The sequence below is a fragment of the Halomonas sp. KHS3 genome (assembly GCF_000830495.1).
GTDB lineage: Bacteria > Pseudomonadota > Gammaproteobacteria > Pseudomonadales > Halomonadaceae > Vreelandella > Vreelandella titanicae.
The window spans coordinates 1,095,363-1,326,048 of sequence record NZ_JWHY01000002.1 but is presented as its reverse complement, the minus strand read 5'-3'; the positions used below and the strand labels follow the sequence as shown (position 1 = coordinate 1,326,048).

General features: G+C 52.9%; 197 protein-coding genes, 1 tRNA gene and 1 riboswitch (1 of these 199 running past the window's edge). Of the genes, 82 read left to right on the top strand and 116 right to left on the bottom strand.

Translation table 11 applies throughout. The annotated features are described in order from the left end of the window. Positions 1-156 precede the first annotated feature (156 nt). From RO22_RS08125 to RO22_RS08090, 8 genes are all read right to left on the bottom strand, one after another. Positions 157-1,131 (bottom strand): 2-hydroxyacid dehydrogenase, encoded by a 975-nt coding sequence (locus tag RO22_RS08125; protein WP_009287756.1) that lies wholly within the window; start codon positions 1,129-1,131, stop codon positions 157-159. A 24-nt stretch (positions 1,132-1,155) separates the two neighbouring features. Continuing rightward, complete coding sequence (locus RO22_RS08120; protein WP_022523974.1) at positions 1,156-1,866, bottom strand: GntR family transcriptional regulator; 711 nt, start codon at positions 1,864-1,866, stop codon at positions 1,156-1,158. Positions 1,867-2,046: 180 nt separating this feature from the next. Further along, positions 2,047-3,090, bottom strand: coding sequence for an L-idonate 5-dehydrogenase (locus RO22_RS08115; protein WP_041158032.1), 1,044 nt, complete (start codon positions 3,088-3,090; stop codon positions 2,047-2,049). A 9-nt stretch (positions 3,091-3,099) separates the two neighbouring features. Further along, complete coding sequence (locus tag RO22_RS08110; protein ID WP_041158031.1) at positions 3,100-3,867, bottom strand: SDR family oxidoreductase; 768 nt, start codon at positions 3,865-3,867, stop codon at positions 3,100-3,102. Positions 3,868-3,878: 11 nt separating this feature from the next. Further along, positions 3,879-5,078: a mandelate racemase/muconate lactonizing enzyme family protein gene (locus tag RO22_RS08105; protein WP_041158030.1), complete on the bottom strand. Its 1,200-nt coding sequence runs from the start codon at positions 5,076-5,078 to the stop codon at positions 3,879-3,881. A gap of 12 nt (positions 5,079-5,090) precedes the next feature. Then, the gene (locus tag RO22_RS08100) at positions 5,091-6,398 is read right to left on the bottom strand and encodes a TRAP transporter large permease subunit (RefSeq protein ID WP_027959056.1); all 1,308 of its coding nucleotides are present in this window, start codon (positions 6,396-6,398) and stop codon (positions 5,091-5,093) included. After that, entirely contained in the window at positions 6,388-6,909 is a 522-nt protein-coding gene (locus RO22_RS08095) for a TRAP transporter small permease subunit (RefSeq protein WP_041158029.1), read from the bottom strand. The genes RO22_RS08100 and RO22_RS08095 overlap by 11 nt, the downstream gene beginning before the upstream one ends. A gap of 57 nt (positions 6,910-6,966) precedes the next feature. Then, a complete protein-coding gene (locus RO22_RS08090) occupies positions 6,967-7,992 on the bottom strand; it encodes a TRAP transporter substrate-binding protein (protein ID WP_027959055.1) in 1,026 nt (341 codons plus the stop codon). A 776-nt stretch (positions 7,993-8,768) separates the two neighbouring features. On the opposite strand from RO22_RS08090, the gene rsgA reads away from it, so the two are divergent. Genes rsgA through asd form a run of 3 tightly spaced genes read left to right on the top strand, consistent with a single transcriptional unit; the run spans position 8,769 to position 11,493 of the window. Continuing rightward, complete coding sequence (rsgA, locus tag RO22_RS08085; protein WP_022523982.1) at positions 8,769-9,788, top strand: small ribosomal subunit biogenesis GTPase RsgA; 1,020 nt, start codon at positions 8,769-8,771, stop codon at positions 9,786-9,788. An 18-nt stretch (positions 9,789-9,806) separates the two neighbouring features. Continuing rightward, entirely contained in the window at positions 9,807-10,649 is an 843-nt protein-coding gene (locus RO22_RS08080) for a sulfurtransferase (protein WP_022523983.1), read from the top strand. 10 nt (positions 10,650-10,659) lie between these two features. Continuing rightward, entirely contained in the window at positions 10,660-11,493 is an 834-nt protein-coding gene (gene asd / locus RO22_RS08075) for an archaetidylserine decarboxylase (protein WP_041158028.1), read from the top strand. Positions 11,494-11,514: 21 nt separating this feature from the next. Here asd and RO22_RS08070 read toward each other — a convergent pair whose 3' ends face one another. Continuing rightward, positions 11,515-12,168: a TetR/AcrR family transcriptional regulator gene (locus tag RO22_RS08070; protein ID WP_041158027.1), complete on the bottom strand. Its 654-nt coding sequence runs from the start codon at positions 12,166-12,168 to the stop codon at positions 11,515-11,517. A 182-nt stretch (positions 12,169-12,350) separates the two neighbouring features. Here RO22_RS08070 and RO22_RS08065 point away from each other — a divergent pair, with 182 nt between their 5' ends. Both RO22_RS08065 and RO22_RS08060 read left to right on the top strand, forming a co-directional pair. Next, positions 12,351-13,526: an HlyD family secretion protein gene (locus RO22_RS08065; RefSeq protein ID WP_052475562.1), complete on the top strand. Its 1,176-nt coding sequence runs from the start codon at positions 12,351-12,353 to the stop codon at positions 13,524-13,526. Positions 13,527-13,564: 38 nt separating this feature from the next. After that, positions 13,565-15,073, top strand: a complete 1,509-nt coding sequence (locus tag RO22_RS08060; protein WP_231500663.1) for a DHA2 family efflux MFS transporter permease subunit — start codon at positions 13,565-13,567, stop codon at positions 15,071-15,073. Between the two features lie 28 nt (positions 15,074-15,101). Here the strand turns inward: RO22_RS08060 and epmA are convergent, their stop codons facing one another. Beyond that, on the bottom strand, positions 15,102-16,082 hold the full coding sequence (gene epmA, locus RO22_RS08055) for an EF-P lysine aminoacylase EpmA (RefSeq protein ID WP_041158025.1): 981 nt from the start codon (positions 16,080-16,082) through the stop codon (positions 15,102-15,104). A gap of 86 nt (positions 16,083-16,168) precedes the next feature. Beyond that, complete coding sequence (efp, locus tag RO22_RS08050) at positions 16,169-16,735, bottom strand: elongation factor P (protein ID WP_022523987.1); 567 nt, start codon at positions 16,733-16,735, stop codon at positions 16,169-16,171. Positions 16,736-16,899: 164 nt separating this feature from the next. On the opposite strand from efp, the gene epmB reads away from it, so the two are divergent. Next, entirely contained in the window at positions 16,900-17,934 is a 1,035-nt protein-coding gene (epmB, locus tag RO22_RS08045) for an EF-P beta-lysylation protein EpmB (protein WP_041158024.1), read from the top strand. Positions 17,935-18,002: 68 nt separating this feature from the next. On the opposite strand, the gene RO22_RS08040 is transcribed toward epmB, so the two are convergent. Further along, complete coding sequence (locus RO22_RS08040; protein WP_041158023.1) at positions 18,003-18,389, bottom strand: type II toxin-antitoxin system VapC family toxin; 387 nt, start codon at positions 18,387-18,389, stop codon at positions 18,003-18,005. 1 nt (position 18,390) lies between these two features. After that, complete coding sequence (locus tag RO22_RS08035; RefSeq protein WP_041158022.1) at positions 18,391-18,630, bottom strand: type II toxin-antitoxin system Phd/YefM family antitoxin; 240 nt, start codon at positions 18,628-18,630, stop codon at positions 18,391-18,393. A gap of 248 nt (positions 18,631-18,878) precedes the next feature. Here RO22_RS08035 and RO22_RS08030 point away from each other — a divergent pair, with 248 nt between their 5' ends. Both RO22_RS08030 and RO22_RS08025 read left to right on the top strand, forming a co-directional pair. Next, complete coding sequence (locus tag RO22_RS08030) at positions 18,879-19,244, top strand: hypothetical protein (RefSeq protein ID WP_027959048.1); 366 nt, start codon at positions 18,879-18,881, stop codon at positions 19,242-19,244. 10 nt (positions 19,245-19,254) lie between these two features. Beyond that, positions 19,255-21,273 (top strand): pyrroloquinoline quinone-dependent dehydrogenase, encoded by a 2,019-nt coding sequence (locus tag RO22_RS08025; RefSeq protein WP_052475561.1) that lies wholly within the window; start codon positions 19,255-19,257, stop codon positions 21,271-21,273. Between the two features lie 70 nt (positions 21,274-21,343). On the opposite strand, the gene RO22_RS08020 is transcribed toward RO22_RS08025, so the two are convergent. The 3 genes from RO22_RS08020 to RO22_RS08010 are packed head-to-tail and all read right to left on the bottom strand — an operon-like array spanning position 21,344 to position 25,113. Further along, on the bottom strand, positions 21,344-22,465 hold the full coding sequence (locus RO22_RS08020; protein WP_041158021.1) for a hypothetical protein: 1,122 nt from the start codon (positions 22,463-22,465) through the stop codon (positions 21,344-21,346). Between the two features lie 34 nt (positions 22,466-22,499). Next, positions 22,500-24,206 (bottom strand): 2-isopropylmalate synthase, encoded by a 1,707-nt coding sequence (leuA, locus tag RO22_RS08015; RefSeq protein ID WP_041158020.1) that lies wholly within the window; start codon positions 24,204-24,206, stop codon positions 22,500-22,502. A gap of 16 nt (positions 24,207-24,222) precedes the next feature. Next, positions 24,223-25,113 carry an ion transporter gene (locus RO22_RS08010; protein ID WP_035539138.1) on the bottom strand — a complete coding sequence of 297 codons (891 nt, stop codon included), beginning with the start codon at positions 25,111-25,113 and terminating at the stop codon, positions 24,223-24,225. A gap of 175 nt (positions 25,114-25,288) precedes the next feature. Between RO22_RS08010 and RO22_RS08005 the strand changes: the two genes are divergently transcribed. The 6 genes from RO22_RS08005 to RO22_RS07980 all read left to right on the top strand — a co-directional run bounded on the left by RO22_RS08005 (position 25,289) and on the right by RO22_RS07980 (position 31,180). After that, complete coding sequence (locus RO22_RS08005; RefSeq protein ID WP_041158019.1) at positions 25,289-28,129, top strand: monovalent cation/H+ antiporter subunit A; 2,841 nt, start codon at positions 25,289-25,291, stop codon at positions 28,127-28,129. Next, the gene (locus RO22_RS08000; protein ID WP_022523997.1) at positions 28,129-28,461 is read left to right on the top strand and encodes a Na+/H+ antiporter subunit C; all 333 of its coding nucleotides are present in this window, start codon (positions 28,129-28,131) and stop codon (positions 28,459-28,461) included. The genes RO22_RS08005 and RO22_RS08000 overlap by 1 nt, the downstream gene beginning before the upstream one ends. Next, positions 28,458-29,969 carry a monovalent cation/H+ antiporter subunit D gene (locus RO22_RS07995; RefSeq protein ID WP_041158018.1) on the top strand — a complete coding sequence of 504 codons (1,512 nt, stop codon included), beginning with the start codon at positions 28,458-28,460 and terminating at the stop codon, positions 29,967-29,969. Before RO22_RS08000 ends, RO22_RS07995 begins: the two co-directional genes overlap by 4 nt. Then, entirely contained in the window at positions 29,966-30,463 is a 498-nt protein-coding gene (locus tag RO22_RS07990; RefSeq protein WP_041158017.1) for a Na+/H+ antiporter subunit E, read from the top strand. The genes RO22_RS07995 and RO22_RS07990 overlap by 4 nt, the downstream gene beginning before the upstream one ends. Further along, positions 30,457-30,726: a K+/H+ antiporter subunit F gene (locus RO22_RS07985; protein ID WP_008958594.1), complete on the top strand. Its 270-nt coding sequence runs from the start codon at positions 30,457-30,459 to the stop codon at positions 30,724-30,726. Before RO22_RS07990 ends, RO22_RS07985 begins: the two co-directional genes overlap by 7 nt. Positions 30,727-30,793: 67 nt before the next feature. Next, positions 30,794-31,180: a Na+/H+ antiporter subunit G gene (locus RO22_RS07980; protein WP_027959043.1), complete on the top strand. Its 387-nt coding sequence runs from the start codon at positions 30,794-30,796 to the stop codon at positions 31,178-31,180. 135 nt (positions 31,181-31,315) lie between these two features. On the opposite strand, the gene serB is transcribed toward RO22_RS07980, so the two are convergent. The 5 genes from serB to pgi all read right to left on the bottom strand — a co-directional run bounded on the left by serB (position 31,316) and on the right by pgi (position 40,454). Next, positions 31,316-32,242, bottom strand: coding sequence for a phosphoserine phosphatase SerB (gene serB / locus RO22_RS07975; protein ID WP_041158016.1), 927 nt, complete (start codon positions 32,240-32,242; stop codon positions 31,316-31,318). A gap of 20 nt (positions 32,243-32,262) precedes the next feature. Next, positions 32,263-34,518 (bottom strand): DNA topoisomerase IV subunit A, encoded by a 2,256-nt coding sequence (gene parC / locus RO22_RS07970; RefSeq protein ID WP_235270479.1) that lies wholly within the window; start codon positions 34,516-34,518, stop codon positions 32,263-32,265. A 74-nt stretch (positions 34,519-34,592) separates the two neighbouring features. After that, positions 34,593-36,560, bottom strand: a complete 1,968-nt coding sequence (locus tag RO22_RS07965) for a methyl-accepting chemotaxis protein (protein ID WP_009287736.1) — start codon at positions 36,558-36,560, stop codon at positions 34,593-34,595. Positions 36,561-36,685: 125 nt separating this feature from the next. Then, the gene (gene parE / locus RO22_RS07960) at positions 36,686-38,581 is read right to left on the bottom strand and encodes a DNA topoisomerase IV subunit B (RefSeq protein ID WP_041158014.1); all 1,896 of its coding nucleotides are present in this window, start codon (positions 38,579-38,581) and stop codon (positions 36,686-36,688) included. A 190-nt stretch (positions 38,582-38,771) separates the two neighbouring features. Beyond that, complete coding sequence (gene pgi / locus RO22_RS07955) at positions 38,772-40,454, bottom strand: glucose-6-phosphate isomerase (protein ID WP_027959039.1); 1,683 nt, start codon at positions 40,452-40,454, stop codon at positions 38,772-38,774. Between the two features lie 159 nt (positions 40,455-40,613). Between pgi and cmoA the strand changes: the two genes are divergently transcribed. The 5 genes from cmoA to RO22_RS07930 all read left to right on the top strand — a co-directional run bounded on the left by cmoA (position 40,614) and on the right by RO22_RS07930 (position 45,022). Beyond that, positions 40,614-41,357, top strand: a complete 744-nt coding sequence (gene cmoA, locus RO22_RS07950; RefSeq protein WP_022524005.1) for a carboxy-S-adenosyl-L-methionine synthase CmoA — start codon at positions 40,614-40,616, stop codon at positions 41,355-41,357. Positions 41,358-41,359: 2 nt separating this feature from the next. Continuing rightward, positions 41,360-42,439 carry a tRNA 5-methoxyuridine(34)/uridine 5-oxyacetic acid(34) synthase CmoB gene (gene cmoB, locus RO22_RS07945; protein ID WP_052475560.1) on the top strand — a complete coding sequence of 360 codons (1,080 nt, stop codon included), beginning with the start codon at positions 41,360-41,362 and terminating at the stop codon, positions 42,437-42,439. A gap of 45 nt (positions 42,440-42,484) precedes the next feature. Beyond that, positions 42,485-42,588: riboswitch (TPP riboswitch) on the top strand. Positions 42,589-42,645: 57 nt separating this feature from the next. After that, positions 42,646-43,209, top strand: coding sequence for an NUDIX hydrolase (locus tag RO22_RS07940; protein WP_022524007.1), 564 nt, complete (start codon positions 42,646-42,648; stop codon positions 43,207-43,209). Positions 43,210-43,272: 63 nt separating this feature from the next. Continuing rightward, a complete protein-coding gene (locus tag RO22_RS07935; protein WP_235270478.1) occupies positions 43,273-44,244 on the top strand; it encodes a thymidylate synthase in 972 nt (323 codons plus the stop codon). 43 nt (positions 44,245-44,287) lie between these two features. Further along, entirely contained in the window at positions 44,288-45,022 is a 735-nt protein-coding gene (locus RO22_RS07930) for a class I SAM-dependent methyltransferase (RefSeq protein ID WP_041158013.1), read from the top strand. Between the two features lie 149 nt (positions 45,023-45,171). Here RO22_RS07930 and RO22_RS07925 read toward each other — a convergent pair whose 3' ends face one another. From RO22_RS07925 to RO22_RS07910, 4 genes are all read right to left on the bottom strand, one after another. Then, positions 45,172-45,846: a zinc metallopeptidase gene (locus RO22_RS07925; protein WP_041158012.1), complete on the bottom strand. Its 675-nt coding sequence runs from the start codon at positions 45,844-45,846 to the stop codon at positions 45,172-45,174. A gap of 84 nt (positions 45,847-45,930) precedes the next feature. After that, complete coding sequence (locus RO22_RS07920; protein ID WP_041158011.1) at positions 45,931-47,049, bottom strand: App1 family protein; 1,119 nt, start codon at positions 47,047-47,049, stop codon at positions 45,931-45,933. After that, complete coding sequence (locus RO22_RS07915) at positions 47,049-47,612, bottom strand: type 1 glutamine amidotransferase domain-containing protein (RefSeq protein ID WP_027959031.1); 564 nt, start codon at positions 47,610-47,612, stop codon at positions 47,049-47,051. Before RO22_RS07915 ends, RO22_RS07920 begins: the two co-directional genes overlap by 1 nt. A gap of 109 nt (positions 47,613-47,721) precedes the next feature. Next, positions 47,722-48,609 carry a helix-turn-helix transcriptional regulator gene (locus tag RO22_RS07910; protein ID WP_027959030.1) on the bottom strand — a complete coding sequence of 296 codons (888 nt, stop codon included), beginning with the start codon at positions 48,607-48,609 and terminating at the stop codon, positions 47,722-47,724. 171 nt (positions 48,610-48,780) lie between these two features. Between RO22_RS07910 and RO22_RS07905 the strand changes: the two genes are divergently transcribed. The 3 genes from RO22_RS07905 to RO22_RS07895 all read left to right on the top strand — a co-directional run bounded on the left by RO22_RS07905 (position 48,781) and on the right by RO22_RS07895 (position 51,088). Next, positions 48,781-49,485, top strand: coding sequence for an ABC transporter permease (locus RO22_RS07905; RefSeq protein WP_009287726.1), 705 nt, complete (start codon positions 48,781-48,783; stop codon positions 49,483-49,485). Next, positions 49,482-50,213: an ATP-binding cassette domain-containing protein gene (locus tag RO22_RS07900; protein WP_022524015.1), complete on the top strand. Its 732-nt coding sequence runs from the start codon at positions 49,482-49,484 to the stop codon at positions 50,211-50,213. The genes RO22_RS07905 and RO22_RS07900 overlap by 4 nt, the downstream gene beginning before the upstream one ends. Positions 50,214-50,278: 65 nt before the next feature. Further along, the gene (locus RO22_RS07895) at positions 50,279-51,088 is read left to right on the top strand and encodes a substrate-binding domain-containing protein (protein WP_027959028.1); all 810 of its coding nucleotides are present in this window, start codon (positions 50,279-50,281) and stop codon (positions 51,086-51,088) included. A 195-nt stretch (positions 51,089-51,283) separates the two neighbouring features. On the opposite strand, the gene cysN (RO22_RS07890) is transcribed toward RO22_RS07895, so the two are convergent. The 6 genes from cysN (RO22_RS07890) to RO22_RS07865 form a co-directional block, all read right to left on the bottom strand. Continuing rightward, positions 51,284-52,726, bottom strand: coding sequence for a sulfate adenylyltransferase subunit CysN (gene cysN / locus RO22_RS07890; protein ID WP_009287724.1), 1,443 nt, complete (start codon positions 52,724-52,726; stop codon positions 51,284-51,286). Then, positions 52,726-53,724 (bottom strand): sulfate adenylyltransferase subunit CysD, encoded by a 999-nt coding sequence (cysD, locus tag RO22_RS07885; protein ID WP_009287723.1) that lies wholly within the window; start codon positions 53,722-53,724, stop codon positions 52,726-52,728. Before cysD (RO22_RS07885) ends, cysN (RO22_RS07890) begins: the two co-directional genes overlap by 1 nt. Before the next feature lie 176 nt (positions 53,725-53,900). Then, a complete protein-coding gene (locus RO22_RS07880) occupies positions 53,901-54,665 on the bottom strand; it encodes a phosphodiesterase (protein WP_041158010.1) in 765 nt (254 codons plus the stop codon). Continuing rightward, on the bottom strand, positions 54,665-55,111 hold the full coding sequence (locus RO22_RS07875; protein WP_022524019.1) for a DUF1249 domain-containing protein: 447 nt from the start codon (positions 55,109-55,111) through the stop codon (positions 54,665-54,667). Before RO22_RS07875 ends, RO22_RS07880 begins: the two co-directional genes overlap by 1 nt. Positions 55,112-55,113: 2 nt before the next feature. After that, entirely contained in the window at positions 55,114-55,833 is a 720-nt protein-coding gene (locus tag RO22_RS07870; RefSeq protein ID WP_041158009.1) for an NUDIX domain-containing protein, read from the bottom strand. A 72-nt stretch (positions 55,834-55,905) separates the two neighbouring features. Next, positions 55,906-56,565, bottom strand: a complete 660-nt coding sequence (locus RO22_RS07865; protein ID WP_041158008.1) for a tetratricopeptide-like helical — start codon at positions 56,563-56,565, stop codon at positions 55,906-55,908. 172 nt (positions 56,566-56,737) lie between these two features. Between RO22_RS07865 and greB the strand changes: the two genes are divergently transcribed. Next, complete coding sequence (gene greB / locus RO22_RS07860) at positions 56,738-57,268, top strand: transcription elongation factor GreB (protein WP_009287719.1); 531 nt, start codon at positions 56,738-56,740, stop codon at positions 57,266-57,268. A gap of 28 nt (positions 57,269-57,296) precedes the next feature. Here greB and RO22_RS07855 read toward each other — a convergent pair whose 3' ends face one another. From RO22_RS07855 to RO22_RS07840, 4 genes are all read right to left on the bottom strand, one after another. After that, entirely contained in the window at positions 57,297-58,025 is a 729-nt protein-coding gene (locus RO22_RS07855; protein ID WP_022524022.1) for an SIMPL domain-containing protein, read from the bottom strand. A gap of 130 nt (positions 58,026-58,155) precedes the next feature. Beyond that, positions 58,156-59,178 (bottom strand): zinc-binding alcohol dehydrogenase family protein, encoded by a 1,023-nt coding sequence (locus RO22_RS07850; RefSeq protein ID WP_027959023.1) that lies wholly within the window; start codon positions 59,176-59,178, stop codon positions 58,156-58,158. Between the two features lie 23 nt (positions 59,179-59,201). After that, positions 59,202-60,044: a fumarylacetoacetate hydrolase family protein gene (locus RO22_RS07845; RefSeq protein WP_041158007.1), complete on the bottom strand. Its 843-nt coding sequence runs from the start codon at positions 60,042-60,044 to the stop codon at positions 59,202-59,204. A gap of 22 nt (positions 60,045-60,066) precedes the next feature. After that, positions 60,067-60,807: an SDR family oxidoreductase gene (locus RO22_RS07840; protein WP_022524025.1), complete on the bottom strand. Its 741-nt coding sequence runs from the start codon at positions 60,805-60,807 to the stop codon at positions 60,067-60,069. A gap of 248 nt (positions 60,808-61,055) precedes the next feature. Here RO22_RS07840 and RO22_RS07835 point away from each other — a divergent pair, with 248 nt between their 5' ends. After that, positions 61,056-61,811: a FadR/GntR family transcriptional regulator gene (locus RO22_RS07835; RefSeq protein ID WP_009287716.1), complete on the top strand. Its 756-nt coding sequence runs from the start codon at positions 61,056-61,058 to the stop codon at positions 61,809-61,811. A 23-nt stretch (positions 61,812-61,834) separates the two neighbouring features. Here the strand turns inward: RO22_RS07835 and RO22_RS07830 are convergent, their stop codons facing one another. Both RO22_RS07830 and RO22_RS07825 read right to left on the bottom strand, forming a co-directional pair. Next, complete coding sequence (locus RO22_RS07830; protein WP_041158006.1) at positions 61,835-62,839, bottom strand: methyltransferase; 1,005 nt, start codon at positions 62,837-62,839, stop codon at positions 61,835-61,837. Next, the gene (locus RO22_RS07825; protein WP_041158005.1) at positions 62,836-63,675 is read right to left on the bottom strand and encodes a methyltransferase domain-containing protein; all 840 of its coding nucleotides are present in this window, start codon (positions 63,673-63,675) and stop codon (positions 62,836-62,838) included. Before RO22_RS07825 ends, RO22_RS07830 begins: the two co-directional genes overlap by 4 nt. A gap of 279 nt (positions 63,676-63,954) precedes the next feature. Here RO22_RS07825 and RO22_RS07820 point away from each other — a divergent pair, with 279 nt between their 5' ends. The 11 genes from RO22_RS07820 (at position 63,955) to RO22_RS07770 (ending at position 75,225) form a co-directional block, all read left to right on the top strand. Further along, positions 63,955-65,694 carry an HD domain-containing phosphohydrolase gene (locus RO22_RS07820; RefSeq protein ID WP_052475559.1) on the top strand — a complete coding sequence of 580 codons (1,740 nt, stop codon included), beginning with the start codon at positions 63,955-63,957 and terminating at the stop codon, positions 65,692-65,694. A 134-nt stretch (positions 65,695-65,828) separates the two neighbouring features. Continuing rightward, positions 65,829-66,845, top strand: a complete 1,017-nt coding sequence (locus RO22_RS07815; RefSeq protein ID WP_041158004.1) for a substrate-binding domain-containing protein — start codon at positions 65,829-65,831, stop codon at positions 66,843-66,845. An 86-nt stretch (positions 66,846-66,931) separates the two neighbouring features. Next, the gene (locus RO22_RS07810) at positions 66,932-67,915 is read left to right on the top strand and encodes a sugar kinase (RefSeq protein ID WP_041158003.1); all 984 of its coding nucleotides are present in this window, start codon (positions 66,932-66,934) and stop codon (positions 67,913-67,915) included. A 78-nt stretch (positions 67,916-67,993) separates the two neighbouring features. Further along, positions 67,994-68,968 carry a 2-hydroxyacid dehydrogenase gene (locus RO22_RS07805; protein WP_041158002.1) on the top strand — a complete coding sequence of 325 codons (975 nt, stop codon included), beginning with the start codon at positions 67,994-67,996 and terminating at the stop codon, positions 68,966-68,968. Further along, complete coding sequence (locus tag RO22_RS07800; RefSeq protein ID WP_041158001.1) at positions 68,965-69,630, top strand: HAD family hydrolase; 666 nt, start codon at positions 68,965-68,967, stop codon at positions 69,628-69,630. The genes RO22_RS07805 and RO22_RS07800 overlap by 4 nt, the downstream gene beginning before the upstream one ends. 286 nt (positions 69,631-69,916) lie before the next feature. Continuing rightward, positions 69,917-70,915: a TRAP transporter substrate-binding protein gene (locus RO22_RS07795; protein WP_009287712.1), complete on the top strand. Its 999-nt coding sequence runs from the start codon at positions 69,917-69,919 to the stop codon at positions 70,913-70,915. Continuing rightward, positions 70,915-71,457, top strand: coding sequence for a TRAP transporter small permease (locus RO22_RS07790; RefSeq protein WP_041158000.1), 543 nt, complete (start codon positions 70,915-70,917; stop codon positions 71,455-71,457). The genes RO22_RS07795 and RO22_RS07790 overlap by 1 nt, the downstream gene beginning before the upstream one ends. After that, positions 71,454-72,728, top strand: a complete 1,275-nt coding sequence (locus RO22_RS07785) for a TRAP transporter large permease (protein ID WP_041157999.1) — start codon at positions 71,454-71,456, stop codon at positions 72,726-72,728. Before RO22_RS07790 ends, RO22_RS07785 begins: the two co-directional genes overlap by 4 nt. A gap of 33 nt (positions 72,729-72,761) precedes the next feature. Further along, complete coding sequence (gene kduI, locus RO22_RS07780) at positions 72,762-73,592, top strand: 5-dehydro-4-deoxy-D-glucuronate isomerase (protein ID WP_041157998.1); 831 nt, start codon at positions 72,762-72,764, stop codon at positions 73,590-73,592. A 24-nt stretch (positions 73,593-73,616) separates the two neighbouring features. Next, positions 73,617-74,369: a 2-dehydro-3-deoxy-D-gluconate 5-dehydrogenase KduD gene (gene kduD, locus RO22_RS07775; RefSeq protein ID WP_041157997.1), complete on the top strand. Its 753-nt coding sequence runs from the start codon at positions 73,617-73,619 to the stop codon at positions 74,367-74,369. Positions 74,370-74,430: 61 nt separating this feature from the next. Further along, on the top strand, positions 74,431-75,225 hold the full coding sequence (locus tag RO22_RS07770) for an IclR family transcriptional regulator (RefSeq protein WP_041157996.1): 795 nt from the start codon (positions 74,431-74,433) through the stop codon (positions 75,223-75,225). Positions 75,226-75,263: 38 nt separating this feature from the next. Here RO22_RS07770 and RO22_RS07765 read toward each other — a convergent pair whose 3' ends face one another. After that, positions 75,264-76,472, bottom strand: a complete 1,209-nt coding sequence (locus RO22_RS07765) for an amino acid deaminase (protein ID WP_041157995.1) — start codon at positions 76,470-76,472, stop codon at positions 75,264-75,266. A 113-nt stretch (positions 76,473-76,585) separates the two neighbouring features. Between RO22_RS07765 and RO22_RS07760 the strand changes: the two genes are divergently transcribed. From RO22_RS07760 to RO22_RS07745, 4 genes are all read left to right on the top strand, one after another. After that, on the top strand, positions 76,586-77,449 hold the full coding sequence (locus RO22_RS07760; protein ID WP_041157994.1) for a MurR/RpiR family transcriptional regulator: 864 nt from the start codon (positions 76,586-76,588) through the stop codon (positions 77,447-77,449). Between the two features lies 1 nt (position 77,450). Beyond that, complete coding sequence (locus RO22_RS07755; RefSeq protein ID WP_041157993.1) at positions 77,451-78,938, top strand: N-acyl-D-amino-acid deacylase family protein; 1,488 nt, start codon at positions 77,451-77,453, stop codon at positions 78,936-78,938. Next, positions 78,935-79,327: a RidA family protein gene (locus RO22_RS07750; protein WP_035578133.1), complete on the top strand. Its 393-nt coding sequence runs from the start codon at positions 78,935-78,937 to the stop codon at positions 79,325-79,327. The genes RO22_RS07755 and RO22_RS07750 overlap by 4 nt, the downstream gene beginning before the upstream one ends. Positions 79,328-79,476: 149 nt before the next feature. Next, positions 79,477-80,976, top strand: a complete 1,500-nt coding sequence (locus RO22_RS07745; RefSeq protein ID WP_041157992.1) for a sodium:solute symporter family protein — start codon at positions 79,477-79,479, stop codon at positions 80,974-80,976. A gap of 72 nt (positions 80,977-81,048) precedes the next feature. On the opposite strand, the gene RO22_RS07740 is transcribed toward RO22_RS07745, so the two are convergent. The 11 genes from RO22_RS07740 to RO22_RS07690 form a co-directional block, all read right to left on the bottom strand. Beyond that, entirely contained in the window at positions 81,049-82,524 is a 1,476-nt protein-coding gene (locus tag RO22_RS07740; protein ID WP_041157991.1) for a mannitol dehydrogenase family protein, read from the bottom strand. Positions 82,525-82,527: 3 nt separating this feature from the next. Further along, positions 82,528-83,808, bottom strand: a complete 1,281-nt coding sequence (locus tag RO22_RS07735) for a TRAP transporter large permease (RefSeq protein WP_041157990.1) — start codon at positions 83,806-83,808, stop codon at positions 82,528-82,530. Between the two features lie 2 nt (positions 83,809-83,810). Further along, complete coding sequence (locus RO22_RS07730; protein ID WP_041157989.1) at positions 83,811-84,389, bottom strand: TRAP transporter small permease; 579 nt, start codon at positions 84,387-84,389, stop codon at positions 83,811-83,813. A gap of 95 nt (positions 84,390-84,484) precedes the next feature. After that, positions 84,485-85,453 (bottom strand): TRAP transporter substrate-binding protein, encoded by a 969-nt coding sequence (locus RO22_RS07725; RefSeq protein WP_041157988.1) that lies wholly within the window; start codon positions 85,451-85,453, stop codon positions 84,485-84,487. Between the two features lie 86 nt (positions 85,454-85,539). After that, positions 85,540-86,562, bottom strand: coding sequence for a Zn-dependent oxidoreductase (locus RO22_RS07720; protein WP_009287704.1), 1,023 nt, complete (start codon positions 86,560-86,562; stop codon positions 85,540-85,542). A gap of 14 nt (positions 86,563-86,576) precedes the next feature. Beyond that, positions 86,577-87,788 carry a D-mannonate dehydratase ManD gene (manD, locus tag RO22_RS07715; RefSeq protein ID WP_041157987.1) on the bottom strand — a complete coding sequence of 404 codons (1,212 nt, stop codon included), beginning with the start codon at positions 87,786-87,788 and terminating at the stop codon, positions 86,577-86,579. A gap of 30 nt (positions 87,789-87,818) precedes the next feature. After that, on the bottom strand, positions 87,819-89,240 hold the full coding sequence (gene uxaC / locus RO22_RS07710) for a glucuronate isomerase (protein ID WP_041157986.1): 1,422 nt from the start codon (positions 89,238-89,240) through the stop codon (positions 87,819-87,821). A gap of 36 nt (positions 89,241-89,276) precedes the next feature. Then, on the bottom strand, positions 89,277-90,566 hold the full coding sequence (locus tag RO22_RS07705) for a TRAP transporter large permease (protein WP_041157985.1): 1,290 nt from the start codon (positions 90,564-90,566) through the stop codon (positions 89,277-89,279). After that, positions 90,563-91,057 (bottom strand): TRAP transporter small permease, encoded by a 495-nt coding sequence (locus RO22_RS07700; protein WP_041157984.1) that lies wholly within the window; start codon positions 91,055-91,057, stop codon positions 90,563-90,565. The genes RO22_RS07705 and RO22_RS07700 overlap by 4 nt, the downstream gene beginning before the upstream one ends. A gap of 95 nt (positions 91,058-91,152) precedes the next feature. Beyond that, complete coding sequence (locus RO22_RS07695) at positions 91,153-92,112, bottom strand: C4-dicarboxylate TRAP transporter substrate-binding protein (RefSeq protein ID WP_009287701.1); 960 nt, start codon at positions 92,110-92,112, stop codon at positions 91,153-91,155. A gap of 106 nt (positions 92,113-92,218) precedes the next feature. Next, positions 92,219-92,950, bottom strand: coding sequence for a GntR family transcriptional regulator (locus RO22_RS07690; protein ID WP_027959012.1), 732 nt, complete (start codon positions 92,948-92,950; stop codon positions 92,219-92,221). Between the two features lie 354 nt (positions 92,951-93,304). Between RO22_RS07690 and RO22_RS07685 the strand changes: the two genes are divergently transcribed. The 8 genes from RO22_RS07685 (at position 93,305) to RO22_RS07650 (ending at position 102,508) form a co-directional block, all read left to right on the top strand. Then, positions 93,305-94,858, top strand: a complete 1,554-nt coding sequence (locus RO22_RS07685; protein ID WP_035539125.1) for a GGDEF domain-containing protein — start codon at positions 93,305-93,307, stop codon at positions 94,856-94,858. A gap of 40 nt (positions 94,859-94,898) precedes the next feature. After that, a complete protein-coding gene (locus tag RO22_RS07680; RefSeq protein ID WP_027959010.1) occupies positions 94,899-95,564 on the top strand; it encodes an ABC transporter ATP-binding protein in 666 nt (221 codons plus the stop codon). Then, a complete protein-coding gene (locus RO22_RS07675) occupies positions 95,561-98,062 on the top strand; it encodes an FtsX-like permease family protein (protein WP_041157983.1) in 2,502 nt (833 codons plus the stop codon). The genes RO22_RS07680 and RO22_RS07675 overlap by 4 nt, the downstream gene beginning before the upstream one ends. After that, positions 98,059-99,231 (top strand): lipocalin-like domain-containing protein, encoded by a 1,173-nt coding sequence (locus RO22_RS07670; RefSeq protein ID WP_027959008.1) that lies wholly within the window; start codon positions 98,059-98,061, stop codon positions 99,229-99,231. Before RO22_RS07675 ends, RO22_RS07670 begins: the two co-directional genes overlap by 4 nt. Before the next feature lie 115 nt (positions 99,232-99,346). Continuing rightward, positions 99,347-100,267 carry a 3-keto-5-aminohexanoate cleavage protein gene (locus RO22_RS07665; RefSeq protein WP_027959007.1) on the top strand — a complete coding sequence of 307 codons (921 nt, stop codon included), beginning with the start codon at positions 99,347-99,349 and terminating at the stop codon, positions 100,265-100,267. Then, the gene (locus RO22_RS07660; protein ID WP_041157982.1) at positions 100,264-101,217 is read left to right on the top strand and encodes an L-carnitine dehydrogenase; all 954 of its coding nucleotides are present in this window, start codon (positions 100,264-100,266) and stop codon (positions 101,215-101,217) included. The genes RO22_RS07665 and RO22_RS07660 overlap by 4 nt, the downstream gene beginning before the upstream one ends. After that, complete coding sequence (locus RO22_RS07655; protein ID WP_041157981.1) at positions 101,217-101,672, top strand: thioesterase family protein; 456 nt, start codon at positions 101,217-101,219, stop codon at positions 101,670-101,672. The genes RO22_RS07660 and RO22_RS07655 overlap by 1 nt, the downstream gene beginning before the upstream one ends. 14 nt (positions 101,673-101,686) lie before the next feature. Beyond that, a complete protein-coding gene (locus RO22_RS07650) occupies positions 101,687-102,508 on the top strand; it encodes an alpha/beta hydrolase fold domain-containing protein (RefSeq protein ID WP_041157980.1) in 822 nt (273 codons plus the stop codon). A gap of 69 nt (positions 102,509-102,577) precedes the next feature. On the opposite strand, the gene RO22_RS07645 is transcribed toward RO22_RS07650, so the two are convergent. The 3 genes from RO22_RS07645 to RO22_RS07635 all read right to left on the bottom strand — a co-directional run bounded on the left by RO22_RS07645 (position 102,578) and on the right by RO22_RS07635 (position 105,918). Then, positions 102,578-103,561 carry an ABC transporter substrate-binding protein gene (locus RO22_RS07645; protein WP_041157979.1) on the bottom strand — a complete coding sequence of 328 codons (984 nt, stop codon included), beginning with the start codon at positions 103,559-103,561 and terminating at the stop codon, positions 102,578-102,580. A gap of 97 nt (positions 103,562-103,658) precedes the next feature. Beyond that, positions 103,659-104,648, bottom strand: coding sequence for a GlxA family transcriptional regulator (locus tag RO22_RS07640; protein WP_052475578.1), 990 nt, complete (start codon positions 104,646-104,648; stop codon positions 103,659-103,661). A 34-nt stretch (positions 104,649-104,682) separates the two neighbouring features. Then, positions 104,683-105,918, bottom strand: a complete 1,236-nt coding sequence (locus tag RO22_RS07635; RefSeq protein ID WP_233974770.1) for a GAK system CofD-like protein — start codon at positions 105,916-105,918, stop codon at positions 104,683-104,685. A gap of 258 nt (positions 105,919-106,176) precedes the next feature. Between RO22_RS07635 and RO22_RS07630 the strand changes: the two genes are divergently transcribed. The 7 genes from RO22_RS07630 to RO22_RS07600 all read left to right on the top strand — a co-directional run bounded on the left by RO22_RS07630 (position 106,177) and on the right by RO22_RS07600 (position 112,466). Beyond that, the gene (locus RO22_RS07630; RefSeq protein WP_152618899.1) at positions 106,177-107,637 is read left to right on the top strand and encodes an aminoglycoside phosphotransferase family protein; all 1,461 of its coding nucleotides are present in this window, start codon (positions 106,177-106,179) and stop codon (positions 107,635-107,637) included. Continuing rightward, entirely contained in the window at positions 107,630-108,556 is a 927-nt protein-coding gene (locus tag RO22_RS07625) for a GAK system ATP-grasp enzyme (protein ID WP_041157978.1), read from the top strand. The genes RO22_RS07630 and RO22_RS07625 overlap by 8 nt, the downstream gene beginning before the upstream one ends. Then, entirely contained in the window at positions 108,553-109,662 is a 1,110-nt protein-coding gene (locus RO22_RS07620; protein ID WP_041157977.1) for an HprK-related kinase B, read from the top strand. The genes RO22_RS07625 and RO22_RS07620 overlap by 4 nt, the downstream gene beginning before the upstream one ends. Beyond that, positions 109,662-110,390 (top strand): histidine phosphatase family protein, encoded by a 729-nt coding sequence (locus RO22_RS07615; protein WP_009287688.1) that lies wholly within the window; start codon positions 109,662-109,664, stop codon positions 110,388-110,390. Before RO22_RS07620 ends, RO22_RS07615 begins: the two co-directional genes overlap by 1 nt. A 27-nt stretch (positions 110,391-110,417) precedes the next feature. Further along, positions 110,418-111,752, top strand: a complete 1,335-nt coding sequence (locus RO22_RS07610) for a metallophosphoesterase (RefSeq protein WP_235270477.1) — start codon at positions 110,418-110,420, stop codon at positions 111,750-111,752. Further along, positions 111,749-112,030 carry an amphi-Trp domain-containing protein gene (locus RO22_RS07605; protein WP_022524071.1) on the top strand — a complete coding sequence of 94 codons (282 nt, stop codon included), beginning with the start codon at positions 111,749-111,751 and terminating at the stop codon, positions 112,028-112,030. Before RO22_RS07610 ends, RO22_RS07605 begins: the two co-directional genes overlap by 4 nt. A 118-nt stretch (positions 112,031-112,148) precedes the next feature. Next, the gene (locus RO22_RS07600; RefSeq protein ID WP_041157975.1) at positions 112,149-112,466 is read left to right on the top strand and encodes a hypothetical protein; all 318 of its coding nucleotides are present in this window, start codon (positions 112,149-112,151) and stop codon (positions 112,464-112,466) included. Between the two features lie 46 nt (positions 112,467-112,512). On the opposite strand, the gene RO22_RS07595 is transcribed toward RO22_RS07600, so the two are convergent. Next, positions 112,513-112,767: a DUF333 domain-containing protein gene (locus tag RO22_RS07595; RefSeq protein WP_052475557.1), complete on the bottom strand. Its 255-nt coding sequence runs from the start codon at positions 112,765-112,767 to the stop codon at positions 112,513-112,515. 237 nt (positions 112,768-113,004) lie between these two features. Here RO22_RS07595 and RO22_RS07590 point away from each other — a divergent pair, with 237 nt between their 5' ends. Both RO22_RS07590 and RO22_RS07585 read left to right on the top strand, forming a co-directional pair. Next, entirely contained in the window at positions 113,005-113,493 is a 489-nt protein-coding gene (locus tag RO22_RS07590; RefSeq protein WP_041157974.1) for a pyridoxamine 5'-phosphate oxidase family protein, read from the top strand. After that, positions 113,486-114,049, top strand: coding sequence for a CAP domain-containing protein (locus RO22_RS07585; protein ID WP_235270476.1), 564 nt, complete (start codon positions 113,486-113,488; stop codon positions 114,047-114,049). Before RO22_RS07590 ends, RO22_RS07585 begins: the two co-directional genes overlap by 8 nt. Before the next feature lie 15 nt (positions 114,050-114,064). On the opposite strand, the gene RO22_RS07580 is transcribed toward RO22_RS07585, so the two are convergent. The 15 genes from RO22_RS07580 to RO22_RS07505 all read right to left on the bottom strand — a co-directional run bounded on the left by RO22_RS07580 (position 114,065) and on the right by RO22_RS07505 (position 131,973). Next, positions 114,065-114,553 (bottom strand): CreA family protein, encoded by a 489-nt coding sequence (locus tag RO22_RS07580; RefSeq protein WP_041157972.1) that lies wholly within the window; start codon positions 114,551-114,553, stop codon positions 114,065-114,067. Positions 114,554-114,938: 385 nt separating this feature from the next. Next, a complete protein-coding gene (locus RO22_RS07575) occupies positions 114,939-117,383 on the bottom strand; it encodes an ATP-binding protein (RefSeq protein WP_052475556.1) in 2,445 nt (814 codons plus the stop codon). Between the two features lie 125 nt (positions 117,384-117,508). Continuing rightward, a complete protein-coding gene (locus RO22_RS07570; protein WP_041157971.1) occupies positions 117,509-119,329 on the bottom strand; it encodes an ATP-dependent nuclease in 1,821 nt (606 codons plus the stop codon). Positions 119,330-120,130: 801 nt separating this feature from the next. After that, positions 120,131-121,045 (bottom strand): hypothetical protein, encoded by a 915-nt coding sequence (locus RO22_RS07565; protein WP_041157970.1) that lies wholly within the window; start codon positions 121,043-121,045, stop codon positions 120,131-120,133. Between the two features lie 648 nt (positions 121,046-121,693). Further along, on the bottom strand, positions 121,694-123,484 hold the full coding sequence (locus tag RO22_RS07555) for a DUF927 domain-containing protein (protein WP_041157968.1): 1,791 nt from the start codon (positions 123,482-123,484) through the stop codon (positions 121,694-121,696). Next, complete coding sequence (locus tag RO22_RS07550) at positions 123,477-124,469, bottom strand: toprim domain-containing protein (RefSeq protein ID WP_041157967.1); 993 nt, start codon at positions 124,467-124,469, stop codon at positions 123,477-123,479. Before RO22_RS07550 ends, RO22_RS07555 begins: the two co-directional genes overlap by 8 nt. Beyond that, positions 124,462-124,779 carry a hypothetical protein gene (locus RO22_RS07545; protein ID WP_041157966.1) on the bottom strand — a complete coding sequence of 106 codons (318 nt, stop codon included), beginning with the start codon at positions 124,777-124,779 and terminating at the stop codon, positions 124,462-124,464. The genes RO22_RS07550 and RO22_RS07545 overlap by 8 nt, the downstream gene beginning before the upstream one ends. Beyond that, a complete protein-coding gene (locus RO22_RS07540; RefSeq protein ID WP_041157965.1) occupies positions 124,772-125,011 on the bottom strand; it encodes a hypothetical protein in 240 nt (79 codons plus the stop codon). The genes RO22_RS07545 and RO22_RS07540 overlap by 8 nt, the downstream gene beginning before the upstream one ends. Before the next feature lie 449 nt (positions 125,012-125,460). Next, a complete protein-coding gene (locus tag RO22_RS07535) occupies positions 125,461-125,688 on the bottom strand; it encodes a hypothetical protein (RefSeq protein ID WP_041157964.1) in 228 nt (75 codons plus the stop codon). Beyond that, complete coding sequence (locus RO22_RS07530; protein WP_052475555.1) at positions 125,685-125,990, bottom strand: helix-turn-helix transcriptional regulator; 306 nt, start codon at positions 125,988-125,990, stop codon at positions 125,685-125,687. The genes RO22_RS07535 and RO22_RS07530 overlap by 4 nt, the downstream gene beginning before the upstream one ends. 552 nt (positions 125,991-126,542) lie before the next feature. Then, entirely contained in the window at positions 126,543-127,340 is a 798-nt protein-coding gene (locus RO22_RS07525) for an isochorismatase family protein (RefSeq protein ID WP_084625283.1), read from the bottom strand. Continuing rightward, a complete protein-coding gene (locus tag RO22_RS07520; RefSeq protein ID WP_041157963.1) occupies positions 127,337-128,533 on the bottom strand; it encodes a tyrosine-type recombinase/integrase in 1,197 nt (398 codons plus the stop codon). Before RO22_RS07520 ends, RO22_RS07525 begins: the two co-directional genes overlap by 4 nt. 166 nt (positions 128,534-128,699) lie before the next feature. After that, positions 128,700-128,776, bottom strand: a tRNA-Arg gene (locus RO22_RS07515). A 77-nt stretch (positions 128,777-128,853) separates the two neighbouring features. After that, positions 128,854-129,801, bottom strand: a complete 948-nt coding sequence (locus tag RO22_RS07510; protein WP_041157962.1) for an AEC family transporter — start codon at positions 129,799-129,801, stop codon at positions 128,854-128,856. Between the two features lie 144 nt (positions 129,802-129,945). Next, the gene (locus tag RO22_RS07505) at positions 129,946-131,973 is read right to left on the bottom strand and encodes a diguanylate cyclase (protein ID WP_152618898.1); all 2,028 of its coding nucleotides are present in this window, start codon (positions 131,971-131,973) and stop codon (positions 129,946-129,948) included. A 260-nt stretch (positions 131,974-132,233) separates the two neighbouring features. Here RO22_RS07505 and RO22_RS07500 point away from each other — a divergent pair, with 260 nt between their 5' ends. The 8 genes from RO22_RS07500 (at position 132,234) to RO22_RS07465 (ending at position 147,797) form a co-directional block, all read left to right on the top strand. Beyond that, complete coding sequence (locus tag RO22_RS07500) at positions 132,234-134,240, top strand: capsular polysaccharide biosynthesis protein (protein WP_041157961.1); 2,007 nt, start codon at positions 132,234-132,236, stop codon at positions 134,238-134,240. Position 134,241: 1 nt separating this feature from the next. Continuing rightward, a complete protein-coding gene (locus RO22_RS07495; RefSeq protein ID WP_041157960.1) occupies positions 134,242-135,483 on the top strand; it encodes a capsule biosynthesis protein in 1,242 nt (413 codons plus the stop codon). After that, positions 135,480-136,313, top strand: coding sequence for an SDR family NAD(P)-dependent oxidoreductase (locus RO22_RS07490; RefSeq protein ID WP_235270475.1), 834 nt, complete (start codon positions 135,480-135,482; stop codon positions 136,311-136,313). The genes RO22_RS07495 and RO22_RS07490 overlap by 4 nt, the downstream gene beginning before the upstream one ends. Continuing rightward, positions 136,306-137,916 carry an LTA synthase family protein gene (locus tag RO22_RS07485; protein WP_041157959.1) on the top strand — a complete coding sequence of 537 codons (1,611 nt, stop codon included), beginning with the start codon at positions 136,306-136,308 and terminating at the stop codon, positions 137,914-137,916. The genes RO22_RS07490 and RO22_RS07485 overlap by 8 nt, the downstream gene beginning before the upstream one ends. Then, positions 137,913-145,340, top strand: coding sequence for a type I polyketide synthase (locus RO22_RS07480; protein ID WP_041157958.1), 7,428 nt, complete (start codon positions 137,913-137,915; stop codon positions 145,338-145,340). Before RO22_RS07485 ends, RO22_RS07480 begins: the two co-directional genes overlap by 4 nt. Next, the gene (locus RO22_RS07475) at positions 145,337-146,659 is read left to right on the top strand and encodes an aminotransferase class I/II-fold pyridoxal phosphate-dependent enzyme (RefSeq protein ID WP_009288306.1); all 1,323 of its coding nucleotides are present in this window, start codon (positions 145,337-145,339) and stop codon (positions 146,657-146,659) included. The genes RO22_RS07480 and RO22_RS07475 overlap by 4 nt, the downstream gene beginning before the upstream one ends. 35 nt (positions 146,660-146,694) lie before the next feature. Then, positions 146,695-147,216 (top strand): transcription/translation regulatory transformer protein RfaH, encoded by a 522-nt coding sequence (gene rfaH, locus RO22_RS07470; protein ID WP_009288305.1) that lies wholly within the window; start codon positions 146,695-146,697, stop codon positions 147,214-147,216. Positions 147,217-147,287: 71 nt separating this feature from the next. Continuing rightward, a complete protein-coding gene (locus RO22_RS07465; protein ID WP_027958980.1) occupies positions 147,288-147,797 on the top strand; it encodes an REP-associated tyrosine transposase in 510 nt (169 codons plus the stop codon). Positions 147,798-148,641: 844 nt separating this feature from the next. On the opposite strand, the gene RO22_RS07460 is transcribed toward RO22_RS07465, so the two are convergent. From RO22_RS07460 to RO22_RS23830, 5 genes are all read right to left on the bottom strand, one after another. Then, entirely contained in the window at positions 148,642-149,676 is a 1,035-nt protein-coding gene (locus RO22_RS07460; protein WP_041157957.1) for an IS110 family transposase, read from the bottom strand. Between the two features lie 658 nt (positions 149,677-150,334). Next, positions 150,335-151,108 carry a 3'(2'),5'-bisphosphate nucleotidase CysQ gene (gene cysQ, locus RO22_RS07455; protein WP_027958950.1) on the bottom strand — a complete coding sequence of 258 codons (774 nt, stop codon included), beginning with the start codon at positions 151,106-151,108 and terminating at the stop codon, positions 150,335-150,337. 137 nt (positions 151,109-151,245) lie between these two features. Next, positions 151,246-153,150 (bottom strand): sulfate adenylyltransferase subunit CysN, encoded by a 1,905-nt coding sequence (gene cysN, locus RO22_RS07450; protein WP_027958949.1) that lies wholly within the window; start codon positions 153,148-153,150, stop codon positions 151,246-151,248. Next, positions 153,150-154,052 carry a sulfate adenylyltransferase subunit CysD gene (cysD, locus tag RO22_RS07445; RefSeq protein WP_027958948.1) on the bottom strand — a complete coding sequence of 301 codons (903 nt, stop codon included), beginning with the start codon at positions 154,050-154,052 and terminating at the stop codon, positions 153,150-153,152. The genes cysN (RO22_RS07450) and cysD (RO22_RS07445) overlap by 1 nt, the downstream gene beginning before the upstream one ends. A gap of 200 nt (positions 154,053-154,252) precedes the next feature. Beyond that, on the bottom strand, positions 154,253-154,993 hold the full coding sequence (locus RO22_RS23830) for a helix-turn-helix domain-containing protein (RefSeq protein WP_027958947.1): 741 nt from the start codon (positions 154,991-154,993) through the stop codon (positions 154,253-154,255). Between the two features lie 184 nt (positions 154,994-155,177). On the opposite strand from RO22_RS23830, the gene RO22_RS07435 reads away from it, so the two are divergent. After that, positions 155,178-156,905, top strand: coding sequence for an SLC13 family permease (locus tag RO22_RS07435; protein WP_027958946.1), 1,728 nt, complete (start codon positions 155,178-155,180; stop codon positions 156,903-156,905). 500 nt (positions 156,906-157,405) lie between these two features. Here RO22_RS07435 and pgm read toward each other — a convergent pair whose 3' ends face one another. The 35 genes from pgm to RO22_RS07255 form a co-directional block, all read right to left on the bottom strand. Next, positions 157,406-159,001, bottom strand: coding sequence for a phosphoglucomutase (alpha-D-glucose-1,6-bisphosphate-dependent) (gene pgm, locus RO22_RS07430; RefSeq protein WP_041157956.1), 1,596 nt, complete (start codon positions 158,999-159,001; stop codon positions 157,406-157,408). Positions 159,002-159,022: 21 nt separating this feature from the next. After that, entirely contained in the window at positions 159,023-160,084 is a 1,062-nt protein-coding gene (locus RO22_RS07425) for a glycosyltransferase (RefSeq protein ID WP_041157955.1), read from the bottom strand. Between the two features lie 278 nt (positions 160,085-160,362). Continuing rightward, positions 160,363-161,547: an aminoglycoside phosphotransferase family protein gene (locus RO22_RS07420; protein ID WP_084625278.1), complete on the bottom strand. Its 1,185-nt coding sequence runs from the start codon at positions 161,545-161,547 to the stop codon at positions 160,363-160,365. 289 nt (positions 161,548-161,836) lie between these two features. Then, the gene (locus RO22_RS07415; protein WP_041157953.1) at positions 161,837-163,186 is read right to left on the bottom strand and encodes a hypothetical protein; all 1,350 of its coding nucleotides are present in this window, start codon (positions 163,184-163,186) and stop codon (positions 161,837-161,839) included. A gap of 128 nt (positions 163,187-163,314) precedes the next feature. Then, positions 163,315-165,555 carry a glycosyltransferase family 2 protein gene (locus tag RO22_RS07410; protein WP_041157952.1) on the bottom strand — a complete coding sequence of 747 codons (2,241 nt, stop codon included), beginning with the start codon at positions 165,553-165,555 and terminating at the stop codon, positions 163,315-163,317. 42 nt (positions 165,556-165,597) lie between these two features. Beyond that, positions 165,598-166,539 (bottom strand): sulfotransferase family 2 domain-containing protein, encoded by a 942-nt coding sequence (locus RO22_RS07405; protein WP_084625272.1) that lies wholly within the window; start codon positions 166,537-166,539, stop codon positions 165,598-165,600. 191 nt (positions 166,540-166,730) lie between these two features. Beyond that, positions 166,731-167,330 carry a hypothetical protein gene (locus RO22_RS23825; protein WP_052475553.1) on the bottom strand — a complete coding sequence of 200 codons (600 nt, stop codon included), beginning with the start codon at positions 167,328-167,330 and terminating at the stop codon, positions 166,731-166,733. Between the two features lie 49 nt (positions 167,331-167,379). After that, on the bottom strand, positions 167,380-169,989 hold the full coding sequence (locus RO22_RS07395) for a glycosyltransferase (protein ID WP_041157950.1): 2,610 nt from the start codon (positions 169,987-169,989) through the stop codon (positions 167,380-167,382). A 100-nt stretch (positions 169,990-170,089) separates the two neighbouring features. After that, on the bottom strand, positions 170,090-171,256 hold the full coding sequence (locus RO22_RS07390; protein WP_041157949.1) for a nucleotide sugar dehydrogenase: 1,167 nt from the start codon (positions 171,254-171,256) through the stop codon (positions 170,090-170,092). Positions 171,257-171,338: 82 nt separating this feature from the next. Continuing rightward, the gene (locus RO22_RS07385; RefSeq protein ID WP_041157948.1) at positions 171,339-172,352 is read right to left on the bottom strand and encodes an NAD-dependent epimerase; all 1,014 of its coding nucleotides are present in this window, start codon (positions 172,350-172,352) and stop codon (positions 171,339-171,341) included. Between the two features lie 62 nt (positions 172,353-172,414). Next, complete coding sequence (locus RO22_RS07380) at positions 172,415-173,281, bottom strand: sulfotransferase (protein WP_041157947.1); 867 nt, start codon at positions 173,279-173,281, stop codon at positions 172,415-172,417. After that, positions 173,265-173,972 (bottom strand): acyltransferase, encoded by a 708-nt coding sequence (locus RO22_RS07375; protein ID WP_041157946.1) that lies wholly within the window; start codon positions 173,970-173,972, stop codon positions 173,265-173,267. Before RO22_RS07375 ends, RO22_RS07380 begins: the two co-directional genes overlap by 17 nt. A gap of 103 nt (positions 173,973-174,075) precedes the next feature. Beyond that, positions 174,076-178,161, bottom strand: a complete 4,086-nt coding sequence (locus RO22_RS23820) for a glycosyltransferase domain-containing protein (RefSeq protein WP_052475552.1) — start codon at positions 178,159-178,161, stop codon at positions 174,076-174,078. 19 nt (positions 178,162-178,180) lie between these two features. After that, a complete protein-coding gene (locus RO22_RS23815; RefSeq protein ID WP_052475551.1) occupies positions 178,181-179,254 on the bottom strand; it encodes an FkbM family methyltransferase in 1,074 nt (357 codons plus the stop codon). 51 nt (positions 179,255-179,305) lie between these two features. Next, a complete protein-coding gene (gene rfbC, locus RO22_RS07360) occupies positions 179,306-179,857 on the bottom strand; it encodes a dTDP-4-dehydrorhamnose 3,5-epimerase (protein WP_041157945.1) in 552 nt (183 codons plus the stop codon). 55 nt (positions 179,858-179,912) lie between these two features. Further along, positions 179,913-180,896: a hypothetical protein gene (locus RO22_RS07355; protein WP_041157944.1), complete on the bottom strand. Its 984-nt coding sequence runs from the start codon at positions 180,894-180,896 to the stop codon at positions 179,913-179,915. Further along, positions 180,896-182,380 (bottom strand): hypothetical protein, encoded by a 1,485-nt coding sequence (locus tag RO22_RS23810; RefSeq protein WP_052475550.1) that lies wholly within the window; start codon positions 182,378-182,380, stop codon positions 180,896-180,898. The genes RO22_RS07355 and RO22_RS23810 overlap by 1 nt, the downstream gene beginning before the upstream one ends. Positions 182,381-182,541: 161 nt before the next feature. Next, on the bottom strand, positions 182,542-183,432 hold the full coding sequence (gene rfbA, locus RO22_RS07345) for a glucose-1-phosphate thymidylyltransferase RfbA (protein ID WP_041157943.1): 891 nt from the start codon (positions 183,430-183,432) through the stop codon (positions 182,542-182,544). 105 nt (positions 183,433-183,537) lie between these two features. Beyond that, positions 183,538-184,476, bottom strand: coding sequence for a dTDP-4-dehydrorhamnose reductase (gene rfbD, locus RO22_RS07340; RefSeq protein WP_052475549.1), 939 nt, complete (start codon positions 184,474-184,476; stop codon positions 183,538-183,540). Further along, positions 184,473-184,826, bottom strand: a complete 354-nt coding sequence (locus RO22_RS07335; protein WP_022524126.1) for a four helix bundle protein — start codon at positions 184,824-184,826, stop codon at positions 184,473-184,475. Before RO22_RS07335 ends, rfbD begins: the two co-directional genes overlap by 4 nt. 40 nt (positions 184,827-184,866) lie before the next feature. Beyond that, positions 184,867-186,045 carry a dTDP-glucose 4,6-dehydratase gene (gene rfbB / locus RO22_RS07330; protein ID WP_041157942.1) on the bottom strand — a complete coding sequence of 393 codons (1,179 nt, stop codon included), beginning with the start codon at positions 186,043-186,045 and terminating at the stop codon, positions 184,867-184,869. A 29-nt stretch (positions 186,046-186,074) separates the two neighbouring features. Then, positions 186,075-187,022 carry an ABC transporter ATP-binding protein gene (locus RO22_RS07325; protein WP_084625264.1) on the bottom strand — a complete coding sequence of 316 codons (948 nt, stop codon included), beginning with the start codon at positions 187,020-187,022 and terminating at the stop codon, positions 186,075-186,077. Between the two features lie 67 nt (positions 187,023-187,089). Beyond that, positions 187,090-188,541 carry an MBL fold metallo-hydrolase RNA specificity domain-containing protein gene (locus RO22_RS07320; RefSeq protein ID WP_041157941.1) on the bottom strand — a complete coding sequence of 484 codons (1,452 nt, stop codon included), beginning with the start codon at positions 188,539-188,541 and terminating at the stop codon, positions 187,090-187,092. A 472-nt stretch (positions 188,542-189,013) separates the two neighbouring features. Further along, positions 189,014-190,114 carry a chain-length determining protein gene (locus RO22_RS07315; RefSeq protein ID WP_041157940.1) on the bottom strand — a complete coding sequence of 367 codons (1,101 nt, stop codon included), beginning with the start codon at positions 190,112-190,114 and terminating at the stop codon, positions 189,014-189,016. 3 nt (positions 190,115-190,117) lie between these two features. Next, positions 190,118-190,930: an ABC transporter permease gene (locus tag RO22_RS07310; RefSeq protein WP_027958923.1), complete on the bottom strand. Its 813-nt coding sequence runs from the start codon at positions 190,928-190,930 to the stop codon at positions 190,118-190,120. Positions 190,931-191,069: 139 nt separating this feature from the next. Further along, positions 191,070-192,803, bottom strand: coding sequence for a polysaccharide biosynthesis/export family protein (locus RO22_RS07305; protein ID WP_041157939.1), 1,734 nt, complete (start codon positions 192,801-192,803; stop codon positions 191,070-191,072). Beyond that, complete coding sequence (locus tag RO22_RS07300; RefSeq protein ID WP_035538447.1) at positions 192,803-193,210, bottom strand: DVU3141 family protein; 408 nt, start codon at positions 193,208-193,210, stop codon at positions 192,803-192,805. Before RO22_RS07300 ends, RO22_RS07305 begins: the two co-directional genes overlap by 1 nt. Before the next feature lie 272 nt (positions 193,211-193,482). Beyond that, complete coding sequence (locus RO22_RS07295; protein WP_027958920.1) at positions 193,483-194,508, bottom strand: porin; 1,026 nt, start codon at positions 194,506-194,508, stop codon at positions 193,483-193,485. 236 nt (positions 194,509-194,744) lie between these two features. Continuing rightward, the gene (locus RO22_RS07290) at positions 194,745-195,815 is read right to left on the bottom strand and encodes a porin (RefSeq protein WP_022519672.1); all 1,071 of its coding nucleotides are present in this window, start codon (positions 195,813-195,815) and stop codon (positions 194,745-194,747) included. A gap of 265 nt (positions 195,816-196,080) precedes the next feature. Continuing rightward, entirely contained in the window at positions 196,081-196,932 is an 852-nt protein-coding gene (locus RO22_RS07285; RefSeq protein WP_027958919.1) for a ProQ/FINO family protein, read from the bottom strand. A gap of 20 nt (positions 196,933-196,952) precedes the next feature. After that, positions 196,953-197,510 carry a dihydrofolate reductase gene (locus tag RO22_RS07280; RefSeq protein ID WP_027958918.1) on the bottom strand — a complete coding sequence of 186 codons (558 nt, stop codon included), beginning with the start codon at positions 197,508-197,510 and terminating at the stop codon, positions 196,953-196,955. Further along, positions 197,507-198,280 (bottom strand): thymidylate synthase, encoded by a 774-nt coding sequence (locus tag RO22_RS07275; RefSeq protein WP_051430537.1) that lies wholly within the window; start codon positions 198,278-198,280, stop codon positions 197,507-197,509. Before RO22_RS07275 ends, RO22_RS07280 begins: the two co-directional genes overlap by 4 nt. A gap of 449 nt (positions 198,281-198,729) precedes the next feature. Beyond that, complete coding sequence (gene lgt / locus RO22_RS07265) at positions 198,730-199,524, bottom strand: prolipoprotein diacylglyceryl transferase (RefSeq protein ID WP_009288662.1); 795 nt, start codon at positions 199,522-199,524, stop codon at positions 198,730-198,732. A 67-nt stretch (positions 199,525-199,591) separates the two neighbouring features. Then, positions 199,592-200,389 (bottom strand): sulfite exporter TauE/SafE family protein, encoded by a 798-nt coding sequence (locus tag RO22_RS07260; protein ID WP_041157937.1) that lies wholly within the window; start codon positions 200,387-200,389, stop codon positions 199,592-199,594. Further along, entirely contained in the window at positions 200,386-201,612 is a 1,227-nt protein-coding gene (locus RO22_RS07255) for a response regulator (RefSeq protein WP_009288660.1), read from the bottom strand. Before RO22_RS07255 ends, RO22_RS07260 begins: the two co-directional genes overlap by 4 nt. A 185-nt stretch (positions 201,613-201,797) precedes the next feature. On the opposite strand from RO22_RS07255, the gene RO22_RS07250 reads away from it, so the two are divergent. Continuing rightward, positions 201,798-202,598, top strand: coding sequence for an NRDE family protein (locus tag RO22_RS07250; RefSeq protein ID WP_041157936.1), 801 nt, complete (start codon positions 201,798-201,800; stop codon positions 202,596-202,598). Between the two features lie 16 nt (positions 202,599-202,614). Here the strand turns inward: RO22_RS07250 and ptsP are convergent, their stop codons facing one another. Beyond that, complete coding sequence (gene ptsP / locus RO22_RS07245) at positions 202,615-204,876, bottom strand: phosphoenolpyruvate--protein phosphotransferase (protein WP_027958836.1); 2,262 nt, start codon at positions 204,874-204,876, stop codon at positions 202,615-202,617. 88 nt (positions 204,877-204,964) lie between these two features. Beyond that, positions 204,965-205,456 carry an RNA pyrophosphohydrolase gene (gene rppH / locus RO22_RS07240; RefSeq protein ID WP_022519684.1) on the bottom strand — a complete coding sequence of 164 codons (492 nt, stop codon included), beginning with the start codon at positions 205,454-205,456 and terminating at the stop codon, positions 204,965-204,967. Between the two features lie 234 nt (positions 205,457-205,690). Between rppH and RO22_RS07235 the strand changes: the two genes are divergently transcribed. Next, a complete protein-coding gene (locus RO22_RS07235; RefSeq protein WP_009288657.1) occupies positions 205,691-206,347 on the top strand; it encodes an HAD family hydrolase in 657 nt (218 codons plus the stop codon). Between the two features lie 694 nt (positions 206,348-207,041). Here the strand turns inward: RO22_RS07235 and RO22_RS07230 are convergent. Next, positions 207,042-208,016, bottom strand: coding sequence for a malate dehydrogenase (locus RO22_RS07230; protein WP_022519687.1), 975 nt, complete (start codon positions 208,014-208,016; stop codon positions 207,042-207,044). A 242-nt stretch (positions 208,017-208,258) separates the two neighbouring features. On the opposite strand from RO22_RS07230, the gene RO22_RS07225 reads away from it, so the two are divergent. Together RO22_RS07225 and RO22_RS07220 are read left to right on the top strand one after the other, a co-directional pair. Next, positions 208,259-209,377, top strand: a complete 1,119-nt coding sequence (locus RO22_RS07225) for an efflux RND transporter periplasmic adaptor subunit (protein ID WP_041157935.1) — start codon at positions 208,259-208,261, stop codon at positions 209,375-209,377. Next, positions 209,361-212,432 carry an efflux RND transporter permease subunit gene (locus RO22_RS07220; RefSeq protein WP_041157934.1) on the top strand — a complete coding sequence of 1,024 codons (3,072 nt, stop codon included), beginning with the start codon at positions 209,361-209,363 and terminating at the stop codon, positions 212,430-212,432. Before RO22_RS07225 ends, RO22_RS07220 begins: the two co-directional genes overlap by 17 nt. 235 nt (positions 212,433-212,667) lie before the next feature. On the opposite strand, the gene RO22_RS07215 is transcribed toward RO22_RS07220, so the two are convergent. Next, complete coding sequence (locus RO22_RS07215; protein WP_041157933.1) at positions 212,668-213,156, bottom strand: Rsd/AlgQ family anti-sigma factor; 489 nt, start codon at positions 213,154-213,156, stop codon at positions 212,668-212,670. Positions 213,157-213,542: 386 nt separating this feature from the next. Between RO22_RS07215 and RO22_RS07210 the strand changes: the two genes are divergently transcribed. The 13 genes from RO22_RS07210 (at position 213,543) to RO22_RS07150 (ending at position 226,518) form a co-directional block, all read left to right on the top strand. Next, positions 213,543-215,828, top strand: coding sequence for a bifunctional salicylyl-CoA 5-hydroxylase/oxidoreductase (locus tag RO22_RS07210; RefSeq protein WP_041157932.1), 2,286 nt, complete (start codon positions 213,543-213,545; stop codon positions 215,826-215,828). Beyond that, the gene (locus RO22_RS07205; RefSeq protein ID WP_041157931.1) at positions 215,825-216,595 is read left to right on the top strand and encodes an SDR family NAD(P)-dependent oxidoreductase; all 771 of its coding nucleotides are present in this window, start codon (positions 215,825-215,827) and stop codon (positions 216,593-216,595) included. The genes RO22_RS07210 and RO22_RS07205 overlap by 4 nt, the downstream gene beginning before the upstream one ends. Continuing rightward, positions 216,592-217,050, top strand: a complete 459-nt coding sequence (locus RO22_RS07200; RefSeq protein ID WP_041157930.1) for a MarR family winged helix-turn-helix transcriptional regulator — start codon at positions 216,592-216,594, stop codon at positions 217,048-217,050. The genes RO22_RS07205 and RO22_RS07200 overlap by 4 nt, the downstream gene beginning before the upstream one ends. A gap of 43 nt (positions 217,051-217,093) precedes the next feature. Then, on the top strand, positions 217,094-217,906 hold the full coding sequence (locus tag RO22_RS07195) for an enoyl-CoA hydratase family protein (protein ID WP_041157929.1): 813 nt from the start codon (positions 217,094-217,096) through the stop codon (positions 217,904-217,906). Beyond that, positions 217,906-219,039, top strand: coding sequence for an acyl-CoA dehydrogenase family protein (locus RO22_RS07190; protein WP_041157928.1), 1,134 nt, complete (start codon positions 217,906-217,908; stop codon positions 219,037-219,039). The genes RO22_RS07195 and RO22_RS07190 overlap by 1 nt, the downstream gene beginning before the upstream one ends. 308 nt (positions 219,040-219,347) lie before the next feature. Further along, entirely contained in the window at positions 219,348-221,036 is a 1,689-nt protein-coding gene (locus tag RO22_RS07185; RefSeq protein WP_041157927.1) for a benzoate-CoA ligase family protein, read from the top strand. A 40-nt stretch (positions 221,037-221,076) separates the two neighbouring features. After that, a complete protein-coding gene (locus RO22_RS07180) occupies positions 221,077-222,222 on the top strand; it encodes an ABC transporter substrate-binding protein (protein ID WP_041157926.1) in 1,146 nt (381 codons plus the stop codon). A 63-nt stretch (positions 222,223-222,285) separates the two neighbouring features. Continuing rightward, a complete protein-coding gene (locus RO22_RS07175) occupies positions 222,286-223,206 on the top strand; it encodes a branched-chain amino acid ABC transporter permease (RefSeq protein ID WP_009288482.1) in 921 nt (306 codons plus the stop codon). Next, on the top strand, positions 223,199-224,254 hold the full coding sequence (locus RO22_RS07170; protein ID WP_022519699.1) for a branched-chain amino acid ABC transporter permease: 1,056 nt from the start codon (positions 223,199-223,201) through the stop codon (positions 224,252-224,254). Before RO22_RS07175 ends, RO22_RS07170 begins: the two co-directional genes overlap by 8 nt. After that, positions 224,247-224,999, top strand: coding sequence for an ABC transporter ATP-binding protein (locus RO22_RS07165; protein WP_041157925.1), 753 nt, complete (start codon positions 224,247-224,249; stop codon positions 224,997-224,999). Before RO22_RS07170 ends, RO22_RS07165 begins: the two co-directional genes overlap by 8 nt. Further along, entirely contained in the window at positions 224,992-225,672 is a 681-nt protein-coding gene (locus RO22_RS07160) for an ABC transporter ATP-binding protein (protein WP_041157924.1), read from the top strand. Before RO22_RS07165 ends, RO22_RS07160 begins: the two co-directional genes overlap by 8 nt. A gap of 13 nt (positions 225,673-225,685) precedes the next feature. Beyond that, a complete protein-coding gene (locus RO22_RS07155) occupies positions 225,686-226,093 on the top strand; it encodes an acyl-CoA thioesterase (RefSeq protein WP_022519702.1) in 408 nt (135 codons plus the stop codon). 11 nt (positions 226,094-226,104) lie between these two features. Then, complete coding sequence (locus tag RO22_RS07150) at positions 226,105-226,518, top strand: RidA family protein (protein ID WP_041157923.1); 414 nt, start codon at positions 226,105-226,107, stop codon at positions 226,516-226,518. A gap of 171 nt (positions 226,519-226,689) precedes the next feature. Here the strand turns inward: RO22_RS07150 and RO22_RS07145 are convergent, their stop codons facing one another. From RO22_RS07145 to RO22_RS07130, 4 genes are all read right to left on the bottom strand, one after another. Then, the gene (locus RO22_RS07145) at positions 226,690-227,565 is read right to left on the bottom strand and encodes an alpha/beta hydrolase (RefSeq protein ID WP_041157922.1); all 876 of its coding nucleotides are present in this window, start codon (positions 227,563-227,565) and stop codon (positions 226,690-226,692) included. 27 nt (positions 227,566-227,592) lie between these two features. Further along, positions 227,593-228,093, bottom strand: a complete 501-nt coding sequence (locus RO22_RS07140) for a disulfide bond formation protein B (protein WP_009288479.1) — start codon at positions 228,091-228,093, stop codon at positions 227,593-227,595. Then, positions 228,090-229,730, bottom strand: a complete 1,641-nt coding sequence (gshA, locus tag RO22_RS07135; protein ID WP_027958822.1) for a glutamate--cysteine ligase — start codon at positions 229,728-229,730, stop codon at positions 228,090-228,092. Before gshA ends, RO22_RS07140 begins: the two co-directional genes overlap by 4 nt. 148 nt (positions 229,731-229,878) lie before the next feature. Beyond that, a protein-coding gene (locus RO22_RS07130; protein WP_041157921.1) for a Tex family protein crosses the window boundary here: on the bottom strand, positions 229,879-230,686 show its end. It continues 1,562 nt past the right edge of the window; the window shows 808 of its 2,370 coding nt (coding positions 1,563-2,370); its start codon lies beyond the right edge, outside the window — the gene reads right to left on this strand; its stop codon occupies positions 229,879-229,881.

Genomic DNA, 230,686 nt, shown 5'->3' with positions numbered 1-230,686 from the left:
GAATCACGACGAAACGTCCACAGGCCCTATAAATTCTCGCACTTTAACACGAGAGGAAACAGTTCCGCATCTGCCGCTGAAGCTATATCATCAGCAAACTATGCCGTTTTAATTATGGGTAAAGATTCACAAGCAGATCTCTGATTTAATTGGCATTTAAGTAGAAACAATGTTCACAAGATCGCCGTCACCCTTGGAAAGTTTATTAATATTGCGTGCCATCGTTAACTGGCGGCGCTTTACCGTACCGTGTGTCCATCCTGACATGTGCGGGGTCATAATCACGTTGTCTAATTCATGGAAAGGAAGAGAAGCGGGTAAAGGGTTAGACTCTGAGCCTGCTGGATAGACATACCAAGTATCTATGACCGCGCTAGCAATTCTCGACTCATTTAGGGCATCAAATAACGCTTTCTCATCAACCACGCGGCCACGACCAACATTGACAAAAACAGCGCTCCTCTTCATATCTTTAAACTCTTTTTGACCAATAAAACCTTCAGTATCTTTAGACAGCGGAAGCGTATTAACGACAATATCGACATCTTTCAACATAGAAGATAGATCATCAAAAGCATAATATTTTTTTATTTGGTTAGACGCTTCAACTATGCTCCTATTTGCTATTGAAACATCCATTCCAAAAGCATGAGCTCGACTTGCCAATTCTTTCCCAATATGTCCAAAACCGATGATACCTATGGATTCAGAAGATAGCTCAGTGCGTAGGCCTGATGCACCACCAGCCCAATACTCCCAGTCACCATGTCTTAATTTTTTATCAGCATCCGCTAGAGGAACATGTCTCAGCAGCAGAGCTGATATAATATACTCAACGATGGCTTGCTCATGGCCAAAACAATTACAGACCGTTGTTGTGCTTGGAAGCAGAGAGAGGTCTAAACCGTCATAACCAGCGCCTGGGACATGAAACAACTTTGTTTTTGTTAAAGTAGGTAGCGATGAATCATGTTTGACACCAACAATGACATCGGCACCGGCATAGCAAGCAATATCTTCTTCGGATTCGAGCGTATCTGGCAACAGTTTTATGGTGTGATCGTCCTCAAGAAGGGATTCAAAATTGCTAAAAAATGTTTGTGCATTTTTGCCATGAAAGACTATGTCCATGGAAGCTCCAGTATTGTTATTAAATTAAGGTTGTTTAAATTCCATTCTTACATCAAAGACACTAGGAGGTAATTCATCGCTTAAAACCGGCAACATATCTTTCACAAAGTCAATAAGCTTATCAGATGCCAGTGCGGCTTGTTCTGGCTTACCGGAAAGTATGGCATCCAGGACAGCGATATGACCTTCCACGGTACTATCAAGACTTTCCCCACCGGCAGTATAGGAATGATAAACCCAGCCAATTCTTCGAAAAATAGTATGCAGAGGTCTAAGCGTATACTGTAGAAAAGGCTCACCGCACGCGGAAAGCACCATTTGGTCTATTTTGCTATCATAAGCATTGAATTCAGAGATAGTTAAAGACTCACTTGTTTTTAACAAGTTAGCTATGTGGCGAAACTGTCTTCTTTGCGCGTCGCTTGCCCTTTGACTAGCCAGCGATATAACAAACCTTTCAAGGTCTCGACGTAAGTCAAGCAGTAATGAAGCACGAGACAAGTCTATTGGTGAAATCTGGACACCTTGTCGCGGATGAATAATCATTAACGTATCAGCAGCCAAACGAGTTGTCGCCTGATACACCGGCATTCGATTAAAGCCTGTCATCGTTTGTAAGTCTTGAATCCTAAGATGGCTGCCTGGCTTTAGCTCGCAGGTGACAATGAGTTCTTCAAGCTTATCATAGGCGAGATCAAGCAGGTTCTGACCCGCATTACTAGTTTTATTGCTCATATCTATTCAGCCATTGTTATCGGACAAAACTTGCCTATTTTTCCATACATAAGCTCGCCAAATAAAATATTATACTTGGTAAATAAACAAAAATACTCATCACACCTTTCATAGCAAATACAAATCTAACATTCAATCAACCTCTATCAAAAAAAGCACAACAAATTACCATGTAAAAACTCATTTTCCGTCAAAATCAAGCTGAACTTTCATGGATTTTTCACGCAGAGAAGCTAGATCGAAAGCAGACTTTGCCTCTCCAAAAGGTATAACTGAAGATACGAAAGGTTTTAAATCAACCACCTTTCTATCAATAAGATCAGCTGCCTGGGAAAATTCCTCGTCAAAGCGGAAGCTCCCCATCATCTTAACCTCCTTAGCAACCGCTAAATTTAAGGGAAATGAAATCTCACCACCTAAACCGACCAAAATAATAATACCGCCGGGCTTAATAATCTCTAATGCCGACGCAAGTGCTTTGGGGCTACCCGAGCATTCAAAGATAACATCTTGGCTACCCTTCCCGTGAGCAAGGGAGGTCAACGCATCTGGTTGGCTATTGAGATTAACACTACGATGCGCACCTAATTGAGCCGCAATCGCTAAAGGAGCATCAGAAAGATCTGTCGCGGTAATATATTGAGCCCCAGCACGAGCAGCAGAAAGTACCGTTAAGCAGCCAATCGGCCCGCATCCCGAGACTAATACGTTACTCCCGACCAAAGAGCCTGCTTGGCGTACAGCATGGAGGCAAACGGCTAAAGGCTCTGCGCAAGCAGCATATGTCAGGTCAGTATCGGGTTGTAGCGGGTAGAGTTGTTGGGCTGGAATCGTTACATTTTGGCGAAACAACCCCTGTTGATGAGGAAAACGCATGGCACTTCCAAAAAAACGCATGTCTTCGCATTGGTTTCGTTGGCCATTTTGACAGTACTGGCATATGCCACAAGGCATAGAAGGATTCACAGCCACCTTATCGCCCACTTTCAAATGTGAAACACCTATGCCAAGTTCCGCGACAACACCAGCTACTTCATGCCCTAGAACCATAGGCTCTTGCAACCTTACCGCACCAAAACCGCCGTTATGGAAGTAATGAAGGTCAGAGCCGCAAATACCACCTTTACTAATCGTTATTTTTGCTTCACCTGAACCAGGCGGATGCGCTTCTTGATGCTCTTCGACGCGCAAGTCACCGGGGGAGTGTATAACTATTGTTTGCATAAAGGCCCCCTATAGCACTGATATCATGCCGCCATCAGCATAAATTATTTGTCCATTAACATAGGCTGAAGCAGCGGAGCTAAGGTAAATGGCTGTTCCTGCGAGTTCCTCAGGCTTTCCCCAACGACGGGCAGGTGTTCGGCTTTTTACCCATGCATCAAAATCTGGGTTTGAGGTTAGGGCTTCATTCATATCAGTCAACATATAACCAGGCCCAATGGCGTTAGCCTGGATACCATGCTCTCCCCACTCAGCAGCCATGGCTTTAGTCAGCATTTTAACGCCGCCCTTGGCTACCGTGTAGGGAGCAACCGTTGCCCGGGCTAGCTCACTGGTTAGGGAACCTATATTAATTATCTTGCCGTAACCACGCTCAATCATTCTTTTTGCCGCTTCTCTGCCGACAACAAAAGCTGAGGTTAAATTAGTATCTATTACACGGTGCCAATCGGATGTTTCAAGCTCAACCATCGGCTTTCTAAACTGCACTCCGGCATTATTAATCAAAATGTCAATATTGATACCAGCTTTATCGAATTTAGCGAAGGCTGATTTAACCTCGCTTTCATCGGTGACATCAAAAGCAGCGATTTCGACATGATAGCCACTCTGAGTCATCTCTCTTTCAGCAACTTCTAGTCGCTCTCGGTTCATTCCGTTAAGGATGATCGAAGCTCCAGCACTGGCAAGCCCCTCGGCAAAAGCGCGACCCAAGCCCCGTGAAGAGCCGGTAATGAGAGCGGTTTTGCCTGTTAAATCAAAAAGATTCGTTGCCATGGGTATCTCCTTTAAAGTGACGTTTTTCTCACGCTCAAATCGGAGCGTTTAAAGAAAGTGGGCAGAAGCTCAACGCCAAGCCCTGGCCCCTCCATGGGGTATACAAAGCCATTCTCGATTTTGGGTACAACCGTTACCAACTCGGTGTACCAGCCTCGATAAAAAGCTCTTACACTCTCCTGAATGAGCGTGTTTGGCTGACTAAACGACATATGAATGGCGGCCACAAATCCAACCGGGCCAATACAGTCATGAGGAGCAAAAGGGCGATGCCAGGTTTCGGCAAGGGAGGCTATTTTGCGCCCTTCTGTTAACCCCCCAGTCCAGCAGAGATCGACCATAACCACATGGGTTGCGTCACGATCCAGCATGTCTTTATAGGGCCAACGAGAACCAAGCGTTTCACTGGCACACGTCCAAACAGAGGTAGAAGCGGCAAACTCAGCAAGTGCTTGCGGTGAGTTCATTCGGATGGGGTCTTCATACCAAGTGGGATTAAATTGCTCCAATTCCTTAGCAATATTTTTTGCAGTAGGTAAATTCCACTGAGAATGGAACTCAACCATAATGTCCATATCATCGCCAACGGCCTTACGTATTTCTTCGAAGGGCTTTATGGCTTTTTTCATTTGCGGTGAGGTGATGTACTGGCCACGCGTTTCAGCAGCAATAGGGTCAAATGGCCAGATTTTCATTGCCGTAATACCCGACTCCAGGAGATTTTCAGCTAACTGCGCTGGGCGGTTCATAAAGCCGTCCAGATCCTCATAAGGCCCCTCTGAGGCACCTATATTCCAATTTGAAACCGGCTTGATATTGTTGGTTCGAACGTAACGATAACCTGCGCAAGTGTTATATATACGAATTTTCTCCCAACAAAGCCCCCCTAACATTTGGTGGACTGGCTGGTTACATACTTTACCAAAGATATCCCAGAGAGCTATGTCGATAGCAGAGGCTGCGCGGTATTCAGCGCCTGTTGAAGACTGTGCCATGGGGAGTGATACCATCTCTTTGTGCAAAGCCTCAATATGAAGAGGATCTTTGCCCAACAATCGCTCGGAAAGTGTTTCGTGTATATGGGCCTCTACAGCCCCAGCACCATAAAATGTTTCACCTAAACCGACGATACCAGCATCCGTTTCAACGTGTACCCAAAGCACATTGAAAAATTCTTTTAGTCGATATGTTTTTATCGCTGTTATTTTCATTTTTAATCCTTTTTAGCTGAGTGCGGCAGGCAACCAAAGTGCTATACCAGGAAAAGCCAACATAAATACCAGTATTGCTATTTGTATAAGCATAAATGGCCAAAGCGAAGCGTATATTGTTTGAAGGCTGATCTCAGGTGGGGCAACACTTTTTAAATAAAATGCAGCCGGCCCAAATGGAGGTGACAAAAATGCAACTTGCATCGTTAGTGAAAAGAGCACACCAAACCATACTGGGTCATAACCTAAATGAGTTACAATTGGTACAAAAATAGGAATTGTAAGAAGCAGTATTCCAATCCAATCCATAAACAGTCCAAGCACAAAAAACACTAGCATCATAACCAAGATTGTTGCAAAAGGAGAAATACCTAGCCCAGCAATAAAGCTAGTAACATACTGTTGCCCCCCTGAGAGATTGTATATTCCAATTAATACCGCTGCGCCAAAAGTTACCCATAAAATGATACCGCATGACAGGAGCGTCCTTTTAAGCGCTTGCCACACTAACTCTTTGCAAAGCTCTTTGCGCGCATATATCACCATAAGGGTGGCGCCCACAGCGACCCCGGCTGCTTCTGTAATTGATGTTACTCCTCCATAGATGCACCCAAACACGATAAAAATTAGCAACAGAAACGGAAGGAAACCATGAATGATGTCCTTCCAACCAATGGCTTCGACTTCTACTTTATCGGGCATTGGGGCTAGGTTTGGATTTAACGTACAACGAATATAGATATAAGCATAATAGGCAAGCGCTAATACAAAGCCTGGAACAAATGAAGCGAGAAACAATTTATGCACTGAGACTTCGGCTGTGAGCCCATAAACAATTAGCACAATTGACGGAGGGATCATTGTCCCCAAGGAACCGCCAGCACAGATCACTCCAATTGCCAGTTTTTTATCATAGTTAAGCCTCAACATTTGAGGTAGTGCCACTAGACCGAGCAGAACAATCTCACCACCTATGATACCGCTTATGGCAGCCATAAAGATGGATATAACAAGCGTAACGGTCATTACGCCACCTTTTCGGTGTCCAAATAGTTTATTGAGACTATTGTAAAGGTCGTGGGCTATTCTCGATCTTTCTAACAGCGTTGCCATAAATATAAACAACGGAATAGAGAGTAACGCATACTCAGTAGCCAGCCCATATATCGTTTTGTGGGCAATGGCGATGACGGGAGTACCATAATTAAAGTAAGCGATTGTGATCGCAAGAGAGCCCGCAGCAAAGGCCAGCGGCACACCTATGGCCATCAGAAATAGAACGCCAAGAACAAGTACTAGGGTAATTAACTCAATCGACACGTCCCTTCTCCTCAGCCAGTGAGCGAGTGTCGATCCCCCGCATATTGTTGACGAAATTGATAATCGCGTAGATCGCTATTATCAGTGCTGCGCACACTATGGCAGGCTTGACTGTCGCAGGTATGGGAGGGTTCCAAGCGGTACCAAAGCGCTCCCACGTTGACAATGCTTTCCATGAACTGGGCCAACCGAACCAGGATACCGCCAAGCAGTAAGTAAGCACGCAAATAAGCTGGATACAGTCGAATACTCGCTTTAGCCAAGATGGCGAAGCGTCATATAAGACGGTAATACGGAGGTGTTGGTCGAGCTGCATTGCATAGACACCTGCCGCCGCATAAAGAATCGCAGATAACCAAAGTGCCAGCTCATTGGCCCAAAGGGTGGGAGCTTTAAATATATACCTGGCTAACACTTCGTAAAAAGTGACGGCCACAATCACGAGTAGCAGCAAAGAAAAAAGTGCCGTTATTGTTTTTGCAATCGATGACTTATGCTTAGCAGGTGGCATAGAGTCTCTCCTTGAGTAAGCCGAGGCCTAATGGCCTCGGTTTATTGGCATTTTCATCTATTCAAGGATGCCTATTTTCGTCATATAGGCGATATGTGAATCGTACGCGGCTTTCGCTTCAGGACTACGTGTCGACCAATCTTCCCACACTGCTTGAGCTGCTTCCCTGAATACCTGACGGTCTTCCTCGCTCCAATCGTGTAGAGTTACACCTTCTTGTCTAAGTTCTACTGCTGCTTGACGATCGAGCATCGTGGAGTCTTGAACTATCTCCAATGCAATGGTATCCAGAGCAGAACGAAGTATTTGTTGCTCTGCTTCACTAAGGCTATTCCACTTTTCAAGATTCATCGCCACGTGCTCAATGGGCATTGAATGAAAACCCGGATAAGTAGCATGCTCTGCTATATCGTAGAGACCTAAACCTTTATTCACTGCCAAGGTGGATGCATCCGCGCCGGAAACGGTTCCTGTGGACATCGCCGTAAACACTTCACCAAAAGGCATTACAACTGGGCCAGCTCCCAAACTTGCAAATATTTCAGACTCCATACCAGGAGGAGAGCGGAACTTCCAACCATCTATATCTTCTATCCCCGCTAACTCAGTAGTCGAGCTGAGCGCTTCAGGAGTCGCGACAAACACTCCAACCAAGTGCATATCAAACTTGTGATATAGTTCGTTAGCTAGCTCTAATCCACCTCCATCTTTATACCAACCGATTAACTCGTGAGGTGTGTTGTACCCTCCCATGATATCGCCATAAAATTGAAAGGCTGGATTTTTACCCGTTATATATCCTGCCCCTGTTGCATCACCATCAATAATTCCCATGCTGGCTGACTCAAATGCCTCAGACGCTTTCACTACTGCTGAGTCAGTATGCATTTTTATATCTAAACTACCGCCTGACATTTCGTTTGCCAAATCGGCAAATCTAATAAGAGCCTCCCCTTGTAGCGATGAGGAACTATGATGCGTTTGAAAGTTAAGCGTTGTTACATCTTGCGCGTAACTGTTGGTTAAAGGCGTGAGTAAAGCAATGCCAAGCGCTGCTACGATAGATCTTTTTATAGTTTTCATAAGCTGCTCCATGTTTGCGATGCATGCTGTGATATATCACAAAATATTAATAGCAGCCCTCAGATTGCTGTGTCAAATAGCCCTTGGTGAAGATTTTTTAAAGACCCATAAAAAGACTAGTGAGACCTATGCTTATACAACCCTATAATTCATCCTGGCTCAGAACATAAAATGTATAAGAATACATTTTATGTTATATAAAACACTTCCTTACGAGAGCCACTCCGATTTCAGGTGCATACGACATAAGGTCATCTGATTTGACGCCCACAGTAAATGCGTAGTGAGCAGCTACAATGCCTTATACTAATTGATGAGTGCTCTTGAGACATTTCACCAGACAGAGCGAGCGCACAACCTTCGCGAATCTCACCTTTAGCACGGTTACGATACCTTGTAATGCTTAGCCTTTAGGTGTTGATGAGAGCACTGCAATGAGTAGCAGAATTGAATGCAACCTGAATAGTGAAAAACAAAATAATACTTAAGGAGCCTCTGATTAACGTAATGAGCGAAGGCCAGACAAGGCAAAAATCAACGAAAAAGCGGAGTTTACGGGTTGTAAATGAGCATTTTGATCGGACTCGCGCACGAGACGATTTTTAACGCCGTATGGCCGAGCGCAATAGTTAATCAGAGGTTTCTTAAATAACACTGTAAATAGACCCATCAAGCAGCTACCAAGGAGAGCTTGGCTACTTGATGGCATCTTTGATAAGTACAATCACACCTTTGATAGGTACAATGACATCTATTGTAGCGATCATCAGGTGGTCATGAGCAAACGTAAATTAAGTCGCCAGCAGCAGTGGCGAGTCGAGAAAGTCCAGGCGGAACGTGCCCAGCGCGCCGAAAAGCGCGATGTGCAAGACGCTGAAAAACTCGCCGCCGGTGAATACGGTGCCGAACAGCCGGGCCGTGTCGTTGCTCACTTTGGACGCACCCTGGAGGTGCGCAATAGCGATAATGAACCGGTGCGCTGTCACTTACGCGCCAACTTGGATGGCCTAGTTACCGGCGACAGAGTGATATGGCGCGCAGGGCAAGAAGGCTCCGGCGTGGTGGTGGCACGGGAAGAGCGCGACAGCGTGCTAAAGCGCCCCGACGCTCGCGGCCTGCTCAAACCGGTGGCCGCCAATATTGATCAGCTATTGATCGTATTTGCGGTCGAACCCGCACCTCACGCCAACCTTATCGATCGCTATCTGGTCGCCGCCGAGGCCACCGGTATAGCGCCAGTGCTGGTGCTCAATAAAACCGACCTGCTGCCAGAAGATGGCGGCGAGTTAGGCAAATTATTAGAACGCTACCGCGATTTGGGCTATCCCGTCGTACGCACCACCACCGCTACCGAAACCGGGCTGGATGATCTGCGCAGCCAGCTTGAAGGCCGCACCTCGGTATTCGTCGGTCAAAGCGGCGTGGGCAAATCTTCGCTAATCGACCTGCTGCTACCCGATGAAACCCTGCGCATTGGCGCGCTCTCGGAAGACTCGCGCAAAGGTACTCACACCACCACCACGGCACGCCTCTATACCATGAGTCGCGCTGAAGTGGCCGACGGCGATCTCATCGACTCACCGGGTATTCGCGAGTTTGGCCTGGTGCACCTCAACGAGCAGGAAGTCACCGACGGCTTTATTGAGTTTCACGACTATATTGGTCACTGCCGCTTCCGCGACTGCCGCCACCGCAATGAGCCAGGCTGTGCTTTACTCGCAGCGGTCGAGGCAGGCAAGATTCATCCAGCACGCTTTACCAGCTACCGGCGCATACTTGATAGCTTGGATAGCTAGGATTTAGAGGAGTTACTCATGAGCACCGAAAGCCAATCGTCGGAATCCAACCTGCTGCCGCTAATCGTTGAGCCTGAACAGCTGCAGGAACATTTGGATGACCCACAGCTGCTGATTATCGATGTACCGGTCAACGGCGATAGCTATCGCCAGGGCCATGTGCCTGGGGCTATCTTCCTCGATTTTCGCTACTTGATGCGCGGTGAAGGGCCTGTGCCCAGCGACGTTCCCAGCGTCGAGGCGCTATCAAGGCTGTTCAGTGCCCTGGGCTTAACCCGCGATACTCACGTGGTCGCTTACGACGACGAAGGCGGCGGCTGGGCGGCACGGTTACTGTGGACGCTAGACCTGATCGGCCACACTCGCTACTCCTATTTGAACGGCGGCATTCACGCCTGGCGCGATGCGGGCCTGGAAGAGAGCACAGAACCGACCGCCCCAACCCCCAGCGAATACCACGCTGAGTTTCTCAACCCCCAAGCCCTGATTACCTGCGACGAAATCAAAGAAAAGCTCGATGATAGGCAGTTTGCGGTATGGGATGCGCGCTCCAAAGATGAGTACGATGGCTTACGCGGTAACAACAAGCACCTGGGCCATATTCCGGGGGCGGTCAATATGGATTGGCTCCATGCCATGGATCGCAACCGCGCGCTACGTATACGCGATTACGCCGAGCTGATCACCGAGCTAGGCGCCCTGGGCCTCACGCCCGACATGGAAATTGCCACCCACTGCCAAAGCCACCACCGCAGCAGCTTCACCTGGCTGGTCGGCAAGGCACTGGGCTTTAATATGCGCGGCTACGCGGGTTCCTGGGGTGAATGGGGCAACCGCGACGACACACCGATTGAGAAGTGAAAATATTACTGTGACCCTTTCCCAAAAAGCCTTTTCACTACTCCAATATCCGCTGCCTCACCACGCGATCTCGCGCCTAACCGGGCAGTTCGCCCAGTGTGACAATCCCTGGGTGAAAAACACCTTGATTGAAACGTTTATCAAGCGCTTCAACGTTGATATGAGCCAGGCGCTAGAGCCAGACCCCACCGCCTACGCTACGTTCAACGACTTTTTCACCCGTGCGCTCAAAGCGGATGCCCGCCCACTGGGCGATGGCATCCTCAGCCCCGCCGACGGCACGCTCTCCCAATACGGACGCCTACAGGCCGGACAACTGGTGCAGGCCAAAGGCCACACCTACTCCGCGCAAACCCTGCTCGGCGGCGATACGGCACTGGCAGAAGAGTTCTTAGGCGGCAGCTTTGCCACCGTTTACCTCTCCCCTCGGGACTACCACCGGGTGCACATGCCGGTGACGGGTACGCTTAGGGAAATGATCTACGTGCCGGGGCGACTATTCTCGGTCAACCAAGCCACTGCCAACTGCGTGTCAGGCCTCTTCGCCCGCAACGAGCGCTTAGTATGTATCTTTGATACCGAGCACGGCCCCATGGCGATGGTACTGGTTGGTGCGATGATCGTCGCTGCCATCGAAACCGTCTGGTCAGGGCAGGTGACGCCGCTTGCGGGCTGCCCTCAGCGCACACAATTTAGCCAACCTATCACACTTGAAAAAGGCGCTGAGATGGGCCGCTTCAAGCTCGGCTCAACGGTGGTGATGTGTTTCGCCAAGCCGCCCAATTTCGCAAACAATCCGCTGGGCAGCATGGTGCAGATGGGGCAAACGCTGGGAGCTTATTGATGACCTTTCCCCCTGAACGACCTAGGTCGAAGCACTAGCCGCACCTGAGAGGAAGAGCTCGACACAGCGTCGAGCTCGAGCGTTGCACCGCGTCTCGTCAAGACGCACATGGCGACCAAGCAGAGCGTCAATGTGCCATTCACCAAGCAACATTCCCATAAACATACCGGCCGCTTCACGCGGATCGTAGAGGTCAAGACGGCCGCTATCCACCTGCTCGCTTAAGTAAGCAGCTAGCGCCTGACGGGTCTGGTCGGGGCCGCGAGTGAGAAACAGCTCACCAAGCTCCGGAGCCCGTTCGGCCTCAAAGGCTAAGCCGCGAACTAAACGGATCACGCCCGGCTCGAACACCAACGTCAGCATTCGGCGGCCTAGCTCGTACAGCACCTGCTCTAGGGCTTGGTGATCCCGTCGCCCCTCCTCCAGCACTGCCCAAGCGGTGGAGATATGACGCTCCATCGCCGCTGTGAATAATCCCTCCTTGTTACCGAACTGCTTATACAGCGTCGCCAAAGATCCGCCGGCGCGGGCAACCACTTCGTTAACGCTGGCACCGGCATAGCCCTGTTCAAGAAAAACATCCCGGGCAGCGTCCAGCAGACGTTCACGGCGCGCCACGCCGCGCGACGTTACGCCATCAGTTATGTTGGGATCTGGCGTGGTTGAGCGTGGCATTGACACTCCTATAGAGGTATATAAAGAAGGATTAATTATAAAGACGCGGCGCACAGAAGTAATATTTTTTGCCCTGGAAATGTAATGTAGCATTCATTACACTATTTGTCTTTTTCCCAAGGGAGGTGTCTTTGCCTCACAGGGAGCCCCTAGCAGGAGCGCTATTGCCTTAAGGAGTGGTCATGACATCGAATACTAAGCCGGGCGAGCCCCCGGATGAGCGCCAAAGCAGCCATACCGTCGCGGGTCAAGATGCCCACTCCAGCGGCAAAACTAGCCGCAAGTTACTCGCTATGGTGGCGGGGGTTATCGTCCTGGCGGCGCTAATTTGGTGGGGCATGGGCTGGTGGCAAACCGGGCGCTTCATGGAAGAGACCGACAATGCCTATGTGCGCACCGACAGCGTCGCGGTACGCGCCGAGCTATCAGCGCGGGTCGTCGAGGTGGCGGTAGATGATAACCAAACGGTCAAGCAAGGCGATCTGCTGATACGTCTAGACGCCGAGAGCTACCGCGACCAGGTGACCCAGGCCGAGGCCCAGCAGGCAGTGGCCGCAGCCTCAATCGCCCAATCACACCGCCAGGTAGATTTGCAGCAGGCGGCTATCGATCAGGCCACGGCTCAGCAGCAGGCGGCCCAGGCTAATCTTGACCAGGCGCGCCAGCATCTGGAGCGCTCCTCATCGCTTGCCGCCAACAACTATGGCTCCCGTCAGCAGCGCGAAGATGACCAGGCCGCACTGAGTGTCGCCCAGGCAAAGCTTGCCGAAAGCCAAGCAGCGGTTGTCTCGGCCAGGCGGCAGCTAGCCGTTGCCGAGAGCGACGTGACCCGCGCTGAAGCCAATCTGGACGCCGCTAGCGCCGATCTTGACTATGCTCGCCACCAGTTGGATAAGACCCGCATCGTCGCCCCCCGGGACGGCGTGATTGGCAATCTACGCGTTGAGGTCGGCACCTTAGCGCAGCCGTCGCTGACGCTTTTGCAACTGGTACCCATCGAGTCGGCCTACGTGGCAGCCAACTTTAAGGAGACCCAGCTCGAACGGATTCGCGTCGGCCAGCCAGTCGCGGTGCATTTGGATGCCTACCCGGATATTACCTACGAAGGCATCGTCGACAGCCTGTCGCCAGCCACCGGCACCGAGTTCAGCCTGCTGCCCCAGGACAATGCCACCGGCAATTTCAACAAAATCGTCCAGCGGGTGCCGGTCAAGATCCGCGTCACCGGCCCCACCGAGGCGCTGAGCCAACTGCGCGCCGGGCTATCGGCCGTGCCCGAGATCGATACTCGTCATCTTGAACCACAAAATGACTCCCGCCCTGCCAAGCAGTTGGCAGCGGAGCGGCCCAAGTCATGAGCGAGACGGCCGCCGGCTCGGTGACGGGCGTTAACGACATGCCACCCTGGCCACAGCGCATTGGCTTCATTGCTGCGGTGTTTGGCATGTTCATGGCAATTCTGGATATTCAGATCGTCGCCAGCTCGCTCAACGAAATCCAGGCGGGGCTCTCAGCCAGCGAGGATCAAATCTCCTGGGTGCAGACCGCTTACCTGATCGCCGAGATTGTGATGATCCCGCTGTCGGGCATGCTGATGCGCATTCTCTCCACTCGAGTAGCCTTCACCCTGTCGTGCGTCGGCTTCACCCTGGCGAGCCTGGGCTGCGCGCTGGCCACCTCGATCGAGCAACTGATCGTGCTGCGCGCTATTCAGGGCTTTATGGGCGGAGCGATGATACCCATTACCCAGGCAGTTAGCTTTTCGATCTTTCCCCGCCGGGTGATGGGCAGCGTGCAGGCGGTGATCGGCATGGTTGTCACCATGGCACCCTCGGTGGGTCCCACCGTGGGCGGCTACATCACCGAGACGCTCAGCTGGCACTGGCTGTTCCTGGCCAACGTGATCCCCGGCGTTCTGGTCTGCTGGGCCGCCTGGACATTTCTCGATATCGACAAACCCAACCACGCGGTCGCGCGCCACCTGGACTTGATCGGCCTGGTATTGATCGCGGTGTTTTTGGGCTCGCTAGAGTTTGTGCTTGAAGAAGGGCCCGGCGATGACTGGTTTGCCAGCCAGCGAATCTTGCTGTTCAGCCTGACCTGCCTAGTGGCGGGAGCCTGGTTCTTCATCCGCACCCTGCGCAGCGACCACCCAATCGTCGATCTGCGCGCCTTTACCAACCGCAACTTTGCCATCGGCGCCGGAATGGGCTTTATCATCGGCATCGCGCTCTACGGGCTGGTCTACATCATGCCGCTGTTTTTTGGCTATGTGCGCGGCTATTCGAGCCTGCAAATTGGCCAGGTGATGTTCGTCACCGGGCTGACGATGTTTCTTTGCGCGCCTATTGTCGGTCAGCTGTCCAACCGCCTCGATCTGCGCATTATGCTGTTTATGGGCCTGCTGCTGGTCGGCGTGGGCACCATAATGAACGCCAATCTTACCGTGGAGTCGGGCTTTTGGCAGTTCTGCGTGCCGCAGATCGTGCGCGGCATGGGGCTGATCTTGTGTATCATTCCAGCCTCGCGTATTGCCCTAGGCACCCTGCCGCCGAGCGAGGTAGGCAACGCCAGCGGGCTTTTTAACGTGATGCGCAACCTGGGGGGTGCCATGGGACTGGCGCTGATCGATACGGTGCGCGACATCCGCGAGGACTTTCACTGGAATCAGCTCATCCCTGCTATCGATACTAGCCGCGAGGTCGTGGTAGCGGAGATCGCCAAATACCAAGCGATGCTCGCCGGCTCGGTGCCCGATACCTATCACACCGCCGTCGCCATGCTGGCGCAACGCGTCTCTCAGCAGGCACAAGTGCTGGCCTTTAACGACATCTTTACTTGGATGGGACTGATCTACATTGCCAGCGTACCGCTGGTATTCCTACTGCGGAGGATTTCGGCTTGACGGCTTGCAGCCTGTTAGCGACTAGCCGCTAACAGCTGGGCGTTGAGAATGTAAGCACGTCTTCCAGGCGTGCCTTGCCGAGTGCCAACTGAATCAAGCGATCTATCCCCAGCGCCACACCGGCGCCTTCGGGCATTCCGTGCTCAAGTGCGGCCAGCAGCCGCTCATCCACATCCACTTCCGGTAAGCCCAAACGGCGGCGCTCAGCGTTATCTTCAGCAAAGCGCGTGCGCTGCTCAGCCGCATCGGTCAGCTCATCGTAGCCGTTAGCCAACTCAATACCGTTAAGATAGACCTCAAAGCGGGAAGCCACCCACTCACCATCTGCATCTTGATGGCGCCGAGCCAAGGCTGCTTGGCTAGCCGGATAATCAACTACCACGCTTAGCTCCTGCTGGCCTAACTGCGGCTCGATCACCACGCTCATTAACAGGTCAAGACAGGTCTCGCGGCCTTCATCAGCTAAGGATTGGGCAGACATTTGTGCCCGCTCGGCAGCTATCGCCCTCAGCCTATCCAGAGACGTCGTGAACGGATCAACCTCTACGTAAGTATGAAACAACTCCCGGTAGCGGTAATGCACAGGTGGGCCGGGGAAACTGGGCAACAGTGACATGATGAGCGTCGCAGTCTCATCAATCAGTTGATCCAGCGTAAACTGCGGCCGATACCACTCCAGCATAGTGAACTCAATATTATGGCGAGCGCCGATTTCGCCATCGCGAAAACTGCGCGCAAGCTGAAAGATCGGCCCACTGCCCGCTGCAAGCAAGCGCTTCATATGGAATTCAGGGGAGGTTTGTAGCCATAGACGGCGCTGCCCTTTGTCCGTGCGCGCCAGAGTGTGCAGCGACACCAAATGGATATCCGTGCTTCCCCCCTGCCCCAGCACGGGCGTTTCCACTTCCAGCACGTCACGCTGGGCAAAAAAAGCGCGCACTTTGGCCATTAACTGCGCCCGTTCGCGCAGCGTTTCAAAGGACGCTGAGGGTTGCCAATCAATGGCCATAACGACTCCTTGAAAAAATCACCTTAAATAATAATGGCCACGCACAAAGCGTGGCCATTAAGACATACAAGCACCCTGGAAAGCGATCAAGCGCGTGAGACGTAGTCCCCACTGCGCGTATCGATTTTCAACACTTCGCCCTGGTTAATGAAAAGCGGCACACGCACCACAGCGCCAGAAGACAACGTCGCAGGCTTAGAACCACCCTGTGCCGTATCGCCTTTCAAACCGGGATCTGTTTCCACGACTTCCAACTCGATAAAGTTAGGCGGCGTCACGGAAATGGCTTTATCATCCCAAAGCGTAATGATATAGGGCACCTGCTCTTTCAGCCACTTGATGGTATCGCCTAGCGCTTTTTTCTCTACCGCATACTGCTCAAACGAGCCATCGGTCTTCATGAAGTGCCACATATCACCATCGGTGTAGAGATACTCCATTTCTAAATCCATGACATCGGCACCTTCCAGCGAGTCACCGGATTTGAAAGTCTTCTCACCTACGCGGCCAGTCATCAAATTCCGCAGTTTAACTCGGTTAAACGCCTGCCCCTTACCGGGCTTGACCAGCTCGTTCTCAACGATCGCACAAGGATCGCCGTCGAGCATTACTTTCAGACCGGCCTTGAATTCGTTGGTAGAATAGTTCGCCATAATGTCTCTCAATCATCCATTTCAGTTATTTGTATCAACAGGTGGTGCGCGAAACCATACTTTGCCGCTGTCAGCAGGTTTATATACCAGTAGCTATATGCCAGCAGCGTTGCAAATGGCGTCGTTAAATAAGTGCGCGCATGATAACCCGAAGGAGGGCTTTTTTGCAGGAGAACATCATTATTGCCGCGTCTGAAACGCAAAGCCATCGCGACTCACTGGCGCATTCCACTTGGCAGCAGCAGCTTTCTCATGCCATTCGCGATCCGCAAACACTTTGCGAACGGCTGGGCCTAAGCCACGACTGGTTGGCGGGCGCCAAGGCTGGACATGCACTGTTTGACGTATGTGTGCCTGAAGCGTACCTCAACAGAATAGCCTATGCCGACATAAACGACCCGCTGCTGCGCCAGGTACTGCCGCTTGGCGAGGAAGCACTAACGCCACATGGCTACGTCGTCGATCCGCTTGAAGAAGCCGAACATCGGCCCACCAAAGGGCTGATCCATAAGTATGCTGGCCGAGTGCTGCTTATCGCCAGCCCCAACTGTGCCATCAACTGCCGCTACTGCTTTCGTCGACATTTTCCCTATAGCGATAACTCACCCTCCAGAGCGCAGTGGCAGGAAGCGCTGGATTACCTGCGCGCTGACACCACTATTCACGAGGCGATTCTGTCTGGTGGGGATCCGCTGGCCGCCAGCGATCGTCAGTTGGCATGGCTGGTGGAGCAGCTAGAAAGCATCCCGCACCTAAAACGGCTACGCATTCACACCCGCCTGCCGGTGGTGATTCCCGACCGAGTCGATGACGCCCTGCTTGGTTGGCTCTCAGCTACACGCCTGCAAAAGGTGGTGGTGTTGCATATTAACCACGCCAATGAAATCGACCAGGCGGTGGTAGACGCCTGCGCGCGCCTTAAGCAGGCGGGTGCAACACTACTCAACCAGAGTGTACTGCTGCGCAATGTGAACGATAGCGTCACCACACTTGCCGCGCTTTCTGAACGGCTATTCGAAGCGGGTATTCTGCCCTATTACCTGCATGTACTGGATCCTGTGCAAGGCGCCGCGCATTTTGATGTGCCGGACAGCGAAGCACGCGAGCTGGTTGCTCATCTTCGCGATCATTTACCCGGTTTCTTAATGCCACGCCTAGTGCGAGAAATTCCTGGAAGGGGAAGTAAAACGCCGTTGTGACGCATGTTGAAACAGCGGCACTGAGACGCTTGAATGGCCCAGTGCTGAAGCCTTAAGCCACAAGTTAGTTATACCCTCCGAATAGGCCCAGCATACTGAGCCACCAGCTCATCCGCAGTAAGCAGCAAAAATCCCTCAGCTTCTGCCTGAGCCACCAAAATTCGATCAAAAGGGTCTTTGTGGATGACTGGTAAATGAGCAACGTTAAGTGTATGCAATGAATTAATAGAAAGTTCTAAATAACCGTTATCCAGCAGCCCACGACGCAGCAAGTGCGGGTCAACGTGAAAATCAGGGCGTTGCAGACTGTTCTTAATGACCACTTCCCATATGCTGGCAGCGCTAAAATAGAGCCTGTTATCTTCGTCATTAATCATAGCTCGCGCATCAACAGAAAGCCTCTCCGGCGCTGCCGCCGCCCAGAGCAAAACATGCGTGTCCAGAAGTAGATTCACATCAACCTCCAAACATCTCGGCTATTTCCTCCTGTCCCATACGATCAAAATCATTAGGTATCTTAAACTGGCCTGCCAGAAACCCCAGACGCTTTTGCTGTCCAGAAGTAGGGCTATCAATGGCCATCACGCGTGCCATCGGTTTGCCTGCTTTGGCAATAATAAACCCCTCCCCCTCGGCAGCCCTCGCCACTAGCTGAGACAACCGTGTTTTAGCTTCGTGAATATTGATAGCCTCCATATAAAATCTCCTAAAAATGCGACTTGGTTAGTAAGCTTAGTTTAATAGGTCTAGTTTAGCTGAGACGAACGCTTTTACAATGCCTCCCCTTCATTGAAAAAACAGCGCTGGGTGTTGCTACAGTTAATCAAGACATGTCACCCAGATCGTAAAAATATCGTTTTCTGCTAAAGTTATAGTGCTAACGATTTCTGACGTTGAATTAGCCTCAACGTTGGGCATCTCACTCAGCAGGAGGCCATAGCGTTATGTCACCATCTCTCTCGTCCAGACCGGGCGCTTTCGTCCTCTTAATAGCCTCGCTTGCCGGGCTGGCCATCGCTTTATATGCCTATTTCACACCACTAACCGGCGTCACTGGAACGCTCGGGGCACTGGTCGCCATTGTGGCCTGTCTCGCCCTTGCGGTGATGGCGTTACTTCTCTTTAAAGTCAAAAGGCGTGGTGCTTCCATCGTACTGCGGATACTCATCCTGATCGGGCTTGCCGGTACATTTTTCGCCGGAATGCTGCTGCATCAGTGGTGGATCAGCGCAGCCATGGTAGTCGGTCTGATCGGCTTGATTGTTGATATGGTTCGCGCAACCCATCACGCCCGTCTCACCCACACCTGAGGAGCCGCCCATGCCGACATTATTACCCACCCCGTTTAAATCGATAACCCCAGGCTTAGGCGCAGTCACCGCCCTGGCGATCTGTTTTACGCCCTTGCCGTTACTGGCTCAGGGTCAACCCAGTGAGCAGGAGAATCCCGAGCAAGAAGAAGCGCCCAGTCGCGCTCCCATCCCGCTGGTGCCTGGCGAGCCGACCTGGAACAGCTTCCATGGCCAGCTTAATGCCCAAAAATATAGCCCGCTTGATCAAATCAATACTGATAACGTTGGCGAGCTGGAGAAGGTATGGGAAGTGCATACCGGCGATGTCGCGGATGGCTCAGGTGAGTTGCCAGCCACCGTTTGGTCAGCGACCCCGGTGTTTGCTAACGATACCCTTTATATTGGTACTCCCTTCTACCGCATACTCGCGTTAGACCCCGGTAGTGGCGAAGAGAAATGGAGTTTCGATACTCAATCCTCTCTGGAAGCGCTAACTCAACCCGCCTTGAAAAACCGTGGTGTGGCCTATTGGGAAGCCGACGATCCGGTAGCAGGCGAGCCCTGTCAGAAAATTATCTATATGGGCACCATGGATGCACAGCTTTTCGCGGTTGATGCCGATAGTGGCGAACAGTGCGCCGACTTTGCCGATAACGGTGTGCTCGACGTCAACCAGTGGAACGACACCAACGACCGCTGGCCGCTTTCGCTACTACAACCCCCTACCGTGGTGGGAGACCACTTGGTGCTCGGCTGGGCGGGGATGGACTGGGCATACGAACAGGCGCCACCCGGCACCGTTTACTCAATTAATGCCCGCACTGGAGAACGTCAATGGACGTTCCAGGCACTTTCAGATGAGATGCGCGATCAAAGCGGCACCGCCAATGTCTGGACACATATGTCCGCGGACGAGGAGCGTGGTTTAGTCTATCTGCCGGTTTCCTCACCCTCGCCGAACTACTGGGGCGGCAATCGCACCGAAGAAGTGCCTCTGGGCACATCCACCACTGCCCTGGATATCGAGACCGGCGAAGTGGTTTGGTCGCGGCAGTGGGTACATCACGATATCTGGGATTACGATATCAATGCCGCACCAACGCTGATGGACATCACAGTAGATGGTGAAGAAATACCGGCACTCATCCAGGCAACCAAAATGGGCTTTCTGTTCGTGGTTAATCGCGAAACAGGCGAAGACGTTTGGCCGATTGAGGAGCGCCCGGTACCCAGCGGCGACGGCAGCGTTGAGGGCGAAGTTTACGCGCCGACCCAGCCTTTCCCGACTAAACCGGAACCGCTGTTAGATCAGTCTGAAAAGCCCAACGTCTGGGCGCTGGCCGACGCGGTTAGCTTCGGAGAGTGTTCCGCATTGTGGGACGATCTTCACTATGAAGGCATGTACACCCCACCGACGACCCAAGGCGAAGGCACCCTTGGCTTTCCCATCAGCGCGGGTGGCGTTCAGTGGGGCGGCGTAGCCTTCGACCCCGAAAGCCAGACAGCGATCGTCAATACCTCGCACATTGTGCAGTACATAAAACTCTATAATCGCGAAGATTATGACAAAGCGGATAGCGGCTCCGGCAACGAAAGCGGCTTCGCCCCTCAAGAAGGCGCCCCCTACGGGATGCGCCTTGAGGTAGCGCTTAACCGGCTAGGCATGCCCTGCTGGGAGCCCCCCTTTGGCGAGCTTGTCGCCCTGGATATGACCAGCGGTGATATCAAATGGCGTCGTCCGGTGGGTGCATCGCAACAGTATGGCTTTTTTATGCCTGAGAGCTGGGGCTCGCCCACCATCGGTGGCCCGGCCGTAACCGCAGGCAATATTATCTTTATTGGCGCTTCCATGGATGCCAAGGTGCGTGCCTACTCCCTTGAGACCGGCGAGGAGCTCTGGTCAGACCAGACCGAAGCACCCTCCGTCTCGAACCCCGCGGTCTACGAGTACAATGGCCGCCAATATGTCGCCTTTGTTTCCGGTGGCAATACCATTCTGAAAGACCAGGTGGGTGATCAGATCGCGGTCTACGCGCTGCCAGAGTAACCCTTAGCGTAAAACGGGGCGGCCTCAGAGGCTGCCCCGTTTACGTTAACAACTACTTTCTCTCACTGCTTCAGCCAAGATCACGGGTCTGAGGCTTGGTACGCCTGGCTAACTGATTGTTTGCCGCCCTAAAGCATACCCGCATCAGCGGCACCAGCAGCCACAGTATCGGCGTAAGTAGCCAGCGGTAAATAAAGCGCGCAATAAAGAGTACTGGCAGTAGCACGATGAGCCAGATAAGAAACTGACCCAGCCAAACCGGCCAGCCAAGCCAGGAAGAGAGATTGGCGCCAAGTGCGCTTACTAAGCTTGGGTGGCGAACCACCACATAAGCGGTACCCGCCACAGCGGCAACTTTGGCCATGCGAGGCAACGCCGCAAAACGCCCACCACCACTCATTAACGCGCCTTGGCGCAAACCAGTACGAGCGCCCTGTGCTTCTACGTTGCCCACTCGGGCAGCACGAGCGGCCTTGCCTGCCCGCAGCACCTTCACGGTGCTGGCCATCACCAGTAGATCGACACCGGCCCAGCCTAGATCAGCGGCGCCAATGTCGTCGCCCCGCCGCCACTGGCTTTCCAAATCGCGTAAACCACTGGTGAAGAAATCGCCCAGGCCCGCAACCAGACGCTCACCCTGTAGCCACTCCACGTCGCTTTGTTCACTAACCACAAACTGGTTGAGCAGCGCGTGGCCATTGGCATCCAGCAGCGCAATACCCATCTGCCCGCGGCGGTAAGGGGTGAACGCTGAATCCGCATCTCCCTCCTCATCGCTCCACCAGCGGCTGAATTGCTGATAACGCTCACCGACCCAGTACTGAGCCTTTAGCGTGGCCACATCGTGGTTGCGAAAGTAGCTAATGGGAAGTACGGCGTCAGCCCCATAGCGCACCAGTACTCGCTGAAAATTGGGCAGTAAGCCGTACTCCACTAATACATCGCGGGCCATATCACCGTGGCGCAAAATCGCCAAAGAGGCGCTCATCCACAGCGCCTGATCGTCAGCATAACTGAGAAACAGCGCATTGAGCTCCGGTGTTTCCTGCTGAAGCGACGCCTCTAGCGAGGGCAATGCCCGCTGAGCTTCCAATCGTACCAGTTTGGACTCAAACGACTCATGGGAGGCCAATGTTGATGCTAGCCCGGCGATCACTATCGCGGTTACTACCATTATCTGCCAGGGCCGCATCGCAATCCACCTCACTCAACTGGTAACCGCAGGATTACCCCAACGTCTCTGCCGTCACGTTGGCCGCCGCAGGCTGGGTGGAATGGTGGCGATTGATCGCGCTCAACACCCCCTTCATCGACGCGCTGGTAATGCTTTCATCGTTGCCTACACCGAATACCGCCTTGCCGTCGATACGCACTTCCACATAGGCGATCGCCTCAGCGTCAGCGCCCTGCCCGCGGGAATGCTCGTGGTAGTCGATAATCTCTACATCGTGCCCTGCGGCTGCCAGTGCTTTAACAAAGGCCGCTAACGGACCGTTGCCCTCGCCCTTTAACGTTTGCCGTGTGCCGCTCTCCTCAATCACGGCGTCCAGCGTGACTTTGGGGCTGTCAGGTTCAGACGACAAACGGTGGTTAACTAATGCAAAGGGCACTCGCTGCTCTAAATACTCATCCGAGAACGCCTGATAGATCATCTGCGAGGTGATCTCACGCCCGGTGCGCTCTGTCACTTCCTGAACGACCTGACTAAACTCGATGGAAAGCCGGCGCGGTAGCTCAATACCGTGTTCCTGCTCAAGCAGGTAGGAAACACCGCCTTTACCCGATTGGCTGTTAACCCGAATCACCGCTTCGTAGCTACGGCCCACGTCCAGCGGATCGATAGGCAAATAAGGCACATCCCAAACGGCATCAGGATTGGCGCGACGATCTGCCATGCCTTTTTTGATCGCATCCTGGTGAGAGCCGGAGAAGGCGGTAAACACCAAATCGCCCACGTAGGGGTGGCGCGGATGCACCGGCAGTTGGTTGCAGTACTCCACTTCGCGCATGATGGGCGTGATATTGGAAAAATCGAGCTGGGGGTTAACGCCCTGGGTATACATATTCATCGCCAGAGTGACGATATCAACGTTGCCGGTGCGCTCGCCGTTCCCAAACAGCGTGCCCTCAACGCGATCAGCCCCGGCCATCAACGTCAGCTCTGCCGCCGCTACGCCGGTACCGCGGTCGTTATGGGGGTGAACGCTGACAATCAAGTGGTCGCGGTTTTTGACGTGGCGACAGAACCACTCGATCTGGTCGGCGTAGTTGTTGGGCGTGGCGACTTCTACCGTGGCAGGCAGGTTCACGATCATGGGCTTATCGGCGCGGGTGCCATAAGCGTCCATGACCGCTTCGACGATCTCAACGGCAAAGTCCATCTCGGTGGTAGTGAAGAGTTCCGGCGAGTACTGGAACGTCCAGTTGGTTTCTGGTGCGGCGTCCATCTGCGCGCGAATCTGCTGGGTTGCTTCGACGGCGATTTGCACGCATTCAGCTTTATCGACATTGAACACTACCCGGCGAAACATGGGATCGGTAGCGTTATAGACGTGGACGATAGCGTTTTTGGCGCCTTGTAGCGCTTCAAAGGTGCGTTCAATCAAGTGCGGACGTGCCTGGGTTAGCACTTGAATGGTCACATCGTCAGGAATTTTATCCTGCTCAATCAGCGAACGAACGAAATCGAAGTCGGTTTGGGAGGCTGACGGAAAGCCCACTTCTATCTGTTTAAAACCGACACTTAGCAGCATGTCGAATAAGCGCTGTTTGCGCTCCTGATCCATAGGGTCGATCAGCGACTGGTTACCGTCGCGCAGGTCAACGCTACACCAGACAGGCGCCGTCTCGATACGCTTGCTCGGCCACTGGCGGTCGGGCAGATCAACGGCCACAAAGGGGCGATACTTTTTGGCAGGATCAGTCAACATCATGGCGGCTCTCCTAAAATCAGTCAGTTGTGGGCTTATCACTGTGCTTACCGCCCGCGTCATTCTGGTGTGTTGGGGCTGTCGAGTATGCTTGAGAGAGCGCTGACTCCATACGGTCAAGCTGCGCTTTCAGCCCGCGAACATCATTGCGCAGCGACTGCAGCTCGGCTTCTTCGCCTTCGCCGTTGTCCAGCGCCATTTGCGCGCTCTCTTTCTGCATCACGTCCAGCACAATACCAATCATCATATTGAGAAAGATAAAGGCGTTCAAAAAGATAAAGGTGAGAAAATAGATCCAAGCGTAGGGGTAGACCTCCATGGCCGGATACAGCACAGCGGTGGCCCAGCTCTCAAAGGTCGCCACCTGAAATAGCGTTAGCATGGCCAGGGAAATATTGCCCCACAGCCCCTCGTCTACATTGTGAAACAGAAAGCTCCCAATGGCAGCGTATATATAGAAGATGATAAACATCAGCAGTACCACATAGCCCATCCGTGGCACCGACTTCACCAGGGCGCTAAGTAGCATCTGAAGTTCAGGAATCATCGACACCAGGCGCAGTACCCGGAAAATGCGCAGCAGCCTGGCCAGTAGCACCATTTCCGAGTCATCCATGGGGATGAGACTGGCAGTCACAATCAGGAAGTCAAAAACGTTCCAGCCTTTTTTGAAGAAGTCGAGCAGGCTGCGCTCCGCGGCCATTCTGATTAAAATCTCAATCAGGAAAAATATCGTTACCGCGATATCGAGATAGAGCAGCCACTGCTCAACCTGAGTGGTTTCGTCGTAGGTTTTTGCCCCTATCACCAGGGCGGAAATGACGATAATGGCGATCACCATCGCTTCAAAAAACTTGTTTGACCGTAGCTTTTCAAAACGGGCCTGCCAGTTAGTAAAGGACTCACTCATGTAACAAAAAATCTCTCAACGGTTAATTCGCACACTTTATACTAAAATTACACACCTGCTACACAAGTGATATCCTGTTGTTTCACTTGATGTATCCTACGCCACCAGAACGCCTCTTTAGACGCCCTGTTGGTACTCTTTTGACTTTTTTTACTTTAGCCGCTGGATGATCCCCATGACACTGCTTTGGATAGCCTTATTGCCTCTGCTAGGCGTACTGGTGCCGGCACTCACCGCACGGCGCGGGCGCGGTTTCTGTTCCCTTGCAACGGCGGTGCTGCCCGCTACCGCCCTAGTAATGACGCTACTCAACGTGCCAGCTCTTTTAGATGGCGAGCAGCTACGTTTTTCGGTCACCTGGATGCCGGAACTGGCACTGAACTTGGCGTTCCGCCTGGATGGGCTATCGCTGCTGTTCAACCTATTGATACTCGGCATCGGTCTGCTGATTATTCTTTATGCTCACTACTATTTAGCCAAAGACGAACCCTATGGCCGATTCTACGCCTTCCTGATGCTTTTTATGGCGTCAATGGTGGGTATTTCAATGTCGGACAACCTGATTCTGCTATGGCTCTTCTGGGAGTTAACCAGCCTCTCTTCGTTTTTGCTGATCGGTTACTGGTCGCACCAGTCGGATGCCCGTAAAGGCGCACGCATGGCGCTAACAGTCACCGGCGCGGGCGGCCTTGCGCTATTGGCGGGCTTACTGCTGTTGGGCGATATGGCGGGCAGCTTCAATATGGGCGATGTACTGGCTAGCGGCGAAGTGATTCTGGCGGATTCCCGCTACCCGCTTATGCTGGGTTTGGTACTGCTGGGGGCGTTTACCAAATCAGCACAGTTCCCGTTCCACTTTTGGTTGCCCCACGCCATGGCGGCACCCACGCCAGTATCAGCCTATCTGCACTCGGCCACCATGGTTAAAGCGGGCATTTTTCTGATGGCACGACTGCACCCAGCCATCGCGGGTAGCGAGCTGTGGAGCGTGGTGGTCTCCCTAGTGGGCATCGTGACGATGCTATATGGCGCTTGGTTTGCACTGATGAAGACCGACCTAAAGGGTATTCTGGCGTTCTCCACCGTTAGCCATTTAGGCTTGATTACCGTGCTGTTGGGTATCGGCAGCCCCATGGCGATTTTAGCTGCCCTGTTTCACATTCTGAATCACGCCACCTTTAAAGCCGCACTGTTTATGAGTGCCGGTATTATCGATCACGAGACCGGCACCCGGGAGCTGAAACAGTTGGGCGGGCTGAAAAAAGCCATGCCAGTGACGGCACTCTTGACCACGCTAGCGGCTGCCTCAATGGCGGGCGTACCGCTATTTAATGGTTTCTTATCCAAAGAGATGTTCTTCACCGAAGCGCTAGCGACGCCCGTGTTAGGCGGCCTTAGTTGGCTATTGCCCGCGCTGGCAACACTGGGCGGTATCCTCTCTGTGGCTTACTCGCTGCGTTTGGTGCACGCCGTTTTCTTCAAACCGGCCCGTGAAGCACCACCGAAATCGCCCCACGAGCCGCCGCACCTTATGCGTTTGCCGGTAGAAATATTGGTAGCCCTGTGCGTGGTAGTGGGCCTGTTCCCGGCTTTTATGGCAACGGGATTATTAGAGCTCGCCAGCCAAGCGGTGATTGGTAGCCCACTGGATTTCCACCTGGCTATTTGGCACGGCGTGAATCTACCGCTCATCATGAGTTTGCTCGCCTTCGTGGTGGGTATTGCACTCTATTGGCGCTATGGCGAGGTGCGTCGATTTACCCAGCAGTTTGCCGGGGTCGATGCCCGTCGGGTGTTTGAGCGCATGCTTGTCTCCATGGGCTATCGCGCCGAGCAGCTTATTGCCAAGCTTGAAGGCAATTCGCTACAGCGTTATGTGGGCTGGCTCTGGCTAGGCGCATTAGTCATGGGTGGGATCGGCCTGGTTCAGATCACTGACTTAACGGGTGCTGCTGGCAATCAAGAGCTGGATGGTATCCTCATACTCGGGGCGGGGATGCTGATGTTTGGCGGCGTGGCCACCGCTGCCACTCACCGCTACCGGCTGATCTCTCTGCTGATGCTATCAGTCGTCGGGCTCTTTGTGGCGCTCACCTTTGCTCGTTTCTCAGCACCCGATTTAGCGCTGACACAGCTTTCGGTGGAAGTGGTGACCATGATCCTGTTGATGCTGGCGCTATTTTTCTTGCCCCAAAAGACCCCGCGCGAATCCAGCCCACTGCGCAACGTTCGCGATATGTTGCTGGCAGGCACGCTAGGCTTGGTGATTGCCAGCCTTAACTACGCGGTCATGACCCGCGAGACGCTGTCGATTTCCAGTTTCTTTGTGGAAAACAGCAAGCCCGGTGGTGGCGGCTACAATGTGGTCAACGTGATTCTGGTCGACTTCCGGGGATTCGACACCTTGGGTGAAATCACCGTACTCGCCATCGCTGGCCTGGCGATCTTTAAGCTGCTGAACCGCTTACGCCTGTTTATGCCGCACAGTGACGGCGAAGGCCGGGTATGGTCACCTGACCGCTACCCAGCGGTACTCACGTCAATTTCAATGACGCTGCTGCCACTAGCGCTGTTGGTATCTGCATTTATCTTCCTGCGCGGCCATAACCAGCCAGGGGGTGGCTTTATCGCGGGGTTGATTACTGCGGTAGCCTTGATCCTGCTGTACATGGCCCGGGGTGTGGCGTGGGCGCAAGAACGTTTGGACTTCCCTTTCCAACCGGTAGCCGTCATTGGCGTAGCGATAGCCACTCTAACCGGGCTGGGTAGCTGGCTATTTGGTCATCCATTCTTAACATCCGCATTTGGCTATTTCAGCCTACCGCTCATCGGCACCTTTGAACTGGCCACCGCGCTGCTCTTTGATCTGGGTGTCTACTTAGCGGTGGTGGGCGCTACGCTGATGATTCTTGCCAACCTTGGTAAGGTCACCACCGCTCACCGCCCGGTGACCGAAGCAAGCGAACAGGATGCTGACGCCAGCGCCGCCGCCACCTCTGCCAAGGAGCCTCGTTAATGGAACTGCTTTATGCGATGACCACCGGTGTATTGACCGCTTCTGGCCTCTATCTAACGTTACGCGGCCGTACTTTCCCGGTCGTGGTGGGCCTTACGCTGCTCTCTTACGCCGTGAATTTGTTCCTGTTTTCGATGGGGGGATTAACCACTGATGGAGCTGCCATTGTCTCCGAGGGTGCAGGTTTCGCCGACCCGCTGCCCCAGGCGCTAGTGCTCACGGCCATAGTGATCGGCTTTGCGATGACGGCGTTTGTGGTGATCCTGGCCATGCGGGCGCGGAGTGAAGTGGGGAACGACCACGTCGACGGTAAAAAGGAAGACCGAGAATGATGCAGCATCTAATTGTTTTCCCTGTCGTTCTGCCGCTAGTCGCGGGCATATTGCTGCTCTATCAGCGCCAAGGATTAGTGCGTTACAAGCGCAAGGTGAGTGTTGTGGCCACGGTGCTACTGCTGCTGGTTGCGATAGGCCTATTACGCCAAGCCGCCAGTGGGGAGATCACCTACTACGCGCTGGGTGACTGGCAAGCCCCGTTCGGCATCGTGTTAGTGCTGGATCGCCTCTCGGCGTTAATGCTGCTGCTGACTGCCGTATTGGCCGTTGGCGCAGTGGTGTTTGCCTGCGCTGGTGACGATGAAAAAGGCAGCAACTTCCACGGCCTTTTTCAGTGGCAACTGCTGGGCATTAACGGTGCTTTTTTAACCGGTGATTTGTTTAACCTGTTTGTCTTTTTTGAAGTTCTGCTGCTGGCGTCCTACGCCCTGCTGCTTCACGGCGGCGGTAAAGCGCGCATTCAAGCCAGCGTCCACTACGTGGTGCTCAACCTGGCGGGGTCTTCGCTGTTTCTGATTGCAGTGGGGATTCTGTATGGCGCAACAGGCACGCTCAATATGGCCGATATGGCGATCCGGGTAGCCGAACTACCCGAAGAGCGTGACGGCTTAGTGAGCGCTGGGGCACTGATGCTGCTGGTCGTGTTTGGGTTAAAAGCCGCCATTCTGCCGCTCTACTTCTGGCTGCCCAAAGCTTACGCCTCGGCCCCCGCGCCAGTGGCGGCGCTGTTTGCCATCATGACCAAAGTGGGTATTTACGCCATTCTGCGCGTCTACTCGCTCATTTTTGGCGATAGCGCTGGCGGTTTGGAGGCGCTGGAACAGCCCTGGGTGTGGTGGCTATCGCTCGCTACCCTGGCTGCCGCAGGCGTTGGGGTAATGGCCGCAAGGGACTTACGACTGCTGGTTGCTTATTTAGTGCTGGTGTCAGTGGGCACGCTGCTGGCGGGTATCGGCATGCGCTCGCCACAGGCGGTCTCTGCACTACTCTACTATTTGATCCACACTACGTTGATCACCGGGGGTCTGTTCCTGCTAGCGGAAATGATTGGCCTCCAGCGTGGCAAAGCGGGTACTCGCATAGTCAAGGGCCGCCCTATGGTGCAGGGCGCAGCACTCGCCATGTTGTTTTTTGTCGGCGCTATCGCCGTCGCAGGCATCCCGCCGTTCTCCGGCGCTTTCGGCAAAGCATTGATGCTCAATGCTGCCGAAGGCACCCAGCGACTATGGCTATGGCCGCTGCTGCTGCTAACCAGTTTAGCCTCGCTGATAGCCCTCTCCCGGGCTGGCTCTACGCTGTTTTGGCGTAGCCACCGGGGCACGATCAGCGGTACGCCGCTTTCCCATTGCCAGTGGTTTGGGGTTATTTGGCTGCTGAGTGCAGCCCCTCTATTAGTCGCCATGGCCGGGCCAGTGAGCAGCTACACTCAAGCCACGGCTGAGCAATTAGCCAACCCCCAGGTGCTGATTCGCACGCTACTACCTGATGCTGGAGATGCCCAATGATTGCTCCGCGCTCCTGGCTACCCACGCCTGTTTTATCGATACTACTGCTAGTCGTTTGGCTGCTGCTGGTACGCAGCTACGCCTTTGGTCAATTCGTACTCGGTGGCTCGTTAGCCATTTTGATCCCACTGCTGACCCACCGCTTTTGGGATGCGCGACCGCTTATCGCCAAACCTTTCACGCTTTTGCGGTTTATTTTCCGGGTGCTGGGCGACATTATCATCGCCAACTTTGAAGTGGCTTACTTGATCGCCAACCCGTGGCGCAAGCTTAAGCCTCACTTTATTGAATACCCACTCATGCTCGAAGAGCGCTTCACCATTACGCTGCTGGCCAGCACGATCAGCCTGACACCGGGCACCGTATCAGCCAATCTACGCATGGATGGCAAGTCGCTGCTGATTCACGCCTTAAACGTGGACGATGAGGAGGCGCTGATTAACCAGATTCGTGAGCGCTATGAACGCCCGCTCAAGGAGATTTACGAATGCTGAGCATTGCGCTTTATATCACCTTAGCCCTGGTGGTGATGGCACTGTTGATGAATCTCTACCGGCTTACCATCGGCCCCAGCCTGCCCGACCGGGTACTCGCCCTGGACACTATGTACGTCAACTCGATTGCACTGATCGTGCTGCTGGGACTATGGCTGAACAGCAAAACCTATTTCGAGTCGGCGCTGCTGATCGCGATGTTAGGTTTCATCAGTACCGTTGCGGTGTGCAAATATATTCTGCGCGGAGATATTATCGAATGAGTACCGTGATCGTCGCCTCCATAAAGAGGCAGCCGCTATGCCAGGAAGGCTCATGCCAGGGGGCGTTATGTCAGGAGTAATAGAGGCGGTTATTTCGCTGCTGCTGGTTGCTGGCGGCATCTTTGTGTTTATTGGTTCGCTAGGGATGGCCCACTTGCGTGACTTTTATATGCGCCTGCATGGCCCGACTAAGGCCACTACTCTGGGTATCGGTTGTATGTTGATCGCCTCAATGATGTATTTCTGGAGCGTGGATGGCAAACCCGATATTCAGGAAATGTTGATTACGCTCTTCCTGTTCATTACCGCCCCCGTTAGCGCCCACTTGCTGGCCAAGTCCGGCTTGCACCTGCGTTTAAAGCACGCTGATAAAACCCAGGGTAAACCGGTAGAGCTGCGTCCAGAAGAAGTCGGCGATAAACCGGTACCCCACCCGGATAAAGGCCATGGCTGAAAGCTAAGCAACCTCGCTTTTGTCATTGCGAGCGAAGCGCGGCAATCTTGGGTTGAACTGCGCCTGCGCAGGTTGAGATTGCCGCGTCGCAGGCTCCTCGCAATGACACTTTGCGCGACTGTGCCAAAGCAGAATTTACGGGGTTAAATCCTGCTGGTGATAGCCCAGTAGATAGAGCACGCCATCAAGGCCCGAGGTTGAAATCGCCTGGCGCGCCTGGGCACGCACCAGGGGCTTGGCCCGAAACGCAATCCCCATGCCCGCTTTGGCAAGCATTTTCAGATCATTGGCGCCATCCCCTACCGCAATCGTTTGACCCAGGGTAAAACCTTCACGCTGAGCAATGGACTCTAATAGTTCGGCTTTGCGCTCGGCATCGACGATCGGTTCACTTACTTCGCCGGTTACCTTGCCATTTTCGATGATCAGTTCATTGGCATGGATCTCGTCAAAGCCCAGCTTCTCCTGTAAGTGGCGAGCAAAGTAGGTGAAGCCGCCGGAGAGGATGGCGGTGCGAAAACCTAAGTGCTTCAGGTTAACCATTAAGCGCTCTACGCCTTCCATTAGCGGCAATTCCTCAGCGATCTCCGCCAGCACGGACTCATCCAAACCTTCAAGTTTACTCATCCGCTCACGAAAGCTCGCTTTGAAATCCAACTCGCCGCGCATGGCACGCTCGGTGACTTCTGCGACTTCATCACCCACACCATGGCGGCGGGCCAGTTCGTCAATCACTTCAGCTTTGATCAGCGTGGAGTCCATATCGAAACACACCAAACGGGGCTGAACGTGATCGCGAGTATTCGCTTGGACAACAATATCGACACTCAGGGTTTCGCTCAGTACCAATGCCGCATTGCGGACAGCTTCAATATCCACCTCACCTACCAGACGGTACTCAATACAGTCGATGCACTTATTCTGCTGTAACGAGGCGTCGGCAAGGCGCTGGGTGCTCTTTTCTTGTAGGCCAAACTGCACGATCAGTGCATCTACCTGGGATTGAATATCTGCGGTTAAACGTGCCGCTAAAACGGTTAGGATCAAGTCACCGCCTGCCATCACTTAGCTCCTGCCATTATTTACTCTCCTGCCTCTAAACGGTCGACTTTCTGGAAGCCACGGGGCAACTTGCTACCGCGGCGGCCACGCTCGCCACGATAATAAGCTAAATCGTCGGCTTTTAGGGTTAGCTTGCGCTTACCAGCATGAATCATCAGCGCATCACTGGCAGCGAGAACCACAATGCCGGTAACAAACTCCTCCCGGCGGGCAGCGCGTGGGCCAGGGATATCGAGCATCTTATTGCCTTTGCCCTTGGACATTTCCGGTAGTTGATCCAAGGGAAACAGCAGTAGCCGGCCTTCGTTTGAAACCGAGGCAACCCACAGCTCGTCGCCCTCTGGCACTTCAACCGGCGCCATCACATTGCAGCCTTTGGGCAGGCTAAGCACCGCTTTACCGGCTTTGTTTTTACCGGTAAGTGTATCGAGCCGTGCCACAAAGCCATAACCGCCGTCAGTGGCGAGCACGAAGCGCCGCTCCGGCGGTGCGAACATCAGTCCCGCCATTTTCGCCCCAGCGGCAACGTTCGCGCGACCGGTGACCGGCTCCCCCTGCCCCCGCGCACTGGGAAGATTGTGAGCAGACAGCGTATAGGCACGACCGGTGTCATCCAGCAGCACCAGCGGCTGATTGGTTTTACCTTTCGCCGCCAGTTGGAAGCTATCCCCGGCTTTATAGGAGAGCCCCTCGGGGTCGATATCGTGCCCCTTGGCCGCCCGAATCCAGCCTTTATCGGAGAGCACCACGGTAATCGGGTCAGCGCCCAGCAGCTCCACTTCAGACAGCGCCTTGGACTCTTCGCGCTCGACCAGCGGTGAGCGACGCTCATCGCCATGCTCTTTACCTGCTGCACGGATCTCTTTTTCAATCAGCGTAGTGAGCTTGGCTTCGCTGCCCAGCAGCCCCTCTAGATATTTGCGCTCTTTTTCCAGCTCATCCTGCTCGCCGCGAATTTTCATTTCTTCGAGCTTGGCAAGGTGACGCAGGCGTAACTCTAAAATGGCTTCGGCTTGGCGCTCAGAGAGACTAAACGTTGCTATCAGCGAGGCTTTAGGGTCGTCCTCCTCGCGAATAATGCGGATCACTTCGTCCAGATCAAGGTAGGCAATTAGCAAGCCTTCCAGGATATGCAGCCGGTCTTCGACTTTGCCTAAGCGGTGCTCTAAACGACGACGCACCGTGCTGCGCCGGAACTGCAGCCACTCACCCAGCATTTCGGGCAGCGGCATCACCCGTGGGCGGCCGTCCAGGCCGATCACGTTCATGTTCACCCGCACGTTCTTTTCCAGGTCGGTGGTGGCGAATAGGTGCGCCATCAACGACTCTACGTCAATGCGGTTGGAGCGTGGTTCGATGACCAGGCGAGTCGGCTCTTCGTGGGTCGACTCATCGCGCAGGTCAGCCACCATGGGCAGCTTTTTGGCCTGCATTTGCGCGGCAATCTGCTCCAATACTTTGGCACCGCTGACCTGATAGGGTACGGCGGTGATAACAATATTGGCTTCTTCGCGGATGTAGCGGGCACGCAGCTTGACCGAGCCACGCCCGGATTCGTAGAGCTTCCGAAGATCCGCGGGCGGGGTAATAATTTCTGCATCGGTGGGGAAATCGGGCGCGGGCACGAATTCCATTAAATCAGCGGTGGTCGCCTTGGGGTTGCGCAACAGATGACAGGTGGCTTCGACCACTTCCGAGACATTATGGGGAGGAATATCGGTGGCCATGCCAACCGCAATCCCTGTGCCACCATTGAGCAGCACATGGGGTAACTTGGCCGGCAGTACCAGCGGCTCTTGCATGGTGCCGTCAAAGTTGGGCGCCCAATCGACGGTGCCTTGGCCTAGCTCGCCCAGCAGCACTTCGGCGAACTTGGAAAGTTTGGCTTCAGTGTAGCGCATGGCGGCGAAGGATTTGGGGTCATCGGGGCTACCCCAGTTGCCTTGGCCGTCTACCAGCGGGTAGCGGTAGCTAAATGGTTGCGCCATCAACACCATGGCTTCGTAGCAGGCGCTATCCCCATGGGGGTGGAATTTACCCAGCACGTCACCGACGGTACGCGCCGACTTTTTGTACTTGGCGTTGGCGTGCAGCGCCAGCTCACGCATGGCGTAAATTATCCGCCGCTGCACGGGTTTCATGCCGTCGCCAATATTGGGCAAGGCGCGGTCGAGAATGACGTACATCGAGTAGTCGAGGTACGCTTTTTCGGTGTAGTCGCGCAGGGAGAGACGCTCGACGTCTCCTTCCGCTACTTGAATATCCATGTCGATCATATCCTACCTTGACAACAAAACCGCCCCTGTTGGGGCGGCTGATAAGCGGACACGCGGCCACTTAACATGGCTCGCTATGTTAATTGATACCTTTCGTTTGATGCATTAGATAGCGCTGCCGTAGATGACGCTTCTTGAGAACTACCGTGAAACTCGTCTAACAGCCCTTTTAAGCGCTGAGCCTGTAATGACAGCTCATTGGCAGCACTCGCCGCTTCGCTAACCAACCCGGCATTTTGCTGCGTCACCGTATCCATTTGCGTGACCGCCCGGTTGATCTCATCAATACCGTTGGTCTGCTCGCCAGACGCTTGGCTGATTTCGCTAATACGTGCAGTAACCTCTTCAATCGCCACCACGATATCTTTCATGGCGGATTCAGCTGCTTGAGCATAGCCACTACCGGTGGCAATCTGCTCTGAGGTGGTTTTAATCAGCCCATTAATGTTTCTGGCAGAAGCAGCGCTACGCGACGCCAGCTCACGTACTTCGCTGGCCACTACGGCAAAGCCACGCCCATGTTCACCGGCTCGCGCCGCCTCTACAGAGGCATTTAACGCTAAAATATTGGTTTGGAAGGCAATGTTTTCAATCACATCGACTATCGAAGAGACCTCAGTAGAGCTTGCGTTGATAGCCTCCATGGATTGCGCCAGCCGTGATACCTGCTCTCCACCCTGTTTCACTTTTTCTGCTGACTCTTTCGCTCGCTGATCCGCCTCTTGAGCGTTATCAGCATTGCGCTTCACCGTAGCGGCCATCTCTTCCATCGTAGAAGAAGTCTCTTGCAGAGAAGCCGCTTGCTGCTCAGTGCGGCTAGAAAGCTCGGTATTGCCCGCGGCAATTTCCGTCGATTCACTGGCAATGGCATCCGCTACGCCACGCACATCACCAAACAGGCGCTGCAACTTCTCCGCGTAGCGATTCACAGCACCGCGTAGCTCGCCGATTTCATCATCGCGATAAATGGTCAGTTCACGACTGGAACCGCCCTGGCCCAGTTGATCAATCTGCCCAGTAGTGCTGCGAATCTGACGTAACAAGATACGCCCACCCCACCAGCCTAGCGCGAGCAGCAGCGCCAACAGCGGTAAAATAAACATCAATAAATCACGCGTTAAGGTGCGCGCCAAGGCTGTTACCTGTTCGCTAGGCGTTACCAAGCCGAGTGTCCAGCCAGTGTCTGGCATATCAAACAAACGCACTGCCGCAGGCTCGTCCAATACGCCCGCACTTTCTACATTGGCCTCATCACGGCCAGCCTCAACGGCCTCTACAACGGGCTGAAGCCAAGGCATATCCCCCACTAAATCGCCCAGGCCGCGCATTTCATCCGACGCTTGCTCAACGCCCGGCAGGTCAATCACGTTGTGATCTTTATCCAGTACAAAGGCATAGCCGCCCGTTCCACCACCATTTTCGGCGAGAAACTCAGCAACACCGTTTAACTGCATATCAATGGTGGCCACACCGGCAAAGTCATTATTGAGGTAATAAGGCACACTACAGGTCACCATCGCGACACCGGTCGCCGGATCGCGATAAGCAGCAGACCAAACACACTGCCCAGGGGTCGCATCACGAGCACTGCTGTACCATGCCTCATCATGATAGGCGGCAATATCGCTTGCGTTATAGTCATCCAAAAACTCCAGCTCGCCCTGGGCGTTGCGTGCCCAGAAAAAGCTAAAGCGCTCGACACCTGAGGAAAATGCGCCGGGCTCCGGCCAAATACCGCCGCCCGCCACCGTTGCATTGCCGTTGTCATCAACGACATTAGGCAAGGCTTCAAGGTAAATGGCTTCTTCACGCGGCAGCGATTCGGCCAAAGCCGCCAAGCTCGATGTATTGCCTTCGACCCGGGCTAATTGACCATTGAGCGCATTTACAATCGAGCCCCCCGTACGCTCTATCAATGACTGGCTCGCATCGATAACCAACGGCTGACCTCGCCACGCCATTACGCCGTAAATGCTGGCCGCCATCAGAAGCATGAGTACGAATGCAGACAGCGTTAACTGTCGAGATATCGTGTTAAACAAAAGCCTTCCCCTTATGTATGAATGTACGTTTATTACGTCTTTTTAGTATGTAAGCTCTACATCCAACTATCGGCTAAAGTACGCGTTACTGTAACAACGGCTTGTTAACGCTTGTCTGCTTTTACCTACACTTCGATATCGGCAAGATTGCCGTAATCTTCCAGCCATTTTTTGCGATCACCGGCACGCTTCTTGGCCAGCAGCATATCCATCATTTCCATGGTGCCGTCGCCGACGGTCAACGTCAGTTGCACAAGGCGACGGGTTTCCGTCGACATGGTGGTTTCACGTAGCTGTAGCGGGCTCATCTCACCCAGACCTTTAAAGCGCTGCACATTAGGTGTGCCACGCTTATTGGCCAGTTGCTTGAGAATGGCGGCTTTTTCGCTCTCATCCAGGGCGTAGTGCACTTCTTTACCCAGATCGATACGGTAAAGAGGTGGCATGGCGACATACACATGGCCTGTGTCTACCAGGCTCGGAAAATGGCGTACAAACAGCGCGCACAGTAGCGTGGCAATGTGCAAGCCATCGGAGTCGGCATCGGCGAGAATACAGATCTTGTGATAGCGCAGCTTTTCCAGATCAGCGCTGCCGGGGTCAGCGCCAATGGCGACGGCGATATCGTGCACCTCCTGGGAACCGTAGATATCGTGGGTTTCCACTTCCCAGGTATTCAGGATCTTACCGCGCAGGGGCAGTATCGCCTGGGTCTCGCGGTTACGCGCCTGCTTGGCACTGCCGCCAGCGGAGTCCCCTTCGACCAAAAACAGCTCACTCTGGGCAGGGTCTTGGCCGGAGCAGTCCGCTAGCTTACCGGGCAAGGCCGGGCCGGACGTGACCTTTTTACGGGCGACTTTTTTGGCTTTTTTCTGGCGATTTTGCGCCGCGCTGATGACCAGCTCGGCAATCGCTTCGGCTTGATCCACATGGTGGTTCAGCCATAGCGAGAAAGCATCTTTAACCACGCCGGAAACAAAACCGGCAATCGTGCGCGATGACAGCCGCTCTTTGGTTTGCCCGGCAAACTGCGGGTCGAGCATCTTCACTGAGAGCACAAAGGAGGTGCGCTCCCAAAGGTCATCAGCGGTGAGTTTGATGCCGCGGGGCAACAAGTTGCGGTATTCGCAGAATTCCCGCAGCGCGTCCAGCAGCCCGGAACGAAAGCCGTTTACATGGGTACCGCCCTGAGGGGTGGGAATAAGGTTAACGTAGCTCTCCAGCAGCGCTTCGCCGCCTTCTGGTAGCCATTGAATCGCCCAATCGACACCGTGCTCGTCGTCATTGAAGTGGCCTACAAAAGGCTCCTTGGGCAGTACTTCATAACCATCGGTGGCTTCAACTAAGTAGTCGCGCAAACCATCGGCGAACACCCACTCTGTGGAAGTGCCGTCAGGTTCTACCAGCGTGACTTTCAAGCCGGGACACAGCACCGCTTTGGCACGCAGCAGGTGTTTCAACCGGGTTAGCGCTAACTTGGGGCTATCGAAGTAGCTCTCATCCGGCCAGAAACGCACCAAAGTGCCACTTGCCCGCTTGGGGGCTTTACCAATTTCATGCAACTCTTCGACTTTCTCACCGAACTCGAAGGCCATGGCATGGCGTGCCCCATCCCGGGTAACTTCGACATCCAACCGGCGCGATAGCGCATTAACCACCGAGACACCTACCCCGTGTAGGCCGCCGGAGAAGCGGTAGCTAGTGGAGGAGAATTTGCCACCCGAGTGCAATTTGGTAAATATCAGTTCAACGCCCGAAACACCGTGTTCAGGGTGTAGGTCGATGGGCATACCACGGCCATTATCCTGCACCTCAATCCCGCCGTCGCTATGCAGCACGACGTTAATCATGGTGGCGTGGCCCGCTAGCGCTTCATCGACGCTGTTATCAATCACTTCTTGAGCAAGGTGGTTGGGGCGTGTGGTGTCGGTATACATACCGGGACGCTTACGTACCGGCTCGAGGCCCGACAGGACTTCGATGGAACTCGCGCCGTACTGAGAGGCATCAAACTGGGTCATGTAACGTCGGTTCCCTGAAAAATCGTACTGGCAGCCATATTGATTGCTGAAACGAGTGATTGGCGGCTTGCAAAGAAGCACAGGATAGCGGAAAAGCAAAAAGCTGTATATCTAGCCATGTTTATCAAGAGCAAGGTGGTAAAGGGCTACCCCATCAATGAGACTTAGAGGGGCGCCTTTACTTACTCGCTTACTCCTTTTCCACCGCCCAAAACGCCTCAATCAACCCACGGCTAGAGGCATCCATCCGCGATAGATCTCCCTCATGGTCGATAATCTTTTGGGTATCAGTGGCAATCTGTTTGCCTAGCTCAACGCCCCACTGATCGAACGGGTTGATATCCCAAATCACCGCCTGAACAAAGACTTTGTGCTCGTAAAGGGCGATAAGCGAACCCAGGGTCGCTGGGGTGAGCTGGTCAAGCAGCACCGTCGTCGAGGGCTGGTTACCCCGATAACGCTTGTGCTCTGGCCGTGGGCCGTCGTCTTCCAAAGCGTCATCACCAAGCATTAATACGCGGGACTGCGCAAAACAGTTGGCCAGTGCCAGGCGATGCTGGGTTTTAAGGTGGCGGCGGGTATCTGGATCTTCCACCTCATCGTAGCGCTTGAGCGGCGCGATAAAATCACACACCACCGGTTGAGTGCCCTGATGCAATAGCTGATAAAACGCATGCTGGGCGTTGGGGCCAAGCTGCCCCCAGAGCACAGGGCAGGTGGAGTAGTTAATCGGCTGGCCTTGACGGGTAACCGACTTGCCGTTGGACTCCATCTCAAGCTGTTCAAGATAGGCGGCGAAATACTCCAAGCGCCCATCGTAGGGCAGAATGGAGTGCGCACGGATATCCAGGAAGTTGACATTCCAGATTCCCGCTAACGCCAGCAGCACGGGCAGGTTCTCCGCCATTTCTGCCTCAGCAAAATGGCGATCCATGGCGTGCGCACCGGCTAAAAACTCGCGGAAATTCGCCATCCCAACCACCAGCGCAATGGGTAAACCAATGGTGCCCCATAGCGAGTAGCGCCCGCCTACCCACTCCCAGAAGGTTAATTGATGATCGTCAGCAATGCCCCACTCGGTCATTTTCTCAGGGCTCGCCGACACACCAATAAAGTGCTGACGCACCACCAACTCAGCGCTAATCGGCGTCGCACCATGCTGGGTCAAGCGGCTAAGTAACCACTCCCGTGCGGTGTTAGCGTTGGAAAGTGTATCAATGGTGGTGAACGACTTGGATGACAACACAAAGATAGTGGTTTCAGGATTCAACCGGCTCAGATAGTCCGCTAACTGGGAGCCATCCATGGTGGAGGCAAAATGCACCTCAACCGGATGAATATCTTTGGGTCGGAAATCTGCCAAGGCATGGGTGACCATTAGTGGGCCTAGATCTGAACCGCCTACACCCAGGTTAACCACATGCCGAATCGGCTTGCCGGTGGCACCACGCCACTGCCCTGCGTGCAGCCGGCTGACCAAGCGCTCCATTTGGGCAAGGCTTTCATGCACGGCAGCGACGATATCTTCCCCCTCAACCTCAAGCGTCGCATCGGCGGGTAAACGCAGCGCCGTATGTAACGCCGGGCGGTTTTCGCTGACGTTCACTCGCTTACCGCTCAACAGCGCCTCAATGGCAGAGGGTACGCCCGCTTCACTGGCCAGCGTAAACAGATGCTCGAGCGTATCGTCATCCCAGCGCTGCTTGGAAAGATCCAGCGTCAAGCCCGCCACCTGGCGAGTAAAGCTCTCCCACCGGGAAGGCTCGGTGCCAAACAGCGTTTTCAAGTGAACGTGCTGCAGCGTTTCAGCGTGATGCTTTAACGTCTGCCATGCCGGTAACGTATCGGGTGTAGCGCTTGATGCTGAGGCCATTTAGCTTCTCCAGTGGCGTCGATCCTTGCAGCGGGGTTCATTAAACAGGTTAATAACCTTAAACAGGGCTGTTCTAAACGAGTCTGTGCTAGACAGGCCTGTTCTAGTCAATTAAGGGCGCGTAAACTAGCACGCCTTTTCCATGATCCCGGCTTGCCCATGAGTGATGCATCTTACCGTGACGCTATCTTTTCGACACCCCTTGACCGAGTCGCGCGGTTCTCTTTCGACGAAAAGGTGGTCGCCTGTTTCCCTGACATGATCCGCCGATCGGTACCCGGCTACGGGCAAATTCTCGGCATGTTGAGCTTAATTGCCCAGCGCCACCTGCGCCATGGCGCCCATGTCTATGATCTAGGCTGTTCGCTGGGCGCTTCCGGCCTTGCGCTGGCAGGGGCGCTGGCGCCTGACGCCTTTCGCTATACGGGCGTTGACCTATCGCCCGCCATGGTCGCCCAGGCTCGGCAAACCTTTGCTGACGAGTGCCCAGCGTACGCTATGCAGGTCGAAGAAGCCGACATTCGTACCCTAGAGTATGCGTCTTCGGGCATGATCATTCTCAATTTTACCCTACAGTTTCTACCCGCCGCCGACCGCGATGCACTACTGGCGCGGCTTTATGCAGCGCTGGAACCCGGCGGCGTGCTGATTCTCTCGGAGAAAACCGTCGACGCCGACGAGCGCGACAACGCCTGGCGGGTAGAACGCTACCACGATTTCAAGCGCGCCAATGGCTACAGTGATCTGGAAATCAGCCAGAAGCGCACCGCTCTTGAGAACGTACTGGTGCCGGATACCCTCGATGCACTTCATGGTCGTTTGAAACAAGCAGGTTTTCCACGTTCGATGACCTGGTTCCAGTACCTTAACTTTGCCTCGCTGATTGCGTTTAAGGAGGGTTAAAGGTGGCGCCACTACCCGACGATCATCGCGCAATTTATCAGGCGTTTTTAGATCAAGCTACGCTTGATGCCTCACTAACGCCCTGGTTAGCGAAGCTTCCCGAGCAGTTAGCTCACGGGCTTGACCGTAACCGCCACGGCGATTTATCCGCCTGGGAAAAAGCCGTGGCCAAGCTTCCGGTGCTGCCCGCCGAGCGGCGCGTGGATTTAAACAGCGACACCGTCAGCGTTGATCTCGATCTTAGCGATAGCCAGCAGCGCCAATGCTTTAACCTGCTTAGAAAGCTTGCCCCATGGCGTAAAGGCCCTTTTCAGCTAGGCGGCATTTATATCGACACCGAGTGGCGCTCTGACTGGAAGTGGCAAAGAGTGGCGCCACACCTGGCACCGCTAAAATATCGCAAAGTGCTCGATGTGGGTGGCGGCAGCGGTTACCACGCTTGGCGGATGGCCGGGGCAGGGGCTGCTTTCGTATTAGTAATTGACCCTTCGCCGCGCTTCTACTGGCAATTTCAGGCGGTACGCCACTTCGTCGGCGATACCGATGACGGCAGAACTCAGTTTTTACCAGTGGGTATAGAAGATGTGCCGGAGAACCTGGGCTTTTTCGATACGGTATTTTCCATGGGCGTGCTCTACCATCGCCCTGCCCCGTTGGAACATCTTCAGCAGCTAAAAGCCGCGTTAGTTCCGGGCGGCGAGCTGGTGCTAGAAACCCTGGTAGTCGAAGGCGACGAGCAGACCGTATTTGTGCCCGGCGAACGTTACGCCGCTATGCCCAACGTCTACTTCCTGCCCTCTTCTCAAGCACTCTGCCACTGGCTGGAGCGCTGCGGCTTTACCAACGTGCGCGTGGTCGATGAAGCCGTTACCACGTTAGACGAGCAGCGCTCGACGGAGTGGATGACCTACCAATCGTTGGCTGATTTTCTCGACCCCAACGACCGCACCCGCACCATTGAAGGCTACCCTGCACCGCGGCGGGCGGTGATTTTGGCGAATAAGCCGGGCCAATTAGCCGTTAGCCAAGTGTGCGAAGAAGGTGTCAAAACCGCCCCGGCGTCCGCCAAGCCGCCGCATTGAATTGCCCCCCAAATATTGACTTATACTAAAACTCATAGTAACAGTAACTTTTCCGAGGGGTGCCTGTTATTCAGGCTGAGATGGAGTTATCCAAACCCTTTGAACCTGATCCGGCTGATACCGGCGTAGGAACGGACATAAACCATATATGAATCTGTTTTGACACCTACGCCTGTATTATCCGAATCTCAATGCAGGAGTGTATCGTGTCGCAAGGTAACTCAACGCCCGCTAACGCATCTACGCTCAGTAGTACCTCCCCTTTTAACACGTCTGATAAAAACCGCCTGAACTCCGTACTTGCCAAGCCACGCTTGGCAGCAATCGCCGTAACTCTGCGTAATAATGAAGTTCTCCTCGTCCAACGCAGTAAAGAACCTCAACGGGGCACTTGGGGCTTCCCCGGAGGATCAGTGGAACCGGGAGAAAGCCTACATTGTGCAGCAAAGCGCGAATTAATGGAGGAAACCGGTATCACAGCATTGGTAGGACCGTTAATTGATGTAGTAGAAGTAATCGGATATGACCCAGAGGGAAGTCACCACCACTTCGCCTTGGTTGCCCTTTTATGTCACTACGTTGATGGCGAGCTACGGCCTGGTGATGATGCTGCGGACTGCCGCTGGGCGAAAGTTATAAACGGAAAACTCAACTTCAATGAAGCCTTAGCTGATCACGTCGCAGATACTGTCGTGAAAGCCTTTAATTTGCACAGTTTGATCGTCAAAGAAAAATCAAACGCGATTCACAGCTCCAATTCAGCTTTTTAAACTACTCGCCATCATTCGTATCAGCAAAATACGCCTCTTTGTCCACCGAAAGAGATGAATATAATGATGCACAAACATTATACGAATTTCACCAGCCTCTACAGAGATACACTGCATAAAATCTGCTTTGAATATGAATATGTTAACTCACCTAGAGGAAATAAAGAGCGAGAACTCATTGGCTTCAATATCCGACTCGACAATCCTCCTGATCGTTTTTGTCTAAGCAAAATACGCAAACAAAATATTGTTTTTAATTATGCAGAAGCGTTATGGTATTTATCAGGTAAAAACGACTTAGCATTTATTTCCTGGTACGCCCCTTCAATGCAACGCTACAGCCCAGATGGTATAAGCTTACCTGGTACTGGTTACGGAGCTCGTCTTAAAAACTTTGGTGCAGACACGCTCGATCAAATCGAACGAGTGATTGATATCCTTAAAAATGACGATCCCGATAGTAAGCGCGCTGTCCTTCAAATATTTAGTGCGGAAGAAGATCTTTATCGACGCAATATCGACGTTTCATGTACCTTGGGTCTTCAGTTGCTACTCCGCGAAGAAAAGTTGAACATGGTCAGCTATATGCGTGCAAATGATGCCTACGTTGGCATGCTGAACGATATTTTCTCTTTTACTTTCTTGCAAGAGTATATTGCTGCCCGCATAGGCTGCAAAATCGGTCACTACACACATCAAATTGGTTCTATTCACGTCTATGAAAGCACACATGAGCGTGCGCTTGAACTTTTGAATAGTAATGAAACTATACCCCAGCCAGGCACAGTACCTTTAATGCCAATTGGCACCTCCCCGACTACCATACGCAAACTATTGGAATATGAGTCAGAGATCCGTAGCGGCTTGTTGACGTTTAATGATATGGCTAATCTTAACCTAACGACGTATTGGCGAGATGTGCTGATGTTGTTCTGGATCTATCGCCAAATCAAGATAGGGAATGCGCTGCCTCAAAAGGCGTTAGAGATAATTAACCCCTACTATCAACCGTTTCTTATTAATCGCTGGGGATAGTACAAGCATTCATACATGAGCAAATATTAGGGGATTTATTTTTATGAATACTAATTGGACTGAACAAAATATCGCCGAGCTTTTTGACGCTTATGATGATTGGGTGGAGAATGCTTTTGGCTATCAACCACTCATCGCGGAGTTAACCTGCTCTTATGGCAAGGGAATTAGTGTATTGGACTACGGCTGTGGCAGCGGCAAAGTGTCCAGAAGATTAAGAGACGACGGATTCGACTATGTCACCGGTGTTGACATCTCTCCAACAATGATTGAAAAAGCAATATCCGCAGGCACTAACCGTCTTCGCTTTGAGCAAATCCATGGTCCAAATTTGCCATTTCCTGATAACAGTTTTGAAGCTGTCATTAGTTGTTTTCTGTTTATTAACATTCCCGAAAGACGTGAACTAGTACGCATCACTACGGAAGTAATGCGCGTACTTAAACCTGGCGGCTCCTATTACATCCTCGACACTCATCCTCAAACCACCGGAGTCGATTATCCGACCTACCGCAATGGAGAGCATGGTATTTCCTATCAAGACGGAGATAATCGCCCAGTCTACCTCACGATACCGGGAAGGCAGCAACCATTAGAGATTGTCGACAAACAATGGGGTTTATCCACATATCGAAATACATTCGCCGCAGCGGGGCTTTCACTAACCACAGAACGTAATCTACCATTTGACAATTCGCAGTTGCCAGTTCATACGAATGAATTCCGCACTCTACAGGACACAAAACCCTATATTCTACTGCGCGCCACAAAGCAATAAAGACAGACAATAGGTATTAACTAAGTGCCTATGAAAAAGTAAATCAGGTATAAATATCTAGTAAGCTACTGATTTTTTTATAACCTTTAATGCACGAAAAATTATGCATAGACACTTAGTGGCACTGAAAACACAGCTTCAATACACGCTCACCGCCGCAAAATCACCAGCCAGCGCCCCAGGTTCATAACACTGGCCAGCGAGGCGGCCACGTAGGTAAACGCGCAGGCGGTGAGTACGTGCCGGGCACCGGGCATATCGTAAGGCGGGACGTACTCTTTCAAGAGCGGCAGCGCCCGGTTAAAGCTGGCATCAAACTCAACTGGCAGGGTCACAAAATGCACCAGCGCCGCGGTGCCAAAGCTGATCACCGCCATGGCAATTACAATGGCTAAACCACCCGGCAGACGCGTCAATAAAAACAGAAAAGGTGCAGCCATCATCAGTACAGCGCCGAGTTTCTCAGCTTTTTGGGCAACGCCGACTAAGCGGCTACGCGCCAGTAGCGGCGCGTAACCCTGGTGATGCTGAATGGCGTGCCCTACTTCATGGGCAGCCACCGTGACGGCCGTTAGCGAACGCCCATCGTAGTTATCCGGAGAAAGACGTACGCAGCGGGTTTCAGGATCATAATGGTCACCGAACTCAGTGCGCTCAACGCTTGCACCCTCAATCCCCAGTCGGCGCAGCAAGTGATCGGCAAGCTCTGCACCCGTCCCCGGGTAATCGTCACGACCGCGGGTATGGCGTTTAAGCACCCACTTGGCCCAAACATTGGGGAGCACAAATACTGCCAGCGCAAAAATGATCAGCACAACAACCATGGCAGCCCCTATCTACAAATAACCGTCGTTAAACACACTTCTTCGTAGCGTACTTTTACCATGGGGACTGACTTGGCAACAGCGTTATGCGGGATCGTTGCGGTGCTCCTCAACTTCGCGCTGTACTGCCGCTAAGCCGTGGGCAGAGATATCGCCCTGGGCGTGGGCGTGTTCGGCAATCAGCACGCTATCCGCGGCGAGCACTAAATCACACTGGGTGCCGGCCAACTCATCCCGCAACCGCTGGATCGCCTGCTCGCGCTTGGGGTTTTTATCCACTTGACGAATATAAATCGCTTTAATCCGATCTGGGTAGGCTTTCACTATCTCGGTATACACTTCTGGATCGTGTTGACCGCTATCGCCAATGAGAATACACGGCATATCATTATAAAGCGTCAACATACGGTCGATCAGTTCGCGCTTATGCTCTTCTGCACGGCGCGGCCAAGGCTTGCGCAAAGAGATGCCCCATTCGCGTAAAAAGATAATCGGCCCAACGGGGATGCGGTTGATCTGAAAAAAGGTTTCGAGCATTTCGTATATCGCCCAAGGGCCACGGGATACATACAAAATGGGCCGCTCAGCGCGTTCACTAACGCCACGATGTAAAGCTTGATAAAGCGGCGCAACACCGGGGAAAGCGGTGCGGCGATGAGGTTTTTTAACAAATAAGCGATAAAGCATTTTGAGCTTTTCCGCCACCCCGGTAAACATAACGGTGTCATCAATATCACTGATGATCAGCAAATCCGCCTCTGACGGAGGTACATAAACTTCTACGTGAGTACGTACCGGCGTCTGCCCCGAGCAATGCACTAAAATATCGGCGCGGTGCCAAGAGACATCAATGGGCAGGGTGTGACTAATCGGTAAGTGGACGTCGAAATAGCCATCTCGATCCGTGCCGACGCAGAGCTTATTTTCGCCGATGTGAATTTCTACCTGCGCATCGGCCAGCCCCTGGCGTAAAACGCGCCGCGCCACGTCCGCAGTATCGCGTAGCATGCCATGGCGAGGAATGGCTCGACCTAGTGCGGCTTGGCGAAACACCCGGCCCATGACAAAAACTTCACGTTGGGAACCATAGCCGCGGTAAGGATGAACCACCATTCCGCCGCGGCTACTGTCTCCTTTGATAGGTTTGGCAATAACGTGGACAAGCCTTTTGATAAAGCTTGTCCACTGACGCAATACGCTCATCAAGCGTGTTGACCGGAGTGACGCCCTTCCTGCAGCTCTTCGAGTAACTTGGCGTTAAAGGCATCCAAGTCCTTCGGCGTACGGCTGGTCACAAGACCGCTGTCCACAACAACTGGCTCATCGACCCACTCAACGCCGGCATTGCGTAAATCTTGCGCGACGCTGTGTACCGAGGTCATGCGGCGGCCTTCAACCACGCCCGCATTAATTAAAATCCACGGCGCATGGCAAATAGCAGCAACAGGCTTACCTGCCTGGAAAAACCCTCTTACGAAACTCAACGCATCGTCGTTGATGCGCAGTTCATCGGGGTTGAATAAACCACCCGGCAGTACCAAGGCGTGGTAGTCAGACTCACTGGCATCAGCAAGGGCTTTATCGGCTTCATAGGTGTCGCCCCAGTCGGTTTCCGCCCAAGCGCGGACTCCTTTACCGTCGGGGGTGACCACATGAACCTCAACACCCTCTTTCTGTAAGGCGGCGCGCGGTACGCTCAGCTCAGACTCTTCAAAACCAGCTGCGGCTAAAATAGCAACACGCTTACCGTTTAGTGCTTGTTTCATCATGCTCTCCTTTTCGTGATGATTTGCGTTAGTAACGCCCCACTAGTGTGGCGTATATTGAATCAGGGTCAAGCTCTCCTACTGACGCCGCAGGTTAGCGAATAGCGCGCTAGGCGTTATGCACAATCCTTCCTAGTTCAGCAATATCATAACCTCCTAACTGTGTTGCCCTCTCGGCAAAACGCGCTTGATGAGCAAACGCCAACAGGCGCTGTATTGAAGGTTCGAAATAACTGCGCCGCTGCATAATTAAATCAAACGGCTCATCGCAAAGTGTAACGAAGCCAAGGTGCTGGCGATGGGCGGCGGCTTCAACCCCCAGCCCAACATCTGCCTCACCCTGCCCAATGCTAAGCGCCAAATCATCTTCACTTAAGGAGGCATGGGGCGCCCAGTTGATCGCCGAGCTTTCAATGCCTGCTTGTTGTAGCAAACAGTGCAGCAACCGTGCTGCTCCAGCGTCGGGCTGGCGATGCGCCACGCGGATCCCGGGCCGTTTTAAATCATTTAGCCCAGAGATGCTCATCGGGTTGCCAGCGGGTAAAAGCAGCCCTTGGCGGCGCTTTGCCCAGTGCACTATCAACAGATCACGCATGCCGCTTAAGCCGAGCGCGCTGGGTTCGTTATAGCGCTGAGTAGAAGCATCCAGCAGATGAATGCCCGCCAACATCGCCTTGCCGTCAAGCAACCGCCGCACGCCGTCGCCACTGCCTTGGCAGAGCATCGCCAAATCAGAGCCGCTTTCCCGAATAGCCCACTCCAACAGTGGATCCTGGCTACCGGCTGCTACTAGCGGCACTGATAAACGCTGCGCCTGATCGCCTTCTAAATGGTTCAGCACCCATAAATCGATCTGTTGGCGGGGAAACAGCAACTTTCCCGTTACCCGACTACAGGGAATCTGGCCTTGGCGCACCAAGTCATACACCTTGCGCTCTTTTAAACGCAAATAGTCAGCGACTTCTGCGGTGGTCAGGTAAGTATGTGGTTCAGACATCGCAAGGTAGCCTCGCTGGGTAAAATGCAAACCTCTTTTGTATTTTAACTGCATATGACTGCATAAATTTCAGGACGCAGTGCATTAAGTCATTTTTCGATACATCATGCCAATTCTCAGATAACAGTTTTCCTACAACAGCTCTTCATACAAAAGTGAAACCGACGCTCAATGCTCACCAGTGATAATGCTTTTAGTACTGCTCTCACCCTGATCCTGAGTATGGATAGCGCGCTAATCTCCATCGTGATGCTCTCGCTGCAGGTATCGCTGATGGCGGTATTGATTGCCAGCCTGATAGCCCTGCCCTTAGGCGCTGCTCTGGCGCTATGGCGCTTTCCTGGACGTAACGTCGTGATTGTCGCCCTCAATGCCCTGATGGGCTTACCGCCAGTCGTGGCAGGGCTTTGTGTCTACCTACTGCTTTCGCGCGCAGGCCCACTGGGTGAATGGGGGCTGCTGTTTACGCCAACAGCGATGGTGATAGCCCAAGTGATTCTGGTACTACCCATTATTGCCGCCCTCACCCGCCAGCAGGTTGAAGCGCTTCACGGAGAGTATGCCGAGCAGTTGAACTCACTGGGGCTAACGCGCCTACGCATGATCCCCACCCTGCTATGGGACGCACGCTTTGGGCTGTTAACGGTGATCCTGGCAGGCTTTGGCCGCGCCAGCGCCGAAGTGGGCGCAGTGATGATTGTGGGCGGGAACATCGACGGCGTCACCCGCGTGATGACCACCAGCATTGTGTTGGAAACCAGCAAGGGCAACCTGCCTATGGCCCTTGGCTTAGGGATCATTCTGCTCGCCCTGGTCACCATGATTAACGCGATTGCCCACATAATCGGCGAAACGGCGAAAAGGCGGCTGGGATGAACGCACATCATACGCCCCCCGTCGCCACCCTTGAGCTCGACAGCGTGAGCTTTATCCATCGCGGCCATACCCTGCTTAGTCCCACATCGATGCGCCTTGCAGGCTGCCAGCGAACGCTAATAATGGGGCCGAACGGTGCGGGCAAAAGCCTATTAATGCGTCTAGCTCACGGCCTACTAACGCCCTCCAGCGGTTCGGTTCGCTGGCAAGGGGTTCAGCCCGCGCAAGCCATGGTTTTCCAACGCCCTGTGCTGTTACGCCGCTCAGCGCTGGATAACCTGACCTATGTGCTAGCCATCAATAAAGTGGCGCGACCAGAACTGAAAGCGTTACCTCGAAAAACCCAGGCGATGAGTGCCCTTGAGAAGTTTGGCTTAGCACACCTAGCCAAACGGCCTGCACGGGTGCTTTCCGGCGGCGAGCAGCAGCGTTTAGCATTGGCACGGGCCTGGCTGCTCAATCCCCAAGTTCTGTTTTTAGACGAACCCACCTCGGCGCTCGACCCCGCCGCCATCAAGGCCGTTGAAGATGCCGTACTGGAGTTTCATCACAGCGGTACTCGTATCGTTATGACCACTCACGACTTGCACCAAGCACGCCGCTTAGCCAATGACGTGGTGTTTTTGCATAACGGTGAATTGCTTGAACACACCCCTGCCTGCGACTTTTTTACCGCCCCCACCTCACCTGAGGCGGGGGCGTTTATTCGCGGCGAGTTGGTCTGGTAGCTCCAATATGAGTGAGCCCTAGGATTGAAGTAAAACGATTTATGAAAAGCGATCAAGGAGCAAAAATGAACAAAACTACCGCACTTATCACCGCTGGCACCCTAGGGCTGACCTTCAGCGCTACGCTGATGGCGGCCGATGACTACATTACCCTGGCCTCCACGACCTCTACCGAAAACTCTGGCCTGTTTGACGCCATCATCCCCGCATTCAGCGAAGAGACCGGGATTGATGTGCACGTGGTCGCCGTGGGCACCGGCCAGGCGTTCGAAATTGGCCGCCGTGGCGATGCGGATAGCTTGTTGGTTCACGACACCGCAGGTGAAGAAAAGTTTGTGGCCGATGGCTACGCCACAGAACGTCTGAATGTAATGTACAACGATTTCGTGATTGTTGGCCCGAGCGATGACCCTGCAGGCATTAGTGATAGCGAAACCGTTACAGATGCCATGCAGCGCATTGCCGAGAGCGAGTCCCCCTTCGCCTCACGCGGGGACGATAGCGGCACGAACCGCGCGGAATTGCGCTTATGGGAAGATGCTGGGGTCACGCCACAGGGCGAGTGGTACCGCGAGCTGGGCAGCGGCATGGGCCCTACGTTGAATACCGCCGCGGGCATGGACGCCTATACGTTTACCGATCGCGCCACCTGGGTCGCCTTTGACAACCCACAAGACCTTACCTTGCTGTTTGAGGGCGATGAAGCGCTATTCAATCAGTATGGCAGCCTATTGCTCTCGGCAGAGCGACACCCGCATTTGAAGCACGACCTCGCCGCCCAGTGGCACGAGTGGCTGGTTTCTGAACAGGGCCAGCAAGCGATTGCGGATTTTGAGGTAGATGGTCAGCAGCTGTTTTTCCCTAATGCTGAGTAAATCTAATCACCTACCGCCATTGCGAGTAGCTTGCGACGAAGCAATCTCATACCGGCGATGGCACTAACTTTGATATTGCCGCGCTGCGCTCGCAATGACAAAAGCAAGATTGCCGCGTCGCTTCGCTCCTCGCAATGACATAAGGAGAACTCCTCGCACGGATGTGAGGAGGCTCATGACCGGAGCTTATGCCGGTTAGCGGCTGAATAAACCGCTGATATCTTTCGCTTCCCAGTGAGGGAAATGCTTACGCACCAGGGCATTCAAATCACGCTCAAAGTCGGCCCAATCGGTGGCGTTTGAAGCATTGCCTGGGGCGCTGGCGGTACCGCGGATCATACCGGCGCCTACGGTCACGTTGGTCAGCCGATCAATGATGATAAAGCTACCGGTACCGGGGCTGGTGCGGTAATCATCCACGGGAATAGCAGCTGTCAGTTCCACGTCGCAGCGGGCAATAGCATTTAGCCCCAGCGAGTGAGTGGCATGCTTCTCCAGAGTATTGACGTCGATTTGGTAATCAATCGCACTGATCTGACCGGAAAGATCGCGGGTCGCCAGTTTGAAATCGTAGAGCTTACCTGGCGTTAACGCCTCTTCCTGCATCCAAACAATATCGGCTTTAAAGGTGTTGGAGAGCGGCAGTTCGCTATCCGCTGCCACCAGCCAGTCGCCACGGGAGATATCGATTTCATCTTCCAGAGTCACAGTGATCGCCTGACCTGGATAAGCGGCCGCAAGGTCACCATCAAAAGTGACAATCCGTGCAACCCGCGACGTTTTACCCGATGGAAGTGCCTTAACGGCTTGACCAGGACGTAATACACCCGCGGCTAAGGTACCGCAGTAACCGCGAAAATCAAGGTTCGGGCGGTTAACGTACTGAACCGGTAAACGCAGATCGCTGAGGTTCTGGTCGCGGGTAATCTCGACACTCTCTAATAGCTCGATCAGTGTTTCCCCCTGGTAAGCATCGCTAAAATACCAGGGCGTTTGTTCGCTGCGATTGACCACGTTGTCGCCATTCAGGGCCGACATCGGTACAAAGCGAATGTCAGGTGCTTGCAGATTGGTGGCAAAGGCTCGGTACTCATCGACTATCTCGTTAAAGCGCTGCTCGGAGAAGTCCACTAGATCCATCTTATTGACCGCAATCACCAGGTGCTGAATACCTAGCAGGTCGGCAATAAAGCTATGGCGGCGAGTCTGGGTCTGCACACCGTAGCGGGCATCGATCAGGATAATCGCCAGGCTGGCGGTTGATGCCCCCGTGGCCATATTGCGGGTGTACTGCTCATGCCCAGGCGTATCGGCGATAATAAACTTGCGCTTATCGGTAGAGAAAAAGCGGTACGCCACATCGATGGTAATGCCCTGCTCACGCTCTGACTGCAGCCCATCCACCAACAGCGCCAGATCAACGGTATCACCAGTAGTACCACTGGTTTTAGAAGCCTGAGTGATCGCCGCCAGTTGATCTTCAAAGATCATTTTCGAGTCGTGAAGCAGACGGCCAATCAGCGTCGATTTGCCGTCGTCTACGCTACCGCAGGTGATAAAACGCAGCAGGTCTTTGTTTTCGTGCTCGTGCAGGTACTGCTCGATATTATCGGCGATTAAATTAGATTGGTGAGACATCAGAAGTACCCCTCGCGCTTTTTCTTCTCCATCGAACCCACCTGATCGCGATCGATGGCGCGGCCACTGCGTTCACTGGTTCGGGTCAGCAGCATCTCTTGAATAATTTCCGGAAGCGTCGCGGCTTCGGATTCCACCGCGCCGGTTAGCGGGTAGCAGCCAAGCGTTCGAAACCGTACCGACTTCATTTCCGGCACTTCGCCAGGTGCTAACGGCATACGGTCGTCATCGACCATAACTTGCATACCGTCGCGCTCGACTATGGGCCGCTTGGCCGAGTAGTAGAGCGGCACGATGGGAATCGACTCTAAGTAGATGTACTGCCAGATATCCAGCTCGGTCCAGTTAGAGAGTGGGAACACGCGGATCGATTCACCTTTATTGACCTTAGCGTTATATACGTTCCAAAGCTCAGGGCGCTGGTTCTTGGGATCCCAACGGTGATACTTATCGCGGAACGAGTAGACGCGCTCTTTGGCACGCGAGGCTTCTTCATCACGACGCGCGCCACCAAAGGCCGCATCAAACCCATACTTATCCAGCGCCTGCTTGAGCGCCTGGGTTTTCATGATATCGGTGTATTTGGCGCTGCCGTGGTCGAACGGGTTGATATTGGCTGCCCGCCCCTCTTCGTTGGTGTGCACGATCAGTTCCATACCCGCCTCTTCAGCCATGCGGTTACGGAACTCGATCATTTCGCGAAACTTCCACGTGGTGTCCACGTGCATCAGCGGGAATGGCGGTGTACCGGGGTAAAAAGCTTTGCGCGCCAAGTGCAGCATTACCGACGAATCTTTACCGATGGAGTACATCATCACCGGGTTGGCGAACTCAGCGGCAACTTCACGGATGATATGGATAGACTCGGCTTCTAATTGCTTGAGGTGGGTCAAGCGCGCGGCATCAGGGGCATTAAAAGCCTCCCCCTGCGTCGCTGAAGATGAAGAACGCGTCTCTGAAGACCGCTCTTTTGACGACAATGTAGACAATTGGGTCATGGCCCCTTACCTCACAAGAACAAGCTCGTCACACAAGCTAAAATCAGCGTACGTTATAGATAAATGTACGTTCGAATGTGAGTAGGGTAACGCCGAGCCGGTAATAACCCAAAAGAATTAATAACTATCTTTTTATTCCTAAAAAACCTATCTAGAAATAAGAGAGCAATTAACGTCTAATCAATGCGCTCTATCCAGCTCTGCCACTCGCTTCCCTGGGCATCGCTATACGCCAAATCGATAACCCGATAGCCAGGGCGGGAAGCTTCATCAATGGCAAACTGCTCGGCACCGGGCAGAAACTGATCGGCCATCGCCGGGCAGCCATAAACATCAATAGTGGCCTCACCTATGCCTCTACCTGTGCCTAAAATATGATGCTCGGCGTAGGCTTGGTGCGCGTGACCAAACAGGATGATCTTGACGTGCGGGTGTTTACTTAGCAGTTGCCAAAATGCGTCGCGATCTTGTAGGCCAATGGCATCCATCCACACCGCGCCGACGTCCACCGGCGGGTGGTGCATGGCTATCAGCGTGGGCCGGTCATCGTTCTCTAACTGTTCAGCGAGCTTAGCTAGCCGCTCGCTTCCCAGTTCACCGTGGGGTTTGCCCTCCACCTGGGTATTGAGCAACAGGATGCGCCACGAATCCAAGTCCACTTGTTCAACCATCGGCCGCTCGGCCGCCATGAACTCGGGCTGATCGTGATTACCCGGCAGCCAGTACCAGGGGCAAGGCAACTGCTCCAGCGCCTGCATCGCCAAGGCGTAGGAAGCGGCCGATTCATCCTGGCTAATATCACCAGTAAACAGCACGATATCGGGCTTTTCGGCGACAACGGCATTCAACACCTGCTGAAACTGCCGCCAGGGTATGCCCGCCCGGGAACGCGCTTCGATATCCGCATAGAGATGGGCGTCGGTAATTTGCACCACACGCATTAGGGCATCTCCGGCACGTCGACCGTGTGACCGTGAGCAAGGCCATGAGCCAGCCACTCGCCCAAGAAGCGGTTGAGTTGAAGCTTCTCATCCGGCTGATGCATCCGGGCATTGGGGTAGCGGTAGCGGCCACTAAAGTGGCGCTCGCGCTGAAAGTCGGTCACTTCCGCCATGCGTACATCGTGATAAAGATGTACGCGCATACGCGGCCCTTCCAAAACGGTATCTAGTGGGCCGGTCTGAGAAACATTCACCATGGTGGTGTAAGGCGCCTGCTCTTGAATATACAGATGCAGATCACCGAAATGCTGTTTATCACCGCGCAAGGCAATATCGCGGCGCTGGCCGGCCTCCATATCGCCCACCAGGCGCACCAAACGTAAATAGTTGGCGCTGCACTCCCCTTGGAGCGATTTTAAATCGGTGACATAGGCCGTTCTCGCCATGTTCACTCCTCGTCGGTTTCGCTTTGCGTCAAAGCGCGCTGCGAGGCAGCACGCAGTGAGGCTCGCTGACTATTCAGCCAATGTAGACCAATTAAACACATGGCGTTGTCGAGTCGCCCCTTCTCTAAGAGCTCCCAAGCGTTAGCGAAAGGCATGACGTGAACACGAATATCCTCATGCTCTTCATCTAGGCCATGAATCCCACCTAATCCTTGGGTATCTACCAAACCACAAAATAGTGTCACTTGCTCGCTGCAGGCGCCAGGGCTGGGATAATACGTGTGAAGTTTGGTCAGTTGGGCCACTTTACAACCGGCCTCCTCCCACGCCTCGCGACGCGCCACATCTTCCAGCGATTCGTCTTTTTCGACCAAACCAGCCACGAGCTCGAGCTTCCAGGGAGAAACGGAATCATCAATGGCGCCGGCACGAAACTGCTCAATGAGCACCAATGAGTCGCGTTCGGGGTCGTAGAGCAGCACACCCACTGCATCAAAGCGATTATGCACTTCACGACGCATGGGTTCGCTCCAACCGCCTTCAAACAGCCGGTGACGAAGCTCTAAGGCTTCCAGGCGGAAAAACCCCTGGTGTAGCGTCTCCCGCTTAAGCAGCTCAACATCATTGCGCTTTAAGTCTGGAACGCTAAGAGCCGTGTTTTTAAAAGGAGGGCGCTGAAAATTAGGATTCTGAACAGCATCGTGCTTGGAGTTGGACGCCATGAGGCACTCCCGGTGGTGATAATCGATCTATTATCAATGCTTGCCACCGGGAATGCCAATTCAGCGGGGGATTTACAGCTGCTTAAGCAGCGCTTCGGCATCACGGCGTAGCGCTTCATCGGAGGCTTGCCGGTTGTCTCGAGCGGTGCCGTTAACCGCTCGCTGGGCGTGCTCGCGAGCGGCCTGCTCATTGCCCTCTTCTTTCAAAAAGGCAGCGTAGTAGTAGTTCACATCGATGCCGTCTGGGCGGATCTCCAAGGCACGCTGGAACATGCGTTCAGCGGTATCACTATTGCCAAAACCGAGTGGCCGTCCCGGAGCGCGATCGTAAAGCGCACCTAGCGTGACGTAGGCGGAACCATTCAACCCCTGAGGATCTATTTCAATCGCCTTTTCTAACGCGTCACGCGCATCACCTGCGATTCCTAATGCGCCTAAACCACCGCGCTCACGGGCATAAGAAGCCAGAACTATTCCCTGCCAAACAAGTACATCAGCTTCATCGCTGTACTGCTCGGCCAACTGCTCCGCTTCACCTGCCAATGCCTTTAACGTGCTCTCGCGCTCGTTGGCGGGCATCTCAGTCACGGTATGCTCCCACCTGTTTTTAAGCGAAAACAGCTCGCCTTCAAAGGCAGAGGCGGTTAGCGGAGACAGCATCAGCGCGCTGCCAATAGCGGCGGCGATTAATGAGCGCGGTAAAAACATACGTGGAAAAGAGTGAGTTCGCATACATGCTCCTAACATTATTGTTGTCCTACTTAGACCCACCAATGACGGGCCTCTAGCCCAATATAGCAAAAAATGTAACGAACGTTTGAATGATTTACCAGTAGTATGCTGCTTGGTTGCTTCGCGCAATTAACGTAAGGTGGGTAGCTCGAAACACGATGGGGAATAGGTAATGAAAGGCCGCAACATGACCCGCTGGCGCGATCCAGCCAAAGATCCGCGTCAAGCCCCTAAGAGCAATCTGATTACCCCAGAAGGGGCGGCTCGCTTGCGCGCTATCTTGGATCACCTATCGCGGGTTAAACGCCCGGATATTTCAGCAAAAGTCGGCGAAGCAGCCGCCCAGGGCGACCGCAGTGAAAACGCCGATTACACCTATAACAAGAAAGAGCTGAACCGCGTTATCGCCCGGATTACTTACCTGACGAAACGCTTGGACGAACTGCAAATCGTAGACCGCCTGCCAGCCGATACCAGCAAGGTGTTTTTCGGCGCTTATGTAAGCCTGGAGGATGAAAGTGGCGGTGAGGTGCATCTCAGGATCGTTGGCCACGATGAAATCGACACCAAAAAGCGCTGGATCAGTATCGATGCACCTATGGCTAAAGCACTGCTCGGTAAACAGGTGGGTGATGAAGCAAAAGTGCTCACGCCTAACGGTGATACGTTTTATACCATCACCGCCATTGATTACACTGGCTAATCCCTGCGCCATTAACGCCGCCTAGGGCCTAATCTTGTAAGGAGTAGTCCACCGTAGTGACAACGCGAACACGTTTGGTTTGCGGCGTGTAGCTGTCCAAGTCCTCGATGGAGAAGTAGCCCTGGGTCGCCTGACGAATCTGGCCCACTTGGCTACCGGAATCTTCGGCAAACTGCTGTGCGGCGTTACGCGCATCCGCAGTGGCCGCCGCAATCATTTCAGGCTTGATCGCATCAAGTCCGGTAAATAGAAACTCCGTGCGGTATTCGTAGCTAGGCGAGAGCAGTACGCCCTCTCGAACCAGTGAAGTCGCATTGGGGATTGCCTCAATCACGCCCTCAACATCGGGGGAGCGCAGTAGCAGTGTTGCTTCGGCGCGATAGCGCTCATCCGGGCGCTGACCACCGTACTGATTGCTATATTGGTCGGTAATCCGCGGCGGAGTGGAGCTAACATGCTCTGATGCAAACCCCTGGGCCTCCAGAAAATCGCGAATTGCCTGCTCGTCACTGGACAACTGCTGCTCAAGGTCACTCAAGCTATTAGCGCTGACACTGTAATTGAACGGCCACAGCACCAAATCTGCCGGCACTTCTCGCTCGGCTAAGCCACGCACCGTGACGCTACGCGACGACTGCTGCCACACTTCTGCGGCGCCCTTGATATAACTACCGCTCCATACCAGCCCTAGCGCCAGCAGCCCGCCCAGCAGAACGGCACTTCCCAGTACCGCCGTATTTCGAATATTTCCCGCCATTGCTGCCACTCCTATTCACTACCGTTAAATTAACGACTACTTATTTGCATCATAGTCCTTAACGATAGACCTTACCGGTAAATTCGTCGGCGGCTGAATGTGGCAAGTTTGAGGAAACGATGCAGAAGTGTTAATGATCAATCGATATCATGGCCTTGATAACCTGATTAGCGGGGTCACACCACTGGGGCATCTGGGCAGGCACGTCAGCAAGGTAAGCACGGTGGGTAATCATTGCTTCAGCATTGATGTCCCCACTATCCATCAGTGACACCACACTATCAAAGTCTTCCCGAGTGGCATTACGGCTGCCGATCAAGGTCAACTCTTTCTTGTGGAAATCAGGATCACTGAAGGTAATATCTGCTTTGACTATACTCACCAGAACATAGCAACCGCCATGCCCCACCAGATCGAACCCAGCCTCCATAGCACGAGGGCTCCCTGTGGCATCAAACACCACATCTGCTAACGCACCGCCATTTAGCTTGCTGATCTGTGCAGCCACTTCCACTTCCTGAGGGTTCGCCACCGCATCGGCACCCAGTACGTCACGGCAAAAAGCCAGACGTGATGGATTGGTATCCACCATCAAGGTACGCGCCCCCTGGCTTTTAGCGACCTGGAGTACGCCCATACCAATAGGCCCCGCACCCACGATGACGGCTAATTCATCCGCTTGTAGCACGCTACGCCTTACAGCGTGAGCACCAATTGCCATGCACTCCACCAGGGCCAATTGATCGATGCTAAGGGTTTCAGATACCACTAAGTGAGTGGTAGGTACGGCCAGGTACTCCGCCATGCCACCATCTTGATGTACGCCAATAACCTGCATGTTCTGGCAGCAGTTGGTTTTATGCTGCTGGCAGGCACGGCATTCACCACAATGCAGGTAGGGTATGACATAAACCTGCTTGCCCAGTAAGTGCTGGTCATGGTCATCAGCGACTTCGACTATCTCACCGGCAAGCTCATGGCCTAACACCCTGGGATATTCAAAATAGGGTTGATTGCCACCATACGCATGAATATCCGTTCCGCAGATACCGATACGGCGTATCCGTACCACGGCATGCCCAGAGGCACACTCTGGCTTAGAAGCGTGACGCAGCTCCAGATGTTGCGGCTTTGAACAGATAAGCACTTCCATAAGCGCGCTTCTCCTCGTTATGTTTAGGCCTGAACGACCCGCTGCCGCTGCACACCTAAGCCCTCAATACCTAAACGCATTTGCTGTCCATCACGAAGGTAAACGGCGGGCTTCTGGCCCATACCCACACCGGGAGGTGTGCCGGTGGAGATAACATCGCCAGGCTGCAAACTCATAAAACGGCTCAAGTAACTGATCAGAAAAGGCACTTGATACACCATGGTGCGCGTATTGCCGTCCTGGTAACGCTGGCCGTCTACCTCAAGCCACATACCTAACTGGTGTGGGTCAGCAATCTCATCACGGGTAACTAACCAGGGCCCTAAGGGGCCAAACGTATCGCAGCCTTTGCCCTTGTCCCAAGTACCACTGCGCTCCAACTGAAACTCACGTTCAGACACATCATTAACTACGCAGAACCCCGCCACATGTAACATCGCCTCAGCTTCATCAATGTAACGACCACCCTTTCCAATAATTACCCCAAGCTCGACTTCCCAATCGGTCTTTTTGGAGCCACGGGGGATCTCCACATTGTCATTGGGACCACAGATAGCGCTTGTCCACTTATTGAAAATGACCGGCTCAGGGGGAACCTCGGCGCCGGTTTCTGCTGCGTGATCGGAGTAGTTGAGACCAATACAAATAAACTTGCCCACCTGACCAACACAAGGCCCCAGACGTACATCAGCCGCGACCTCTGGCAATATAGAGAGATCCACATCGCGAAGTTTCTGCAACCCTTCGTCGCTCAATACATCACCGGCAACATCGCTAACGAGAGCGGACAGATCACGCACCTTACCCTGACTATCGAGAATGCCCGGCTTTTCCTGGCCCAGCGTTCCAAAGCGTAAAAGTTTCATATTGTTATTCCTTCTGAAGTAATCAGTTAGCCCAACCACCATCGATCAATTGCGTGGTGCCGGTAATAAACTGCGATTCATCACAAGCCAGGAAAGCCGCCAGCGCAGCCACTTCCTCCACTCGCCCCAGCCTACCCATTGGCTGACGGGCAATAAAAGAGGCTAGCACCTCTGCATCACTGCGCCCCTCTTTACGTGCCTGCTCAGCAATACGCTGTTTGAGAGAGGGAGACTCAACGGTGCCAGGGCAGATCGCATTGCAGCGAATTCCCTGGGTCATAAAGTCGGCGGCGACTGACTTGGTCAGTCCGATCACCGCGGCTTTAGAGGTACCGTAAGCGCAGCGATTAGCAACTCCCTTAATGCTAGATGCCAGGGAAGCCATGTTGATGATGCTGCCACTCTCTTTTGCCAACATGCCCGGTAAAAAAGCCTGCAAGGTATGAAACATTGAAGTGACATTCAGATCCATCGATCGCTGCCAAGTGGCCTCGTCGCATTCGAGTACGCTGCCACCTGCCACCATACCGGCGCAGTTAAACAGTACATCCAAGGCTGGCAGTGAAGCGGCTAAATGGTGGATCGCTTGGCTATCCGTGACGTCCAGGCGATAAGCTTCAACACCCGGTATACCTTCTAAGCTGGCAATATCGATATCTGTCGCGAATACGCGTGCGCCCTCGGCAACAAAGCGCTCGACGCTAGCACGCCCAATGCCGTTTGCAGCGGCGGTGATCAGTGCAGTTTTGTTCTTGAGTCTCATGTTATTTGCACATCCCTAACGGCTAAGGCGCGCCCCTAAAAGCTGTGGCACGACCTTGAAAAGAATGGGAACATACATTAGGCCAAATCATCCAGACACCTAATGGCCTGACCAATGAGCCGAGTATGAGCGAGAAACTTTGACCCTGACAAGCCTCAAAAGGCCAAATAGCAGCTTTTGGGAATAAACTTTAGTAGCCATCAACTTTAGTCGAAAAACACCAGTGAAACGGATAGGAAACACCACGAATGCCGATTCAAACCATCCGCTCGCAGCGCCTCTATCGCCAGATTGCTGATCAATTACAGCAGTTAATCAATGATGGTGAGTTTCCCCCAGGAACGCTGTTACCCCCCGAGCGAGAGCTTGCCCAAGCTCTTGGCGTTAGTCGGGCTTCAGTGAGAGAGGCCTTGATTGCTCTCGAAGTGGTTGGGCAGGTAGCTGTTCGAGTCGGCCATGGTGTCGTGGTGCTTGAATCGCGTTCCACTCCCATGGAGTCGGTGATGCGCGCAGCCGCTCGAACCGAGCCCTGGGCAATAGACCCAGAGTTCGAGAGCGAAATTGAGCTCAATCTGGACGAAGAGATCCCGCCCTTTTCACTTCTCCAGACGCGCCGCTATCTGGAACCGGAAATTGCCGCGTTAGCAGCCATGAACGCCACTGAAGAGGATATGAAAGCGATCCGTTTGGCATTTGAGCGGAATGTGTCTGACAACGCCAATGGCGGGCGCAACTGCGCCGGAGATCGATTACTGCATATTCGTATTGCTGAGGCCTCAGGCAACGCGGCCTACGCACTTGTCATCAAGCATCTGCTTGGCCACAAGTACGGCGCCATGTTTCGTCGACTCCAGGAACTCTTTATGGAAACAGATATGCCGCAGCGCTCCCAGGATGACCATAAGCGCATCGTTGAAGCCATTGAAGAACGTGACCCGGCGGCTGCTCGTCGTGCTATGGAAGTGCATCTGGATCACGTACTTAATGTTTTCTTTGCTGAGTAAGTACCTCATCAAATGCCGTAGATCTAGCGCTGTAACTTAATCGCACCGTAAACCTTGAAGCGGCGATTATCCGCCAGGGTCTGGAAGTCTTGAAATGCCCGCTGCAAGTGGTCTGGATAGGGCAAAAAGCCATTTGCCACCAGGATTAACCGCCCGCCCGCATTGAGATGCTCTGGCGCTGCGCTGATCAAACGCTGGCTAGGGCCATAACTGATATCACGCTCTTTATGGAAAGGCGGGTTGCTAACAATCCAGTCAAACTGCTCACCTTCAAGTGCACTGAATACATCACTGCAGAGTACCCGCCCCTCTAGCCCATTCGCCGCCAAAGTGCGCTTACACGCCTCTACCGCAAAAGCGCTGACGTCCACCGCGGTCACATGATGGCCACGCTGGGCCAACCAAGCGCTAATAATCCCATCGCCACAGCCCATATCCAGCACTTTGAGCGGTTTTTTCGGCAAGCTATTCTCAATGCTTTCCAACAGTAACAGCGTTCCTTCATCGACTTTGCCGTGGCCAAATACGCCCGGGTGGCTGTTCAGCGTCAGCCCTAATGTCTCGAATTGCTGCCAAGCGCTATCGCTAGTCGAATCCAATGCCACGGTTTGGGTGGCAAAGAGTGAACAGCGCCGGGCGTTGTCGCGCTTATCCCAAGGCATCCCCAGCTCTTCCAGCATCTTGGGAACGCGTTTAATGCCACCTTGATGCTCGCCGACAATTTCAATGGGTGTGCCTTCAGGTAGCTGCTCACATAACCACTTGAGCCACCAAATACCTAACTGATGCGCCTTCGGCCAAAACAGCACCATCTCTTTGCCGAATGGCTCACCCGCTGCTAAGTCAAAAGGCGCTCGGGCCTGTTTGCCTTTAGCCTGCCACTCACGCAGCACGTCAAAATCGCCACTGACCACACCCGTCGATTGATCAATAAGCCAGCTATCGACTGGCGGGCCAATGACCCACAGCGCTACATAGTTATCTTTTTGCCGCTCTAACAGTTGGCACGCTGGGGCTTGGGCACTCATTCAACGATCTCCGGTTTAATTAATGTATAAAGTAGGTAGCGGCCTAAGCGCCAATGGGGGTCATGGCGACAATACTTTTTTTCCAGCGCCAGCAGCGTTTCAGTTTCTACTGGCGTGGCGGGAGGGTGGCGCAAGTAATCTTGAAAAACGCGGATACCGGCGACTGCATCTATCACTAAGCCGTTATCTGCACTCCACTGCTCAACCTCGGCATGACTAACGGGCGAAATAGGCGTCAATCGTTGTCGCTTGCCCTTCCCCGCTAAGCGGTCGCTCAACGCCTTCTCAAGATTGCCTTTGACCGCGTTGGAAAAGCGCAGTGCATCGCGATTAAACACCATCAAGCTAAGCTGGCCACCCGGTGTCAATAAATGACTCAAGGTAGCCAGTGCTGCTTGCGGGTCGCCCAACCACTCCAACACTGCATGGCAGGTAATAAGCGGCCATGGGCCAGGAGCTTGTTCTGTTAACAGTTGTAGCGGCGCCTGCAGATAAGTAATAGCCTCTTCCGGTAACGTTTTAACGTCCCGGTGCCAGGTTTTGGCGTAGCTCAACATATCTGCTGAGGGTTCAGTCATCGTGACATCGTGCCCCCGCTCAGCAAACCATGCCGCCTGCTGGCCCAGGCCACCGCCCACGTCCAGCACGCACTGCCCCTCTAGATTCAGCATTTCCGGTAGCAGGTAGTCGAGCATTGCGAGACGCAGCTCGCCCCGGGGCGCCTGATAGAGCGAACGGGAGAATTTCTCGGCTAGGCCATCGAAATAGCGATCGCCAGACGGCGTTAATTCATAGCTGCTCGATTGAGAATGGAGTGATTTAGGGTTTGAGGGCATGCCGCGAGCATCGCTGTAAAAGAAAGCGTGCAGTTTACCTGATTATCCCTACCCGGCCGAATGGCGGCCTGGCCTGCATCAAACATAAACAAAAATTATCAAATCATTACAAATGACTCTTAAAATCGATATAAATAGGTTTGCAAACTGGAGCGAAATAATAGCTAATCGACACAGGAAAAATGTCCTATCATGGTAGGAGTGACAAGCAATAGAAGCATATAGCAGTCACCACCAAGTCGATATTAATTATAACAAAATAAATACGGTGGATTTTATATGATTATCAATACGGCGAACCAAAATACCACTGGGCAAATAATACGGTCTTTGCTAAAAAAAGAACATACTATTTCTATTTTTTCAAAAGAAGCGGCCTACGCAATAGAGGCGAAGGCTATTAAGATAGAATTGGACAGTGGTAAAATAACGTTAGCGATACATTACACAGGTAGCTCGCTTTCTCCTTATTTGCAAAACGACACCATTTGCTTTGACATAGAAGCTTCCCATCCTACGCCAGGTATAGAAGAAGAAATTTATAATATTGAACAAGTGCCGGCACACGTCATTAAAATAGATACCTGCACTTACCATTTAGAGTGCCAGCTTCCCGGCTCTATTTTTTCCTCCGATAATCGAAGAGCTTTGCGTGTACCCTTCATTCTGGGTATGCACGCACGTGTGCACTTGGAAGTATTTGCCCATGAGCTCAACGTGGAAGGTAAAGTGCGTAACCTTTCAGTAGGTGGCTGCATGGTGTATGTCAGACTGGAAGATAGCATGGCTCTTAGCATTAATCAGGTACTGCCGGAGGTCACTCTCGAGTTTCCAAACGGAGAAATATTCAACACTCAAGGACGTATTTGTCATATGCGACCTTTTGGGAGCCATGACTATGCGGCTATCGGTATTGAGTTTATTAATATGTCAGCCACGATGACTGAGACTCTTTTCCATTATGTATCGGAATCTGAGTTCGAAGCTGCTTTTCGCTCAGGTATACAGGATAGCTCCTCTCGAGCTAAGTCACGGCTTTTCATCGCAGATGTCAAAGAGAAGAAAATGCAGCACAAAGAAGAGCATGATCAAACCAAGAGTAGCCAACGATCTCCTCTGTTACGCGGTGTTCTTGAAGTCGCTCACCAGCTACAAGTCATGTTAATGTTTACTAAAAACAAGGATTTATTTCCAGAAGAGAGCCTCTATGAATGTGTCGACAGCCTTCTTTATATGGTCACTCAAGACCGAAGGGGGCTTCAGTATGCACTGGCTTTTTTGCATGATGAACCCGAGTGGGTGCGCCATGCCATACAAGTGAGTAGCCAGCTAGCAATGATCCTGATCAGTCGTGACCCATACGCGTCACAGACACGGGAAACAGTGGCGGGCGCCCTACTACACACTATGGGTAAACCACTGCTGATTAGCGAACAGCTCCCCTCACTTAAAATTCGCATGTCTCCATCGCAAGCCGAGCTACTCAAAGAACATGTTGTTGCACTGAATAACAAGCTAACAGCACTGGGCTGGGTCGCCAGCCCAGCCTGCCATGACATTATCCTCAATGCCAACGAACGGCTCGATGGCAGCGGCTATCCAGCAGGAAAGCAGGCTGCAGAGTTATCCGAGCGTGTTCGACTAATCAGTGTTATTAAAATAATCAATAAATTAACCCATGAGCGAAATGGTCAGCATCCGCGGCAACCTCTTGATGCCTACCGCTGGGTTAATAACTGCCCAACTATTTATGAAAAGTCATTACTTGTAGAGTATATCCAACACTTTGGCTTATACCCTATCGGTAGCTTAGCAAAGTTCTCAAACGGTTTCTTAGCATGGATAATGGATGTAGATGCAAAGGGAATGCCGTGTAAAGTTAACGTTATTAAAAACCTCTCCTTTAGAGACACATCTATTGACACGGTTCTTGAAAATAATGACTTTACTCAAATTGGACGTCTTGAGGGCACGGTGAACCCCACAGACTACAATATTCATATGGCCAATCACCCTTAGCGGCTCGCACGCCGTTGCTTTTGGCCTAGCAAACACCCAAAATTGAGCTACTTTCATTCCGTTAATCACAATGTAACGGAAGACACTTTAACGCAAAACGCTATTTATTTAAGCACTCTATTTTAAAGTACACTATGCCACCTACACCGCGCCGTTCCACCATTCTTGAAGTAGCCCGCCTCGCTGGTGCCTCTAAAACCAGCGTATCGCGCTATTTTGGCGAAGAGCGTGATCGGCTCTCGCCCTCACTTCAAGCGCGCATCGCCCATGCGGCAGGTACCCTTGGCTACCAGCCAAATCAAATGGCACGCGGGTTAAAAGGTGGTCGCTCTAAATTGTTAGGTATGTTGGTGGCAGATATCCGCAACCCATTTTCAGTGGCTATCACACATGGTGTAGAGCAAGCGTGCCGCCAATACGGCTACTCATTGGTAGTATGTAATACTGATAACGACCCAGAACAGGAGCGCCAGCATTTAGACCTGTTGGGTGCCTATCAGGTGGAAGGTCTCGTGGTAAATGCATCCGGCAGCCCTGAACGCCAACTACATACTTTCATCAGCCAGGGGACACCCATTGTGCTGCTAGACCGCGAAGTCGATCATGTGGAAGCGGAGGTGGTTGGACTCGATAATCACCTGGCGATCGATATGGCGCTAGAACACTTGGCCGATCAGGGCTACCAGGCCGTGCTGTATGTCAGCGAAGCTCCCCAGCAGTCAAGCACCCGACAAAAACGCTTGGCCCGCTTTAACCACACTGCCGAGCAGTTGGGGCTTATTCATTCATCCTCCCTGCTTGCTAACTCAGATGGCACTGCAACGCTTCAAGAATTAAGCGACTTTTTAGCCACCCACCAACAGCACGCTTGCGCTGTCTTGTGCGGCAATGGCACTGCCACCCTAACCGTGACCCGCCTGTTTCAGCAGTTGGACTTACTGCTTGGCAAGGTAGGCTTGATGGGGATTGATGAACTCGATTGGTGCGCTTTGATCTCTCCCGGCATTACCACGCTTGCCCAACCCACCGATGCAATGGGTAAAACGGCTGTTCAATGCTTGATGCATCGCATTGCGCCCCACGTATCATCAATGCCAGCGGCGCTGAGTTTTTCACCTACTCTGATCGAACGAGGTTCTACTCAACGCTAATTTTTTTAGTCGGTGCTAAAAAATTGCCACAAAAATGGTATCGTTCCCATTGGATGATAATGAACAACTCGAAGAGATTACTGACTATGCCTCACTCCTTCTCTAACCCACCAGAAATTCTCACCTTCGGCGAAGCCATGGCTATGTTTGTCGCTGATTCACCAGGCGACTTATCCAACATTGATCGTTTCCACCGCCGCTTGGCAGGCGCCGATAATAATGTCGCTATCGGCCTCTCCAGGCTGGGTTTCCACGTGGGCTGGTTAAGTCGAGTGGGAACCGATAGCTTTGGAGGGTTTATTCAGGCGGCATTAACAGCGGAAGGTATCGATGATCGCTATATTCACGCCGATGCACAGCACCCCACCGGGCTGCTCTTTAAAGAACGTGCCCAGAACGGCGCCGACCCGCGAGTAGAGTATTTCAGACGTGGCAGTGCCGCCAGCCATCTCACTATTGACGACGCCCTGAGTGTCGACTTTCAGGCGCTTAACCACCTTCACGCGACGGGTATTACCCCAGCGTTATCTGAAAGCGCCTGCCAGCTTAGCCATCATTTGATGGAAGAGGCCCGCGCCCACGGCGCTAGTATTTCCTTTGACCCCAATTTACGGCCGTCACTTTGGCCCAGTGAAAACGTTATGCGGTCGACCCTTAATGAACTCGCAGGTCGCGCCGATTGGGTGTTGCCTGGGCTTTCAGAGGGCCAGCTTCTCACCGGGCAGAAGACGCCTTACGACATAGCAGGCTATTATCTGGATCAAGGTGCCTCGGCTGTGATCATCAAGCTGGGCCCCGAAGGTAGCTATTACCGTGGCAACCTGGATGGGCAAGAAGAGAGCTTTACAGTGGCCGGTTGCCACGTTGCTGAGGTGGTGGATACCGTAGGTGCAGGCGATGGCTTCGCCGTCGGTGTCATTAGCGCCCTGCTTGACGGAAGAACGGCGCGTCAAGCCGCCCAACGCGGCAACCTCATTGGCGCCCAAGCCATCCAGGTAGTGGGTGATATGGAAGGTCTGCCTAATCGCGAGCAACTACTAGCGCTTGAAGTCGACCAACCCATTGGCTAATCGCCACACACTATTTTTTAAATAGCAGGTTTTAAATAACAGGTTTTAGATAACAGGCTTTTCACCATGGAGATAACAATGAAAAAACGTCTAGTGATTCAAGGACGACTCAGCGACGCTCAACAGACTGAACTTAGCGATTTGTTTGAAGTGGATGTGTTGCCGAAAACCAGCTCGCTTGATGCCCCTGAAAATCGCGCTCTATTAGCGGAGACACACGGCATTATCGGTTCCGGCTTAGCCATTACCCCCCAGTTGCTGGACGCAGCGCCCAACTTGGAAGTCATCGCGACCGTCTCTGTTGGCTATGACAACATTCCCGTTGATGAACTGACCAAGCGCGGCATTATGCTGTGCAATACGCCTGATGTGCTTACCGAAACCACTGCCGACACCGGTTTTGCGTTGATCATGGCCGCGGCGCGCCGGATGGTTGAACTAGCCGAGTGGGTCAAAGCGGACAAATGGCAAGCCAGCATTGGCCCGGCGCTGTTTGGCAGCGATATACATGGCAAAACCCTGGGCATGGTGGGATTTGGCCGTATTGGCCAAGCCGTTGCCAGGCGCGGAGCCCTGGGCTTTGGTATGCAGGTGCTCTACTCCAACGCTTCACCCAAGCCCGATTTAGAGAGTGAGCTTGGCGCGCAGCGCCGCGAACTCAACAAGCTATTGGCTGAAGCCGATTTCGTCTGTGTCACTGTGCCGCTTACCGCCGAGACCGAGCATTTGATCGGTGCCCAAGAGTTTGCGCTGATGAAGCCTTCAGGCATTTTTATCAATATCGCCCGCGGCAAAGTCGTCGATGAAAGCGCCTTAATACACGCCTTGGAAACCAGCGTTATTCAAGCAGCCGGGCTGGATGTATTTGAGCAGGAGCCACTACGCGCTGCATCACCGCTGACGAAGATGCCCAATGTGGTCGCCCTGCCGCATATCGGCTCTGCTACCCATGAGACCCGCGACGCCATGGCCCAGCGAGCGGTGGATAATATTCGTCTAGCACTCCAGGGTGAGCGGCCAATTAGCTTAGTCAACGAGGAAACCTATCAATGAAGCCTGCCACGCCCCTATGCTTACTGTTCGATTGCGATGGCACCCTGGTGGACAGCGAAATACTGCTTGCCGAGGTAATGGGGGATATTCTTCCCGAGTTCGGCTTACCCTTTTCAGCGCGTCAGTATATGGATGAATTTCGCGGGGTGCGTTTCCAGACGATCGTCCAAACCCTGGAAAAGCGTTTTCAAACATTAGCAGAAGATGCATTTTCCCAGCTTGAGGCAGGTATGCGGGCGCGTATGGAAGCCCGTATGCGTGCCGAGCTGGTGGCGATTCCTGGTATGGTCGCCGCACTGGAACAGTTAAGTAGCCACCCCAAGGCCGTGGTCTCTAATGGCCCCGAGCGCAAAATTCGCTGTGCGCTGGAAAGCACCGAACTAGGCCATCACTTTGCTGACAAGCTCTTTAGCGCCTATACCCTCAACGTCTGGAAACCCGACCCCGAGCTGTACCGTAAAGCTGCCGCCGCTATGGGCCATGCTCCTCAGCAGTGCGTGGTGATCGATGACGCGGCGGTGGGTGTGGAAGCGGGGCTAGCGGCGGGCATGCACGTGATTCACCTCAACCACTTCCCTAATGAAGAACTCACCCCCGAAGGGGCGATTGGTATCCACCACGCCAGCGAGCTTCCCACCGCCATTGCGCGCCTACACTTCTGATCGCGGTTGCTTGGTTAACTGATTAACCGCCGCTAATCAACTCTCCAACGCCCGCCCTCGACAGGCATGTTTCCCGTGCCTGCCGACGACACCGCCTGCGTGCTTATAACCCCCTCTCTCTGTACTGAAAATATGCATCGCGACCAATGTCGCATAGCCCAAGCATTGACCTATGCAGGAATGACGTTAAGCTTGGCCTCACATCAAATATAAAAACAGATTTTATATTTGAGAAAATATCCATCGCATCGCAACAAAAACATCACAATAAAACGGAGAACCTTCCATGCGCCTAACCCACTTAATGATGGCCAGCCTCGCTATTGGCTTCACCACATCGCTCCAAGCTGCCGATTTCACCTTCAAGTATGCTCATTCGCAAACCGATGAGGCGCCGCGTTCTGAGTCCATGCGCTACTTCAAAGAAGCGCTTGAAGAGCGCAGTGATGGGCGTATCGCTGTCGAACTCTATTTCAATGGCACCCTGGGGAAGGAGGAGGACGTACTCCAGCAAGTCCAAATGGGGCTTATTCAGGGCTATCGCGGTGGCTTGTTTGCCCAAGCTAACCCCGCCTACCTGATCTATACCATGCCGTTCCTGTTCACCACACCAGAACAGGCCATTGACGTTATGGAAGGCGAGCTTGGCCAGGCCATTAATGAAGGCGCACGTGAAAGTCAGCTGCACATACCGGTGACCGGCGTTGCAGGTGGTATGCGCCAGTTAACCAATAACGTTCGCGCCGTTAATCAAGTTGATGACCTCCGTGGCTTGAAGATTCGCACCCCGCCACTGGCTCCCACGCTGCGGGCGTTTGAAGCGCTGGGAGCCTCCCCCCAGCAAGTGCCTTACACCGAGACCTATATGGCGTTACGCACAGGCGTGGTCGATGGGCAAGAAAACCCGCCCTCCAATATCGCCGATATGAAATTCCATGAAGCTCAGGAGTACATGTCATTACTGAACTGGCAAATCCATCCTGATCCCTTCTTTATCAGCGCCCAGTGGTACGACCAGCTCCCTGAAGAGCTGCAGATGATCGTTGACGACGTCGCTCAAGAGACGATGACTCGCTCCAACGAAATTTGGCTAGCTTCCGAAGCCAACTACCTCGAAACACTGGGCGAGCACATGAGCATTAATGACATCGCCGACGAACACCGCCAAGGCTTTGTAGATGCCGTCGTTCCTGTCTGGGAGCACTTTGTTGAGCGTGGTGACTTTAGCCAGGAGCAATTAGAGCAAGTGCTCGCACTGACTGATCAAGCCGAGGTACTGGAGTAATGAATCCACCTCCACTGGCGCAGCCGATGGCGGAAGATACCGCCTTGATGCGGGTAATGCGCCGCTTCGCTAGCCTGCTGGAAAATCTGATCGCCGCATTGATTGCGGCGGTTTTCCTGCTCTGCTTGGCACTGGTGATACTGCGCTACGTATTCAGCATTGGCTTTGCCGGTGCTGAAGAGGTGATGCGTTTTCTCTTTGTGTATTCCACCGCACTGGGGGCATCGGTCGCCATTTTGCGCGGCGAGCATATCCGTATCAGCGTGCTTGTGGATGCACTGCCTACGGCAATAGCCGTCTGGCTGAACCGCTTACGCCATTGTCTCGTGATGCTATTCAATGGCTATTTGGCATGGCTCAGCATCAGCTGGATTGGGCAAGTCGGTCGCTTCCGCTCCGCCGTACTGGATGTGCCCAATTGGGTAGTGCAAATCAGCGTCCCTATTGGCGCGCTACTGGTCATTCTATTTTCTTTGGCGGTGCTAATGGGTGGCGAGCGGCCCTCCGCTCAACGAGAAGACGCGCAGGAGGGCCAGGCATGATTTTACTGCTTGTTAGCCTGATGGTGCTGTTGCTGATTGGGGTACCCATCGCCTACTCGCTAGGGCTTTCGGGGTTGGTTTACTTTTTGATCATGCAACCAGGCTTGATTGGCGTGCTGCCCCAGCGGGTACTGTCCGGTATGGATCTGTACACCATGATTGCCCTGCCCCTGTTCATTTTGATGGGACTGGTGATGAACGCCTCAGGCATTACCGCACGCCTTATCGACTTCTGTTTGATGTTGGTAGGCCGTTTTCCAGGTGGGCTGGGACACGTCAATATCTCGACATCGATGATCTTTGGCGGCATATCAGGCTCTTCTGTATCGGATACGGCGTCGGTGGGTTCCGCCATGATTCCGGAGATGGCACGCAAAGGATACAGCGTCGAAACCGCCAGCGGCATTACCGTGGCCTCTTCCACCATGGGCATGATCATTCCCCCCAGTGTGCCCATGGTGATCTACGCCGTTACCGCGCAGCAGTCTATCGGCACCATGTTTATGGCGAGCCTTATCCCAGGTCTACTTATTGGCCTGCTGATGATGGGCATCATTGCGCTAATGGCCGGTCGTCAAGGCTACCCCCGTGCCCACGCAGGGTTAAACCCGCAACAGCGCCGTCAGGTGATCCAGCGTGCGGTACTCGCGCTATTAATCCCCCTGTTTGTAGTGGGTGCAGTGGTCGGCGGTGTCGCTACGGCCACTGAGTCTGCCGCGTTAGGCGTGGGCTATGCGCTGTTTCTGGCCTTGGTGGTATTTAAAAGCCTCAAACTGCGTGAACTACCTGCACTGTTTCGCTCTGCCGTAATGACCAGTGCAACGGTGATGATCATTATCGCCATGAGTCAGCTGTACGTATGGATTCTCTCGATGGAGCAGATTCCCCAGCTGTTGGCAGGCTTTTTAGGCGAGCTGGATCTTACCCCGATATTGCTCCTGCTGGTGATTGCAGCTGCCGTGCTACTGATCGGCACCTTTATTGATGTGACCCCCGCGATTTTGCTGATTACCCCAGTGGTGCTGCCGGTGCTTGCCCTGGCCAATATTTCACCTGTGCAGTTTGGTGTCCTGTTGATCAGTGGCCTAGCTATTGGCTTGGTCACGCCGCCGGTGGGCATGTGCCTGAACGTCTGCTCATCCATCACAGGCCTCTCGATTGGGCGTATTTTCCGCGGCGCCCTCCCGTTTCTGCTCGCAAACCTCCTGGTGATGCTGCTGGTCATTACCTTTCCGGCTATCACCCTGTGGCCGCTCACGCTGTTCTCGTGAGCCCATTTACTTTTACTATTAAAGGAAATTCATATGGATATTCGCCAAGCGCTTCATAGCGATCATTTTAAAACCCTCGATACCCAGGGCCTGCGTGACAAAATGCTGGTCACCAAGATTATGGAGCCTGGGCAACTGTCGCTAACCTATAGCCACGTCGACCGCATTATTGTCGGTGGCGCGGTACCCACTGATTCGCCGCTTACCCTGAGCGGTGGCAAAGAACTTGGCGTTGACTATTTTCTAGAGCGGCGGGAAATGGGCGTTATTAACATTGGCGCGCCCGGGCGCATTACTGTCGACGGTGAAACGGTCGATCTGGGCACCCACCACGGCTTGTATATTCCCAAAGAGAGCCGTGAAGTCAGCTTTGAGAGCCTCGATGCGACCAAGCCCGCGCGCTTTTATATCAACTCAACGCCTGCCCATGTGCGTTACCAGCTTCGCCATATCCGCCCGGAAGATGCCTCGCCCACCACCCTTGGCGACCCCGAAACCGGCAATGTGCGTACCATTAATAAGTACCTGCATACCGATGTACTGGATACCTGCCAGCTCTCCATGGGGCTTACCCAGTTAGAGCCCGGCAGTATGTGGAACACCATGCCCTGCCATACCCACGAACGGCGCATGGAAGTGTACTTCTACTTTGACTTGAGTGAAGACGATGTGGTGTTCCACCTGTGTGGCGAACCCCAAGAGACCCGGCATATCGTGGTTGCCAACGAACAAGCCGTGATTCACCCCAGCTGGTCGATTCACTGCGGCTTTGGCACTCGCCGCTACACCTTTATTTGGGGTATGTGCGGTGAAAACCTGACCTACGATGATATGGACTTTATCGCTTCTAAAGAGCTGCGCTAAACCACTACCCAAGGAGAGTGACCAATGAAGCTATTTTCGCTAAACGGCCAAGTTGCCATGGTGACGGGTTGCAACAAAGGGCTGGGCCAGGGAATTGCCATTGCACTAGCACAGGCGGGTGCCGATATCGTGGGCGTCAACCGCAGCCCTGCTGGTGACACCCGCCAGCAGGTGGAGGCTCTAGGGCGCCAGTTTTACGACATTACAGCTGAGCTGGGCAGCCAAGCGCCTAGCGAGATTGTCTCACAGGCGATCGCGCAAGCGGGCAAGGTGGATATCCTGGTCAACAATGCGGGGATTATTCGTCGGGCAGCAGCCGTTGAATTTTCAGAGCAAGATTGGGATGACGTCGTTGATGTTAACTTGAAAGCCGCTTTCTTTCTCGCACAGCAGGTTGCCAAACACCTTATTGAGCGCAAAGCACCGGGCAAGATCGTCAATATTGCTTCATTACTGTCGTTTCAGGGCGGCATTCGTGTGCCCTCCTACACCGCCAGCAAAAGCGGCATTCTCGGTCTAACGCGCCTGCTCGCCAATGAGTGGGCGGGCCATGACATCAACGTTAATGGCATCGCCCCTGGCTATATGGCCACCGACAACACCCAAGCATTGCGCGACGATCCCCAGCGCCATGCTGAAATTCTTGGCCGAATCCCCGCCGGACGCTGGGGCACGCCAGAAGACTTAGCCGGCGCTGTGATATTCTTATGCTCCGATGCCGCCCGCTACGTGCATGGACATACCCTGGCGGTAGACGGCGGCTGGCTGGCACGCTAACCAGGCGTTTTGGTTAACGCCACGATCAACGAGCGATTGGCAATCACGTAAGGGAGCTTGAATGAAGGAGAAGGCTGAAACGCAGTACCACGCCCCTGCCTTAGAGAAAGGGTTGGATATTTTGGAGCTGCTTGCCCAATCTTCCCAGCCGCTAAGCACCCAAGCGATTGCCGAGCAGATCGGCCGTAAAACCAATGAGATGTACCGCATGCTGATGGTGCTGCGGGATCGTGGCTACGTCAGCATGGATGATAGCGGTAGCCGCTATCAGCTAACGCTAAAGATGTTTGAGATGGCCCACCGCTTCCCGCCCACCAAGCGGTTAGTACAGGCCGCGCTACCGCGCATGGAAGAGCTGTGCCATGAAATCTCCCAGTCGTGTCACCTTAGCGTTGCTCGTCCTGGTCATCTATTGGTAGTGGCCCAGTATGAAAACCCCGACAAGATGGGCTTTGGGCTGCGCCTGGGGGCCAACATCGATATATGCGGCTCCGGTTCTGGGGCCGTCATGCTGGCCTTTCTGGATGAGCCACGCCGGGAGCGCATTCTCGCCGCCAGCGATGCAACGCAACAAGAGGTTGACCGAACGCGGGCGCTATTTGATCCGATTCGCCAGCAGGGCTACCACGTGGGGCCAAGCCCTCAAGTCCAAGGGTTAACCAATATCAGCTTCCCTGTCTTTGGGGTTCATGACGTTATCGAAGCCGTTATCACCATCCCTTATCTCACTCTGATTCCAGAAGCGATGCATCGGGAAGTTCCCAGCATCGACCGCTGCCGGGAACAGCTAGGGGAGCTGGCAGACGCCCTGACACTGGCTATTGGTGGGCGCCTACCAGCAGGTACGACGAGCTAAATGATGTTCTCTATAACGGTTTTCTCAATAACAGGGCGCTAAAAGTAGGTCGCCATACGCTCTTTAACGTTTAGTTGATCATCCACTAACAATATCTGGCGCCATTTATCGAAGGTTAAACAAGGATGAGAGGCGCCAAAGGCGACAATATCGCCGACCTCGACATCCTGCCCCTCTTCGGGAAGGCGCACAAAAGTGTGCTGATCCATAATTTTCGTCACTTCCCAACCAGTCACCGATAATGGCTGCGAGGGATCACCTCCTTCTCGGAACCGACGCAGCGCAATCGGTAGCTGGTCATGGCCAATATCACGCTTACCTAGCGCCACTATGGCAAGCCCAGGTTCGGGAAGCGACTGTACCTGGGCAAAGACTTCCAGGGCCGGCTCGAGCCCCTGCTGCAAATCCGGCCGACGGTCTAATACCGCTGATTGCGCTTCACGATAAAGGCCATGGTCGTGGGCGACGTAGCAACCTGGGCGGAGTACGGGGGTAAATCTCCCCTGAAGCGGTGCGCCCTGAAAGGCCTCCGCAATCACGTCATACCAGGCGGAGCCCGATGCAGTGACAATCGGGTTCTCTTCAACAAAGCGTCCAGCAGCTTCGAGCTCTACGGCAACATCCACCAGGTATTTAGCATAGGTACGAATACCAGATTCGGGATTATCCCCGTGAACCACACCCTCATAGCCCTCCAGGCCCACCAGAGAAAGTGCTGGTTCACTAGCAATCACCTCCGCCAGCGAAAGAATTTGCTGCTGATTGCGGCAGCCACAGCGGCCACCCTCCACGCCTATCTCAATAAGCACCGATAACATCAAGCCCCGCTCAGCAAAAAAGCGCCCAAGCTGGCGTACGTTCTCCTGGCTATCGACCACACAGTAAAACGCAGCGCCCTGTTCGATCAGACTGGCGATAATGGCCATATTTGCCTGACCCACCAGTTGGTTGGCCATCAATATTCGGGTAACGCCATTGGCGAAAGCCGCACGACACTGGGGTGCAGTGGCAAGGGTAATTCCCCATGCCCCTGCCTGAAGCTGACGATGGAAAAGCGCGGGCGTCATGGTGGTTTTGCCATGGGGCGCCAGGCGAGCACCGTGAGCCTCTGCGAATCGTTGCATCCACGCTACGTTATGAGCCAGTGGGCCTTCATGCACCACGGCGGCGGGAAGGCTGACACCTGATAGAAGGTTTGATCCCAATTCCTCACCGCCTTTATCCATCGCTAACGCCATTGTCTGCATTCGCCCATGTCCTCTTTTTTAATAAAGCATCTATGTTAGATACTTTCACAACTATTGACTTAAGGTTAGAAACTAACATACTTTTTAAATCAGGCAACCATTAGGAGTCCACGGTGAGCCAAGAAATCGACATCTTGTCACGCATTACCACTGACTTTGCTGCCCTGCGCGAAGCTGAAAAGAAAGTCGCCGAGCTGATATTTGCGGACATCGAGTTTGTCACCGAAGCAAGCATCGGTGAGATCGCCCAGCGCGCGGGGGTCAGTGATGCCAGTGTCACCCGATTTGCACGCGCTATCGGCTGCACTAATGTGCGCGACTTAAAAACACGCTTAACCCGCGCCTTAGCCGCTGGCCGCCGTTTTATTCAAGAAGCAACGCCTGAGGACAGTTCAAGCGTGGTGTATGACATTGCTACGCAAACCCTCGCGCTTAACCGCGACTTACTCGCCCAAGCCGATGTGTCCGGGGCAGTTGAACAGTTAGATAAAGCGCGCCAGATACTGGTGTTTGGCGCCGGTGGTGGTTCCAGCATTCTCTCCCAAGAACTTCAGTTTCGCCTGGTACGCCTTGGCTATGCGATCTGTGCTTACCCTCAAGCGCTGCTACCCCGCATGGTGGCGTCCACCCTTGAGCCTGATGACGTCGTCGTCGTGCTGTCGGTGACGGGTTACACCCCGGAGATGGTGGAGTCAGCACAGATTGCAAAGCAGTACGGCGCCAAGGTGATTGCGATAACCGCAATGAATTCTCCACTCGCCGAAACATCCGACATTGTGCTGCCGATCACCTCCCGGGAGACCGACTTTATCTACCACCCTTCGGCTTCCCGCTACGCCATGCTGGCAGTCATTGACGTATTGGCGCTTGAACTTGCCATGCGCCATCGCGAGCGCTCACGGACTAAATTGCGCCGCCTCAAGCTGAGCCTGGATGACCATCGCGGTGGTGATAACCGCCAGCCACTTGGAGATTAGGATGGTTTACGACCTGCTGATTCGTAATGCCAACGTGCTGGATGGCTCAGGCGCTGCTCATTTTCGTGCCGATGTGGCTATTCAGGGAGAGCGTATCTGCGCTATCGGCGCAATGCCCTATGCCACCGCAACGACGATTATCGATGCCAATGAGCGCTATCTATCCCCAGGCTTTATCGATGTGCATACCCACGACGATACCAACGTCATTCGTGTACCCGAAATGCTGCCAAAGCTGACCCAGGGAGTCACCACCGTAGTCGTAGGCAACTGCGGTATCAGCGCAAGCCCGGTGACACTGACCAGTGAAGTCCCCGATCCAATGAATTTACTGGGCAAGCTGGAGGATTTCCGCTATCCAAGCTTCGCCGATTACGCTAACGCCGTAGACGCCGCCTCGCCGAGTATTAACGTTGCCGCTTTGGTGGGGCATACCAGTCTGCGCAGCCAGGTAATGGATAACTTTGCCCGCCCCGCTTCTGCAGCAGAAATCGCCAAAATGGAAACCCTGCTTCGCCAAGCGCTTGAGGAAGGCGCGCTGGGACTGAGCTCTGGGCTTGCCTACCGGAATGCGATACAGGCGCCGACCAGCGAAATGGCTCCCCTGGTAGCAGCCGTCGGCAAGTCAGGCGGTGTTTATACAACACACCTTCGTGATGAGTTTGCGGGCCTGCTGGGGGCCATGGACGAAGCGTTTACCACCGCTCGTGATGGCCAAGTGCCGCTAGTGATCTCGCATCTTAAATGCGCCGGCGCTGGCAATTGGGGCGGTGCAAGCAAGGCACTGAGTAGACTGGAAGCAGCCGCCCAACACCAACATGCCCATTGCGACTGCTACCCCTACACCGCAGGCTCCTCCACTCTCGACCTGGGCCAGGTAACGGACGAAATAGAGATCACCATTACCTGGTCGACCCCTCATCCGGAGCAGGCGCGTCGCCCGTTAAAAGAGATCGCCGCCGAGTGGGGGATATCCCTACTAGACGCTGCTAGGCAGCTACAGCCGGCGGGGGCGGTTTACCACAACATGAGCGAAGCGGATATGCAGCAGGTGTTAGCGCATCCGCTCTCCATGGTCGGTTCCGATGGATTACCGAACGACCCGCACCCCCACCCACGCCTTTGGGGGGCGTTTCCGCGTGTGCTGGCCCACTACAGCCGCGATTTAAAGCTAATGCCGCTGGCCGAAGCGGTGCGCAAAATGACCAGCCTTTCAGCGGCTAATTTTGGCTTAACGGATCGCGGTGTAATTCGGGTAGGCGCCTATGCAGACCTCACCCTGTTTGATCTCGCGGTGTTGGAAGATACGGCGAATTACGAAGTCCCGATTGCGGCGGCTAAAGGCATCGACTTGGTTGTAGTGAACGGCAGCATCGCCTATCACCAAGGCGAAATTTCAGACCAGCGCGCTGGCAGGATGCTGCGCAGAACAGAGCGCATTGCTCAATCGATCCCCACCTTTCAACCCAACCAGGAGAAAACATCATGAGCATTACACGATACGGCACGGAAGGTGGCGTAGGCACCGGCGGTCAGAAGCTGCCCTTTGCCCGCGCCGTAGAGGCAGGTGGCTGGCTATACGTCTCCGGACAAACACCCATGACCGACGGCGAAGTCGTTGAAGGCGGCATTGTTGAGCAGACCCGCCTCGCCTTCGATAACTGTCTGGCCATTATGCAAGAAGCCGGTTACGGCGTTGAAGACGTCGTGCATGTCACCACCGTGCTCACCGATGCGCGCTATTTCACCTCGTTCAACAAGGTGTTTAAGGAGGTCTTCGGCGACAACCCACCGGCACGCATCTGCAGCGTTCAAGACCTGGTGGTGGATTGCAAAGTAGAGGTTGACGTGAAGTGTTTCAGAGCGGATCGCGTTTAAACACCGGCTCTAAAAAAAGCGCCGCGCCCCGGCAAGGGCGCAGCGCCAGATTACCGCGTGATTAGGATAAAAAAAGCCCCGCGGCAATCGCTTCCATTGCCTACCTTCGGCCGCGGCAACGGCCGGATAAACAACGATAAGAGGTTAACATGAACAGCCAACTATTCCTTACCACCTTTGTGCTCTACATTGTCGCCATGATTGTGTTTGGCTGGTGGGTTTCAAGACACAAACGGGGCAGCGGCGACGACTTCCTACTCGGCGGGCGAAGCGTGCCGCTATTCCTTACCGTGGGTACTACAGTGGCGACCATGGTGGGCACCGGCTCCAGCATGGGCGCCGTTGGGTTCGGTTACGCCAACGGCTGGGCGGGTGCCTTATACGGGCTTGGAGGCGCCGTGGGTATTCTACTGCTCGCGGTCTGTTTTGCTCCCGTACGTAAACTTCGCTTTATGACCATGAGTGAGGAACTCGCCTATTACGTCGGTGCGAATCGGCTGGTACGTAATGTGGTCGCGCTACTTATCTATATCGCCTGTATAGGCTGGCTGGGAGCACATATTCTTGGCGGTGGTCTCTACCTCTCCTGGATGGCGGATATCGATCTAACCACCGCACGTATTCTGGTGGCGTTAGGCTTCGGTATTTACTGCGTGGTGGGAGGGTATTTTGCGGTTATCTGGACTGACACCATTCAAGCAGTCGTGCTGTTCGCTGGTTTTATCTTGATGGCAATATTGGCACTGATCGAGGTTGGCGGCTTCTCAGGCCTAACAGCAGGTATGGATGCGGGGGCCACTAGCTTTCTAGGTATTGGTCAAATTGGTGCGCTGCCAGCGCTGTCACTGGCTGCCGTCATTGCCATTGGCGTGCTTGCTACGCCCTCCTTTCGTCAGCGCATCTATTCAGGCAAATCAGTCAAATCGGTACGCCGCTCGTTTTTAATCACCGGTGTTCTTTACCTGGGCTTTTCGATCATTCCCGCGATTATTGGTATGGCCACCCACGCCCTTAACCCTGGGCTTGAAAATAGCAACTTCGCCTTCCCTTTCCTGGCCACGGAGATCATGCCGCTTGGGCTGGGTTTACTACTATTGGTAGCGGGCCTTTCCGCTACGATGTCTAGCGCGAGCTCCGATGCCATTGCCGGTGTTTCCACGCTGATTCGCGATCTGTATGTGCTGGCAACGGGCCGCACGCCCTCAGCGCGAAATGTAGTGCGCTTCTCGCGTATTGCGCTAGTGGCAACCATTGGTCTGGCGCTGCTGTTCGCGCTGGCCTCAGACAATGTCATCACCTACATCACCCGTATGATCTCGACGATTCTGTCAGGACTGTTTGTGAGTGCCATGCTGGGCCGTTTCTGGTCGCGTTATAACTGGCAGGGTGCCATTGCCACGCTAATTTGCGCCTCGGCGACCTCCTTAACGATTATTGCCAATAGCGACTGGACAGCCTTCTGGGGTAACCCAAGTATCCCCGCTGTGCTAGTAGCGCTGGTAGCGGGTGTGATTGTAAGCCTAGTGACGCCCGCCTCACGCGTGACTTCTGCCCAGGCACTGGCAATTCTTGACCAAGAGCGCAAGCGTATGGAGCAAGTGCCCGAACCGACTCTCACGAACGCTGAAGCGCCCGCTGCACCTCGCTAATCGTTAGCCATTAGTGCGCAATAAAAAACCCCACTGATTGAATCAATCAGTGGGGTTTTGAACTTAACGGGATTATAAGCCCGCTAGTGCCTCACGCAGCCCGCCCTGGGTTAGTGTTTGATATGCCACCAGCACCGCCTGTGCAAACGCATCGTCTTGTGCCAATGCGTTTGGCACCACATCGTCCATGGCTAAATAGGCCGCTACCAGCGCGCGGGGATCGCTACCATGCATCTGGTGCAGCTCTGCAAAGCGCTTGGCTAGCGGATCATCCACGGGATAACTATTTCCTTGTAGGTCTTGACTCGCGGTATAGCGAATCCAGGCCGCCACTCCCAGCGCCACGCAGGGCGAAGTTTGACCAGCGGCACTACGTTCCAGCGCGCCGGAAAGCCAGCGCTGAGGGAGCTTTTGGCTACCATCCATAGCGATCTGCTGCAGACGATGACGCAAACTGTCATTGGCAAAGCGTGCCAGCAGCGAGTCAGCATAAGCGTCTAAATCGATTCCCTCGGGCATCTCAAGCGTAGGCGCCGCTTCTTCAAGCATATAGCGGCGCAATAGCGCCCGAAGCTCGACGTGATTGATGCCGTCATAAACCGTTTCGATACCTGCAAGCGCGCCAAGATAGGCAAGCAAGGAGTGGCTGCCATTGAGCATGCGCAGCTTCATGGTTTCAAACGGCGCCACATCTGCCACCATCTCAACCCCCTCAGCTTCCCAGCCGGGTCGCCCCTGGGGGAAGTTATTTTCAACCACCCACTGCGTGAACGCTTCGCATACCACGGCGTTTGGATCGGTAACGCCCAGTGCCGCTAAGCGCTCAAAATCGGCGTCGGTCATCGCAGGGACGATGCGATCCACCATGCTGCAGGGAAACGCCACTTCTCTGGCAATCCAACTGGCCAATGCTGCGTCTCGATGCTCGGCCAGTTGGACCACCGCTTGGCGTGTTCGCTTACCGTTATCCGGCATGTTGTCGCAAGAGAGCACGGTAAAGGGAGCAAGACCAGCCTCACGCCGCTGAGCCAACGCTTCTACCAATAGTCCAGGGGCAGTTCGCGGCTGTTGGGGCGAGGCCATATCGCCGATGATCATGGGGTCATCGATTTTTAACTCACCGCTCGCGGGGTTTAAAAAGTAGCCCTTCTCAGTGACTGTTAACGTAACAACACGGGTATCCTCAGAGGCCATTCGCGCCAGTAGCGCCTCTCGGTCTCGGCCCCAGCTATCCATACCTTCGTCCGCGCCATCACGGCCCGAGAATAGCGTCTCTTCAATAACGCCAATTTCACGCAGCGTGACGCTGTCACTATCGGCGTACTCCGCTACATGATAGCGCTGCCCTGCCGCACGTAAGCCGTCGACTAAACCAACGCTAGAGCGTAAATTCGCGCTGCAAACGCCCCACTCACCATCGCCACTGCGTTGACGATAACGTTCTAAATAGACCGCTTGGTGGGCGCGGTGAAAAGCGCCTAACCCCAGATGGACAATCCCGATCCGACCACTTCTTGGCTTTGCTTCAATAAGCTTTGGAGCCATCATCAACTACTCTCCCATCAGCAAGTTAGGCAACCAAAGCGAAATCGCGGGGACATAGGTCACCAACAACAGTACCGCCAAGTTGCACAGTAAAAAAGGCACGATGGCTTTTGCCACCGTCAACATAGGTAGCTTGCCAATCCCCGCTACCACGAATAGGCAGACCCCCACCGGCGGGGTTGTCAGCCCAATCATCAGGTTCAACACCGCGATTACCGCAAAGTGAACCGGATCGACACCCACGCCAGTGGCGACTCCCACCAAGGCCGGGAAAAGAATAATCAGCGCGGCAATGGTCTCCATAAAAGCGCCAACAAACAAAAGAATCAGGTTAAGGATGAGTAAGACAATGAGCGGGTTATCGCTAATGGAGAGAATCAGTGAGGCTATCATCTGAGGGATCTGCTCACTGGTGAGTATCCAGCCAAACAGGTTGGCTAACCCCACCATCAGCAGTAGTGCCGAAGAGGTTAATACGGTGTCTGACAAAATCGCCGGAAGCTTTTTCCACGACAGGCCTTTATACACATACATGACGACGACCAAGGCATAGAGGCAAGCCACAATAGAAGCTTCGGTAGGGGTAAAGAACCCGCCGATAATGCCATAGAGAATAATCACGGTCATCAGCAGTGCCCAGAAGGCCGTTTTGGCTTCGCGCAGCAGCTGCAAAAACGGTACCCGCTGCTCTTTGGGATATCCACGCCGAACGGCCAGGATATACACCGTAATCATCATGGCGAGGCCCATTAGAAGCCCCGGTACGGCACCTGCCAGGAACATCCGTCCGACCGAAATCCCGCTGAGCGAACCGGCAATGATCATGGGTACGCTGGGCGGTATAATCGGCCCAACGGTTGACGAGGCGGCGGTAACCGCAGCAGCAAACGGCTTGTCATAGCCTGAGCGAGCCATACCGGGAATCATCACCGAACCGATGCTGGCTGAATCTGCAACCGCCGTGCCGGAGATACCACCGAAAATCATCGACCCTGCCACATTGGCCAAGCCAAGACCGCCGCGAATGTGGCCTAACAGAGCATTGGAAAAACGCACAATATGATCAGTGATATTGCCCACGTTCATTAAATTGCCGGCCAGCACAAAGCCGGGAATACACAGCAGCACGAAGGTGTCGATACCCGCATACATGCGCTGCGGCACGATGGTTAATGAAATGCCTTCAAGCAGCAGATAAGAGAGCGAGGCTAACCCCAGCGCAAACGCAATGGGCATTCCCACCAAGAGCAAAACCAAGAAAACGCTAAAGAGGATAATAACTTCCATGCTTACGACTCCGGAAGGGAGGCAGAGGAGCGACACATTGCGATAATTCCCTCAAGACACCCCAGCAAGCTGTAAACCAGGAGAAGCGCAAAGGTGACTACCGTTGAGAAAAAGATATACAGCATGGGAACATGCAGCGTTGGCGAGGTTTGCCAAGCGCCGTTTTGCGCATACTGCCAGGCGTAAGGCAGCACCAAAAAGGCAAACAGCCCAATCAGCGCACAGATCAACACTTGAAAGGCTGCCTGTATGCGTGGGCCCAGTAGATGATGGAAAAGCTCAACGCTGATGTTTCGGTTCTGTCGCAGCACCACACCAACAGATAGTGCCACCATATAAATAAACAGATAACGCGAGAGTTCTTCGGTCCAGGCTATCGAAAACGGCAAAAATAGCCGTGAACAAATTTGCAGCAGTACCGTAGCGGCAATCGCAATCAGCGCCGTAACGGCCAACGTCAGAAAGCACGTGTCCACCCAGCCAATCATGCGCCCAATGGGGCCTTTAAATTTAGGCACCGCCGACATTGAATCCAGACTCTCCAACGCTTGCTGTTCAAGCGCTTTGTGATCCGAGTTCATAACCGTATCCTCATGGGCAAGCTGCTTGTATCGTTAGAAAATGGACTGGCGCACGGCCAGCCCATCGTCATTATCAATTGACCACAAATCCAAACTTACAGGCCTTGGATAGCGTCAAAGAGTTCACGCTGCTCTTCGGTTAAGGCCTCCAGCACGGCGGGGCGAGCTTTCTCTGCGAACGCATCGACATCGACTTCCACGAACTCCATGCCACGCTCCTGTAGCGCTTGCTCAAGACGTGCTTGGTCATCAACGAAAAGCTCGGCTTGATACTCCTGCATCGTTTGAGCAGCGTCTCGCACCACTTGCTGAAGTTCTTCCGGCATACTTTCCAACTGGTTACGGCCAATCACCACGTAGATCCAGCTGCGCACATGGCCGGTCATGTTGAGGTAGTCCTGCACCTCATTAAAGCTGGCGCTTTCGATCAGACTAAGCGGGTTCTCTTGACCTTCCAGGGTATTTTGCTGCAGCGCAGTGAACACTTCGCTAAACGCCATTGGGGTTGGACGTGCCCCCATTGCCTGCCATGTATCAACGAATAGCGGCACGTTAGGAACGCGAAGACGTAACCCATCCAGCTCATCAGGCGTGCGGATAGGACGATTAGAGGTCAGCTCACGGGGGCCGCGCTCAAACCACGCCAAAGGTACCAGGTTAGTGCGTTCAGTGATTTGCGCTTCAATCTCAGCACCAATATCGCCGTTAACGGCGGCATGGAGGTGTTCGGAATCTCTAAAGGCGTACGGTACCGCCATCATCGCGGCTTTCGGCGCCCAGTTTTGTAAGCTTTCACCGGTGATGGTCATATCCGCTGTGCCCAGCTGGATACTATTGATCACGTCCATTTCGTTGCCAAGCTGCTCACTGGGGTAGAGGCGTACTTCGATCTGCCCGTCAGAGTTTGCTTCGACCTCCTGCTTAAATTTCTCGGCGGCCTGGTGCCAAATGTTCTGCTCATTGGCTAAATGGCCAAAACGCAGGGTAAAGTCTGCCGCCATTAGTGAGTGACTGCCTAGCATGGCGGCCCCAAGAACAGCGCTGGTGATAAGTTGCTTGATCATTGTCTTTCTCCTGCACACGGGTGTTGTTAGTTGTTTATTGCAGCTATTAATTTCGCGTGGGTTGGCGTGGGTTGGAGTAGCACCCCTCAAGCACTGATTTGAATCAGCACCTTGCGGGCCTCTTCTGGCCGGTGATCAAGCATGTCGATGGCGCTGGGCATGTCGCTTAGCGGCAACCGGTGGCTGACTAACGCCAACGGATCCAACTGCCCACTTGCCATTAGCTTTAGCACCTCCGGAAACTTACGGTTGTTGAGCCGCGACCCGACCAGGGTCAGCTCTTTCTTAATCACCTCTAACTGCACTAGTTCGCTGGGCTGAACGCTAAAGCCCAGTAGACCAATGCGCCCTGCTGGCGACGCTAAACGCAGCATTTGCGGTAACAGCGCTGGCACGCAGGCCGCATCGGCAATCAGCGGTACGCCTTCCCCCTGGGTTAAGGCAAGCACCTCTTTTTCCACATCCTGCTCGCGGCTATTAAAGACCTGCGTTGCCCCAAGCTGTTTTGCCGCCACTAATCGCTCGTTAATAACGTCAGTGACGATGACCTCTTCAATCCCCTTGGCCAGGGCCATTTGCAGGATCGTAAGGCCGATAACGCCGGCGCCCAGAATCATTAGTCGATCACCAGGGTGCGGCTGCATACGATCAAGTACGTTGGCGGCAATGGTATAAGGCTCAACTAAGGCAGCGGCGTCTAGCCCGATATGCTCAGGTAGGTGGTGTACGTTAGCCGCGGGTACGGCCACAAACTCTTCAAAACCACCATCGCGATGCACACCAATCACTTCAAGCGAACTGCACACGTTGGGACGGCCAATCCGACAGGGGTAGCACTCACCACAGCTGATAACAGGGTCAATGCACACGCGATCCCCAACGGCTACGTCAGCCACGCCTTCCCCTACCGCCTCCACTACCCCGGCGAACTCATGGCCGGTGATGCGCGGAAAGCGCACAAAGGCGTTGTCGCCATGGATAATGTGCATATCCGAGCCGCAGATACCGGCAAATGCTACGCGTACCAACGCTTCACCAGCGGCCACCTTGGGCGGATCAACTTCCGCGACCTGGTAGTCATGGGGCGCCTTTACCTGGAATGCTTTCATCTAGATGAACTCCTTCACCAGTGCCACAAGGTGCCGTCTTCTAACCGGTTCACCGGCAGGCTGGCGCGCTTATAGGGGTATTGCTTGGCTAACTGTTCATCGATATCAACACCATGCCCCGGCTTTTCACCAACGATGAAATGCCCGTCCTCAAAGCGATAATCGTGGGGGAATACCTCGTCAGTGGCGCTGGTATGCGGCATATACTCCTGGATGCCGAAGTTGGGTACCCAGGTGTCAAAGTGAATCGCCGCCCCCAAGCAAACCGGCGAAAGATCCGTTGGCCCGTGGAAGCCGGTACGCACATGGTAAAGACCCGCCAAATCGGCAATGCGCCGTACGTGGGTGATCCCCCCGGCGTGGGTTAAAGTGGCGCGTATATAGTCGATCCACTGATTCTCGATCAACGCTTTGGCGTCAAACAGGCTGTTAAAGACTTCGCCTACGGCCAGCGGCGTGGTGGTGTGCTGGCGGATAAGACCAAACGCCTCCTGATTTTCAGCCGGTACGCAGTCTTCGAGCCAAAAGAGATGGTAGGGCTCCACTTCTTTACCTAAGCGAGCAGCTTCAATGGGCGTCAGGCGGTGATGAACATCGTGTAACACGTGCAAATCATCGCCGAAGCGCTCACGTACGGCGGCAAATAGTTTAGGCACATGGTTTAAGTATTTACTGGTACTCCACACATGCTCTGCGGGCAAATCAGAATCTGCAGGTTCATAGGGCTCACCCTCTTTTTTGGCGACACCATAGATGCTGGCAATGCCTGGCACACCAGCTTGAACGCGTACCGCTCTGTAGCCTTCATCCACATGGCGGGCGACCTCTTCCAGACATGCTTCAATATCACGCCCTGTCGCATGACCGTAGACCATCACCCGATCGCGACTCTTACCACCCAACAGCTGGTAAAGCGGCATACCCGCAAGCTTTGCTTTGATGTCCCATAGGGCTACGTCCACTGCTGCAATAGCCGTCATCGTTACTGGCCCACGCCGCCAGTAAGCGCCGCGATACAGAAAGTGCCAGATATCTTCAATGCGGCTAGCATCGCGACCAATTAATGTTGGTAACACATGTTCTTCCAGGTAAGCGACCACCGACAGCTCGCGGCCATTTAATGTGGCATCGCCGATCCCATACACTCCTGATTCGGTAACAATTTTCAGCGTGACAAAGTTGCGGCCTGGGGACGTTACGATTAAATATGCATCGCTAATGATCATGGTAAATCCATCACAAGAAGTAAAAAGAAGTTAACGCTCAAATAGGTAGCGCTGCACATTGTGGTAGCACACCGCACGAACCAGCTCGCCGACCCGGTCAATATCGTTGGGTAACTCGCCGCGGGTCATTTGAGCCCCCAGCATTTGGCAAAAAATACGCCGAAAATACTCATGACGAGAAAACGATAGAAGGCTACGAGAATCAGTCAGCATGCCTACAAAGTGGCGCAGCAAACCAAACTGCATCTGGGTAGTTAGCTGGCGTTCCATGCCATCACGCTGGTCGTTAAACCACCATGCGGCTCCAAACTGCACTTTTCCGGGGATTCCATCACCTTGAAAGGAACCGGCCAGCCCAGCGAGCATTTCGTTATCCCGCGGGTTGAGGTTATAAAGCACGGTGCGCGGCAGTTGATGCTGGCTATCCAGCGCATCCAACAGCGCCGCTAAAGGTTCTGCGTAGGTGATATCGCCAATCGCATCGAAACCACTGTTAGCGCCTATGTCACGACGCCCCCGCTGGCTTAAATCGCGCAAAGCGCCAATGTGAAGCTGCATGACCCAGCCCCGGCGTGCATACTCCTTGCCGAGCCATAGCAGCACTGCTGTGGTAAAGCCGTGCACTTCATCACTGCTCAGTTCATTTCCGCGCTTTCTGCGGTCGAGTATCCGATCCAGCTCATAAGCTGCAGGAGGCTCAACAAAAACGGGCTGCTCAAGGCTATGATCGGAAAGGCAGCAACCTAAACTTTCGAAATGTTCGAGACGCTGGTACAGAGCAGCCAGCAAATCATCGAAACGCTGTATCGTCACGCCACTGGCAACTTCGAGCGTAGCGAGATAATCGACAAACGCTGGCTGTTCTATTTTGAGAACCGCATCAGCTCGAAATGTCGGCAGCATAGTCGGCCCAGTGTTCGCCTTTGCGTGCCGTTGATGGGTTTCCAAGCTATCCACAGGATCATCCGTGGTACAAATAGTACGCACGTTAAAGCGCTCCAGGATCCCTTGAGCACTAAGCTGTGGAGCTGTTAGCCGCTGTTTAGATAGGTGCCATATCTCCTCAGCTGTCTGTGCAAAGAGGAGAATATTGTCGATCCCTAACGGCTTCTTCAGCTCAAGATGAGTCCAATGATAGAGTGGGTTGCCTAAGCAGTCGGGTACGGTTTCCGCCCATGCTTGAAAGCGTTCTCGGTCACTGACATCTCCGGTTATACGCTGCTCAGCAACACCCGCGCAGCGCATTGCACGCCATTTATAGTGATCCCCTTTTAGCCATAGCTGGGTTAAATTATCGAACTGGGTATTATGAGCTATTTCGACTGGATCTAAGTGCGAGTGATAATCGCAAATCGGCATGATCGCTGCGTGCTCATGATAAAGCCGTTGGGCTGCTTCATTTTCTAACAGAAAGTCTTTGCCCATGAACTCAACATTATCATTAAACTTCATCATCGCTCCTTCATTATGAGAGTGTCATAGGCAGATTTAGCCCAGTAGTAAATTAGGCAAAAACAGCACTACATTGGGGAAGAAGAGAATGCCCAGCACAACCACAAATACAGCAAAGGCAAAAGGCAGTAACTCACGGCTATACTCATAAAAAGAGCATCGTAATATTCCGCACACGGTATACATTGAAATACCCACAGGAGGCGTCATGCCACCAAACGTAACCAGCGTCATCATTAACAGCCCAAAATGAACAGGATCAACACCTGCGGCTTTAATAACGGGCACCAAGATGGGGGTTAACAACATGACAACAACCGTGGCTTCTAACAACATACCTAGAAAAACAAGTATTACGGAAACTGCCAGCAACAGTGTTATATGACTAGAGAATACGCCGAGTGTTAGCTCTGCTATTGTTTGCGGCACCCTTTCGAAAGAGACGACATAACCAATAATGCCTGAGAACATAATAATCAGCATTATCATGCCAATATCTCTTACGCTGGCACGCATGGCATTAAGTATCTCTTTCATACCCATTTCTCGGTGTATGACACAGCCCACCAACAAGGCATAAGCAACCGCAAAAGCACCTGCTTCGGAGGGGGTAAAAAGTCCATAGCGAATACCCACCAAGAGCCATACGGGGAAGAGAATTGCCCAGATACTGCCACGTAGGGCCTTAAGCACTTCACGGCCGGTGGGTAACCGTTCCCTTACTGGCTGATAGCCCCGTCGTTTAGCCATGATGTAAGTGGTCAGCATCAGCGCCACCATTAGCAAGAAGCCCGGCACGAGGCCTGCGATAAATAGCCGCCCTATCGAAACTTCGCCAAGATAGCCGTAAAGGATCAATCCGATACTCGGTGGAATGGTCGCAGTAATCAGCCCCCCAATAGAGAGCACCGCCCCAGTAAACCCCGCTGAATAGCCTCCCTTGATCATGCTTTTTCCCAGCACCCTGGATTGCATTGCGGCATCCGCCACGGCAGAACCGGAAACCCCGCCCATTAAGGTGCTCAACACGATACTTGCCTGGGCTAAACCACCGCTCATCCATCCTGCTAATAGAGTAGAAAGGTGAACCAAACGGGGAGTAATACCGCTGGCGTTCATTAAATGGCCGATGAAAATAAACAACGGCACAGCTAATAGTGGAAATGATTGCGTCGAAGATACAATGCGCTGGACGGCAATGCTTGTCGGTAAAAATGTTTCTGGCAATAAGAAATAGGAGAAACCCGCAATTCCAATAGCAAAGGCAACGGGCATACCTATCGCCATGAGAAGCAGGCCGAATCCTAATAACAGAGCTGCCGTCATAGCGCCTCCTCCACAATGTCATCATCGTCAACAACCAAACTCCCGATGACGCCCTTAGCGAACAAGCGGCGTACCAGTGAAAGCATCATTAACAATGCCCCGACAGGAAGTGCCAGAGTGATATACCCATAACTAAGTCCTGCCACTCCCATGGGACGCTGCCAGTTTGAAGCTGCTAGAACGAAGCCATACCAGATTAAAAGAGCCAGAAAGAGCATCATCATCCCAACACATAGGCCGGTAATCATGAGCTGTAACTTAAGAGGTAAACGAATGACAAGGGCATCAATTCGCACCTGGCCTCCCTGGCGCAGGGTAATATCAGCCCCTAATACAGCAGTCCAAATAAACAAAAATTGTGCAAGCTCAGCGCCCCCTGCAAAAGGATTTCCTATTGCCCTAGCCGTTGAGCTAACTAACATGGTGAGAGAGGTACCACCGAGTAGCATAATAGCCAGCCACTCCTCACCTTTATCGTACCAATGCCACATACAGCATTCCTCGCCCTATACGGGCATCCGGACAGTTAAGTAATAGCAAAGAGGAAAAAAGAGAAGCCTCTGCCCTAATGGGCAAAGGCTGAGACTCACTCTGAAGAAAGCAATTGATCACGATACTGGTTGTAACCTAGCTCTTCATAAACGCTGCCCATTCGATCTCTGAATACGCCCATATCCACTTGAGAAAACGTAACGCCCTCCGCTACCATCCGCGCGCGCACTGAGGCTTGAGCCGCTGCGGTTGCTTGACTAGCAGCTTCACCAGCTTTTAGCAGTTCTTCATCAAGAATAGAGCGCAGCTCATCAGGTAATGCTTGATACCACTGTTCAGAAGTCGCAATACCGGTCATCAAATGAATATGGTTTGTTAGTGCCACATGAGTAATAACTTCATGCAGATTTTGGCCTTCAGCGGCGGTTAGTTGTGCTTCAGCCCCGTCGATCGACCCTAGCTGTAGCGCTGAGTAAACTTCTGACCAAGGCAGCGGTGTTGGAGTAGCGCCCATCGCTTCGACGGTTTTCACCCATACTGGTGAGTTGATAGTCCGCACACGCACACCACTCAAATCATCAGGTGTCTTCACTTCATTTTGAGTCAGCATCTGCCGTGACCCTTGAAACCAGTTATAATTGAGTAATCGTAAACCACTGGTTTCTGCCATACTTTCGACCCAATCAAGGTAAAGCGGAGATGTTGTGATTTGGTCATAATCACGATAGTCTTCAACTAAATAAGGGGCACTTAAGATACCCAACTCAGGTTGATACTCTGATAAACGCCCCGCATCGACTAAGATCGCGATATTGGCACCACTACGAATTTGTTCGATCACGTCTTCGTCAGAACCAAGCTGGCTGTTTGGGAAAATCTGAATGGTCAGCTCTCCCTCTGAGCGCTCATCAATCGCCTCTTTAGCGCTCTCCATCGCCTGAGCAATGGGATCCTGAGGACTCAACGCAATTGAGACATTAAGCTGGTAAGCAGCGTGAGCCGAATGGCTTGCGACAACCAATGCAACAGCAGGCAGTAATTTTGTGAGTTTCATGTAGGGCTCCTAAAGACATCTATTTATTGTTGATAATTCACCAGCCAGTTCTGGCTGGATCTACTCCATGCAACTTGTGCAGCGTTGTTGTACTCATTAGTGGGTTTTATATAGTTAGCGCATGAACATTCATGCTCACACCTTCAAACAGCTCCGGAAAGCGATGCTCTAATTCAGGCAGAGAGTGGAGTATTTCACATTGATGAATACTCATTGCCTGAACTGCCGCGTCAGTATCTCCAGCAGATATCGCATCCACGATGGCCTGATGCTGATCGGCCAATTTCGGAATAGGCGTAGAATCAGGAATACTCAAATACCGTACTCTGTCTAATTGTGCTTTGACGTCTTCAATCACATTCCACGCCATGGTTTGTCCCGTAGCCAATGCCAAGGTGCGATGAAACATTTCATCAAGAAAGAAGAAGCGGTCATGGTCTTGTCGCTCGATGCAGCTACGCTGTCGATCAATAAGCTCGTTAAGCTCCATTAGCACGCCAGACTGAAGGGGTTGCTTGGTGGCTTCGCGTACGATTGACACCTCAAGCGACTCACGAATAAATCGTGCCTCTAGCACCGCTTGGCGCGAAATGCGTACAACATAGGTTCCCCTTTGAGGGCGAACTTCCACCAAGCCTGACTCTGAGAGCCTTATGAAAGCTTCCCGCACTGGCTGACGGCTCACCGAAAAAGTGTCGGCAAGCTCCTTTTCCGATAGCGCCTGCCCCGGCGCCAGTACCATCTGAATAATCGACTGCCTCAGCACATGAAATAGCCGTTGGCGAACCGATTCCCCTTCGTGGGTTCCCTGCCAAAGCGTTTGTAATGTCGTGTGCATTGCACCTGATCCTAATTAGAGAAGCCCGAGACGATAGCGTCAGAAGCTGATATGACTAGTATGGTAGTTGAATTGAGATAAAAAAAGGCTCATCGCTATACCCTTTAGTCGCATGTCGCGCCGGACATCTAATAGCCAACTTCTTAGCTGGTTCTGAGAAATATCTTACATAACCTCTCGGTTTAGCGTATTTTTTGAACTTTGAGCTGTAATAAAATCGGCATTCAAACGCGAGTATTTAGCAGACGAATCACCTAAAATGGTTTGAGACAAACGACTGAATACTGCCCAATACGGCAATTGCCATGGATGGCTCACGGCTGCTGCAAGCTAAATACGCGTAAGGAGAGAATAATGCAGGCCATCCAGGCAAAGGATAATTCGAAAGACCTGGTCTTAACGACAGAATTACCGTTATTTTTGATAGCTGATCTACTCAAGTGTCCAAACTTACCTACCCTCCCTGCTGTCGCCGTTAACGTTTTAAAAGTGGCGCGTACTGAGCATCCGTCGGTAAACGACTACGCCAATGCTATCGAGCGTGATCCTGCCTTGAGCATGCGTATCATTACCCTTGCCAATAGCGCTTTTTTCTCACGTAGTCATATAAAGGTACATGCGTGCCAAGAAGCAACGGCACGTTTGGGGTTAGACACCACGCTGGCAGCGGTAATGAGCTTCAGCCTGCTTCAAAACAGAGGTATTGACGCCCATTACCAGCGGGTATGGATGCGCTCTATCATCGCCTCGTTAGCAGCACGACACCTTGCCATACAGCTTTGCCCGGACATGGCGGGGCCCGTTTTCACTGCCGCCTTACTACAAGACATTGGCATCATGGCTTTAAGGGCGACATACCCTAAAGAGAGCAATGAGTTGTATGCTGAAGCCGCACTCTCTCATCGACAGTTATCCGAGTCGGAACAGCGCCTTTTTGGCTGCGATCACTCTCAAGTAGGTGCTTGGCTTGCTGCCAAATGGGGTGTTCCAACACCGCTCGCTCAGCGTATCTGCGATAGCCACAATGAGTACGACATTACCGCCGCCGATAGGCTTTGCATTCAGCTGTCTGGGCCCATCGCCGACGCCTGGCTCTCTTCACATCCTGCACAGTCGCTCGTCGCCGTGGTACGAGAGTTTGAAACCTACCAGGGCGCCCATGCGATCTCATTACGGCTTTTGTTAGAGAATATTCAGGAACAGTTGCCAGCGCTGGCGGACATGCTGCAAATGACGGCCCCCCCTTTGCAGGATAACGAATCGTTGCTTGCCGAGGCTCAACAACTGCTGTTCCAACAGACGTTACAGCTCAAAGCGCGCTTTGAAACGCAACAAGTAGAGCTCGCCTCCCTGCGTCAACGACAAGATGAGTTAGAAGAGCGTTCACGAACCGATATGCTCACCGGTCTTGCCAACCGATCCTGGCTTGAAGAGCAGATGCATAAGCGCTTTGCCTTATGCCAGGAACAGTCTCGCATCATGTCAGTGGTATTTATTGACCTTGACCACTTTAAGAAGCTCAACGATCAATACGGCCACCAAATGGGCGACAACGTGCTGCAAAAATTCGGCAAAACGCTGCAGTCGCTTATTCGTGAAGGCGATCTTGCGGGGCGCTGGGGAGGCGAAGAGTTCCTGGTCATTTTGCCAGATGAAGATGCCCAGGCAGCTCAAGTATTCGCCAAACGTATTGCCCAGCGTTTAGAAAAAACGCCCATGGCTCACAACGACCAGCACCCTATCTATGTCTCCGTTTCGATTGGCATTGCCTGCCTGAACGACGGCGGATTTGGCGATGCGGGCGAGCTTATTGATGCCGCGGATAAAAGTATGTATTTCATTAAACGCACGGGCAGGGGTGGAATAGCAGTATATGGGGAGCGCGGCGCGCCAGGGGCTCCAAACTAGCATCAACTAGCCTCTACCTTAATGGACAACAAAGGCAGCCATGCTGGAATTTCATCAGGTACATAAAACCTACACGACGCCACAAGGGCCGCTGAACGTGCTCAACGATGTCTCCCTTCGTCTCGCGGCAGGAGAAAGCCTGGCGCTAATGGGAGAATCTGGGAGCGGCAAATCCACCCTACTGCATCTTGCCGCCGGTTTAGATCTTCCCGACCAAGGAACAGTTAGCTTCGAAAACCAGAATGTCGCGTCTCTACCTGAGCCCACGCGCGCCAAGCTACGCCGCGAGCAACTGGGTTTAGTCTTCCAGCAATTCCACTTAGTGCCCAGCTTAACGGTCATCGACAATCTGCGCTTACAGGCGCGCTTAGCCAATCGCGACGATGCCGCCTGGGCAGACTACTTAATTGAGCGGCTTGGGCTGCATGGCATGGAAAAACGTTATCCGGAGCAGCTCTCTGGCGGGCAGCAGCAGCGCTTAGCTATTGGTCGTGCTCTGGCGCCGCGCCCACCTCTGCTGCTTGCCGATGAACCCACGGGCAATTTGGATGAAACCACCGCAGGTGAAGTGCTTGAACTGCTATTGAGCCTGGTTCGCGAAACTCAGTGCGCCCTGCTCATTGTCACCCACAGCCCCCAAGTGGCGGCTCCGCTTGATCGCTGCCTACGTCTAAGCCACGGTCATCTACTAGAAGCGGCACTATGACCCGGGTGCTATCCACGCTACTTAGCCACTACCGGCGCCACCCCGGCCAACTGATAATGCTGCTGCTCGGACTATGGGTGGCTAGTGCCCTATGGAGTGGCATCCAGGCGATCAACGCCACCGCTCGCGACAGCTACGCCCGCGCCGATGCGCTGTTTGACACCCAGCTGGATCAGCTTGAGCGGCGCGATGGCATGCCATTCAGTCGTGCCGAGTATCACGCCCTGCGTCAAGCAGGCTTGCCCGTATCGCCCATGCTAGAGGGTGAAGTCGTTACCCAAGATGGCACCCGGCTAACTCTGATCGGCATTGACCCACTGACCCTTTCCAGCGATAACGCGCTGGCTCAAGCCAACACCTCCGCGTCGTTAAGTGACTTTCTAACGCCCCCGTGGCAAACACGCGTAGCGCCTGATGCTTTGGAAGCCCTAGGGATAACGCGCGAGAATGCATCGGCTGCCACCCCGACCTTGGCAGATGGCAAAACACTCCCGCCGCTCATTTTAGCGCCAGCACTACCGCCGGACACGCTGATCATGGATATTGCCGCCGCAGCGCGGTTGCTTGAAAGCGGCGACCAGCTTACGCGCATCGTGGCCGCCCCGGGGGCACTCACTGAAGCGCCCCCGGTATTAACGCTCACCCGCGCCACCACGCTTGCCTCCCCTGGTCAACTGACCGAAAGCTTTCACCTGAACCTTACCGCACTGGGGCTACTTGCCTGGGTCGTGGGGCTATTCATCGTTCAAGCAGCGCTAGGCCTAGCGTTGGAGCAACGCCTGGGCATGCTGCGCACCCTGCGAGTGCTGGGTGTATCAGGGCGCAGTTTAGTGCTAGCGCTCAGCTTAGAGCTGCTCCTGCTCGGCCTAATCGGAGCGCTTGCCGGTATTGCCAGCGGCGTATGGCTGGCACGCTTGTTACTACCCGATGTCGCGGCAACCCTGGGCTCACTTTATGGCGCAGGCATCGGGCAAGAGCTCAACCTGCCCTGGCATTACTGGGTCGGTGGGCTGGCGGTTAGCCTTGGCGGACTACTGCTGGCAGGCAGCGGCGTGCTATGGCGCGCGGCCCGCTTAAACATGTTGGAGTTAGGTCAGATGCAGGCCTGGCGTAGCGGTTACCGCCGCCAATTATCGCTAATGAGCATCGGCGGCGCTTTCGCGATGGGCGTTGCGCTAGCATTGTATGTTTGGCTTCGCTTTCAGCCCCCTGGCGATGGATTAGTGACAGGCTTTACGCTGGTAGCGGCGTTACTTCTGGCTAGCGCCCTGTGGCTGCCGCCCTTTTTAGCACTGCTACTAAAAGCGCTGACGTACCTCGCCCGGCGGCGCCCACTTATTCACTGGGCACTGGCGGATATGCAGCTTCAGCTACCTGGGCTGTCACTGGCCATGATGGCACTACTTATCGCCCTGGCGACCAATCTGGGGGTCGGTAGCATGGTCGGCGGCTTTCGCCTGACGTTTTTAGACTGGCTCGATCAGCGCTTGGTCGCCCCACTCTACTTGAATGCCCCCGCCGAGCAATATGCGGATATTGATGCTTGGCTGGCTGATCGCCCGGAGGTTTTCGAGCGCCTGCTCACACGGCGTAGCGATGCAACACTACAGGCCGCTACAACGCCGGAAGGCAGCCGCTCGATAGGCACGCCTATCGAGCTTTACGGCATTACCCCTGGCGAATCACTCACTCCGCACTGGCCGCTGCTGGCAACCCAACAAGACCGCTCATCCGCCTGGGCAGCCTTTAGTGATGGCGCGATTTTTATTAACGAGCAACTTGCCACTGCAGAGAACCTCTCCCCCGGTGATCGCCTGACGCTGAACGCGCCCGGCGCCAATGAAACGCTGACCATCGCCGCTATTTATCCCGACTACGGCAACCCCAGCGGGCAGGTGCTAATGGCATCGCCCCAGCTTGCCGCTCGTTTTGATGCGCCGCCTAGCTCCATAGGGTTAGTGCTGAGTGACGATGCCAATGTTGATGCCCTGCGTACTGCCCTGCTCGAACGCTTTGACCTCGGTAGCGATGCGCTGAGCGATCAACGCGAGATCAAGCGTATTGCCACCGAGATTTTTGAGCGTACCTTTACCATTACCCGCGCGCTCAATGCATTAACCCTAGCGGTAGCGGCACTAGCGCTTCTCGCCAGCCTGCTGACCCAGGCACGCAGCCGACGCCAACAGTTAGCGCCGCTATGGGCGCTGGGCGTTCCCCGAGCACAGCTGGCACAATTAAATCTGGCACAACTGAGCGGTGCCGCATTAGCCACCGGCCTGCTGGCCATTCCACTGGGTATCGCGATTACCTGGGGATTAGTGGCGATTATTAATGTGGCCGCCTTCGGCTGGCGACTACCGCTCTATCTATTTCCTGGGGAAATGGCCGTTACTCTGGCCACCGCCGTTGGTGTGGCACTCCTGGCAGCAGCCCTGCCCACGCTGCGTTTCTGGCGCGCCTCACCGCGGGCCTTACTAGCAGAAGAGGCCAATCAATGAGCTTAAGGCTTCGACTAACCTTGCGTCTTCTACTGATAGCCACTGTGGCGCTGACACTTTTCGGCTGTAGCGAAGAGAATCAAACCGAAACCAACAGCACAGGCTTTGCCGGTTTAGGACAAGACGCCGATGGTTTTAGGCATGCCGAGCCTAATCAGCCGCTCAGTTTTCCACAAGAGCACGCCGCCCACCCGGACTACCGCATTGAATGGTGGTATTTAACCGCCAATTTAGAAGACGCCGACGGTGAGCCACTTGGCCTGCAGTGGACGCTCTTTCGCCAGGCGCTGATGCCTCCCAACGAACGCCCTGAGCCAACGCCCTGGGCAGCCGATCAACTGTGGATGGCCCATATGGCGATCTCTCAGGGCGAGCAACACCAGGTGGCCGAACGTTTCGGGCGCAGCCATTCACAGGCCTCATTGAATACTCCTCAGGACAGCCAAGCAGGCGTAATGATTAGCCCCTTTTATGCCTGGCTGGATGATTGGCAGCTTAAAGCTAACGAAGAAGCCGATAGCAGCGATTTTAATCACCTCACACTAACCGCCTACAGCGGCGAGGGTGCATCGCGTTTTGGCTACCGTTTAGAACTGACTGCAGAGGGGCCGCTGGTGCTTCACGGCGAACAGGGTTTTAGCCAGAAAGCCGCCAATGGCCAGGGCTCCATGTACTACAGCCAGCCCTTCTGGCAGATAAACGGCGAAGTAACCATCAACGGCGAGACAAAAACCGTTAGCGGGCGCGGCTGGCTGGATCGGGAGTGGAGCAGCCAACTGCTTGATGCCCGCCAATCAGGCTGGGACTGGTTCTCGATTCACCTTAATGACGGCCACAAGCTGATGGCGTTTCAACTACGCGGTGGCTCCGCTCAAAACGCCGACTACCGCTCCGGCACCTGGATTACTCCCCAAGGCGACGCCACCCCCTTAGCATCAGATGACATTACCCTAACGCCGCTGGCAACGTCGGCTGTCGCCGGTCGCAATGTGCCCACCCAATGGCGGCTGGAAATACCGTCAGTAGGGATCGACATCAACATCGAAGCGCCCCACGCCAACCGCTGGATGACCACCAGCGTGCCCTACTGGGAAGGTGAAGTGGTGGTCAACGACCGCGCCAGCGGCGAACCGCTTGGCGAGGGTTATTTGGAAATGACCGGGTATTAATTAGCCGAGATCAAAAATCGCATCTTATGTATAGCGAATGTCGCTTTATGACAACTAATGTCTGCACACGGCGACACACTAGTAAGCGAATAAACCGCTGACTAGAGAGCACGCCATGAACCGCAATGTCATTCTTACCTGTGCCGTGACGGGCGCGGGAGATACCACCGCAAAAAACCCCAATGTGCCTGTTACACCCAAGGCCATTGCAGCTTCCTGCATTGAAGCGGCGCATGCCGGGGCCAGCATCGCGCATATCCATGTTCGCGACCCGGAAACCGGCGGCATCAGCCACTCTACTGAGCAGTTCCGCGAAGTGATGGAGCGCGTACGCGAAGCCGATGTGGATATTGTGATGAACATCACCGCTGGCGGCGGTGGCGACTGGATACCCGATGCTACCGACCCAACGCGCGGCGGCCCAGGCACCGATATCCAAACACCCGCCGAGCGTCATGCCCCGGTCGGCGAACTGCTTCCCGAGCTGTGCACGCTGGACTGCGGCAGTCTCAATTTTGGCGACATGGTGTACGTGAATCCCGCTGACTGGCTGCGTGAACACGCCCGCCTAGTTCAGGCCGCAGGCGTTAAGCCGGAATTGGAGTGCTTTGATTTGGGCCATGTCTGGTTTGCCCGCCAGCTTCAGCAAGAGGGCTTGATCGATGGCGACCCGCTTTATCAACTCTGCCTGGGTATTCCCTGGGGTGCTGAAGCGGACACAGAAACGATGCTGGCCATGCGCAACAAATTACCTGCCAATGCTAACTGGGCCGCCTTCGGCATTGGTCGACATCAAATGCCCATGGTCGCCCAAGCGGTGCTGCTGGGTGGCCACGCTAGGGTTGGGTTGGAAGATAACCTGTTTTTAGAGAAAGGCGTGCTGGCTAACAACGGCCAACTGGTCGAGAAAGCGTCGACCATTATTGAAAACCTCGGCGCCCGAGTAATGACGCCTGCAGAAACCCGCGCTCATCTCAAACTACGCGACCCGATGACCGGACGTATCATGGGTAACACAGCAGGAGGTGACAAATGAGCCGCTTAGCCGTCATCGGTACCGGCGTGATTGGCAACGGCTGGATTGCCCGGGCCCTCGCCCAAGGGTGGGACGTCGTGGCCTTCGACCCAGATCCCAAGGCGCCAGCGCGCACGCAATCGTTTATCGACAATGCCTGGCCCTCGTTAACACAGCTCGGTTTAGCTCCCGATGCTAGCCCTGAGCGATTAACCTTTGTGGATACGATTGAAAAAGCCGTGGATGGTGCGGACCTGATTCAGGAAAACGTGCCCGAGCGCCTACCGCTAAAACAAGAGATTTTAGCCGCGATTGACGCTGCTGCCTCACCGGACGTCATTATTGGCTCGTCTACCTCCGGCTTTAAGCCCACCGACCTGCAGCAGCAGTGCCAACAAACGCCTGGGCGCGTGATCGTCGCTCATCCCTTCAACCCGGTGTATTTACTGCCATTGGTAGAGCTTGTTGGGGGTGAGTCCACCCAGCCCACACAGATCGCCAGCGCCCAGAGGCTGTATCAGGCCCTCGCCATGCGCCCACTGGTGGTTCGCCGTGAAATTGAGGGCCACATCGCCGACCGCTTAATGGAAGCGCTGTGGCGGGAAGCCCTGCATCTGGTTAACGATGACGTGGCGACCACCGAAGAGATCGATGCCGCCGTGGTTTACGGCTGTGGACTCCGCTGGCCGTTAATGGGCACGTTCTTAACCTTCCACCTAGCGGGCGGCGAGCCAGGCATGCGCCATATGCTGGAGCAGTTTGGCCCAGCGCTAAAACTGCCCTGGACCAAGCTGGAGGCCCCGGAACTCACCGATGAACTGATTGATAAAGTCGTCGAGGGGTGTGAGCATCAAGCGGCAGGACGATCAGTGGCCACCCTTGACCGGCGCCGGGATGACTTTTTAGTCGAGCTGCTCGAGGTAGTGCAAAAATATTGGCCGGAAGCCGAAGGCTTACAGGGGCGCATTTAATGATTATTTATAAAACCCACGTCGCTCCCGAGTGGGTCGACTACAACGGGCATATGAACGACGCGGAGTACGCCCGCGTCTTCTCTCTGGCCTGCGAGGCGCTTATCGACACCATTGGGTTGGATGAAGCGGGCCGAGAACACTATGGCTACACGATCTATACCTTGGAAACGCACCTCTGCTACCGCCGCGAGGCCCACCAAGGCCAAGCCCTGAACGTCAGCCTGACACTACTGGATAGCGACACCAAGCGCCTGCACGTCTTTTTCACCCTGTTCGATGAAGAAGATAACCTGATAGCGACCAGCGAGCAGATGTTGATGGGCATGAAACAAGCCTCTGGGCGCCCAAGCCCGTTTCCAGAAGCGGTCGCAAATCGCGTGACAGAACTACCCCAAGCCCATAAAGACGCTTGGCCCGGGCTTGCCAGCCGCACCATTGGTATTCGGCGCTAAGGGTTACAGTAGCGATGAACGTGGACGACTTCATTCAGCGCTTTAGCGCCGGGCTGGCAAAGATAAAGGAGCTGCCATTACCTCAAGCACGGCGCGCCTACGTTGAGCTTTGCCAAACGTTCGCCCCACCCGACCCGGCAGGAATGCGGGTTAAAAATAGCGCTTTGGGTGGTATTCGCGTGCGCCGTTTTATTCCCCAGCAGCGCACACCAGGCCGCGCGCTGTTTATCCATGGCGGCGGTTTTACCATCGGCTCAACAGAGAGCCACCATGGCCCCGCCGCCAGCTTGGCCCAGATGCTTGAGCGTGAAGTGGTAAGCGTTAACTATCGGCTGGCACCAGAGGTGGATTACCCCACCATGTTGGCAGACTGCCGTATGGTGCTAGAAGCGATTCAACCTGTCGCGCTGGTGGGTGATAGCGCGGGCGGACGAATAGCCATTGACCTTGCCCATCAGCAGAATGAAGCTCCGCCGCTAGGATTGATCTACCCAACCGTTGGCGCGCTTTCCCTTGAATGCTTGGGAGAAGATGCGCCGCTACTTTCACGGGATGACGTACTCGGCATTCGTCAGCAGAGTCCTGACATCATTGCTACCCAGCGTGATCGCCGCCCTCCTGCCGCAAGCATTGAAATGCTTACCGTGGAGAGGGATCCACTGACACTACCCATCGAAGCCGCAATAGCCAATTGGCGCGAGGACGGTGCCTCGGTAGGCTATCGCTGCGCCCCGAACATGGTTCACGCCGCCCTTCACGCCCACGCCCTGCTACCCGATATGAGTGCGGCTTGGCAGGACTTTTGCCAAAAACTAAAACAGCGCCTTAATTCATAAGGCGCTGTTTGGCGTTAATCGCAGCTTAGGCTTTACGAATCGTGTGATTAAGAGCCGTGCTATTAACTTTTAAGAGCCGTATCGGGCCCGAACTTGCTCGATGGCGGGTTCGCCATCGCGGGTTTCAACACCCTCCAGCCACTCGGCAACGGTATCCAGGTTGTTGCCAATCCACTCATTAGCCACTTCATCCGCCGGGCGCTCTTCGTAGCTATACTCATGCACCCAGTCGTTTTGATCTTCGATATCGATCACGTACTGAGACAGGAAGCGGTGAACCTCAGGCGCTTCTTCCGCCAGGCTGGCAGGGGTAATCGTCCATACCGTGCTTTCAATGGAGGCCACACCTGCATCATCGCTATCGGCTAAATAGGCCAGATCGAAGCTCACGTTCATCCAGTGAGGCTCCCAGCCGACAAAGGTCACCCACTCTTCATCGGCCATTTTTTGCTCAGCCTGGGCCAGCATGGCCGAAGTCGAGCTTTCACGGAGCTGCCAATCGCCCAAACCTGCGAGGTCGTTATCGATGGCATTGAGAATCGCATCGTTAATGCCGGTGCCCGCTTCAATCCCCTGAATTTCACCATTGAAACGGTCATGGTGTTCTGCCAGCTCAGCCACCGTAGTGACGCCTGCATCGTAAACATACTGGGGAACCACTAGCCCGGAATTGGCGCCGCGGATATTGGAAACCACTTTTTCGACTTTACCGTCGGCCACCAGGGGTTCGACCATATCAGTCTGAACGGGATACCAGCCGCCTAGATAAATTTCCAAGTCGTTCCGTGTTAAGCCTTCGAGGATAACGCTCACGGCTAAATCTTGCTGTCGGGTCTCGTACCCCATGGTCTCAAGTAGCTGGGCCGCCACTTCAGACTTTACCGTCACCCCAGGCCACGGCGGCACCCCAAAGCGCAGTTCATCAAGCTCTGCCATGGCGGGTGTGGCAGCAAACGCAGCGAGTAAAAAGCTCGCTGTCAACGACAGCGTCTTAGTAGTGGTAGGGCTGGTAGTGGCAGAGCTAGTGGTGGCGAAGCTAGTTGTGACCGACATTTGGCTAAACCTCTTTATTAGTTGGGTTTAGCTAGTATGCGCGGCTACTCCCCTATCACTAGACACTAAGCGACGCTTATCAGACATTAAGCGACACTCATTGCGCTTTAAAGGTCTTCTCCGCTATGGCAGAACGCACCTGCCGAGGCGAGTAGCCGTAATGGGCACGAAACGTACGCGCAAAGCTCGAAGACGAACTAAACCCACAGGCCACGCCCACTTCTAATACCGCTAAGTCAGTCTCGGCCAGCAGCCGCCGGGCGCGCTTAACGCGCAACTGCAGATACCATTGACGCGGGGTCACGTTTAGCTCCTGCTCAAACAGACGCTGCAACTGGCGCACCGATACCTCTACTTGGCTGGCTATCTCGTCAAGGGGGAGCGGTTCCTCCAGGTTCTGCTCCATGAGCGCAACCGCCTCCACAACGCGCCGGTTATGCGTACCTAAGCGCTTCACCAACGCCATGCGCTGCTGATCGCTGCGGGTGCGAATTCGGTCATGGATCAGTTGCTCGGAGACATCGATAGCCAACTTTGCGCCATGCCGCCGGGCAATCACTTCCAGCGCCATATCCATCGCCGCTGCCCCACCCGCACAGGAGAAGCGCCGCTCGCCCAACTCGTAAAGCTCATCGGTAGTGTCAATACCCGGAAAACGCTCACGAAACGCGGGCAGACTCTCCCAGTGCAGTGCCACCCGCTCGTGCTTTAACAACCCGGTGGCGGCGAGCAAAAATGCCCCCGTATCGATGCCCCCCAAACAGCAACCGGCCTGATCCAACTGATGAAGCCAGGCCATTAACGGGCGGGTAAGATGCGCCTCGGGGGTAAAACCGCTGCATACCGCCAGCGAGGGCAAATGGTGAACATCCGCCGTTGCGTGATCCACCATCAAGGTCATACCGTTCGACGCCGTCACCGGCCCACCATCAGCGCTAATCAACGTCCAGTCGAACAGCGGTCGATGGGCAATGCGGTTGGCAATTCGCAGCGGCTCCACCGCCGCAAAGAAAGCCATCATCGAATACTGCGGCAATAGCAAAAACCCCACCATTTCAGGCAGCGGGCCCTGGTAACTAAGACGCATAGCAATGCCCAAGGTCATTTAGAGTATGTCGGTATCAGGTCAACCCAAGCAGCGCTTCAGCCAGCTTAACGTCATCATAACGTTGGGTATCAGCATTCTCCGGCGCAAGATCTAGATCAATGATTTGAATACCCATTTCATCGCGTAGCGTCTCAATCTGATCAGCCGAAACACTCAGAAGCTGCGAATCAAACAGTAAAAAATCGATTGAAGACCGCTTAGACGATAAGGGTTCGAGTGTGCCAGACAAATGCTCATTGAGCACTTGAACCTGATCCACCAACGTCATGCCAAGCGTTTCAAGATCAGTTCCCAGGCTTGGCACATACACCTTGGGTGACGGATTTTTAGCCAATGCCTTATCAACCCCCTTGGGCAGCAGGTTGGCAATGACACTGCTATAAAAACTGCCCGGCGGGAAAACCAACAGCTCTGCCGAATCAATGAGCTTACGGGTCTCTTTACACACTTTGGAGGCATCCAAGGTATCGATATCGTCCGCCTCGCCTGATAATTTTATCGCTCTGATGGGCGAATCGATTTGAGCCGTCTCTTTGCCGGTAAAGCAGTGTTGACCAATAATCGTTCGACCGTTCTCTAACAATACCTCCAATTGAAGGTTGGCATCCGTCGTTGTCCGAACGGTGCCGCGGGTCTTGATCAGTTGACCAAAGAGAAAGGCGATCGGATCCAGAGAGCGATCATGAATCAGATAACCGCCGGTCAAGATCAGGTTCCCCACACTGGCACCAGCGAGGTTAAAATCTTTGGGCATATGTTTGTAGAATGCGGCGATATAGCTCTGGATCAGCGACCGCATGGGCTCAGCAATTGCCTTGAGCAGCGGATGCTTAGCACTGACAAGGGCCTGCAGACTTTGCTCAAGTGCTGTCTTTGCCGTCGCGTCTTCCCCCTCCCTTGCCGATAGCCGATGTGAAAAAAGCGCAGCCACCTCAGGGTGCCCGGTGACAGAATCATCAGCCAGAGCAAGCAGGCGTGCCCTTAGGTCGCCCACCGCAGGCATCGCGAAGGCCCGGCGTAACTCTGCCGAGCTGCCTCCTGAATCAAAGGGGGTAACCAGATGAATGGAATTATGGGTATAGTCCGTCAACACCTCAGAAAAATGTCTTAGTGCCGTGCCGCCACTAAAGAAGAGTATTTTCGGCCCTAGCTCGGGGGCTTTTCGGTATCTGGCCAGACGCAGATCCCGCCCCTTGCCAATCTCACGGGGCAGACACATTCGGGTACCGATAAAACGTCTTTTTTTCATACAACTCTTTGAACTGTAAGAAACATGTAACGTAAAAGATGGCACTGTTACTTATACTGTTGACTCTCAGAAGCAGTAACCACCTAAGCGCACGTTATCTTGGTGAGGCAGCGTATCAATACGTCGATTTTGGAGCATTTCTATTTTCTACGATTCGAAGTTGAAAATCACTTCGAGTTAGTTGAAGTTTATGTGACTCAGCCAAGTGAATCCGTTTCTCGGCGCCTGATCAATCGCAAAGGCTATAGGAACACGCTGGTGGAGAAAGTTGAGCTCGCCGTCGCCATGGATGTGCAGCGACGCAAAGTCGATGGGCAGGGTTTTCAACAATCCAAATCCCTTGAGCGCTTAGCCCGACTACTTGACCAGTTAGGCCAATCCTGCCTTGAATTCACCGCCATCAAGGCCCTAAAGCAGCTTCCCGATAAATCGCGAAAAGAGTACGCCAAGCTCATTCGATTGGTGGGTAAATCATTGAAGCTGGTGATCATTAATATCGATGATGCAAACACTCGCCAAGGCCTGAAAATTGGACGCCGAATTCCCAAAATAACCGCCCGCTTAACCACTGCTTTTGAGCAGGACGCTTCAGGCATGCGTAACAGCGCCGTGGTGGATTTTCAGCTTAACCGTATGATCCATCTGCTTTCGGAGCTTGCCGACGCCCTACTCGCCGCCAACTTCGGCCCTGCCGTACGCTTGCAAAACTACAAGCAACTGAAAAATGCCGCCCACGCGATGACCGCCCAGGATGACGAATTTACCGTTGAGCGGCTGGCACTTACCCGCAGTGGCAGCACCATTGCCACACTGAGAGCCGAGCACGCCACCTCTGGCAAGATGATGGCAGTCTACAAAGAGGGTGAAAGCCAAAAAGTCATTGAAGAACTTTACGGGGTAGATCAATGGAAACGGGTCTATCCGAAGGTGGCTCCAACGGTTCTCTCGCACCATGTCGAGCAGGGGGATGAACTGGGTTCAATGGTGATCGAACACCTCCCCGGCCGAACGCTTGAGTCATTACTGTTAAACGACCAGTGGAAATCCGCCAAGCAACTTGCCCACACACTCCAACGGACGTTGAGAAAGATCTGGAAGACATCACGTACTAACGAGCCGGCTCAGCCCGAGTATATGCAGCAGTTGCGCAAACGTATGCCCGAAACCCGCCACACGCACCCGACACTATTTCATACACACCAAACCATTTGCGGACTACCCCGCCCCAGTTTTGATGAGTTGATCGATCGCGTAGAGCCCCTAGAGCGTCAGCTTAGGGCGCCATTTTCCGTGCTGATCCACGGCGACTTTAACGTCGACAACCTCATCTATGACGAACTCAAAAATCGCATCTACTTTATCGACCTACACCGCGCCTCCTATTCTGATTATGTTCAGGATTTATCCGTTCTGATGGCGTCAATTTATCGGCTGCCCATTATGGATGCGGCCCCTAGAGCCGAACTAATGGGATTGATCAGGCAGCTCTATCAGTTTGCGCGCCGGTTCGCCAAAGAGAATAACGATGTAAGCTTTGATGCGCGGCTAGCCATCGCGCTAGGGCGTTCCTTTGCCACCTCTACGCGCTTTATTTACGACAAACGTTTTGCCAACCGACTCGCCCTTAGAGCGAGCTACCTGCTAGAGGCCATAACACTTCTACCCCCTGAGAAAATAGAGAAGTACAGGCTTCCCCTAGAGGATATTTTTAGTGATTAATAAGCGAATTGCGGTCATCGGGATACCTGGCAAATGGTCAACCGAAGTATTGGCGAATCATTTGGAACAGCGCACCGGCTACCGCTGCGTTATCGATATGGCTGACGTAGTGCTAGAACTTGAAACCGGCGAGTTACGTTATCGGGACACCCTGCTCAACGCGCTTGACGGCGTGATCATCAAAAAAATAAGCGAAACCTACTCCCCAGCCGCCGACGACCGATTGCGCATGCTCAAAACCCTTGAAGGGGACGGGGTGCGCTGTTTCAGCTCGCCAAGCCAGGTGGGGCGACTAATTAATCGTCTTGAGGGCACCGCCGCCCTGGCATCCGGCGGTATCCCGCTGCCCGCGACGCAAGTCACCGAGAGCACTGATGCAGCGCTGGAGGCTATCCAAACGTTCGGGAAGGTGATCCTAAAACCGCTCTACTCAACCAAAGCCCGCGGCATGGTGGTGTTAAAAGCGGCAGATGGGGTTAAAGCCAACACCCAAATACTGAATAAATTTAAGGCTAAGCATGGCCTTTTTTACCTTCAGAAATTCGTCAACCTGGGCGGTCAAGATCTAGGCATGGTATTTCTAGGCGGCAAGTACCTGTGCACCTATGCCCGTGTCGGCGATGACAAGTCGTGGAATACAACGATACACAGCGGGGGCAAATATCGAACCTTTGATGCAAGCCCTGAGCTGATTGAGCTTGGCCTAAAAGCCCAGTCATGCTTCGACCTAAGCTTTACCACTGTAGACATTGCATTGACCGATGAAGGGCCCGTGGTCTTTGAGGTCTCGGCCTTCGGTGGATTTAGCGGCGCGAAAAAAGGCTGTGGTATCGATGCTGCTGAGAAGCTGTGTGATTATGTGCTTAGCCAGCTTGAGGCCGAGACAGCAGAGACAGAGACAGCAGAGGCAGGTGAATGATCAACCTTTTTGATAATCAGCAAATCAATCAGGCAAAGGCCGCCTGCACATTTGCGTTACCGCTGACGTTCAATGGTTTAACAATTCGCGTGCTGGCCGACCACCCAGCCATTCTTGACCATCTTGAGGTTTACTATGCTGGTTTAACGGCCTCTGGTTTGCTCCCGAAAGAAGTCCATACCCTTGACCAGCCAGAACTACCGGTATGGCTGTTGGATCAGCAAGCGGATACCAGCGGCCGCGAGTGGACAGCGGTAACACGGGCCAAAACCAGCGCTCTGGGGCTGAAAGAGGCCTACGTGGATACGCCTCAAGGGCGCTGGATTCATAAAGTGCGCACGGGGATGGTGCTGTTCCAATCGTTAACGGCGCCGGTCGCGATTGGCGAGTTAAACAAGCACTCATCGCAAGTCATCAACTTTATTAACAACCAGTTTCTCAATCATCATCAACGCGATGGTTACCTGCTCGGCCACGCCTCGGCCTTTGATATCGATGGCAACGTCACGGCCATTGCCGCCAGCTCCGGTGGCGGTAAATCGACGCTAATGCTGAAAGCGCTGGAAACCGCAGAGGCGCGCTTTCTCTCCAATGACCGGATTCTGTTTAAGCCCGACAACGACCAGGCAAGCGTTATCGGTGTCGCCAAGCACCCCCGCGTTAACCCAGGCACGCTGATCAACTCCCCGCGTTTGAGCGACATACTGCCCACTGACGAGCGCGACCGATTTACCGGCATGCATAAAAGCCAGCTATGGAATATTGAGCAGAAGTACGATGTGTTGATTCCTAACGCCTATGGCGAGGGTAAAACCGCCCTCTCCGGCACGCTCAAACACCTAATACTGCTGGACTGGGCATTAGACGCTACCGCCCCGACAGCCCTGAGTCGCGTGGATATCACCCAAACACCTGAGGCGCTTGAAGGCTTACGCAAAAGCCCAGGGCCATTTTTTCAGCACGCGGATGGCCACTTTCCCACCGAGCAAGCCCAATCTGCCAAGGTCTATGCCGAACATCTAGCGAGCGTTGAGGTGCTGCGCCTCACCGGTGCCATCGATTTTGAGCGTGCGATTGCGCTGCTCCAAGCCAAAGGCATTCTCTGATGGTGGCACTGGCGCTGATTCGGCACGGTGAATATTCTCAACTGGCGGATACACCCAGCGCCCTGCAGCCCTACCCGCTCACGGAAAAGGGTGCGGAAGACGTTCGAGAGCAGGCGCGGCGATTCGGCGCGTGGCTAGCCACTTCAGGCTATCAGCTCAATGCGGAGATACACTGCTCGACGCTGCTAAGAGCCTGGCAAACGGCCGAAATCTTCCGCGAAGAGCTAACGCCGCTGTTTGCAGAGCCACCCCGTTCGCGCAGCTTTTCGGCCCTTTGTGAACGCAGCGTTGGGGCGCTGGCCAATCTGAGCATTCAGGAAATAGAACGGATCGTCACCCTCGACCCTCGCCTTGAGCCCTTACCTAAGGGCTGGAAATCAGCCAGCGATTTCAGACTGCCCTTCGACGGCGCGGAATCGCTGTTGGAGGCAGGTGCAAGGGTCGCTGCTCATTTACAAGCACTTTTAGAGCCACAGCCGCGACCTGAGACAACGAAGCAACGGAATCAGCTCAAGCAACTCAATCACCTAAATCAACTACAGCTGGTGGTGGGCCACGGCGCCTCCATTCGCCACGCAAGCTATCATTTAAATGTCATACCCTTCAGCGATATTAAACGGTTAAGTATGTTTCATGGTCATCCGGTCGTTTTCGAGCGGCATAACCAAGGCTGGCACCGACTGTACGGAAACTGGAAACAGCGCCAGCCAGCAGACCCTCTCGATTAGACGATAGCGATGAATAAGATGGCTTCTATGACCGCGTGCAATGTTATTCCAAAGGTAAGCAAACAACCGTATCACAACGCCATCTTGACGCGCCTTCCGACAGAGTGGGCGCCCTGGCCCGATGACGCGACTTCGGTCAATCACGATGAGGCGCTAAGCACCTTTGTTAAGCGCTCGCGAAAAAAAGGCTTCGCCTGGCCCAAAAAGCCAGTGGCATTCATCTCAGATCCCCATGCGGACGCCGAGGCATTTGAAGCCTCGCTAATTGCTGCAGGCGTGATCGAACGCGAAGGCTCCCACCTATGTGAATATGCACTGACGAAATTCGGCAAAAAAGCCGAAATCGTGGTGGGCGGAGACTGCCTGGACAAAGGCCCCAGTAACCTGATGATGCTGCGCAGCCTGGCCCATTTATACCGCCTCAAAGCAGATATCACTCTGCTGGCCGGTAACCATGATCTCCGCTTGCTGATGGGGCTGCTATCGTTGGAACGCGACACTGACGCCGGTAGCCAACATCTCTTTGTGCGCATGGGCAAGAAGGTGATACCGCTGTTTAAAGAGGTATTCGATCAATACCTGGCCGATACCCAGTGGGACAAAGGATTACCGTCCGAGGCGGCGTGCCGACAGGCGCTGTTTCCAGGCAACGACTGGTTCGAAAACTTCCCCTTCTATGCCGCCGGGTTTCTCACCCCCGAGGGTATAGAGCGTGAAATTAGCAAGATGACTACCAAGGCGCAGAGCTTCGAGGCGCACTGTGCAAAAAACGGCCTGTCGCTCACCCAAGTCTATGCCGCCGCGATGAAGTGTCGTTCGCTATTTCTTAACAAATCGGGGGAATTTAGCTGGTTTTTCCGACGCATGCAGCTTGTTAAAAAGCGCGGTTCCTTTCTGTTTCTGCATGCCGGCCTCGATGATCATATGGCCGAACTGCTGGCCAAATACGGCGTAAAACATGCCAACCGCGCTTTCAAAAAAAACCTAATGCACCAAAACCTGTTCAGTTTTTATTATGGCTCTTTGGCCAATACCTTTAGAACCAAATACCGTAAAGCCGATCTCCCCCTTACGCCTCGCGGCGCCTATATTGCCCGGCGGGCAGGCATTCAGGTGCTGGTTCACGGCCATATCAACCAACACTTTGGCCAGCGGGTCACGCTCAAAAACGGGCTTATCCATATCGAAGCCGATATCACCCTGGACGCTCACTCGCGTAAAAACGAGGGGCTCGATGGCTACGGTGTAGGGGTAACGTTAATCGACAAAAACCGTGGGGTGATCGGCCTTAGCTGCGATTACCCTCAGGCAAAAGTGTTCAAGCCCGGCCGCAAAGGAAAACTGGTGGAGCCCGCTAAATGAAGTCAAAAACGAAATTCAGTCACGATTCGCTGCTGGATCGTCAATCAACCCAAGAGTTACTGATTACCCTGGCAAATGCGATCAATAAAGGCGAGTTAGCCTTCCAGGAAAGTGAAGGTGAGCTGGTACTTTCCCCCCAGCAGTTGCTGCAAGTCTCCCTGCGCGCCAGTGATGAAGGCGATAAACAGGAGGTAGAAGTAAAGATTAAATGGCGCACTAAAGAGAAAGAGCTTTCCGACACGCCTCCCAAAATTAAAACAAAAGCGGGTAAACGTTAAGAGCTGCCTCCCCGAGCCCTACCCACATGTATGTGGGTGTATGATGCCCATGTTCGTGCCAGAGCCCTTTCGGCTCACGGAAGAAAAGTTATAGGAGAAAGACTATGGGAGCGGGGAAATGGACATTACCCATTTAGAGCACGTCATTATCGCTTTGATCATTCAGCTCTCACTATTGCCCTTTGTTTCTGCTTACGTGGCCGGTGTTATCCCGGTGGCGATACTGCTTGGCCGCGAGATCGCACAGCACGAATACAGGCTAGGCATCCAACGAGGTTGGGCATGGGGCGAAACGCTACCGGTCGGTATGTTTGAGGGCGTCTGGCGTGGATGGACGTTAGACTCAGTGCTTGATGTTTTGCTGCCAGCACTGGCGTGCGGGCTGCTAGCGGTTATGATTGGCTTTAAGAAAAGGCATACAACCAAAAACAGCTAGGCCCTTGGCACCCAGTGGCTGGCCTGGGTGGCATCAAAGGTGTCAGCTAGTCATTATCGAGATGCTCGGTACGGTATAACTTCCACTCATTTTCAACCCGGCCATCAGGCAAGCGGCAATAGCGGCCAGTGCCTAGGCTACTTTCGCGAATTTCATTCTCCCCGCCGACGCTTCTGCAGTATTCAGCCGCGTATTGGGTCATCTGGTTTTGAGAATGAGGGTCTCCCCCGCCCGTGGCACAGCCGCCGAGCAGCAGTAGCGCTACGATTGGGCAGTAGCGGTATATAGATCCTGTTAGCATTGGAACCTCCCTCCCTGAGCATACAGTTCAGCGTCACTTTGATTCTGGTGAGTAACCGCGGACACATCAAGCAGGATGTTACTGGGCAAGAGATATGATGATTCCATAGAGCGTTTGCTGATATGGAAAATGGTAGCTAGGCTGTAGCTAGTCATCTTCGATGTACAAGCATTGTCTATGACTATTTCAGTATCTAATTCATAAGGCCAGGATCGTATTCATAAGGAGAGTGACGCTATGTCCAGCCCGGAACATAAGCAGAAGATCTGGAAGATGATCAAAGATATCAAAGTCGGCATGCTGGTGACGTTGGATCACGACACCCCACGCGCCCGGCCAATGCATCTGGTTCAAGATGAGTATGACGGCACCTTGTGGTTCTTCACCCGCCGCAGTGCCGAAAAGGTATTTGAAACCGAAAGCGAACACGATGTGTGCCTTAGCTTCTCCGACCAGGAAGATGGCGTCTACGTTTCACTATCGGGTAAAGCCAACCTGACAGATAACCGCGAACTGATTGAAAAATACTGGAACCCTTTCATCGCCGCCTGGTTCCCCGAAGGTAAAGACGACCCAGACGTTGCGCTGCTAGAAATTAAAGTGCAGATGGGTGAGCACTGGAAAGCAAAAGAGAGCAAGACATTTCAGCTCTACGAAATTGCCAAAGCCAACCTCAAAAAGGACGCCACGCCGAACCTTGGCGAGAATGAAAAGTTCGGTGGATAACGTCCTTCCCAAGCGCCCCGCTGCCGGGGCGCTTTACGGCCTGACCGTTATCATGTTGCTTATGGGTTCATTCAGCTTATGGGCCAATGATCAAACCCAGGGTGATAATGCTCCCCCACAGGGCGAATGCGAACTGAACGATCAGCAGCAGGAAATGCTGTCTCAAATCAACGAGGCGCGCAGCCAAGCGCGACAATGCGGCGACCAGCAGTTTGAGGCCGTAGGGTCGTTAGCATGGAGTTGCAAGCTGGAAGCAGCGGCCAAAAGCCACTCCCAGGACATGGCCGAGAATGACTACTTTAGCCATACCGACCCGGAGGGTGCTGGTATCGAGCAGCGTGTGGGTAATCAGGATTATGTGTGGCAAGCCGTGGGTGAAAATATCGCCGCTGGCCACACCTCCGTTTCCGCCGTGGTGGAAGGCTGGCTAGACAGCCCCGGCCACTGCCGCAACATCATGAATGACGCCTTTACCGAAATGGGCATGGCAAAAGCCGAGGATTTGGAGGCGCGCTACTCAACCTACTGGACACAAACGTTAGGCAACCCGCGCTAAGCGCCCACGAGTCAATTACTGCCCGCCTCCTAACTCACCGTAGTGGACAGCCGTAATCGCGTTTTTAGGCGAGCCATCGACCAGCTTGGTGCTATAGGTCAGGTACACAAAGGTCTGGGTTTCGGCGTCATGCATACGAACGACGCGCATATTCTTGAACAGCGCAGAGCGGCGCTGACTAAAAATCACCTCTTGCTCCTCTACTTCAGCGGGGTCGAAGACAATCTCTCCTGTCTGCCGACACGCCACGCTCGCCTCACTGGCCTCCTCAGCAAGCCCCACCGCCCCAGTGATCCCGCCAATCTGTGAGTAAGAGAGATAACAGGAGATGCCCTGAACCTTCGGGTCATCGAAGCGCTCCACTTCAATGGTGTTATTCGGGCCCAGCAGCTTGAACTCGGTACGCACGCTGCCAATGTGAGCATCCTGAGCGAATAGCGTGGGCGGCAGCAGGGCCAACATACCAATGAGCGACGTGAGGGCAACGCGTTTTGGGAAAAACATGGGTAACTTCCTTGGCAATGGTCAGCCGCGTGAGGGGCAAGCGAAGAGCATACCTGATGCGTGCAGTTGTTGGAGAAGAATCGGAAAGATGGAGGCGTAGAACGGGGGTAAAAACAAAGCGAGTGAGGCGCATAGCGTCCCTGGCAGGAGTCGAAATTATCATATAAAACCATGATTTTAATAGGCTTAACAAAAAAACATAAAAAACGATATACCAGCCTGTATACCAGAAACATCACATGCAAACCGTTAACTCCTTACCCCTGCCTGTCATCAATTTGACTGCTTCAAACAAAAAGAGTCTGTGCAGTGAGCACTGGGGTAAAACAGTACTCACCGTTAATGAAAGGTCGATAAGATCAATATATGATTATTCAGTGAATCTTCAAACTATGTCGTTTGATGACACTTTATTTAAACTTCGGATGAATATTTCATTTTTTGTATTTTCCAATAGTACTTCCTTTAGCTTATCCCAATATTCAGATGTTGTTGACTTAGCAATACCTAAGCAAACCTCGTAAGAAAGTATTTCTTCAAAATTGACCCAACTATCAGACATAATTATTTGAGTTCTGGAAGAATTCAAGTCTAAATCCATATCTCCACAAACATCAATAACAACTAATATCGGAAGAGGCCAATCTAGTCTGACTTGATTCTTCTTCATGCGCCAAGAATCTGGAAATAGAGAAAAGGGCACCTCAATTCCATGTAGTGACAACCTAGAAATCGATTTATAGAGTATGTTATAGGAATCTGATTGATCGATCTCACCATTTTCATCAATTGTTATTGAGGAAGTAGACTCATGAATTTCTTTTCCGTCCATAGTAATACTTTTTTCTAAATTATAAGAGTTCCCCTCTATTTCTACCGATTTAGATGTCATTTGAACTTTATTATCCGGCAATCCATGACTTTCTAATATAGCGACAACAGCAGACCCTACAAAGCCCGTCCCAACGCCCTTAAACTCAAGATTGATTTCTCTTATGTTGTCGTGCTCATCCCATGTGTGATTTTTCAGAGACGTTGCCTTAATTTCATCAAAACTATTTTCATCTTTTGTCTTACGGTGTGATTCAGTCTCAATCTGAATTTCAAATGGAGGATTTGGGATTACGTTTTCAACAGACTTAATAAATTCATTTTCACTCATCCTATCCCATGGATTTCTACTTTTTCTTAGAAAAAGCTTAGTAGAAGTTCCAGGTAATTCTCTTTGGCCAGGCTTAATCCAAAAGATGCTGTCTTGACCTTCAACTCTTAGATTAATTGGCTCACTAGATTTATGAGGGCCATAGACCCTTCTTGTGTCAACTACTAATGTATCAGCAACCATAAAACATGAAAGTATGCCTATTCCAAACCTAGAGGTTGGTGTGAACTTTGCGTTTGATTGTGATTTTAAATCATAAAATTCAGACGATTTATAAAATGACGATCCTACCTTTGAATAATATGAATCAATTATCTTTTGATCCATACCGGTTCCATTATCGATTATTTCAAGTATATCTTCTCCATTTTCAGTAGCATATCTTATCTTTATTATAGGTTTATAAGTGGTTCCCCAACTATGCTCTTGTGCGTTTCTAAGTAAACATGCGTCAATCGAATTCTGTAAAAGCTCCCTTAAAGCAACCTCTGGATCACCATATAATTTAGTTCCCATCAACAAATCAACCACTTGATTTTTACTTAAATTGAACTGAGTTTCCCGATACAAATAAATTGGTTTTCCATCAATATCTTTTTTTGTTTCAATTTTTGAACGCTCGACTTTAAGAGGAACTTTAATATCAATATCCTCACCTCTATTCCTACTAAAATCATTTATTGATGAAATTATGTTATTACATGCAATTAACTCTTTATCTATTACATCACAAAAAGAATGAATTGAGGCCTCAACTGCAGGATGATTGCATTTCGCGTGGAACTGAATGACTTTATCGTTAATAGTCCATGCTTCTATAGAGCGATGCTTGTTCCATTCTGAAATAGACACAGGGTGTCTAACAAATAAATGAGAGAACAAAATAGCCGGTGTTCTTTTTGCGTCAAAGTCAAGCAGATCTGAAAGCCTTAAGATTACAGCCACTAATTGTAAATTAGCATATATGCTTGGCCCACATAGGTAATTGTTATCTAAGTCAAAGATTGAAAGCGGGTCTTCGTTATGACTAAAGCATATTCCCGCAAACTCAACAGTCAGATCGTTATCTCGATATTTTATTTTTTCAATCCAATCTTTCTTAATAATTTCTCTAGCACGCGCTGCATGAGATATTCTTATATAGTCTGCAATCAAGTAATTTTTAATCAAATCAGCCTGACTTATATCTCCTTGCATAATAGAGGTACTAATTTTAGACATTATTTCCGGGTTAGCTAAACAATACCTATGAAATTTATTAAATTCATTCTCATCATTATCATTAGAAAATATCGGAGCAACATCCCATACTTTCTTCCAAGAAAGAACATCTTTTTCTTCAGGAGCCATTCCGATATCATGAAAAAAGGCACTTAGAATAAGTAACATCAATTCAGGAACGCTTAGCTTTTCTACCTTTTGAGAAGAAAGAAGCTTCTCCATTAATGTTAAAACTCTAAACAAATGATCCCCATCATGAAGGGTAAACTCTCCCATGTGAATAAGAATAGTTTTTGTCTTTTGATAAGCGTAAAAAGTCGCATCGTCAACCAGTTGCATTACTTGGCTACCAGAAGCATCATCCTGACATTTTTCCTTTAACACTTTGTATATATGGCTTTTGGCTAATCTGGTCTGCGTTTCATCACGCCAATCATCATGACTCATACTTATTCCTTAATTTTTTGCTTTTAATTTAAGTACATATAACTCTAAGTGAACCAATAACCCCTATCACTGCAGGCAATCAATCTCTAAAAATGCTTTTTATTATACTGAAGAAATGCATATATCTACTTATTATTTCCGATTATTTCACATAGAAATTGAGTCAAATCAGACTCGATGACTTCCTCCCATTCATCTATTTTCATTTCATGAAAAACATCAAAATTATTTTTCTCCTTAATATTTTTCGCCGAATCAAATTCTTTCTTATATAGTTTTATAACATTACGAGCATCATCATCATCGGCTATACGAGGAAAGCTATTTTCATCTAAACCGTATAACCGCTCAAAGGCCCTAGGATGGTAATAATTTTCGAGGCAGCTTTTCTCGATCACATAGGCCTTCCCTTTTTCTTTATTATTTACAAAATTTTCAGCTCTAGTTATTTGCTTTTTGAAATTGTCTTTATGTTTATCGCTGTCTATTATAAGAAATAGCTCTCTGCCAGAGTTGTCGAAGTAGTCAATATTCAAAAAGCTATCAATATCTTCACCACCGCCAAATGGTAATACAAGAATTTCATCGTTCCCGATTAGTGGTTTCCCAATTAGGTTTCTACAAATCATGTCGTAAAAATTAGCATCATTGTGGCTTTCAACAAAAACAATTTTTTCGTGAGTATCCCGCATATTAAAAGAAGGCTTAATACCAAGTTCACTAATAATGCTATTTAAGAACAGTTCTCTACCGTTGTCTTTATAATTTTCATACTGAGAACCATTCTCCTTTTTACACAGTATTACTGATTCTATATATGTTGCCCCTGCAAACACAGGGCTATGAGTAGTAATTACCACTTGATTATCATCAGATAGTTCTAGAAAGGCATCCAATAGATCATTTTGTGCCGAAGGATGAAGAAATGTTTCAGGTTCCTCAATTAAATAAATGACATTTAATCCTTTATTTTTTTCCGAGAGATATCTAAAACGAGCGACCATAAACAGGCGGCGATAGCCGGTGCCTTTATGACTCATAAGTATAGGCCGAGAGTCGCCTTCAAATTGAAATGAAACATCGACACTCTTTATCGCATCTTTCCATGAGACAGAAGGCTTAATCTCAACCTCTTTAAGGTTCGGCACATACTCACTCATATAACCTTTTACCGAATTCGCTTCTTTCTTCATCTCCTCAGCAATTTCAGATTCAACGAGTGCAAGCTTATTTCCCTCTTTACTTTCTTTTTCAAGATAGTCAGCTACCTCACTTACTGAGCTAGTTTTGAAGCGAGTATCTGCCTCTAATCCATAATCAGCTCTGAAAAGTTCTACATCTGGCAAAGTGGACGATATTTTGAATTCGTCCTCAATAAATCTTGGCTTTTTTCTAAAGTCATTAGAATCACAATACTCCTTTATATATTTAATTTTTTCTAGCTTTGAGTTCCTACCTTTTCCTTGAGAAGGAACTTTAATCCCGTAATCTTCTAAAACCTTATTTAGTTCATCGTCAGACTTTACATATAAAAATTGAAAGCTTTCATCATCATAATCAAGAATCTGTATTTTTACAGAATCAAAACTTTTCTTAGGAAATACTGCAATTTTTTGAACAGTAAGTTGGCTATCAAACATTACATCATCGATAAAGTCATCCAAACCTTCTGATTTTTTTATTTTAGATTTAAACTTTTCCTGTAGAATGTCTTTCAAACCATCGAAAGCAAAAGAACATACCATTTCAATTTCTTTATCGTTGTTATTGAAATCGGTGATTGTAACTGGATTGTCCTTTGGGTTCAGGAATGTTGCAATAGCATTCAAAACTATTGATTTTCCAGCATCGTTTTTTCCAACAAACGAAGAAAACCTATTAAGCGGTATCGACTGCGTTTGAGATATTCCACGGTAATTGCTAATAGTAATATTTGTAATTATCAAATTTTATCTCCAATAAGTAGTTAAGCTTCAATTTTTAATTTTTTCAATTCGATCTCTAACAGGAGTGAGGTTATTAATCTTTTCGTTGATGAATTATCAAACGTTTTCTTTAGTTCGATAGCTGATTCTAACATCAGGTACAGTGGTTTATATTTAAATCTGGATAAAAAAGCACGGGGCGCTCTTGTGACAAACCACTGGCTTGGCCCTTGGGCGTCATCAGAGGTGATCATTGATCCGTAAATCAATGCTTTCAGCGAATTCTTGTATCATCAACCACTTAACCTCGATGATTTTTTTATATTAACCATTATTAACCATTCTCTTTGAAATGTACCACCCAATTATCTAGAACTTTAGACCACTCTGCGCCGCTGCTCTCTGGAAAGCCCCGGCACAACAAGGAATTATCAGGAATGCCTTACTCCACTATCGGCCAGCCAATGGCTTAGCTTTAAGATATGTCTCTCTGTCTTACCCATTAAAAGCGCATAACTCTGCATGAATTCGCATAATTTTCATGCACCCATTTTTCACCAGCCAGCCCAGCAGCGGCGCGGCTTGGCGGCGGGCGCAGGGGTGCATAAAAACCACTACATTTAGCGCGCGGGCGGGGCGGGGTGTCGAGTGCGCGGCGTGGGTCGCGGCCGGTGTGGGGGTGGATGGTTGGCAACATCGCCGCATGAGGCCCTGTAGGCGCTCGCACAAGGCTGGCTCCCCTTCCGCCCTCTCTCCCTCGCCTAACACGACAACGCCCCGCACAAAGGCAGGGCGTTGGCCATACGCTTGAGAATGGATTGGTTAGGCTTGGGCGCTGTCCAAGTCGTCCAGGCTCGGTACATACTCCATTTGCGCTTCTAGTTCTTTCAACCGGCGGTTAAAGCCAATGGGCGATGGGTATTCACGTTCGTCGGCTTCGCAGGCGAGCAATGACGGTATCTGTAAAGCCTCTGGCGTGGGCACCGGTTTGGCTTTGGGCATGACGTCCATCAATAGTTTGCCCAATGCAGCATGTTGGCGGCGCTCAATCTCTTCGCTAGTCCACCGTCGACTAGCATTATCCATCAAGGGATCGATACTGCTCCCTGGCTGGCTTGATACGTCAATTCCTAACCTCGCCATGTGAGCATAATCGTTGTAAGTCCCTTCATGAATGCGTTTAAACAGCCTTGGCAGCTCAGCGCTCAAGGCGACCATTTCCTCACTGTTGCTCATATTCTTAAGACATTTCATCAACCTCTTGCGTGATGAAATTTCCGCCATACGACCGATAGCTCCCTCCAGCGGTTGCCGGGCCAAATGCGTTTGCATCTTGAGCCATTCCTGTTGCGGCTCAAGCAGCTCGATCATTTCCTGGGTCTGCTCGGCTTCAGACGTCAGCTGGCCTTTTTGCTTAAGCTGGTCACGTACCGCCTTGCTCTGCTCCCCGAACCCTTTCACGAAATCTTGCCGCCAAGCATCCTTCGTTGTGTTCGTCTGTTGCTGTAGGGCACCGAGCGTTTTCCGTAGCTTGGCCAACCTGCCAGCCGCGTTTTCGAGCTTCGAGCGCCGGGCGAGGTAAGTGGCGCGTAGCTGCTCGATCTCCGTCTCCAGCTCGGTTTCAGTTTCACCGCTCACGGCAGCTTCGGGGGCTTTGAAGTGCTTGTTATCTGTTGCTTGCATGGTGCATTGCTCCTGCTCAGGTGCTTGGGTGGTGGCTGGTGTCTGCTCAGTCATGTTGGCCTCACTGTTGGCATGGGTGCGCGGGTGAAACGGTGGAGCCAAAGCCCCACCAACGGGAAATGTTTAGCTGGGTGAAAAACGCCTGCCAGGAAGGGAAAGGGGTCGACTGCACTAGGCTGCTTGAAATTGTTCGCAGTGCGAACAAGATCCTTCCCCCTGTGTGTTTCCACCCTCTAGGTCGCAAAAATCGTGGCAACAAGGCAACAGAGGCTATTACACTGATTTTAATAGTTTTTTTAGTGGCAACACTGTTGCCACGGTTTTTTGAAATGGCAACAGACACACAACTACATAGGTACATAAAGATATGTGTTGCCATTGTTGCCACCTCTCTTATTACTAAGGCAACGCTAGAACCCGCGTGGTTACTGGCCGTTGCCTTGTTGCCACTGTTGCCACAGAAACTAGGTTCACGCGTAGTTAGGTTCATGAGCTTATGGGCCGAAACTCCTCTTTCCTGGCAGGCGTGATTTTCCCCTCTATATAATTCCTCTCTCTGACACACGAAAAAGGCGGCAACAAGGCAACAGCCATAAAGCCTATTATTTTCAGTGCTTTGCAGGTTGCCATCCGTAGCCGCTATTTTTGAGACGGCAACAGATAGGGAGAGAACGCCAGAATTCGCCCATAACGCCTGGTTTTTCATGCGCTCCTCCGCTCTGTCTCCAGTTTGTCGGGATCAATGACGAAAAAGCGCGTGCTCCCTCCCCCTGGCAGGCGGTAGTTTTTCTGGCTGCGGCCGCTATCTGTCTTGGCCAACACACCGTAGGTTTCCAGGGTGCGGATAACACGCTCTCGGCCATAGCCTGAGGCGGCCTCGCTCAATGAAGCGCGGTTGAACAGGTAAAGACGTTTTAAGCCCTCTATTTCGTAGTAACCGGCACGGTGCTTAACATTGGGATTAGGCAAGGTAGCGGCGATGTCGGAAAAGCGGCTGTCACCGTGCATAGCGATAAAATCCGATAGCGCGCTAAGTATTTGACGGTCTTCGGCATTACCATCACCGACCGTAAGCAGCCACTCCTCAAACAGTTGGCGGCAAGCACTAGCAGCATCGTCGGCCTTCCAGGGTAAAAGCCCGTAACTAATGGCTATCTCCCCCGCCAGCGCGATAATGGCGAACCGATCCGCCACCCTGCCCGCTTGCGGCCCTTCAGCTTGAAAACCATCACGTACTTCAGCAAAACGCTGATAGAAAACGTCAGGATCAGTCTCTTTAATCAACCGCTCCACGAACGCAGGCCCCACCATGCCATAGTGGTGCGCGGTTGCTGTTGTCAGCTTCCTATGGAATGCAGCGCCACTCATGCCGTGAACATCATCAAAGGCGCGATAGGTGCGGGTGCCTGCGTTTACGTCCACCATGCGCAGCTCTGCCCCGGCGTGGGCGGCATTGCCTGAAATGGCTGCATGCTCAGAAAGTGACCGCTCCCCACTGGAAAGCGCCAAAACCCGCCAGTAAAGCTTGGGCCGCCCTTCCCGCTCCCGCGTCATGGTGCCTTTACCGGTGCCGTTAGCGATGGCATAGGCCATTTCTTGTACCCGCTTGGGATCGGCGCGTTTGATCTCGTCCAGAATCAGCACCGTGTCATTGCGTGACGATGCCTCGATCTCGATACCACCCCGCGACATATCCCAAGAAGCCGCAAAACGGCTGGGGTCGCCCCACACTGAGGCGGCGATAGCCTGAGCCAGTGACTTACCGCTTGAGGAGTCCCCCACCAAATGCACGCCACCGCCGTTTACGCCTACCTTTGAAAGCAGGGGCCCCGCCAGTGCGCAGCAAACAGACAGGATCAGTACCGGGTTTCCCTGACAGTAGTGCGCCAGTTCGCTTTGCCAGCTTTCCAGCGTGCCCCGTTCAGAAAATAGGTGGGCACCCTTGCCGCTGTCCTGAAAGCGCACATCCTGGCCGCCTAAGATTTTGCTAGGCAATACAAAGGCCCCGCTTGCATCGTGCCAGCCCGGTTTCGTCGTGGTGGCCAGCACTCGGTTTAAGTCGTGATGACTGGCGATATAGGCAGGCACATAGCGGCGCTGGTGGTACTCCACTTTTAAGCCCTGGCGGAAAAGGGCTTTTAATATCTCCTCGCCCTTCCCGGCCAGTGCTTCCATGGGCATGACGTATTCAATGACCTTTCCCCGGTGCTTGAACCGCAATAAGCGGCCTACGCTGCCGTCATCGCTGTTTAGCGTTTCAGCATCCACATGCAGTGGCGCACAGATCCATAGGTCAAACGGTTGGCCGATATCATCGCCTTGGCCCTGCTTAATACCGTGGAACCATGTACCCGCCCGAAACAGCTTCCCATCCACCAGGGTTTGCCCTTCGTAAACGGCGTAGCTTGGGCGTTCTAAGGTGTCGATCTCCGGCGCAGTGGGTTGGCCAACTAGCGCAAGGTGGCTTTGCTGCTCGCGTTTTTTCTCACTCATGGAGGCCCCCTTGTTGGCGATACCAGCACGCCAAATCGTTAAAATCAGTCAAGATATGCGGGGCTTCTTTCGGCCAAGTCGGGAACAGCACCAATGCCCCCACCGCTAACGCGGCGGCATTGGCGGCCGTGCGGCCAGGGTTTCCAGGGGTAGCGCGGTCATCGTCGCCTGCAATGACCATTTCTAGGTGGCCATAGCGCTCACATAGGCCACGCGCCACCGGCTCTAAATTGCCCGCGTGCATGGCACACGCCACTGGCTCGCGGGTGTGGGCGTGGATCGTGGCCCCGGTAGCCCAGCCCTCACAGACATAAAGGGTCTTTCCAGGCATGACACGGCCAAGCGGGGAGTAAGCGCCCAGCACCTGCCCTCCTTTCAAAAACCGCTTATTCCCTTGGGCGTCGATCAGTTGCACATTGACCAGCTCACCCTCCGCATAAAGCGGCACCATTAGCTGGCCTTTCGGTGTTTGTCGCAGCCGGTAAGGGCTAATCCCTTTGCTCACCAAATACGCATGGCCAGGGCAAGCAGGCTGGCCATTGAGCCAAAGCTGCTTGGCCAGTTGGGCGGCTTTGTGTTGAGCCGCTAGGCGCTGCGCTTCCGCATGCTGGCGTAGCTGGTTTTTGGTGGGTGTAACGGCAATGGGGGGTGAGGCTTGCGCCTCACCGTTACGATGAAAAATACCCAGCCCCAACCGCTGATCGATCATCATGGCGGCGTCTACCTGCCGACAGCCGCGCAGGTAGCTAAGCAGCGACACAAGGTCGCCACCGTGGGCGTCAGGATCAGCAAAATCGTTCCACTTGCCGCTGGCCAGTGACACACCAAACGAGCCTTTCCCCTGGTCGTCGCGGGCCGTGTTGCGTGCTACCCATTCGCTGCCCTGGCGCGCACCATCGGGCAGCCATTCAGCCACTAGCGTTTCAGCGTCATTAAGCGAGGCAATAGCCACTTGCTGGATTTTTTGAACGGTCGTCTTAGCCATGACGCGCCCCCCTCTTGGCAGGCGGTATTTGGCGGTTGACGGTTTTGCGCGCCACAAGGAAAAGATCAGACGCATCGGCCAGTAAAATACGCGATGCGATAGCCACGTTGGCTAAATCACGCGCATCAGCGCTGGCCCCTGGTGTATCCAGTTGGCAGAGCGACAGCATCAAATTGCTGACTGCCTCCAGGCGCATCTCTGCGTGTTCAAACAGTGTGTCGCCATCGGCGCGTGGGTCGATCAACATGCACTCTGCCTCTGTCAGGCAAACGGCATCTTCAAGGCGTGGGGGGATGGATGAATTAAGCATTACCCACCTCCTCGACGCACAGGCGTTCAAGCTCGATAAGTAATTGGTCGTGTTCTTGATAAGAGAGGGCGTGTAGCGCGGTGGCCATGCGTGCCATACCCAACAACTGGTGAAGCTGTTCAGGCTTACGGTTAACACGGTAGGCAATCAGTTTTGCACCGATTAGCGCAGTAGCGATATGCGAGGGGGAAATTTGGGTGTGCGTGTACGCACCTTGGCTTTGATTGGCCATGGGTAAGACTCCTTTGTGTTTGGAGTCACCAACAACCGTTCTCACGCGATTGGAGGCGACTGTACGCAGGGTGAGAAACCGGTCACAAAGGAAACCGGCCACGCCGAAGCGTGCCCACGCACAGCCGCCATAACGACGCACTACAGGCATGAAAAAAGCGCCTGCAATGGTAGGGGCGCTGTAGCGCCTTTGTGAACTCGGGTTCTCACGCCCGGCTGTAGATTTTGCTACAGCACCACCATCATAAGCATTCCCTAGTGTTCCTCGCAAGCTTTTCAGGCAGCAAATGTTGCTCAATTTGATAGGCTTCATGACTTCCCTTTGATGTAACTTCGCTTGGCCCCAGTGCTCCCCGCTCTGGGGCCTTTTTTGCGATCTTTGGGCAAAACTTCCCCATACCCGCTGGGCTTGGCCCAGCAGCGTTATGCCTATTTGACAGGGTTAGGGGGTTAGCAGTCGGTAAGGATCTCGGTGGACGGCTGGTGACGGTTGAAGCGCTCCAAGCCATCGCCCTGGCCATCTAACCATTTAGCGCTAATATCACCGGTCGAACCTTTGCGGAATGCTTTTCGGCTGGGTGATTTGGTGGCGTCTACCATGGCGGCCTCAAGCTTGACCACATCGTCAGCGGTGAGCTTTAGCGTGGTGCCGTTGATAGTGAATTCAAACTGGCTCATGCGTGGCGCTCCTGTTGGTGTGTGGTCATGCGTAGCGGTGCGGGAATGCCTTCCAGGCGCTGGCGTTTGCGTTCTTCCAAGCAGTTAGCGATCCAGCTATCCACCTCCTCCTCTAGCCACGCAACGCTTTTGCCGCCAATCGGCACCGGGGCCGGGAAAGTGCCCTGGCGAATACCGTCATAAATGGCAGAACGGCTTTTGCCGGTTTTCTGCTCGACCTCCTTGCGACGCAACAGGCGGTTACCTAGCTGGATCTTGTTCACCGTTCTGAATGGCGGTGTGTGAGTGGTGAGTTCAGGCATTGATTTGTGTCCTCGCTGTGTCATTCCAGGCAAGTGCCCTAGTGGCCCTATGAAGCTTGACGGTTATCGAAATGACGCGCCATCGATGCGCGTTGTGCCACGATTCCCGCACAACGGGATGGCACGCGAACGATTTTTGACAGCTAGCCGGGTATCCAAAGCGGCTTTGGATGACAAAGGAGCGATTGGTTTTTGATGAGCCATATGATGGGTTCCTTTAGCTAGTGGCGACGCTGCAAGCCTTACGCTTGAGACACCACTAGCTTGACGAGGAACGGGGAGGACTACCAGAAGGTGTTGTTGTAAGAAAAGTGCTTTTCTACAACAAAAACACATCAACATGATTTGACTTTTCAAACTGTAAACATGCGCTACTTGGCTAGTCACCACTGTAGAAAACAGGAGAAAAAAGCAGCATAGTGTTTAGCAGGTATTAAAACCTAAAAAGACAAGCATGGCTTAATTTTGCATCTTTATTCTTGTTGTAGAAATGACAAAATCTACAACAAGAAGTCTCACTTTTTCGCGTATTGACTAATTTCAAGGCTAAGGTCAGTGTCGAATTTTGCCCTTTCCCCCAACGCTTACGCTCTCCTCAATTGCCAGGAGCACCATGGAAGTGTCTACGACGGCCGATTGCCCATGGTGAAGGTTTGTCATAGCAATGATATGTGCATATTCAGCCGGAATATGCGAACCATCGTAGGCATACTTTGAGAACGCGTAACAAGCATCATCAGGCACCCAGACAGTAAACCCCAGGTTACGCGCCGTTCTTACCGTACCCTCAATTGATCCATCACTAGTCGCGCCACAGATAACCAACTGCTCTATACCGCGCTTCCTCAACCAAGACTCTAACTCAGTATTCAAAAAAGCATCGGGTATGCTTTTATCTATAATGTGCTCATTGGGTAATGGTTCAAAGGCTGGTTGGAAGTTAGAGCCTGGACAGCCAGGAGAAAATTGCGACTCTGGGTCTCTTGATAGGTGACGCACATGGATAACAGGTAATGAGTGCTCTCTCCAGGCATGTAGCACCTTAAGCATATACAACTCTGCTTTAGGGTTATTACGTTTAAAACGAAACGAGCACAGCGCATTAGCATTTTGCTGATCGATAATAATCAGTGCGCATTGGCTTGGTTCCAAACCATCAAGCCCGAAAGGCTTAAGAGGATCCTCGCCTGTGGAGTCAGTGAATGTTTCTTCAGTTTTAAAGCGCTCACCACATGCCTTGTTTTTACACTCTCGATGAATGACGTAATAGCCGCTCGTCATTTTCCGACTTGTGCGAATCCTAGTCGGAGTGTCACACCTTGGGCAATGAACAGGGATTTTGAACCTCATTCCAACCTCGCTGCTATTTTATCTAAGTAATCCGCCCAAAACTGCATCATAGCGGGCCGCTGCTCCGGGGCCATGTGCTGGGCATGGGTGTAAACGCCTTCGATCCCTGGCAGCTTGTGCGATAGCTGTAGCTCTATCCATTCCCTGGGGTAGCCCAGCTCTTTTAAGCCGGTGGCCACCACATGGCGGGTGCCGTGGGGTACGTGCCTCCCCTCATACCCCATACGCTTTAGAGCCATGCCAAAAGCGGCATCGGAGATTGGTTTTCGTGGGTCATTACGGCCAGGAAAGAGCAATTTGAAGGGGGCTGTTAGTTTGTGAAGGTAGCGAAGCTCGTCCACCGCCTGGGCAGGCAGGGGCACTTGATGCGCCCTGCCCATCTTCATGCGTTCGGCGGGGATCTTCCAAACGGCTGCATCTAAGTCGAACTCAGTCCACTCAGCCCGGCGTAGCTCTCCAGGCCGAACGGCTGTCAGTAGCAACAGCTTTAGCCCAATGCGCACCATGGGGCTTTTATCGTACGCCTCAATATCGCGCACAAGCTGTGGAAGCTCACTTTGGGGGATATGGTGGAAGCTACCCCGCTTGTAGGGCTTGAGCGCCGTTTGAAGGTCGGTAAGGGGGTTGTAGCTGGCTCTACCCGTAATGATGGCAAAGCGGTAGATATCACGACAAAAGGCGTGCAGGCGGCGTCTCTGTTCAAATTTCCCTAACGCTTCAAGCGTGCGCAGTATGTCCAGCCATTCGAGAGGCAGAATGCTCTCTATCGGCCGATTCCCCACTTTGGGGAACACATACATTTCAAGCACGCGCCTGCTGTCATTGGCACGCTTAGAACTCTCTTTCCAGCGCGGCACCATGGCGGCGTGCCACTCCATGGCCAGCACTTCAAATGTGTTTTCAGTTGCATACTGGCGTTGGCGTTTGTCGCTCTGCTTTTGCTCTATAGGATCAATGCCTTGGGATATTAGACGCCTCATATCCGTCCGCTTCTCCCTTGCTTCAGCAAGGCTCACTTCAGGGTACTGGCCAAGGCTGATCATGTTGCGTTTGCCGTTAGGGCGTGTGTAGCGCAAACGCCATCCACGGCTGCCATTGGTTGAGATCCTAAGTTCTAATCCCATGCCATCTGAGAGGGTAATAATTTTCGTGCCGGGCTTAGTTGCGTTTATTTGTCGGATAGTTAGCGCCATGGAGGTATACCGAGTATTTCCGAATGGAGGCATATACCGGACTGTATACCACTTGAAAGCGGGATTTGGAAGGAACTGTGAGGAACAACGAGGAGCTAAAAAACCATGTATTTCAGAGTATTGTACTCTTTTTTAGGCCTTCCCAGGACTTGTAAAGAACCCCAGTTGGCGTCCCTGGCAGGAGTCGAACCTGCGACCTGCCGCTTAGGAGGCGGCTGCTCTATCCTACTGAGCTACAGGGACTAACGTCGTCCAAACTTGCGGGCGCGTAGTATAACGCGTCAGCTTAGGCAGGGCCAACCGAGTTGCGCTATTCAACTCTATATCCAGCCGAGTAAACGCAGCGCAAAGACGCCCAGCGTAACGGTAATGCTCGCCATCAGGGTGGTAATGGCGATGATATTGGCGGCCAGAGCCACATTGCCGCCTATTGCTTTGACCATTACAAAACTTGCGGCAGCGGTGGGGCTGGCAAAGAACAGAAACAGTAAGCCCAGCTGTTCGCCGGAAAAGCCCACCAACCAGGCCGCCACGGTGGAGAGCACCGGTAGTGTTACCATCTTCATCAAACTAGCGCCAAGTGCCACTTGGCTGCTGTCACGCATGCTCGACACGGAGAGCGTCGCACCAATACAAATCAGCGCCAACGGTAGTGTTAACGAGGCAAAATAGTCCCCTGAGGTCATCACCCAACTAGGCAGTGGGATCGAGAGCGCGGTAAAAGGTAATGCTGCAAATACGGAAATAATGAGTGGGTTTTTCGCTACATGTTTGAGCAGGCTGCGCCAATCGGTGGATTGACCTGGTTGGTAAAATGCCAGCACGATGACCGAAAGCGCGTTATACATCACGATGACCACGCCCAGCAAAAGACTGCCCGCTGACAGGCCATAGTTACCGTACATGCCCGCCGCTAGCGCCAAACCCACTATCCCACAATTGCCGCGAAACGCGCCTTGAACGTAAATACCACGATCCTGAGGTGCTACACGGTAGCGCGCCCAGCCCCAACTGAATAAAAACTGCCCCAGCGTTGCCACAGCAAAAAACAGCATCAGCGAAACGTCCAGCGCAACGCTTAGGTCAGCTTTAATCAAACTAAGGAAGATTAGCGTGGGGAGTGTTGCTTTGAATACCAGCGCAGAAGCGGTCGAGACGAAGGCACTATCAATCCATTTCAAGCGCTTAAGGCCCAGGCCTACAAACACCATCGCAAAGACAGGCAGCGTGACATCCAGCGTGCGGGCAAACAGTTCAAGTAGGTTCACAACAGTATCTCAGTCAGCCTTGATTTTAAAAACTGGCTTCTAACGACAAGTTCAGCATCTGCTTATACTCTACTGCTGGACATGTTTTGTCGACTGCTAAGCACGCCAAGCCACTGCACAGGCTTAGAGTGCTTATATGAGAAACTATTTGGGCGAATCGAAAAGCGCCATTACGTCATCGTTATTGTGAGGCATATTGACAACTACCCCATCGCGTCCCATCCCTTTGGCTTTGTAACTACCGGCATCGGCCCGTGCCAAAACGTCAGACACATTAGAATCCTCTTCATCAAAGGTGGTAACGCCAATACTGAGTGTAACCATGTACTCTTTGCCTTCATGGGTAACAGAGATTTCCCCTACCGACTGACGCAGGGATTCAGCGATTCTCCTTGCCTGAGCCAAGGTGCAGCTGGGGAGCAGTACACCAAACTCATCTCCCCCTTGGCGCGCCACATGGTCGCTACGGCGGACTTCCCAGGCAACCACCTGAGCAATGCGGCGCAACATCTCATCGCCTAGAGCATGGCCACCTTCATCATTGATGGGTTTGAAGTGATCCAAATCAAACAACAAAAGAGCTGAAGGCGTGCTGGTTTTTTGGAAATCGGCAAAGGCTTCTTCTAGGCGGCGCTCAAAGCCTCTGCGATTCAACAGGCCGGTTAACGGATCATGTTCTGCTTCCCAGCGCTGTATGGCTTCCTGCTCCCGGCGCTCAGTAATATCCTTAACTACGCCCACTAAACCAAGAGTCTGTCCATCTTGAGAAAGCGTGACTACCCGAGCATGTATATCTAGCCAAAGAAGTTCGTTATCGCTGCGCAAAAAACGCAGTTGGCGAACAAAATCACTACCGGTGCGCAGGCTATGTAGCCACATGTCTTTAGCTCCATCACGATCAGACGTGTGGATCTGCTTAAGCCAAGACTCCATAGGCGAGCCTGGAAAAATGCCCAGCATCTCTAGTAGCGCAGGGTTCATGTAAGTAATGTCACCTTTAATATTAGCGACAAACATACCCTGCGGCGCTGCATTCAGTACCGAGTCAAGAAACGCCTCGCGCTCTTGAAGATTGCCTAACAACAGCTGTCGTTCATCTTCCACTCGGTTAAAGGTGCTCGCCACCTGCTGTAGCTCTTGCATCTTGGTAGCCAAACTGACGCTCTCACGGTGCCCTAAACCCACCTCGCCAATCTGCTTCTCCAAATGCCTCAAAGGTGTAAGCACTCGGCCCAACATCCACCACAGCAAAGGGAACATAAGTAAAACAAGTACAACCCATGCCCACCAAAGCTGCCTGATAAAATCTGCTAGGGGAAGTTGTACTTGGGAAATAGGCATGTAAAGGCCAACGACCCATCCAGCAGGCCAAATCTGCGCATAAGACTGTAGCCCCATTTCCCCACTCACAAGCCGACCTACAGCATCACCTTCCCAGCCATCCAGCGCCAAGTCCAGCCATGGGTTCAATGCCTTACTGGGCACAGAAGCATTAATTAACGAATTATTAGGATGGTATAAAACCTTACCCGAAGCAGTAGCAACACCAGCATAGCCTTTTTCACCCAAGCGCACTTTAGCTAAACGGCTAAATATCCCTCCTGAATCCAAGCTAAGGATACCTCCAATAAAACCGTCAAACTCGCCTTGCTCGGTAAAGCGTGGCACGCCCACTAGCACCATTGGCATGCCGCTCGCACGACCGACAAAGGGCTCACTAACATAGGGACGGCGAATACCGCGAAGCATACGAAAATACTCAAGTTCAGCGGTTTCGAGCCCTACGCGACCAACGATTGCAGGCCAATCAGCAATAATCTCGCCATCACTGTTGGCAACCACAATCCCCTCAAACCAAGCTAGCAGGCTATCGTTCTGCTGCAGTTGATAGCTGATCCAACTCGCATCCTCGGTGGTGCCGATCATTTCGTTTAAGCGCTCTAATGCTTGGAAGCGCATCTCGATTTGTTGGGTTACCTCATCAGCAAGTAGAGTGGCTTCATAACGTAAGTGCGACATATTAGTCTCTTGCACCATAGTCTTTCCGACTTGCCACGCCATACCCAGCACCAACGCGATCAGCAACAGCAAAGTAAAGGAGAGCCCCAGCAAAAGGCGCCCCTTTAAGGAACTGAAAGAAAATAGATTTTTTAGCAGATAGGCAAAGCGCACCGATTATCCTTTTTTATGCATACTTTACTTAATTCCAGATCCTGAAGAGCGGTATCAAGGGTACATAGAGTGGGCGAATCTACCAAAAAAGTGACGATCATGCGCGTTGAATAAATCAAACTTAAGGTAATTTTTTTTATCATGCAAATAGTTGCTGTGGGTAGAAAAAATAGTGAGCACTCACAATGCCTGAATTGATAACCCCCTCCAATTGACGTATGTTCGCCCGCCTACCCCTGTTACCTCAAGCGGCCTTATGTATGGCGAAACGAACGGCAGGTTACACATCCCCAGGTATTCGCAAGCTGGCTACCTTGCCTGCACTGCTGCCCGAATTTGACCAATTCGTCCGAATAAGCTCCCTTAAGAAAATGCCCGAGGCGGTGATTGGCTGGGGGCTAAAACCCACTAGTGTAAGCGCTAGGCAGTATGCCCAACGCCATCAACTGGTCTATATCGCATTAGAAGATGGCTTTCTACGCTCGTTAGGGCTAGGCGTAAATGGCTTTCAGCCGCACAGTTTGGTAGTCGATGAGACCGGCATTTATTACGACGCCTCACGCCCTTCTGATTTGGAAAACTGGCTCAACACAGCCAGTTTCAACAATGAAGAGTTAGAGCAGGCTGAACGATGCATGGCATTGATCGCTCGCTATCGGCTCTCCAAATATAACCACTCCCCCGATCAGCCGATTAACGATGCCAGCCGGGCGAGTGTATTAGTGGTCGACCAAACCGCTGGGGATGCCTCAATTCACTACGGGGGCGCTAGCGCGAGTAGCTTCAACCAGATGCTTGAGGCGGCGTTAATAGAGCACCCCGACGCCGAGATATTAGTCAAGATCCATCCTGACGTTATCGCGGGTAAAAAACAGGGCCACCTACTTAACGCCGCAGACCACCCGCGCTGCAGGGTCATCGGTGAAGACCTCAACCCCTGGGCGCTATTTGACCAGGTTGACCACGTTTACGTCGTGACCAGCCAGCTCGGCTTTGAAGCACTGCTGGCCGGAAAGCAGGTGCACTGCTTTGGTATTCCGTTTTATGCAGGTTGGGGGCTTACCCATGATCAACTGCCCTGCCACCGCCGTCGTGTAAAGCGCACCTTAGTTGAGGTCTTTGCCGCCGCCTATTTACGCTATTGCCGCTACGCTAACCCTTACACTCAGCAGCCTGCCACGCTGGAAGAGACCATTGCCTTGATCGCCGATCAAAGGCGCCAGCAGGAGCGCTATCGGGGAAGCTGGCGAGCATGCGGGTTCTCTACTTGGAAACGTCGCTTTATTGGTGACTTTCTAGGTGCCTTCGCACGTGTGAACTATCAAGCGAAGCTTCCCGAGAGCGAGCAGCCCGATGAACGGCTGCTGGTATGGTCAAGCCGTATTGATGCAGACTTTAAATGCCAGCACGCCCAACACATGGAGAAGCTATGGCGCATGGAAGATGGGTTCATTCGTTCAGTGGGGCTGGGAGTCGATCTTACTCAGCCGTTGTCGCTGGTGATTGATTCACAGGGTATCTACTACGACCCCAGCCAACCCAGTGATTTAGAGACGCTGCTCAATAGCGCCCCCTTTAGTGACGACCTGCTGCAACGTGCGCTGCAGTTACGTAAGCGATTAGTGGCGCTCAAACTCACCAAGTACAACGTACGTGGAAAGGCAGGGATCGAGCTGCCCAAAGGGCGTTACACCATACTGGTGCCTGGCCAAGTAGAGAGCGACGCCTCGATTGCCACCGGCTCGCCGCACATTAATACCAATAGCGGGCTGCTAAGCGCCGTACGTGACGCGCACCCGGATGCTTATATCGTCTACAAAGCCCATCCCGATGTATTGAGCGGTGCGCGTGTAGGAGCACTCGATACCGATGCCAAACGCCTGTATGATCTAGACGCCAGCGATATCGACATCGCAACCTTGTTAGAGCGCGTCGATGCAGTGCATACGATGAGCTCTTTAACCGGCTTTGAAGCACTTTTGCGCAAACGAGAAGTCAGCACCTACGGCCTACCGTTTTATGCTGGCTGGGGCTTAACTCAGGATGCGCTTAGCTGCCCACGCCGTACGCGTTCACTCTCGCTGGATGCCTTGGTCGCCGGCACCCTGATTCTCTATCCCGGCTATGTAGACCCAACGACCCGCCAGCTATGCAATGCTGAAACCGTCGTCAGCCTGTTGGAACAGGCAAGAACACACAAAAACACCCTTACATGGAAACAGCATATCTACCGCTGTTATCGTAACTTGTTGATCGGAAGGCATTGAGTTGAAGCATCAGAAGCGTGCATTCTTATTTTTGCAGGGCGTTTGCTCACCTTTTTACCAGCGCTTAGCCAAGCGCTTGGTGAACGATGGGCACCGTGTCGTTAAGGTCAACTTCAATGCGGGCGATATCGCCTACTGGCAGCGCACCCACGGTCAAAGCCATCTGTTTCGTGGCCCTACCGCTGAACTACCTGGCTATATCAAGTCACTCTGGCAGCGGTACGCGATCACCGACCAAGTAGTATTCGGAGATCGTCGCCCGATTCATCGCCCAGCAGTGGATAACGCCGCCGCGGCCGGTGTACGCACCCACGTATTTGAAGAGGGCTACTTTCGCCCGTTCTGGATCACATTGGAGCGCGAAGGCGTTAACGGCCACTCGCTACTGCCCCGTGACCCAAGCTGGTTTTATGAAACCGGCAAAGCACTGCCCGAACTACCCGCCCCCGTGCGTTTTCGCTCCTCGTTTAAAATTCGTGCCATGCACGATGTGGGCTACCACTTGGCCGGGCTAGCCAATCCGCTGGTTGCGCCGCACTACCGCAATCACGCACCGATCACCGCCCCGGTCGAGTACGCGGGCTACCTGAAGCGTTTTGCTCAGTTAAAAGCCGCTTGGAAAAAACGCGATGCCGAACGCATCAAAGCGTTGATCGAAAGTGGCCGCCCCTATTTTATGCTGCCGCTGCAGCTAAATAGCGATGCGCAAATTCGCGATCACTCCCCCTACGCCAATATGCAGGAAGTGATGGACGATGTGATGGCCTCGTTCGCCAAGCACGCGCCCAGCGATTCTCTGCTATGTATTAAAAACCATCCTTTGGATATGGGCTTGGTCAATTACCCCAAAGTCATTAAGCAACTTGCCGAACGCCACGGCCTGCAAGGGCGCATCGTCTATCTAGAGTCTGGGGATCTCAACGCCCTGCTCAAACACGCCAAGGGCAATGTCACCGTTAACAGCACCGTGGGCATTGTTTCGCTGGAGAAGAACTGCCCCACCTACGCGCTTAGCGACCCGATCTATAATCTGGATGGGCTAACCTACCAAGGTGACTTAGCGGATTTTTGGCAGCAGCCGCAGCCGCCTAACAGCGAGCTATTTGGTTATTTTCAAAAGACCGTGATGCATGCCGTTCAAGTTAACGGTGGCTACTACTGCCAGCCCGGTATCGATTTAGCCGTGGATAACGCCGCCCGCATACTCGAAGCCTGCCCATCGCCGTTGGAGAAGCTTCTGTGAACGTTGTTGTGAAAGAAGCTGCAAAAGAGGCTGAGAGCCCATCTCTACACTCACGCTGCGTGCTGATCACTGGCGCCACCGGCGCGATTGGGGGCGCCCTGGCAAACGCCTATGCCGATCCCAGCACCCACCTGGTATTGCACGGACGCCAGCAGGAGAAGCTAGAGGCGCTTGCCACCACTTGCCGCCAACAAGGTGCCCAGGTCACCCTCTCAACCATCAATCTAACCGATGATCACGCCCTGAAAAGCTGGCTAGCCGAAGTCTGCGCCCAACAGGTACCGGACATCTTGATTGCCAATGCGGGCAAAAACACCCACCCCCAAGGGCCTGATATCTTAGAGCCCTGGGCAGACGTGCAGGCGCTGTTGGATATCAACCTGAAAACCCCCATCGCCATGGTGCAACACCTAGTGCCAGCCATGCAGACCCGCGGCAGCGGTCAACTGGTGCTGATCAGCTCGCTTGCCGCATGGCACGGTTTACCGACCACCCCCAGCTATAGCGCCAGCAAAGCAGGCATCAAAGCCTATGGCGAAGGGCTGCGCGGGCTACTTGCGCCCCACGGTATCGGCGTCACGGTGGTCATGCCCGGCTATGTCACCTCACCGATGTGCGAGGCCATGCCCGGCCCCAAACCCTGGGAGTGGCCGCCCGAGCGCGCGGCCAAGGTAATTAAACGCGGTATCGCCGCAAACCGTGCGCGCATCAGCTTCCCCTTCCCACTTAATTTTGGCACCTGGTGGCTGGCGGTACTGCCCGCAGGGGTTTCGCAATGGTTGATCAAGCGACTGGGCTTCAACCACTCAGGAGAGACACCCCATGATTAGCGCGCTGATATGGCCGCTACTCGTGGGGCTTTTGATCAGCGGCCTGTTTGAAGCCCTGCTTAGCCCTCGGCCGCGCCCATTTTGGCAGCGTGGAGCAGCGGCCAATAGTGTCCACCTTGGCTCATGGCTTCTACTTTTCGGGCTGTTGGTGTTGTTACTCCAGCGCCCCTGGTTTGCGGTGATGGTTTTTCTCTCGCTGCAACTGGTGGTGGTGCAGTCGAGCAACGCCAAATCGCATACGCTCAACGAGCCGTTTATCTGCCATGACTTTGAATACTTTTGGGACGCTATCCTGCACCCGCGCCTCTACGTGCCCTTTTTCGGCGTAGGTTTGGCGATTGCCGCCAGCAGCGCCGCCGCGGTGGCGATTGGAGGGTTCTTTTACTGGGAAGGGTCGCTGGTCACTAGCGAGGGCACCAGCCGCTTTCTAACCAATGCGCTGGGGTTAATAGCCTTGGGCACACTGCTGCTTGCTATTAGTGTCCGCAGGCTGCCCGCCATCACCTTACAGCCCATAGACGACATGTACCGTTTAGGACTTTTCGCTAGCCTATGGGCCTACGGCGTAGCGCTAATGCGCGCTCCCGTTCCGACGCCAAAGCAATCGCCCTTTCACGCCTTAACGCCGGTGGCGAGCGCGCATCAGGGCAAGCAGCCACTGCCCAACGTGGTGCTGGTGCAGAGTGAATCGTTTTTCGACCCGCGCCCCTGGTGTAAAGAGGTTGATGCCAATCTGCTTCGCCATTTCGACACCACTCGTGCAAACGCCACCCTGCATGGCGCATTAAACGTGCCCGCCTGGGGTGCCAATACAGTGCGCACCGAGTGCGCGGTATTAACGGGCATTGCACCCGGCCTCTGGGGCGTTCGCCAGTTCAACCCTTACCGCACGCTTGCCCGCCATCCAATGCCCAGTTTAGCGAGCGCGCTAAAAGCAGCAGGCTATCGCACGGTTTGTGTGCATCCGTACCTGGCGAGCTTCTATTTTCGTCACAAGGTGATACCCCAGTTAGGCTTTGACCACTTTATAGATATCAATGCCTTCCAGAGCAGCGACAAAAACGGTCAATACGTTAGTGACCAGGCAGTGGCACGAAAAATTGGACGGCTGCTTGAAGATGACGATAATAGACCGCTATTTGTATTTGTTATCACCATGGAAAATCACGGCCCGTTACATTTAGAAGCACCGAACCAAGCAACGTTAGCCGATACGCTGCCCGGCGCTCCTTGGCCGTTACCCGATCATCTGCGTGACTTAGCGGTCTATTTGCAGCATTTAAGTGAATCCGACAAGATGTTGGTAAGCGTTAAAAATTCGCTGAATACTGCAAAGCGACCGGGCCTGCTAGGCTGGTATGGGGATCATGTTCCCATTCTGCCTGAGGCGTATGCACACTTCACGCCGCCTGATGGCCGCACTCCCTACATGGTATGGTCAACAGAGAGTTGGGTGACAGCAGGGGTAGGGGCAGCAAACGCTTACGAGCCATTTGAGCTAGCCGCAAACGAACTTGGTGTCCAGTTATTCAAACAGGTGTTTGGACACGATATAAGTAGCGATGTGATCAAGGTAGAACCAGAACCTCAGGAGCAAGAATGACTAAACGCGTTGCCATCATCGGCGCCGCCCATCGTTTCCCCGGCACCACCCCTGAAACGTTCTGGCAGGATCTGCAAGCCGAAAAAGATTTAGTGACTGAAGTGGCCGCTGACCGCTGGAGCCACGACGTTTTTATGCACCCGGATAAGCGCCACCCGGGTACCAGCGTGACCTTTGCCGCCGGTAGCCTGGGCGACATCAGCGGGTTTGACGCTGAGTTTTTTGGTATTTCGCCCCGTGAAGCGGCCAATATGGATCCTCAGCAGCGCATGCTTCTAGAGCTCGCCTGGGAAGCCATGGAAGACGCCAGCATTCTGCCCAGCTCCCTGCGCGGCAGCCAGTGCGGGGTATTTTTGGGCGTGGCCAGCCTCGACTACTCTTATCGCATCGCGGACGATATGGCAGCGATTGATGCCTCCACCGCCACTGGCAACACCTCCAGCATCGCCTCGAATCGATTGTCTTACGTGTTTGACCTGCACGGCCCCAGCATGTCGCTGGATACTGCCTGCTCGTCCTCCATGGTGGCCTTTCACCAGGCCTGCCAATCGATTCGCAGCGGAGAAACCAGTATGGCGCTGGCAGGCGGCATTAGCCTGCACCTGCATCCCTATGGCTTTATCATCTTCTCTAAAGCCAGCATGCTCTCACCTACTGGCCGCTGCCAGGTATTCGATGAGGCGGGTAACGGCTATGTGCGCTCCGAAGGGGCAGGCATTTTCCTGCTAAAAGATTACGATCAAGCGGTTACCGACGGCGACAATATTATTGCCGTGGTGGCAGGCTCCGCGGTGAACACCGACGGCTACAAATCTGGCCTAACGGTGCCTAACCCAAGTGCCCAAATTGATCTAATGAAGCGCGCCTATGAACAGGCGGGCATCTCGCCGGATGAAATCGATTACCTGGAAGCCCACGGCACCGGCACCGCCGTTGGCGACCCCATTGAAACCCGCGCGATTGGTGAAGCACTCGGCCAGCAGCGTAAAACGCCGCTGCTGATTGGCTCGGTAAAGAGCAACCTGGGCCACCTGGAAACCGCTTCCGGCGTGGCGGGTCTGGCCAAGGCGCTCTACAGCATTCAGCACCGCGAAGTCCCGGCCACGATTGGCATCCGCAAACTCAATCCGCGCATCAAGTTTGATGAGTGGAACATCTCGGTGGTCACCAAAGGCCAGCCGCTGAAAAAACAGGGCCGTCTGGTTATCGGCGTGAACTCCTTTGGTTTTGGCGGGGCCAACGCCCACGTTATTTTAGAGAGCCCGCCCGAGCGAACAAAACCCGAACCGCAGGCGCCAGACTCACCGCTACCGATCCACCTTAGCGCCCGCAGCGAAGCCGCGCTCAGCCAAAGCGCCGAAACGCTCGCCAACTACCTGCGCGAGAACGACTTACGCGAAAGTAGCGACATCAGCCTGTACGACATCGCTTATACGCTGTTCCACCACCGTGACCGGCATAGTCATGGCGCGCTGCTGTTTGCACAAACGGCTGAAGAAGCCGCCACGCAACTCAGCGAGTTTGCCGCGGGTGAAACCAACGGCGTTACCACACTCGAGCGCTTACCCAATGCGGTAGGCCCAGTGTTTGTTTACGATGGCAACGGCTGCCAGTGGGAAACCATGGGGCGCGATCTGCTCAGCGATTCGCCAGTTTTCGCCGCGGCGATTGATCGCGTCGACGCACTCTTTCAGCAGCACGGGGACTTCTCGCTACGCGCCGAACTGGAAGGCCGCAATGGGGAGAACCGTTTCCCGCTAACTGAAATCGCCCAGCCAGCGCTGTTTGCACTGCAGGTGGCACTAACCGAGTGGCTGCACGACCAAGGCATTACGCCCACCGCGGTCTTCGGTCATAGCGTGGGTGAAGTGGCGGCGGCCTGGGCCAGCGGTGCGTTGAGCCTGGAAGATGCGGTCAAAGTGATTTACTACCGCAGCGACTACCAGGGTAAAACCCGTGGCCTCGGCGAAATGACCGCGGTGGCCATGAGCGCTGACGACATCGCCGCGTGGCTAGAAAAGTCCGAGTTCAATCAGGTATGCCTGGCCGGTATTAACAGCCCGAAAGGCATTACGCTGGCGGGCGATAGTCAACAGCTCAGCGCTCTGGAAGCCGCCCTGGGCGAGCAGGATGTATTTGCCAAACGCCTGCCCCTGGACTACGCCTTCCATAGCCCCGCGATGGACAGCATTCAAGCTGGGGTCATTGATGCGCTGGCCGATATTACCCCGCGAGCCACGCAGATCCCCTACTACTCCACCGTGACCGGTACGTTGAGTGACGGGCTTGAGCTGGATGCCACCTACTGGTGGAAAAACATTCGTGAGCCGGTGCTGTTCGACGCCGCCGCTAGCGCGCTGATCGAGCAAGGTAATAACGTCTTTGTAGAGATTGGCGCCCACCCCATTCTGCGCCGCTACCTCAATGAGTCACTGCGCCAGCTGGAACGTCCTGGTTTGGTATTTGGCACCATTGAGCGCCACAAGCCTGGCCTTGAAGGTTTGCAACGTAGCCTAAGCCAACTACTGCTGAGTGGCCTTAGCCTGGCTAGCCGCCACTTCCCGGTGGTCGGTCAGCGTGTGCCGCTACCGCGCTATGCCTGGCAGCGCAGCCACCATTGGGTACACGGCACCAATGACGGCCAAGGCCTGCTGTCACGCTATTATCAGCACCCACTGCTGGGCTACCCGTTAGCGCAGCACGAACACACCTGGGAGAGCCAGCTCGACACCCAACGCCAGCCCTGGTTGGCCGACCATGTGGTGGGCGAAGGCGCGGTGTTCCCCGGTGCCGGTTTTGTGGAACTGACGCTGGCGGCGGCGCTGCAGCTAAAAGACAGCCCGTTGCTGGATATCGAAGAGTTGGAAATCCGTGCCCCGCTGCTGCTGGACGGCCCCTATGGCCGCACCATGCGGCTTAGCTACCTACCGGAAGATGGCCGCCTGGAGATCCACTCCCGCGAACCTGCCACCGGGGTAGAGTGGCAGTTAAATGCCGTGGCCCGCACCATGCGTGAAAGCCGTGGTTTCCTGCTCAACCGCACAGCGCCGGTGATGCCTACTCGTGCCCCGGACTACACGCTGGAAGATCACCTGCAGATGGCTGAGCGTATTGGCCTTCACTATGGCCCTGCCTTTCAGGCTATCTCCAGGGGCTGGATTGACGGCGATGCAGTGATTGGTGAAATAGCCCTGTCGGATGAAGTCCAGGCGCAGCTCAGCACATTGCACGTGCACCCCGGCATTCTGGATAGCGCCTTCCAGATGTTTATCCCGCTGCTCGCGCAACATAGTGAGTTTGCCACCCAGCTCGCCTTTGTGCCGGTTCGCGTGGAACGTATTCAAGTGAATACCCAGGCAGGCGTGCCGGTTCTCGCCCGCGCCGTGATGGGTAAGCGCGCACCGCACTCCTTTACCGCCGATTTCGAGCTGTATGACGCCGCCGGTAACGCCGTTGCAGTACTGAGCAAAACCCGCTTCAAAGCGATTCGACTCAACCGCGCCCATCATCAGCACTTCAGCTATTTGGATGTGGAACTGACGCCGGCGCCGCTACACGCAGAACCGCTGGCACTACCTGCCGATGCGCTTGCTCGTCTTGCAGATATCGCCAGCGTTTACGGCGAAAGCACCGGCCAGCGTTACGGCAACGAAGTCGCCCCTCTGCTCGATAGCCTTAGCGAAGCCTTTGCTCAGCAGGGTCTCGGCGTCGATAGCGAAGAAGCGCAGCACTCGCCGGACGTTATCTGGCAACTGCTGGTGCAAGACTACCCCGACTATTTTGCGCCCATTCACCTGGTGGGCCGGTTAGGGCTTCACCAACAGGCGCTGCGTAGCGGCACCAGTGACCTGGAAACCCTGGGCATTAGCCACGACCACTTGGCGCGATTAAACCGTGTGTTAGTGGGCGAAAGCGGCTGGCAAGCGTTGGCAGGCGAGTTAGCCGAGTTAATAGATGCGCTGATCGCAGAGCTCCCCGCCGGGCAGCGTTTGCAACTGCTCGAAGCAGGCCCCAGCGCGCCAGCGTTGGGCGAACGCCTACTGGAACGCAGCGCTCAAGCGCTGTATCACGACCTTACCCATTACCGCGTGATCACCACCCTCGACAGCACGCGCCATCAGGCAGAACAGCTGCAAGAGCGTTTCCCGCTGATGGATATGCAGCACCTTGGCCAAAACGAGGTTGCTGCGCTAACCGCCCCCATCGGTGTTGAAAAGGCTCAATTGGCGTTTGTAAGCGTGGATATCACCCACCCGGCCGCCACGCGTCAGTTAATCGAAGCATTACCTGAGCAACTCGCCCCTGGCGCCCAGGTCATGCTGATTGGTATCGCCCCAAGCCGCTGGCTGGATGATCTGCTGGCCACGCCCGGCATCGACCAAACCGCCCTGGAGCAAGATACGCTCATTAGCTGGCTAAACGACCAAGGCTTTGTGGTTTCCGCGCCGATGGCGCTGGAAGAGAGCGACAGTGGCGCTTACCTGCTCCATGCGCACTACCCTTTAGAAACGGCTGCGAGCACATCAAACACGGCGCAACGGCGTCACTTGGTGGTCGCCGACCACAACAGTGAAGCGCTGGCGGCCAATCTGGTCGAGGCACTGCAATCGCAAGGCGCTTCCGCGCTGCTCAGCGTTAGTCAGAGCGCGCCTGCTGAGCTGCTGGCTCATGCATTGGCTCAACCTGAAATGGCCCAAGCCGCACCTGATAATCAGGGCGAGCTAACCCTCAATGTAATTGACCTGCGTGGCCTGGGCGCGAACAGCACTGAAGCGCAAACCGCCCGCTGTAATCACGCTCTGCAGTGGACGCTGGCCTTAGAGCAGCACTCACTTGCTGCCTCTTTATGGTTGGTGACCAACGGGGTAAGCGCTTTATGGCAGACAACGTCACCCGCCAGCGCGACAGACGCCCCTGGTGATGCCGTGCTGTGGGGCTTTGGCCGCTCGCTAGCCAACGAAGCCGTCGGCCATAGCGTCTACCTGCTGGATATACCGGCAGCCGTCAGCGAGCCTGCGTTACACGCCTGGGCCACCCTACTGACTCAACCAGATAGCGAAAACGAAGCGCTGATCGATAACCAGGGCCATCGCTTTGCGACGAGGCTGCGCACCCTGCCCGCGCCGCACCCAGCTGCGGAAGGGCAAACTAATGAACAGACCAAGCAGCCGCATCAGGCGATGTCACTGGGCTTTGCCATGCCCGGCCAGCTGCGCCAATTAACCTGGCGCCCGCGCCCGTTGCCACAAGTCAGTGCCGACGAGGTGGAAATCAGTGTTAAGGCCACCGGGCTTAACTTCCGCGATGTGATGTACACCCTGGGTTTGCTCTCCGATGAAGCGATAGAGAACGGCTTCGCCGGCCCCACCCTCGGCCTTGAGTTTTCAGGCGTGGTCAAGGCCGTGGGCAGCAACGTCACCCACGTGGCGCCGGGGCAAGCCGTGGTCGGCTTCGGCCCTGCCAGCTTTAGCGACAAGGTCATTGCCAACCAGCACGCCGTTGCAGCACTGCCGGAAGGCATTAGCTTTGCCGCCGCGGCGACGATTCCGACGACCTTCTTCACGGTCTACTACGCGCTCAAGCATCTGGCGCGAGTCGAACCTGGCGAAAAAATCCTGATTCACGGCGCCGCGGGCGGCGTGGGCATTGCAGCGCTGCAAATAGCCCAGTGGCTGGGAGCGGAAATTTACGCCACGGTGGGCTCCGAAGAGAAGCGCGACTTCCTGCGTCTGATGGGCATCGAGCGACTCTATGACTCGCGCTCGCTCACCTTCGCCGAAGAAATCCTGGAAGACACCCAGGGCGAAGGCGTGGATGTGGTGCTCAACTCTCTGGCCGGGGAAGCGATCAACCAGAACCTGCGCGCCCTGCGCCCGTTCGGCCGCTTCCTGGAGCTGGGCAAACGCGATTTCTACGAAAACACTCATATTGGCCTGCGCCCGTTCCGCAATAACCTCAGCTACTTCGGTATCGACTCCGATCAGCTAATGAAGGTGCAGCCTGCGCTGACACAACGCCTGTTTGGCGAGATGATGGCGCTATTTAACGACGGTACCTTAAGCCCGCTGCCGTTTACCTCGTTTAGCCACACCCAGGTAATCGACGCCTTCCGCTATATGCAGCAGGCGCGCCAGATCGGCAAAGTGGTAGTGACCTATGAACAACCCATAGCGCCACCCAAGAACGAGGTGTTGGGCACGGCAGCGATGCAGGTCTCCGCAGATGCCAGCTACCTGGTCACCGGCGGCCTGGGTGGCTTTGGGTTAAGAACTGCTCAGTGGCTGGTAGAGAAAGGCGCGCGGCAGTTGATCCTACTCAGCCGCAGCGGCCCTACCAGTGAAGAGGCTCAAGCAGCCATTGCGTCGTTTGAACAGCAAGGCGTTACGGTACTCGCCGCCGCCTGCGATATTACTGACCGCACTGCGCTGGCCGATGTGCTGGAGCGCGCCAAGGGTGAACTAGCACCGCTGCGGGGCATTGTGCACGCCGCCACGGTGATCGACGACGGACTGATCCGCAACCTGGATGCCGAGCGCATTCAGAAAGTGTTAGCGCCCAAAATCGATGGCGCCCGCCACCTGGACGCACTCACCCGCGAGGCGGAACTGGAGTTCTTCGTGCTCTACTCATCGGCCACCACCCTGTTCGGCAACCCCGGCCAGGCCAACTACGTGGCCGCCAACCACTGGCTGGAGGCGTTCGCCGCCAATCGCCGTGCCGCGGGTTTACCAGCCACCTGCATACGCTGGGGCGCCATTGAAGATGTCGGCTTCCTGGCTCGTAACACCCGCACCCGTGATGCGCTGCAAGAGCGCCTGGGCGGTTCCGCGCTACGCTCGGATGACGCGCTGAAAGTGCTTGAGCAGATGCTGCTGGCCCCTGGGCCAAGCCTAGGTGTGCTGGAACTAGAGTGGGGTGCGCTTGCTCGCTTCCTACCCACTGCCGAAGCGCCGCGCTTTAACGAAATTGCCCGCGCCAGCGACGACGACGGCAGCGCGGATGCAGATGACGACATCAGCGCCCTGCTCGCCGACCTCTCACCCGAGGAGCTGCACAGCACGGTCACCGATCTACTGCGCGCCGAGCTGGCCAGCATTCTGCTGATTGATGAAGAGAAGCTCGATATTCACCGCTCGGTCTACGATATGGGCTTCGACTCCCTGATGGGCGTTGAGCTAATGACCGCTATCGAGAACCGCTTGGGCGTTCAGGTGTCAGTGATGGTGCTCAGTGAAGCATCGACACTCGACAAACTGGCGGGCGTGCTGATTCAGAAAATGCATCAGCACGACGATGTTGAAGACGCTCCGCAAGATGCGATAGCCTCACTGGCCGCACAACATGGCACTGAAGATTTAGGCCCTGAAGGGCTCACCACTGAGCCTGCGTCCGCTTCCTCATCACCCGCGACTGAGACTCCATGACCGCTAAGCGCTCTGAACTGAAACAGCAATTGTTGGAACAAGCACGCCGGCGTACTACGCCGCGTGCTGCCAGCGCCACGCCCTCTTCCAATGGGCAAGGCGGAGAGCAACGCACGGTACCCGAGCGCTTCACGCGCTTTGATGCCCAGCCGGGCTATCAGCAAATCGCCATGATGCGCCAGGCCGCCGATCAGCTGGGCCTGGTCGACCCATTCTTCAAGGTCCACGAAGGCACCGCCGGGGCGACCAGCGTGATCAATGGGCAGACCTGCATCAACTTTGCCAGCTATAACTACCTCGGCTTTTCAGGCGACCCGCGTATCAATCAGGCCGCCTGCGATGCCGTGGCGCGCTACGGTACTTCGGTCTCCGCCAGCCGCGTGGTCTCCGGCGAACGGCCTATCCACCAAGAGCTGGAACAGGCCCTCGCCACTGCCTACAACGTTGAAGATGCGGTGGTGTTTGTGAGCGGTCACGCCACTAACGTCTCCACACTGGGCCACCTGCTGGGCCCTAAAGATTTAGTGCTCCACGACGAGTACATCCATAACAGCTCGTTGGTTGGCACGCAGCTTTCCGGCGCCAAGCGCATGTCGTTTAGCCATAACGACCCCGCCGCGCTGGAAGCCCTGTTGGCCCGGCATCGGCATCAGTTCGAACGCGTTCTGGTAGTGATCGAAGGGCTCTACAGCATGGATGGCGACATCCCTGAGCTGCCGCGTTTTATCGAACTGAAGCAACGCTATCAAGCCTGGCTGATGGTCGATGAAGCCCACTCCTTTGGGGTCATGGGCGACACCGGCCTTGGGCTGCGCGAGTATTTCGATATCGACCCGCGCGACGTGGATATCTGGATGGGCACCATGAGCAAAACCATGGCAGGCTGCGGCGGCTATATCGCAGGCAGCAAGCCGCTGGTGGAAACACTACGCTACCTGGCCCCCGGTTTTCTCTACAGCGTGGGCATGCCCGCCCAAGTCGCCGCCCCCTCACTAGCCGCGCTGCAGCTGATGCAGCAAGAACCCGAACGGGTTCAGCGCCTGCATGCTATTTCGCGCTACTTTCTTGAACAGGCCACTGCCCGCGGCTTGGATACCGGCAAAAGCATCGGTGCCGCGGTCGTACCGGTGATTATTGGCAGCTCCGCGGCGGCTGCCCGGCTTTCTAACGCATTGTTAGAACAGCACATCAACGTACAGCCAATTCTGCACCCAGCGGTACCCGAAAAAAGCGCACGGCTGCGCTTCTTTCTCTCCTGTGAGCATACCCAGGCGCACATTGACCAAACGCTTGATGCACTCACCGCGCTACTGCCATAATTTTGTAACGCTTTTCCAGACGCAAGGATGATGGTATGGATGTTTACAATGACCAGGAGGGCGCAGCAACGCCCGCCTGGTACGTTATTCAGTGCAAAGGGGGCGAATCATTTCGCGCTGCCGAACACCTCGCCAACCAAGGTTATGAGGTGTTTCATCCTGTCCTGAAGAGCCAACGCAAGCGCCAGGGAAAGCTCACCACGGTGACCGAGCCGCTCTTCCCCTACTACCTGTTTATCTGTTTGGATCAGTTGGTCAGCAACTGGCGTCCGATTCGCTCTACTCGCGGGGTGCTACGCCTGCTGACCTTCGGTGACAGGCCCGTCGCCGTGCCCTCACAGCTTGTCGAGACCCTACGCGCTCAGCCGCACAGCAAGGAAGGGGTTCACACCTACTTCAGCGCTGGCGAGAAAGTCACCATCACCGACGGCCCCTTCAAAGACCTGGAAGCCATCTTCACCCGCCTTAAAGGCGAAGAGCGCGCCATCGTCCTGCTCAACGTGCTCAATCGGCCACAGTATTTGGAAGTACCGCTAGACACCCTAAGCAAGTCGTAGGCTGCCCCACCGCTAATAACGATGCGCTACAATGGGCCTTTATAAGCCAATTATTTTGCATGGAGGCACGGGTGGCAACCTATCGACGCGCGCATGTTCCTGGCGGCTGCTACTTTTTTACAGTCGTCACCTACGCACGACAACCCCTGTTGGCGGATCGTCTCAATATTGAAGCCCTTGGTCGTGCCTTCCGCACAGTTCGAGAAGAGCGCCCCTTCGTAATGGATGCGTTCGTACTTCTCCCCGACCACCTCCACTGCCTCTGGAGACTGCCTGAAGGCGACGCGGACTACTCCTCACGCTGGCGGGATATCAAAAAATACGCCTCACAGGAATTCTTCTTCCCGCCCGGCACCCATAACGCCTGGCAGCGCGGCTTCTGGGAACACGTCATTCGCGACGAAAACGACTGGCAACGCCATATGGATTACATCCATTACAACCCCGTCAAACACGGCTGGTCTAGAGCGCCCCGCGACTGGGAATGGTCAAGCTTTCAACAATGCGTACAAAAAGGCTGGTACACCCCCGACTGGGGCACCCAACAAGCCCCCGACGTCGCCGGCATGGATTGGGAATGATGGCGAAAACCCCGGCACCGCTCCGCGATGCATCCGCGGGTGCGCTTCGCTTACCACGCGCTACTAAATCTCGCATGCACATGAAGGTGAGGATTCCACCGGAATCGAGTGATTGTCGTAGCGCGTGGTAACGAGAAAGCGAGCTCAGCGAGCGTTTTGAGGCACCCGCGGGAGGCGTCGGGACGACGCCCAATGGCACCGAACCTTCATCGCCTACACGGGCCAAACCCGGCACCGCTTCGCGATGCATCCGCGGGTGCGCTTCGCTTACCACGCGCTACTAGATCTCGCATGCACATGAAGGTGGGGATGCCACCGGAATCGAGTGATTGTCGTAGCGCGTGGTAACGAGAAAGCGAGCTCAGCGAGCGTTTCGAGGCACCCGCGGGAGGCGTCGGGACGACGCCCAATGGCACCGAACCATCACCGCCTACACGAACCAACCCCGGCACCGCTGCGCGCTGCTTTCGCGGGTGCGCTTCGCTTACCACGCGCTACTAAATCTCGCATGCACATTGAGGTGAGGATTCCACCGGAATCGAGTGATTGCACCCGTAGCGCGTATATGGACTCCTCCTCGTCTGCAAGCACAAAAAGTCATAGCGGCACGGTCGACTGCTAGCGTATATCCGGTCTCGTAAAAGATGCCTAACGTGTGGGCATCGGACCTTAATGGGCTATTCGCACGTCGGGTACCCTCAGCGTAAACGAGCTCTATGGCTCTACGCGCTACACGGTATGGCCCGACGTCGGTTCGACCTGTTCGCCATCTCTCTTTTGGTGGTGCGGTCGGGGCGGTAGGAACACCGGTTAAAGGTTCAACATTGATGGTCGCGTCGCCTGCTTAAGCGGCGGCGGACAACTCAGGGTTATACGGGACCTCGTAACGTGTGACGGCCCACGCCATACGCGCTGTCTTATTGGCGAGAGCCACGATCGCCACGTTGCGATGTTTGCGCACGGCAAGGTGCTTGATCCACTGGCTGAGTCCGTCGTCTTTTTTCACCGCATAACGAAGGACGGCGCGGGCGCCATGTACCAGCAGCTTGCGTAAGTAACTATTGCCACGTTTACTGATCCCCAACAGGCGCTCTCGTCCGCCCGTGCTATGTTGACGCGGGGTCAGCCCTAACGAGGCGGCAAAGTCGCGTCCTCGCTTGTATATAGCGCCGTCACCCAGCACACCCGATAAGGCACTGGCGGTGATGGGGCCAATGCCGCGGAGGGTCATCAAGCGCTTGGCAACCGGGTCGGTATTGGCATGCGTTTCAATGGCGGACGTTAACTGCGCAACACGCTCGTCTAAATAACGTAAGTCATCCGCTAAGTCGGCCAATAGGCGGCGAAAGCGGTCACTGAGCCCGTTGGTGGCATCCTCCAGCCAAAGAGGCAGCGCCCGCCGTAACTGCTGAATACCGGTGGGGGCAATAAACCCATACTCACTGATGAGGCCACGGATTTGATTGGCCTTCGCTGTGCGCTGGCTAATCAGCTCTTCACGGATCCGGTGGGTGGCCTGGCTGTCCTGTTGATCAACGGTTTTTACGGCCACGAAGCGCATCGTGGGACGGCCTAATGCTTCACAAATCGCTTCAGCATCTGCCCGATCATTTTTATTCGTTTTAACGTAAGGCTTCACGAATTGGGCCGCAATGAGCTTCACATGGTAGCCACGCGCTTGAAGTTCGCGCGCCCAATAATGCGCCGCTGCACATGCTTCCATGCCGATGGTGGCGCCTTGAGGAACGCGCCGACAGACAGCCTCCAGCCACTTGGCCCGGGTATATTTACCTCGCCATTGAGGCTTCTCATGCCGGTCAACGCCATGTACGTGAAAGACAGACTTTGCGATATCCACACCAACTCGGCTAATGTTCATATGGGCTTCTCCTGACTCTCAAGCTGATAGTTTTCCAACCACCTACCAGTATGGCGCACTGACGCCGGAGTAGGGTGAGGAGGAGTCCATCCCATTGGGTAACGAGAAAGCGAGTTCAGCGAGCGTTTCGAGGCACCCGCGGGAGGCGTCGGGACGACGCCCAATGGCACCGAACCATCATCGCCTACACAGGCCAACCCCGGCACCGCTGCGCGCTGCTTCCGCGGGTGCGCTTCGCTTACCACGCGCTACTAAATCACGCATGCACTTGAAGACGGGAATTCCAAGGGGGTGTGCACGTAATCACCCCGCCGAAATTGAGTGCGTGCACAAACCGTAGCGCGTGGTAACGAAGAACGCGAGTTCAACGAGCGTTCGTAGGCACCCGCGGGAGGCGTCGGAACGACGCCCCATGGCACCGAACCATCATCGCCTACACGGGCCAAACCCGGCACCGCTTCGCGCTGCTCCCGCGGGTGCGCTTCGCTTACCACGCGCTACTAAATCTCGCAGGCATATGGAAGTGGGGATTCCATGGCCATGTGCATGTAATCACCCCGCCGAAATCGAATGAGTGCACCCGCGGATGGCGGCGGAACGACGCCCATTGGCACCCAACCAACCTTGATGTCAAAACTTAGATCGGTGGCGCCTTGGCTTAATGCCCCCACACTACAAAATAGGGGTTGAGCTTTTCGCTGGGGTTGGCGTAGCTAAGTGCAGTGCCTTCCAGGGTTTCTACCCGGCCGCCTGCTTCGAGCACTACCGCATGAGCGGCGCCGGTATCCCATAAACAGGTGGGGCCCAAGCGTGGGTAGGCATCGGCGAAACCTTCGGCAATGATGCACAACTTTAACGAACTCCCCATGGGCAGCATGGTGTGCTCACCCAACTGTTCCAACCAAGCGGCCAAATCAGGGCTGGGGTGCGAACGACTACCCACCACGCGCCACGTTACGCCCTCTTTAGGCTTGCCTGCCACGGAAATGGCCTTACGACTACCATCGGCTTCAACCTTAAACGCGCCCAGCCCCCGCGCGGCCACGTAACCAACCTCAAGCGCAGGCGCGGTCACTACGCCAAGCACCGGCTTACCGTTTTCAATCAGGGCAATATTGACGGTGAACTCACCGTTACGCTTGATGAACTCTTTGGTGCCATCCAGCGGGTCGACTAGCCAATAGCGGCCCTCAGCATCAGCACCGGAAAAGCCCTCGATGTCCTCTTCAGAAAGGATCGGGATCTGCACCGGCAGCGCCTGTAAACCGCGCATAATAACGTTGTGCGCCGCTTTATCAGCCTCTGTTAACGGGCTTTTATCTTCCTTCTCTTCCACGCTGAACTCGCGGGCGTAAACACTCATAATGGCGTCGCCAGCTTCGCGAGCTATGCCTTCAACGGCATCCAGCAGTGCTTGATCAATAAGCGCCATAATCTAATCCCTCTATAAGACTTTGTCCTTAAAGACTTAGCCCTTAAAGATTTAGTCTTTAAGACACAGCCTTTGCATAAAAAAAGCTGCCAAGCAGCGGCCAACCTCGCCACCACCTGACAGCTAGCGCATTCAAATCAACTAATCATTCCGCGTTCGCGCAAGGCTGCGATCACGGCGTCGGCCGCTGCTTCCGCGTCCATTTCGGATGTTTTCAGATGAACATCCGGCGCCTCAGGCGCTTCATAAGCGGAATCAATGCCAGTGAAGTTTTTCAGCTCTCCACGGCGGGCCTTTTTGTAGAGGCCTTTCGGATCACGCGCCTCGACGACATCCAGCGGAGCATCGACAAAAATTTCGATGAACTCACCCGCTTCCAACAGATCCCGCGCCAACTGGCGCTCGCTGCGGAAAGGCGAGATAAACGCCGACATCACAATCAGCCCGGCATCCACCATCAGCTTGGCGGTTTCCGCTACCCGGCGCACGTTTTCAACACGGTCGGCATCGGTAAAGCCTAAATCACGATTCAAGCCATGGCGCACGTTATCTCCATCCAGCAGATAAGTATGCTGTCCATGGGCAAAGAGTTTTTTCTCGACCAGGTTAGCAATGGTCGATTTACCCGCCCCGGAAAGCCCGGTAAACCACAGCACGGCGGGCTTCTGGGCTTTTGCCAACGCACGTGCCTGCTTATCGATATCCACATGCTGCATATGAATATTCTGGCTACGCCGTAAGGCAAAGTGCAGCATGCCTGCGCCAACCGTATTGTTGGTCATACGGTCGATGAGGATAAAGCCGCCGGTATCGTGGTTGTCCTTATAGGCATCAAAGGCAACGGCACGGTTAAGGCTTAGGGTACAAATACCAATACCGTTCAGATCAAGCTGCTTACTCGCCGTGTGTTCCAGGGTATTCACATTGACCTGATACTTGATATCCGTCACGGTCGCCGAAACCGTTTGGGTGCCCAGTTTCATCAAGTAAGGGCGGCCCGGCAACAGCGGCGCTTCGTGCATCCACACCAGGGTGGTTTCAAACTGATCGGCAGTGTGGGCTGGCTCATCTACGCCGGAAATCACATCGCCACGAGAAATATCAATTTCGTCTTCCAGCAACAGCGTGATGGATTGCCCGGCAACCGCCTCTTCCAGATCACCATCCAGGGTATAAATCCGCGAAACAGTGCTGGTTTTTCCAGAAGGCTGAACGCGGATTTGATCACCTGGGCGAACCACACCGCTAGCCACCATACCGGTAAAACCGCGGAAATCCAGGTTGGGCCGATTGACCCACTGCACGGGCATGCGGAAAGGAGAGCGCTGAAGGTGCTCCGCATCCAGCTCGACGGTTTCCAGGTAACCCAGCAGCGTCGTACCGTGGTACCACGGCATTTTAGCGCTGTGCTCGATGACGTTGTCGCCCTTCAGCGCCGACATGGGAATGAAGGTGATGTTCTCCAGCCCCAGCTGTTTAGCGAAAGCACGGTACTCTTCAACGATTTGATCAAAACGCGCTTTGGAGTAGTCGACCAAATCCATCTTATTAATGGCCACCACCACGTGGCGCATGCCCATTAACGACATCAAAAAGCTATGGCGGCGGGTTTGCGTCAAAATGCCGTGGCGTGCGTCGACCATCAGAATAGCCGCGTCGGCAGTAGAAGCCCCTGTGACCATATTGCGAGTGTACTGCTCGTGCCCAGGGGTATCCGCTACGATGAACTTGCGCTTTTCGGTAGAGAAGAAACGGTAGGCCACGTCAATGGTAATGCCCTGCTCGCGCTCGGCGGCCAGGCCATCCACCAGCAGCGCAAAATCCATCTCGCCGCCCTGGGTGCCGTATTTTTTCGAGTCCGCTTCAATGGCCGCCAGTTGATCTTCAAACAGCAACTTGGACTCAAACAACAGTCGGCCAATCAGGGTACTTTTGCCGTCGTCCACGCTGCCGCAAGTAATAAAGCGCAACAAGCCTTTGTGCTCATGGGCTTTCAGGTAGCCTTCGATATCGCCAGCAATCAGGTCAGATGAGTGAGACATTAAAAATACCCCTCTTGCTTCTTCTTCTCCATGGATGCCGCGCTATCGCTATCAATCACTCGGCCCTGGCGTTCCGATGTTTTGGTCAACAGCATTTCTTGAATAATGGCAGGCAAGGTATCCGCTTCTGACTCAACCGCACCGGTGAGCGGATAGCAGCCCAATGTGCGAAAACGTACTTTACGCATCATCGGCACTTCACCCGGCTCTAACGGCATGCGCTCGTCATCGACCATAATCAACGCGCCATCGCGCTCCACCACCGGCCGCTCAGCCGCATAGTACAGCGGCACAATGGGGATATTCTGCAGATAGATGTACTGCCATATATCCAGTTCGGTCCAGTTGGAGATCGGAAAGACGCGAATCGACTCTTTGCCATTCTTACGGGTGTTATAGAGCTTCCATAACTCCGGGCGCTGATTTTTAGGATCCCAGCGGTGCTGTGCGGTACGGAACGAAAAAATACGTTCCTTGGCGCGAGACTTTTCCTCATCGCGCCGGGCACCGCCAAAAGCCGCATCAAAGCCGTACTTATCCAGCGCCTGCTTCAAGCCTTCGGTCTTCATTATGTCGGTATGAATCGCCGAGCCGTGGGTAAACGGATTGATGTCCTTCTCGACACCTTCCGGGTTGATATGCACCAGCAGATCCATACCAATCTCTTCCGCCATATTGTCGCGGAATTCATACATGGCCCGGAACTTCCAGCGAGTATCAACGTGCAGCAGCGGGAACGGCGGCGGCGAAGGTGCAAAGGCTTTACGGGCCAAGTGCAGCATGACCGCCGAGTCTTTGCCAACGGAATAAAGCATTACCGGGTTTTCAGTCTCGGCAACCACTTCGCGCATGATCTGAATGCTTTCCGCTTCCAGTCGCTGTAAATGGGTGAGTGATGTCATCATCTGTCCCAACAATTGTGTGAAAAAACATAGCGTGAAAAAGTTTGCTTTCAAGTGCTAGGCTCTGTCTGAAAAGTCGGCTAGCGAAGACCAGACAAGGCAAAAATCGGCGAAAAGACGGAGTTTACGTAGTGTAAATGAGTACTTTGAGCCGATTTTTGACGCCGTATGGTCGAGCGCAGCCAGTTTTCAGACAGGGCCTAGGAAGCCAAGCCCATATCGGCAGGCACCGGCACTAACCAAAACATCGTTTGTTGCGCCAGCCAAGCCATTACTTGCGGGCTGGCTGACAACCAAGCGCCATGAAATACCAAGGCGACTGGCCTGTTGCTTTCTTCACTCTTGCCAATGAGCGCCTGCATCGCGGCCAGATAATCATCTGCCACGGGTGGGCACTTAAAACAACGCATCCACAACCGGCCACGGGGGCCGTGAAAATAGAGCTGATAAACCGGACGCTGTGGATGCGCTACCCGGCGCACACCGCCCTGCCAACGCTGGCTAGCCTCTTCTAACCTGTCAAACCGCGGCGCAACGGCCTGCCGATACCACCGGCCCCGCTGCGAGCGCTGCTTAGCCAGTGCGCTTAACGGCCAGGGTTCATGCTTCAAACCTTGGCTTTCCCACCAGTGTTCAATGCCGCGCTGGGTCAACTCAACGCCATGCTCATCGCGTAAAAAAGCCACAAGGTCAGCGCTGCTCCAGCCTGGCTGTTCAGCGGGGGGCGAGGCATAAAGCGCCTCCCACAACCGTTGTTGAATAGCGGCATCAAGCACATTGGCCTGCCCTTTTAAACGACCGCGGGGGCGTACCGGCACTGCCGCCCAGCCACCTTCACGAAACGCCTTCCAGGCCGCCGAAACGGTCGGGGAAGAAAGCCCGGTTTGTTGGCTTACCAACGCAACCGTGACCCCATCCAAGCGTAGCTTTACGGCTTGCATGCGGCGCTCATTGAGTGCTTCAGGCGATAAATGTTTAATGCTCAAAATTATCGCTAACCACCTGTATTAAATATAATTTTCAATAATTATCAGATCAAAAATTGGCAATCATTAGACACCATCATAAAAGCCTGCGTAAAATCCAGCAAGTGAACCATGAAGTTACCGCTTTTAAGGACCCACCATGACCCCCTGGGCCGTTCTGTTTTCTATCGCAATTTTATTAGCGCTGTTAATTAGCGGACGCGTAAAGCCCGCCATTGCCTTTGTCACGTTGGCCGCTATTTTTTTGCTACTAGGGTTTGTCGACACCGCTACCCTGCTTACCCAATACACCAACCCGGCGCTCGCCACACTATTACTCTTACTGCTGGTATCGCTGGCGCTTGAACGTTCGCCGCTGCTGGACTGGCTTTCGCGCCACTTATTAAAGGGCCACCCGCGGCTTGCTACCGCACGCTTAATGGGTAGTACGGCGGTACTTTCCGCTTTTTTGAATAACACGGCCGTGGTAGCTGCATTTCTCGGCGCTATTTCGCGTCAGCAGCGTATCGCGCCATCCCGGTTATTAATCCCGCTCTCTTACGCCTCCATCTTGGGCGGTATTACTACGCTAGTGGGCACTTCCACCAACCTGGTGGTGAACTCGTTTAACTTGAGCGCCAGTGGCAGCGAGTTGGGCATGTTCCAATTCAGCCTGGTGGGCATCCCTGTGGCGCTGGTGACTCTGTGCGTTCTAATGTGGCGCGCCAATGCCCTGCCACACCACCAACTGGAAAACACCAATGAAAAGCTCTCCTACTTTTTAGCGGCAGACCTAGAGTCCGACTCGCCCATGATCGGCAAAACCATCGAAGAGAACGGCCTGCGTAGCTTGGAGGGGCTCTACTTACTGGAAATAGAGCGCCACGGACGGCTAATTAGCCCCGTGGCACCGGACGAACAACTCCTGGCCAATGACACGCTGGTGTTCACGGGAGAAGTCGGCAAGGTGCAAGCACTGCAGCGTTTTCCAGGGCTGCAGCTATTTGGCCATCAGGCCGACAACCTGTTAGCGACGAATTTGGTAGAGGTGGTGATTTCCCACGAATCCGAGCTTTCAGGTAAAACCCTGCAGGATGTGGATTTTCGCAGCATGTTTAGTGCGGGAGTGGTGGGTATACGGCGGGGAGAAAAACGTTTGGAGGGGCAGTTGGGGAAAATTCCACTTCGCGTGGGGGACTGCTTGCTGTTAGCGGTAAGCGCTGATTTCCGGCAACACCGCAACCTAGACCGCAACTTTCACTTACTCAGCGGCAGTTTCACCAGGCCGCAATTGAGTAACAGAGAGAGCCTATTCACCGTGGGCGGCTTTGCAGCGGTGATTGCCTTGGCTACCGCTAATCTGCTGCCACTGTTCCACGGGCTGCTGATACTGCTGGGCGGGCTACTGCTGATGAAAGTGATCAGCCTGGCGGAACTGCGCCGCCGTTTCCCGTTTGAGCTATGGCTGATTATTGGGTCGGCGTTGGCGATTGCCCAAGCGCTGGAAAACTCAGGCGCGGCGGGCTTGTTAGCCAGCGGTATGCAGGGGCTGTTCAGCGGCTACGGTATCTATGCCGCATTTGTGGGTTGTTATCTACTAACGCTGCTACTCACAGAAACCGTGACCAACAACGCCGCTGCCGCGCTGGCCTTTCCGGTGGCCTGGAGCACCGCCCACGCCTTTGGTGCCGACCCACTGCCGTTTGTGATGGCCGTAGCGTACGGCGCCAGCGCCTGCTTTCTAATCCCGTTTGGTTACCAAACTCACCTAATGGTGTATTCACCCGGCCGCTACCGCATCACGGACTTCCTGAAGATCGGTTTGCCGGTTAGCGTCACCTACTCAGCGGCGGTATTGCTGATTACGCCGTGGGTGTTTCCGTTTTGAGATTTGGGTGAATCGTGAATCGTGAATCGTGAATCGTGAATCGTGAATCGTGAATCGTGAATCGTGAATCGTGAATCGTGAATCGTGAATCGTGAATCGTGAATCGTGAATCGTGAATCGTGAATCGTCAGGAGTATAGGTCTTGTAACGCGCGGTAGCGAGCGTTCGAAGGCACCCGCGGGAGGCGTCGAGACGACGCCCTGTGGCACCCAAAATATTGCCTGCACGAGCCAAACCCCGGCACCGCTGCGCGATGCTTTCGCGGGTGCGCTTCGCTTACCACGCGCTACTAAATCTCGCAGACACATGAAGGCCGGGATTCCAAGGGCGCGTGCACGTTATGCACATGGCCGTGGCACGTAATCACGCCACCGAAATCGAGTGAGTGCCCCCGTAGCGCGTGGTAACGAGAAAGCGAGTTCAGCGAGCGTTTTGAGGCACCCGCGGGAGGCGTCGGAACGACGCCCAGCGGCACAAAGCCCAACCACCACCGCGGGTCTCTACCCTTTCAACACCCCTGCCAATAACGCCTTGGCATTTTCGATCAGTTCATCCAGATGCTGGGCGCCTTTGAAACTCTCGGCATACACCTTATAAAGCGATTCAGTGCCACTTGGCCGAGCAGCAAACCAACCGTTGTCGGTGGTGACTTTAATGCCTCCGATAGCGGCAGCATTGCCGGGCGCCGCGACCAGCACAGCGGTGATTTCATCGCCTGCCAGGGTTTTCTCGGTGACGCTCTCAGCGCTCAGGTTTTTAAACGCCGCCTTCTCTTCAGGTGAACAAGCGGTATCCACGCGCTTATAGAAAGGCTCGCCGAAGCGCTCGGTGAGCGTGCGGTAATATTCGCTGGGTGTTTTTCCGGTCACTGCCATAATTTCAGCCGCCAGCAAACACAGCACAATGCCATCTTTATCGGTGGACCACGCCTTACCGTCGCGGGTCAGCAAGCTGGCGCCGGCGCTCTCTTCACCGCCAAAGGCCAACCAGCCTTCATGCAGGCCATCGACAAACCACTTAAAGCCCACCGGCACTTCATAAAGCTCGCGTTGATGTGAGGCGACGACCCGGTCAATCATGGAAGACGACACTAGCGTTTTACCCACTTTTAGCGAAGCGGCCCACTCCGGGCGGTGGGTCATCAGGTAATCAATGCACACCGCTAAAAAATGGTTCGGGTTCATTAGGCCGTTGGCATCAACAATGCCGTGGCGGTCGGCATCTGGGTCGTTGCCAAAGGCAATATCGAAGCGGTCTTTAATTTCCAACAGGTTAGCCATTGCGGCGGCGCTAGAGCAATCCATGCGGATTTTGCCGTCGTGATCCGGTGGCATAAACGCAAATTCAGGATCAACTGCGGTGTTTACCACATCCAGGTTCAAGCTATAGTGCGCCGCGACCGCCTGCCATACCGGCAGCGCGGTACCTCCCATTGGATCAGCACCCAACCTCTGGTTCGCCTTCTGAATAGCGGCAATATCAATCACGTCGCCCAGCTGAGACACGTAATGCGCCGTGTAATCGTACTCTTGTGCATGGGCAATCGCCTCTTCAACCGGAACAAGAGGCACGTCTTCTAATTGCCGCAGCAGGTAAGCATTTGCACGCAACTCAATCCAACCGGTAGCGTCGGTATCCGCTGGGCCGCCATGATGCGGGTTGTATTTAATGCCGCCGTCTTCGGGAGGATTATGCGAAGGAGTAATGATTAAACCATCTGCCAGTGCCGCACCAGGCGCAGCCTGACCTTCAGGGCAATTGTGCTGCAAAATAGCGTGGCTGATGAGCGGCGTAGCGGTGAAGCCGTGATCTTTCTCGACAAATACCGGCACCTTGTTGGCAGCCAACACCTGCAGTGCACACTCCCAGGCAGGGCGAGAAAGCGCATGGGTATCAAAACCTAAAAACAGCGGGCCTTTATAGCCCGCTTCAAGGCGGTAATCGACAACCGCCTGGGTAATAGCGAAGATATGAGATGCATTGAAAGTGCGCTCGGTCGCTCTACCGCGATGGCCAGATGTACCAAACGAAACCCGCTCGCCAACAACATTGGCATTAGGCTGTTCTTGATAAAAAGCGTTAACAATAGACTCCATGGTTCCCTCTCCCTGCTCATATTACTGCGACAAAGCATCGCTGCGTTGTAGCCAGAACTGCACGGCGGCCTCTACGCCACCTACCTTTTTTGCATCAATAGCAGCTTGTTTAGCCATCCGTGCAGCGGCTTCGGGGTTTTCTAATAAGTGCTCTAAAGCGCTTCGCCATTCGATGGGCGTATCATTAACAAGCAAACCGTTTTCACCATGATGCACCACCTCAGTATAGGGGTAGCGATTTGAATAAATGCCCACCCCCCCCATGGCGGTAATATCCAAAAACTTTATCAATGATTTGCCACGATTGAACGGGCTTTCTAACAGCGGGGCCAAACCTATATGGCAGTGGTGCTCTCGCTGATAAACCTTAAACGTCTCCCAGGGTAAAGGAGAAGGCGCATTTACGCGAGGCAGTGCAACGAGGCTTTCTGGCGTGTGTGGCCCCAGCATAATCTCCACCTGGGTATCCATACGCTGAGACTGAATTTGCTGGATGGCAGGAGCAATGTGCACGAGATCTGTTAAATGCGCTCGCGTGCCGTAAAAGCCGATTCTCCAGTTAACGGCGGCAGTTGGTGGTAGTGAGAAATGCTCAAGTGAAGGTAGCGGAGCAATAAGAGGCGGCGTAAGCACTTGAACATTGTCGTGCTCGCTAAAAAAGCAGCGGGCCAGTTGCTCACTAGAAGCCACCACTTCATCAACCAGCGCCAGCAGCCGAGGCTGGTATGTAGCAATACGCGCCATTCGCTTACGGTAGGCGGCGGGCAACGCGGAGTCATTGGCAGCCGCCGTAATATCATCATCAATCAAATAAGCGATATAGCCAAAGGCGTTACGATGGCATTCCAACCACCGCAGCCAACCCAGCGGCAGCGAGCGGCAAAGCAGCAGGTTGGCGCCTGCATAGCGTTTAAGCAGAGCACGACCATGCAACCGGCTAGCCCCAAAGGAGCGTGAAACAGCTACCCGCTCAACCGCGATTCCCTGCAGGCGTAATTCAGACGCAGCAGACGCCAAGAAATAAATATCCTCGGTAGGCCGCGCCCCATCGCTAAGAACAACCCACCCAACGTGGCTACTCACAATACATCCCTTTTAACGATGGTTCTGCTCCTTGCTTCAAAAGCTTTATCAGTGCCGCTGCGCGATGCTTTCACTCCGGGTCGCGGTTGCGCTTCGCTCACCACGCGCTACGAAAACCACGAAATCAGGTGCGTGCACATACCGTAGCGCGTGGTAACGAGTCTGCGAGGAACGAGCAAACGAGGCACCCGCGAATGGCGTCGGAACGACGCCCCGTGGCACGGAACCAACTCCACCTGCACAAACCAGCCCAGACACCGCTGCGCGCAGTGGCAGGATTATTGGCTTGTATCAGAGCGCAGTTTGACCTGTTGATATAACGTGTAGATACGGGCGCGCAGCAAGGCGGCTTCTTCCGAACGCATAAAGTGAGCGACGTCCAAACACTGGAACAGATAGGTGAACACCAGGGTACCCAACTGTTGATCCACTCTTTTTACAGCCAACGGTTCTACTTCACCCCAGGGTAGCCCCCGCAACAAAAGCGCAGCATCAAATCCTAACGGCAAATACGCCCATCGATCCCAGTCGACAAGCGCTACCTGCCGACGCTGAGTATCAATGAGCACGTTATTACGATGCAGATCCCCATGTGACAAGACACGTGGCAAGCGTGCGGTAACCCGCATCAAAAAGATAAAAAAGGACAATTCAAGCTTACTACCCCCACCTCGTAATGCCTGAAAGAACACCGATGGGAATAATCTATGCAATAAGCTTTTAAAACGACTGGAACGGCGCTTTAAAGCGCTGCGCCTTGCTTCACCAGCTTGCTGAAGCGTAAGAAGTTGCGCCATGACTAAGGGCACCCAAGATTCCCAACCGCTGCCCATCTTATCCAGTGTAGTGCCTGGCTGAAAAGCAAATATCTGTATCACATGCTTGTCTTGAGAGATCGCGTCCAATAAAGGCGGCGCGGCTATCCGGCTAGGCGTTATCACTTTGTCATAAAGCTGCTTCACGTTTGAATGAGCCGTCGGCTCCACATCAAAACGCGCCATGACAGGCGCCTGGTTAGCAACGTTAAGCACAGCGCCAGCCATTTGTCGCTCAGCAGACAATCCAAACAATGGTTTAAATCGCTCTACCGACAGCTGATCAGGAAGCCTAGCAAGTGCTTTGTACTCTGCGTGGTGATGGGAAATAGCCATAGGTAACCAATCGCTTTGCTCGGGGTGCTTATAGAGCCATGGGCTATTCCGCAATGACACGCCTTTGTCCGTTACAATCCTGACGATATCCCCATGCTCCAGCGCCAACTGGCCACGAAACCCCACATTGCCGCTCAACGAATGCCCTGCCTTTTTCACATCCGCTCGTTGGCGGTCACAAAACAGTCGGCAGCGTTCTCGGCCATTTACCAAAACAGTCACGTAAGGCGCTAGGCTCCAACCACTAATTACCCCCTCACTCACCCGATCTATAAAACCAGATACAGTTGGTTTTTTTATTACTTTCAACATAAACGTATTATTTCAATATCCGGTAAAGATTGTTCTCGGGTGTAGCCCGGTTTCTGATAACCCCCCACTGCATGGTCACCTTCAGTTTTGTACCTAGATATTCAAGCGTTTATCGCAACGAAAAATCTTCATGTACAAGCGTAAGGTTGGGGTTGTAAGCAGGGTCGCAATCTAATCGATTGGCCCAGGTAGCGCTCATATGCGTCACTTATTTGGATACACGCGAACGCTTCTTCGAATCATGATCCGCACCACGGGCAATGGACTCGTGGGGATAAAGCTCCGCATCTTATTTTGATTCAGACCCTTTACTATAAATCATGTTTTCTATGCGATCCTTGATCTTTATAATACCTTTCCCACTTGGACGCTTTTCATTCGCCAAATTAATTATAAGCAAGGCATCGTCATAGTAACCTAATCTCTCAAGCATTAATGCGATTTCACGCAAGTAATCAGCACTTTCACTTTCAGAGCTAGCTAACGTTTTCAGGACCCCGCCAGGCAAAACATTTTTCAAGGATGAGGGTTCATTAAAATCAATATTTAAATAATCTAGAAGTTTCAAAAAGGCATATTCATCTCTACCTTTGTCTCGTTGTCTTTCAGCTTCGTCAACTATTGCTGCAAAAACCTTAGGTATTTCATCTCGCAAGGTTTTAAGAGGACGCAGAAGATCAATACTGTCTTGACCTATACCCCTCGAAGCAGAAGGCATGGTCGTTGTCTCAGCTAATTCAGGAAAGCGTTGTTTCACTTCTGACATCTGGTGAGAAAGACGACTTGAAAGCTCATCCATTAATGGCTTAGGGATATCAGCAATTTCGTAGGGACGTTCATCCAGTGCTCTATCGGAATAACCTTGCAAACACCAATCAACATTATGGGAAAATGATTCAGGTAAATCAACAAGCACCGTATTTAGCAAACGCTTCACTTCAAGCGCTGATTGTACGTAGCTACGATTAGTAACTTTAACATCACCTACCATACGTTTAGCGCTTCTTTCGTCTATACCCAGCATTCTTAAAAAAGTCACCTCTAATGGCTTACTTTTATCAGGTGCCTGGTAAGGAAGGAAAGAACAGTTTTCATCACCAAACTCATCAGCCCAGTGACAAAAGGGAATACCCACCAAATGAGGCATTGGCTGATTTAACATCTCCGGTATAACTTGATTAAGCCGTTTAGTCATCATATGCCGCTTAATGCCTTGATTATGATTCCCAAGCAAATAATCGAGTGGATGACGCAAAAAACCAACAATCTTAACGTTTAGTCCATGGCATAAGCTAGCCATATTTTTATGCTGACCATAAAAAGCCTCCGCCGAGAGCAGGAGTGTAAGGTTTTTACTTTTAGCAGTTTCTAAAAAATCATCAAAACGTTCTTTTGCAAATTCATAGTTATTCTGAATTAACGCCCCAGCGATCTGAGTATGACCACCAGAAACACCATTTTTATCCAGCGGATGGTCAGGATAGTAAAAACCTAACGACTTTAAATTCTTATGGTTCTCAGTGCAAAAACGTTGCAGCGCTGAAGAGCCCGTTTTAGGTGCACCAACATGAAGAATAACATCATAACACCTAAAATCGTCATCTTTACTAACTAAGCGAGAAATACTTTTTTTAATCATCACATACTCACACTATTAAAAAATTGACATAAACATGAGAGGCAAATACGAATTCAAGGAAAATATTTTATACTTCACAAATTTATCATATCGCATAACATAATTACTATAATCATTCCTTATATACATCACCGTAACGAAAAATCTTCATGTACAAGCGTAAGGTTGGGGTTGTAAGCAGGGTCGCAATCTAATCGCTTGCCCCATGTAGCACGCATATACGTGACTTCTTTGGAGGCACGCGAACGCTTCTTCGAATTATCATCCGCACCACGGGAAATAGACTCATGGTGGTAAAGCTCAGCATAGGGCGTCCATAGGTTCCGGTAACCCGCTTCACGCACCTTCAAACAAAAATCGACATCGTTAAAGGCAACGGTCAGCTCATTTTCATTCAGCCCCTTTACCTGCTCAAAGACCGATTTACGCACCAACAAACAGGCAGCGGTAACCGCTGACATATTCTGAACCAAATGCAAACGCGTGAAATAGCCACTCGCGTTACGGGTAAAATATTTGTGCGCGTGGCCAGCAACGCCACCAATCCCCAAAATCACACCCGCGTGTTGGATCGTATCATTGGGGTAATACAGCTTAGCCCCCACGCAGCCGATCTCAGGGCGGCATACCTGGCTAACCATCTCCGTCAACCACTCAGGATTGATCGGCTCAATATCGTTATTCACTAACCCAATAATTTCGCCTTTCGCGTGCTGGGCACCAAAATTATTGATAGCGGAGTAATTGAACGGCTCGCACCAGGGCAGTACACGCACCCTCTCATCGCGTTTTGCCACGGCTTCCATATACGCCAGGGTTTCAGAACACGTGCTGCCATTATCCAAAATCAGCAGTTCAAAATTTTGGTAGTCCGTACGGTCTAAAATCGCATCAACGCAAGGCTTTAAAATCTCTACCCGATCCCTGGTAGGAATCAATAAGCTCACCAACGGCGGAGTGGCAGGAATGGGCCAGCATACGCGATACGTGTTGGGGTAATGGCCATGTTCCGCCACGGCACCGCGGTGATGCTTCTCTACGTGGCTAGCCACTGCCTTAAGCCCCGCCTCGGCGGTATAGTCTTTTTGGGTGCTGTTCATCGCCGTGGAGCCTTCCGTAGCGCGCCAGTGATAAAGCACCTTGGGAATATGAACAATACGGTCGGCGGAGATTTCCGCCGTTACCCGGAGCACCAAGTCGTGATCCTGGCTGCCCTCATACCCCTCACGAAAGCCACCCACCTGGCGCACCAATTCAGTACGGTACACGCCCAAGTGGGAAATATAGTTTTGACCGAGTAGCAGATCAGGATTCCAGGCAGGCTTAAAGTGGGGATCAAACCGCTCACCACGCTCATTTAGCTTGTCTTCATCGCTATACAGCAGCGCCGCATTGGGTTTTTCCTGCAATGCAACAACCACTTGATACAGGGCATCCTCATTGAGAGTGTCGTCGTGGTCGAGCAGCGCGGTAAATTCACCTTTTGCGATTTCCAGCGCATTGTTACTGGCTGCACAAATATGGCCGTTACGCTCTCGCATTACCACTTCAATGCGAGGGTCTAACTCGGCATAACTGTTTAACACATCCTGCACCCGATGGTCGGTAGAGGCGTCATCTGCCAAGCAGAGCTGCCAATGGGGGTACGACTGCGTCAGGACTGAATCAATACAAGCGCTTAAAAGCTCAGGATTAGGGTTATAAACAGGAACAACAACCGAAATAAGCGGTTGGTATTCCGCCTGTGTTAAAAATTGCTGAACCTCTCCCCTGCTTGGCAACACCTGGTTGCTCAACCATTCTGGGTAACTCTTGCCAGTCGTCATGCGTTCAAAGGTGGCGTTATATTCAGCCATGGCAAGGGTACGCCAATGGACACCCTGCTCGTCCGCAAGCTGCTTTAACGAAGGCACCACCTCTTTTTTCTCACGCCCACGCCAACGGTGATGCATGCGCGCCAAGCGTTGCGCCAAGCGGTCATGAGCAAACCAAGGAGTCAACCATACAAACCGCAGATGACGAATTGTAAAGAGACCTTCTGACTCCAGCGGGTCAAAGCGTATTGCCTTAACGCCCCAGGGCATCCAGAACAGGCGCTTTGTGATACGGCCAAGTTTTAAAGGTAAGTAAACACTCGACTCTTCTTCAAAACCGTTGCCTAAATCAAAGTATAACTTGATCGCTGCGCTGGGCTGGTTATGGATAATATCCGCCTCAAGCATTTGCCAGCCAGGCAAAGCCCAACCACGGGGCACGACGAATTGCGGATCCTCATTGAGGGATAACCACTCAAACTGTGCGTTCTCGCCTTCCATCCGTTGAAGGCCACTGACCGGCTCATATTTAGGTTTTTGTACAAACAAATTCACAAGAGCCTATGCCTCATATTCATTAATCGAGCGTGCAATCTATTAAGAAGTAAACGTGTGTTGACCTAGGGATTGCCCCGTTTGTGCAACCCAACACTCCACTACATCACCTTTTCTTAACGGGTTTGAAAACTTAAACTTAAAACCAACATATCCTTTGCGAGGCGGTGAAATTCTCAGTAAGCCAGGTCGCAAATCTTTAGCGACACTCATTCCAACTATCTCCCCATTTACTGTTACCTGAACCTCTACAGGTTGTTCTGCTGAGCTATACCATGCCCAACCAACAACCTCAGCCTGCTTAACGTTTTGTATTTCGCCATGCACGAAAGAGTAGCCTTTCTTAAACAATTCCGACCTAACATTCAACAGATTCTTTGCATTATTATAAAGGCGAACATCCTCCTCATTCAATGATTCAATTTCTTCTATCATTTCTTTACTGATCTCATTCTTCTCTTCAGGGCCACGATTTAATTCGAGCGAATGAATATTCAAATTATAAAAATGGTTAATTTGATGAAGGCTATTTTCATATTCCTCTGTCAAACCAATAAAGCCAATAGCCGTTAGTGGAACATCTTTCAACCAACGTAAAAACCTATTGATATAATTTGAAGTTGTATAAAAAGTGCGAAAATCTTTATCATACCCTTTATGGGTCACAAAATGGTGGTACTCAGAAATCACACGCTGAACAGGGTCACGCAAAAAAACAATCGTATTAGCAACTCCCATCAGATGTAAGTATTTAGTAGCAGGCACATGACCGCATAAAAATTTTACTTCATTCTCTTTCATGTACTCACTAAATTCTAGAAAGTCTCCATCACCATATATAACATTCTTAATAAATGGTGCTGTCTCTGGTGAAGATTTAGAATAATCATAGGCAACATGCCTAACACCAAAGTACGCTTCACAAGCTTTTCGAAAACTAGTTCCTGCTGTTTTGGGAATATGAACAAAAAAAATGGGTGACATCTTTTACCTTTAGAAGTAGCAAAAAGTAGTTTACAAAAAAATGAAAAATACTTTTTATAAACGATTATCTTCAAAAAGTCAGGAAAAGCATACTATTTTCAAATTTAATATACCGTTGCGAAACCCAACCTACAATTAAATTAATTAAAAACAAAGCATTAAGCAGCTTTTAACAAATATTTTTATATCTATCATAAAGGAAAAATTCTGCGCCTTTCGTTTCTACCGTGTAATATATAGTGGACAAGTGGGTTCAATTGATTCTGGTAAACATCCGGGTATTCAAGATAATAAGCGGTTGAATTAAACAAAGGGCCAGGGTGGCGCCCTTCAAAGCCACCAAACAGGAGGTAGTGCATAGCAGGGTCTTCAGCGTAACCACTTTCTTTGATATCTGGATAAGTTTCTAGATACCAATCAGCATCAAAAAACTCAGAAACCCGAACCGCTTGAATATGCGGCACTAAACGCTCACGCTCTTCAGCTAGCACTTTTAACGGAATAAAACCTGCCAACCGTTGCGCTGGGTATGGTTCTTCACTGACCACAGGCTCAGGCAGAGCCTGTGGCACGGGGCTATCACTTGCGGTTTGATGGGCGAAAGGTTCAGCTTCAGGCGCTAAAACGGCCATTTTCTCATCTAGGCCTGCTAAGGCTTGGCCTAATGCTTCCATGGACTCAGCTAAAGCGTTCTGACGCGTTTGTAGCTCAGAAAAAGCCTGCCTGTCGTTTTGTAACTGCGTTTTGCAGTCGTCAATTTGCTGTTGTAACAAAGCGATGTTCTCAGACATTTTTATACCTTTCTCTAGCATGTCAAAATTGAAATATATCTGTTCGAGCTTATAAGCGATTGAAGTGCTTTTCAAAATAGAGCTGTTGATACTTTTCCGCCATATGATGCGTTGTACCAGTTTCTTGCATTTGCCGTTGTACTTCGGGTATTTGCTGTAACTTTTCTAGCTGTTGCGATACCACCAGCTCATGCAGTATATGCGCATTTTGCAAATGCGTTGCTATATCGACCACCCATCCCGCACCGGAGGTCGAGACACGATTTGCAAGGGTTGGAAAGTCACTGACAATCGCTGGCAGACCAAGGGCCCATAGCTCTGTCAGTGTATGACTCCAGGTTTCGTTCCATATGGAGAGTACCGCGCCTACATGGGGCTCAATATCAGCTACAAGCGTTGCAAGTTCATCGCGTTGGTAGCCACCGTGCAGAATAACACCGGGCTGCTCAGCCAGGTCAGTCTCTCCCAAAATATGGAAATGCAACGTTTGGCCTTTATCCTGTGCTGCTAATTGTTGAATTAGCTGGCTACCTTTCGCACGCGAAATATTCCCCAACACCAAAATTCTGACTTCCTCCCCCTCTTGGTGAGGAACCGCAAGTTGCTCAAAACGCGTGAAGTCTCTACCGTGCGGAATAACGTGAAAACTTTCCCGTGGTAATTTTAAAAGTGGCGCAAGCGTCTCTTTTACACTGGAGTGAGTCGTCACAAATTCATCACAATATGGTACTACTTTTTCGGTAAATTGTTGGCGCCAATGATACACCCACTGATGCTTCAATGCAGGAAACACAGGCTGTGGCGAAGTTGCTCGCCATAATTCCGGCTGACACGTCCCAGAGGTTTTAGTACATTGCCCAGCACAGTAAACATGGTTTTCATCAAGTAACTTCACGGTGGGACAAGCTGCATAAAAATCATGAAACGACTTGATTACCCGCACGCCCTCAGCTTGCGCCAGGCGAGGTAAATTGAGTGAGTGCCACGCCAGATGGCGAATATGCATTACCGCAAAATCATAAACTGCCAACCAGTGTTGAATCACACGATCGTACTCATGCGACACATGAGTCAAAGGCTCTACGGGCTCTGAAAGCGTGTACTGATGAACGAGGGTATCAGGACCAAACGCTGCAACACGATAAAGGCGCAACGTTTGCGAATCACATTGGAGCAACCATGGCTCAATCTCCGAGCCGAGGGCACGCATTAAATCACGATTAGTTTGTGGGGTGCCTCCGCTCAAGGTAGAAATCACAAACAGCACCCGTGGGACAACCGGGTCTTGGTTCTCAACTGAGTTCCATGCCTTACGAGCTAAGAATCTAGCTGCTGAGATACTCGGGCTTTGGGTAAATACCGAAATTGCCAGGGAATAATCCGGGTACCGTTTATCAACCACCGCGCGACCAGCGTCCATCAAAGCTATTTTTTGCTCACCAAAACTTTGGTTACGCTCATGGAAAACATAGGTGCGGTCATCAATCACATTGTGCCAACCAGCGGCTCTAGCGCGCATACAGAAATCATTTTCTTCGCCATACCCACGAGGAAACGCTTCGGCATCAAAAGAACCCAGCTGCGATAACACAGCACGCCGAATATAAAGACAAAAGCCATTCCCCGTAGGCACCGAAGGGTACAACCCTAATGAGTGCCGACGAAACGCGATGGCATAGTCAGCCTCCGACGCTCCTGGAGGTAGCGGGTTATCATTACCAATAGTAGGTGCCGAAAACGCACCCGCCCGGTCAGACATCGGCGTCACGGTCGCAATTAATGGATCGGTTGCAATTGCTCGCTGTAAACCCTCTACCCACCTAGGGGTCACACGGGCATCTGAATTGAGCAAAATTACATCACGCTCACCCGCTAGCTCAATACCGTAATTGACGGTTCGTGTGTAGCCTAAATTATCCGCATTATGGTGAACGTGATAATGAGCAGGTAACGATACAGAATCCAAAAACTGACGAACGCCGGGATCTGTGCTGGCATCATTAATCAGCAGCACCTCAACATTGGAGCGAGTATATTGCACCAACCGTTCAACACAGCACTTCACGTCATCCAGTGCGTTAAATATAGGCACAATAACAGTAACAGGTGCACTGTACTCTAGCCGAAAAGAGTAGTTCGCGGCATGATAGGAACCTGAACTCTCGCCAATAACGATATCATCGAATTGTGCACCATTTTCAAAGCGCAGACTCAACATAGATGAGAAGGTTAGCAATGCAGGGTGTACACGAAAACTAAACCCACCTAATCCTTCCGAAATACCGGCTTGTTTTAAGTCTGGCCGTGGCCAATCATTTCTGATTGTTAGATAATACTCGCCATCAAGGTATACATAACAATCAAATACCTTGCCACTACTTGTTTTATCGACAAACCAACCTGAGATGCAGTTGTTTTTGGACGTATCAATTAACCCTTGTACCCTGTCATTATCAGCTAATGCAAATGATGCACCTTCCTCCGTAGCGGACAGGGCATGAGCACGGCGCTGGGCAACGGCCATATTAAACTTTGCGACCTTGGTCAGCTCGCTGCCACTCAATTCAGGATTTTCCGCAAGCACTGCCCTATAGAGCCGCAATGCTTTGGTGTAATCTTCCGCCTGGAAAGCGTTATTCGCTTCCTGCAACACACTCATAGTACGACTCGACACCAATAAATAGAAAAGGCAGTGTTGCCAGAAAGAGCAACCCGATCAACAATGAAACCTCACTGCTGTCACCGCTTTAAGTAACTGATCAGTCGCTGCCGAACAGATCACGCGTATAGACGTTTTCAGCAACGTCTTTCAGTTCATCGACCATACGATTGGCCAGAATCACATCACATTCTGCTTTGAATGCCTCTAGATCACGCATCACACGCGAACCAAAGAATGTATCCTCGACTAGAACCGGCTCATACACGACCACTTCTACGCCTTTGGCTTTGATACGCTTCATTACGCCCTGCATAGCACTGGCACGGAAATTATCGGAGCCAGTCTTCATAATCAAGCGATACACTCCAACCACTTTGGGTTGGCGCCGCAATACCGATTCAGCAATAAAATCCTTGCGTGTACGGTTAGCCTCGACAATGGCCTGAACCATGTTGTTCGGCACATCATGATAGTTGGCTAGCAGTTGCTTGGTGTCTTTTGGTAAACAGTAACCACCGTAACCAAAACTGGGATTGTTATAATGGCTACCAATGCGGGGGTCTAACCCTACCCCTTCAATGATCTGCTTGGAATCCAATCCGTGTGTTTCAGCGTAGGTATCAAGCTCGTTAAAATAGGCAACGCGCATCGCTAGGTAGGTATTGGCAAATAGCTTGATGGCTTCTGCTTCGGTGCTGTTAGTAAGCAGTACATCAACATCCTGCTTAATAGCACCTTGCTTTAACAGCTCGGCAAACGTGGCTGCGCGCTCAGAGCGTTCTCCAACAATGATGCGTGAAGGATAAAGGTTGTCGTGCAGAGCTTTACCTTCCCGCAAAAACTCTGGGGAAAACATGACGTTCTGAGTGCCTAACCGCTTGCTGACTTCAACGGTGTAACCTACCGGAACAGTAGATTTAATCACCATCACCGCATCAGGATTTACCAGCATAACCTGTTTGATCACAGCTTCAACACTGGTGGTGTTAAAATAGTTAGTGTTTGGGTCGTAATCAGTCGGCGTGGCGATAATAACGTAATCGGCATCGCAATATGCAGACTCCGAGACTAGCGTGGCGCTAAAGTGTAAATCATCACGCGCTAAAAAAGCGGAAATTTCAGAATCTTCAATAGTTGAGCAACGCTCATTCAGCATCGCGACCTTTTCAGGCACGATATCCACCGCAACCACTTCATGGTTCTGGGCCAAAAGCATCGCATTGGAAAGGCCTACGTAGCCGGTACCGGCAACGGCAATTTTCATACGCTCGCCTCATAAACTGCCTTATCAAGGCACTATTAATTAATATTAACTTAATCTGCATTAAATAATTTGAACTAGTTACTTAACCTTTAAACCCGTAAAAATTTTCGTACCAATCAACAAAATGTTTTACACCTTTCTCGACTGAGGTGTTGGGGTAATAATCAAAATCTGCGACTAAATTTTCAACATCTGCATAAGTATCTGGCACATCACCAGGCTGCATGGGCAGTAACTCTTTTCGCGCTTTTTTCCCCATTGCTTTCTCAATCGCAGCAATATAATCCATTAGTTCAACAGGCTGATGATTGCCAATATTGTAAACGCGCCAAGGCGCACGACTACTGGCAGCGTCAGGTGTCTGACCATTCCAGTCTAGGTTTTCAATGGCCGGTTTATCTAGCACACAAATAAGACCTTCTACAATATCATCAATATAGGTGAAGTCCCGTCGGTGCTTGCCGTAGTTGAATACTTTAATTGGCTCGCCCTCGGCGATAGCTTTGGTAAATTTAAACAACGCCATATCTGGCCTTCCCCAAGGACCATATACCGTAAAAAAACGTAGCCCTGTGGTAGATAGGTTGTATAAGTGGCTGTAGGAATGCGCCATCAATTCGTTAGACTTCTTGCTGGCTGCATAAAGGCTAAGCGGGTGATCAACATTATCATGAACAGAGAAGGGCATCTGCTCATTAGCACCATATACACTAGAGCTACTCGCATACACCAAGTGCTCAACCTGATTATGGCGACAGCCTTCCAGTATGTGGGCAAAGCCTACGATATTGCTGTTAATATAAGCTAAGGGGTTTTCAATAGAATAACGAACACCTGCTTGTGCAGCCAAATTTACCACTTTATTGGGTTTGTATTTTGCAAACACGTGCTCAATACCGGAACGGTCAGCTAAGTCCATCCGAATATGAGTATAATTAGGGTGGTCGTTATGACGAGCTAACCTTGCCTCTTTTAAGGCCGGGTCATAATAGTCGTTGTGATTATCAAGGCCAATTACTATATACCCTCTATCTAAAAGTCGAAGGCAAAGTGCAGAACCAATAAAACCAGCAGATCCAGTAACAAGAATTTTCATATAAAATTTTAAAACCTTTTAAAATTTATAAACTACTGAATATAATTAAAACAAAGAAACATCTAATTCCAAGAATCAGGCAGGGATTCACCAAATTTTTTCCTTAAATAAACATACTGACATTCCAACATAGAGTATAAAGAATTATAAGTTCTGTCATCTAAATCAAGTGACTCACCTTGATTAACAGCACTGAGAAGATTTGGTTCTATGTATGGGACATCAAGGAAATTAGATATTTTCTTACAAACTTTTTTTGAGAACATTTCTTCGTAAAAAACACATAAAAACTTATCATGTGGTACAACAGATTCAAGATTATCCAATGTTCTTATATAGTCAGACCTTGTGAGCATGGGGTGTGCGGGATTACTTAATAATTCGTTTACAATTAAATCACATGAATCATCAAAACTTAGTTCTGTTTGCTGTTTAGCACGCATCCGAATGGCAGACCACAATCTTTCAATAGGATCTCTCATAATGAAAATAAATCTAACGTCATTTGCTAACGATAGCATTTCTGAGATTACTTGTTTAGATGAAAAACAATAGCTTGGAGTTATATCGCCTATAAGCTTCTGTTTTTTATAATTTAAAAAAAGAAATTCTTTATACTCTTTGTGCTTGCCATCTGAGTTCTTATACATCCGAATTTCATTTGACACTTTATCAAAATCGTTAACTGCGTCAGAGAGCTCATTCGAACTCTTTTGTTTCACAGCGTCCAAAAATTTATGCAACCTATTTACCTTTGACACAAGGTGATGCTGATCATGTGGGTAATTTAATACGTCAAAATAATGAACTTCTTTTAAGTTACTGAAATGAATCTCAGGGTTCATTCTTAAGTACTCATAAAGCCATGTGGTACCAGCTTTCATGGCCCCTAAACCAATTAAAAGCTTTACATCACTTGGCCAGTTCATCATCACTCTCCTTCTTCACTTTAACTAAACTATCATAATCTTTTATGGAAATATCGTATTTAGACCCACTGGGAACATGCTGTCGGTTCCTGAACCACTGAATTCCTTCCTTTACTATTACGGCAGGGTTGCCAGCTATGACACAGTTTTTTTTAACAAAATTTCTAGTTACAACACTTCTGGCAGCGACTATACTTTCATCATTGATAACAGCTCGCTTAGATAAAAAAACTCCCTCGCCAACCCATACCTTATCGCCAATACTTATTCCTCCATCACCATCAAGATATTCTCCTGTTTCTAAATCAAATATCAAATGCGGATTATCTCCATAACGCAAGTATATATTTCTTGAAAACATACACCTGTCTCCAATTTTAATTTTTGCAAAGTCAGTAAAAACATCAAAAACACATCCTGGCTCAATTGAGAAATTATTACCAATAACTATTTCGGCTCCTGTAATCCTCTGATGGCTACCTAAAGTTATTGACAAGTTCTTTAAAATACTATCACCGATAATAATTTTATTATTATCACCGTTAATAGTAAGATTAACAGTAGCTCTAGGGTTCTTGTTCTTTATATCAACAACATTACCTCCTCCTCTAATAACAACTTTAGAGCTTTCAGAATTTTCAAAAAAAACACTGTTTTCTTTTTTAATGGGATGTTGATGGTTGTTAGACATGCAAACCTACTCATTATAGGAATTTAGTTAAATTTCGCACATTAAAACACACTCTTCTAGAGAAGAGCTTTAAAGATAACGAAAACCTTCAAGCATTGCAGCTTTACAAATTGACTGCACAACTTAAAATTCTTTTGAACTCAGCAACAATAAATTCATAATCAGACCTGCTGCGGAGACTATGTATATAAAAATCTGCATTGTTTTTATTTTTAACAAATGATCCACATATAATTTTATCCAAGTCCAAACTAATGCTGTCTTCACTAGAAGAAATATAAAATGGGTAATGTAACCCTAAATAATATTTTGCATCGTGTGTATTGCTAGAAAGTATAGGATAAGCATGCGCGCATGCAGATGTGAATCCTTTTGTAAACGGCTTAAACCCATCAATTCTTCTTTCTCTGCGTATTAAATAATGATACTCATAGTCCGATATACTTGTAATCCAAGAATCGTTTTCCACAGTTCCACTAGTATCTATAGAATAAAAGTCGACATATTTCTCTATGCTTTTATTTTTAAGAGTATTAACTAGCTCACCAAAATAGCCAGCTTTACTCTTTTTACTTTTTTCATTAGAGCAAATTTTCTCAACTCGAGGATCTACATGATGAGTTAGTAATGACACTTTCTTATTAGGATAGCTATTCCTATATGCAATAAACGCTGAAATCGAAGCAGCTATAATAATATCAAAGAAGGGAACAAAACTGCTATTAATTTTAGCATCTACAAAATCTGCTAAAATTATATTTTCATTGCGTTTCAAGATTGACAAGGTATCTATTGAAATTGATGAGAGCACACCTTTAGTCAAAAATAGTATAGAACACTTTATAGATGACAATTCACGCTCTTCGGCGACACTTATATCAGATACACCGGTCAGTTTATTATTATTAAACTCTTTATTAATTAGGTCATATAGCTGAAACCCTCTCATTACTGTAGAGCCCGACCTCTTGAATTTTTCATTATATACAAAAACCACTTCACGATTTACTTCTCTAACTTCTTCTTTATTAAGCGTAATGGCTTTTTGATGAGGATATTTTTTGAAATAGACATTCTCTCTTGAGTCACCTACTTCTTTAGGAAGAATTTTTGGCCTAAAGTTGTTTTTCCACATTAGGTAGCCCAAACTTATTTGATCTCTTTTACTATACCTAACTATATGCGACCACCACTCTTCCATAAAGCTATTAACGAGATGGTTATTGTGTGTCCGCCAAATAAAAGAGCCTTCTACCATACCAGAGTTGTGTGGAAGGCCTTGATAAAAATAACTTTCTAGCTGCTGTATTATTTCTAACGGCCTATGCCTTCTGTGCGCTATAATTGTAGCAACTTCTTTATAGATATCATCTCTAGCCGGGTGAGCAAACATTACGAAGTTATGCTGTATTAAATAACAACTTATTAGTTCTTCAACTATTCCGTAACAATAAGTATTAGCATCAATGAAAATAGATGCATCATAGTCTTTAAGATATTTGTGAGGCAGAATTTTAAAACGTTTTGCATTAAGATTATTATCACTATATTCAGCAGGCACTACAAGGACATTCCAGTCTGAATTAGGGTGATCGCGATCCGAAAAACAAATATATTCTACATTATCAGTTTTAGTAAGTATAGGAGGTAATTCGTCACGATCACCATAAAGAGATGTATAAATACATATTTTTTTGTTATGAGATGTTGATACAGCCTTAGGGTCGCCAGTTACTGTTTGAAAAATATTGCGGTTTACTAACGTATTTTCGGCTTGATCATAAGGAATTTTATCGAATAAATAATTTGAAGATCTATTTTTGCTATTTAATAAATCCCACAATTTTTCATAATGAAAAAGCGCGTCAGAGAACCGCTTTTTTAACAGATATGATATAGAAATAGCCTCAAGAGATTCTTTTCTAAATTTATATTTTTCATAGAAAAGAATTGCTTGTCTTGAAAACTCAACAAAATCGGCATTCTTATATAGACGGATCAAATAACAATGTTTTTTATAACAAGAAACAACATAAGATAAAATAATCTCAAATGACTGGTAAGCTTCTAGCGAAATACTCTGACTTTTATCAAACGTTTTATCAAGAATAGAAAGCAAGTTACTTACTTCGTTTGAATACTCAACTGGCACTATATTGTTATGTTTGTCTTCATGAGCTATAAAATGGAAGTCATGTAGACAGTCTATTACATCTATATAAGTTGGGTAAAATTTACGCCCCTCATTTTTACCGGTAGACAAATAATGCCCAATAACTGATCTTCTGTTTTTTAATACATCTTTGTTAATTATTTTATAAAAATTAACAGAGAAATTCTTTGACGGATCAATCCCCAAAGGCTCTCCATATAGAATAGCATTAGAAGCAGGAGATTGAGCAGTATCAAAATCGAAAAAATTAAATTGGTTAACTTTTTGAAGATAATACTTTTCATCAAAAATTTCTGATTTTGCTAGCGTGCTCGCATAACTGTCTACTGTTTCAAAAAGATTCAAATGGTCTAGTGAATCAGCTGTTACTATTTCTTGACTAAGAAAACCTGATTCGGAAGCACTAATTAATTCATAATTTTCATTTTTAGAATCAATACGAAAAGATAATTTCAAGTTTTCATTTTCAACTAAACCGCCAAATAACCTTTCTAAAGCATGCGCAGGAGTAGCATCTCCTCCGGTACTATATTTTATATAAGATGAATTAAAAAATGGTTCAAGCACGTACATATTTTTTCTTAAAATGGCTAAATATTTACCAGGTAACCAAAACATTGTTCCCGCTGCAAAATAATCACCTGGCATTTGCTTTTCAAAGCCGTAAAGAGCACACAATAATTGTGAATAAATTTTTCTATTCGCATACATAAGACCTTTAATTGATCTTGTGAAAAAACCTGGAAAAATTGCAACTGGATCATTATGGCTACTAAAAACATTATCTATAACATATGAATTTATTAATGAAGATAAAATTATATCTCCTTGAAGCTTTCTTGTTAAACTTTTTTCATTTTTAGTGTGCAGCTTCAAAACAGTATCATATTGATCTAGCTTGAAGTAATCTATAGCTTTCAAAAAAGGTAATACATCCATACCTTTATTTTCAACACTTAAAAAGTTAACATTATTAAATAATGACTCAACCTCCGGTTTCAAAAGTGCACATTTTTCAGGAGATGAAGTGATGAATAACTTATAATCATGCTCAATCGTCAATAATTTTTCTTTAATTTTATCCCATACATCAATGTAATAAACGTGAACAACTATAGCTATTTTAGGCTTTTTAAAATATGGTATGTATTTATGTTTATAAAAATTAACATATGGGCTTTCTCTGAAATTCCCCCCTTGTCTTATAACATTTGACTTTACCTTACTAAAATTTAAAGCATACATTAAAACAAACTGATCACGCTCAGCACCTTGTGTATATTCTCGCCACCATATTTCATTTAACTCACGAGTACTTTTAACATTCCTACGGACTATAAAAGCATTTTCATACAACCCATTTTTTCTAGGATAATTGATATCATTGTACTTCTTTATTTGCCTTTCACATAACTCTCTATTAGAAACTATACGATCACTATGATTCATAACAAAATCGATTTCATCATATACACAGTCACGTTCATAATGCTTATAAAGAGCCATATCAAACCCTTCTAAGCACTCATTTACCATTTCTTGAACATTTTTTACCTTAATTTCAAGACTAGAATCAATATAAACACTAATGTCATGTGGCGGTAAGTACTTGTGAGCCATTATTTTTGGTAACCGAGAAGTTCTCCTCGGATTATCTAATGCTTCCTCTAAAAAAACTACTTTCCAATACTTCGATGTTAATGATTTATCATCAGTAAACAATATATATTCGACATTGGGGTCTATGAAGAGCGGCTCTTTTACAGCCTCATATTGACCAAAATTACATGTATATACAATTACTTTTTCTTTGTCATTCTCATTAAAAACATTGTTGCTTACTTCAATATCATTTGATGAAATGCCGCCTTTTTTCTCCGCAATACTAATATTTTGGCTAATAATATCGCCTAACTCTGGAGTTTCAAGCATTGCTTTTTTATAAAGTGATATGGCGTCTATATATAATTTTTTTTTAAAAGCGGCATTAGCTTCACCGAACAAAGTATTTTTCATATAAAACCTCATAAACTATTTAGCTTTCAAATATAGCTAAAATTGCACTACGTCTTTTAAATGCAGCATTATCCCTTTTATGCACACCAAACTCTTGAGCATCCCAGCTGTCTACTTTGACGTACCGTGAAACTGACTCAATCAAAATATCATGCTTCTCTTTTTTCATCCCAATTTTATTCCAGTGGAATTCAGCATAAAGATGGGATATATACTTTAACGTTTCATCTGCTAACATTTTTTCAAGTATTGCGTACTCAGCACCCTCTACATCTAATTTCAATACAATATTTTTATAAATCTTCGAATAACTTTCAATTTCTTTAGACAGATCTATGCATTCAACTTGTAATTTTGGACAATCTTCATTTTTAACTTTCTGATTAAAGTCAATAATTTTTTCTTTTATTAAAGAGCTGCCATCTGCATCTATTGGGTCAAGTGTAAATTCAATGATGCCGTCATAATCATAAACAGCTTTTTTAACAAGTTGTGTAGGAAGTTTTTTATAGTATTTCCACAACTCAGGGTTTGCTTCAAAAGAAACAACATCATATCCAGGATTTTTTAAAAGAAATTTAATGACAGAGCATCCATCATAGCCACCACAATCAATAAATAAATTTTCTTTTATATCTACATCTTGCTTTCTATAGCAATAAGAATAATTATGCTCAAATTGAGTTTGCTTACGTATCCGAACAACTAAACGCTGTTCGGGGCCTGTAAAAACCAAACTTGCGGCACGTTGCAAATGCTCATAACTTTGTTTAGTTTCATAACTAATATCTCTAGCTCTTGCTAAGGTGTTATGCACTCCTGAAATTAATAACCGATAGCACCATAATTTATCGTTTTTTCCTAATACTTCACTCTGATCAATCCGCTGCCAATATTCTTCAGCTTTTTCTCGATGACCAAGCTGAGCAAAAGCTGCTGCAATGTATGCATTGAACTGGATGTTCCTAGCTTTATTATCAATTTCGTCTGAAAGCGCAGCTAGTGCTTCCCAGTCCCCTTCTACCCACAGCGTTTTCGCTAGCTGTAATTGTTTATCGTCGGACGTAATTGTAGGTAAGGTAGGTAGCAGCATAGCACTCTTCATTAATCGGGTTTCTCTCACTAAAACATTCGTTATTATTTTTTAAAATTTAGGGCAAACCAGCCATGGCTGTGCATGCTCTTGATCATCCTTAGCCGACAGCTTAGGAGCTTCCTGATTCACCAGCGGCCACTCAATGTTAAGCGATGAATCATTCCACAGCAGCGAATACTCGTCGCCTGGGTTGTAGTAGTCTGTACACTTATACTGGAATTCAGCTTCTTCACTGATCACGTAAAACCCATGAGCGAATCCAGGCGGTACCCAAAGCAGTTGCTTGTTATCAGCACTAAGATGCACCCCTACCCACTGGCCGAAGGTTGGGCTGCTTTCTCGTAGATCTACCGCCACATCGAAAACTTCGCCCTGTGTGACTCTCACCAGCTTGCCTTGGGGTTTTGCATGTTGGTAGTGCAGGCCACGCAGGATGCCCTGCTTGGATTTGCTGTGATTGTCTTGTACAAACTGGTAGTTGCCACAGTGTTCTTCAAACTCGCTCTGTCGAAAGGTTTCCATAAAGAAGCCTCGCTCATCACCAAACACTTGTGGGGTCAGCAAGACTACATCGGGGATAGAAAGTTTTTCGTAATTCATGGCATTGGGCACTTGTGAAATGTGTTTTAAAAATATTGATTTTTAGCTTTGAGAGTTACCGTTGTAACAGCTTATCTTTCAGCAATAAGTCTTTAATGAGATCTAACTGGGCTTCTGCGCGCTCTAGCTCAATGGACAGCTTATTCTGGCGTGCTTGCGTTGCTTGCATTTCAGCTTCGAGTGCTTGGTTGCGCTGCTGTTGTGTGCGTAGCTGCTCACGCAGAGATTCTTGCTGCTTAGTTAACTTTTCTCGCTCTTGCTTTAGCTGGGTAGTTTCAGCTTGAGCTTTTTTAATCTGCTCAGCGTGTTGCTGAGTAAACTTTTCATGGGCTTGCTTTAGCTGAGCAATTTCAGCTTGTGCTTTTTCGTTGGAGGCGGCCTGTTCCTTTTCCCGCTGAGCTAGCTTAGCAGCCTTCTCTTGAAGCTTTTTGTATTCGCTGTAGAGCGGATTACGCTTGAACTCAACCAATACAAAATCGGGGTCATCCGCTTGGGTGTCGACTATTTCAAAGCCTAGCTGTTCGCAGGTAGCTATCAACTCAGATTGGGTTGGCATGCCGGCGTATAAACTTTCTGGGCTAGTGCGCACCCATAGCTTTGTCAGTGAGTGCAACTGCCCCTGTGCTTCTAGTGTTTGAAGCAACACCTGCGCGCCTTCCAGCTGTTCAATGATCAATTGGGCAATTGGCGCAGCATTCAACTTATGTGCCTTCAGCGCGGCTTCAAGCGTGTGTGTTTCAACCGTGCGGTGCTGCTTTTCAACTAGCCCTGGGTACAACTTCTTTAGACCACTGACCGGAGCTAAGCTGTTAAATTCCGAAAGGCTATACTCGTGTAGGACTGCATCATCACCTTGAGAGGTAATAGGATGCTTTCCCACAAATAGCTGTGGTACGTTATTTTTTAACGTTTCAATCTTGCCAGACTCATTTTCAAGTGTTGCGATAAAGGTTGGCAGCGCAGCTGTTTGTAAGATTCGAAGGCTTTCTTCTCTAATAGAACCAATGTGCACAAGTATAGGAGTATTGGCTTCAGGCATTATTTAGCCTCCTGTGATGCTTGTGCATTTTCATCACTTGCACCACCTGAGAAATCTTCAGGTGTTTGCCGAGGTGAAGGTAGCTGTAGCTGCTCTAACTTGGTTTGACGATGTTCCATTTGTCCATGCTGTATATAGTGCAACAGGGGTTGGTAGCCGCTTTCAGCAACATCAGGGTTTTGGGTAATGTAAAACTTAGTATCAAAGTTCGGGCTTGGGTTGCGAGCTTCCAATACACCAAACTTCAGGTAATGCTCAACAGGATCCATCGTACTTTTGGCAATATCCGGGTACTGCTCTAGGTACCACTGTTTATCGAAGTGCTGGCTGGCTTGCACCAACGCAGCCTGCTGTTTCAATGTTTTACGGTGCGAACGGCTATGCTTATAGGCGGCCGCACTATAGTGAGCCGCATTACGCCGAACCCACGTTAGCCATGTGCTTTGCTCTTGCAGCGCTTGCTGGAATTCTTTTTTCTGAACGTTGAGCTGTGTCTGCAAGCGATTTATTCGAGTAGAAAGTGCTTTTTGCTCTCTCTGATACTCTTTATTCTCACCATGCGATTCTTTAAGGTCTAGATGAGCCTGCTGCAGTTGAGCAAACCTTTGATCGAGTTGGTGTAGTGCACTGTCTCGCTGCTGAATCGCAATTTCGTAATGATTTCTTACATCATCGCGCTGCTTTACCAGCACTCTCCGCTCTATGAGCTTGCTTTCCAGCAGCTCCTGAACGCGATGTAATTCGTTGATAACTAAGTCGTTTTCTTCATTAACACTCGCCAGCGCTTTACTTTGTTCGTTTATTTTTTGCTGATTTTCTTTTTCAGCACTTAGCTGCTGTTCAAGATTGCTAATCTGCTGGCTGTTTTTTTGATGATCTCGCAACGTATTAATTACTTGATCGATCCCACTTTCCGCCTGAGGGTAAACACAGGTGCTACTAGCGCAAAGGTGGGCAGCCGTTTCTTGCATGGCACTGTTAGACGCTAATAGTTGGCTGGCAGCCAACGTAAATAATGGTGCATGTTTTGCAGGCGGTAGTGTTAACAGCGCTACTTCGTCACGCTGTGGTGGTACTCCCCCAACATCAGCACCAATAAGCGTCACTTGTCGACGATGCTGGCGAAATAGATTGAGTGTGGCATGCGCCATTTGCTGCCATTCTTGAAGCGTGACTTCTGTTTCTTCTCCTTGCGCTAGTTTAGCGGCCATATAGGGCACTGGCTGAAGCCATACCAGCGTAACGTGCTGTGTTGCCGCTTTTTGAAGCCATTGCTTAATAGTGCGGGTAGCATCTTCAGTTAGTGTTTCAAGAAGCAGCACACGATTATTACCTTTCTGCTGCCCGCTACCAGGTTCATCGAGAGAGGCCGCTGTATCATTTACTTTTAGCGTCGCTAAGGTTACTTGCTTTTGCTCTGATGGCAATATCAACGCTGGCTCACGCGTGATTGCGTGCAGACCTATATAAATTACCAACGGCATAATGAGTTAACTCCGGATATATTCAGTCGTTCAATATGGTATGGGCTTGCCTGGCCAACAGCAAACGGTAGCCACGGACACTCACTGAAAACACGAATAAGAGCAAAACTGTAAATCTGATTTTGTCCGTGCTTGCTGTGTCATCCGTGGCAAACTTACTTTTACGACTTCTGCTTGAGTAAACGTTGCAGGTATTGGCCGTACTGGGTTTTGGAAAGCGGCTTGGCTAGCTCACTCAGGCGCTCATCGCTGATCCAACCGTGCTGCCAAGCAATCTCTTCCAAACAGGCGATCTTCAGGCCTTGGCGGTGCTCTATGGTTTGTACGTATTGACTGGCTTCTAGCAGGCTGTCGTGAGTGCCGGTATCAAGCCAGGCAAAACCACGGCCTAAACGCTCTACGCGCAAATCGCCGCGCTCCAGGTAAGCATTATTCACACTGGTGATTTCCAGCTCGCCACGCTCGGAAGGCTCGACCTGTTTAGCAATTTCGACAACGTCATTGTCGTAAAAATACAGCCCTGTGACCGCATAAGCCGATTTTGGCTTCTTAGGCTTCTCTTCGATAGAGATGGCTTTGCCACTCTCATCAAACTCTACAACGCCAAAACGCTCTGGGTCTTTAACAAGGTAGCCAAATACACTGGCCCCTGTGGCATGTGCACTGGCACGTTTCAACTGCTCTGAAAAGTGCTGACCATGGTAAATATTGTCGCCCAACACAAGGCAAACGGGGCTGTCACCAATGAACTCTTCGCCAATAATAAAGGCTTGTGCCAGGCCGTCAGGGCTTGGCTGTTCGGCGTATTCAAACTGAACGCCAAAGTCATCGCCATTACCTAGCAAGCTTTTATACTGCGGCAGGTCTTCAGGCGTCGAGATGATTAGGATCTCTCGAATACCGGCCAGCATTAAGACAGAAACCGGGTAATAGATCATCGGCTTGTCATAGACAGGCAGCAGTTGCTTTGAGACACCACGCGTGATGGGGTGTAAACGGGTGCCAGATCCTCCGGCAAGAATAATGCCTTTGCGTTGGGTGCTTTGGCTCATAGTGACCTCCTTTGTAGGTTGTTTACCACGGACACTCACTGAAAACGCGGATAAGTGAATAACCCTCTCTTTGATTTTTTCCGTGGTGTCCGTGTCTTCCGTGGCTTAAATATTTTCGAGGTATTCTTTAAGGGTTAGGCCCAACTGGGATTGCCAGGTCGGTAGTGTGACACCAAGGGCAGCTTCAAGTTTACTCAGGTTCATTCGTGAGTTTAGAGGCCGTTGTGCAGGCGTTGGATACTCAGCGGTGGGAATGCCCGCTGCGCCTTGCGGCTTAATAGCAAGCGTTTCTCCTGCTTTGCGTGCCTGCTCAAAAATTTCGCATGCGAACCCGTGCCAGCTTGTTTCCCCTCTTGGCGCCAGGTGGTAGATGCCTGAGGGGATGTGAATGGTGAGTGGTGAATTGTGAGTAGTGAATGCTAGTGCGGTGGCCTGGGCGATTAGGCGTGCGGGTGTGGGCGCGCCTATTTGGTCGTTGACGATGCTGAGCGCTTCACGCTCACGACCCAGACGTAGCATGGTTTTCATAAAGTTGTTGCCGCGTGCGGCGTATACCCAGCTGGTGCGGAAAATCAGGTGTTGGCAGCCACTTTGGGCAACCGCCTGGTCGCCTTCCAGCTTGGTCTGGCCGTATACACTGTGCGGCTCTGTGGGGCTATCTTCCTGCCAGGGTGTTTCACCATCACCTGGGTAGACGTAGTCGGTTGAGTAGTGCACCAGCGCAATGGTGTGCTTGGCAGCATACTCAGCTAACTGTGCTGGCAGCTCGGCATTGAGGCGTTTGGCTTGCTCTGGTTCGCTTTCGGCTTTATCGACCGCTGTGTAAGCGGCGGCGTTGAGGATCAGTGCTGGCTGGTGTTCAGCCAAGTAGGCGTCTACTGCTTGGGCATCTGTTAAATCAAGTTCATGCCGTGTAGGTGCTAACACATTGCCGAACAGGGCAAACTGACGCTGGAGCTCAAAGCCGACTTGCCCGTTTGATCCAGTGATGAAAATAGTGAGGGGTGAAGCGTGAGGTGTGAGGTGTGCGTGTTCAGATGTCATAGTGAAGCCTTTAAATGCTTGATCAGTCCGCCTAGCTGTGAAAATACAGAGTTGATCGCTAGTTCCAGTGCTGAAATATCATCCATATACCCTAAGCGTTGGGCAATTTGGCACTGAGTTTCAAGTTCACTGAGCGAACCACGTGCAATGTGCAAAAATCTTAAAAAGTCGGGTTTACTACCACGCGCCGCTCCTTCGGCTATATTGCTTGGCACAGATACAGCAGCACGTTGCATTTGGCTAGCTAACCCATATCGCTCAACTGAGGGAAAGGATGAGGTCATTGAGTAAATAGCGACAACGAGATCCATCGCTTCTTGCCATACCCGCAGTTGCTGATGCTTCCTCATGATTTACCTCACTCCTCACCAGCGAAGCGCTTACCCCTTACTATACATTCCCGAGGCGTTGGCCTTGGTAGCTGCCGTCTTGTACGCGTTTCCACCAGGTTTCGTTGGCGAGGTACCACTGCACTGTTTTACGCAGGCCGGTTTCAAAGGTTTCTTCTGGCACCCAGCCTAGCTCGCGTTCGATTTTGCTGGCGTCGATGGCATAGCGGACGTCATGACCGGGGCGATCGGTGACGAAGGTAATTAAATCTTTGTGAGAGCGCTTCGCTTGAGAAGGGTGAGCGCCCTGCGGGCTTGTGAGGGGTGAGGAGGGTTCCCTCACTCCTAACTCCTCACTCCTCACTTCTGCCCCCTCACTCCTCACGCCTAACGCCTCACTCGGCGCTAATTCATCCAGAATCTCACAGATGGTTTCCACCACGTGCAGGTTCGTTTGCTCGTTGTGGCCGCCGATGTTGTAGGTCTCGCCTACCTGCCCTTCTGTGGCTACTTTGATCAATGCGCGGGCGTGGTCTTCTACATACAGCCAGTCGCGGATCTGCTGTCCATTGCCGTACACGGGAAGCGGCTTACCGGCTAGCGCGTTGAGAATCATCAACGGGATGAGCTTTTCCGGAAAGTGGTACGGGCCGTAGTTATTCGAGCAGTTGGTCACCAGCGTAGGCATGCCATAAGTACGCTGCCAGGCGCGCACTAAGTGATCAGAGCTGGCTTTACTCGCTGAATAAGGCGAGCTGGGCGCATAGGAGGTTTCTTCGGTAAATAAGTCATCCGTGCCTTCTAAATCGCCATATACTTCATCGGTGGAGATATGGTGAAAACGAAATGCTTCGGCTTTGGCGGTATCTTTCTGCTGCAGCTCTTTCCAGTAATTACGGGTGGCTTCTAGGAGTACAGCGGTACCAACCACATTGGTTTGGATAAACTCTGCAGGGCCGTCAATAGAACGATCTACATGGCTCTCTGCTGCTAGGTGCATGACTACATCAGGCTGGTGCTGTTCGAACAGCTGCTGCATGGCAGTTGCATCGCAAATATCGGCCTGAGCAAAGGTGTAGCGCTCGCTTGTTTCAACATTTGCCAGGGATTCTAAATTGCCTGCGTAGGTCAGCTTATCTACGTTTACCACTTGGTGAGCTGAGTTTTGAATAAGCTCACGTACTACCGCTGAACCGATAAATCCGGCTCCGCCGGTAATTAAAAATGTTTTCTGCGTCATTACTATTAAGCCTTTCGTTTCATCATTTTTTACATTTCCACATGCGGGGAGGCTTGCTTTAGTGCCTCTAAATGCTGGATCGCATGTGCGACTTGATGTTCTCTTTTAGGTATATCTTTCTCTATCTGGTGTTGATAAAGCAGTAAGAGCTTTTCTGCCTTCGCTATATCAAGAGACCGCTTTGCTTCTTTTAATTTAAAGCGGCATAGTCGAAGATGATTTTCAGCACCGGCTATATCTTGAGGTAAGCTGGGGTCAATATTTGATACTGGTTCCGGTTGCTTAACTTCCTCCACCGTTGAAACAGCTTTATGCTTATCTATATCGTCGTGGTAGGCCTTAATTGCATCCTTGACATTATCGTACCAATGCGCGGTGCCTTCTTTCAGGTACAGGCCAGCGGAACATAAATCTTTTAAGATACCTTCCGAGTGGGAAACCATAATCAGCGAGGCTTCACCCACTTTAGACTGGAATAAAGCTTTAGCTTTTTCTTTGAAAGCTCTGTCACCCACCGCCGTGGCTTCGTCAGATATATAAATATCAAAATCAAAGGCGAGGGATAGTCCAAAAGATATACGCGAACGCATACCGGAAGAGTATGTGCGCACCGGTTCATCAAACGCTTCCCCAATCTCAGCGAACTCTTCTACAAATTGAATTACACGCTGTACTTCCTGGGGTGAGGAGCCTTGCACCCTAGCGACAAATTTAACGTTTTGCCGCCCTGTCATATTATTTTGCATGCCCCCCGCTAACCCTACGGGCCATGAAACCCGGCTGTGGCGAATCACTTCGCCGCGCTCAGGACTATCCATACCGGCAATTAAACGCAGCAGCGTGGATTTACCCGCACCGTTGGCACCAATCAACCCGACACTCACCCCTTTGGGGATCGTCAGATTGATGTCTTTAAGCACCCAATCGCTGCCGTGGTGGTTGTGGTAGCGTTTGTAGAGATTACGTATTTCGATCATTGGTTTTTTTGTGAAGGGTAAGGGGTTAGCGCTTCGCTTGTGAGGGGGAACACCTCACTGCTATCAACTAACTCCTTACCGTTACACTTCTGCCTTTGCGTTTATAGAGGCTTTCGAGTTCAACTTTGAGCGCTGCGCGGGCGGTTTGTTCGCCGTGTACCAGGCGGATGGTGTGGGGCCAGCGGCGCATGCGTTTTACAAAGTTGAGTAGGTCTTTTTGGTCTGCGTGGGCGGAGTAACCACTAATGGTGGAAACGCCCGCTTTTATATCAAACCGTTCGCCGTCGATGGCTACCCAGCCGCCCTGTGGGCCGTATTGCTGGATATCCCGCCCTGGGGTGCCCGCCCCTTGGTAGCCCACAAACAACACTTGGTGGCGTTCATCGCCGAGCATGGCTTTTAGATAGTTCATGATTCGCCCGCCTGCACACATGCCGCTGGCGGCAATCACTAGCGCCGGTCGGCCTGTTTTGGCCAGGTATTCAACGGTTTGTTCGTGCTCTGCGTGGCTATCCACGGTGTAGATATTGGCGAAGTTAAGTGGATGGCGGCCACTGCGCAGGCGGCCTTGGGCTTCTTTATCCCAGTAGGGTTTTAGCTCGCGGTAAACCTTTGTAAAACGCGCAGCTAGCGGTGAGTCGACAATGATTTCCAGTGACTGCCATTGCGGTGAGCGCGCTTGATGAATAATGGTTTCTAGCTCGTAGAGCAGCTCTTGGGTGCGGCCGATACTGAACGCAGGCACCATCACCGTGCCACCGTTAGCGAGTGCTTGCTCTACGGCGGCTTTTAGGGTGGCGCGGCGCTGGCGGCGGTCTGGGTGTTGGCGGTTGCCATAGGTGCTTTCGAGTACCAGTTGGTCGCAGCCGTAGGGGGATTTAGGTGCAGGTAGTAGCGGTGCGTATGGGGCGCCTAAATCGCCGGAGAATACGATGCGCTCTTTTTCACCGGTCTCAGCATCCTGGTAGCTCACTTCAACGTAGCTGGAACCTAGAATGTGCCCTGCCCGTTTTAGTTTTACCCGTGTGGTGCCTGTGCCTTCACCTATCCCTGCGTTTTCAGTCGTGCTTGCGCTAGCGCCGGTGTGGCCGCTTACTTCGCTTACCCTGCCTATGTTGTGCCATTTGCCATAGGGCACGCTCACGATTTGCTTTTCGAGCTGCGCTTGAAAGCGTTCGATCAGTTGGGCGTTGCGGGTGAAGCCAATTTTTAGCGCGTCTTCAATCACCAGGGGCAGCAGCTTGGCCGTGGGGATCGAGCAGATAATCAGGCCGGCGAAACCCGCCGCCAGTAAGTAAGGCAGCCTGCCCACGTGGTCAATATGGACGTGGGTAATTATGAGCGCCTTAACGGTGCTGATATCGAATTCAATTTGTAGCTGCTCGAAGCTGTCTTCCGCGGCGTCTTCCCCTTGGAAGAGTCCACAATCCACCAGTAGCGATTCGTGACGATTGAGTAGCAGTTGGTGACAGCTGCCCGTTACCCCAGTGGCCCCGCCGTGGTGAATGATGTCGAGCATTGGTAAACCGTTAGTGGTGAATTGTGAGGTGTGAGGCGTTTGGCTTCAGCGAACCCGCGGTCGCAGTGTGGGGCGGTGCTGGGGTTGGTTATGTGCCCTTGGGCGTCGTTCCGACGCCTTTCGCGGGTGCCCACGAACGCTCGCTGAACTCGCTTTCTCGTTACCACGCGCTACGGTATGTGCTTCCACCATGGTTCTGTGCATGCGTGATTTAGTAGCGCGTGGTAAGCCTCAGGCGCACCCGCGGGAGCAGCGCGGAGCGGTGCCGGGGGTTGGTTATGTGCCGTTGGGCGTCGTTCCGACGCCTCCCGCGGGTGCCTCGTTTGCTCGTTCCTCGCAGACTCGTTACCACGCGCTACAAAAATGTGAATCGTGAGTGGTAAATGGTGAATCGTTTCGTACCATTCACCCTTCACGATCCACCCCTCACCATTCACCCTTCACCCTTCACCCTTCACCCTTCACCCCAACCTTAATCGCGGTGATCTTTGATGATCATCATCAGCATGCTGAAGATAAAGGCGAGGAAGATGGTGATGATGGCGAATACGCTGCTGTTGTAGAGCCGGTTGGGTTCTGTGGGGTACTCCGGGAATAGCGGGCTTTGCAGTATGCTTACCTGCTTGAGCTGGCGGGCAGCTTCCAAGCGGGTGTTTTCTAACGCCGCCAGTGCACTTGAGTAGGTTTCCTGGGCAAACTGTGCCTGCAGTTCTAGTGTTTCATATTGCGCAGAAACACTGTTGAGCGAGTCGCCTGAAGCTTGGGCAATTCGATCACGCTGCTCAATAATTTGGTCGCGCAATGCGGTGATATTACGCTCGACTTGGCGCAATTCAGAAGACTGGGAGCTTTGGAAGCTGGCTAATGCGCTGCGCTGCGCTTGCAGGCGGGCTAGATCAGCCTCAAGTGTTGCCACCACTTGGTTAATATTTTCCACCGTTGCGGTTGGTGAAACCAAACCATATTCGTTTTGGAATTCAAGCAGCTTGGCCCGGGTCTCTTCGAAGCGCTCTTCAAGTCGAACCATTTGCTGTTCTAAAAATTTCACCTGCTCATCTGCTAGACGGTGCCCCATTTCATTCATATGGTCTTCACCTGCTTCAAGTAGCAGCGTGGCCACGTCATGAGCAAACTCAGGCGTATATGCTTGTACACGAATATTCAATACACCTGCGTACTCATCCAGCTCTACCTCTACCCGGCGCAGGTAATATTGGTGCAGATCTTCAATGGGGGCATCGCGGTTATGCAGCTTGGCGAAGATATCTCCATGCTCGGCATAGTGTTCACGAAAATTGAGTTGCTCATCTATCAGGCGCAGCATATCGACTGAGAGTAAGTGCTCACGCAGCAGTAATAAATCGTGAGTATTACCACCTCCACCGCTGCCCATAATTGACGATAGGCTAAATTCCGGCGTAGCGACCTGGGGGCTTTCTAACACTACGGTTGCGCGGGATACATAGCGTTCCTCCGCCCATACAAACCAATAAAACGAGACTAAAGCAATCGCGATTATCGCCACGGCCCAGTGTGGCGATGTTTTAACAAAATGACGGAAAGAACGTTGCATAGTTTATTGTGCCTTCAAACGATCAATAAAGCGCAGGTGCATCAACAGCCCCAGGGCGATTAAGGTGAGTGTAAATAGCCAGAAATAGAGCATGCTGGTGCCCGTTACGACTTGGTACTTGTCAAAGAACCCCAGGCGCAACGTTTCAAGACCATGCGGGATAGGGTTAAGCATCAAGTATTCCAGCAACCAGTGGGGCAAAGAGTTCAATGGAAGAATTACACCTGAAATTATCAAGAGAGGTAACGAAAGCATACGTATTACCCTCCCAACTTCGGGTACAAGCGCATTGGCTACGGAAGTTATTAGCCCCAATCCCAAACCAAGGCACCACAGTGAAAGCCAAGCAGCCATCACCCTAATGACATTATCTGGGTATAGTTCCAACCCCAGCATTAACCCGCCGCCGATAAAAAGCAGGAAGATAAAACTGCGTAGCATGCCTTCTAAAAAGTTACGAACTAGCACGGGGTCTACGGGTTGAACTTGACGGTAAGCAAACAGAGATTTATTACCCTCAATGGCGCCCATCCCCCTCAACATACCTTCCCGTACTAGAAAAAAGCCCATTAGCCCCACAATCATCCAGGGGACAAATTCGGCATTCACTACCAGGCGATCACCACTAACAAAACTACGAATTCCGACCATAATGCCAGTAAAGGCGACTGGCTCGAAAATCATCCAAAACCAGCCCATACGATCCGACATGGTGCGCGAAATGGCTTCGCGCATGAACATGGCGTACCACACGCTGCGCGTGACTTGCCATGGTGTTCGTGTGCTTCGCCGTGGGCCGCCGTTTACGTTATCCATAGGGCTACTTCTTGAATAAGTGAGGTGTAAGGGGTGAGGTGTAAGGGGTGAGGTGTAAATTGTGAGGTGTGAGAGGGACTTTCTTCACCCTCACTCCTTACTCTTCACTCCAAACCCCTAACTCCTCACCCTTCTCCTATTACAGATCAACCGCTACTCTGGTTGCTACGGCAATCTGGTAGAGGATCTGCGTTATCGTGGAGGCTAGCTGAAGGTTGTGCGTGGGTGCCGCGGGCATAACGAGGATTTCGTCGCCGGGACGCAGATTCACGTTACGGGCGTTCTCGACAGCACCATTCTGACGAACCACAAGAATATGATCGTCATCTGCGCGGTCGGTGAAGCCGCCAGCACCTTCAATGTAATCGATCACGCTCATGCCTGGGCGATAAACAGCGGCTTGGGGCACAAGCACTTCACCACTTATCAGCATGGAGTCACTCACTTCCGGAATAGTGACCACATCGCCATCCTGCAGGCGAATATCAGAAATGCGCCCATCGTAAGCGACGACTAAACGGCCACTGGGTTCTAACTCACTGGCACGAGAGATGAAGTCCTGAATCAGCTCCGCTTCTTGTACACGAATCTGCGCTTCTTCATTGGTGCTGGAGGGTGCGCCTAAGTAGGTGGTCTCTAGACGACGTAGGCTTTCTTCAAGGGACTGCGCTTGCTGCTTTTTAACACTTTCACGCTTTATTGAGATGCTTTCTACGGCGGTCATGTTTTCTGGCACGGCGATGGCGTCTAATAATTCACTTAAGCGAGCATCCCGCGGCAAAGCGTACCGTGAAGGGCCGTAATAGCTGCCTTCTACTTCCACAACGATGGTTTCACTGCGCTTATCTGAGCTGAACAGCACTTCGTCGCCGCTGCGGATCGTTTGACCGGCAAACATATCAATGGGGAAGTATTGAGCAATAGGTCCTTCTTCACGGTCACCACGTAGCAAAACGTGTGAAACACCGCTTCTTAACCGCGCTAGATTCACCAGCTCAGCGCCACTCAAACTGTTGCCTGTCATTTCATAACGGTATTCACGGTGAACATCTCCACCTACCGCAATTGCGGGGCCACGCTCTTCGACTACGATGGTGTCGCCATCTTGAAATTGCGGGCGGGGTATATTGCCGTTGATCAAGAAGTCATAGAGGTCGACGGTGGCGACATTGCGACCGTCGCGCATTACACGAATTTGGCGATAACTGCCCAGGTCTTGATCTATGCCGCCGGACTGATCTAGAAAATAGAGCAGAGAGTCGTTGGGTGTGCCCGCGTAACGGCCGGGGTTTTCAACATAGCCTGTGACGTAGACGGCTACGGGCTGTACACCTTGCAGGTTGGTATAGACCTGGACGTTATCTGGGTATACCGAGGTAATGGCTTGGCGCACGCTGCCATCCACTTCCTGACTGCTTTGTCCTTCTACGTTAAGCGGACCAGAACCGGGAATGAAGATATTGCCTTGTGCGTCTACAGGTAACACTCGGTCAAACTCAACCGCGCCCCAGGCACGAACGGTGACTTGGTCGCCCGGTTTGATGCGGTAGTCAGGGTTGAGGCCATCGCCCATCGCACCGCGAAACCCGCCGCTGAATAAGTTGGCGCCAAACGGCGGTAGCGCGTCTGGATCTTGTGGAGTGGCCGACACCGGGCCATATGTGCCGCTATTCCAATTGGCTCGGGGTGTATCGTTGACTTCTTGCTGCTGCAGGCTGCCTTGTTGGTTAGCCTGCTCAGGTACAATGCTGTCGGAAAGGCTTAGCGCCTGCGCCCATGTGTTGGGCACTACAAAAACGCTGGCAAGCGCTATGGAAGCGACGGCTAGCGAGCGATTTAGCGTAGCGCGGTCAAGCAGTGTGGTCACTTTCATTAATTGCGCCCCTGTGTTGTTTGTGCCACAACGCGTTGATTAACCCAACCATTGGATGTTTTGCAGACGAGTGCTGAACGCGCGTTATTGGAGTCGACGGCTACTACTCTTAGCTTGCGACACTCGCGCCCACTGGCGGCAAGGTAGGCGGCGTCAGCCACAATCTCGACATTATTACCCCATGGGCTGTCTGGAGCATTAATCACGGCACCTGCGGGCGCCTGTGTTAAAAAGCCATTGAGGTTGTCGTCTTGCAGCAAGGTGGCCGGGTCGTTATTCAATACATATTGCGCTTCTTGCTGCGTGTTGCTCGCCGGATAAGAAGCGCAGCCGCTTAAAATGGCAGCACTAAGCACCGCCAACAGCATACGAGCTCGCATCACGGGTAAACGTTGAGGTGTCGACATCATTATTTCCAAATAAAAGGCACGCTACCGCCCAGGGATTATAACGGGCGTATTCCCTTGCCCTACTTCTCTGGGTGGATGAAAGTGGGTGGCATAAGCGCAAAGCGTTTTTGCCAGCGCCCCATTGTAGGGGAATACCGCCAGCGGCTCTACATGGACAATGCCTGTACAGCTTATTCATTCTTCGTGTAAAAATCGCGGTCGTTGAAAACCCAAATAAAAACGGCCACATTTTGTGACCGTTTTGATATAAACAAGCTCTTGAAACGCCGTTAGAAGTGATAACGTGCGCCTGTCAGCCAATATGTCCTGTCTGCCGTGTTTTCTTTGCGCATGCTTAGCGCATCACCATCGGCTAGCTCTACGAACACGTCAAATGCACTGGTGACTTTATAGTAAGCGCCTGCAGCCCAGGCGTTACTCTCCTCGCCTTCGTCACGGTCTACGTTGTAGTAATCTGCGGTAAAAGCCCAGGGCCCTGTGGAGTAGGTACCACCTAGGCCGACCGTTTCGAACCCTTTGCCATAAGTATCGCTGTTGTCTTGAGTCTCAACACCTAAGCGCATTGATAGCTGATCAGATAGCGAGTATGCCCCAATAAGGCCATACAGCGTTTCACCATTTCCACTGCCACCACCACGCACTACGTTTTCCACTGCACCAAACCCAACTTTGAATGGGCCTTGCTGATAGCGAATACCACCTTGTGCGGCAACAACCTCACCTTCACTACTCTGCTCTGAAGCCGTTAACCCCCGCTCGCTGTAGTGCTTAACCTGGAGAAAAGAAGTGAAGCCGTTCAGCTCAGGCGTGTAGTAAGCAATTGAATCACCCCAAGACTGCAAACCCGATGATTTAAACAGTAATCCCCGGTCTTGATAAACATCAAACGGCAGCGAGACAAACTGGGCATACATGCTATTAAAATTACCTGCCAGCAACGTGCCATACTGCTTACTTGATAAACCGATGTAGCTTTGTCGTATTTCGTTGAACCCTTGATCCGTGTTGCGCTCATCGCCAGTAAACCGCCACTCCAAGTGTCCTAATGCCGTTAGGTCTGAAGTAACCGCATGACTCATTCGAAACCCTAGGCGGGAGTAGACATCAATAAATTCCGCGCCGTCATCCACTTTATTGCCAGCGCTATTAAACTCAGGGCCACCGCCCGCAATACCCATGGCAATACGGCCGTAAATATCCAGCTTCGTGCCGTCCTGATCATAAAGTGTTGTGGCTTGAACCGAGGAGATACTTAACAGACTTGCTACAACCACCGCTAACTGCTTCTTCTGCATTAGAAATAATCCCTTGATACGCTAATCTTGTTCACTGCTTTAGCTATTCAGCTATTCTCAGCTATATGCAGCGAAACAATGTTATACAATATCAAGCCGACCTTAAAGGAAAACAGTTCTTATTTGTATTAATAAATATTATTGGCAAAAATGCAAAAAAAACCGGCCTCTAAAGAGGCCGGTTCTATTTGGTTCTGCTAGGCAGTTACCTTTTAAGCGTAGTGTTTAAACCAGGCTTAGAAGTGGTAACGAGCGCCTGTTAGCCAGTACATGTCGTCGCCATCAGCGCGCTCAACATCGACGCCACTGCCACCGCCGATGGAAACGTCGATAGACGGTTGGTCAGCTTGCTGCAGCTCTAGGAACACATCAAAGTTGCTGGAAACGTTATAGTAAGAACCCAGGGCCCAAGAAGTGCGGCTGTCGCCGTTGTCAGGATCTACATCGTAGATGTCAGCAGCAAACGCCCAAGGACCAGTGGTGAAAGTACCACCTAGGCCAACTGTGTCGTAACCACCACCACGAAGGTTGTTATCGTCGCGAGTTTCGTAACCCAAGCGAGCAGAGAACTGGTCAGTGATATCGTAAGAACCGATCAGACCGTACAACATTTCAGCGTTACCGCCGCCACGTGCAACGTCATCAACAAAACCCAGACCAACAGTTACAGGGCCTTGTGCGTAACGAACACCACCTTGCGGCGCGATTACGTCACCTTCAGAAGTTTCTTCCGCTTCAGTCAGGCCGCGCTCGCTATAGTGTTTCAGTTGCAAGAATGCAGTGAAGCCGCTCAGGTCAGGCGTGTAGTAACCGATAGAGTCGCCACGCGACTGCTTCGGGTGACCAGCAAACTCTAAACCGCGATCAATTTCCCAATCGAACGGCAGAGAAACGAACTGATTGTAGAAGCTGTCGAAATTACCTGCTTGGAAAGTACCGAACTGGTCGCTTTGCAAGCCGATGTAGCTCTGACGAACTTCTTTGAAACCGCTGTTGCCATTACCGCTAGGGCCGGTACGCTCGTCACCGTCGAAACGCCACTCAACACGACCGAAAGCAGTCAGGTCACGTGAAACTTCGTGGCTCATGCGCAGACCAAGACGTGAGTAAACATCTACGAACTCAGCGTCGTTGTTGATTTTTTCGCCGTCACCGTTGTACTCAGGGCCGCCACCAGCAACACCCATGGCGATACGGCCATAGACGTCCAGTCGGGTGCCATCCTGGTCATAAACGGTAGCTGCTTGTGCTGCAGCAGAGGCACCCAGGGCGCCAACGATAGCAGTCGCTAAAAGTGTCTTTTTCATGATGTAAGTTCCTTAACTCGTATACTGTTTCGATCGTTGCTGCTCAACTCTTAATAAGTTGGCAGTTGGCTTTTGCGGGCCATGCTCTTTTGCCATCCGCCGGTTTTTTCCCGGTGGTATGCGGCATGTCCTCAACTAAGCCTTGTTATAGTCCAATGCTCGCAGAACAAACTCTATACCGGGACTCCAGGGAACGCAATAGAAAAAAACAGTGTTTTCTTACTATTTGTGCTTTTTTATGGAACCCCTGCTGCTGGGCCCGGTCTCAGCGGCCTTTGAATTTCTGCTGTAAATCTAACAATTTGTCTTCCAAGCTAAGCGACTTACGCGGCTCGCCTTTTTCTGCCTTCGGTTCTGCATCCTGCGCTAAATCAGGCTGTTTCGGTTTTTCTTGACGGGTGTTTTTAGCGGCAGGCGATGGTTTAGGTTGCGCTTTTTTGGGCTGCCCTCCTTCTTTCTTCTCACCGCGTTTTTCTGCTGCGTGTCGCGCCGCTTCTTTATCGACCTTACCTGCGGGTTGGCCATCCAAATCTACCCGTTCGGCACCCTCGCGCACTGCTTTTATATAGCGCGGGAGGTTCACGTAGTTGGCTAAGGCTCGACGAATTAGCTTATTAGGCCACTCTTCGCGCTCTGCAAGCTGTTGATGAATGCCAACTTTTAAGGGCTTGGTGTGGCCTTTAAAAAACGCCTTGGGGTAGCGCTCGTACCATTGATTCAGCAGGGCGTGCGGTGAAGGTGCCTTAACCGTTTCAGCGGTAGCCGATGATTCACCTTTTTCTTCTGGCCCTGTTTCTTCTGGCCCTGTTTCTTCTGACACGACTTCTTCTGGCTTGACTTCTTCTGGCTCGACCTGATCTGGCGCTACTTCACTAGATGGTGGCGTTTCAGGCGCTTTTGGGTCGAGAACCTTTGCATCGACAGCTTCTTCGCTATGTCTTTCATTATCTATTTTAGTCGTGGCTTCGGAGCTTGGCACGCTTTGCGATTGGGTTTCTTGCAACGCCAATTGCTGTTTTAGCCGCTGGTTTTCTTCACGCAGGGCATGTAGCTCAGCTTGTGTGCGTTCAAGACGCGCTTCTAAATCATCTAATATATTCATTAAGCTGGCGGCCATAGCCTTCTCCTTTGCCCTTTTTAGTCGGCGATGCGCTCGTAAACGACGAAATCATAACTTGGCTGCCCTTCTGCTGGCTGCCCCGCTACGCGCTGTACTTCTTGCCACTCGCTGGGGTCGAAGTCAGGAAACGTTGCGTCGCCTTCTACCTCTATGTCCACTTCCGTTATGTAAAGCCGCTGTGCAAAGGGAAGCGCTTGGCGGTAGATTTCTCCGCCTCCCATTACCATGATCTCTTCTGCCGCCTCTATGGTGGCGTGCTGGTCGGCTAGCTCTAACGCTGCGGGCAGGTCGTGGCACACGCGCACGCCTTCGTGGGAAAACTCGGCGTTGCGGGTGACAACGACATTAAGCCGATTAGGCAGCGGCTTGCCAATGGAAGCGTAGGTTTTACGCCCCATGACCAGCGGTTTTGCCTGGGTAATGCGTTTGAAGAACTTTAAATCTTCGGGCAGGTACCAGGGCAACTTGCCGTCTACGCCGATCACACGATTTTTAGCCATGGCAACGATCATTGCCACCGGCACCAGAGAGTCGAAAGCGCCGTTTTGATTACTCGTATCGTTTCGCTGGCTCATACCGCTACCTCGGCCTTGATGTGCGGGTGCGCCTCGTAAGCGTCAATGTGAATATCTTCAAAACGGAATGCGAACAGGTCGTCTACCTCTGGATTGAGCACCAGCTTAGGCGCCGCTTTAGGCGCACGCGATAGCTGTTCTTTGGCCTGTTCAAGGTGATTACTGTACAGGTGCGCATCGCCTAAGGTGTGGATAAATTCACCCGGCTGCAGGCCGGTCACCTGGGCGACCATGGTCAGTAGTAAGGCGTAGCTGGCGATATTAAACGGCACGCCGAGGAAAATGTCGGCGCTGCGCTGATAGAGCTGGCACGACAGCTTGCCATTGGCCACATAGAACTGGAACAGGCAGTGGCACGGTGGTAGCTGCATTTCATCGACCTGGGCTGGGTTCCATGCAGAAACAATCAGGCGGCGGGATTGGGGTGTGGTGCGAATTTGACCGAGCACCTTGGCAATTTGGTCAACGCTGCCACCTTTTGGGTCGGGCCAGCTGCGCCACTGGTAGCCGTAAACGGGGCCTAAATCGCCGTTTTCATCCGCCCACTCGTCCCAAATCCGCACGCCGTTCTCTTTTAGGTAGGCGATGTTGGTGTCGCCTTTCAGGAACCACAGGAGTTCGTGAATAATCGAGCGCAGATGGAGTTTTTTGGTGGTCAGTAGTGGAAAACCACGCGATAAATCAAAGCGCATTTGATGGCCAAACACGGAGCGCGTGCCGACGCCTGTACGGTCGTGGCGGTCAACGCCATGCTCCAAAACGGTTTGCATCAAGTCTAAATAGGGTTGCTCAAGCGCGGGCGTTGGTGCAGTCACAGAATTTCCAAATTAACAGGCGATGTAGCGGTTTATTCTAGGCGCCCATAGCTGCCCGGTCTAGCAATGCCGCCCCGTTAACGTTATTCGCCCAACCCCGGCACCGCTTCACGCTGCTCCCGCGGGTGCGCTTCGCTTACCACGCGCTACGAAAACCACCCATTCAAGTGGGTGCACGAACCGTAGCGCGTGGTAACAAGTCTGCGAGGAACGAGCAAACGAGGCACCCGCGGGAGGCGTCGGGACGACGCCCAGTGGCACATAACCAAACCCCGGCACCGCTTCGCGATGCTTTCGCGGGTGCGCCTGGGGCTTACCACGCGCTACTAAATCACGCATGCACACGACTGTGTGGAAGCAAACTCCTGTAGCGCTTGGCGCCCAATTAACAGCACCGCGGTGCTTTAGTTTGAAAGTTTTACGTCCACAGGCTGGGAGCGTGACCAGGCGATGATGACGAGGCCTAGCGCGATCATGGGGAGCGAGAGCAGCATGCCCATGGTGACCCAGCCGAAGGCGATAAAACCGATGTGGGCGTCGGGCATACGGACAAATTCGACCATAAAGCGGAACACGCCGTAGCAGACTAAAAACAGCCCGGATAAAAAGCCTCTTGCGGTCGGCTTGGCGGAGACCCACCACAGAATGGCAAACAGCACGACGCCTTCTAACAACGCCTCGTAGAGTGCTGATGGATGACGCGGCTCAGGCCCCATGCCGGGAAACGGCATGCCCCAAGGAAGCGAGGTCATGCGGCCCGGTAGCTCGTGATTAATAAAGTTACCAATACGCCCGGCACCCAAGCCAATCGGCACCAGAGGAGCGATAAAGTCGGTGAGCGTTAAAAAAGCCAACTGCTTACGCCGAGCGAATATCCAGGCGGCGAGGAGCACCCCGAGTAGGCCGCCGTGAAAGCTCATGCCGCCATCCCATACGCGGAAGATCCACAGCGGGTCGGCTGTCCACTGTCCTAGCCCGTAGAACAGTGCGTACCCTAAGCGCCCTCCAGCCACGACACCGATGGCGCAGTAGAAGAGCAAATCACCAATATCGTCATTATTGAGACCAATACGCGATGCGCGCCGACAGCCAAGCCACCAGGCGGCGACAAATCCCACCACATACATAAGGCCATACCAATGGACTTGCAGCGGCCCCAAGGAGATAGCCACTGGGTCAATCGTTGGGTAATTAATCATTTACACTCTCTAATCTGACCAAAGGAAATATGCAAGACGCCCACTCAGCACGTAAAACGGTCACAGACTAGGTGAGCAGGAAACGCACCCCTACCACTGCCAGCAGTAACGCGAAGGAGAGACGTAGCACATGAGCGGGCAAAACATGGGCAAGTTTAACGCCTAAGCGGGCAAATGGAACGCTGGTGACCACGATACTGAAAAACGCTGGCCACATAACAAAGCCAGTCGTCCAGGCGGGCAGCAGCGGATTACCCCAGCCCACCACGATAAACGCCAGAGCCCCCACCAGCGCGATGGGTAGCCCTACCGCCGCTGCCGTGCCCACCGCCTGAGTCATGCTGGCACCACAGCGTGATAGTAGCGGCACTGTCATGGCGCCTCCGCCAATCCCGAACAGTGCAGAAACAGCGCCGATCACGCCACCGGCGAGCGTCATTATCCATTTGCCGGGCGAGGCACTGCCCGGCTTAGGCGTTAATCCAAACACCATTTTGGCGGCAATGAGTAGAACAAAGATGCCAAACATAGTTCCCAGCGCCGTGCCGGAGAGGTTGTCGGCAATAAACGCCCCAGCGATGGAACCTAATACTAAGCCAGGCAGCAGCGCTGTAAGCCACCCACGGTGAATGCTGCCGCGCCGATAATGGCCAAGGGTGGACGATGAACCGGTGACGAGAATGGTAGCGAGAGAGGTGCCAATGGCTAAATGCATGACAATTTCAGAGGCGATGTTCTGCAGACCAAACGCGAAGACCAAGACAGGAACGATAATGAGCCCACCGCCCACGCCAAATACACCTGCCATGGTGCCCGCAACGGCGCCTAAGGTTAAATAAATCGATAGCGCCGTGACGATGGTCATTCAGACGGAACCGCTTCAATCGTGCCTGGAAACCAGTAAGCAATCATATTCATGAGGGTTTGGGGTTGGTAAGGCTTGGCAAGTAAGTCATCCATACCGGCGGCTAGACAGGCGTCGCGCCCGGCATTGTCGACGTTGGCCGTTAGTGCGACCAACACGCTTTGACTAACGCCATGATTGCGCTCGTACTCGCGCCAGCGCCGGGTGGTTTCGAGCCCGTCCAGAGTGGGCATAAAAATATCCATAAATACCAGATCAAATATCGCGTTTTGCTGGCGTTCCAACGCCTGTTCACCGCTGCTAGCGCCTTCCACCTGTAGGCCCTGGGTTTCCAGCATCTGCCGGGCCAGCATCAAATTTACCGGCCCGTCGTCGACGACCAATACGCGTAAAGTGCGCGGCGCCCCCGGGCGATCACCACTCCTCCCTTGTGCCTCACCACTCAAAGAATTTTGTTCAGAACCTGGTTCAACTCCTCCCTCAGCGCTTTGTTGAACAAGATTGGTCAGTAGCGCGCGGATATCCGATAGATGCTCATACACTTCCATGATATTTTGCCCACCGTTATCGGTGAGCTCTTTATCAACCATGCTGTTTAAATGGTCTAACAAGCTATCCGTTTCACGCTGCAGCAGCGTTAAGTAGCCTGATTTTAATCGTGACTCTTCCCGTGCCCTTTCTCGACCGGCAATCAAGTGCTTGAGCTGCCGTTGCTGGTGCTGAAGATCGTCCAGCAGGGTTTGCTCATGCTCCTGCCGGGTGTTCTTAGTAGCGGCAGTGGCCACTTGGGAGCAGTGCATGCAGCGCTCAAGACCGGCGAGGATTTCATTAACGCTGGCCAGTCGCTGAAGGGGTAGATGAGATTCGTCGGCGACATCCGGCGGGGAACATTTATGCTCGGGCAGTGAACGCGCAGCGGTAGCGCATAGTGCTTGACTGTGCCGTTCAAGTTCGGTGAGTTCTTGCATAAAGCGATTATCTTGACGCCGAGCATGCGCTTTAACCAACATCAGGAAGGCGCCGACATTCAAACTGCTGCCGATAAGCAGCGCCGCCATTAGCCACAACATGGTGCTCCAAGAGACGTAGCTGGGCGACATCCACCACATCATGGCGCCAACCACCACGCAGAGCACGATTAATGCTGCTTGCACAAGCAGCAGTGGCCACAGCAGAGGCCAAACAATGGCATTCCAAAAGTGCTCCCTTTGATAGCGCTGCATGATCTCGCCTTCCTATTGGCCGTATGGCCGCTGATAACGTGACCGCTGTTTAAGGCCCCACACCCATTCGGTGTGACGATTTATGCTACAAACATGATACTAATGTCAGTGTACGTCTACGCTTCGTTACTGTCATGCGGCTCTTGCGTTGAACGTTTTTCATCCTTATCGCCTGCGAGTTTGTTATGTGCTTGATATCGTTTGCTTGGCAACCCGGCACCCCCATGCCTTTGCGGCTAATGGGTAACCGTGATGAGTTCCATGCGCGCCCCACCGCGCCGCTGGGTGAGTGGCAAGATAACTCGGCCATTGTCGGTGGCCGCGATTTAGAGGCCGGTGGCTCATGGCTGGCAGCCAAGCGCGGCGGTGTTGTGGCCGCGTTAACCAACGTACGTGACCCGCAATTGGGCACCCCATCCGGCGCGCCAAGCAGGGGGGAGCTGGTCGCCGATGCCCTGCAATGTAGCGATATAGAAGCGTGGCTAACTGCGCTCAGCCAGGGCGAGGCAATGCGCTACGCGGGCTTTAATTTATTGGTCGCCACGCCCCAACGGCTTTGGCACCTACACCGCAGCAGAGATCGTCTGGCTCTCACTGAGGTAGCTCCCGGGGTTCATGGCCTCTCCAACGCTGATCTCAACTCACCCTGGCCAAAGCTTCTACACGTACGCACTGCGCTTGAGCACACTCTTTTACAACCAGACCCGTTCCAGGCATGGCCTAGTGGCGTTCAGCGCGCTATGCAAAATCCACAAGAAGCGGCTATCGAGGAGTTGCCGGATACCGGCGTGGGGCTTGAATTGGAGCGCCAGCTTTCAGCGGCGTTTATTGTCGGCGAGCGCTATGGCACCCGCGCCACCTCGTGGCTCACTCTGGATAGCGACGGGCACATCGAAGTTACCGAACAGCGCTTTGGGCCGCTGGGGCGCTTTGAGGGTGAAACCTCTTTAGCGTTGCCCAGCAGTTCGCTTGAATCCACTTTCTAGTATTTGCAAAAAAAAGTTAGTCACGGGGCGGCATCAGGTGCGATAGCTGCCACTCATCCATGCGTCCCTCTAGATGGGTATGCACCTGGGCAGGGGTGTCTAGTTCCATCACTTCTTTGAGCAACTGCTCGGCATCGCTGAACGGCACCCGGCGAATGGCCGCGCGCACTTTGGGCAGGCTTGGCGCATTCATGGAAAGACTGGTAAAGCCCATGGCCATGAGCAGCAGCGCTCCAGCCGGGTCTCCGGCCAATTCACCACAGAGCGAAATGGGCTTATCGAGCCGCGTGGCATCGTTAGCAAGTTCCAGCAGAGCGCCGAGCAACGCCGGGTGCAGCGCATCGTAAAGACTCGATACGCGCGGGTTGTTACGGTCTACCGCCAGCAAGTACTGGGTTAGATCGTTGCTGCCCACGGAGAAAAAGTCGACTCGCTTCGCCAGCGCGTCCATTTGATAGATAGTGGCGGGCACTTCAATCATCACGCCCACTTTAGGTCTGACGACAGTAATCCCTTCTTCGCCCAGCTCTAAAATGGCGCGATCCAGCAGGCGCAGCGCTTCATCGACCTCTTCGACGTTGGTAATCATCGGGAAGAGAACGTAGAGGTTATCCAGGTCGATCGAGGCTTTGAGCATGGCGCGCAGTTGCACCATTAACACTTCCGGGTGATCCAGCGTTACCCGCATACCGCGCCAGCCTAGAAACGGATTCGCCTCTTCAATGGGGAAATAGGGCAGATCCTTGTCACCGCCGATATCCAATGTGCGCATGACCACCGGCAACGGGGCAAAGCCTTCGAGCTGCTCACGATAAAGCTTGGTTTGCTCTTTCTCGCCGGGGAAGCGTTCGGTAATCATAAACGGCACTTCGGTTCGATAGAGGCCCACTCCACCGATACGGCTTTTAAGCAGCGCGGTGGCATCTACCGCTAACCCGGTATTGACCATGAGCGGCATCGTGTGACCGTCGGGCGTGGCGCTGGGCAGATCCTGCTCGTGCTCAAGCAGTTCGCTGAGCGCCTCTTCTTCGGCGATCAGACTTTCATAACGGGCAGTAAGTTCAGGCGCCGGGCGCACAAACAGGCGACCACGGTGACCATCCAGCACCACCGGCGCCCCGCCTAGGCGCGGCAGCGGTAAATCCACCATGCCCAGCACTGTCGGGATGCCCATGGCCCGAGCGACAATCGCCACATGGGACGTGCTGGAACCGCGTACCGAGACCAGCCCTTTGAGCTTTTCGCGGGGGACTTCACCCAGCATGGCCACGCTGATCTCATCACCGACCAAAATAGCGTTATCGGGGTAGGTTTCCGGCGTGGATGGGGTATCTTCTTGCAGATGCGCAAGTACCCGGCGGCCAAGATCACGAATATCTGCCGCTCGCTCACGCAGGTAGTTGTCGTCTACCCGCTCCAGATACTGGACGTGACGACGCACTACATCGGCCAGAGCGCCTGGTGCCCACTGGCCTTCGCGAATGCGTTTTTCCACTTCATCAGCCAGCGCGGCTTCGCCGAGCATCTGCTGATAAACATCGAACAGCGCCAGCTCTTGAGCAGAGATCCTGCTTGCCAAACGTTCGGCCGCGGCACGAATTTCGTTGCGGGTTTTGCCAATGGCTTCTTTGAGGCGGGCGACCTCATAATCCTGATCGCGGGGTATCAGATCCGGCACGCTGTTTAAATCCGCGGGCGGGGTAATCACCACCGCTTCCCCCATGGCCATGCCAGGCGAGGCAGCAACGCCTTTAAACATTGCCTGCCCTCCGGCAAGCGCCGGGCGCAGCAGGTTGCCCGTGGCTAAAGCATGCGCCAGCACACCAGCCAACTGCGCGGCCATGGTGACCAGAAAGGCTTCGTCCTCATCGTCGTAGCGGCGCTTTTCGGCTTGCTGAACCACCAATACGCCCAGCATGTGGCGCTGATGAATAATAGGCACACCCAAAAAGCTGGAGTAGCGCTCCTCACCGGTGGCTTCAAAGTAGCGGAATTGCGGGTGGGTCTGGGCGTCTTCGAGGTTAAGCGGCTCGCTGCGTTTGGCCACCAAGCCCACCAGGCCTTCACCTAACGGCAGTACTACGCGCCCTACGGCTTGAGTGCGCAGACCAATGGTCTCCATCAATACCAGCGACTCAAGCTCCTTGTCGTAAAGGTAGAAGGAGCACACATCAGTCTGCATCGCTTTACGAATTCGGCGTACCATCGTGGACAGCGCGGCGTCGAGGGTGCGCGCGCCGTTCACTTCCTGAATCACCCGGCGCAACACCTCAAGCATGGACGTTTTACTTTTCACTATTATTTGCCTCGCTGAGGAATTTTCTGGCAGACTGCTGCCGCCCTACCCTGGGCAGCGGCCAATCGCCCTAATCGTCATCCTGTGCCAGACGCTGAACGCGGGGAGACAACTCCCGCAGCGCGCGCCGATATACCTCTCGTTTAAAAGGCACTACCTGCCCTAGCGGGTACCAGTAGCTCACCCAACGCCACCCATCAAACTCGGGGGTTGGGGTTGCCGTCATACAAATCTGGCTTTCCTGGCAACGGATTTTAAGTAAAAACCACTTCTGCTTCTGGCCTATACAGACCGGACGCGAATGTGTGCGAATCATACGTCGTGGCAGACGGTAGCGTAGCCAGCCCCGGGTGCAGGCAACAATATCAACATCGTCGGCGGTTAGGCCGATCTCTTCGTAAAGTTCACGAAAAAGTGCTTGTTGTGGCGTCTCGCTTGCATTGATGCCCCCCTGGGGAAATTGCCACGCATTTTGTCCTACCCGACGCGCCCAAAGCAGCTGCCCCTGGCTATTGGCAATGATGATGCCAACATTGGGGCGAAAGCCGTCAGCGTCGATCACGGACATCACCTTAATAAATTTTCAGTTGTCCCCATTTTTCCACAAGGGTGACAAGCGTATCAATACAATATAACGCTAAGTGATGAATGGTTGCGTATCAGCATGGAGCGAAGAACGTGCGTTGGTGGGAATGACATGACGACTCTGCGATAATCCGCGTCCGCTATTTGCCTAACTAGCGTCTTTGAGCACTAACGACTGTCTACTATCCACTGACTAAAAAAGGGGAGCGCCGTGAGTCTGGCCATATTCGATTTGGATAATACGCTGCTATCCATCGACAGCGATCATGCCTGGGGCGAGTTTTTACTCGAACAAGGGGCAGTCGACCCGGTTGCCTACCGGGAAGCCAATGAGCGCTTCATGGCTGATTACAACGCGGGCACCCTGGATATGGCTGCTTTTTTGGAGATGGCGCTTAAACCGCTGGCTGATAATTCGCCGGAACAGCTTTCAGCATGGCACCAGCAGTTCATGGCCAGCAAGATCGAACCCAATATTCTGCCCAAAGCCGAAGAGCTTCTGGCACGCCACCGCACCAAAGGCGACACACTGCTGATTATTACCGCCACCAACCGCTTCATTACCGCCCCAATCGCCGAGCGTTTGGGGGTCGATCACTTAATCGCGGTGAACCCGGAGGTCAAAGAGGGCCGCTACACGGGGCGCGTTTCGGGCATTCCCAGCTACCGCGAAGGCAAAGTCACCCGCTTAGAAAAGTGGCTGGAAGATCAAGACCTGACCATGGAGGGCGCGTGGTTCTACAGCGACTCGCACAATGATTTACCGCTGTTAGAAATAGTCGAGCACCCCGTCGCCGTCGACCCCGACGACACCCTGCGCGAAATCGCCAAAGAACGCCAGTGGCGGATTATGAGTTTGCGGGATTGAATCGTGAATCGGAATCGTGAATCGTGAATCGTGAATCGTGAATCGTGAATCGTGAATCGTGAATCGTGAATCGTGAATCGTGAATCGTGAATCGTCAGGAGTATAGGTCTCGTAGCGCGTGGTAACGAGCAAACGAGGCACTTGAGGATAACGGCGGGATGACGCCCAGTGGTACCCCACACCAACCCCGGCACCGCTTCGCGCTGCTTCCGCGGGTGCGCTTCGCTTACCACGCGCTACTAAATCTCGCAGACACATGAGGGTGGGGATTCCAAGGGCATGTGCACATTATGTACATGGCCGTGGCACGTTATCATGCCACCGAAATCGAGTGATTGTCGTAGCGCGTGGTAACGAGAAAGCGAGTTCAGCGAGCGTGTCGAGGCACCCGCGGGAGGCGGCGGAACGACGCCCAAGAGCACCCAGCCAACCCTGCCTGCACGAGCCAACCCCCGGCATCGCTTCGCGCTGCTTTCGCGGGTGCGCTTCGCTTACCACGCGCTACTAAATCTCGCAGACACATGAGGGTGGGGATTCCAAGAGCATGTGCACATTATGCAAATGGCCGTGGTACCCCACACCAACCTCGGCACCGTTTCATGCTGTTAAATCTCACCCAACAAAAAACCCCACAAGCTAAGCTTGCGGGGTTTGGCGTTAACTGGCGCTAGTGTAAAAGCGTCAGCGGGCGCGTTTAGCCGAGCAGGTGCTCGACTGCTGCACGCTCTTCGCGCAGTTCTTTCTCGGTGGCTTTCATCTTCTCTTGGCTGAATTCGTCAATTTCGAAGCCTTGAACGATTTCATACTTGCCACCCTGGCAACGTACCGGGTAGGAGTAGATGATGCCTTCGTCGATGCCGTAGCTGCCGTCAGACGGAATTGCCATGCTGACGATGCCTTTGGAACCCAGCGCCCAGTCGTGCATATGGTCGATGGCGGAAGAGGCAGCAGAAGCGGCAGAAGAAGCGCCACGTGCTTTGATGATCGCCGCGCCGCGCTGCTGCACGGTGGGGATAAAGTCGTTTTCGTACCAATCGCGCTCAACCAGATCGAACGCTGCTTTGCCGTCAACTTTGCACTGAGCCAGATCCGGGTACTGGGTGGCACTGTGGTTGCCCCAGATGATCATGTTTTCAACGTCAGTGACATGCTTACCGGTTTTCTGTGCCAGCTGGGTCAGGGCACGGTTGTGATCCAAACGCGTCATGGCGGTGAACTGACCTGCGTCCAGATCCGGCGCGTTGCAGGAAGCAATCAGCGCGTTGGTGTTGGCCGGGTTACCGACGACCAGCACTTTCACATCACGGCTGGCGTGATCGTTCAATGCTTTACCTTGAACGGAGAAGATCGCTGCGTTGGCTTCCAGCAGGTCTTTACGCTCCATGCCTGGGCCACGCGGACGTGCGCCAACCAGCAAGGCGAAATCAGCGTCTTTGAACGCTACGTTCGGGTCATCGGTGGCAACGATGTCTTGTACCAGCGGGAAGGCACAGTCGTTAACTTCCATTACCACGCCGTTCAGGGCGTCCATTGCCTGGGGAATTTCCAGAAGCTGGAGAATGACAGGCTGATCCGGCCCCAACATGTCGCCAGCGGCGATGCGGAAAATAAGAGAGTAGCTGATCTGACCGGCGCCGCCGGTAATCGCAATACGTACTGGATCTTTCATCATTGCTCCTTGATTGGTTCGCCTAGGGATGGTTCTCGCCTGAGGAGTGGCTTAACAGAACTCAAGACGCAAAGATGGTATGCCCAGCCGGGGAAAAACTCAATCAGACATGAGACTACAACCCATTTACCAACCTTGCTATCCGCTCAATGGCTTGCTACTCGCTGAAAAGGCTGAGTTGCGCTATGGTATCTTCGGCTTTATGGCCTCCTTTCTTGTTTTGCTAAGGACATGGATGCTCCATGCGAAAAATTCCGTTTTCTTATGCCTTGGCTAGCCTACTGGTGCTGGCGCTAGTGATATGGCTCGCTTTTGGTAATTTTCAGCGCTTTCAAACCACGCCCCCAGACGCACCCGCGCGCAGCGAAGCAGGTTCGCGGGTTGAAATTGTCGTGCAGCAGAGCACGCCGTTTATTCCTCAGCAAATCGTCCAGGGCCAACTGACGGCAGAGCGCGAAACCACCCTGCGCGCCAACGTCGCAGGCTTTGTGGCTGAGAAGCCGGTCGCGCAAGGTAGCCGCGTTGCGGCGGGCGATACGCTACTGGTGCTGGATAATGACGCTCTGCCCGAGCAGCTACAGCAGGCCCGGGATGAACTAGCCGTGGCCGAGGCGGAGTATGCCGGGGCTCGCAACCTGCGCCAACGGGAGCTGATTTCCCAGCCCGAATTACTGCGCCTGCAGAGCGCACTAAGCGCCAGCGCTGCTTCCGTGGCGCAACTGCAGAAGCAGTTGGACGACAGCCGACCCACCGCACCTTTCGATGGTGTGCTGAACCGCGTTCAGGTGGAGCTAGGCGACCTGCTGCAGCCCGGTGAAGAGTGGGGCCAGTTGGTCGATGACCGCCGTTTGAAAGGTGCCGCCTGGGTTTCTCAGCAGCAGGTAGGCGATTTAAGCGAGGGGTTACCGGTGACCGCGCGGCTACTCAATGGCGACCACCTCGAAGGTGAGCTGACCTTTGTTAGTCACCGCGCTGAAGAGGCCACTCGCAGCTTTTATATCGAAGCCACGCTGGATAACCCGGCCGGTAAACGCTTGGCAGGCGGCAGTGCGGAGCTGACCATTACGCTGCCACCCCGCCAGGTGCATACCCTTTCGCCTGCGCTGCTGAGTTTGAATAGCGAAGGCCAACTGGCGGTCAAGCACCTGGATGAGAACGACACAGTACAGCAGACCACCGTGGAGCTGGTGAGTGCCGATACGCAGCACGCCTACGTGACTGGCCTACCCGACCCGCTACGCCTGATCACATTGGGCGCTGGCATGGTAGATATCGGTGAGACAGTGACCCCGGTGCCTGTTGAAGAGGCGATTATTTCACAGCCGGCGGAACAGGATAGCGTTCATGCGCCAGTTGATTAATGCGGCGCTAGCCCACACTCGCACGACATTACTGCTACTGGTGAGTCTTCTATTGGCGGGCATCACTGCCTGGCAGATGATTCCTAAAGAAGCTAACCCCGACGTCACCATTCCGATGATTTATGTCTCGCTGACACTGGAGGGGGTGAGCCCCGAGGATGGCGAACGGCTGCTGATTCGCCCCATGGAGCAGGAACTGCGTGGCATTGAAGGGTTGCGCAAGTTCACCGCCCAATCCAGCGAGGGGCATGGCTCGATTACTCTGGAATTCGACCCCGGCTTTGATCCCGACACCGCGCTAACCGATGTACGTGACCGGGTGGATATTGCCCGCAGCGAACTACCTTCCGAGGCCGATGAGCCGCGGGTGATGGAGGTCAACGTCTCGGAGTTTCCGGTGTTGACCATTGGCCTCTCCGGGCAGTTGGATACCCGTGAGCGCATGACGATTGCCCGACGCTTGCAGGAGGAGATCGAAGGTATTGCCGATGTGCTGGAAGTCGATATTGCCGGTGAGCGGGAAGACTTGCTGGAGATCGTCGTTGATCCTTTGGTACTGGAGAGCTACGGCGTCGATTTTGACACGCTATTTAATCAGGTATCGCGCAATAACCGCTTGGTGGCAGCGGGCAGTTTGGATACCGGCGCGGGGCGCCTGGCGCTGAAAGTCCCCGGTATTATCGAGTCCCTTGACGATGTTATGAATATGCCGGTCAAGGTCGATGAGGATCGTGTGGTCACCTTTGGCGATGTGGCCTGGATCAACCCTACCTATAAAGACCCCGAAGGCTTTGCCCGCATCGATGGCCAACCAGCGGTGGTGCTGGAAGTTTCCAAACGCGCCGGGGCGAATATCATCGCCACCATTGGCGCGGTGCGTGACCGCTTAGCCGATGCAGATGACTTACTTCCCGAGCAGTTGCGTTTCACCACTATTCTGGATGAGTCGACCACCGTTAAGAACATGCTCTCCGAGCTGCTCAATAACGTACTGACCGCCGTTGTGCTAGTGCTGATTGTAGTGGTCGCGGTGATGGGCTGGCGCATGGCGCTGCTGGTGGGGCTTACCATTCCCGGTGCCTTCTTAACCGGTATTCTGCTGGTATGGGCGTTTGGTTTTACGCTCAATATCGTGGTGCTGTTTGCACTGATTCTGGTGGCGGGCATGCTGGTGGATGGCGCTATCGTGGTCAGCGAGCTTGCCGACCGCCATCTGCGCGATGGCCAAACGCCTCATCAGGCGTGGCTCAACGCTGCTTCAAGAATGAGCTGGCCGGTGATTGCCTCTACGGCCACTACGTTGGCGGTCTTTATTCCCCTGCTGTTCTGGCCCGGCGTGGTCGGTCAGTTTATGAAGTACCTGCCAGCCACGGTAATTTTGTGCCTGCTGGCATCGCTGGCCATGGCGTTGGTGTTCTTACCTACTCTTGGGCGCCTGTTTACGCGTACCACCGCAACGACGACAGACGCTACCCCTGATGAGGCGACGACTTCCTTTGGGCGTGGCTATCGCCACCTGCTGGCAAGGCTACTTATGCACCCTGCCTGGGTACTGCTGGTGACCGTATTGTTAATGGCGCTGCTGTATACCGGCTATGCGCGCTTTAACCACGGTGTCGACTTCTTCCCAGCCGTAGAGCCTGACAGCGCCCAGGTGTTGGTGCGCGCACGAGGCGACTTTTCCGCCGTGGAGACCGACGCCATTGTGCAACGGGTGGAAGCCAAACTATCCGGCATGAGTGAAGTGCGAGCGTTGTATGCACGCTCCTTTGCAGTGCCTAACCAGCAAATGGGCAACGACGTGATTGGCATGCTGCAGTTCCAGTTTATCGACTGGCATGAACGTCGCCCTGCCCAGGCCATTTTGGACGACATGGCCGAGCGCGCCGGAGATATTCCCGGCATTACGCTGGAGTTTCAGGAGCAGGAGATGGGCCCCGGCGGCGGTAAGCCAATCGTGCTTGAGGTCAGCGCCACGAATCCCGACGTCGCCGATGCAGGCGTTAACCAGATAACCCAACTAATGCGCGAGCTGAGTGGCTTTACCGACATTGAGGATAACCGCAGCCTTCCGGGCGTGGAGTGGCAGGTTAACGTGGATCGCGAAGCGGCGGCGCGCATGGGTACCGATGTAACGACCATTGGAAGCGCGGTGCAACTGCTGACGACCGGCCTTCAGGTGGCTAGCTATCGCCCGCCGGAAGTCAGCGATGAAGTAGATATCCGCGTGCGTCTGCCGCAAAACTGGCGTTCGCTGGATCAGCTTGAGCGCTTGACCATCAACACTCAGCGGGGCCAAGTGCCGATCTCGAATTTTGTGACTCTGGAACCGGCGCCGAAGGTCGGTACCCTTAATCGCATCAATGGTCGCCGGGCGATTACCATTGAGGCTGACTTAGCACCGGGCTATCTCGCTGATGAGCGCCTAACTGCCCTGCTAGCCGCAAGCAGCGTCAGTTTGCCTGATGGCCTGATGGTCAACGTGGCGGGTGAGCAGGAGGACCAGCAGGAGTCGATGCAGTTCTTAGCCAGTGCCTTCTTGATTGCTATCGGTTTGATGGCGCTGATTCTGGTCACCCAGTTCAATAGCTTTTATCAAGCGGGGTTGGTGCTCTCGGCGATTGTGTTCTCCACCGCGGGGGTGCTCATGGGCCTACTGATTACCGGCCAGGCGTTTGGCATTGTCATGGTGGGGATGGGCGTGATTGCTCTGGCGGGTATCGTGGTCAATAACAACATTGTTTTGATCGATACCTACAACGAACTGCGCGGCCAGGGTATGACACCCGGCGAAGCCGCCCTTGAAGCGGGCTGTTTACGCCTACGCCCTGTGCTGTTAACGGCGATTACCACGGTATTGGGGCTCATGCCGATGGTGCTGGGGATCAATGTAGACCTGTTCACCCCTGCCCTGGGCTTTAATGCGCCCTCCGCCCAGTGGTGGACGCAGATGTCGAGCGCCATAGCCGGCGGCCTCACCTTCGCCACCGCGCTAACACTGCTGCTTACGCCGTGTATGTTGGTGATTGGGGGTAAGCTTCGTCGTAGGGGGTGAATGGTGAATGGTGAATGGTGAATGGTGAATGGTGAATGGTGAATGGTGAATGGTGAATGGTGAATCGATTATAAGGTATTGGGCACCCACCGCGTTATGCGCACGCGTGATTTAGTAGCGCGGCGTAAGCGTTAGCGCACCCGCGAAAGCAGCGCGCAGCGGTGCCGGGGTTGAAGCGGGATTACCATGGAGCAAAAGCGCCGCATAGCGGCGCCTGTCTAATGGAAGGTCTTACTTAAGCGGGGGCTTTGGTGTGCTGCGGGCTGTGTGCGGCGTGTAAGCGCGCGATCAATTGGTCTTCCAGCGCGAAGCGTTCGGTAAGGCCACGGGCTAAGCGGTCGATCCAGGCAGGTAGGCGGGCGATGTTTTGCTCGCAGCTAAGCGTGGAGCCAAAATCGGTATCGAACTCCAACACCATCTCGGTGGACATTTCTAAACGCTCAAGCAACTTCTCCGCGATAACGAGCGCGCCCTCGTCGCTAAAGGCCCGTGCCTCTTCCGAGAGCTGGGGGTAAATCTCAAAATGACCTGCGCTGATGTAATCCATTAGCTTTTCACTGAACGTGTCAATAGGCGCTTTGCTAACTGCTTCCAGCTCAGCATCACACGCTTCTTTCAGTTCGATAAAGCTAATTAATAGCTGACGGCGCTGATCCAGCCAGCGGTCAATCAGGGTATGCACGCCTCCCCAGCGCTCCAGGGCATTTTTGCAATCTTCGAGCATGGGGCTTTCTCCTTAAAGTCACCTTATAACTGCTATTAATAACTACTATCAAACGCTCAGAACAAATAATAGGCTTAGAGTCGCGCCTCCCACTACCTCTGTCAATCCCAGCAAGTACGGTTTCCATGGTACTAAAAGTTCACTGCCCATAACGCTTTCTTCTATGGCTGATAACCAGCGCTCTCAAGCGGCAGCCCCTGCCATATTCCTGCGTCTATTTATGCTCTCATCTTCCGGCCACCATTGCGAGCACAGCCGCATGAGGGCTTTAAACGCTCGCACGCCTACTCACAGAAAAATACTTTAAGCTTAAAAATTTTATACTTGAATTTTATAGAGCCCTCTCCTATCTTCAGGAAAGAGAGTGTTTTCCGTGGAGAATAAAAATGAGAATCGCCTGCCTGGGTGGAGGGCCTGCTGGCCTCTATTTCGCTATCAGCATGAAGCTACACGATCCCTCCCATGAGATCGTGGTGATTGAGCGCAACCGTGCAGACGACACCTTCGGCTGGGGCGTGGTGCTGTCAGACGAAACCCTCGACACCCTGGCGGCCAACGACCCGGTCAGTGCAGAGCGCATTCGTGAGCATTTCGCCTATTGGGACGACATTGCGGTCGTTCATAAAGGCGCCAAAACCGTCTCTACAGGCCATGGATTTTGTGGCATTGGCCGCCGCCAACTGCTAATTCTGCTACAGGAACGCGCTCGCGAGCTCGGCGTGGAGATGCGCTTTGAAACCGATATTACAGAAGCCTCCATTGAGCAGTACCGGCGTGAGTATGACTTGGTCTTGGCCGCCGATGGCCTTAATTCTCTCACCCGCCAAACCTACGCCGATCACTTCAAGCCCGACATTGATGTACGAGCGTGCAAGTTCGTTTGGCTGGGTACCCATCAAACCTTCAACGATGCTTTCACCTTTATTTTCGAGAAGACCGAGCATGGCTGGGTGTGGGCCCACGCTTATCAGTTTGATAGGGATACGGCGACCTTTATTGTCGAGTGCAGTGAGGCCACTTGGCAGGCGTTTGGCTTTGGCGAAATGAACCAGCAGGAGTCGATTGCAGTCTGCGAGCGCATCTTTGCCAAGCATCTCGACGGCCACGCGCTGATGACCAATGCTAACCATATACGCGGCTCCGCCTGGATCAATTTTCCACGGGTACTCTGCGAACGCTGGAGCTATGAGAACGTAGTTTTGATGGGTGACGCCGCCGCCACCGCACACTTTTCAATTGGCTCCGGCTCCAAGCTCGCGCTGGAGAGTGCCATTGCACTGGCTAATTACTTGCACAGCGAAAGCAGCATGGCAGCTGCCGTTGCTCGCTATGAAGAGGATCGCCGCTTCGAAGTGCTGCGCCTACAGTCAGCCGCGCGCAACTCCACCGAGTGGTTTGAGCAGGTGGAGCGCTACCTGGATCTCGACCCGGTGCAGTTCAACTACTCGCTATTGACCCGCTCCCAGCGCATCAGTCACGAAAACCTGCGGGTACGCGACCCACAGTGGCTAGAAAGTGCAGAGCGCTGGTTCCAAACCGAGGCAGGCAACTCTGGCAGCGCCCGTGCACCGATGTTTGCGCCTTATCAACTACGCGATATGACGCTGGTTAATCGCGTGGTGGTCTCTCCCATGGCCCAGTATAAAGCCGTCGATGGCTGCCCTACCGATTGGCACTTTAGCCACTATGCCGAGCGCGCCAAGGGTGGCGCAGGCCTGGTATATACCGAGATGACCTGCGTCAGCCCCACAGGGCGAATTACCCCAGGGTGCCCAGGTTTATACGCCCCGGAGCACGAAGCAGCGTGGAAGCGCCTTTGTGATTTCGTACACGCCGAAACCAAGGCCAAGTTGTGCGCTCAAATCGGCCATTCAGGAGCAAAAGGTTCTACCCAGTTGGGCTGGCAAGAGATGGATGCCCCGCTTGCGAATGGCAATTGGCCAATATTGGCAGCTTCAGCACAGCCCTGGTCAGCGCGTAACCAAGTGCCCAAGGCAATGGATCGCGATGATATGGATCGGGTGCGCGATGAGTTTGTCAGTGCGGCGCAGATGGCCGATCGCGCGGGTTTTGACATGATCGAGGTCCACGCCGCCCACGGCTACCTGCTCTCTTCGTTTATCACGCCATTAACCAACCATCGTGACGATGAGTACGGAGGCTCGCTGGATAACCGGCTGCGCTACCCGCTTGAAGTGATCAACGCCGTGCGCCGCGTTTGGCCTGCCCATAAGCCGCTTTCGGTGCGTATTTCTGCCAACGACTGGTGCGGCGATGAAGGCATCACCCCAGACGATGCGGTGGAGATCGCCAAACGGTTGCGCGATGCGGAGGTGGATATTGTCGATGTCTCTGCCGGACAAACCTCGACCCAGGCCAAACCGGTCTATGGGCGTATGTTCCAAACGCCCTTCTCTGACCGGATTCGTAACGAGACGCCTATCGCCACCATGTCGGTGGGCAATATCTATCAGGCCGACCATGTGAACTCGATCCTGATGGCCGGACGCGCCGACTTAGTCTGTATCGCCCGCCCTCATCTCGCCGATCCTTACTGGCTGCTGCACGTTGCTGCGGGGTTGGGTGATAGTGAGGTGGAGTGGCCAGCACCCTACCGGGCAGGGGCCGATCAGCTACAGCGCTTGGCTGAACGTGGCGAGGGTTGGGTATGAGCCAATCCGAAAGAAACTCGGCAGCGAACAGCCTGGCAGGCAAGCGGGCGGTGATTACCGGCGGCGGCAGCGGTATCGGTGCCGATATGGCCCTGGCCTTTGCCCAGGCGGGCGCCGAGGTCACGATTACCGGCCGCCGCGAGGCAGCCCTTCAAGCCGTTGCCGAGCAGCATGATGGCATTCGTACCGCCGTGGTCGATGTCACCGACGAAGCCGCCATGGTGGCGCTCTTCGAGAAGATCGGCAATGTGGATATCGTTATTGCCAACGCTGGGGCGGCAGAGAGCGCGCCGTTCGCCAAGACCTCTTTCGAGCAGTGGCAACGTATGTTGAATGTAAACCTTAGCGGAGTGTTTCTGACCCTGCGTGAGGGTTTGAAGCAGTTGAACGACGGCGGGCGCCTTATCGCCGTTGCCTCCACCGCGGGCCTGAAAGGTTACGCCTATGTGGGTGCTTACTGCGCGGCAAAGCATGGCGTAGTGGGGTTGGTGCGTTCTCTGGCTACTGAAACCGCCACTCGCGATATGACCGTTAATGCGCTCTGCCCAGGTTTTACCGACACGCCGTTACTGGCCGCCAGCGTGGAGAATATTGTGACCAAAACAGGCCAATCCGCCGAACAGGCCACCGCGCATTTTCAATCTACCAACCCTACAGGGCGATTAGTCACTCCTGCAGAGGTCACCGCGACGGCTCTATGGCTATGCGGGCCTAACAGTGGCGCAATCAACGGCCAGGCGATTTCCATCTCAGGGGGTGAAGTATGACGGCAGAAAGCTTAAGCAAGGAGCGCCTGCGCTTATGGCTGCGCATGCTGCGGGTTACCCGTCAGGTGGAGTCCGAGCTGCGCGAACGGCTGCGAACCGAGCACGACTCTACACTGCCGCGTTTTGATGTGATGGCCGCGCTATATGCCGCTGAGGAGGGCCTGAAAATGAACGAGCTCTCCAAGCGGCTGCGGGTTTCCAACGGCAACGTCACCGGCATTATTGACCGCTTGGTGGAGGATGGCGCCGTGGAACGTATTGCTATTGAGGGCGACCGGCGCGCCACGCGGGTCTGCCTGACCAGCGCTGGCCGCGAAAGCTTCAGGGCCATGGCCGTTGAGCATGAACGCTGGATCAATGCGCTATTTGAGGGTGTGACTGAAGAGGACGCCCACCACATAGGCGAGTTGCTGCATCGTTTACCGACTGCTCCTCACGATGCCTCCTTATCTTAACGACGGCGACTCCGATTAATCACTGACAGGCGAGAACAACAATATGAAGAGCATGGCTGACCTGGCCCCCGAACACTTTATCTGGGAAATGAGAGGTGGTGTCGCCGTTATCCGGTTGAATCGCCCAGAGCGCAAGAACCCGCTGACATTCGAGAGCTACGCCGAGCTGCGCGATACCTTCCGTGACTTGGCCTATGCATCCGATGTGCATGCCGTGGTGTTTACCTCCAACGGCGAGAACTTCTGCTCCGGCGGCGACGTACATGAAATCATCGGCCCCCTAGTGGGCAAGGATATGAAGGGGCTGCTCGAGTTCACCCGCATGACCGGGGATCTGGTCAAGGCCATGCTGAACTGCGGCAAACCGATCATTGCCGCCGTCGACGGCATCTGCGTTGGCGCAGGGGCGATTATTGCCATGTCCTCGGATATTCGTTTTGCCACCCCCCGCGCCAGCACGGCGTTTCTGTTTACCCGGGTGGGACTGGCGGGCTGTGACATGGGCGCCTGCGCAATTCTACCGCGCATTATCGGCCAGGGCCGCGCCGCCGACCTGCTCTACAGCGGCCGTAGCATGAGTGCCGAGGAAGGCCTCCAGTGGGGCTTTTACAACCGAGTGGTCGAACCAGACTCCCTGGAAGAAGACGCCATTGCTTACGCCACCCGCCTGGCTCAGGGCCCCACCTTCGGCCACAGCATTACCAAAACCCAGCTAAACCAGGAATGGTCGATGAGCCTGGAGCAGGCCATCGAATCGGAAGCCCAGGCCCAGGCGATCTGCATGCAGACCAACGATTTCGAGCGCGCCTACCACGCCTTCGTAGCCAAGCAAAAACCTGAGTTCAAGGGGGACTGATGAGCGACAAGAGCTTTCTAGCGTGGCCCTTTTTCGAGGCCAGACACCGCGAACTTTCCGAGCAGCTCGAAGCGTGGTGCCGCACTGAACTACCCCGCGACCACAGCGATGTGGATGCGACCTGCATTCAACTGGTACGCGATTTAGGCAAAGCTGGGTTTCTGGAAGGCACTGCGGGCGAGCATATCGATGTGCGCAGCCTGTGCCTAATCCGTGAAACCCTGGCCCGCCATGATGGCCTGGCCGATTTTTCGTTTGCCATGCAGGGGCTGGGAACCGGTGCGATCAGCCTATATGGCAGCGATGAACAGAAGCAGTGGCTGGACAGAACCCGGCGTGGTGAAGCCATTTCCGCCTTTGCCCTTAGCGAGCCACGTTCGGGCTCCGATGTTGCCCAGCTGGATGCCACGGCCAAGCGCGACGGCGACAGCTACCGTTTGAATGGCGAAAAGACCTGGATCTCTAACGGCGGCATTGCCGATATCTATACGGTGTTCGCCCGCACCGGCGAAGGCCCTGGCGCAAAAGGGCTTTCGGCCTTTTTAGTGCCTGCCGACACGCCAGGATTGGAAATTCGTGAGCGCCTGGAGTCGGTAGCGCCTCACCCACTGGCACGGCTAGGCTTCAACGATATGGTGCTGCCTGCTAGCGCCTTGATCGGCAAGCCAGGGCAAGGCTTTCGGATCGCCATGTCGGTGCTGGACGTTTTCCGCTCCACGGTTGGCGCGGCAGCCCTGGGCTTCGCCCGCCGGGCACTGGAAGAGTCGCTCTCCCGCAGCCGCTCCCGGGAGCTGTTTGGCGCCACCCTCTCCGACTTACAGATGGTGCAGGGCCACTTGGCTGATATGGCGCTAAACGTGGATGCCTCCGCCCTGCTGGTTTACCGCGCTGCCTGGACGAAAGATCAAGGTGCTGAGCGGGTGACCCGTGAAGCGGCAATGGCCAAGCTATTTGCCACCGACCAGGCCCAGCAGGTGATTGACCAGGCAGTACAGCTTCACGGCGGCGACGGCGTTCGCAAAGGCCATATTATCGAAAGCCTCTACCGGGAAATCCGCGCGCTGCGTATTTATGAAGGTGCCTCAGATGTACAAAAAGTAGTCATCGCCCGCAGCATCCTCGCGGAAGAGTAAACAGCAAAAAACCGTACAGCAGTTTTCAACAACAATAAAACACAACGCCAGACACCGTATCCCTGCCCCAGGGCCATCACAGTTGGAAATGACGTCTTTGAATATCTCCGTTAACGGGAGAAGAGAGCAGGTTGAAGCGAGGGTCTTTTGACAGGGATGTCAAAAGTAGCGCCCAAGGAAGGGTTCACAGCGCCCTCGCGGAAGCCTGCTCTCGAGACCAAAGAGGTGCAGACCACCATCTGAGAAGGATCTGATTCCTATATGGCTTGGGCAGGAATAAACAACGACACCAAATACGGAGGTTGGTCATGTACATCCAGTCGGCCCATGCTGATACTTTTGCGCGGGATAACCTGCCACCCACTGATTGTCAGCCTGAGTTCCTGCTCGCGGGCTACAATTATCCTCAACGACTTAACGCGGGCGTTGAGCTCTGCGATCGACTGCTCGACCAGGGTCACGGTGAACGGATTGCCTTAGCGGGCAATGGCCGTCGTCGCACCTATCAAGAGCTCACTGAGTGGACCAACCGCCTTGCCCACGTGCTGGTCGAAGACCTGGGCGTGGTTCCCGGCCAGCGGGTATTGATCCGTTCCGCCAACAACCCGGCCATGGTGGCCTGTTGGCTGGCCGCCACCAAGGCGGGGGCCGTGGTGGTCAACACCATGCCGATGTTACGCACCAAAGAGCTATGCCAGGTAATCGATAAAGCGGAAATCAGCCTCGCCCTGTGCGATACCCGTCTGCTCGATGAACTGGTTGAGTGCCAACAGCACAGCCCGGTGCTCAAACGTGTGGTTGGCTTTGATGGCACGGCTAACCACGACGCCGAGCTTGACCGTTTAGCGCTGGGCAAACCCGCCACCTTTGAAGCGGTGGATACCGCCGCCGACGATGTGGCGCTGCTGGGGTTTACCTCTGGCACTACCGGCTCACCCAAAGCCACCATGCACTTTCACCGCGACCTGCTGGTCATTGCCGACGGCTACGCCAAGGAAGTCCTACAGGTAACGCCGGAGGACGTGTTCGTCGGTTCGCCGCCTCTGGCATTTACCTTTGGCCTGGGCGGGCTGGCCATTTTCCCGCTGCGCTTCGGCGCCACCGCCGTGCTACTCGAACACGCCTCCCCGCCCAATATGATGGACATTATCCGCGAGTATCAGGCCACGGTGGTCTTCACCGCACCAACAGCCTACCGGGCGATGCTCTCAGCACCTACTCGCCATGAGGATTTGAGCAGCCTGCGCGTGGCGGTTTCCGCTGGCGAAACCCTGCCAGCACCGATTTATCATGACTGGATCAAGCAAACCGGCACACCGATTCTCGACGGCATCGGCGCAACTGAAATGCTGCATATCTTTATCTCTAATCACCTGAATGACCATCGCCCCAGCTGCACCGGCAAACCGGTGACCGGTTACGAGGCACGAATCGTTGATGACGAGATGAATGATGTCCCTCGCGGCACGGTCGGCAAACTGGCCGTGCGCGGCCCTACCGGCTGCCGCTACCTGGCCGACAAGCGCCAGCAAAAGTATGTAAAGGCGGGCTGGAATATCACCGGTGATGCGTTTTACCAGGACGAGGAGGGCTACTTCCACTTCGCCGCTCGCAACGACGATATGATCGTCTCGGCGGGCTATAACATCGCAGGCCCCGAGGTGGAAGCAGCCCTGCTGGCCCACCCCGCCGTGAAAGAGTGCGCGGTGATCGGAGCGCCAAGCCAAGAGCGTGGCCAAATTGTCGAGGCTTTTGTTGTTCTAAACGATGGTTTTCAGCAAGATGAAGAATGTCAGCAAATGTTGCAGGACTTCGTGAAGAAGACCATCGCGCCGTATAAGTACCCTCGCTCCATACGATTTATCGAGGCACTACCTAAAACATCCACGGGTAAGGTTCAGCGCTTTCGGCTGAGCCAGGAACATTACCCGAGTGCTGGCTCTCCTGGCATCAATGTGAATAGCACTAACATCAATAGCACCAACACCAACGCATGACCCTCTAAGTAATAAACGATTAAAAAATGAGGAATGATCCATGAAAATGATATCCCGCTTTGGCCTTGGCTTACTGCTCTCCTCCAGCCTGGTAACCACTGCTCACGCTGATGACGTTAAAATTGGCATGATTACCACCCTCTCAGGCGGCGGTTCGCACCTGGGCGTGGACGTTCGCGATGGCTTCATGCTGGCGCTTGAGCAGTCGGGCCGCGACGACGTGGAAGTGCTGATTCAGGATGATGCGAGACGCCCCGACCTGGCGCGTACGCTGGCCAATGAGTTTATGCAGCGTGATGAGGTCGATATTCTTACCGGCATTATCTGGTCAAACTTGGCAATGGCGGTCGTTCCTTCGGTGGTACGCCAGGGCACCTTCTACCTGTCACCTAATGCCGGGCCCTCGGATTTGGCAGGACGCATGTGCCACGAGAACTACTTCAACGTGGCGTATCAGAACGACAACCTGCACGGCGCCATGGGCGCGTATATGCGCGAAGAGGGGTATGAGCGCCCGATCATCATGGCGCCCAACTACCCTGCTGGCACCGATGCGCTGGCAGGCTTCAAATATCTTTACGAGGGTGAGGTCGTTGGCGAGCTTTACACCCAAATGGGCCAGACCGACTACGCGGCTGAAATTGCCCAGATTCGCGATAGCGATGCCGACAGCTTGTTCTTCTTCTTACCCGGCGGTATGGGCATCTCGTTTATGAAGCAGTGGGAAAGCTCCGGTGTCGATATGCCGATCTTTGGCGCCGCCTTCTCGTTTGATGAAATCTTAATCAAAGCGGTAGGTAGTGCGGCGATTGGCGCACGCAACACCTCGCTATGGGCATATGACCTGGAAAACGAGGCCAACGATCGCTTTGTTGAGGGCTTCCGGGAAGCCTATGACCGCACGCCAACGTTGTACGCGGCACAAGGTTACGACACCGCCAACCTGATTCTTAGCGCGCTTGAAACTGCCCACCCCGATGACAAAGACGCCTTCCGCGAAGCACTGCGGGCCGCTGACTTTGACAGCGTACGCGGTGAGTTCCGCTTCGGCCCGAACCAGCACCCTATCCAGGATATTTACGTGCGCGAAGTCGTGGAGGGTGACGATGGCGAGCCCACCAATCGCCTGATCGGTGTCGCAATCGAAGATATCCAAGACGTCTATTACGAGCAGTGCCAGATGTAAGCTCGCCTCGGCTGGGTGTAGCCGCCCAGCCTTTTCTCTTTACCTGCGCTAAGGATACCCAACGTGTCCGTTACTCTGCTGATAGAGCAATTACTGAACGGCGTGCAGCTCGGCACGATGCTGTTTTTGATGGCCAGCGGCCTCACCTTGGTGTTTGGGGTGATGGGGCTGATCAATCTTGCCCACGGTTCTTTTTATATGGTGGGCGCCTACGCCACGGCAGCGGTGACTGCCTCAACGGGCTCTTTTCTGATTGGACTGGCTGCTGGGATGACCGCGGCAGCCCTGGTAGGTGCACTGGTAGAACTGTTGGTGATACGCCGACTTTACCACCGTCCTCATCTTGATCAGGTATTGGCAACCTTTGCACTAATACTGATTTTTTCGGAGGGCACGCGCTGGATTTTCGGCTCTTCACCGTTATGGTTGAGTCCTCCTTCTTGGCTGACGGGGTTTGTCACCCTGCCAGGTGATACCCGCTACCCCATCTATCGGCTGATGCTGATTGGGGTGGGTATCGCTATTTCGATTGCCCTTTACTTGCTTATCTCGCGAACTCGACTCGGTATGCGCATTCGGGCAGGTGAAAGCGATCGCGAAATGATTGGTGCGCTGGGGGTCAATATTTCAAAACTCTATACCTTGGTGTTTGCCTTAGGGGCGGCGTTAGCGGGTTTAGCCGGCGCTTTAGTAGGCGCATTGCAATCTGTACAGGTGGGTATGGGCGAGCCAGTGCTGATTTTAGCGTTTGTCGTAATCGTCATTGGCGGTATCGGCTCAATTAAAGGCGCGCTACTCGGTGCCCTGCTGGTGGGTATTGTCGACACCTTGGGTCGGGTCTATCTGCCCATCTTCTTTCAAGCGTTTATGCCGCCGTCTGAGGCGACCGGCGTCGGTTCGGCGTTGGCCGCGATGCTGATCTATATCCTCATGGCCGTCATTCTCGCGTTCAAGCCTAAGGGACTGTTCTCTGCCCATGACTAATACCACTTCCTTGTCCAAGAACGCTGCGCTAGCGCCCGAAGCGGATAGACCTTTTGACCGCAAAGGGCTGGTTCAGATGGCCCTGCTCGGGCTACTGCTGTTACTGCCTGTAGCAGCCTATTTCTTGGGCCATATTTATTATGTCAATCTGGCCTCGCGTATCACCATTATTGCCATGGCGGCCGTTGGCCTTAACCTGGCCATTGGCTATGGGGGCATGGTGAGCTTTGGCCACGCGGCCTATTTCGGCTTAGGTGGCTATGTGGCAGGCATCAGTGCTTATCACGCTTTTGATATGACCCCATTTATGACGTGGCCTTTCAGCGTGCCGGGCAGCGACAATTTACTGGTGATATGGCTCGCCGCTATGTTGCTGTGCGGGCTGCTAGCGCTGGTCATCGGCGCTATCTCACTGCGTACCACGGGGGTCTATTTCATTATGATCACCCTCGCCTTTGCGCAGATGATTTACTACTTTGCCAACTCGTGGCCGACCTATGGCGGTGAGGATGGTCTGCCTATTTATATTCGCAACACCCTGCCCCTGTTCAATAACAACATGCTCGATAGCAGCGATGCACTCACCTATTTCCTGATCTGCTTCACCGGGCTTGTGTTAGCGATGGCAATTACCTCACGAATGATGAAATCGCGCTTTGGTGCGGCCTTGACCATGGCACGGCTTAACGATGTACGCCTTGCCACTGCCGGGATCAGCCCCTACCCCATTCGCTTGGTGGCGTTTGTGATTTCTGCCGCGATTACCGGGCTTGCTGGTGCGCTCTATGCGGATCTAAATGGCTTTGTTAGCCCGACAATGCTGAGTTGGCACTTCTCCGGCGAACTGATGGTCATCGTCATTTTAGGCGGCGTGGGGCGTCTTTACGGCCCGTTAGCCGGTGCGGTGCTGTTTGTGATGATGGAAACCTTTCTGGGGGGAGTCACCCAATATTGGCAGCTTTTCCTCGGGTTAGTACTGCTTGGGGTGGTGCTATTTGCCAAACATGGTGTGATGGGTTGGCTGGCCGGGAGGGAACGCAATGAGTGATGTGGTTCTTTCACTACAAAACCTGCATAAGCGCTTTGGCGCACTACAGGCGACCAGCGATGTTTCGTTGGATCTTAGACCCGGGGAGATTCACGCCTTGATTGGCCCCAACGGCGCGGGGAAATCGACCCTGATTGGCCAAATCGCGGGGAATATACGCCCTGATGAAGGGAGTGTTTACTTAGCAGGCAGTGAGATCACGAGCATGAGTATCGCTCAACGGGCGCGCCTGGGCCTGGGGCGTAGCTTTCAGGTCTCCTCGCTGGCGGAGCCGCTATCGGTGATGCGCAATGTGATGATGGGAGTTCAAGCGCTGCAGAGTCACAGTTTTCGGTTCTGGAAGCCCGTTGCTCGCGATCGGCAACTGCTTGAACCAGCCTATGAAGCACTGGCGCGTATGCAGCTTAGTCACCGCGCCTGGACGCCGGTATTTGAACTTTCCCACGGGGAACGCCGCCAGGTTGAGGTGGCTTGCGCTCTGGCGCTCAAACCTCGCGCACTGCTGCTGGACGAACCCATGGCCGGCTTGGGTCCAGAAGGATCGGCAAAGCTGACCGAGCTGCTGGAGGCGCTTAAGCTGGAAGTGCCTATCCTGCTGATCGAGCACGATATGGAGGCGGTATTTCGTCTGGCTGATCGTATCTCTGTGTTGGTATCCGGGAGCGTTATCGCCCATGGGGATAGCCACACTATTAGGCAGGATCCCCGCGTCCGTGAAGCCTACCTGGGGGATTCTGATGCTTAAGGTTGCTGATATTGAAACGTTTTATGGGCCCTCTCAGGCGTTATTTGGCGTTAGCCTTGACGTTAACGCCGGTGAGATGGTCGCCCTAATGGGGCGCAACGGTATGGGTAAAACCACCACCATTCGCTCGATATTCGGTCTGACTCCGGCCAGCCGTGGCACGATTGAGTTTGAATCCCAGAACATACGCCGCTTACCCGCTTTTCGTATCGCTAAAGCGGGGCTTGGCTTGGTACCGGAGGGGCGCCGCTGTTTCCCTAATTTGTCGGTGCGCGAAAACCTATTGGTGACCGCCCGCTCGGGCGAGTGGACACTGGAGAAAGTAGAAACGCTGTTTCCGCGCTTGGAAGAGCGCCGCGCGCAAATGGCCAAGACCCTCTCCGGCGGTGAGCAGCAGATGCTGGCTATTGGCCGGGCGCTGATGACCAACCCGCGTTTGCTGGTGCTGGATGAAGCCACTGAAGGATTGGCGCCGGTGATTCGCCAGGAGATCTGGCGGGCAATTCGGCTGCTCAAGGAGCAAGGTCAAGCTACGCTGCTGGTGGATAAGTCATTAAGCGAAATTCTGCCCATTGCTGACCGCTGCACCATCCTGGAAAAAGGCTGTACGGCGTGGGAGGGCAAACCCGCCGCGCTGGACAGCGCCATTCGTGACCGTTATCTGGGCGTGTAGGGAGGAGAAAACAGTGGCGTTTACTACCCAGCGAAAAGTCCGTTTCCAGCACTGTGATCCGGCGGGTATCGTTTTTTACCCCCGCTATTTCGAGATGATTAACTCCGTGGTGGAGGATTGGTTTGAGGAGGTCGTTCAGCGTGACTTTAACCAACTGCATGTGGAGAGCGGCACCGGGGTTCCCACCGCCGCTATCGACACCCAGTTTCATGCGCCGAGCCGGTTAGGCGAACGACTCACCTTTGAATTAGCGGTTCAAGCCGTTGGGCGTAGCAGCCTTACCCTTCAGATTATCGCTTACTGCGGTGATCAGAAACGTCTAACCAGTCGTTCAACCCTTGTATATGTGGATCTAAATAGCGGTCAGCCAATGCCCTGGACAGAGGCTATGCGCCAGCACTTTACCGTCGAAAACCTATAAGGATAGCCATAATGAGTGACGCCAACTTTCATCAGCTTCTTCACCCTTCGCATTGGAAAGCAGCGGTGGGCTACGCTAACGGCGTGCTGGCTTCAGGCCAGAGTGTGTTTGTAGGTGGGCAGATTGGTTGGAATGCCGATCAGGTATTTGAAAGCGACGATTTTGTCTTTCAAGTTAACCAAGCGCTGCAAAATATCGTGGCGATTTTAAAAGAGGCGAACGCAGGCCCGGAGCATATCGTGCGGTTGACCTGGTATGTGACGGACAAGCAGGAGTATCTGGCGCGGCTTAAGGAGGTGGGCACCGCCTACCGTGAGGTGCTGGGTAAACATTTTCCGGCGATGACGATGGTTCAGGTGGCGGGGCTGGTTGAGGATCAGGCCAAGGTAGAAATCGAAGCGACGGCGGTGATTCCAGCTCATTAAAGATAATCAAAAGTGCCTCTAGTAGAGTACAAAGAGGTGCACCGGATCGAAACAACCTTCCGCGGGGGCGCTGTGAACCCATCCCTGGGCGCTACTTTCGCCATCCATGGCGAAAGACCCCCGCTTCAGGCTGATTTCGATCCTGTATTGAGAAGCTTCGTTAGTTTTTAATCATATCTTAACGCTAGCGTGAAACCCTTTAATCCACTCAACGAAGCAGCCATCGTTAAGATAGTTCTCAAGAATCGAGAAGTGGTCTACGTTGGGAAGTAGCTGCTGAGTCACTATTTGGCCTTGCTGGCTCAAGTGCTCAGCATAGCTGCTCATCTGGCGCTCGAACTCTTCTGACTCCAGGCCCCCTGCTACCAGCTTTATAGGCGCAGGTACTCGGCATGGCAGCCATATGGGGCTGAACTCCTGCACATCGCGCCCGCTAAGCTGAAGCTTGGGCTGCAGCCACGACCAGGGAAAAGGCCGCAGGTCGTATAAACCGCTGATACACAGCGCACCACGAAGCAGCTGGTTGGGTAAGCCAAAAGCGCCCTCCCAGTCCGTCGACATTAGCATCGCGCATAAATGCCCGCCCGCCGAGTGTCCCGAAATACTCAGCTGCTCAGGATCAACGCCCAATTCAGCGGCATGGCGATAAACGTAGGCCACCGCTGCTTGGCTCTGCCGCACCAGCTCGCTAAAGCGTACCTGCGGGCAGAGAGCGTAGTTGACCACCGCGACGGTGATACCGGCTTTCACCAAGTCGTCAACGATAAAGCTAAATTCACGATGACTCAGCGAGCGCCAGTAGCCGCCGTGGAAAAACACATGCACCGGCGCTTTTGGGCTATCGGTATCAGGTGCATCGGCATGAAAGATATCCATGCGTTCCGCAAGCGTTGGGCCATAAGGCAGATCGAGCGTTGTGCAGTGGTTAACTCTTGATGCTTCACTGCGCTCACGCCAATCCTTTACCAACACCGCCGGGTCACGACCCATCATCGGGTCGTAGGCGCGATCGATCTCTTCTTGAGTCGCAAAATGTTGATAAAGCATGTACGTCTCCTTATCGCTGACGCCCTACTAACCCCGACTTTTCATCAACAGCATACGCAGCGGTGCGATTGCCAGAATGGCAAATCCGATTAGCGTCCAGGCGGGCAGTGATAGGCCGAGCAACGAGAAATCGATATTGGCGCACTCGCCAGAACCGGTTAACACCATGGCCACCACGTCCTGCAATGGCAGGATATCTATCATGTAGCCAAGCCCAGGACCGCAGGAAGGGACTTCATCGGCAGGCAAGCCCTGCAGCCAAACGTGACGCCCGGCGATAAAGGCACCTGTTCCAACAGCAGCCAGCGACAGCAGCCCGTAAATCACTTTGCCCACACGCCCGGCGGGACTATGGATAGCAGCTATTGCGAATACGATACCCGCGGCGATCACCGCGACGCGCTGAAAGATACACAGCGGGCAAGGTTCATATCCGCCGATGTGCTCAAGCCCCAGGGCTACCGCCATCATTAAAACGCAGAAGGCTAAACCAGCCAGGGCGGCCGAGCGAAAGGAGTGCAGAATCATTGTCTAACCTCAGATGGCAGCGCCGACATGGCGCGGGACTCACGAGCTTTAGTGAAATAGGCCTGCAAGAACTCTTCGAAGGTCTCTTTATCAGCGGCTTCAATATCGTGCTGCTGCTGGTGCGAGGTCTCAATCAGCTGAGCAAGCAGCGCTTCACGACTGCGCTGCATCGGCGCGGCTTTTAACTGCTCGGCCTGCTCTTTGGCCAGGCTAAGCATCAAATCGCTTAACGATCCGCCGTGCGCTTTTAACCGTTCCAGCACCTGGGCAGAAGGCGTTAGCGAAGGGTCTGCAAGACGTGGTGCAAGGCTTGCCAGCGCATCAGCATGCGGGCTCCCCTCCTCGACCGCATCCAGCAGGCGGGCAACTTCGCCCATCTCGGCGAAAATTTGTTCGCCCCACTCACGCACCGAGGTGGTTTCACCATGGTTGATTAGCATGAGTTCAGGGTCACGGCCGCGCTCCACCACCCAGCGGCGGTTGTCGTCCAAGCGGTCACACTCTTCGTCGGAGATCCACGGGCTGTCGCTGAGTAGGCACCACATCAAAAAGGTGTCCACAAAGCGCATCTGGTCTTCAGTAACGCCCAGGGGGTCGAAGGGGTTTAAATCCAAACAGCGTACTTCGATATACTCCACGCCGCGGGCTTCGAGGGCTTGGCTGGGCGTTTCGTTGTGTTTGGCAACCCGCTTGGGCCGAATGTCGCTGTAGTACTCGTTTTCGATCTGGAGAATATTGGCGTTCAACTGACGCCACTCACCGTCCACGTTAACACCCATTTTTTCATAGTCGGGCCATGGTGAAGAGATGGCGTGACGCAGGGTATTAACGTAGTTAGAGAGCGAGTTAAAACAGATTTTAAGCTGCGACTGTACTTTGTTTTGATACCCCAGATCGGACATCCGCAGAGTCGTCGCGTATGGGGCAAAGTAGGTGTCGTCGCTAAGCGACTGCAGTTTTTCGGGTACCTTACCTTCAGGCAAAAAACTTTTATCGATGGCCGGAGAAGCGCCAAACAGATAGAGCAACAACCAGCTATGGCGGCGGAAGTGACGGATCATGCCGAAATAGCGGGTGGAACGATAGTCGTTGAAGGGAATATTGGTGGCTTTTTCCAACTCGCGTAGGGCGTGCCACATATCATCAGGCAGCGATACGTTGTAATGAACGCCTGCAATCGCCTGCATGATGCGGCCGTAACGCATGTCCAACCCTTTGCGGTAAACATGCTTCATGGTGCCCACGTTGGAACTGCCATAATCGGCAATCGGCACGCTGTCGTTGCCGGATAGCCTAGAGGGCATGCTGCCGGGCCAAATCCATTCGTTTTGCAGGTGATGGTAGGTAAAAGTATGCAGGTCAGATAAAAAGCACAGCGCTTCACCCGGCTGAGAGTAAACCGGCGTGATGTACTCTAACAGCGACTCTGAGTAGTCGGTGGTGATATGCGGGTGGGTTAATTTCGACCCCAGCGCGTGCGGGTGCGGCGTTTGCGCAATGTGGCCAGTAGCATCGACCCGCAGTCCCTCTTTTTCAAGCCCACGACGCAGGCGGCCCAACCGACCAAGTCGCGCACTGGGTATCAGGCGCTCGACTTGCGCGGTCAGCGCGGATGGCACAGTGAGTGGTTCAGGCAAGGTGAACACTCCTTGTCAGTAAAGCCCGCCGTGAGCGGGCCTTGGTGTAGTCAGGTGGCATCGCCATCATCGCTGATTCAAAAACAGAAAACAGGATATGGCGGCAACGATCGTTTTTTCAAGACACCTTCGCTTCCAGGGCGCGCGACTATTTGCCGCCACGCGCTTTCAACAGCGCAGCACCCAGCGCCCCCATAGGCTCCGGCGCTTCAGTTTTATTAGCGTTATTACGCTGGTTTCGAGCCGGTTTACGGGCACCACTGTGTTGATCTTTAGGCGAGCCACTGTTCTTATTGGCACCGCTGTTAGCACCGTTTTCAGCCTCAGGCTGGTCATCCAAACGCATCGATAGACCTACCCGTTTGCGGGGGATATCAATGCTCATCACTTTAACGGTGACAATATCACCTGCTTTCACCACGCTGCGGGGGTCATCGATAAAGCGATCAGATAGCGCCGAGATATGTACCAGGCCGTCCTGATGGACACCGATATCCACAAAAGCGCCGAAGTGGGTCACATTGGTGACTGTGCCTTCGAGCACCATGGAAAGCTTGAGGTCATTAAGGGTTTCGACACCTTCGCGGAATTCGGCCGCTTTAAACTCAGGGCGAGGGTCGCGACCAGGTTTATCCAGTTCTTTGAGAATATCGCTGACGGTGGGCACGCCGAAACGCTCATCGGCAAAATCGGCGGGCTTTAAGGCTTTCAACGCGGCGCTGTCGCCAATCAAGCCGCGTACTTCACGCCCGCTCTGCTTGGCGATACGTTCCACCAGTGGGTAGGCTTCCGGGTGAACGGCGCTGGCATCCAAGGGGTTATCGGCATTGTGGATACGCAGGAAACCCGCACACTGCTCGAAGGTTTTGGCACCAAGGCGGCTCACTTCTAACAATTCTTTACGGCTTTTGAAAGCGCCTTTGACATTGCGCTGAGCAACGATATTTTCGGCCAGC

Bases quoted from the DNA above. Each gene is read 5' to 3' on its own strand.
- RO22_RS07620 (WP_041157977.1), top strand. From the start codon at position 108,553: ATGATCAACCTTTTTGATAATCAGCAAATCAATCAGGCAAAGGCCGCC.
- RO22_RS07300 (WP_035538447.1), bottom strand. From the start codon at position 193,210: ATGTCGACACCTCAACGTTTACCCGTGATGCGAGCTCGTATGCTGTTG.
- RO22_RS07150 (WP_041157923.1), top strand. From the start codon at position 226,105: ATGAGTGACGCCAACTTTCATCAGCTTCTTCACCCTTCGCATTGGAAA.
- RO22_RS08010 (WP_035539138.1), bottom strand. From the start codon at position 25,113: ATGAGTGAGTCCTTTACTAACTGGCAGGCCCGTTTTGAAAAGCTACGG.
- parE (WP_041158014.1), bottom strand. From the start codon at position 38,581: ATGACCCAGTTTGATGCCTCTCAGTACGGCGCGAGTTCCATCGAAGTC.
- RO22_RS07605 (WP_022524071.1), top strand. From the start codon at position 111,749: ATGAAGTCAAAAACGAAATTCAGTCACGATTCGCTGCTGGATCGTCAA.
- RO22_RS07895 (WP_027959028.1), top strand. From the start codon at position 50,279: ATGAACAAAACTACCGCACTTATCACCGCTGGCACCCTAGGGCTGACC.
- RO22_RS08025 (WP_052475561.1), top strand. From the start codon at position 19,255: ATGCCGACATTATTACCCACCCCGTTTAAATCGATAACCCCAGGCTTA.
- RO22_RS07700 (WP_041157984.1), bottom strand. From the start codon at position 91,057: ATGTGGCATTGGTACGATAAAGGTGAGGAGTGGCTGGCTATTATGCTA.
- RO22_RS07180 (WP_041157926.1), top strand. From the start codon at position 221,077: ATGAAAATGATATCCCGCTTTGGCCTTGGCTTACTGCTCTCCTCCAGC.
- rfbD (WP_052475549.1), bottom strand. From the start codon at position 184,476: ATGACATCTGAACACGCACACCTCACACCTCACGCTTCACCCCTCACT.
- RO22_RS07600 (WP_041157975.1), top strand. From the start codon at position 112,149: ATGGACATTACCCATTTAGAGCACGTCATTATCGCTTTGATCATTCAG.
- RO22_RS07690 (WP_027959012.1), bottom strand. From the start codon at position 92,950: ATGCACACGACATTACAAACGCTTTGGCAGGGAACCCACGAAGGGGAA.
- RO22_RS07480 (WP_041157958.1), top strand. From the start codon at position 137,913: ATGACTAAACGCGTTGCCATCATCGGCGCCGCCCATCGTTTCCCCGGC.
- kduD (WP_041157997.1), top strand. From the start codon at position 73,617: ATGAAGCTATTTTCGCTAAACGGCCAAGTTGCCATGGTGACGGGTTGC.
- epmA (WP_041158025.1), bottom strand. From the start codon at position 16,082: ATGGCCATTGATTGGCAACCCTCAGCGTCCTTTGAAACGCTGCGCGAA.
- pgi (WP_027959039.1), bottom strand. From the start codon at position 40,454: ATGGCCTCAGCATCAAGCGCTACACCCGATACGTTACCGGCATGGCAG.
- RO22_RS07375 (WP_041157946.1), bottom strand. From the start codon at position 173,972: ATGTCTAACAACCATCAACATCCCATTAAAAAAGAAAACAGTGTTTTT.
- rfbC (WP_041157945.1), bottom strand. From the start codon at position 179,857: ATGAATTACGAAAAACTTTCTATCCCCGATGTAGTCTTGCTGACCCCA.
- RO22_RS07200 (WP_041157930.1), top strand. From the start codon at position 216,592: ATGACGGCAGAAAGCTTAAGCAAGGAGCGCCTGCGCTTATGGCTGCGC.
- RO22_RS07220 (WP_041157934.1), top strand. From the start codon at position 209,361: ATGCGCCAGTTGATTAATGCGGCGCTAGCCCACACTCGCACGACATTA.
- RO22_RS07380 (WP_041157947.1), bottom strand. From the start codon at position 173,281: ATGAACTGGCCAAGTGATGTAAAGCTTTTAATTGGTTTAGGGGCCATG.
- RO22_RS07540 (WP_041157965.1), bottom strand. From the start codon at position 125,011: ATGGCCAATCAAAGCCAAGGTGCGTACACGCACACCCAAATTTCCCCC.
- RO22_RS07215 (WP_041157933.1), bottom strand. From the start codon at position 213,156: ATGCTCGAAGATTGCAAAAATGCCCTGGAGCGCTGGGGAGGCGTGCAT.
- RO22_RS07610 (WP_235270477.1), top strand. From the start codon at position 110,418: ATGACCGCGTGCAATGTTATTCCAAAGGTAAGCAAACAACCGTATCAC.
- RO22_RS07990 (WP_041158017.1), top strand. From the start codon at position 29,966: ATGATTGCTCCGCGCTCCTGGCTACCCACGCCTGTTTTATCGATACTA.
- RO22_RS08000 (WP_022523997.1), top strand. From the start codon at position 28,129: ATGGAACTGCTTTATGCGATGACCACCGGTGTATTGACCGCTTCTGGC.
- RO22_RS08020 (WP_041158021.1), bottom strand. From the start codon at position 22,465: ATGCGGCCCTGGCAGATAATGGTAGTAACCGCGATAGTGATCGCCGGG.
- RO22_RS07590 (WP_041157974.1), top strand. From the start codon at position 113,005: ATGTCCAGCCCGGAACATAAGCAGAAGATCTGGAAGATGATCAAAGAT.
- RO22_RS07395 (WP_041157950.1), bottom strand. From the start codon at position 169,989: ATGAGTGTGTTGCAGGAAGCGAATAACGCTTTCCAGGCGGAAGATTAC.
- RO22_RS07645 (WP_041157979.1), bottom strand. From the start codon at position 103,561: ATGTCGGTCACAACTAGCTTCGCCACCACTAGCTCTGCCACTACCAGC.
- RO22_RS07805 (WP_041158002.1), top strand. From the start codon at position 67,994: ATGAAAAAACGTCTAGTGATTCAAGGACGACTCAGCGACGCTCAACAG.
- cysN (WP_009287724.1), bottom strand. From the start codon at position 52,726: ATGTCTCACCAATCTAATTTAATCGCCGATAATATCGAGCAGTACCTG.
- RO22_RS07695 (WP_009287701.1), bottom strand. From the start codon at position 92,112: ATGAAACTCACAAAATTACTGCCTGCTGTTGCATTGGTTGTCGCAAGC.
- RO22_RS07280 (WP_027958918.1), bottom strand. From the start codon at position 197,510: ATGAGCCAGCGAAACGATACGAGTAATCAAAACGGCGCTTTCGACTCT.
- RO22_RS07250 (WP_041157936.1), top strand. From the start codon at position 201,798: ATGTGCTTGATATCGTTTGCTTGGCAACCCGGCACCCCCATGCCTTTG.
- pgm (WP_041157956.1), bottom strand. From the start codon at position 159,001: ATGGAGTCTATTGTTAACGCTTTTTATCAAGAACAGCCTAATGCCAAT.
- RO22_RS07575 (WP_052475556.1), bottom strand. From the start codon at position 117,383: ATGAGTCATGATGATTGGCGTGATGAAACGCAGACCAGATTAGCCAAA.
- lgt (WP_009288662.1), bottom strand. From the start codon at position 199,524: ATGATTAATTACCCAACGATTGACCCAGTGGCTATCTCCTTGGGGCCG.
- cmoA (WP_022524005.1), top strand. From the start codon at position 40,614: ATGAGTGATGCATCTTACCGTGACGCTATCTTTTCGACACCCCTTGAC.
- RO22_RS07720 (WP_009287704.1), bottom strand. From the start codon at position 86,562: ATGAAAGCATTCCAGGTAAAGGCGCCCCATGACTACCAGGTCGCGGAA.
- RO22_RS07205 (WP_041157931.1), top strand. From the start codon at position 215,825: ATGAGCCAATCCGAAAGAAACTCGGCAGCGAACAGCCTGGCAGGCAAG.
- RO22_RS08115 (WP_041158032.1), bottom strand. From the start codon at position 3,090: ATGCAAACAATAGTTATACACTCCCCCGGTGACTTGCGCGTCGAAGAG.
- greB (WP_009287719.1), top strand. From the start codon at position 56,738: ATGAAAGGCCGCAACATGACCCGCTGGCGCGATCCAGCCAAAGATCCG.
- RO22_RS23825 (WP_052475553.1), bottom strand. From the start codon at position 167,330: ATGTCTGAGAACATCGCTTTGTTACAACAGCAAATTGACGACTGCAAA.
- RO22_RS07825 (WP_041158005.1), bottom strand. From the start codon at position 63,675: ATGCCCTCAAACCCTAAATCACTCCATTCTCAATCGAGCAGCTATGAA.
- RO22_RS08110 (WP_041158031.1), bottom strand. From the start codon at position 3,867: ATGGCAACGAATCTTTTTGATTTAACAGGCAAAACCGCTCTCATTACC.
- RO22_RS07845 (WP_041158007.1), bottom strand. From the start codon at position 60,044: ATGAAACTTTTACGCTTTGGAACGCTGGGCCAGGAAAAGCCGGGCATT.
- RO22_RS07545 (WP_041157966.1), bottom strand. From the start codon at position 124,779: ATGCTTAATTCATCCATCCCCCCACGCCTTGAAGATGCCGTTTGCCTG.
- RO22_RS07680 (WP_027959010.1), top strand. From the start codon at position 94,899: ATGCTGGAATTTCATCAGGTACATAAAACCTACACGACGCCACAAGGG.
- RO22_RS07290 (WP_022519672.1), bottom strand. From the start codon at position 195,815: ATGAAAAAGACACTTTTAGCGACTGCTATCGTTGGCGCCCTGGGTGCC.
- RO22_RS07920 (WP_041158011.1), bottom strand. From the start codon at position 47,049: ATGAGCGTATTGCGTCAGTGGACAAGCTTTATCAAAAGGCTTGTCCAC.
- RO22_RS07635 (WP_233974770.1), bottom strand. From the start codon at position 105,918: ATGAAAAAAAGACGTTTTATCGGTACCCGAATGTGTCTGCCCCGTGAG.
- RO22_RS07675 (WP_041157983.1), top strand. From the start codon at position 95,561: ATGACCCGGGTGCTATCCACGCTACTTAGCCACTACCGGCGCCACCCC.
- RO22_RS07145 (WP_041157922.1), bottom strand. From the start codon at position 227,565: ATGCTTTATCAACATTTTGCGACTCAAGAAGAGATCGATCGCGCCTAC.
- manD (WP_041157987.1), bottom strand. From the start codon at position 87,788: ATGATCATTAGCGATGCATATTTAATCGTAACGTCCCCAGGCCGCAAC.
- RO22_RS07650 (WP_041157980.1), top strand. From the start codon at position 101,687: ATGAACGTGGACGACTTCATTCAGCGCTTTAGCGCCGGGCTGGCAAAG.
- RO22_RS07850 (WP_027959023.1), bottom strand. From the start codon at position 59,178: ATGGAAGTGCTTATCTGTTCAAAGCCGCAACATCTGGAGCTGCGTCAC.
- RO22_RS08065 (WP_052475562.1), top strand. From the start codon at position 12,351: ATGACATCGAATACTAAGCCGGGCGAGCCCCCGGATGAGCGCCAAAGC.
- RO22_RS07815 (WP_041158004.1), top strand. From the start codon at position 65,829: ATGCCACCTACACCGCGCCGTTCCACCATTCTTGAAGTAGCCCGCCTC.
- RO22_RS08070 (WP_041158027.1), bottom strand. From the start codon at position 12,168: ATGCCACGCTCAACCACGCCAGATCCCAACATAACTGATGGCGTAACG.
- RO22_RS07165 (WP_041157925.1), top strand. From the start codon at position 224,247: ATGAGTGATGTGGTTCTTTCACTACAAAACCTGCATAAGCGCTTTGGC.
- RO22_RS07855 (WP_022524022.1), bottom strand. From the start codon at position 58,025: ATGGCGGGAAATATTCGAAATACGGCGGTACTGGGAAGTGCCGTTCTG.
- RO22_RS07405 (WP_084625272.1), bottom strand. From the start codon at position 166,539: ATGTCACCCATTTTTTTTGTTCATATTCCCAAAACAGCAGGAACTAGT.
- RO22_RS07655 (WP_041157981.1), top strand. From the start codon at position 101,217: ATGATTATTTATAAAACCCACGTCGCTCCCGAGTGGGTCGACTACAAC.
- RO22_RS08105 (WP_041158030.1), bottom strand. From the start codon at position 5,078: ATGAAAATAACAGCGATAAAAACATATCGACTAAAAGAATTTTTCAAT.
- RO22_RS23810 (WP_052475550.1), bottom strand. From the start codon at position 182,380: ATGCCGTTGGTAATTTATATAGGTCTGCACGCAATCACGCGTGAGCCA.
- RO22_RS07475 (WP_009288306.1), top strand. From the start codon at position 145,337: ATGACCGCTAAGCGCTCTGAACTGAAACAGCAATTGTTGGAACAAGCA.
- RO22_RS07520 (WP_041157963.1), bottom strand. From the start codon at position 128,533: ATGGCGCTAACTATCCGACAAATAAACGCAACTAAGCCCGGCACGAAA.
- RO22_RS07765 (WP_041157995.1), bottom strand. From the start codon at position 76,472: ATGCAGACAATGGCGTTAGCGATGGATAAAGGCGGTGAGGAATTGGGA.
- RO22_RS08125 (WP_009287756.1), bottom strand. From the start codon at position 1,131: ATGGACATAGTCTTTCATGGCAAAAATGCACAAACATTTTTTAGCAAT.
- RO22_RS07420 (WP_084625278.1), bottom strand. From the start codon at position 161,547: ATGTTGAAAGTAATAAAAAAACCAACTGTATCTGGTTTTATAGATCGG.
- RO22_RS07820 (WP_052475559.1), top strand. From the start codon at position 63,955: ATGATTATCAATACGGCGAACCAAAATACCACTGGGCAAATAATACGG.
- RO22_RS07830 (WP_041158006.1), bottom strand. From the start codon at position 62,839: ATGAGTGCCCAAGCCCCAGCGTGCCAACTGTTAGAGCGGCAAAAAGAT.
- RO22_RS08095 (WP_041158029.1), bottom strand. From the start codon at position 6,909: ATGCCACCTGCTAAGCATAAGTCATCGATTGCAAAAACAATAACGGCA.
- efp (WP_022523987.1), bottom strand. From the start codon at position 16,735: ATGGCGAACTATTCTACCAACGAATTCAAGGCCGGTCTGAAAGTAATG.
- RO22_RS08005 (WP_041158019.1), top strand. From the start codon at position 25,289: ATGACACTGCTTTGGATAGCCTTATTGCCTCTGCTAGGCGTACTGGTG.
- RO22_RS07390 (WP_041157949.1), bottom strand. From the start codon at position 171,256: ATGAAAATTGCCGTTGCCGGTACCGGCTACGTAGGCCTTTCCAATGCG.
- serB (WP_041158016.1), bottom strand. From the start codon at position 32,242: ATGGCAGGCGGTGACTTGATCCTAACCGTTTTAGCGGCACGTTTAACC.
- RO22_RS07435 (WP_027958946.1), top strand. From the start codon at position 155,178: ATGACCCCCTGGGCCGTTCTGTTTTCTATCGCAATTTTATTAGCGCTG.
- cysD (WP_009287723.1), bottom strand. From the start codon at position 53,724: ATGACCCAATTGTCTACATTGTCGTCAAAAGAGCGGTCTTCAGAGACG.
- uxaC (WP_041157986.1), bottom strand. From the start codon at position 89,240: ATGAAGTTTAATGATAATGTTGAGTTCATGGGCAAAGACTTTCTGTTA.
- RO22_RS08030 (WP_027959048.1), top strand. From the start codon at position 18,879: ATGTCACCATCTCTCTCGTCCAGACCGGGCGCTTTCGTCCTCTTAATA.
- RO22_RS23820 (WP_052475552.1), bottom strand. From the start codon at position 178,161: ATGAAAAATACTTTGTTCGGTGAAGCTAATGCCGCTTTTAAAAAAAAA.
- RO22_RS07565 (WP_041157970.1), bottom strand. From the start codon at position 121,045: ATGACTGAGCAGACACCAGCCACCACCCAAGCACCTGAGCAGGAGCAA.
- RO22_RS07255 (WP_009288660.1), bottom strand. From the start codon at position 201,612: ATGCAGCGCTATCAAAGGGAGCACTTTTGGAATGCCATTGTTTGGCCT.
- RO22_RS07785 (WP_041157999.1), top strand. From the start codon at position 71,454: ATGATTTTACTGCTTGTTAGCCTGATGGTGCTGTTGCTGATTGGGGTA.
- cysQ (WP_027958950.1), bottom strand. From the start codon at position 151,108: ATGGCGCTTATTGATCAAGCACTGCTGGATGCCGTTGAAGGCATAGCT.
- leuA (WP_041158020.1), bottom strand. From the start codon at position 24,206: ATGATGTTGACTGATCCTGCCAAAAAGTATCGCCCCTTTGTGGCCGTT.
- RO22_RS07905 (WP_009287726.1), top strand. From the start codon at position 48,781: ATGCTCACCAGTGATAATGCTTTTAGTACTGCTCTCACCCTGATCCTG.
- RO22_RS07740 (WP_041157991.1), bottom strand. From the start codon at position 82,524: ATGATGGCTCCAAAGCTTATTGAAGCAAAGCCAAGAAGTGGTCGGATC.
- RO22_RS07550 (WP_041157967.1), bottom strand. From the start codon at position 124,469: ATGGCTAAGACGACCGTTCAAAAAATCCAGCAAGTGGCTATTGCCTCG.
- RO22_RS07525 (WP_084625283.1), bottom strand. From the start codon at position 127,340: ATGAGGTTCAAAATCCCTGTTCATTGCCCAAGGTGTGACACTCCGACT.
- RO22_RS08090 (WP_027959055.1), bottom strand. From the start codon at position 7,992: ATGAAAACTATAAAAAGATCTATCGTAGCAGCGCTTGGCATTGCTTTA.
- RO22_RS07755 (WP_041157993.1), top strand. From the start codon at position 77,451: ATGGTTTACGACCTGCTGATTCGTAATGCCAACGTGCTGGATGGCTCA.
- RO22_RS23815 (WP_052475551.1), bottom strand. From the start codon at position 179,254: ATGCTGCTACCTACCTTACCTACAATTACGTCCGACGATAAACAATTA.
- RO22_RS07930 (WP_041158013.1), top strand. From the start codon at position 44,288: ATGAATACTAATTGGACTGAACAAAATATCGCCGAGCTTTTTGACGCT.
- RO22_RS08060 (WP_231500663.1), top strand. From the start codon at position 13,565: ATGCCACCCTGGCCACAGCGCATTGGCTTCATTGCTGCGGTGTTTGGC.
- RO22_RS07355 (WP_041157944.1), bottom strand. From the start codon at position 180,896: ATGCCTGAAGCCAATACTCCTATACTTGTGCACATTGGTTCTATTAGA.
- RO22_RS07900 (WP_022524015.1), top strand. From the start codon at position 49,482: ATGAACGCACATCATACGCCCCCCGTCGCCACCCTTGAGCTCGACAGC.
- RO22_RS07305 (WP_041157939.1), bottom strand. From the start codon at position 192,803: ATGAAAGTGACCACACTGCTTGACCGCGCTACGCTAAATCGCTCGCTA.
- RO22_RS07295 (WP_027958920.1), bottom strand. From the start codon at position 194,508: ATGCAGAAGAAGCAGTTAGCGGTGGTTGTAGCAAGTCTGTTAAGTATC.
- kduI (WP_041157998.1), top strand. From the start codon at position 72,762: ATGGATATTCGCCAAGCGCTTCATAGCGATCATTTTAAAACCCTCGAT.
- RO22_RS07460 (WP_041157957.1), bottom strand. From the start codon at position 149,676: ATGAACATTAGCCGAGTTGGTGTGGATATCGCAAAGTCTGTCTTTCAC.
- RO22_RS07910 (WP_027959030.1), bottom strand. From the start codon at position 48,609: ATGTCTGAACCACATACTTACCTGACCACCGCAGAAGTCGCTGACTAT.
- RO22_RS07745 (WP_041157992.1), top strand. From the start codon at position 79,477: ATGAACAGCCAACTATTCCTTACCACCTTTGTGCTCTACATTGTCGCC.
- RO22_RS07750 (WP_035578133.1), top strand. From the start codon at position 78,935: ATGAGCATTACACGATACGGCACGGAAGGTGGCGTAGGCACCGGCGGT.
- RO22_RS07795 (WP_009287712.1), top strand. From the start codon at position 69,917: ATGCGCCTAACCCACTTAATGATGGCCAGCCTCGCTATTGGCTTCACC.
- RO22_RS07985 (WP_008958594.1), top strand. From the start codon at position 30,457: ATGCTGAGCATTGCGCTTTATATCACCTTAGCCCTGGTGGTGATGGCA.
- RO22_RS07875 (WP_022524019.1), bottom strand. From the start codon at position 55,111: ATGGCGAGAACGGCCTATGTCACCGATTTAAAATCGCTCCAAGGGGAG.
- RO22_RS07770 (WP_041157996.1), top strand. From the start codon at position 74,431: ATGAAGGAGAAGGCTGAAACGCAGTACCACGCCCCTGCCTTAGAGAAA.
- RO22_RS07230 (WP_022519687.1), bottom strand. From the start codon at position 208,016: ATGAAAGATCCAGTACGTATTGCGATTACCGGCGGCGCCGGTCAGATC.
- RO22_RS07415 (WP_041157953.1), bottom strand. From the start codon at position 163,186: ATGATTAAAAAAAGTATTTCTCGCTTAGTTAGTAAAGATGACGATTTT.
- RO22_RS08080 (WP_022523983.1), top strand. From the start codon at position 9,807: ATGAGCACCGAAAGCCAATCGTCGGAATCCAACCTGCTGCCGCTAATC.
- RO22_RS07935 (WP_235270478.1), top strand. From the start codon at position 43,273: ATGATGCACAAACATTATACGAATTTCACCAGCCTCTACAGAGATACA.
- RO22_RS07260 (WP_041157937.1), bottom strand. From the start codon at position 200,389: ATGACCATCGTCACGGCGCTATCGATTTATTTAACCTTAGGCGCCGTT.
- RO22_RS07325 (WP_084625264.1), bottom strand. From the start codon at position 187,022: ATGATCGAAATACGTAATCTCTACAAACGCTACCACAACCACCACGGC.
- RO22_RS07800 (WP_041158001.1), top strand. From the start codon at position 68,965: ATGAAGCCTGCCACGCCCCTATGCTTACTGTTCGATTGCGATGGCACC.
- RO22_RS07995 (WP_041158018.1), top strand. From the start codon at position 28,458: ATGATGCAGCATCTAATTGTTTTCCCTGTCGTTCTGCCGCTAGTCGCG.
- cysN (WP_027958949.1), bottom strand. From the start codon at position 153,150: ATGTCTCACTCATCTGACCTGATTGCTGGCGATATCGAAGGCTACCTG.
- RO22_RS07535 (WP_041157964.1), bottom strand. From the start codon at position 125,688: ATGAGCCAGTTTGAATTCACTATCAACGGCACCACGCTAAAGCTCACC.
- RO22_RS07225 (WP_041157935.1), top strand. From the start codon at position 208,259: ATGCGAAAAATTCCGTTTTCTTATGCCTTGGCTAGCCTACTGGTGCTG.
- RO22_RS07870 (WP_041158009.1), bottom strand. From the start codon at position 55,833: ATGGCGTCCAACTCCAAGCACGATGCTGTTCAGAATCCTAATTTTCAG.
- RO22_RS07640 (WP_052475578.1), bottom strand. From the start codon at position 104,648: ATGCGTCTTAGTTACCAGGGCCCGCTGCCTGAAATGGTGGGGTTTTTG.
- RO22_RS07665 (WP_027959007.1), top strand. From the start codon at position 99,347: ATGAACCGCAATGTCATTCTTACCTGTGCCGTGACGGGCGCGGGAGAT.
- RO22_RS07275 (WP_051430537.1), bottom strand. From the start codon at position 198,280: ATGCAAACCGTTTTGGAGCATGGCGTTGACCGCCACGACCGTACAGGC.
- RO22_RS07840 (WP_022524025.1), bottom strand. From the start codon at position 60,807: ATGAGACTCAAGAACAAAACTGCACTGATCACCGCCGCTGCAAACGGC.
- RO22_RS07310 (WP_027958923.1), bottom strand. From the start codon at position 190,930: ATGGATAACGTAAACGGCGGCCCACGGCGAAGCACACGAACACCATGG.
- RO22_RS07810 (WP_041158003.1), top strand. From the start codon at position 66,932: ATGCCTCACTCCTTCTCTAACCCACCAGAAATTCTCACCTTCGGCGAA.
- RO22_RS07190 (WP_041157928.1), top strand. From the start codon at position 217,906: ATGAGCGACAAGAGCTTTCTAGCGTGGCCCTTTTTCGAGGCCAGACAC.
- RO22_RS07670 (WP_027959008.1), top strand. From the start codon at position 98,059: ATGAGCTTAAGGCTTCGACTAACCTTGCGTCTTCTACTGATAGCCACT.
- RO22_RS07195 (WP_041157929.1), top strand. From the start codon at position 217,094: ATGAAGAGCATGGCTGACCTGGCCCCCGAACACTTTATCTGGGAAATG.
- RO22_RS07730 (WP_041157989.1), bottom strand. From the start codon at position 84,389: ATGAACTCGGATCACAAAGCGCTTGAACAGCAAGCGTTGGAGAGTCTG.
- RO22_RS07320 (WP_041157941.1), bottom strand. From the start codon at position 188,541: ATGCTCGACATCATTCACCACGGCGGGGCCACTGGGGTAACGGGCAGC.
- rfbB (WP_041157942.1), bottom strand. From the start codon at position 186,045: ATGACGCAGAAAACATTTTTAATTACCGGCGGAGCCGGATTTATCGGT.
- RO22_RS07660 (WP_041157982.1), top strand. From the start codon at position 100,264: ATGAGCCGCTTAGCCGTCATCGGTACCGGCGTGATTGGCAACGGCTGG.
- RO22_RS07790 (WP_041158000.1), top strand. From the start codon at position 70,915: ATGAATCCACCTCCACTGGCGCAGCCGATGGCGGAAGATACCGCCTTG.
- RO22_RS07705 (WP_041157985.1), bottom strand. From the start codon at position 90,566: ATGACGGCAGCTCTGTTATTAGGATTCGGCCTGCTTCTCATGGCGATA.
- RO22_RS23830 (WP_027958947.1), bottom strand. From the start codon at position 154,993: ATGCAAGCCGTAAAGCTACGCTTGGATGGGGTCACGGTTGCGTTGGTA.
- RO22_RS07980 (WP_027959043.1), top strand. From the start codon at position 30,794: ATGTCAGGAGTAATAGAGGCGGTTATTTCGCTGCTGCTGGTTGCTGGC.
- RO22_RS07160 (WP_041157924.1), top strand. From the start codon at position 224,992: ATGCTTAAGGTTGCTGATATTGAAACGTTTTATGGGCCCTCTCAGGCG.
- RO22_RS07285 (WP_027958919.1), bottom strand. From the start codon at position 196,932: ATGGCCGCCAGCTTAATGAATATATTAGATGATTTAGAAGCGCGTCTT.
- rfaH (WP_009288305.1), top strand. From the start codon at position 146,695: ATGGATGTTTACAATGACCAGGAGGGCGCAGCAACGCCCGCCTGGTAC.
- rfbA (WP_041157943.1), bottom strand. From the start codon at position 183,432: ATGAGCCAAAGCACCCAACGCAAAGGCATTATTCTTGCCGGAGGATCT.
- RO22_RS08035 (WP_041158022.1), bottom strand. From the start codon at position 18,630: ATGGAGGCTATCAATATTCACGAAGCTAAAACACGGTTGTCTCAGCTA.
- RO22_RS07530 (WP_052475555.1), bottom strand. From the start codon at position 125,990: ATGCCTGAACTCACCACTCACACACCGCCATTCAGAACGGTGAACAAG.
- RO22_RS07185 (WP_041157927.1), top strand. From the start codon at position 219,348: ATGTACATCCAGTCGGCCCATGCTGATACTTTTGCGCGGGATAACCTG.
- RO22_RS07615 (WP_009287688.1), top strand. From the start codon at position 109,662: ATGGTGGCACTGGCGCTGATTCGGCACGGTGAATATTCTCAACTGGCG.
- RO22_RS07915 (WP_027959031.1), bottom strand. From the start codon at position 47,612: ATGAAACAAGCACTAAACGGTAAGCGTGTTGCTATTTTAGCCGCAGCT.
- RO22_RS07385 (WP_041157948.1), bottom strand. From the start codon at position 172,352: ATGAAAATTCTTGTTACTGGATCTGCTGGTTTTATTGGTTCTGCACTT.
- RO22_RS07335 (WP_022524126.1), bottom strand. From the start codon at position 184,826: ATGAGGAAGCATCAGCAACTGCGGGTATGGCAAGAAGCGATGGATCTC.
- RO22_RS07685 (WP_035539125.1), top strand. From the start codon at position 93,305: ATGCAGGCCATCCAGGCAAAGGATAATTCGAAAGACCTGGTCTTAACG.
- RO22_RS07595 (WP_052475557.1), bottom strand. From the start codon at position 112,767: ATGCTAACAGGATCTATATACCGCTACTGCCCAATCGTAGCGCTACTG.
- RO22_RS07735 (WP_041157990.1), bottom strand. From the start codon at position 83,808: ATGGAAGTTATTATCCTCTTTAGCGTTTTCTTGGTTTTGCTCTTGGTG.
- RO22_RS07140 (WP_009288479.1), bottom strand. From the start codon at position 228,093: ATGATTCTGCACTCCTTTCGCTCGGCCGCCCTGGCTGGTTTAGCCTTC.
- parC (WP_235270479.1), bottom strand. From the start codon at position 34,518: ATGATCGACATGGATATTCAAGTAGCGGAAGGAGACGTCGAGCGTCTC.
- RO22_RS07580 (WP_041157972.1), bottom strand. From the start codon at position 114,553: ATGTTTTTCCCAAAACGCGTTGCCCTCACGTCGCTCATTGGTATGTTG.
- RO22_RS07865 (WP_041158008.1), bottom strand. From the start codon at position 56,565: ATGCGAACTCACTCTTTTCCACGTATGTTTTTACCGCGCTCATTAATC.
- RO22_RS08120 (WP_022523974.1), bottom strand. From the start codon at position 1,866: ATGAGCAATAAAACTAGTAATGCGGGTCAGAACCTGCTTGATCTCGCC.
- rsgA (WP_022523982.1), top strand. From the start codon at position 8,769: ATGAGCAAACGTAAATTAAGTCGCCAGCAGCAGTGGCGAGTCGAGAAA.
- RO22_RS07725 (WP_041157988.1), bottom strand. From the start codon at position 85,453: ATGATCAAGCAACTTATCACCAGCGCTGTTCTTGGGGCCGCCATGCTA.
- RO22_RS07315 (WP_041157940.1), bottom strand. From the start codon at position 190,114: ATGCAACGTTCTTTCCGTCATTTTGTTAAAACATCGCCACACTGGGCC.
- RO22_RS07210 (WP_041157932.1), top strand. From the start codon at position 213,543: ATGAGAATCGCCTGCCTGGGTGGAGGGCCTGCTGGCCTCTATTTCGCT.
- ptsP (WP_027958836.1), bottom strand. From the start codon at position 204,876: ATGCTTGAGGTGTTGCGCCGGGTGATTCAGGAAGTGAACGGCGCGCGC.
- RO22_RS07485 (WP_041157959.1), top strand. From the start codon at position 136,306: ATGATTAGCGCGCTGATATGGCCGCTACTCGTGGGGCTTTTGATCAGC.
- RO22_RS07500 (WP_041157961.1), top strand. From the start codon at position 132,234: ATGGCGAAACGAACGGCAGGTTACACATCCCCAGGTATTCGCAAGCTG.
- RO22_RS07555 (WP_041157968.1), bottom strand. From the start codon at position 123,484: ATGAGTGAGAAAAAACGCGAGCAGCAAAGCCACCTTGCGCTAGTTGGC.
- RO22_RS07835 (WP_009287716.1), top strand. From the start codon at position 61,056: ATGCCGATTCAAACCATCCGCTCGCAGCGCCTCTATCGCCAGATTGCT.
- RO22_RS07925 (WP_041158012.1), bottom strand. From the start codon at position 45,846: ATGGTTGTTGTGCTGATCATTTTTGCGCTGGCAGTATTTGTGCTCCCC.
- cysD (WP_027958948.1), bottom strand. From the start codon at position 154,052: ATGACATCACTCACCCATTTACAGCGACTGGAAGCGGAAAGCATTCAG.
- RO22_RS07880 (WP_041158010.1), bottom strand. From the start codon at position 54,665: ATGCGTGTGGTGCAAATTACCGACGCCCATCTCTATGCGGATATCGAA.
- RO22_RS07170 (WP_022519699.1), top strand. From the start codon at position 223,199: ATGACTAATACCACTTCCTTGTCCAAGAACGCTGCGCTAGCGCCCGAA.